Annotated in this window: 192 protein-coding genes, 5 pseudogenes and 1 riboswitch (1 of these 198 only partly in view); of the genes and pseudogenes, 100 read left to right on the top strand and 97 right to left on the bottom strand. The window is 59.2% G+C overall.

The annotated features are described in order from the left end of the window. Positions 1-111: 111 nt before the first annotated feature. The 7 genes and pseudogenes from CKW17_RS01850 to CKW17_RS01880 form a co-directional block, all read left to right on the top strand. A complete protein-coding gene (locus CKW17_RS01850) occupies positions 112-13128 on the top strand; it encodes a non-ribosomal peptide synthetase (RefSeq protein WP_095118442.1) in 13017 nt (4338 codons plus the stop codon). Further along, on the top strand, positions 13125-30962 hold the full coding sequence (locus CKW17_RS01855) for a non-ribosomal peptide synthase/polyketide synthase (RefSeq protein WP_095118443.1): 17838 nt from the start codon (positions 13125-13127) through the stop codon (positions 30960-30962). Before CKW17_RS01850 ends, CKW17_RS01855 begins: the two co-directional genes overlap by 4 nt. Before the next feature lie 66 nt (positions 30963-31028). Next, positions 31029-32177, top strand: a complete 1149-nt coding sequence (gene macA, locus CKW17_RS01860) for a macrolide transporter subunit MacA (protein ID WP_095118444.1) — start codon at positions 31029-31031, stop codon at positions 32175-32177. A gap of 2 nt (positions 32178-32179) precedes the next feature. Next, positions 32180-34138, top strand: coding sequence for a MacB family efflux pump subunit (locus CKW17_RS01865; protein ID WP_095118445.1), 1959 nt, complete (start codon positions 32180-32182; stop codon positions 34136-34138). 674 nt (positions 34139-34812) lie between these two features. Further along, entirely contained in the window at positions 34813-35178 is a 366-nt protein-coding gene (locus tag CKW17_RS01870) for a DUF6124 family protein (RefSeq protein ID WP_095118446.1), read from the top strand. 725 nt (positions 35179-35903) lie between these two features. Continuing rightward, the gene (locus CKW17_RS01875) at positions 35904-36269 is read left to right on the top strand and encodes a DUF6124 family protein (RefSeq protein WP_095118447.1); all 366 of its coding nucleotides are present in this window, start codon (positions 35904-35906) and stop codon (positions 36267-36269) included. Between the two features lie 92 nt (positions 36270-36361). Next, positions 36362-36610, top strand: a pseudogene (locus CKW17_RS01880) (DUF6124 family protein); the annotation flags it as partial. 202 nt (positions 36611-36812) lie between these two features. Here CKW17_RS01880 and CKW17_RS01885 read toward each other — a convergent pair. Further along, positions 36813-37559 carry a response regulator transcription factor gene (locus CKW17_RS01885; protein ID WP_095118449.1) on the bottom strand — a complete coding sequence of 249 codons (747 nt, stop codon included), beginning with the start codon at positions 37557-37559 and terminating at the stop codon, positions 36813-36815. A gap of 135 nt (positions 37560-37694) precedes the next feature. Next, positions 37695-39281 carry a sensor domain-containing diguanylate cyclase gene (locus CKW17_RS01890; RefSeq protein ID WP_095118450.1) on the bottom strand — a complete coding sequence of 529 codons (1587 nt, stop codon included), beginning with the start codon at positions 39279-39281 and terminating at the stop codon, positions 37695-37697. Positions 39282-39492: 211 nt separating this feature from the next. Between CKW17_RS01890 and ycaC (CKW17_RS01895) the strand changes: the two genes are divergently transcribed. Then, the gene (ycaC, locus tag CKW17_RS01895) at positions 39493-40125 is read left to right on the top strand and encodes an isochorismate family cysteine hydrolase YcaC (protein WP_007916011.1); all 633 of its coding nucleotides are present in this window, start codon (positions 39493-39495) and stop codon (positions 40123-40125) included. Positions 40126-40211: 86 nt separating this feature from the next. Here the strand turns inward: ycaC (CKW17_RS01895) and CKW17_RS01900 are convergent, their stop codons facing one another. Both CKW17_RS01900 and CKW17_RS01905 read right to left on the bottom strand, forming a co-directional pair. Then, complete coding sequence (locus CKW17_RS01900) at positions 40212-41234, bottom strand: alpha/beta hydrolase (RefSeq protein WP_095118451.1); 1023 nt, start codon at positions 41232-41234, stop codon at positions 40212-40214. A 180-nt stretch (positions 41235-41414) separates the two neighbouring features. Beyond that, complete coding sequence (locus CKW17_RS01905; protein ID WP_095118452.1) at positions 41415-42671, bottom strand: MFS transporter; 1257 nt, start codon at positions 42669-42671, stop codon at positions 41415-41417. A gap of 265 nt (positions 42672-42936) precedes the next feature. Between CKW17_RS01905 and CKW17_RS01910 the strand changes: the two genes are divergently transcribed. After that, complete coding sequence (locus tag CKW17_RS01910; protein WP_095118453.1) at positions 42937-44484, top strand: sensor domain-containing diguanylate cyclase; 1548 nt, start codon at positions 42937-42939, stop codon at positions 44482-44484. Here CKW17_RS01910 and CKW17_RS01915 read toward each other — a convergent pair. From CKW17_RS01915 to CKW17_RS01930, 4 genes are all read right to left on the bottom strand, one after another. Continuing rightward, complete coding sequence (locus CKW17_RS01915) at positions 44446-46908, bottom strand: PAS domain-containing protein (RefSeq protein ID WP_095118454.1); 2463 nt, start codon at positions 46906-46908, stop codon at positions 44446-44448. The two genes, CKW17_RS01910 and CKW17_RS01915, sit on opposite strands and share 39 nt — an antisense overlap. Positions 46909-47036: 128 nt before the next feature. Further along, positions 47037-48575 (bottom strand): cryptochrome/photolyase family protein, encoded by a 1539-nt coding sequence (locus tag CKW17_RS01920; protein WP_095118455.1) that lies wholly within the window; start codon positions 48573-48575, stop codon positions 47037-47039. 289 nt (positions 48576-48864) lie between these two features. Continuing rightward, the gene (locus CKW17_RS01925) at positions 48865-49989 is read right to left on the bottom strand and encodes an alkene reductase (protein ID WP_095118456.1); all 1125 of its coding nucleotides are present in this window, start codon (positions 49987-49989) and stop codon (positions 48865-48867) included. 104 nt (positions 49990-50093) lie between these two features. Beyond that, positions 50094-50771, bottom strand: a complete 678-nt coding sequence (locus CKW17_RS01930; RefSeq protein WP_095118457.1) for a type 1 glutamine amidotransferase domain-containing protein — start codon at positions 50769-50771, stop codon at positions 50094-50096. Between the two features lie 212 nt (positions 50772-50983). Here CKW17_RS01930 and CKW17_RS01935 point away from each other — a divergent pair, with 212 nt between their 5' ends. After that, positions 50984-51568 (top strand): TetR/AcrR family transcriptional regulator, encoded by a 585-nt coding sequence (locus CKW17_RS01935; RefSeq protein WP_095118458.1) that lies wholly within the window; start codon positions 50984-50986, stop codon positions 51566-51568. A 33-nt stretch (positions 51569-51601) separates the two neighbouring features. Here the strand turns inward: CKW17_RS01935 and CKW17_RS01940 are convergent, their stop codons facing one another. Both CKW17_RS01940 and CKW17_RS01945 read right to left on the bottom strand, forming a co-directional pair. After that, positions 51602-52306 (bottom strand): YafY family protein, encoded by a 705-nt coding sequence (locus CKW17_RS01940; RefSeq protein WP_095118459.1) that lies wholly within the window; start codon positions 52304-52306, stop codon positions 51602-51604. Continuing rightward, complete coding sequence (locus CKW17_RS01945) at positions 52306-53253, bottom strand: NAD(P)-dependent alcohol dehydrogenase (protein ID WP_095118460.1); 948 nt, start codon at positions 53251-53253, stop codon at positions 52306-52308. Before CKW17_RS01945 ends, CKW17_RS01940 begins: the two co-directional genes overlap by 1 nt. A gap of 306 nt (positions 53254-53559) precedes the next feature. Here CKW17_RS01945 and CKW17_RS01950 point away from each other — a divergent pair, with 306 nt between their 5' ends. After that, a complete protein-coding gene (locus tag CKW17_RS01950; RefSeq protein ID WP_225936809.1) occupies positions 53560-54270 on the top strand; it encodes a carboxymuconolactone decarboxylase family protein in 711 nt (236 codons plus the stop codon). Between the two features lie 12 nt (positions 54271-54282). Here the strand turns inward: CKW17_RS01950 and paoC are convergent, their stop codons facing one another. Continuing rightward, positions 54283-56493 (bottom strand): aldehyde oxidoreductase molybdenum-binding subunit PaoC, encoded by a 2211-nt coding sequence (paoC, locus tag CKW17_RS01955; RefSeq protein WP_095118462.1) that lies wholly within the window; start codon positions 56491-56493, stop codon positions 54283-54285. A gap of 267 nt (positions 56494-56760) precedes the next feature. Here paoC and CKW17_RS01960 point away from each other — a divergent pair, with 267 nt between their 5' ends. After that, the gene (locus CKW17_RS01960) at positions 56761-58887 is read left to right on the top strand and encodes a TonB-dependent siderophore receptor (protein WP_095119012.1); all 2127 of its coding nucleotides are present in this window, start codon (positions 56761-56763) and stop codon (positions 58885-58887) included. A gap of 652 nt (positions 58888-59539) precedes the next feature. On the opposite strand, the gene CKW17_RS01965 is transcribed toward CKW17_RS01960, so the two are convergent. From CKW17_RS01965 to CKW17_RS01980, 4 genes are all read right to left on the bottom strand, one after another. After that, positions 59540-60538 (bottom strand): NADP-dependent oxidoreductase, encoded by a 999-nt coding sequence (locus tag CKW17_RS01965; protein ID WP_095118463.1) that lies wholly within the window; start codon positions 60536-60538, stop codon positions 59540-59542. Between the two features lie 56 nt (positions 60539-60594). After that, positions 60595-61434, bottom strand: a complete 840-nt coding sequence (locus CKW17_RS01970; RefSeq protein WP_095118464.1) for an alpha/beta fold hydrolase — start codon at positions 61432-61434, stop codon at positions 60595-60597. Positions 61435-61439: 5 nt separating this feature from the next. Then, a complete protein-coding gene (locus CKW17_RS01975; protein ID WP_095118465.1) occupies positions 61440-62222 on the bottom strand; it encodes an SDR family oxidoreductase in 783 nt (260 codons plus the stop codon). 61 nt (positions 62223-62283) lie between these two features. Further along, on the bottom strand, positions 62284-63384 hold the full coding sequence (locus tag CKW17_RS01980; protein WP_095118466.1) for an alkene reductase: 1101 nt from the start codon (positions 63382-63384) through the stop codon (positions 62284-62286). A 141-nt stretch (positions 63385-63525) separates the two neighbouring features. On the opposite strand from CKW17_RS01980, the gene CKW17_RS01985 reads away from it, so the two are divergent. Both CKW17_RS01985 and ycaC (CKW17_RS01990) read left to right on the top strand, forming a co-directional pair. Continuing rightward, complete coding sequence (locus CKW17_RS01985; protein WP_095118467.1) at positions 63526-64122, top strand: TetR family transcriptional regulator; 597 nt, start codon at positions 63526-63528, stop codon at positions 64120-64122. 128 nt (positions 64123-64250) lie between these two features. Further along, positions 64251-64883, top strand: a complete 633-nt coding sequence (gene ycaC / locus CKW17_RS01990; protein WP_007916011.1) for an isochorismate family cysteine hydrolase YcaC — start codon at positions 64251-64253, stop codon at positions 64881-64883. Positions 64884-64949: 66 nt separating this feature from the next. Here ycaC (CKW17_RS01990) and CKW17_RS01995 read toward each other — a convergent pair whose 3' ends face one another. The 3 genes from CKW17_RS01995 to CKW17_RS02005 are packed head-to-tail and all read right to left on the bottom strand — an operon-like array spanning position 64950 to position 68493. Further along, positions 64950-66188, bottom strand: coding sequence for a nucleoside permease (locus CKW17_RS01995; protein ID WP_095118468.1), 1239 nt, complete (start codon positions 66186-66188; stop codon positions 64950-64952). A 42-nt stretch (positions 66189-66230) separates the two neighbouring features. Then, positions 66231-67313, bottom strand: coding sequence for a sugar phosphate isomerase/epimerase (locus tag CKW17_RS02000; protein WP_095118469.1), 1083 nt, complete (start codon positions 67311-67313; stop codon positions 66231-66233). Further along, complete coding sequence (locus CKW17_RS02005) at positions 67303-68493, bottom strand: Gfo/Idh/MocA family protein (protein ID WP_095118470.1); 1191 nt, start codon at positions 68491-68493, stop codon at positions 67303-67305. Before CKW17_RS02005 ends, CKW17_RS02000 begins: the two co-directional genes overlap by 11 nt. Before the next feature lie 177 nt (positions 68494-68670). Here CKW17_RS02005 and CKW17_RS02010 point away from each other — a divergent pair, with 177 nt between their 5' ends. Together CKW17_RS02010 and ycaC (CKW17_RS02015) are read left to right on the top strand one after the other, a co-directional pair. After that, the gene (locus tag CKW17_RS02010; RefSeq protein ID WP_095118471.1) at positions 68671-69681 is read left to right on the top strand and encodes a LacI family DNA-binding transcriptional regulator; all 1011 of its coding nucleotides are present in this window, start codon (positions 68671-68673) and stop codon (positions 69679-69681) included. A gap of 189 nt (positions 69682-69870) precedes the next feature. After that, positions 69871-70503, top strand: a complete 633-nt coding sequence (ycaC, locus tag CKW17_RS02015; RefSeq protein ID WP_007916011.1) for an isochorismate family cysteine hydrolase YcaC — start codon at positions 69871-69873, stop codon at positions 70501-70503. Between the two features lie 170 nt (positions 70504-70673). On the opposite strand, the pseudogene CKW17_RS02020 reads toward ycaC (CKW17_RS02015), so the two are convergent. The 8 genes and pseudogenes from CKW17_RS02020 to CKW17_RS02055 form a co-directional block, all read right to left on the bottom strand. Beyond that, positions 70674-70778 (bottom strand): annotated as a pseudogene (locus tag CKW17_RS02020) (cell filamentation protein Fic); the annotation flags it as partial. Next, complete coding sequence (locus tag CKW17_RS02025) at positions 70775-71038, bottom strand: hypothetical protein (RefSeq protein ID WP_095118472.1); 264 nt, start codon at positions 71036-71038, stop codon at positions 70775-70777. The gene CKW17_RS02025 and the pseudogene CKW17_RS02020, both read right to left, overlap by 4 nt. Before the next feature lie 143 nt (positions 71039-71181). Continuing rightward, positions 71182-72105, bottom strand: a complete 924-nt coding sequence (locus CKW17_RS02030) for a LysR family transcriptional regulator (protein WP_095118473.1) — start codon at positions 72103-72105, stop codon at positions 71182-71184. A gap of 93 nt (positions 72106-72198) precedes the next feature. Beyond that, on the bottom strand, positions 72199-72909 hold the full coding sequence (locus tag CKW17_RS02035) for an SDR family NAD(P)-dependent oxidoreductase (protein ID WP_095118474.1): 711 nt from the start codon (positions 72907-72909) through the stop codon (positions 72199-72201). A gap of 49 nt (positions 72910-72958) precedes the next feature. Further along, positions 72959-73615 carry a DsbA family oxidoreductase gene (locus tag CKW17_RS02040; RefSeq protein ID WP_095118475.1) on the bottom strand — a complete coding sequence of 219 codons (657 nt, stop codon included), beginning with the start codon at positions 73613-73615 and terminating at the stop codon, positions 72959-72961. Then, positions 73612-73827: a 4-oxalocrotonate tautomerase family protein gene (locus CKW17_RS02045; RefSeq protein WP_016987787.1), complete on the bottom strand. Its 216-nt coding sequence runs from the start codon at positions 73825-73827 to the stop codon at positions 73612-73614. Before CKW17_RS02045 ends, CKW17_RS02040 begins: the two co-directional genes overlap by 4 nt. Positions 73828-74008: 181 nt before the next feature. Then, positions 74009-74704 carry a tRNA (adenine(22)-N(1))-methyltransferase TrmK gene (locus CKW17_RS02050; protein WP_305883371.1) on the bottom strand — a complete coding sequence of 232 codons (696 nt, stop codon included), beginning with the start codon at positions 74702-74704 and terminating at the stop codon, positions 74009-74011. Between the two features lie 145 nt (positions 74705-74849). Next, entirely contained in the window at positions 74850-75899 is a 1050-nt protein-coding gene (locus CKW17_RS02055) for an NAD(P)-dependent alcohol dehydrogenase (RefSeq protein ID WP_095119013.1), read from the bottom strand. Between the two features lie 188 nt (positions 75900-76087). Between CKW17_RS02055 and CKW17_RS02060 the strand changes: the two genes are divergently transcribed. Continuing rightward, positions 76088-77014, top strand: coding sequence for a Gfo/Idh/MocA family protein (locus CKW17_RS02060; protein ID WP_095118477.1), 927 nt, complete (start codon positions 76088-76090; stop codon positions 77012-77014). Between the two features lie 111 nt (positions 77015-77125). On the opposite strand, the gene CKW17_RS02065 is transcribed toward CKW17_RS02060, so the two are convergent. Continuing rightward, on the bottom strand, positions 77126-78052 hold the full coding sequence (locus CKW17_RS02065; protein ID WP_176470020.1) for an alpha/beta hydrolase: 927 nt from the start codon (positions 78050-78052) through the stop codon (positions 77126-77128). 120 nt (positions 78053-78172) lie between these two features. On the opposite strand from CKW17_RS02065, the gene CKW17_RS02070 reads away from it, so the two are divergent. Continuing rightward, on the top strand, positions 78173-79111 hold the full coding sequence (locus tag CKW17_RS02070; protein WP_077572477.1) for a LysR family transcriptional regulator: 939 nt from the start codon (positions 78173-78175) through the stop codon (positions 79109-79111). A gap of 117 nt (positions 79112-79228) precedes the next feature. On the opposite strand, the gene CKW17_RS02075 is transcribed toward CKW17_RS02070, so the two are convergent. From CKW17_RS02075 to CKW17_RS02095, 5 genes are all read right to left on the bottom strand, one after another. Further along, a complete protein-coding gene (locus CKW17_RS02075) occupies positions 79229-80494 on the bottom strand; it encodes an FAD-binding oxidoreductase (RefSeq protein WP_095118478.1) in 1266 nt (421 codons plus the stop codon). Continuing rightward, positions 80484-82076, bottom strand: coding sequence for an aldehyde dehydrogenase (NADP(+)) (locus CKW17_RS02080; RefSeq protein ID WP_095118479.1), 1593 nt, complete (start codon positions 82074-82076; stop codon positions 80484-80486). Before CKW17_RS02080 ends, CKW17_RS02075 begins: the two co-directional genes overlap by 11 nt. A gap of 71 nt (positions 82077-82147) precedes the next feature. Next, complete coding sequence (locus CKW17_RS02085; protein ID WP_095118480.1) at positions 82148-83095, bottom strand: dihydrodipicolinate synthase family protein; 948 nt, start codon at positions 83093-83095, stop codon at positions 82148-82150. Between the two features lie 55 nt (positions 83096-83150). Continuing rightward, a complete protein-coding gene (locus tag CKW17_RS02090; RefSeq protein ID WP_095118481.1) occupies positions 83151-84077 on the bottom strand; it encodes a 4-hydroxyproline epimerase in 927 nt (308 codons plus the stop codon). A gap of 22 nt (positions 84078-84099) precedes the next feature. Continuing rightward, complete coding sequence (locus CKW17_RS02095; protein WP_095118482.1) at positions 84100-85725, bottom strand: APC family permease; 1626 nt, start codon at positions 85723-85725, stop codon at positions 84100-84102. 231 nt (positions 85726-85956) lie between these two features. Here CKW17_RS02095 and CKW17_RS02100 point away from each other — a divergent pair, with 231 nt between their 5' ends. Continuing rightward, positions 85957-86727 carry an AraC family transcriptional regulator gene (locus CKW17_RS02100; protein WP_095118483.1) on the top strand — a complete coding sequence of 257 codons (771 nt, stop codon included), beginning with the start codon at positions 85957-85959 and terminating at the stop codon, positions 86725-86727. Positions 86728-86839: 112 nt separating this feature from the next. On the opposite strand, the gene CKW17_RS02105 is transcribed toward CKW17_RS02100, so the two are convergent. Together CKW17_RS02105 and CKW17_RS02110 are read right to left on the bottom strand one after the other, a co-directional pair. Then, complete coding sequence (locus CKW17_RS02105) at positions 86840-87436, bottom strand: LysE family translocator (protein WP_095118484.1); 597 nt, start codon at positions 87434-87436, stop codon at positions 86840-86842. 54 nt (positions 87437-87490) lie between these two features. Continuing rightward, positions 87491-88327, bottom strand: coding sequence for an AraC family transcriptional regulator (locus tag CKW17_RS02110; RefSeq protein WP_095118485.1), 837 nt, complete (start codon positions 88325-88327; stop codon positions 87491-87493). Between the two features lie 137 nt (positions 88328-88464). Here CKW17_RS02110 and CKW17_RS02115 point away from each other — a divergent pair, with 137 nt between their 5' ends. The 20 genes from CKW17_RS02115 to CKW17_RS02210 all read left to right on the top strand — a co-directional run bounded on the left by CKW17_RS02115 (position 88465) and on the right by CKW17_RS02210 (position 110451). Beyond that, positions 88465-88740: a hypothetical protein gene (locus CKW17_RS02115; protein ID WP_095118486.1), complete on the top strand. Its 276-nt coding sequence runs from the start codon at positions 88465-88467 to the stop codon at positions 88738-88740. A 67-nt stretch (positions 88741-88807) separates the two neighbouring features. Then, positions 88808-89731: a helix-turn-helix domain-containing GNAT family N-acetyltransferase gene (locus CKW17_RS02120; RefSeq protein WP_095118487.1), complete on the top strand. Its 924-nt coding sequence runs from the start codon at positions 88808-88810 to the stop codon at positions 89729-89731. A gap of 881 nt (positions 89732-90612) precedes the next feature. Further along, on the top strand, positions 90613-91569 hold the full coding sequence (locus CKW17_RS02125; protein WP_095118488.1) for an AraC family transcriptional regulator: 957 nt from the start codon (positions 90613-90615) through the stop codon (positions 91567-91569). Positions 91570-91722: 153 nt separating this feature from the next. Beyond that, positions 91723-93078 carry a benzoate 1,2-dioxygenase large subunit gene (gene benA / locus CKW17_RS02130; RefSeq protein WP_095118489.1) on the top strand — a complete coding sequence of 452 codons (1356 nt, stop codon included), beginning with the start codon at positions 91723-91725 and terminating at the stop codon, positions 93076-93078. Continuing rightward, positions 93078-93566 (top strand): benzoate 1,2-dioxygenase small subunit, encoded by a 489-nt coding sequence (gene benB / locus CKW17_RS02135; RefSeq protein ID WP_095118490.1) that lies wholly within the window; start codon positions 93078-93080, stop codon positions 93564-93566. Before benA ends, benB begins: the two co-directional genes overlap by 1 nt. Positions 93567-93586: 20 nt before the next feature. Next, positions 93587-94600 (top strand): benzoate 1,2-dioxygenase electron transfer component BenC, encoded by a 1014-nt coding sequence (gene benC / locus CKW17_RS02140; protein ID WP_095118491.1) that lies wholly within the window; start codon positions 93587-93589, stop codon positions 94598-94600. Between the two features lie 21 nt (positions 94601-94621). Beyond that, a complete protein-coding gene (locus CKW17_RS02145) occupies positions 94622-95383 on the top strand; it encodes a 1,6-dihydroxycyclohexa-2,4-diene-1-carboxylate dehydrogenase (protein WP_095118492.1) in 762 nt (253 codons plus the stop codon). Between the two features lie 23 nt (positions 95384-95406). Continuing rightward, on the top strand, positions 95407-96528 hold the full coding sequence (locus tag CKW17_RS02150; protein WP_095118493.1) for a muconate cycloisomerase family protein: 1122 nt from the start codon (positions 95407-95409) through the stop codon (positions 96526-96528). Positions 96529-96543: 15 nt separating this feature from the next. Further along, positions 96544-96834 carry a muconolactone Delta-isomerase gene (gene catC / locus CKW17_RS02155; protein ID WP_095118494.1) on the top strand — a complete coding sequence of 97 codons (291 nt, stop codon included), beginning with the start codon at positions 96544-96546 and terminating at the stop codon, positions 96832-96834. A gap of 163 nt (positions 96835-96997) precedes the next feature. Beyond that, positions 96998-97915 carry a catechol 1,2-dioxygenase gene (gene catA / locus CKW17_RS02160; RefSeq protein ID WP_095118495.1) on the top strand — a complete coding sequence of 306 codons (918 nt, stop codon included), beginning with the start codon at positions 96998-97000 and terminating at the stop codon, positions 97913-97915. Between the two features lie 504 nt (positions 97916-98419). Further along, positions 98420-99466, top strand: coding sequence for an isopenicillin N synthase family oxygenase (locus CKW17_RS02165; RefSeq protein ID WP_095118496.1), 1047 nt, complete (start codon positions 98420-98422; stop codon positions 99464-99466). 27 nt (positions 99467-99493) lie between these two features. After that, positions 99494-100303 carry a MetQ/NlpA family ABC transporter substrate-binding protein gene (locus tag CKW17_RS02170; RefSeq protein ID WP_038365769.1) on the top strand — a complete coding sequence of 270 codons (810 nt, stop codon included), beginning with the start codon at positions 99494-99496 and terminating at the stop codon, positions 100301-100303. Next, entirely contained in the window at positions 100300-101100 is an 801-nt protein-coding gene (locus tag CKW17_RS02175; protein WP_095118497.1) for a methionine ABC transporter ATP-binding protein, read from the top strand. The genes CKW17_RS02170 and CKW17_RS02175 overlap by 4 nt, the downstream gene beginning before the upstream one ends. Next, positions 101097-101768: a methionine ABC transporter permease gene (locus CKW17_RS02180; protein WP_007950374.1), complete on the top strand. Its 672-nt coding sequence runs from the start codon at positions 101097-101099 to the stop codon at positions 101766-101768. Before CKW17_RS02175 ends, CKW17_RS02180 begins: the two co-directional genes overlap by 4 nt. An 8-nt stretch (positions 101769-101776) precedes the next feature. Continuing rightward, complete coding sequence (locus tag CKW17_RS02185; protein WP_095118498.1) at positions 101777-103333, top strand: sugar ABC transporter ATP-binding protein; 1557 nt, start codon at positions 101777-101779, stop codon at positions 103331-103333. Next, complete coding sequence (locus CKW17_RS02190; protein WP_077572501.1) at positions 103326-104351, top strand: ABC transporter permease; 1026 nt, start codon at positions 103326-103328, stop codon at positions 104349-104351. The genes CKW17_RS02185 and CKW17_RS02190 overlap by 8 nt, the downstream gene beginning before the upstream one ends. Before the next feature lie 23 nt (positions 104352-104374). Next, complete coding sequence (locus CKW17_RS02195; RefSeq protein ID WP_095118499.1) at positions 104375-105430, top strand: substrate-binding domain-containing protein; 1056 nt, start codon at positions 104375-104377, stop codon at positions 105428-105430. A 148-nt stretch (positions 105431-105578) separates the two neighbouring features. Then, complete coding sequence (locus CKW17_RS02200) at positions 105579-106244, top strand: sulfite oxidase-like oxidoreductase (RefSeq protein ID WP_095118500.1); 666 nt, start codon at positions 105579-105581, stop codon at positions 106242-106244. A 429-nt stretch (positions 106245-106673) separates the two neighbouring features. Then, on the top strand, positions 106674-109061 hold the full coding sequence (locus tag CKW17_RS02205) for a TonB-dependent siderophore receptor (protein WP_095118501.1): 2388 nt from the start codon (positions 106674-106676) through the stop codon (positions 109059-109061). Continuing rightward, entirely contained in the window at positions 109051-110451 is a 1401-nt protein-coding gene (locus CKW17_RS02210; protein ID WP_095118502.1) for an APC family permease, read from the top strand. The genes CKW17_RS02205 and CKW17_RS02210 overlap by 11 nt, the downstream gene beginning before the upstream one ends. Before the next feature lie 180 nt (positions 110452-110631). On the opposite strand, the gene CKW17_RS02215 is transcribed toward CKW17_RS02210, so the two are convergent. Further along, a complete protein-coding gene (locus CKW17_RS02215; protein WP_095118503.1) occupies positions 110632-111093 on the bottom strand; it encodes a DUF3574 domain-containing protein in 462 nt (153 codons plus the stop codon). Positions 111094-111775: 682 nt separating this feature from the next. Between CKW17_RS02215 and CKW17_RS02220 the strand changes: the two genes are divergently transcribed. From CKW17_RS02220 to CKW17_RS02260, 9 genes are read left to right on the top strand one after another with little or no spacing between them, the layout of a single operon-like run. Then, the gene (locus CKW17_RS02220) at positions 111776-113035 is read left to right on the top strand and encodes an aspartate aminotransferase family protein (RefSeq protein WP_176470021.1); all 1260 of its coding nucleotides are present in this window, start codon (positions 111776-111778) and stop codon (positions 113033-113035) included. Next, positions 113025-113528 carry a GNAT family N-acetyltransferase gene (locus CKW17_RS02225; protein ID WP_176470022.1) on the top strand — a complete coding sequence of 168 codons (504 nt, stop codon included), beginning with the start codon at positions 113025-113027 and terminating at the stop codon, positions 113526-113528. The genes CKW17_RS02220 and CKW17_RS02225 overlap by 11 nt, the downstream gene beginning before the upstream one ends. A 7-nt stretch (positions 113529-113535) precedes the next feature. After that, positions 113536-114018: an adenylyltransferase/cytidyltransferase family protein gene (locus CKW17_RS02230; protein WP_052229445.1), complete on the top strand. Its 483-nt coding sequence runs from the start codon at positions 113536-113538 to the stop codon at positions 114016-114018. A 49-nt stretch (positions 114019-114067) separates the two neighbouring features. After that, positions 114068-114700: a hypothetical protein gene (locus tag CKW17_RS02235; RefSeq protein WP_218274236.1), complete on the top strand. Its 633-nt coding sequence runs from the start codon at positions 114068-114070 to the stop codon at positions 114698-114700. Between the two features lie 2 nt (positions 114701-114702). Continuing rightward, positions 114703-115749, top strand: a complete 1047-nt coding sequence (locus CKW17_RS02240) for an NAD(P)-dependent oxidoreductase (protein ID WP_095118507.1) — start codon at positions 114703-114705, stop codon at positions 115747-115749. Then, positions 115743-118007: a glycosyl hydrolase family 65 protein gene (locus CKW17_RS30470; RefSeq protein ID WP_218274237.1), complete on the top strand. Its 2265-nt coding sequence runs from the start codon at positions 115743-115745 to the stop codon at positions 118005-118007. Before CKW17_RS02240 ends, CKW17_RS30470 begins: the two co-directional genes overlap by 7 nt. Further along, entirely contained in the window at positions 118004-119245 is a 1242-nt protein-coding gene (locus tag CKW17_RS02250) for an MFS transporter (RefSeq protein ID WP_095118508.1), read from the top strand. The genes CKW17_RS30470 and CKW17_RS02250 overlap by 4 nt, the downstream gene beginning before the upstream one ends. After that, the gene (locus CKW17_RS02255; protein WP_095118509.1) at positions 119229-120332 is read left to right on the top strand and encodes a DegT/DnrJ/EryC1/StrS aminotransferase family protein; all 1104 of its coding nucleotides are present in this window, start codon (positions 119229-119231) and stop codon (positions 120330-120332) included. Before CKW17_RS02250 ends, CKW17_RS02255 begins: the two co-directional genes overlap by 17 nt. After that, on the top strand, positions 120329-121447 hold the full coding sequence (locus tag CKW17_RS02260) for an NAD(P)/FAD-dependent oxidoreductase (protein ID WP_095118510.1): 1119 nt from the start codon (positions 120329-120331) through the stop codon (positions 121445-121447). Before CKW17_RS02255 ends, CKW17_RS02260 begins: the two co-directional genes overlap by 4 nt. A 4-nt stretch (positions 121448-121451) precedes the next feature. Here the strand turns inward: CKW17_RS02260 and CKW17_RS02265 are convergent, their stop codons facing one another. The 3 genes from CKW17_RS02265 to CKW17_RS02275 form a co-directional block, all read right to left on the bottom strand. Continuing rightward, the gene (locus tag CKW17_RS02265) at positions 121452-123833 is read right to left on the bottom strand and encodes a DUF3772 domain-containing protein (RefSeq protein WP_095118511.1); all 2382 of its coding nucleotides are present in this window, start codon (positions 123831-123833) and stop codon (positions 121452-121454) included. Positions 123834-123975: 142 nt separating this feature from the next. Beyond that, complete coding sequence (mddA, locus tag CKW17_RS02270) at positions 123976-124758, bottom strand: methanethiol S-methyltransferase (RefSeq protein WP_095118512.1); 783 nt, start codon at positions 124756-124758, stop codon at positions 123976-123978. A gap of 133 nt (positions 124759-124891) precedes the next feature. After that, positions 124892-125359: a metallophosphoesterase family protein gene (locus CKW17_RS02275; protein WP_095118513.1), complete on the bottom strand. Its 468-nt coding sequence runs from the start codon at positions 125357-125359 to the stop codon at positions 124892-124894. A 245-nt stretch (positions 125360-125604) separates the two neighbouring features. Between CKW17_RS02275 and CKW17_RS29565 the strand changes: the two genes are divergently transcribed. Continuing rightward, a complete protein-coding gene (locus tag CKW17_RS29565; protein ID WP_141234542.1) occupies positions 125605-126036 on the top strand; it encodes a hypothetical protein in 432 nt (143 codons plus the stop codon). A 19-nt stretch (positions 126037-126055) separates the two neighbouring features. On the opposite strand, the gene CKW17_RS02280 is transcribed toward CKW17_RS29565, so the two are convergent. Both CKW17_RS02280 and CKW17_RS02285 read right to left on the bottom strand, forming a co-directional pair. After that, the gene (locus tag CKW17_RS02280; RefSeq protein WP_141234543.1) at positions 126056-126475 is read right to left on the bottom strand and encodes a helix-hairpin-helix domain-containing protein; all 420 of its coding nucleotides are present in this window, start codon (positions 126473-126475) and stop codon (positions 126056-126058) included. A gap of 77 nt (positions 126476-126552) precedes the next feature. Further along, on the bottom strand, positions 126553-126711 hold the full coding sequence (locus tag CKW17_RS02285) for a DUF2986 domain-containing protein (RefSeq protein ID WP_095118515.1): 159 nt from the start codon (positions 126709-126711) through the stop codon (positions 126553-126555). A gap of 125 nt (positions 126712-126836) precedes the next feature. On the opposite strand from CKW17_RS02285, the pseudogene CKW17_RS30685 reads away from it, so the two are divergent. Next, a pseudogene (locus CKW17_RS30685) lies at positions 126837-126947 on the top strand (MarR family transcriptional regulator); the annotation flags it as partial. 92 nt (positions 126948-127039) lie between these two features. Here the strand turns inward: CKW17_RS30685 and CKW17_RS02295 are convergent. Continuing rightward, positions 127040-127807 (bottom strand): hypothetical protein, encoded by a 768-nt coding sequence (locus tag CKW17_RS02295; protein ID WP_095118516.1) that lies wholly within the window; start codon positions 127805-127807, stop codon positions 127040-127042. A 281-nt stretch (positions 127808-128088) separates the two neighbouring features. Between CKW17_RS02295 and CKW17_RS02300 the strand changes: the two genes are divergently transcribed. Together CKW17_RS02300 and CKW17_RS02305 are read left to right on the top strand one after the other, a co-directional pair. Continuing rightward, positions 128089-128934, top strand: coding sequence for a hypothetical protein (locus tag CKW17_RS02300; RefSeq protein WP_095118517.1), 846 nt, complete (start codon positions 128089-128091; stop codon positions 128932-128934). Between the two features lie 173 nt (positions 128935-129107). Next, the gene (locus CKW17_RS02305; RefSeq protein WP_095118518.1) at positions 129108-129416 is read left to right on the top strand and encodes a hypothetical protein; all 309 of its coding nucleotides are present in this window, start codon (positions 129108-129110) and stop codon (positions 129414-129416) included. Positions 129417-129502: 86 nt separating this feature from the next. Here CKW17_RS02305 and CKW17_RS02310 read toward each other — a convergent pair whose 3' ends face one another. Further along, complete coding sequence (locus tag CKW17_RS02310) at positions 129503-130189, bottom strand: hypothetical protein (RefSeq protein ID WP_095118519.1); 687 nt, start codon at positions 130187-130189, stop codon at positions 129503-129505. Between the two features lie 205 nt (positions 130190-130394). On the opposite strand from CKW17_RS02310, the gene CKW17_RS02315 reads away from it, so the two are divergent. Next, the gene (locus tag CKW17_RS02315; protein WP_095118520.1) at positions 130395-131378 is read left to right on the top strand and encodes a hypothetical protein; all 984 of its coding nucleotides are present in this window, start codon (positions 130395-130397) and stop codon (positions 131376-131378) included. A 44-nt stretch (positions 131379-131422) separates the two neighbouring features. On the opposite strand, the gene CKW17_RS02320 is transcribed toward CKW17_RS02315, so the two are convergent. Further along, entirely contained in the window at positions 131423-131878 is a 456-nt protein-coding gene (locus CKW17_RS02320) for a VOC family protein (protein ID WP_095118521.1), read from the bottom strand. 126 nt (positions 131879-132004) lie between these two features. Here CKW17_RS02320 and CKW17_RS02325 point away from each other — a divergent pair, with 126 nt between their 5' ends. After that, positions 132005-132472: an anti-virulence regulator CigR family protein gene (locus tag CKW17_RS02325; protein ID WP_176470035.1), complete on the top strand. Its 468-nt coding sequence runs from the start codon at positions 132005-132007 to the stop codon at positions 132470-132472. Positions 132473-132505: 33 nt separating this feature from the next. Here CKW17_RS02325 and CKW17_RS02330 read toward each other — a convergent pair whose 3' ends face one another. Next, complete coding sequence (locus tag CKW17_RS02330) at positions 132506-134047, bottom strand: class I SAM-dependent methyltransferase (RefSeq protein ID WP_095118523.1); 1542 nt, start codon at positions 134045-134047, stop codon at positions 132506-132508. A 168-nt stretch (positions 134048-134215) separates the two neighbouring features. Beyond that, complete coding sequence (locus tag CKW17_RS02335) at positions 134216-134698, bottom strand: GNAT family N-acetyltransferase (protein ID WP_095118524.1); 483 nt, start codon at positions 134696-134698, stop codon at positions 134216-134218. A 312-nt stretch (positions 134699-135010) separates the two neighbouring features. On the opposite strand from CKW17_RS02335, the gene panB reads away from it, so the two are divergent. Next, entirely contained in the window at positions 135011-135826 is an 816-nt protein-coding gene (gene panB, locus CKW17_RS02340) for a 3-methyl-2-oxobutanoate hydroxymethyltransferase (protein WP_095118525.1), read from the top strand. Here the strand turns inward: panB and CKW17_RS02345 are convergent. From CKW17_RS02345 to CKW17_RS02355, 3 genes are all read right to left on the bottom strand, one after another. Beyond that, positions 135814-137223 carry a PLP-dependent aminotransferase family protein gene (locus tag CKW17_RS02345; RefSeq protein ID WP_095118526.1) on the bottom strand — a complete coding sequence of 470 codons (1410 nt, stop codon included), beginning with the start codon at positions 137221-137223 and terminating at the stop codon, positions 135814-135816. The genes panB and CKW17_RS02345 overlap by 13 nt on opposite strands. Before the next feature lie 93 nt (positions 137224-137316). Then, on the bottom strand, positions 137317-138369 hold the full coding sequence (locus CKW17_RS02350) for an FAD-binding oxidoreductase (protein WP_095118527.1): 1053 nt from the start codon (positions 138367-138369) through the stop codon (positions 137317-137319). 103 nt (positions 138370-138472) lie between these two features. Then, on the bottom strand, positions 138473-138949 hold the full coding sequence (locus CKW17_RS02355; protein ID WP_095118528.1) for a hemerythrin domain-containing protein: 477 nt from the start codon (positions 138947-138949) through the stop codon (positions 138473-138475). A gap of 329 nt (positions 138950-139278) precedes the next feature. Between CKW17_RS02355 and CKW17_RS02360 the strand changes: the two genes are divergently transcribed. The 6 genes from CKW17_RS02360 to CKW17_RS02385 all read left to right on the top strand — a co-directional run bounded on the left by CKW17_RS02360 (position 139279) and on the right by CKW17_RS02385 (position 144571). Beyond that, entirely contained in the window at positions 139279-140676 is a 1398-nt protein-coding gene (locus tag CKW17_RS02360) for a cytochrome ubiquinol oxidase subunit I (protein ID WP_095118529.1), read from the top strand. After that, a complete protein-coding gene (gene cydB, locus CKW17_RS02365; protein ID WP_095118530.1) occupies positions 140666-141676 on the top strand; it encodes a cytochrome d ubiquinol oxidase subunit II in 1011 nt (336 codons plus the stop codon). Before CKW17_RS02360 ends, cydB begins: the two co-directional genes overlap by 11 nt. Positions 141677-141770: 94 nt before the next feature. Continuing rightward, positions 141771-142997, top strand: coding sequence for a zinc-dependent alcohol dehydrogenase (locus tag CKW17_RS02370; RefSeq protein WP_095118531.1), 1227 nt, complete (start codon positions 141771-141773; stop codon positions 142995-142997). A gap of 97 nt (positions 142998-143094) precedes the next feature. Next, positions 143095-143595 (top strand): CinA family protein, encoded by a 501-nt coding sequence (locus tag CKW17_RS02375; RefSeq protein WP_095118532.1) that lies wholly within the window; start codon positions 143095-143097, stop codon positions 143593-143595. Between the two features lie 3 nt (positions 143596-143598). After that, complete coding sequence (locus CKW17_RS02380; protein WP_095118533.1) at positions 143599-144117, top strand: hypothetical protein; 519 nt, start codon at positions 143599-143601, stop codon at positions 144115-144117. Positions 144118-144124: 7 nt separating this feature from the next. Beyond that, on the top strand, positions 144125-144571 hold the full coding sequence (locus CKW17_RS02385) for a DUF421 domain-containing protein (protein ID WP_095118534.1): 447 nt from the start codon (positions 144125-144127) through the stop codon (positions 144569-144571). A 47-nt stretch (positions 144572-144618) separates the two neighbouring features. On the opposite strand, the gene CKW17_RS02390 is transcribed toward CKW17_RS02385, so the two are convergent. From CKW17_RS02390 to CKW17_RS02410, 5 genes are all read right to left on the bottom strand, one after another. Continuing rightward, entirely contained in the window at positions 144619-144834 is a 216-nt protein-coding gene (locus CKW17_RS02390; protein WP_095118535.1) for a PLD nuclease N-terminal domain-containing protein, read from the bottom strand. 54 nt (positions 144835-144888) lie between these two features. Next, complete coding sequence (locus CKW17_RS02395) at positions 144889-145812, bottom strand: ABC transporter substrate-binding protein (protein WP_095118536.1); 924 nt, start codon at positions 145810-145812, stop codon at positions 144889-144891. Then, a complete protein-coding gene (locus CKW17_RS02400; protein WP_095118537.1) occupies positions 145809-146168 on the bottom strand; it encodes a ferredoxin in 360 nt (119 codons plus the stop codon). The genes CKW17_RS02395 and CKW17_RS02400 overlap by 4 nt, the downstream gene beginning before the upstream one ends. Then, positions 146168-148105 (bottom strand): TonB-dependent siderophore receptor, encoded by a 1938-nt coding sequence (locus CKW17_RS02405; RefSeq protein WP_095118538.1) that lies wholly within the window; start codon positions 148103-148105, stop codon positions 146168-146170. Before CKW17_RS02405 ends, CKW17_RS02400 begins: the two co-directional genes overlap by 1 nt. A 91-nt stretch (positions 148106-148196) precedes the next feature. Further along, positions 148197-148403: riboswitch (cobalamin riboswitch) on the bottom strand. Between the two features lie 44 nt (positions 148404-148447). Then, positions 148448-149341, bottom strand: a complete 894-nt coding sequence (locus tag CKW17_RS02410; protein WP_095118539.1) for a LysR family transcriptional regulator — start codon at positions 149339-149341, stop codon at positions 148448-148450. 110 nt (positions 149342-149451) lie between these two features. Here CKW17_RS02410 and CKW17_RS02415 point away from each other — a divergent pair, with 110 nt between their 5' ends. From CKW17_RS02415 to CKW17_RS02440, 6 genes are read left to right on the top strand one after another with little or no spacing between them, the layout of a single operon-like run. Next, on the top strand, positions 149452-150459 hold the full coding sequence (locus tag CKW17_RS02415; RefSeq protein ID WP_095118540.1) for a zinc-binding alcohol dehydrogenase family protein: 1008 nt from the start codon (positions 149452-149454) through the stop codon (positions 150457-150459). Between the two features lie 48 nt (positions 150460-150507). Beyond that, the gene (locus CKW17_RS02420) at positions 150508-151680 is read left to right on the top strand and encodes an L-dopachrome tautomerase-related protein (protein WP_095118541.1); all 1173 of its coding nucleotides are present in this window, start codon (positions 150508-150510) and stop codon (positions 151678-151680) included. 54 nt (positions 151681-151734) lie between these two features. Further along, complete coding sequence (gene nfsB / locus CKW17_RS02425; RefSeq protein WP_095118542.1) at positions 151735-152388, top strand: oxygen-insensitive NAD(P)H nitroreductase; 654 nt, start codon at positions 151735-151737, stop codon at positions 152386-152388. Positions 152389-152415: 27 nt separating this feature from the next. Then, on the top strand, positions 152416-152724 hold the full coding sequence (locus CKW17_RS02430; RefSeq protein ID WP_095118543.1) for a putative quinol monooxygenase: 309 nt from the start codon (positions 152416-152418) through the stop codon (positions 152722-152724). Between the two features lie 36 nt (positions 152725-152760). Further along, positions 152761-155424 carry an alpha-ketoglutarate dehydrogenase gene (mdeB, locus tag CKW17_RS02435; RefSeq protein WP_095118544.1) on the top strand — a complete coding sequence of 888 codons (2664 nt, stop codon included), beginning with the start codon at positions 152761-152763 and terminating at the stop codon, positions 155422-155424. Between the two features lie 52 nt (positions 155425-155476). Then, positions 155477-155725 carry a hypothetical protein gene (locus CKW17_RS02440; RefSeq protein ID WP_095118545.1) on the top strand — a complete coding sequence of 83 codons (249 nt, stop codon included), beginning with the start codon at positions 155477-155479 and terminating at the stop codon, positions 155723-155725. A 20-nt stretch (positions 155726-155745) separates the two neighbouring features. Here CKW17_RS02440 and CKW17_RS02445 read toward each other — a convergent pair whose 3' ends face one another. Then, positions 155746-157332, bottom strand: a complete 1587-nt coding sequence (locus CKW17_RS02445) for an EAL domain-containing protein (RefSeq protein ID WP_095118546.1) — start codon at positions 157330-157332, stop codon at positions 155746-155748. Between the two features lie 270 nt (positions 157333-157602). Here CKW17_RS02445 and CKW17_RS02450 point away from each other — a divergent pair, with 270 nt between their 5' ends. Both CKW17_RS02450 and CKW17_RS02455 read left to right on the top strand, forming a co-directional pair. Further along, a complete protein-coding gene (locus CKW17_RS02450; protein ID WP_095118547.1) occupies positions 157603-158730 on the top strand; it encodes a saccharopine dehydrogenase family protein in 1128 nt (375 codons plus the stop codon). Position 158731: 1 nt separating this feature from the next. Continuing rightward, positions 158732-159223 carry a DUF2269 domain-containing protein gene (locus tag CKW17_RS02455; RefSeq protein WP_095118548.1) on the top strand — a complete coding sequence of 164 codons (492 nt, stop codon included), beginning with the start codon at positions 158732-158734 and terminating at the stop codon, positions 159221-159223. On the opposite strand, the gene CKW17_RS02460 is transcribed toward CKW17_RS02455, so the two are convergent. After that, positions 159207-159674: a thiol-disulfide oxidoreductase DCC family protein gene (locus CKW17_RS02460; protein WP_095119016.1), complete on the bottom strand. Its 468-nt coding sequence runs from the start codon at positions 159672-159674 to the stop codon at positions 159207-159209. The genes CKW17_RS02455 and CKW17_RS02460 overlap by 17 nt on opposite strands. A 189-nt stretch (positions 159675-159863) precedes the next feature. Further along, positions 159864-160202: pseudogene (locus CKW17_RS02465) on the bottom strand (LysR substrate-binding domain-containing protein); the annotation flags it as partial. A gap of 209 nt (positions 160203-160411) precedes the next feature. Here CKW17_RS02465 and CKW17_RS02470 point away from each other — a divergent pair. Next, positions 160412-161455 carry a DUF4062 domain-containing protein gene (locus CKW17_RS02470; protein ID WP_095118549.1) on the top strand — a complete coding sequence of 348 codons (1044 nt, stop codon included), beginning with the start codon at positions 160412-160414 and terminating at the stop codon, positions 161453-161455. Positions 161456-161513: 58 nt separating this feature from the next. Here CKW17_RS02470 and CKW17_RS02475 read toward each other — a convergent pair whose 3' ends face one another. From CKW17_RS02475 to CKW17_RS02485, 3 genes are all read right to left on the bottom strand, one after another. Continuing rightward, positions 161514-161855 carry a hypothetical protein gene (locus CKW17_RS02475; protein ID WP_095118550.1) on the bottom strand — a complete coding sequence of 114 codons (342 nt, stop codon included), beginning with the start codon at positions 161853-161855 and terminating at the stop codon, positions 161514-161516. Between the two features lie 59 nt (positions 161856-161914). Beyond that, the gene (locus tag CKW17_RS02480) at positions 161915-162139 is read right to left on the bottom strand and encodes a DUF2188 domain-containing protein (protein WP_017136943.1); all 225 of its coding nucleotides are present in this window, start codon (positions 162137-162139) and stop codon (positions 161915-161917) included. 389 nt (positions 162140-162528) lie between these two features. Continuing rightward, positions 162529-162867 carry a DUF6124 family protein gene (locus tag CKW17_RS02485; protein ID WP_095118551.1) on the bottom strand — a complete coding sequence of 113 codons (339 nt, stop codon included), beginning with the start codon at positions 162865-162867 and terminating at the stop codon, positions 162529-162531. 492 nt (positions 162868-163359) lie between these two features. Between CKW17_RS02485 and CKW17_RS02490 the strand changes: the two genes are divergently transcribed. Next, positions 163360-163551 carry a hypothetical protein gene (locus CKW17_RS02490; protein ID WP_095118552.1) on the top strand — a complete coding sequence of 64 codons (192 nt, stop codon included), beginning with the start codon at positions 163360-163362 and terminating at the stop codon, positions 163549-163551. A gap of 371 nt (positions 163552-163922) precedes the next feature. Here the strand turns inward: CKW17_RS02490 and CKW17_RS02495 are convergent, their stop codons facing one another. Both CKW17_RS02495 and CKW17_RS02500 read right to left on the bottom strand, forming a co-directional pair. After that, the gene (locus CKW17_RS02495; protein ID WP_007916145.1) at positions 163923-164141 is read right to left on the bottom strand and encodes a hypothetical protein; all 219 of its coding nucleotides are present in this window, start codon (positions 164139-164141) and stop codon (positions 163923-163925) included. Positions 164142-164367: 226 nt separating this feature from the next. Then, positions 164368-164730: a DUF6124 family protein gene (locus CKW17_RS02500; protein ID WP_095118553.1), complete on the bottom strand. Its 363-nt coding sequence runs from the start codon at positions 164728-164730 to the stop codon at positions 164368-164370. Between the two features lie 496 nt (positions 164731-165226). Here CKW17_RS02500 and CKW17_RS02505 point away from each other — a divergent pair, with 496 nt between their 5' ends. Next, positions 165227-166234 (top strand): saccharopine dehydrogenase, encoded by a 1008-nt coding sequence (locus CKW17_RS02505; RefSeq protein WP_095118554.1) that lies wholly within the window; start codon positions 165227-165229, stop codon positions 166232-166234. Positions 166235-166302: 68 nt separating this feature from the next. On the opposite strand, the gene CKW17_RS02510 is transcribed toward CKW17_RS02505, so the two are convergent. Continuing rightward, on the bottom strand, positions 166303-166695 hold the full coding sequence (locus CKW17_RS02510; protein WP_095118555.1) for a GFA family protein: 393 nt from the start codon (positions 166693-166695) through the stop codon (positions 166303-166305). Positions 166696-166697: 2 nt separating this feature from the next. Further along, positions 166698-166946: a DUF6555 family protein gene (locus CKW17_RS02515; RefSeq protein ID WP_016984867.1), complete on the bottom strand. Its 249-nt coding sequence runs from the start codon at positions 166944-166946 to the stop codon at positions 166698-166700. A gap of 195 nt (positions 166947-167141) precedes the next feature. Here CKW17_RS02515 and CKW17_RS02520 point away from each other — a divergent pair, with 195 nt between their 5' ends. Next, complete coding sequence (locus tag CKW17_RS02520; protein WP_095118556.1) at positions 167142-167576, top strand: DNA methylase; 435 nt, start codon at positions 167142-167144, stop codon at positions 167574-167576. A gap of 47 nt (positions 167577-167623) precedes the next feature. On the opposite strand, the gene CKW17_RS02525 is transcribed toward CKW17_RS02520, so the two are convergent. Continuing rightward, positions 167624-168100 (bottom strand): short chain dehydrogenase, encoded by a 477-nt coding sequence (locus CKW17_RS02525; protein WP_095118557.1) that lies wholly within the window; start codon positions 168098-168100, stop codon positions 167624-167626. Positions 168101-168381: 281 nt separating this feature from the next. Beyond that, entirely contained in the window at positions 168382-169728 is a 1347-nt protein-coding gene (locus CKW17_RS02530) for a HEAT repeat domain-containing protein (protein WP_095118558.1), read from the bottom strand. Positions 169729-170040: 312 nt separating this feature from the next. Here CKW17_RS02530 and CKW17_RS02535 point away from each other — a divergent pair, with 312 nt between their 5' ends. The 7 genes from CKW17_RS02535 to CKW17_RS02565 all read left to right on the top strand — a co-directional run bounded on the left by CKW17_RS02535 (position 170041) and on the right by CKW17_RS02565 (position 176899). Continuing rightward, a complete protein-coding gene (locus CKW17_RS02535) occupies positions 170041-170523 on the top strand; it encodes an HIT family protein (RefSeq protein WP_095118559.1) in 483 nt (160 codons plus the stop codon). Between the two features lie 313 nt (positions 170524-170836). Continuing rightward, entirely contained in the window at positions 170837-172237 is a 1401-nt protein-coding gene (gene gabP / locus CKW17_RS02540; RefSeq protein ID WP_095118560.1) for a GABA permease, read from the top strand. An 88-nt stretch (positions 172238-172325) separates the two neighbouring features. Continuing rightward, positions 172326-173426: a GlxA family transcriptional regulator gene (locus tag CKW17_RS02545; protein WP_095118561.1), complete on the top strand. Its 1101-nt coding sequence runs from the start codon at positions 172326-172328 to the stop codon at positions 173424-173426. Between the two features lie 132 nt (positions 173427-173558). After that, positions 173559-174008 (top strand): PaaI family thioesterase, encoded by a 450-nt coding sequence (locus CKW17_RS02550; protein ID WP_095118562.1) that lies wholly within the window; start codon positions 173559-173561, stop codon positions 174006-174008. 265 nt (positions 174009-174273) lie between these two features. After that, positions 174274-174615 (top strand): hypothetical protein, encoded by a 342-nt coding sequence (locus tag CKW17_RS02555; RefSeq protein ID WP_141234545.1) that lies wholly within the window; start codon positions 174274-174276, stop codon positions 174613-174615. Positions 174616-174769: 154 nt separating this feature from the next. Further along, positions 174770-175882, top strand: coding sequence for a DUF2971 domain-containing protein (locus tag CKW17_RS02560; RefSeq protein WP_095118564.1), 1113 nt, complete (start codon positions 174770-174772; stop codon positions 175880-175882). 363 nt (positions 175883-176245) lie between these two features. Next, positions 176246-176899 carry a hypothetical protein gene (locus CKW17_RS02565; protein WP_095118565.1) on the top strand — a complete coding sequence of 218 codons (654 nt, stop codon included), beginning with the start codon at positions 176246-176248 and terminating at the stop codon, positions 176897-176899. Positions 176900-177094: 195 nt separating this feature from the next. On the opposite strand, the gene CKW17_RS02570 is transcribed toward CKW17_RS02565, so the two are convergent. Together CKW17_RS02570 and CKW17_RS02580 are read right to left on the bottom strand one after the other, a co-directional pair. Next, positions 177095-177337 carry a hypothetical protein gene (locus tag CKW17_RS02570; RefSeq protein WP_095118566.1) on the bottom strand — a complete coding sequence of 81 codons (243 nt, stop codon included), beginning with the start codon at positions 177335-177337 and terminating at the stop codon, positions 177095-177097. A gap of 541 nt (positions 177338-177878) precedes the next feature. After that, positions 177879-179738 (bottom strand): ABC transporter ATP-binding protein, encoded by a 1860-nt coding sequence (locus tag CKW17_RS02580; protein WP_095118568.1) that lies wholly within the window; start codon positions 179736-179738, stop codon positions 177879-177881. A 235-nt stretch (positions 179739-179973) separates the two neighbouring features. Here CKW17_RS02580 and CKW17_RS02585 point away from each other — a divergent pair, with 235 nt between their 5' ends. After that, on the top strand, positions 179974-180168 hold the full coding sequence (locus CKW17_RS02585; RefSeq protein ID WP_095118569.1) for a hypothetical protein: 195 nt from the start codon (positions 179974-179976) through the stop codon (positions 180166-180168). A 10-nt stretch (positions 180169-180178) separates the two neighbouring features. Here CKW17_RS02585 and CKW17_RS02590 read toward each other — a convergent pair whose 3' ends face one another. Further along, complete coding sequence (locus CKW17_RS02590; protein WP_095118570.1) at positions 180179-181165, bottom strand: alpha/beta hydrolase; 987 nt, start codon at positions 181163-181165, stop codon at positions 180179-180181. Then, complete coding sequence (locus CKW17_RS02595; RefSeq protein WP_095118571.1) at positions 181165-181605, bottom strand: TspO/MBR family protein; 441 nt, start codon at positions 181603-181605, stop codon at positions 181165-181167. The genes CKW17_RS02590 and CKW17_RS02595 overlap by 1 nt, the downstream gene beginning before the upstream one ends. 143 nt (positions 181606-181748) lie before the next feature. Between CKW17_RS02595 and CKW17_RS02600 the strand changes: the two genes are divergently transcribed. Then, a complete protein-coding gene (locus CKW17_RS02600) occupies positions 181749-182015 on the top strand; it encodes a hypothetical protein (RefSeq protein WP_095118572.1) in 267 nt (88 codons plus the stop codon). 118 nt (positions 182016-182133) lie between these two features. Here CKW17_RS02600 and CKW17_RS02605 read toward each other — a convergent pair whose 3' ends face one another. Further along, positions 182134-182583: a GNAT family N-acetyltransferase gene (locus CKW17_RS02605; RefSeq protein ID WP_095118573.1), complete on the bottom strand. Its 450-nt coding sequence runs from the start codon at positions 182581-182583 to the stop codon at positions 182134-182136. A gap of 160 nt (positions 182584-182743) precedes the next feature. Here CKW17_RS02605 and CKW17_RS02610 point away from each other — a divergent pair, with 160 nt between their 5' ends. Next, positions 182744-184663 (top strand): tyrosine-protein phosphatase, encoded by a 1920-nt coding sequence (locus CKW17_RS02610; RefSeq protein ID WP_095118574.1) that lies wholly within the window; start codon positions 182744-182746, stop codon positions 184661-184663. Between the two features lie 709 nt (positions 184664-185372). Here the strand turns inward: CKW17_RS02610 and CKW17_RS02615 are convergent. Further along, complete coding sequence (locus tag CKW17_RS02615) at positions 185373-186344, bottom strand: AraC family transcriptional regulator (RefSeq protein WP_095118575.1); 972 nt, start codon at positions 186342-186344, stop codon at positions 185373-185375. 267 nt (positions 186345-186611) lie between these two features. On the opposite strand from CKW17_RS02615, the gene CKW17_RS02620 reads away from it, so the two are divergent. After that, positions 186612-187415, top strand: a complete 804-nt coding sequence (locus tag CKW17_RS02620; protein ID WP_095118576.1) for a 2OG-Fe(II) oxygenase — start codon at positions 186612-186614, stop codon at positions 187413-187415. 231 nt (positions 187416-187646) lie between these two features. Here CKW17_RS02620 and CKW17_RS02625 read toward each other — a convergent pair whose 3' ends face one another. The 4 genes from CKW17_RS02625 to CKW17_RS02640 all read right to left on the bottom strand — a co-directional run bounded on the left by CKW17_RS02625 (position 187647) and on the right by CKW17_RS02640 (position 191729). Continuing rightward, complete coding sequence (locus tag CKW17_RS02625) at positions 187647-188759, bottom strand: hypothetical protein (RefSeq protein WP_095118577.1); 1113 nt, start codon at positions 188757-188759, stop codon at positions 187647-187649. Next, positions 188760-190037, bottom strand: coding sequence for a hypothetical protein (locus CKW17_RS02630; protein WP_095118578.1), 1278 nt, complete (start codon positions 190035-190037; stop codon positions 188760-188762). A gap of 314 nt (positions 190038-190351) precedes the next feature. Next, entirely contained in the window at positions 190352-190714 is a 363-nt protein-coding gene (locus CKW17_RS02635) for a DUF6124 family protein (RefSeq protein ID WP_095118579.1), read from the bottom strand. Between the two features lie 454 nt (positions 190715-191168). Further along, positions 191169-191729, bottom strand: a complete 561-nt coding sequence (locus CKW17_RS02640; protein ID WP_095118580.1) for a hypothetical protein — start codon at positions 191727-191729, stop codon at positions 191169-191171. A 189-nt stretch (positions 191730-191918) separates the two neighbouring features. On the opposite strand from CKW17_RS02640, the gene CKW17_RS02645 reads away from it, so the two are divergent. Together CKW17_RS02645 and CKW17_RS02650 are read left to right on the top strand one after the other, a co-directional pair. Further along, the gene (locus CKW17_RS02645) at positions 191919-192284 is read left to right on the top strand and encodes a hypothetical protein (protein ID WP_095118581.1); all 366 of its coding nucleotides are present in this window, start codon (positions 191919-191921) and stop codon (positions 192282-192284) included. Between the two features lie 63 nt (positions 192285-192347). Next, a complete protein-coding gene (locus CKW17_RS02650; RefSeq protein ID WP_218274239.1) occupies positions 192348-192629 on the top strand; it encodes a hypothetical protein in 282 nt (93 codons plus the stop codon). A gap of 136 nt (positions 192630-192765) precedes the next feature. Here CKW17_RS02650 and CKW17_RS02655 read toward each other — a convergent pair whose 3' ends face one another. Continuing rightward, positions 192766-193380: a TetR/AcrR family transcriptional regulator gene (locus tag CKW17_RS02655; protein WP_095118583.1), complete on the bottom strand. Its 615-nt coding sequence runs from the start codon at positions 193378-193380 to the stop codon at positions 192766-192768. Positions 193381-193511: 131 nt separating this feature from the next. Here CKW17_RS02655 and CKW17_RS02660 point away from each other — a divergent pair, with 131 nt between their 5' ends. The 4 genes from CKW17_RS02660 (at position 193512) to CKW17_RS02675 (ending at position 196054) form a co-directional block, all read left to right on the top strand. Next, entirely contained in the window at positions 193512-194729 is a 1218-nt protein-coding gene (locus tag CKW17_RS02660; protein WP_095118584.1) for an MFS transporter, read from the top strand. An 18-nt stretch (positions 194730-194747) separates the two neighbouring features. Continuing rightward, positions 194748-195197 carry a hypothetical protein gene (locus CKW17_RS02665; protein WP_218274240.1) on the top strand — a complete coding sequence of 150 codons (450 nt, stop codon included), beginning with the start codon at positions 194748-194750 and terminating at the stop codon, positions 195195-195197. Positions 195198-195282: 85 nt separating this feature from the next. Continuing rightward, on the top strand, positions 195283-195789 hold the full coding sequence (msrA, locus tag CKW17_RS02670) for a peptide-methionine (S)-S-oxide reductase MsrA (protein WP_095118586.1): 507 nt from the start codon (positions 195283-195285) through the stop codon (positions 195787-195789). A 34-nt stretch (positions 195790-195823) separates the two neighbouring features. Continuing rightward, positions 195824-196054 carry a hypothetical protein gene (locus CKW17_RS02675; RefSeq protein ID WP_095111974.1) on the top strand — a complete coding sequence of 77 codons (231 nt, stop codon included), beginning with the start codon at positions 195824-195826 and terminating at the stop codon, positions 196052-196054. Positions 196055-196181: 127 nt separating this feature from the next. On the opposite strand, the gene CKW17_RS02680 is transcribed toward CKW17_RS02675, so the two are convergent. The 3 genes from CKW17_RS02680 to CKW17_RS02690 form a co-directional block, all read right to left on the bottom strand. Further along, positions 196182-196643: a hypothetical protein gene (locus CKW17_RS02680; protein ID WP_095111975.1), complete on the bottom strand. Its 462-nt coding sequence runs from the start codon at positions 196641-196643 to the stop codon at positions 196182-196184. Positions 196644-196747: 104 nt separating this feature from the next. Then, entirely contained in the window at positions 196748-197539 is a 792-nt protein-coding gene (gene sseB / locus CKW17_RS02685) for an enhanced serine sensitivity protein SseB (protein ID WP_095119017.1), read from the bottom strand. Positions 197540-197598: 59 nt separating this feature from the next. Further along, the gene (locus tag CKW17_RS02690) at positions 197599-199722 is read right to left on the bottom strand and encodes a TonB-dependent receptor domain-containing protein (protein ID WP_095118587.1); all 2124 of its coding nucleotides are present in this window, start codon (positions 199720-199722) and stop codon (positions 197599-197601) included. A gap of 188 nt (positions 199723-199910) precedes the next feature. Between CKW17_RS02690 and ppk2 the strand changes: the two genes are divergently transcribed. Both ppk2 and CKW17_RS02700 read left to right on the top strand, forming a co-directional pair. Further along, the gene (gene ppk2, locus CKW17_RS02695) at positions 199911-200726 is read left to right on the top strand and encodes a polyphosphate kinase 2 (protein WP_095118588.1); all 816 of its coding nucleotides are present in this window, start codon (positions 199911-199913) and stop codon (positions 200724-200726) included. Positions 200727-200964: 238 nt separating this feature from the next. After that, the gene (locus CKW17_RS02700) at positions 200965-201189 is read left to right on the top strand and encodes a hypothetical protein (protein WP_016987899.1); all 225 of its coding nucleotides are present in this window, start codon (positions 200965-200967) and stop codon (positions 201187-201189) included. Between the two features lie 5 nt (positions 201190-201194). Here CKW17_RS02700 and CKW17_RS02705 read toward each other — a convergent pair whose 3' ends face one another. Further along, positions 201195-203807 (bottom strand): EAL domain-containing protein, encoded by a 2613-nt coding sequence (locus CKW17_RS02705; RefSeq protein ID WP_095118589.1) that lies wholly within the window; start codon positions 203805-203807, stop codon positions 201195-201197. A 221-nt stretch (positions 203808-204028) separates the two neighbouring features. Here CKW17_RS02705 and CKW17_RS02710 point away from each other — a divergent pair, with 221 nt between their 5' ends. Further along, complete coding sequence (locus tag CKW17_RS02710; RefSeq protein WP_095118590.1) at positions 204029-206227, top strand: OsmC domain/YcaO domain-containing protein; 2199 nt, start codon at positions 204029-204031, stop codon at positions 206225-206227. 269 nt (positions 206228-206496) lie between these two features. On the opposite strand, the gene CKW17_RS02715 is transcribed toward CKW17_RS02710, so the two are convergent. From CKW17_RS02715 to CKW17_RS02725, 3 genes are all read right to left on the bottom strand, one after another. After that, the gene (locus CKW17_RS02715) at positions 206497-207012 is read right to left on the bottom strand and encodes a PaaI family thioesterase (protein ID WP_095118591.1); all 516 of its coding nucleotides are present in this window, start codon (positions 207010-207012) and stop codon (positions 206497-206499) included. A gap of 8 nt (positions 207013-207020) precedes the next feature. Further along, the gene (locus CKW17_RS02720) at positions 207021-208178 is read right to left on the bottom strand and encodes a GGDEF domain-containing protein (protein WP_095118592.1); all 1158 of its coding nucleotides are present in this window, start codon (positions 208176-208178) and stop codon (positions 207021-207023) included. 146 nt (positions 208179-208324) lie between these two features. Then, a complete protein-coding gene (locus tag CKW17_RS02725) occupies positions 208325-208573 on the bottom strand; it encodes a hypothetical protein (protein WP_095118593.1) in 249 nt (82 codons plus the stop codon). 171 nt (positions 208574-208744) lie between these two features. On the opposite strand from CKW17_RS02725, the gene CKW17_RS02730 reads away from it, so the two are divergent. The 3 genes from CKW17_RS02730 (at position 208745) to CKW17_RS02740 (ending at position 211172) form a co-directional block, all read left to right on the top strand. Beyond that, on the top strand, positions 208745-209389 hold the full coding sequence (locus tag CKW17_RS02730; protein ID WP_095119018.1) for an ATPase: 645 nt from the start codon (positions 208745-208747) through the stop codon (positions 209387-209389). Positions 209390-209475: 86 nt separating this feature from the next. Next, the gene (locus tag CKW17_RS02735) at positions 209476-209817 is read left to right on the top strand and encodes a hypothetical protein (RefSeq protein ID WP_034155837.1); all 342 of its coding nucleotides are present in this window, start codon (positions 209476-209478) and stop codon (positions 209815-209817) included. A 713-nt stretch (positions 209818-210530) separates the two neighbouring features. Continuing rightward, positions 210531-211172 carry a LysE family translocator gene (locus tag CKW17_RS02740; RefSeq protein WP_095118594.1) on the top strand — a complete coding sequence of 214 codons (642 nt, stop codon included), beginning with the start codon at positions 210531-210533 and terminating at the stop codon, positions 211170-211172. Here CKW17_RS02740 and CKW17_RS02745 read toward each other — a convergent pair. From CKW17_RS02745 to CKW17_RS02770, 6 genes and pseudogenes are all read right to left on the bottom strand, one after another. Beyond that, positions 211169-212362, bottom strand: a complete 1194-nt coding sequence (locus CKW17_RS02745; RefSeq protein ID WP_095118595.1) for a GAF domain-containing sensor histidine kinase — start codon at positions 212360-212362, stop codon at positions 211169-211171. The genes CKW17_RS02740 and CKW17_RS02745 overlap by 4 nt on opposite strands. 138 nt (positions 212363-212500) lie before the next feature. Further along, positions 212501-214680 (bottom strand): annotated as a pseudogene (locus CKW17_RS02750) (TonB-dependent siderophore receptor). 267 nt (positions 214681-214947) lie between these two features. Further along, positions 214948-215787: a glutathione-dependent disulfide-bond oxidoreductase gene (gene yghU / locus CKW17_RS02755; protein ID WP_095118596.1), complete on the bottom strand. Its 840-nt coding sequence runs from the start codon at positions 215785-215787 to the stop codon at positions 214948-214950. Positions 215788-215942: 155 nt separating this feature from the next. Continuing rightward, positions 215943-216353, bottom strand: a complete 411-nt coding sequence (locus CKW17_RS02760) for a GFA family protein (RefSeq protein WP_095118597.1) — start codon at positions 216351-216353, stop codon at positions 215943-215945. Positions 216354-216355: 2 nt separating this feature from the next. Further along, entirely contained in the window at positions 216356-217432 is a 1077-nt protein-coding gene (locus CKW17_RS02765; RefSeq protein WP_095118598.1) for an alpha/beta fold hydrolase, read from the bottom strand. 61 nt (positions 217433-217493) lie between these two features. Then, the gene (locus CKW17_RS02770; protein WP_095118599.1) at positions 217494-218438 is read right to left on the bottom strand and encodes a LysR family transcriptional regulator; all 945 of its coding nucleotides are present in this window, start codon (positions 218436-218438) and stop codon (positions 217494-217496) included. 124 nt (positions 218439-218562) lie between these two features. Between CKW17_RS02770 and CKW17_RS02775 the strand changes: the two genes are divergently transcribed. The 3 genes from CKW17_RS02775 (at position 218563) to CKW17_RS02785 (ending at position 221790) form a co-directional block, all read left to right on the top strand. Further along, the gene (locus tag CKW17_RS02775) at positions 218563-218838 is read left to right on the top strand and encodes a DUF2798 domain-containing protein (RefSeq protein WP_095118600.1); all 276 of its coding nucleotides are present in this window, start codon (positions 218563-218565) and stop codon (positions 218836-218838) included. 271 nt (positions 218839-219109) lie between these two features. After that, on the top strand, positions 219110-220897 hold the full coding sequence (locus CKW17_RS02780; protein ID WP_095118601.1) for a thiamine pyrophosphate-requiring protein: 1788 nt from the start codon (positions 219110-219112) through the stop codon (positions 220895-220897). 122 nt (positions 220898-221019) lie between these two features. Then, positions 221020-221790, top strand: a complete 771-nt coding sequence (locus CKW17_RS02785) for a DUF72 domain-containing protein (protein WP_095118602.1) — start codon at positions 221020-221022, stop codon at positions 221788-221790. Between the two features lie 410 nt (positions 221791-222200). Here the strand turns inward: CKW17_RS02785 and CKW17_RS02790 are convergent, their stop codons facing one another. From CKW17_RS02790 to CKW17_RS02825, 8 genes are all read right to left on the bottom strand, one after another. Further along, the gene (locus tag CKW17_RS02790) at positions 222201-222416 is read right to left on the bottom strand and encodes a hypothetical protein (protein WP_095118603.1); all 216 of its coding nucleotides are present in this window, start codon (positions 222414-222416) and stop codon (positions 222201-222203) included. 118 nt (positions 222417-222534) lie between these two features. After that, positions 222535-224214 carry an MFS transporter gene (locus CKW17_RS02795; protein WP_095118604.1) on the bottom strand — a complete coding sequence of 560 codons (1680 nt, stop codon included), beginning with the start codon at positions 224212-224214 and terminating at the stop codon, positions 222535-222537. A 188-nt stretch (positions 224215-224402) separates the two neighbouring features. Then, on the bottom strand, positions 224403-225170 hold the full coding sequence (phnE, locus tag CKW17_RS02800; RefSeq protein ID WP_095118605.1) for a phosphonate ABC transporter, permease protein PhnE: 768 nt from the start codon (positions 225168-225170) through the stop codon (positions 224403-224405). Beyond that, on the bottom strand, positions 225167-225991 hold the full coding sequence (locus tag CKW17_RS02805; RefSeq protein ID WP_095118606.1) for an ABC transporter permease: 825 nt from the start codon (positions 225989-225991) through the stop codon (positions 225167-225169). The genes phnE and CKW17_RS02805 overlap by 4 nt, the downstream gene beginning before the upstream one ends. Next, complete coding sequence (locus tag CKW17_RS02810) at positions 225985-226782, bottom strand: phosphonate ABC transporter ATP-binding protein (RefSeq protein WP_095118607.1); 798 nt, start codon at positions 226780-226782, stop codon at positions 225985-225987. The genes CKW17_RS02805 and CKW17_RS02810 overlap by 7 nt, the downstream gene beginning before the upstream one ends. Continuing rightward, positions 226779-227642 (bottom strand): putative selenate ABC transporter substrate-binding protein, encoded by an 864-nt coding sequence (locus CKW17_RS02815; RefSeq protein ID WP_095118608.1) that lies wholly within the window; start codon positions 227640-227642, stop codon positions 226779-226781. Before CKW17_RS02815 ends, CKW17_RS02810 begins: the two co-directional genes overlap by 4 nt. A 170-nt stretch (positions 227643-227812) precedes the next feature. Further along, on the bottom strand, positions 227813-228991 hold the full coding sequence (locus tag CKW17_RS02820) for a hypothetical protein (RefSeq protein WP_095118609.1): 1179 nt from the start codon (positions 228989-228991) through the stop codon (positions 227813-227815). Between the two features lie 375 nt (positions 228992-229366). Then, the gene (locus tag CKW17_RS02825) at positions 229367-229768 is read right to left on the bottom strand and encodes a RidA family protein (protein WP_095118610.1); all 402 of its coding nucleotides are present in this window, start codon (positions 229766-229768) and stop codon (positions 229367-229369) included. A 117-nt stretch (positions 229769-229885) separates the two neighbouring features. On the opposite strand from CKW17_RS02825, the gene CKW17_RS02830 reads away from it, so the two are divergent. Beyond that, a protein-coding gene (locus CKW17_RS02830) for a LysR family transcriptional regulator (RefSeq protein ID WP_095118611.1) crosses the window boundary here: on the top strand, positions 229886-230686 show its 5' portion. The gene runs 93 nt beyond the window's last position; only the first 801 of its 894 coding nucleotides appear in the window; the start codon lies at positions 229886-229888; the stop codon falls past the right edge of the window.

Raw genomic sequence — 230686 nt, forward strand, 5'->3', positions numbered from 1 at the left:
TCCCATGTCAGACACCCACGCCCCGATGTTTTAGTTTTTCCAGGCTGCGCGCCGCGTGCACGGACTCGCTGCTGCGCGCTCCTTTTTTCCGTATTTACAGCAGGTTACCTCATGCATTTCAGCGAACTGATGGCTGCCATTTCCACCCATGCGATCCGCCTTCAACAGGAAGATGAAGACCTGGTCATTCTGGGCAGCGACGACGCGCTGGATGACGCGTTGTGGGACAGCCTCGCGGCGCACAAGGCGCAACTGCTGGAGCTGGTTGCCCAACACGGCGGTGACTGGCTGAGCCCGGCCTTTCGCATCACCCCGGACATGCTGCCGCTGGTGACGCTGAATCAGCACACCCTTGACCGCATCGTTGCCACGGTGCCGGGTGGCGCCGCCAACGTGCAGGACATTTATCCGTTGTCCGCGTTGCAGGAGGGCATGCTCTATCACCACCTCTCGGCCGCTGCCGGTGACCCTTACATCTCGCAGGCGCGTTTCGTGTTCGACAGTCAGGAGCGCCTGAACGCCTTCGCCGACGCGCTGCGTTGGGTGGTCAAGCGTCACGACATTTTGCGCACCTCATTTGTCTGGGAGTACCTCGACGAGGCGGTGCAAGTGGTCTGGCGCGAGGCGCCGCTGGTGTGTCAGGCAATTACCGTCGACAGCGACCGAGACGTGCTCACGCAACTGCTCGAACGCCACGACCCGCAGCACTTCCGCCTCGACATGCAGCAAGCGCCACTGCTGCGCATGGTCTATGCGCAGGATCCGGCGCAGGGCCGCGTGGTTGCGCTGTTGCTGTTTCATCACATGATCATGGATCACGTTGCGCTGGATGTGCTGCGCCGGGAAATTCAGGCCTGCCTGCTCGGGCAGACTGCGCAAGTGCCAGCGGCGGTGCCCTATCGCGATCACTTGGCCAAGGCGCGCAGTGCGGGCAACGAGCAGGCGCAGGAAGCATTTTTCCGCGAGATGCTCGCCGATATCGACGAGCCGACGCTGCCGTGTGGCTTGCAGGATGTGCAGGGTGATGGCCACGCCATCGAGGAAGCCTCGCTGATGCTCGACAGCCGCTTGAGCCGGCAGTTGCGCGAGCAGGCGCGGCAGTTGGGCGTGAGTGTCGCGAGCCTGACGCACCTGGCGCTGGCACGGGTTCTGGGGCAATTGTCCGGGCGCACGGCGGTGGTATTCGGCACGGTGCTGCTGGGGCGCATGGACGCGGGCGAGGGCGGTGAGCAGGCGTTAGGGATGTTCATCAACACCTTGCCGCTGCGCGTTGATGTCGGCGCGCAAAGCGTGCGCGCTGGTGTACGTGCGACCCATCAGCGCCTGACTGCGTTGCTGGCGCATGAGCAAGCTTCGCTGGCGTTGGCGCAACGTTGCAGTGCCGTTGCGGTGCCGACGCCGCTGTTCAGCGCGATTCTCAATTACCGGCACAGCAGCGTCGAAGAAGTCGCTGACGTGGTCGACATTGCCCCCGGTGTGCAGGTGCTCGGCGCGCGCGAGCGCACCAACTACCCGCTGACGATCAACATCGATGACCTCGGCGCAGACTTGCGCATCACCGCGCTGGCGGATGCGGCGCTGGGTGCCGAGCGCATGGCCGCTTACTTGAATGCGGCGCTGGAGAGTCTGGCGGCAGCCCTGCAATCCAGTGCCGATGTGGCGCTGCAAGAGCTGAAAATCCTCCCCGCCAGCGAACGCGAACACCTGCTGCACGGCAGCAATTCGCCGCTGGCGCAGTTCCCCGACACCCCGCTGATCCACCAGCAATTCGAAGCCCATGTACAGGCCCGCCCGGACGCCACGGCGCTGATCTTCGAAGGGCAGGCGCTCAGCTACGGCGAGCTCAATCGTCGCGCCAATCAGGTCGCCCACCATTTGCTGGCGCTGAACATTCGCCCTGACGACCGTGTCGCCATCTGCGTCGAACGCGGCCCGCAAATGATCATCGGCCTGCTCGGTGTGCTCAAGGCTGGCGCCGGTTATGTGCCGATCGATCCGGCCTATCCGCTCGACAGAATCAGTTTCACCTTGCAGGACAGCGCCCCGGCAGCGCTGCTGATGCAGGCGGCGACCCGCGATCGTGTGGCCGCTCTTGAGGTGCCGCAGATCGATCTCGACAGCGCTCACCTCAAGGCCGAACTCGACAGCAATCCGCAGATCCCCGAGCTGACCCCGGCGCATCTGGCGTACGTGATCTACACCTCCGGCTCCACCGGTTTGCCCAAAGGCGTGATGGTCGAGCACCGCAACGTGGCGCGGCTGTTTTCTGCCACCCACGACTGGTTCCAGTTCAACCAGCAAGACATCGGGGTGCTGTTCCATTCTTTCGCCTTCGACTTTTCGGTGTGGGAAATCTGGGGCGCGCTGGCGTTCGGCGGGCAATTGCTGCTGGTCCCGCAAGCTGTCAGCCGTTCGCCGGACGACTGCTATGCATTGCTCTGCGAAACCGGCGTAACCGTGCTCAACCAGACGCCGAGCGCGTTCCGCCAACTGATCGCCGCCCAGGGTCGCAGCACCTTGCAGCATTCCTTGCGGGAAGTGGTTTTCGGCGGCGAAGCGCTGGAGCCGGGCTTGCTCAAGCCGTGGTATGCGCGGGTCGGCAATGCCGGAACGCGGTTGGTGAACATGTACGGCATCACCGAAACCACGGTGCACGTGACCTATCGACCGCTGCAAGCCGCCGACGCGCAGTTGCTCGGCGTCAGCCCGATTGGCGTGCGCATTCCCGACCTGCAACTGTATGTCCTCGATGCTCAGCGAGAACCGGTCCCCGTCGGCGTGATCGGTGAGCTATATGTCGGTGGCGCCGGGGTGGCGCGCGGTTATCTGAATCGCGAAGCGCTGACGGCCGAGCGTTTTATCAATGATCCGTTTGGCGAAAGCGCGGGTGCACGCTTGTATAAAACCGGCGACCTTGCGCGTTGGGCGGCGGACGGCAGCCTCGAATACCTGGGGCGTAACGACGATCAGGTGAAGATTCGCGGTTTCCGCATTGAGCTGGGTGAGATCGAGGCACGTCTGTCTAGTTGCGAAGGCGTGCGCGAAGCCGTGGTGATTGCCCGTGAGGACAGCCCCGGTGATCAGCGGCTGGTCGCGTACTGGCTGGCCGATGAAGGTGCGGCGCCGGATGTGGCGCAATTGCGTGATCATTTGCTGGCCACGTTGGCCGACTACATGGTGCCGAGCGCCTTCGTGCGTCTGGACGCTTTGCCGCTGACCACCAATGGCAAGCTCGACCGCAAAGCCTTGCCGGCACCGGACAGCGATGCATTCGCCCGGCGTGGTTTCGAGGCGCCGGTTGGTGACGTGGAAAACCTGATTGCCGAACTCTGGCAGACGTTACTTGGCGTCGAACAGGTCGGCCGCCACGACAACTTCTTCGAACTCGGTGGTCATTCGCTGTTGGCAGTGAAGCTGATCGAACGCATGCGCCAGCAGGACCTGCACTGTGATGTGCGCGTGCTGTTCGGTCAGCCGAGCGTGGCAGCGCTGGCGGCGACCTTGAGCAGCGAACGCGGCATTGTCGCTCCAGACAACCTGATCGAACCGGGTTGCACGCGCATTACCCCAGCCATGTTGCCGCTGGCCAATCTCGATCAGGCCGCGATCGACCGTGTCGTTGCAACTGTGCCGGGCGGCATCGCCAATGTGCAGGACATCTATGCGCTGGCGCCGTTGCAGGCAGGGATTCTCTATCACCATCTGGCGACCAGCGCCGGCGATCCGTATGTGTTGCAGGCGCAATTTGCCTTCGACGGTCTGGCGCAGATCAAAACCTTCGTCCGCGCCTTGAACGGCGTGATCGCGCGCCATGACATTCTGCGCACTGGCGTGGTCTGGGAGGGGCTTGAGGAAGCCGTGCAAGTGGTCTGGCGCGATGCGCCACTGGCGCTGGAACGCGTCGATGCCGATGAACTCGACGGCGACGTGCTCGAGCAGATGCAGGCACGTTTCGATCCGCGCCACTACCGTCTTGACCTCAATCGCGCGCCGCTAATGCGCTTTGTCTACACCGAAGATCAGCCGCACAACCGCTGGATCGGCATTCTCCTGCTGCACCATATCGTCCTCGATCACACCGCGCTGGAAGTGCTGGTCGCGGAAATGAACGACGTCATGCGCGGCGTCAGCAGCGATCTGCCGCCGCCGGTGCAGTACCGCCACTTTGTCGCGCAGGCGCGGCTCGGCGCCGATGAACAGGCCCATGAGACGTTCTTCCGCGAGATGCTCGCCGACATCGACGAACCGACCGTGGCCTTCGGTTTGCAGGACGTGCACGGCGACGGCAGCGATATCCTCGACAGTCATTCGGTGCTGGACGTCAGCCTCGGCCAACGTCTACGCGAGCAAGCGCGGCGGCTGGGTGTCAGCGTCGCCAGCCTGGTGCATCAGGCCTGGGCTCAGGTGTTGGCGCAGGTGTCCGGCCAGCAAGACGTAGTGTTCGGCACGGTATTGCTCGGACGCATGCAGGGCGGCGAGGGCGCTGATCGGGCGTTGGGCATGTTCATCAACACCTTGCCGTTGCGCGTCAGCGTCGGTGTCGAGTCGGTAGAGAGCGGCGTGCGTGCCACCCATGCGCGTCTGGCGCAGTTGCTCGGCCATGAGCAAGCCTCGCTGGCACTGGCCCAGCGTTGCAGTGGTGTCGCCGGGTCGCAGGCGCTGTTCAGCACCTTGCTCAACTACCGCCACAGTGCGCCGGAGTCGGCCGCTGTGACGTGGGACGGCGTGCAGATTCTCAGCTCCCGCGAGCGCAGTAACTATCCGCTGGTGGTCAGCGTCGACGACCTCGGCGAAGGTTTCCGCTTGAGCGTGCAAGCCGTGCCGCATGTGGACGGTGCGCGGGTCTGCGACTACTTGCAAACCGCCTTGCACAGTCTGGTCACGGCGCTGGAGTACACACCGCAGGCGCCGTTGCAGCAACTGACGATCGTGTCGCCGGGCGAGCGGCAACGGGTGCTGGTCGGTTTCAACATCAGCGGTCGTGAATATCCGCCCGCACAGACTGTGCCGCGTCTGTTCGAAGCACAAGTGGCGGCGCATTCCGAGGCGCTGGCGGTGGTGCAGGGTGAGCAACAGTTCAGCTACCGTGAACTGAATCAGCGCGCCAATCGTCTCGCCCATCACCTGATTGGCCTCGGCGTGCAAACCGATGATCGCGTCGCGCTGTGCCTGCGTCGCGGTCCGAACATGCTTGTTGGAATGCTGGCGATTCTCAAGGCCGGCGCCGGTTATGTGCCGATTGATCCTGATTACCCGGCAGAACGCATCGCCTACCTGTTGCAGGACAGCGACCCGATCGCGGTGCTGGCGCAGGCATTGACGCGCGACCTGCTCGGCAGGGTGCCGGTGATCGATCTGGACGCCAGTGACTGGCAGCACTTGCCCGAGCACAATCCGCAACTGCCGAAGTTGACCCCGGCGAATCTGGCCTACGTGATCTATACCTCGGGCTCCACCGGGCAGCCGAAAGGCGTGATGGTCGAACACCGTACTCTGGAAAACCTCGTGCACTGGCATGCTGAAGCCTTCGATCTGCACGCCGGCAGCCACACCGCCAGTGTCGCCGGTTGCGGTTTCGATGCCATGGCCTGGGAAGTCTGGCCAGCGCTGTGCGTCGGCGCGACCGTGCATCTGCCACCGCCTTCGATCGGCAATGAACACTTGGATGAATTGCTCGAGTGGTGGCGCGCGCAGCCGTTGCAGGTGAGCTTTCTGCCGACCCCGGTCGCCGAATATGCATTCAGCCGTGAGCTGGGCCATCCAACCCTGCGCACGCTGCTGATCGGTGGCGATAAATTGCGCCAGTTCCCACGGGATCAGACATTCGATGTGATCAACAACTACGGCCCGACCGAAGCCACGGTGGTGGCGACGTCCGGGCGCATCGAGCCCGGGCGGGTTTTGCACATCGGCCGGCCGATCGCCAATGCGCGGATTTATCTGCTGGATCGCCAGCAGCAGCCGGTGCCGACCGGTGTGCAAGGCGAGTTGTATGTCGGTGGCGCCGGGGTTGCGCGCGGTTATCTGAATCGTCCGCAACTGACCGCTGCACAGTTCCTCGACGACCCGTTCAGCGACGAGCCGCACGGACGGATGTACCGCACCGGCGACCTCGCGCGCTGGCTGGACGACGGCAATATCGAATACCTGGGGCGCAACGACGATCAGGTGAAACTGCGCGGTGTACGTATTGAACTCGGCGAAATCGAAGCCGCGTTGAGCGCTCATGACGCGATCCGCGAATGCGTGGTCCTGGTGCGCGACGGGCGTCTGGTTGCGTGGTTCACTGACATCGAGCAGGTCGAGATCGGCGACTTGCACCGCCATCTGCAAGCGCGACTGCCGGACACTTTGGTGCCGGCCGCCTATGTGCGACTGGACAGCCTGCCGCTCACGGCTCACGGCAAACTCGACCGCAAAGCCTTGCCCGAGCCGGATCAGGACGCGTGGCTCAGCCGCGAATACGAAGCGCCACAAGGTCCGGTCGAAACAGCGTTGGCGCAGATCTGGGCCGACGTCCTCAACATCGAGCAGATCGGCCGTCACGACAATTTCTTCGAACTCGGCGGCCATTCGCTGTTGGCGGTGAGCCTGATCGAGCGCATGCGTCAGGCCGGTCTGAGCGCTGATGTGCGCGCGCTGTTCAACCAGCCGAGCCTGGCCGCGCTGGCGCGAGCCTTGGGCAGTGGCCGGGAAATCGAGGTGTCGGCCAACCTTATCCCGGCCGATTGCACGTACATCACCTCCGATATGTTGACCCTGACCACGCTGGATCAAACCAGTATCGATCGTATCGTTGCCACGGTGCCGGGCGGCGCCGCGAATGTGCAGGATATCTATCCGCTGGCACCGTTGCAGGAAGGCATCCTTTATCACCATCTGAGCGCCGAGCAGGGCGATCCATACCTGCTGCAATCGCGTCTGGCTTTCGACAGCCTCGAGCGTTTACAGACCTTCGCCACGCATTTGCAGCAGGTCATCGCCCGTCACGACATTCTGCGCACCAGCGTAGTCTGGGAAGGCTTGCCCAGCCCGCAGCAAGTGGTCTGGCGCGAGGCGCAGATGGTCGTGCAGCAAGTGCCGCTGGAGGCGCACGACGGAGACATCCTCGAGCAGTTGCACGCGCGTTTCGATGCCCGGCATTTCCGCCTCGACCTGAATCAGGCACCGCTGATCCGCATGGTCTACGCCGAAGATCCGGCGCAACAGCAAGTCGTCGCCATTGTGCTGTTCCATCACTCGATTCTCGACCACACCGCGATGGACGTGATCGGTCGGGAAATGCATGCGTTGATGTTCGACCAGCTCGACACGCTGACGCCGCCGATGCCGTACCGCAACTACGTGGCGCAGGCCCGCTTGGGCGCCGATGAGCAGGCGCACGAAGCGTTCTTCCGCGAGATGCTTGGCGATATCGATGAGCCGACCTTGCCCTTCGGTCTGCAGGATGTCCAGGGCGACGGGCGTGGCATCGAAGAAGCGCTGCAAGCGGTGGATGCCGCGCTCAATCTGCGCCTGCGTGAACAGGCCCGGCAGTTGGGCGTCAGCCCGGCGAGCCTGATGCACATGGCTTGGGCGCAGGTGCTGGGCGTAGTCTCCGGCCGCCGCGACGTGGTCTTCGGCACCGTGTTGATGGGGCGCATGCAGGGCGGTGAGGGTGCTGACCGCACGCTGGGGGTGTTCATCAATACCTTGCCGCTGCGGGTTGATCTCGCTGAAGGTGTGCGCGCCGGGGTGAAGTCCACTCATGCGCGGCTGACGGCACTGCTCGGCCATGAACACGCATCGCTGGCGCTGGCTCAACGATGCACTGGCATGTCCGGTTCGGCGCCGCTGTTCAGCGCCTTGCTCAACTACCGGCACAGCGCCGCCGAACAGCAGGCGCGCGACGGTCAGGGCATCTGGCAAGGCGTGCGCATGCTCGGCGGCGAGGAGCGCAGCAATTATCCGCTAACGCTGTCGGTGGATGATCTGGGCGAAGGGTTTGCCCTCGACGTGCTGGCAGTCGCCGAGATCGGTGCGCAACGGATTTGCAGTTACATGCACACCGCGCTCGAACATCTGGTAACGGCACTGGAAGAGGCGCCGCAACGTCCGCTCAACCGTTTGCCGGTGCTCTCGGTGGCGGAATACGAACATTTGCTGGTTGGCTTCAATCAGCACTCAGCGGCTTATCCGCGTGGCGCGACGATTCAGCGGTTGGTCGAGGCTCAGGCCGAGCAGCAACCGGATGCGGTGGCAGTGGTGCAGGGCACGCAGCACCTGACCTACGCGCAGCTCAATCAGCGCGCCAATTGTCTGGCCCATCACTTGCTCGGGCTCGGCGTGCAGCCCGACGACCGCGTCGCCGTGTGTCTGCGCCGTGGCCCGGACATGCTCGTCGCGCTGTTGGCGATCCTCAAGGCTGGCGCAGGTTATGTGCCGGTCGATCCGGCGTACCCGGCGGAACGCATCGCTTATCTGTTGCAGGACAGCGCGCCGATGGCGGTGCTGGCGCAGGCGTCGACGGCTGATTTGCTTGGCGCCGTGCCGCTGATTGATCTGGACAATCCCACTTGGCAGCAGTTGTCCGAGAGCAACCCGCAATTGCCGGCGCTGACCCCGGCGCATCTTGCTTATGTGATCTACACCTCCGGCTCCACCGGCCAGCCGAAGGGCGTGATGGTTGAACACGCGACGCTGGAGAACCTTGTGCACTGGCACTGCGAGGCCTTTGACCTGCGCGCCGGCAGCCACACGTCGAGTGTCGCAGGCTTCGGTTTCGACGCCATGGCGTGGGAAGTCTGGCCGGCGCTGTGCGTGGGCGCGACCCTGCATCTGCCGCCGGAGTCGGTGAGCAATGAGCACCTCGATGAGTTGCTGGAATGGTGGCGCGCGCAGCCGTTGCAGGTGAGTTTCCTGCCGACGCCGGTGGCCGAATATGCGTTCAGTCGCGACCTCGGGCACCCGACCTTGCGCACGCTGTTGATCGGTGGCGACAAACTGCGCCAGTTCCCCCGCGAACAGACGTTCGCGGTGATCAATAACTACGGCCCGACTGAAGCCACGGTGGTTGCGACTTCTGGCGCGGTCGAGGTCGGGCAGGTGCTGCATATCGGTCGGCCGATGGCCAACGCGAAGATTTACTTGCTCGACGACCAGCAGCGTCCAGTCCCGGTCGGCGTTGCGGGAGAGTTGTATGTCGGCGGTGCCGGTGTGGCGCGCGGTTATCTGAATCGCCCCGAGCTGACTGCCGAACGCTTCCTCGACGACCCGTTCAGCGACGAACCGCAGGCGCGCATGTACCGCACCGGCGACCTCGCGCGCTGGCTCGCTGACGGCAACGTCGAATACCTGGGGCGCAACGATGATCAGGTCAAACTGCGCGGCGTGCGCATCGAACTGGGGGAAATCGAAGCAGCGTTGAGCGCTCACGCGGCCGTGCAGGATTGCGTGGTGCTGGTGCGCGACGGCCAGTTGCTGGCGTGGTTTACCGAACGCCGGAACGTCGAGATCGAGGATTTGCGCAGTCATCTGCAAGCGCAGTTGCCGCAGGCCCTGGTGCCCGCCGCTTACGTGCGCCTGCAAGCACTGCCGCTGACTGCCAACGGCAAACTTGACCGCAAGGCGTTGCCGGAGCCGGATCAAACGGCGTGGCTGAGCCGCGAATATGCAGCGCCACAAGGCTCGGTGGAAATCGCGCTGGCACAGATCTGGTCGGACGTCTTGAACGTTGAACAGGTCGGCCGTTACGACAACTTCTTTGAATTGGGCGGGCATTCATTGCTGGCGGTGACGCTGATCGAACGCATGCGGCAGGTCGATCTGAGCACCGACGTGCGCGTGCTGTTCAGCCAGCCGACATTGGCCGCGCTGGCGGCGGCGGTGGGCGGTGGCCGCGAGGTTGCAGTGCCGGACAATCTGATTGCCGCCGATTGCACGCACATCACCGCGGACATGTTGACGCTGGTGCAACTGGATCAGTCCAGTATCGAACGCATCGTCGCCACGGTGCCGGGTGGCGCTGCCAACGTGCAGGATATTTATCCGCTGGCGCCGTTGCAGGAAGGGATTCTGTATCACCATCTCAGCGCCGTGAAAGGCGATCCGTACCTGCTGCAATCGTGTCTGGCGTTCGACAGTATTGAACGTTTTCAAGGGTTCGCTGCGGCGCTGCGTCAAGTCATGGCGCGCCACGACATCCTGCGCACTTCGATAGTCTGGCAAGGCCTGAAGGCGCCGGTGCAAGTGGTCTGGCGGCAGGCGGAGCTACCGGTCCAAGCCGTGGCGCTGGAGCCTGCGCAGGGCGAAGCCATCGATCAACTGCGGGCGCGCTTCGATGCGCGGCACTGGCGTCTGGACCTGGATCAGGCACCGCTGCTGCGTCTGGTGTATGCCCTCGACCCGGACAATCAGCGTGTCGTCGCCATGCTGTTGTTCCATCACATTGCCATGGACCACACCGCGCTGGCTGTGGTCAGCGCAGAAATGCAGGCGATTTTGCAGGGCGATGAGCGCCTGCCGGTGGCCGCAGTGCCGTACCGCAATTATGTCGCGCAGACCCGCCTAGGCGTCAGCGAACAAGAGCACGAAGCGTTCTTCCGCGAGATGCTCGGCGACATCGACGAACCGACGCTGCCATTCGGCTTGCAGGACGTGCACGGCGACGGCAATGACATCGAGGAAGTCTGCCAGCCGCTGCCTGCTGCGGTGGCGCAGCGTCTGCGCAGTCAGGCACGCTTGCTCGGCGTCAGCGTCGCCAGCCTGTTCCATCTCGCCTGGGCGCGGGTGCTGGCGGCAACGTCTGCGCAGGAACGCGTGGTCTTTGGCACGGTGCTGCTGGGCCGCATGCAGGGCGGTGCGGGCGCGGATCGCGGGTTGGGCATGTTCATCAACACCTTGCCATTGCGCGTGGATGTCGATGAAACCGATGTGCGCGCCGGGGTCAAGGCGACCCATGCGCGGCTCAGTGCGCTGCTGGCCCACGAACATGCTTCGCTGGCGCTGGCCCAGCGTTGCAGCGGTGTCGCGGCGCCGTCGCCACTGTTCAGCGCAATGCTCAATTACCGGCACAGCGACAATGAAACCCGACAAGAGGCCAAGCGTGAATCCTGGCAGGGCATCGAATCCCTTGCCGGTGAGGAACGCACCAACTACCCGTTGACCCTCAATGTCGACGATCTGGGCAGCGGTTTTGCACTGACAGTGATGACGCCGTCGCGCATCGGCGCAGCACGCATCGGTCAGTACATGGAGAACGCGCTGACCGCGCTGGTTGAAGCCTTGGAGCACACACCACAGCAAGCGTTGAATCGCCTGACGGTGTTGCCGGACGAGGAGCGGCAGGCGTTGCTGTTCGGCCTCAATGCCACCGACGTCGATTACGATTTGCAGCAGACGCTGCACGGCTTGTTCGAAGCGCAGGTGCAGCGTACGCCGCAGGTTGTGGCCGTCGTTGCCGGCGAACAGGCATTGAGCTACACGCAGTTGAACGAGCGCGCCAACCGCTTGGCCGGGCATTTGATCAGCCTTGGCGTGCAAGTGGATTCGCGGGTGGCGATCTGCGTCGAACGCAGTCTGGAAATGGTCATCGGTCTGCTGGCGATCAATAAGGCCGGCGCCGCTTATGTGCCGCTGGACCCAGCCTATCCGGCGGAGCGTCTGGCCTACATGCTCGAGGACAGCGCGCCGGCCGTGGTGCTGGTGCACGGGGCGACCCGCGCGCTGTTGGGAGAGCTCTCGGCACCGGTAATCGACCTCGATCAGAACACTTGGCAATCCCTGTCTGCCGACAATCCGCAAGTTCCGGCGCTGACGCCCCAACACAGCGCTTACGTGATCTACACCTCGGGCTCGACCGGCCAACCGAAAGGCGTGGTCAACGAGCACGCCGGGGTGGTCAACCGTTTGTTGTGGATGCAGGACGCCTATCGCCTGACCGCTGCCGATTCGGTGTTGCAGAAAACCCCGTTCAGCTTCGACGTGTCGGTGTGGGAGTTCTTCTGGCCGCTGATGACCGGCGCGCGACTGGTCATGGCGCGGCCCGACGGGCATAAGAATCCGCAATACCTCACTGAAGTGATCGAAACCGAAAACATCACCACGCTGCACTTTGTGCCGTCGATGCTCGATGTGTTCCTCGCCAACAGCGACACCACACGCTGCGATAGCCTGCGTCGGGTGATGTGCAGCGGTGAAGCGTTGCCGGGCAGTCTGGTGCGACGTTTCAAACTTCAGTTGACGGGCAGCGCGTTGCATAACCTGTACGGTCCGACCGAAGCCGCCGTCGACGTCACCGCTTGGGATTGCGTCGGCTCCATCGAGCAGACCCCGGACAACACACCGATCGGCAAACCGATCGCCAATACCCGCCTGTACATCCTTGATGCGCAACAGCAACCGGTGCCGCAAGGCGTGGTCGGCGAGCTGTACATCGCCGGTGTGCAGGTGGCGCGCGGTTATCTGAACCGGCCTGAGCTGAGTGCCGAGCGCTTCCTCGACGATCCGTTCCAGCCTGGCGGGCGCATGTACCGCACCGGCGACGTCGCGCGGTATCGGCCGGACGGCAACATCGAGTATCTGGGGCGTAACGATGATCAGGTGAAGATCCGCGGTCTGCGTATTGAGCTGGGCGAAATTCAGGCACGCCTGACCCAGGTCCACGGTGTGCAGGAGGCCGTGGTGGTCGCCCGTGAAGACGTGCCGGGCGACAAACGTCTGGTCGCCTATTACACCGGCGAGCGTTTGGAAATCGACCTGCTGCGCAGTCAACTGCTGGAGCACTTGCCGGACTATATGGTGCCCGCGGTGTTCGTGCATCTCGACGCTTTGCCGCTGAGCCCCAACGGCAAACTCGACCGCAAGGCGTTGCCGGCGCCGGATCAGCAATCGCTGAAAACCCGCGAATACGAAGCCCCGGTCGGCGACGTCGAAATCACCCTCGCACGGCTCTGGGCCGAGCTGCTCAACGTCGAACGGGTAGGGCGCCACGATCACTTTTTTGAACTGGGTGGTCACTCGCTGCTGGCGGTCAGTCTGATCGGCCGGTTGCGTCAGGAAGGCATGGAAGCCGATGTCAGGGCGTTGTTCGAACAACCGACCCTGGCCGGCTACGCCGCAATTACCGAAAGAATGGAGATCGTCCTGTGAATGTGCTCGAACTGTTGGCAACCCTGAAGGCAAAAGACATTCAGTTGGCGGTGACCGATGAGCAATTGCGCGTCAATGGCAACAAACAGGCGTTGAGCGATCCGGCGTTGCTGGCCGCGCTGCGCGAGCACAAACCGGCGCTGATCGAACTGATCAAGGCCGGGCAATACTCGGCCACCCGCGTCGGCCAGATCGACGTTCCGGCCAACGGCATCCTCCCCGGCACCACGCACATCACCCCAGCGATGGTGACCCTGGCCGAAGTGGATCAGGCGACCCTCGATCGCTTGCTCGCCGAGGTCCCGGGCGGCGCCGCCAATGTGCAGGACATCTACCCGCTGGCGCCGTTGCAGGAAGGCATTCTTTATCACCACGCGAGCAACGAGCAGGGCGATCCCTACGTCATGCAATCGTACTTCGCGTTCAGCAGCCATGAGCGTCTGCAGGACTTCGCGCAAGCCTTGCAAAAGGTCATCGATCGCCACGACATCTTGCGCACGGCGGTGCATTGGGAAGGGCTGGACGTGCCGCTGCAAGTGGTCTGGCGTCAGGCACAGTTGCCGATGGAAGAGGTCGTGCTGGCAGACGGCGCAAGCGCTGCGCTGCAGCAATTGCACGAACGTTTCGATGCGCGGCATTTCCGTCTGGACGTCCGGTGCGCGCCGATGATGCGCCTGGCCTACGCGTGGGACGAGGACGGTCAGCGCGTGGTCGCGACGTTGCTGTTCCATCACATGGCGCTGGACCACTCGGCGCTCGATGTGGTGCGTCACGAACTGCTCGCCTGCCTCACCGGCCAGGATCAAACGCTCGGCCGCCCGGTGCCGTTTCGCAATTACGTGGCGCAGGCGCGGCTGGGCATCAGCGAAGCCGAACACGAGGTTTTTTTCCGCGACATGCTCGCTGACATTGCCGAGCCGACGCTGCCCTACGGTTTGCAGGATGTGCAGGGTGACGGCCTCGGCATCGCCGAGCTGAGCCTGCCGATCAACCCGTTGCTCGGCCAGCGTCTGCGGGCGCAGGCGCGGCAGCTCGGCGTGAGTGCCGCGAGCCTGTTTCATCTGGGCTGGGCGCAGGTACTGGCGGTGCTCACCGGTAAACAAAACGTAGTGTTCGGTACGGTGCTGATGGGCCGTATGCAAGGCGCCGAAGCCACCGAACGGGCGCTGGGGATTTTCATCAACACCTTGCCGCTGCGGGTCGATGTCGATGCGCAAGGCGTGCGTGCGGCGGTGGAGACGACGCACAAACGCCTGACCACGCTGATGCGCCACGAGCACGCGCCGCTGGCATTGGCCCAGCGTTGCAGTGGCGTGGTCGCGCCGACGCCGTTGTTCAGTGCCTTGCTCAATTACCGTCACAGCCACACGGCGGCGACGGCCAGTGCCGAGGTGCTTGCCGCCTGGGAAGGCATCAGCACGATCAGTTCCGAAGAACGCACCAACTATCCGCTGACCCTGAGCGTCGATGATTTCGGCGATGCCTTCAGCCTGACCTTGCTGGCCACCACCGAGGTCGATCCACAGCGCATCTGCGATTACTTGCACTGCGCCCTGGAAAGTCTGGTGCTGGCGCTGGAGCAGGCGCCCGATACCGCAATCAACCAGTTGCCGATTCTGCCGGCGGCCGAGCGCGAGCAGGTGCTGTTGGCGTTCAATGCCACTCAGGCCGACTACCCGGCAACGTTGACCATTGCCCAACGTTTCGAGGCGCAAGTGGCGCAGCGACCAGAAGCGCTGGCAGCACAGTTCCTGGGTGAGCAATTGAGTTATGCCGAACTCAACCGGCATGCCAACGCCTTGGCCCATCACCTGATCGCGCTTGGGGTGAAGCCTGATGATCGCGTCGCCATCGTCGCCCGCCGTGGCCTCGATACGCTGGTCGGGCTGGTCGCCATTCTCAAGGCCGGCGCCGGTTATGTACCGGTCGACCCGGCGCACCCGGCCGAGCGTCTGCACTACTTGCTCAGCGACAGCGCCCCCGTCGCCGTGCTCACCCAAAACAATCTGCGTGGGCGCTTGCCGGCGCTGACGGTGCCGGTGATCGATCTCGACCCGCTGACCTGGCCGCTCAGCGAAACTTCTGATCCGCACGTGCCAGGCCTGACCGCCGCGCACTTGGCCTACGTGATCTACACCTCTGGCTCCACTGGCCTGCCCAAAGGCGTGATGGTCGAACACCGCACTTTGTCGAATCTGGTCGATTGGCATTGCAGCGCGTTTGATCTGTGCGCCGGGCGCCACACCTCAAGCCTTGCCGGGTTCGGTTTCGACGCCATGGCCTGGGAAGTCTGGCCGGCGTTGTGTGCCGGCGCGACCTTGCATCTGGCACCGACGCACGAGGGCAGCGAGGATATCGATGCGCTGCTCGACTGGTGGCGCGCGCAGCCACTGGACGTGAGTTTTCTGCCGACGCCAGTCGCCGAATATGCTTTCAGCCAGAACCTTGAACACCCGACGTTGCGCACACTGCTGATCGGTGGCGACCGCTTGCGTCAGTTCAGCCGCAATCAGCAATTCGATGTGATCAACAACTATGGCCCGACCGAAGCCACCGTGGTCGCGACCTTCGGACGCATCGAGGCGGGCGACGCCTTGCACATCGGTAAACCGGTGGCCAACGCCTCGGTCTACCTGCTCGATGAGCAGCAGCGTCCGGTGCCGATTGGCGTCATGGGTGAGTTGTATGTTGGCGGCGCCGGGGTTGCCCGCGGCTATTTGAATCGCGCCGATCTGAGTGCGGAGCGCTTCCTTCACGACCCGTTCAGCGCCTTGCCGAATGCGCGCATGTACCGCACCGGTGACCTCGCACGCTGGCGCGCCGACGGCACGATCGAGTACCTGGGGCGCAATGACGATCAGGTGAAAATCCGTGGCGTGCGCATCGAGCTCGGCGAAATCGAAACCCGCCTCAATCAGTTGCCCGGCATTCAGGAAGCGGTGTTGCTGGCGCGCGAAGATGAACCCGGCCAGCCACGCCTAGTGGCGTATTTCACCGAGCAGAGTCAGGTCGAACCGCTGGCGGTGGCCGAGTTGCGTGCGCACCTGTTGACTCAGTTGCCGGAGTACATGGTGCCGGTGGCCTTCGTCAGACTCGACGCACTGCCGTTGACCGCCAATGGCAAGGTTGACCGCAAGGCCCTGCCGAAACCCGAGCGTGCGGCGCTGTTCACCCGCGAATACGAGGCGCCGCACAACGAACTGGAAAGCGCCTTGGCGCAGATCTGGGCGCAGGTGCTGCAGGTCGAGCGAGTAGGGCGTCAGGACCACTTCTTCGAACTCGGCGGCCATTCGTTGCTGGCCATGCGCATGGTGTCCCAGGTTCGCCAGCGCCTCGGCGTGGAGCTGGCGCTGGGCGATCTGTTTGCCAACGCCGAGCTGGCTGCGGTTGCCGAGGCGGTGGCGCAGGCCGGGCGCAGCACGCAACCGGAGATTGTCGCGGTGGCCCGTGACGGCGCCTTGCCGCTGTCGTTCGCTCAGCAGCGCTTGTGGTTTCTCGCACAAATGGAAGGCGCCAACACCGCGTACAACATTCCCATCGGCCTGCGCCTGCGCGGGCAGTTGAATGAGCACGCGCTGCAACATGCCTTGGCGCGCATCGTTGCGCGGCATGAAACCCTGCGCAGCCGTTTCGCCCAGTTCAATGACGAGGCGCAAGTGCTGATCGCCCCGGTCGACAGCGGTCTGCTGCTGCGCGTCGAAGACCTGCGCCAGCACCCGCAAGCCGACCAGACCTTGGCGGCGCTGATTCAGGGCGAAGCCTCGGGGCCCTTCGACTTACAGGACGATGCGCTGATTCGCGGTCGGTTGGTGCGCCTCGCTGATGATCATCATGTGCTGCTGTTGACCCTGCACCACATCATTTCCGATGGCTGGTCGATGGGGGTTCTGACCCGCGAACTGATGGCGCTGTATCAGGCCTTCAGCCACGGTCAGCCGGATCCGCTGCCGCCCCTGGCGCTGCAATACAGCGATTACGCGGTGTGGCAGCGGCGCTGGTTGAGCGGCGAGGTGCTGCAGCGCCAAAGTGAATACTGGCAGCAGACCCTGGCGGGCGCTCCGGCGCTGTTGACGCTGCCGACTGACCGCGTGCGCCCGGCACAGCAGGATTACGCCGGCAGCACCGTCGACGTGGTACTCGACGAACGCCTGAGTGCCGGGCTCAAGGCTTTGGCCCAGCGTCACGGCGTGACGATGTACATGCTCATGCTCAGTGCCTGGGCGAGCCTGTTGAGTCGTTTGTCCGGGCAAGCCGAAGTGGTCATCGGTTCGCCGGTCGCCAACCGTACCCGCGCCGAGATCGAAGGCCTGATCGGCATGTTCGTCAACACCCTGGCGCTGCGTATCGATACTTCGGGCGAGTTGAGCACCGAGGCGCTGTTGGCGCGGGTCAAGGCGCGAACGCTGGAGGCGCAGGCGCATCAGGATCTACCCTTCGAGCAAGTGGTGGAAATCACCAAGCCTGCGCGCAGCATGGCGCACAGCCCGTTGTTTCAAGCGATGTTCAGTTGGGACAGCGGCCACGGCGCCAGCCTGAGCCTGGGCGAGCTGACGCTGGAAAGCGTCGCCGAACCGAGCCACTTTGCCAAATTCGATGTGTCGCTGACGCTGGCAGACGCGCCGGGCGGGATTCGCGGTGTGCTGGAGTACGCCATCGCCTTGTTCGATGAGTCGACCATCGAGCGTTACGTCGGTTACTTCCAGCGACTGTTGCAGGCGATGGTCAGCAATGATCAAGCGGTGCTGGAGCAGGTGGCGTTGTTGGCGGATGACGAGCGTCAGCATCTGCTGGTTGAGCTGAACGCAACCGCCGTCGCCCACGATCTCGAGCAGACCGTTCATGGTCGCTTCGAGGCGCAGGTGTTGCGCACGCCTGACGCTGATGCCGTGGTGGCCGGTGAGCTGCGTTTGAGTTACGCCGAGTTGAACCGTCGCGCCAACCAGCTCGCCCATCACTTGCGCCAGTGCGGCGTGGGCCGCGATTCGCGGGTGGCGATCTGCGTCGAGCGCGGGCCGGAGTTGTTGGTCGGTCTGCTGGCGATTCTCAAGGCTGGCGGCGCTTATGTGCCGCTCGACCCGGGTTACCCCGCCGAACGTCTGGCCTACATGCTTGAGGACAGCGCGCCCGTGGCGGTGCTGGTGCATGCGCCGACGCGTGCGCTGATCGGCGAGTGGGCGGGCGTGCGGGTCGATTTCGACCGGTGCACCTGGCAAGACCTTGCGCAGAGCAATCCGCAGGTGCCGGACTTGAGCGCGGCGATTCTGGCCTATGTGATTTACACCTCCGGCTCCACCGGCACGCCGAAAGGCGTAATGGTCGAGCACCGTAACCTGGGCAATCTGCTGCACTGGAGCGCCGGGCTGTGCCCGCTTTCGACCGGCGCCGCGCTGCTGCAGAAAACCCCGTTCAGTTTCGACGCCTCGGTGTGGGAGCTGTTCTGGCCGTTGAGCTGCGGCATGCGCCTGGTTCTTGCCGGCCCCGACGATCACCGCGATCCGGTCGCGCTGGTGCAACTGATTCGTGAGCAACAGGTCAACGTCATCCAGTTTGTACCGGCGCTGTTGCAGCAATTCCTTGAAGTGGAAGAAGTCGGTGAGTGCAGTAGCCTGAGCGATGTGTTCTGTGGTGGCGGTGAGCTGACCGCCGCGTTGGTGCGCAGCGTCCGCGAGCGTCTGCCGCAGGTACGCCTGCACAACGTTTATGGCCCGACCGAAGCCACCGTCGACAGCACCGTGTGGACGCTGGAGCCTCATTCGCCGGTACCGCAAGGCGCGCCGCCGATTGGCAAACCACTGTGCAACACCCGCGTGTACATCCTTGATGCTCATCAGCAACCGACGCCGTTGGGTGTGGTCGGCGAGATGTATCTGGGCGGGGTGCAGGTGGCGCTGGGGTATCTGAATCGGCCTGAGTTGACGGCCGAGCGCTTCCTCGACGATCCATTCAGTGATCAGCCCGGCGCGCGTTTGTACCGCACCGGCGATGTCGCACGGTATCTGGCCGATGGCAACATCGAGTATCTGGGGCGCAACGACGATCAGGTCAAGATCCGTGGTTTGCGCATTGAACTGGGCGAGATTCAGGCGCATCTGGCGCATGTCGACGGCGTGCGTGAAGCTGCCGTGCTCGCTCGCGACGACGTGCCGGGCGATCAGCGATTGGTGGCGTACTACAGCGGCGAGTGTTTTGAGAACGATCAGCTGCGAAGCCAATTGCTCACGCATCTGCCGGATTACATGGTGCCTGCCGTGTTTGTGCATTTGCAGGCCTTGCCACTGAGCCCCAACGGCAAGCTGGATCGTCAGGCCTTGCCGGCCCCTGACCAGTCGGCTCTGCTGACCCGCGAGTACGAAGCGCCGGTCGGTGAAGTTGAAACCGTGATCGCCGGTATCTGGGCCGAGTTGCTCAAGGTTGAGCGGGTCGGGCGCTTTGATCATTTCTTCGAGCTGGGCGGCCACTCGTTGCTGGCGGTCAATCTGGTTGCGCGCATGCGCCGGGCCGGCCTGTCGGCGGATATTCGCGTGCTGTTCGGCCAACCGACGCTGGCCGCGCTCGCTGCGGCAGTGGGCGGGGAGCCTGAAGCGGCGGTGCCGGCCAATCTTGTTCCGGCCGATTGCACGCGCATCACGCCCGAACTGCTGCCACTGGTGGCGCTGGATCAAGCGACGATCGACCGAATCGTCGCGAGTGTCCCCGGCGGTGCGCGCAACGTGCAGGATATCTACCCGCTGGCGCCGTTGCAGACCGGCATCCTGTTCCATCATCTGTCGGCCGCGCAGGGTGATCCGTACGTGTTGCAGGCGCAGTTTGCCTTCGCCGATGAACAGCGTTTGCAGGCCTTCACCGAGGCACTGCAACGGGTGATCGAGCGCCATGACATTCTGCGTACTTCGCTGTTCTGGGAGGGTCTGGATGAGCCGGTGCAAGTGGTCTGGCGTCAGGCTTCGCTGAGCTGTGAGGCCTTGGAGTTGGACAACGGCGCGGGCGATGCGCTGAGCCAGTTGCGTGACCGCTTCACCATCGATAACTACCGCATGCCCGTCACCGAGGCGCCGCTGATGCGCGTGGTGTACAGCCGCGATGTGTCCAATCAACGCATAGTGGCGTTGTTGCTGTTCCATCATTTGGTCATGGATCACGTGGCGCTCGAGGTGTTGCAGCACGAGATGCAGGCGTTTCTGCTGGGCAACGCCGGGCAACTGAGCGAGCCGGTGCCGTATCGCAATTACGTGGCGCACACCCAGGCCGGTCTGAGTGAGCAAGAGCACGAAAGCTTCTTCCGCGAAATGCTCGGCGCGATCGATGAGCCGACCTTGCCCTACGGGCAAAATATTGCCCATGACAGTCCCGCGCAAGAAGCGCAGTTGACGCTGGAAAACACCCTCAGCCACAGCGTGCGGCAACAGGCACGGCGCTTGGGTGTCAGCGCCGCCAGCCTGATGCACCTCGCCTGGGCGCAGGTGCTGGGGCAATTGTCCGGGCGCGACGCCGTGGTGTTCGGCACCGTCTTACTCGGGAGATTGCAGGGCGGTGAAGGCTCGGAACGCGCGCTTGGGGTGTTCATCAACACCTTGCCGCTGTGCATCGAACTCAACGCGCACAGTGTCAAAGGGGCGGCGCTGGCCACCCATGAACGCCTGAGTCAGCTACTCGCTCATGAGCACGCACAACTGGCGCAGGTGCAACAGTGCAGCGCGATGCCGTCGGGTACGCCGCTGTTCAGCACGCTGCTCAACTATCGTCACAGCACCCCGGTCGGGCCGATATCGGCCGAGGTGCAAGCGGCGTGGCAGGGCATGCAATTGCTGGCAGCCGAGGAGCACACCAACTATCGCCTGACCCTCAGCGTTGATGATCTCGGCGAAGACTTCCGCCTGAAGGTATTGGCCGGGGCGGGCATTGATGCACAGCGTATCTGCGGGTACATGCAAGCTGCGTTAAGCGTGTTGCTTGAGGCGCTGGAGCACACGCCGCATGTGGGTTTTGATCGGTTGTCGATCCTGCCGGTGCTCGAGCGTGAACAGTTGCTGGCGGGCTTCAACGCGACCGAAGCCGACTACCCGCGTGGGCTGACGATTGCCCAGCGCTTCGAGTCGCAGGTCGCCGAGCGTCCACAAGCGGTGGCAGCGGTGTTTGCCGGGCAGCCACTGACTTACTTGCAGCTCAATCGCCAGGCCAATGCGTTGGCGCATCACTTGATCGAATCAGGCGTGAAACCTGATGATCTTGTTGCCATCGTCGCCCGCCGCGGTCTGGAAACGTTGGTCGGTCTGGTCGCCATTCTCAAGGCTGGCGCCGGTTATGTGCCGATCGACCCCGCGCATCCTGCCGAGCGGATCAGCTATTTGTTGAGCGACAGCGCGCCAGTCGCCGTGCTCACTCAAAGCGATCTGCACGAGAAACTGCCGGCGCTGACCGTGCCAGTGATCGATGTCGACCTGTGCGCATGGCCGGCGCAGGCGCAGCACAACCCTGCGGTGCCGGAATTGAGCGCTGCGCATTTGGCCTACGTGATCTACACCTCGGGTTCGACCGGTCTGCCCAAAGGCGTCATGGTCGAGCATCAGACGCTGTCCAATCTGGTCGACTGGCACTGTGAAGCGTTTGATCTGCGCGCTGGCAGCCACACCTCAAGCCTTGCCGGGTTTGGCTTCGATGCGATGGCGTGGGAAGTCTGGCCGGCGCTGTGTGTGGGTGCGACCTTGCACTTGGCGCCGACCCATGACGGCACCGAAGACATCGACGCCTTGCTCGAATGGTGGCGCGGGCAACCGTTGGATGTGAGCTTCCTGCCAACGCCGATTGCTGAATACGCGTTCAGCCAGAACCTCGATCACCCGACTTTGCGCACCTTGCTGATTGGTGGCGACCGCTTGCGCCAGTTCAACCGCGACCAGCGCTTCGCCGTGATCAACAATTACGGCCCGACCGAGGCCACGGTGGTCGCCACTTCCGGGCGTATCGACGTCGGTGCGGCGTTGCACATCGGCAAACCGGTGGCGAACGCTGCGGTTTACCTGCTCGACGAGCAGCAACGCCCGGTGCCAATGGGCGTCATGGGCGAGTTGTACGTTGGTGGCGCGGGGGTGGCTCGGGGTTATCTCAACCGCGCCGATATGACCGCCGAGCGCTTTCTGCACGACCCGTTCAGCCCCTTGCCGAATGCGCGCATGTACCGCACCGGTGACCTTGCCCGTTGGCGCGAAGACGGCTCGCTCGACTACCTGGGGCGTAACGACGACCAGGTGAAAATCCGTGGCATGCGCATTGAACTGGGGGAAATCGAAACCCGCCTCAATCAGCTCCCCGGTATCAACGAAGCGGTGCTACTGGCTCGCGAGGACCAACCCGGCCAGCCGCAACTGGTGGCGTATTTCACCGAACGGGCGGGGGCCGAGCCACTGGCGGTGGCTGAATTGCGCGCGCAGTTGCTCATGCAGTTGCCGGATTACATGGTGCCCGCCGCGTTTGTCCGGCTCGAGGCTTTACCGCTGACCGCCAATGGCAAGGTCGACCGCAAGGCGTTGCCGAAACCTGATCTGGCCGCGCTGCCGATTCGCGAATACGTGGCGCCGCAAGGCCAACTGGAAACCGCACTGGCGCAGATCTGGGCCGACTTGCTGCAAGTCAGGCAGGTCGGTCGTCACGATCACTTCTTTGAGCTCGGCGGTCATTCGCTGTTGGCGATGCGCATGGTCTCGCTGATCCGTCAGCGCCTCGGGGTGGAACTGGCGCTGAATGATCTGTTTGCCGACGCGCAATTGAGCGCAGTCGCTGAAGTATTGAATCGTGCCGGGCGCAGCACATTACCGGAGATCTTGCCGGCACCACGTGATCAGGCGCTGCCGATGTCCTTCGCCCAACAACGCCTGTGGTTCCTGGCGCAGATGGCGGGTGGCAACTCGGCGTACAACATTCCTCTGGGCCTGCGCCTGCGCGGTCACCTCGACGTCGATGCCCTGCAATCGGCGCTGGCGCGGATCGTCGCCCGTCACGAAACCCTGCGCAGCCGTTTCATCCGCCTTGACGACAGCGCCCACGTGTCGATTGCCCCGGTCGACAGCGCTTTGCTGTTGCGCGTGGACGACCTGCGCCAAGACCTGCAAGCCGAGCGCTCCGTGCAGGGATTGATGGCGCAGGAAGCCTCGACAGCGTTTGATCTGCACAACGATCCGTTGATTCGCGGACGGTTGGTGCGCCTGGCCGACGATCACTGTGTGTTGCTGTTGACCGTGCATCACATCGTCGCCGACGGTTGGTCGATGGGCGTGCTGACCCGCGAGCTGATGGCGTTGTATCAAGCGTTCAGCCACGGTCAGCCTGATCCGCTGCCGCCACTGACCCTGCAATACGGCGACTACGCGGTGTGGCAACGCCAGTGGCTCAGCGGTGAAGTGCTGCAGCGGCAAAGCGACTATTGGCAGCAGACTCTCGACGGCGCGCCGGCCTTGTTGACGTTGCCCACCGATCGCCCGCGACCGGCGCAGCAGGATTACACCGGCGGCAACGTCGAGGTGTTGCTGGACGAACGCTTGAGCACTGGCCTTAAAACGTTGAGCCAGCGTCACGGCGTGACCCTGTTCATGACCCTGATGAGCGCCTGGGCGCTGCTGATGAGTCGTCTGTCCGGGCAAACCGATGTGGTGATCGGTGCGCCGGTGGCCAACCGCAGCCGCGCTGAAATCGAAGGCTTGATCGGTATGTTCGTCAATACGCTGGCCTTGCGCATCGACACCTCGGGCGCGGTGAGCGTCGAAGCGCTGCTGGCGCGGGTCAAGGCGCAGACACTGACGGCGCAGGCGCATCAGGATCTGCCGTTCGAGCAAGTGGTGGAAATCGCCCGGCCGCTGCGCAGCCTGGCGCACAGCCCGTTGTTCCAGACCACGCTGAGCTGGGACAGCAGCGTCGGCCCGCAACTGGCGTTGGGCGATTTGACCCTGGAGGGCGTTGCCGGGCCGGGCGAGTTCGCCAAGTTTGATCTGACGCTGACACTGGGTGAGGTCAACGGAGTGATTCGCGGCTCGCTGAACTACGCCACGGCGCTGTTTGATGCGTCGACGATTGTGCGTTACATCGGTTATTTCGAGCGCCTGCTCGAAGCAATGATTGCCAGTGATCAAGTGGTGCTGGAAAGCGTGCCATTGCTGGCGGCGGATGAGCGTCAGCGCTTGCTCGGCGACTTCAACGCCACAGCGCGTGACTACCCGCAAACGCTGACCGTGCACGGAGTATTCCAACAGCAGGCTGCGGCGCATCCCAAAGCTGTGGCGGCAGTGCATGGCGCACATTCACTGAGCTACTTTGAACTCAACGCGCAAGCCAACCGCCTGGCCCATCACCTGATCGCTCACGGCGTGCAGCCGGGCGATCACGTGGCGATCCTGCTGCCGCGTTCGCTGGAGTTGCTGGTCGCGCAACTGGCCATTGCCAAATGCGCGGCGGCCTATGTGCCGCTGGACATCAATGCACCGAGCGAGCGCCAGGCGTTCATGGTCGAGGATTGTCGGGCGGTGGCGCTGCTGACTTTGAGCAACGAAGTCATCGACTACGCCGCGCCGCGTATCGATCTGGACACGCTGACCCTCAACGGTCAGCCGACGCACAATCCAAACCTGCTGCAGTCCTCCGAGGCGCTGGCGTACATCATGTACACCTCGGGTTCTACCGGCACGCCGAAAGGGGTGATGGTGCCGCACCGGGGCATCGGCCGCTTGGTGCTTAATAACGGTTACGCCGATTTCAATGCGCAGGATCGAGTGGTGTTCGCCTCGAACCCGGCGTTCGATGCGAGCACCATGGACATCTGGGGGCCGCTGCTCAATGGCGGTCGCGTGGTGATCATTGACCATCAAACCTTGCTTGATCCGAATGCCTTTGGCCGCGAACTGCGTGCCAGCGGCGCGACGATCCTGTTCGTCACCACCGCGCTGTTCAACCAGTACGTGCAACTGATTGCGCAGGCGCTCAAGGGCTTGCGCATCCTCTTGTGTGGCGGTGAACGTGGTGATCCGGCGGCGTTCCGTCGTCTGTTGGCCGAGGCACCCGCGTTGCGCATCGTGCATTGCTACGGCCCGACCGAAACCACCACTTATGCCACCACGTTCGAAGTGCAGGAAGTGGCGCAGGACGCCGAGAGCGTGCCGATTGGCGGGCCGATTTCCAACACTCAGGTCTATGTGCTCGATGCGCATCAGCAACCGGTGCCGATGGGCGTCACCGGGGAGCTGTATATCGGCGGGCAGGGCGTGGCGCTGGGTTACCTGAACCGACCGGATCTGACCGCCGAGAAATTCCTCCGCGATCCATTCAGCGACACGCCGGGCGCGTTGCTGTACCGCACCGGCGACCTCGCGCGCTGGCTGGCGCCGGGGCAACTCGATTGCGTCGGGCGCAACGACGATCAGGTGAAGATCCGTGGCTTCCGCATCGAACTGGGGGAGATCGAAAACCGCCTGCTGAACTGCGCGGGGATCAAGGAAGCCGTGGTGCTGGCACGCCGCGACGCTCAGGAGACCCCGCGTCTGGTCGCCTATTTCACCGCGCACGATGGACAACTCGACAGCGTTGAACTGCACGCGCAACTGTCGGCGCGCTTGCCGGAGTACATGCTGCCGACGGCTTGGGTGCAACTGGAGGTGTTGCCACTGAACAACAACGGCAAGATCGACCGCAAGGCGCTGCCGGCGCCGACCCAGGCCGCCATGCTCAGCCGGGTCTATGTGGCGCCGGTCACGGCGCTGGAGGAAAACCTGGCGCGCATCTGGGCCGGGTTATTGCAGGTCGAGCAGGTGGGACGACACGACAATTTCTTCGAGCTAGGCGGGCATTCGTTGCTGGCGATGCGCATGCTGTCGCAGGTTCGCCAACAGCTGGACGTGGAGCTGACCTTGGCCGAGCTGTTCGCCAATCCCGAGTTGGCAGCCGTGGCGCAGGTGTTGAGCCGGGCCGCGCGCAGCACGTTGCCGGAGATTGTCCCGGCAGCGCGTGAGCAAGCGCTGCCGCTGTCGTTCGCGCAACAGCGCCTGTGGTTCCTGGCGCAAATGGACAGTGGCAACACGGCGTACAACATTCCGCTGGGCCTGCGTCTGCGCGGGCGGCTGGATGAAGACGCGCTGCAACGGGCACTGGCGCGTATTGTCGAGCGCCACGAAACCCTGCGCAGCCGCTTCACCCAGATCGACGATCAGGCGCAGGTACTGATCGTGCCAGCCGAGGCCGGTCTGTTGCTGCAAGTTGAAGATTTGCGCCAGCACCCGCAGGCCGATAACGCTTTGCGTGGGCTGATCGAAGAGCAAGCCGGCGCACCGTTCAATCTTGCTCGCGATTCGCTGATTCGCGGACGTCTGGTGCGTCTGGCCGACGATCACCACGTGCTGTTGCTGACGCTGCATCACATCATCTCCGATGGCTGGTCGATGGGTGTGCTGACCCGTGAGCTGGCGGCGTTGTATCAAGCCTTCAGCCATGACCAGCAAGACCCGTTGCCAGCGCTGGCGCTGCAGTACAGCGATTACGCGGTGTGGCAACGCCGTTGGCTCAGTGGCGAGGTGCTGCAGCGGCAGAGCGATTACTGGCAGCAGACACTGGCCGGTGCCCCGGCGTTGCTGACCCTGCCAACCGATCGTCCGCGTCCGGCGCAACAGGACTTTGCCGGCAGCCATATCGACGTAGTGCTGGGCGCGCCGCTGAGTCGCGGACTCAAAGCGCTGTGCCAACGTCGCGCGGTGACGCCGTACATGGTGATCCTCAGTGCCTGGGCGATGTTGCTCAGTCGCTTGTCCGGGCAGACCGACGTGGTCATCGGCTCGCCGGTGGCCAACCGCACCCGCGCCGAGATCGAAGGCCTGATCGGCATGTTCGTCAACACCCTGGCGCTGCGCATCGACACCTCGGGCGCACTCAGCGGCGAAGCGTTGCTGGCGCGGGTCAAGGCGCAAACCCTGGCGGCGCAGGCGCATCAGGATCTGCCGTTCGAGCACGTGGTGGACATCAGCAAACCGCTGCGCAGCCTGGCCCACAGCGCGTTGTTCCAGACCCTGCTGAGCTGGGACAACAATGACGGCCCGAGCGTGCAACTTGGCGACCTGATGCTGGAAGGCGTGGCGGGGGAAAGCCACTTTGTGAAGTTCGACCTGTCGCTGAGTCTCGGCGATAGCGCCGATGGCGTTCGCGGCTCGCTGCGTTATGCCACGGCGTTGTTCGATGAATCGACGGTGCGGCGTTTTGTCGGTTACTTCCAGTGCTTGCTCGCTGCGCTGGTGAGCGATGAACAAACGCTGCTGGAGCAGGTTCCGTTGCTGGCGCAGGACGAACGTCAGCGCCTGTTGCACGACTTCAACGCCAGCGAAGTCGATTGCCCGCTGGAACAGCCGTTGCACTGCTTGTTTGAAACGCAGGTACGGGCTAAACCCGAGGCCATCGCCGTGCAGTCCGAAGCCGGGTGCCTCACCTATCGCGAACTCAATGCGCGGGCCAACCAACTGGCTCATCACTTGCGCGAACAGGGCGTGCAGCCGGATTCACGCGTGGCGATCTGCGTCGAGCGCGGGCTGGATCTGGTGGTCGGTCTGCTCGGCATTCTGAAGGCAGGCGGGGCGTATGTGCCGCTGGATCCGGGGTATCCGGCGGAACGTCTGGCCTACATGCTCAAGGACAGCGCGCCGGTCGCGGTGCTGGTGCAAGCGGCGACGCGTTCGCTGTTCGACGCGCCTGCAATGACCTTGATCGACCTCGATCAAGGTCATTGGCAGCAGCCCGATCACGATCCGCAGGTGCCGGGCCTGAGTGCCGCGAACCTCGCCTACATGATCTACACCTCCGGCTCCACCGGTCTGCCGAAAGGCGTGATGATCGAGCATCGCAGCGCCTGCAACATGGTGCATTGGGGCTCGCAGATCAGTGCGCCAACCGAGCATGGTGCGTTGCTGCAAAAGGCACCGTTCAGCTTCGACAGTTCGGTGTGGGAGATCTTCTGGCCACTGTGTTCCGGTCTGCGTCTGGTACTGGCGCGGCCGGACGGCAACCGCGATTCGGCCTATGTGGTGCAGGCGATTCGCGAGCACCAAGTGACGGTGGTCAAGTTCGTGCCGGCGCTGTTGCAGGACTTCATCGAGCAGGAAGGTGTCGAGCAGTGCAGCAGCCTCACCGATGTGCTCAACGGTGGCGGCGAACTCAGCGCAGCGCTGGCGCGGCAGGTGCGAGATCGCCTGCCGTGGGTGCGTTTGCACAACGTTTACGGCCCGACCGAAACCACGGTCGACAGCACCGGCTGGACGCTTGAACCGGATCAACCGGTGCCGCACAACGCGGTGCCAATCGGCAAGGCGCTGAGCAACACGCGCGTGTATATCCTCGATGCTTACGATCAACCGGTGCCGAAGGGCGTCAGCGGCCAGTTGCACATTGGCGGTGTGGGTGTGGCGCGCGGTTATCACCGATTGCCGCAGATGCAGGCCGAGCGTTTCATCGACAGCCCGTTCGTGGCCGGTGATCGGCTGTACCGCACCGGCGATCTGGCGCGCTACAACAACGACGGTGATCTGGAATTCCTCGGGCGCAACGACTTCCAGATCAAGCTGCGCGGCTTGCGTCTGGAGCCGGGTGAAATCGAAGCGCGGCTGATCGAGCATCCAGCAATCCGCGAAGCGGTGGTCATGGTGCGCGATGAACGCTTGGTGGCCTGGTACACGTTGCGTGCAGGGATCGAAACGCCAAACCTGGAGGTCTTGCGTGCCCATGTGTTTGAGCGTTTGCCGGAGTACATGGTGCCCGGCGCCTACGTGTTGCTCGACGCATTGCCGCTGACCCCCAACGACAAGGTCGACCGCAAGGCCTTGCCAGAGCCGGGCGCCGACGCGGTGATCAATCGTCCTTATGTGGCGCCGCAAGGCGAGGTGGAAACCGCGATGGCGCGTATCTGGGCCGAAGTGCTCAACGTCGAGCAGGTCGGTCGTCACGACAACTTCTTCGAGTTGGGTGGGCATTCGTTGCTCGCGGTGCGGCTGGTCAATCTGCTACGACGCGGCGGAATGCAGGTGTCACTGGCCGAATTGTTCCAGCACCCGAGCATTGAGTCGGCGGCAGCGTTGCTCGCTCAGGATGAAATGGCCGGACTGCCGGAAGGGCTGGTCGTGGTGCGAGCCGGAGATACCGGTACGCCGCTGTTCCTGGTGCATGAATTCAGTGGTCGCGATGTGTATTTCCCGACGCTGGCGCAGCACATTGGCGGCGAGTTTGCGATTTATGGGCTGCCCGGCGTGCCGTTTGGTCAGCCACAGCTACGCACAATCGAATGCATGGCCACGCGGATGGCCGGGATCATCCGATCGGTGCAGCCACACGGGCCGTATCGTCTGGCAGGCTGGTCGTTCGGCGGGGTGCTGGCCCATGAGGTCGCTCAACAATTGCTGGGTCAGGATCAACCGGTGGACTTCATCGGCATGCTCGACAGCTATGCGCCCAACTCACTGGCCCAGGACAAGGCGATGTGGAGCGGCAAGGATCTCGACAAGCGCCAGTTGCTCGGGCATTGCCGCGGGCGTGCGCTGATGCTCGGTGCCGATGGCGCCACCGCGTTGGCGGCGGTCGAGGCTCTGGAGGCCGAGATGGAGCAGTTGGATTTCCACGCGCTGTTCCACCGTTGCCAGGTGCAGCAACTGACCGATCCGGAACTGGCCACGGTCAGCGCGACCGATGCCTGGCATTACTTCGATCGCGAGGCGGCGCATCGCTTGGCCTTGGCGCATTACCAGGTCAGCCCGGCGAGCCAGACGATTCATCTGTTCCGCGCGCAGGCGCTGATGGACGGGCAGTCTGTGCCAAGCCCGACACGCGGTTGGGAGGAACGCTTCGACAGTCGTCTGTTGCAGTGCATCGATATCCCCGGCGATCACCGCAGCATGATGAAAAATCCGCATATTCAAGCGTTGGGGCAGGCCATCACTCAGGCACTTGAGGCCTTGGTCGCGCCCGCCACGGCTGTGTATCAGCCGCTGCTGACGATCCAGACCGGGCATGTGGGGCATGCGCCGATTTTCTGCGTGCCGGGGGCAGGTGACAGCGTCACCGGGTTCATTCATCTGACCGAAGCGATCGGGCCGGAGTGGCCGATCATCGGCCTGCAACCGCGCGGGCTGGACGGCAGCAGTGTGCCGCACAGTCAGGTCGAAGCCGCTGCCGCGTTTTATCTGCAGGCGATCGCGCAGGCTTACCCGCAAGGCCCGGTGCACCTGATCGGCCATTCCTTCGGCGGTTGGGTGGCGCATGCCATGGCGGCGCAGTTGCAAGCGGCCGGGCGCGAGGTGGCTTCGTTGACGTTGATCGACAGCGAAGCGCCGGGCGGCAACGGCACGGCAGGCAAACCGTACACCGGTACGGCGGCGCTGGAGCGCTTGATCGACACCCTGCAACTGTCCAGTGGCAAGTCGCTGGAGATCGATCCGCAGGTGTTTGCCGACGCTGATGACGTTACGCAAATGCGCTTGCTGCATGCCGGGATGGTGCACGCCGGCGTGCTGTCGGAGCGCGCCGCGGCGGATGCGATGCACGGCCCGGTCCGCACCTTCGCCACAGCCTTGCGCACGGTCTATCAACCGCAACAGGCCTACACCGGGCCGGTGCGGCTGGCGCTGGTCGATGACCCGACGCTGGATGCCTGGGGCAATCAGCGCGAGCAAGCGGCGATGGTCGAAGGCTGGCAGCGCCAGGTTGCGGATCTGGCGGTGTGGTACGGGCCGGGCAACCACTTCACGATTCTCAAGGCGCCTAACGTCTTCAGTCTCGCGGCGTGGTGGCATGACGGCCTGAAGGTGCCGGCCGGCCAAGTGGTTTCCTGATTGTTGTTTATCTACCAGAGCCCGGCCGCTGGCCGGGCTCACCCCTGAACGGACTTGTGGTTATTTATGGAAAAGTCGAAGTTGCGCAAAGTCGGTATGGGTTTGGCGTTAGTGGCAGTAGCGGGATTGGCGTTCTACGCGGTGCAGGCCCCGGCCGAGGCGCCGCAATACCTGACCGCCCCGGTTGAACGCAGTGACATCGAAAACGCGGTGCTCGCCACCGGGTTGCTCGAAGGCATCAAACAAGTGGACGTTGGCGCGCAGGTGTCCGGGCAATTGAAGTCGCTCAAGGTCAAGGTCGGCGACAAGGTGAAGAAGGGTCAGTGGCTGGCGGAAATCGATCCGTTGGTATTGCAGAACACGCTGCGTCAGGCCCAGGTCGATGAGGAAAACCTGCAAGCGCAAAAACGCGCCACTCAGGCTCAACTGAGGCAGACCAAAGCGATTTACGAGCGCTACAAGAACTTGCAGGACGACGCGTCGATCTCGCGCCAGGATTTTGAAACCGCCGAGTCGGACTATCAGGTGCAGCAGGCCAATCTGATGTCGCTGGATGCGCAGATCAAAAGCGCGCACATCCAGATCGACACGGCCAAGGTCAATCTGGCATACACGCGGATTGTCGCGCCAATCGATGGCGACGTGGTCGGCGTGGTCACTCAAGAAGGGCAAACGGTGATCGCCAGCCAACTGGCGCCGGTCCTGCTGAAACTGGCGGATCTGGACACCATGACGGTGAAAGCGCAGGTGTCCGAAGCCGATGTGATTCACATCGCCCCGGGGCAGGAGGTGTACTTCACCATTCTTGGCGAGGACAAACGCTACTACGCGAAACTGCGCGGCACGGACCCGGCGCCACAGAACTTTCTTGAAACGCCGCCCGCCGGTACGCCGAAGCAAAGTAGCGCGGTGTTCTACAACGCCTTGTTCGAGGTGCCCAATCCCGACCATCGTTTGCGCATTTCGATGACCGCGCAGGTGCGCATTATCCTCGACACCGCCAAGGCTGTGCTGACCGTGCCGGTCGCAGCGCTCGGCCCGCGTAACGCCGATGGCAGCTTTCCTGTAAGGGTGCTCGACGCCAAGGGCCACGCGCAGTCGCGCAATGTGCAGACCGGGATCAACAACAATGTCAAAGTGCAGATCAACGACGGTCTGGCGGAAGGCGATCGCGTGGTGATCGGTGATCCGCTGACGAATGTGGCGGGGGCCTGAGCATGACTGAGCCACTGCTACAGCTGACCGGCATCACGCGCAGCTTCACCGCCGGCGACCGCGAGTTTCTCGCGCTGAAGAACATCAACCTGACGATCCATGCCGGGGAAATGGTCGCGATTATCGGCGCTTCCGGCTCCGGCAAATCTACCTTGATGAACATCCTCGGTTGCCTCGACTACGCCACCGCCGGCAGCTACAAAATCAACGGCCAGGAAACCCGTGATCTGGACAATCAGGCACTCGCCGAGCTGCGCCGCGACTACTTCGGTTTCATCTTCCAGCGTTATCACTTGCTGCCGCATTTGAGCGCGATGCATAACGTCGAGATGCCGGCGATTTATGCCGGGACGCCGCAGCTTCAGCGCCACGCCCGCGCCCGTGAGTTGTTGGCGCGATTGGGTCTGGAAGGGCATTTGACGCATCGGCCGAGCCAGCTCTCCGGCGGTCAGCAGCAGCGGGTGAGTATCGCCCGGGCCTTGATGAACGGCGGCGAAGTGATCCTCGCCGACGAACCCACCGGCGCCCTCGATACCGCCAGCGGTAAAGAGGTGATGCGCATCCTGCTGGAGCTGCACGCGGCGGGACACACGGTGATTCTGGTGACCCACGACCCGAAAGTCGCCGCCAACGCCGAGCGCATCATTGAAGTCAGCGACGGCGAAATCCTCAGCGACCGCGCCAACGAACGCGACACCACGCACCTGCTCAGCGATGAACCGGTGGCGCCAAAAGCCACCGCTTCACGGCGGCTGGTGGCCAGTCTCGGACTGTTCAAAGAAGCGTTCGCCATGGCGTGGGTGGCGTTGATCTCGCACCGCATGCGCACCTTGCTGACCATGCTCGGTATCGTCATCGGTATCACTTCGGTGGTGTCAATTTCAGCGGTCGGCGAGGGCGCGAAGAACTATGTGCTCAAGGACATCGCCGCGATTGGCAGCAACACCATCGATGTCTATCCCGGCAGCAGTTACGGCGACAAACGTGCCGCGGCCATCGAAACCCTGACGCCGGCCGATGTCACCGCGCTGAATCAGCTGTACTACGTCGACAGCGCCACGCCGATGATCGGCCGCAGCCTGTTGCTGCGCTATCGCAACATCGACCTGGATGCGCAGGTCAACGGCGTCAGCGACCAGTACTTCAAGGTGCGCGGGATCAAGATGGCGGCCGGTATTGCGTTCAGCGAAAACGATGCGCGGCGCCAGGCACAGGTGGTGGTCATCGATCACAACACCCGGCAGCGCCTGTTCGGGCAAGACGTCGATCCATTGGGCCAGGTGATCCTGATCGGTAACCTGCCGTGCACGGTGATCGGCGTGGCCGCGCAGGATAAAAGCCTGTTCGCCTCGGGCAAGACCCTGAATGTCTGGGTGCCCTACGAAACCGCCGCCGGGCGGGTGTTGGGTCAGCGTTATCTGGACAGCATCAGCGTGCGCATGAAGGACGGCCAGCCGAGCAAAGTGGTGGAAGAGCACGTCACCCAACTGCTGCTGCAACGCCACGGCACCAAGGATTTTTTCACCAACAACCTCGACAGCGTCTTGCAGACCGTGCAGAAAACCAGCCGCTCGCTGGCATTGCTGCTGTCGCTGATTGCAGTGATTTCTTTGGTGGTCGGCGGTATCGGGGTGATGAACATCATGCTGGTGTCGGTGACCGAACGGACCCGCGAGATCGGTATACGCATGGCGGTGGGCGCGCGGCAGTCGGACATTCGTCAGCAGTTTCTGGTGGAGGCGGTGATGGTTTGCCTGTTGGGCGGGGCGATCGGGATTTCCCTGTCGTATGCGATCGGGCATCTGTTTTCGGTGTTTATCAAGGAATGGGAGATGGTGTTTTCGCTGGCGTCGGTGTTGACGGCGGTAGTGTGTTCGACGTTGATCGGGATTGTGTTTGGCTTTGTGCCAGCGCGGAATGCTTCGCGGCTTGATCCGATTGAGGCGTTGGCGCGGGATTGAGGAAGGCCCTCATCAAACCTGCTGGGTATTGCACGTGATGTTGGGCGAATTAGCGGTGAATCAGGCATTCGAGCACGTCGCGGGATTGCCCTCACCCTAACCCTCTCCCAGAGGGAGAGGGGACTGATCGCGGTGTTCTTTCGAGGTACGCCGACCTGAAATACCACGTCGAACTCAGGTTGTGAAAAGCACAAAGATCGGCTCCCTTTCCCCCTCGCCCCCCTTGGGGGGAGAGGGCTGGGGTGAGGGGGGAATCCTACTGACACACCGCAAAACCTGAAACCACCACCATCCAGTTTTTCCATCAATAAACACAACGCCGATTGCCCGTTTAAATTACACGACCCGTTACGTCATACCGCCTACAACACCTTGCGTCGTTACCTACGCGTACGCCAGAATCCGCCGGCTTACGCGGCTATGGGTCGGGATATATCGTTTGCCTGTCACTGCAAATCAGTGATCGGGTTTGCTAGCCCGCTTAGGTACCGCCGTATGGCGCCACCTTATGCAGTCTCTTTTTGCGGCTGCGTTTTATATGGTGGACATGCGTGGGGCTCATTCATGAGCGCCGGGTTTCCGTATCGACCGGTCTACCAACCCGCGCATGGCCGCCACCTTCGTTTGGTAGCGAAAGTGATGGCTCCGGTTAATTTCGATACGAGACTTTATCTATGTTCAAAGCCACACCCAACCCACCAGATACCGATCCAATCCCCTACGACGCCGCACTCGAACCTCAAAACATCAAAGAGGCTACAGAGCGGGCGATCAATTTCTACCTCAATCCTTCCGCGCTCAAAACCTCAAAACCCACCCGCAAAACCGGCAAGATCTACCTGATCGACCCCACCATCGACGACGAAACTCTGCTCGTTGAAGCCTACGAATCGTTGTCATCGGCCAGTGACATGGCCCGCGACCTTGCCGACTTGGTCGACAGTCCTCACCGCAAGAAAATGCTGATCCTGCAGCAGGTGATCATGTTGAGTGAATTGGTGGTGAGTCGCGTCCTCGACAATCAGCGCTTGCCCAACTAATTGCGAAACAGCCGCGTGAAGGAGCCTGCTCCCTCGCATCGTGCAAGTGGTGATGTTGGGGGAATTGGCGGTGAATCAGGCTTTGGAGCACGTCGCGGGAGTGCCCTCACCCTAACCCTCTCCCAGAGGTAGAGGGAACTGACCGAGGTGTTCTTTCGAGGTACGCCGACCTGAGATATCGCGTCGAACTCAGGGTTTGAACAGCACAAAGATCGGCTCAAAAGTCGAACTCAGTTTCGAATTCAACCGAGATCGGCTCCCTTTCCCCCTCGCCCCCCTTGGGGGGAGAGGGCTGGGGTGAGGGGGGAATATCACTGACACACCGCAAAACCTCGAACCACCGCCATCCAGTATTTCCATCAATAAACACAACGCCGATTGCCCGTTTAAATTACACGACCCGTTACGTCATACCGCCTACAACACCTTGCGTCGTTACCTACGCGTACGCCAGAATCCGCCGGCTTGTGCGCTTATCCCATGGGCTCTATCGTTTCCCTGCCACTGCCTATCAGTGGTCGGGTTTAGTAGCCCGATTGGTATTAGTAAGTGCATGAGTTCCATTTAGTCAGGTGCGTCTCTGCCTGCACTCAATGGTGGTTGTGCGCAGGGCGCCCTCGGGCGCGCCGGTCTTGCTAATTCCACCGGTCTACTAACCTGTGCACAGCCGCCACCCTTCTTTTAGTAGAGAACGGTCGCGGCCCTACTTCAGGAATTAGATGAATATGTTCAAAGTTACGCCGAACCCTCCGGACACTGATCCGATCCCTTACGACGCCGCACTCGAACCTCAAAACATCAAAGAGGCCACAGAACGGGCGATCAATTTCTACCTCAACCCTTCCGCGCTCAAAACCTCAAAACCCACTCGCAAAACCGGCAAGATCTACCTGATCGACCCCACCATCGACGACGAAACCCTGCTCGTTGAAGCCTACGAATCGTTGTCATCGGCCAGTGACATGGCCCGCGACCTTGCCGACTCGGTCGACAGCCCTCACCGCAAGAAAATGCTGATCCTGCAGCAGGTGATCATGTTGAGTGAATTGGTGGTGAGTCGCGTCCTCGACAATCAGCGCTTGCCCAACTAATTGCGAAACTGCCGCGCGAGGGAGCCTGCTCCCTCACTGCGCAGAAGGAGTTTGAGCAAATGTCAAAGACACCCGTTCCGCCGGTTACTGCAGCCAACATCATGGCCACGCCCTATACGCCCAACGCTATGTTCCGGGTCAACCCGCAAACCGATACCGAATCCCTGCTGGCAAACGCCTGTGAATCGCTGGCCTCGGCCTCGGTCATGTTGTGTGATTTTGCCGGGATGCTGGAGGGGCCGCATCGCCAGACCTTGCTGGGTATTGCGCAAGTGGTGATGTTGGGGGAATTGGCGGTGAATCAGGCTTTGGAGCACGTCGCGGGAGTGCCCTCACCCTAACCCTCTCCCAGGGGGAGAGGGGACTGACCGAGGTGTTCTTTCGAGATGCACCGACGTGAGATACCGAGTCGAACTCAGGTTTTGAACAGCACAAAGATCGGTTCCCTTTCCCCCTCGACCCCCTTGGGGGGAGAGGGCTGGGGTGAGGGGGGGAATCTCACTGACACACCCAAAAAACCGAAACCCTCTCAATCCCTGCGTATCAAGCCGCACTCGACGCCAACGCCTCCAACGGCGAATACATCCAGCGCATCAACGAATGCCGCCCGCTGATGCCCAACTTGATCGCCGCCCGTTTCAGATAACTCTCCACGGTGTTGACCTTCAGCGCCAACTGCTCGGCCAGTTCCGGCGCCGTGCGCCCGGCGAGCAGGCCGACACACACTTCGGTTTCGCGGTTCGACAGACTCAGCCCCAGTTGCTCCAGACGCTCGTCAAAGCGCAGGCGCAAGGTTTCCAGGCCGTTGCCTTCGGCTGACTCGGGTGGGCTTTGTGGATCAGGGCTGGACGGTTGCAGGGCGTTGATGTGTTTTTCCACCATCGGCAGCAGCACCGGGGAGATGTCCTGCAACAGGCTGCGTTCCTGCGCGGAAAAGCGCTGCGACTCGTCGTTGCGATACACCGAAATCACGTAGCGGTAGCCGTCCTTGCGCCGGGTCAGGTGCAGTTGCGAGGCGTCCGCGCTGGTCGCGGCCGGCGGATTCTGTAAATGGTGGGCCGCTGCACTGTGTTCGGAAAACACCGTTTCGGCGAGCAGGGCCGGCTCTTTCAGCGGCTCCGGCTCACTGCGGCTCGACGCGCGGCCCAGCGGTTCGACACGCATCTGCCGGATGTGCGTGGCGTCTACCGCCAGTTGCGTCAGGATCAGGTCATGCAGCATGCGCGGAAAATGCCGGCTGCCGGTGCTGGCAATGACCTTGCCGATGTGGGGGAACAAGTGTGAATTCATATGCGTGTCATCCCTGAGAAGCGTTAATTCAAAAACGTCTGCAGCACTGTCGACGATCTCCTTGGTCGACGAAATACCGCAGACTTGGATCCTATCCTAGTACAACGTTTGAGCGACGGTTTAATGAAGGTGTTATTAGCTCATAACCGCGACGTCGGGTTGCTTGCCCTGTGAGCACCAGCGGTTGCGGCCTTGCTGCTTGGCTTGATACAGGCAGGTATCGGCTGCTTTCAACAGGGTCGCCGGGGTTACCGTGTCATCGACTGGATGCCAAGTGGTAATCCCGGCGCTGGCGGTGACATAGCCCAATGTATGCCCGGCGTGCTCCAGTTTCAGTGCACGGATGGCCTGCAGTATGTCTTCGGTAACCTGAATGGCGCCGGCATTGTCGGTGTTGGGCAACAGCACGGTGAATTCTTCGCCGCCGTAGCGCACGGCGAGGTCACTCGGTCGTTTGACCGCTTGCTGGATCGCCTGCCCGACAGCGCTCAGGCAATCATCGCCCGCCGCATGGCCATACTGGTCGTTGTAGCGTTTGAAGTGGTCGACATCGAGCATGATCAATGACAGCGCCGAACCCTGTCGCCGCGCCAGACGGATTTCGTCCACCAGCGCGTTGTCCAGGCGTCGGCGGTTGCCCAGCCCGGTGAGGCTGTCGGTCAGCGCCATGTCGCGCATGGTCTGGTGCGCGTAGCGAATTTCCCGCTCCATGGCCATGCGCTGGCGCAACTGATGCAGCACGACCAGGCCGAAACCGCTGAGCACCAAAATCAGAAACACCAGCACGAAGCCGTTTTTCAGCAAATCCTGCTGCCACGGTTCGATGATCGAGTCCCGTGAAAGCCCGGCCTCGACCACCAGCGGATAGGTGGTGAGCGCGCGATAGCCATACAACCGCTCAGTGTCATCGACCACCGCGCGGACTTGCGCAATACCAGCGTTGGCGTTGGGCAGGTAGACCTTGAAGATCTCGCTGTTGGCCAGGCTTTTGCCGATCACCGAGGCGATGAACGGCCGGCGCACGAGGATGGTGCCGTCGCGTCTGGCCAGCACCAGTGCGCCTTTGTCATCGATTCTGAAATCGCCGTAATAGTCGACAAAGTAGCTGACCTTGACCGTGCCCAGCAGCACCCCGGCGAACGAGCCATCGGGATTGTTCAGGCGGCGGGAGACGGGAATGATCAGGTCATGGGTCGATCGGCTTTCCACCACATCACCGATGCGCACCTGCCGATCATCATGGCTGCGGTGATATTGAAAGTAATCGCGATCGGCATTGTTGGCGGTCTCGGGCGTGACTTCCTTGTCGGTAACGATCCACTGCCCATCCGCCCCGTAGATAAACAAGCCATGCAGCTGCGGCATGATTTTCGATTGCTGCACCAGCAGTTTGTGAATACGCGGCACGTCGAGGTTCTGCAGTCCGTCGCCTTCGATACGTTCACTCAGGGCGGCGGTCAGCACATCCATTTGCCGAATGGTGTCTTCGGCATGCTGTGCAGTGGCGCGGGCCAGGTTGGTCACCGAATCGCGCGCGGAGGCGAATGCAGCGCGATAGTCGCGCCAGGTGCGCCAACTCTCGACCGTCAGAAAGGCCAGTACCACCACCAGCATAAAGCTGACCGTAAGGCGGAATGTCGAGCCGGCGCGCACGGCGTTGCGGGCAGAGGCGGCTCTGCTTGGGTCTTCGGTGTTCGGCTCTGGCGGACGGCGTCCGAGCATGAACATCTCCTTTATTCATACGCAATGCATCGCAACAGTATGACAAGGATCGCCAGGAAGTTCGGAGCGGAGCATGTTTTATTGCCTGATTGTCCTGTTTGAGTGGACGGTGAAACGCTTTTCAGCCGATTTATCCCGTCCCCGTGCGTCAGTAATCTGTACCCAACTTGAACGCAACAACAACTTCAAAAACTCAAAAGGGACGCAGACCATGACCACTCCAACCTACAACCGCCTGAACAAAGACGACGCCATCGTGCTGCTGGTCGACCACCAGACCGGCCTGATTTCCCTGGTGCAGGACTTCTCGCCCAACGAATTCAAGAACAACGTGCTGGCCCTGGCCGATTTGGCGAAGTTCTTCGAACTGCCGACCATCCTCACCACCAGTTTCGAACAAGGCCCGAACGGCCCGCTGGTACCGGAACTGAAAGAAATGTTCCCGGATGCGCCGTACATCGCTCGTCCAGGCCAGATCAACGCCTGGGACAACGAAGATTTTGTGAAGGCGATCAAAGCCACCGGCCGTAAGCAGATCATCATTGCCGGTGTGGTGACGGATGTGTGTGTAGCGTTCCCGACCCTGTCGGCGCTCGCGGAAGGGTTTGATGTTTTTGTGGTGACTGACGCCTCCGGCACCTTCAACACCACCGTGCAACAAGCCGCATGGAGCCGCATGACTCAGGCCGGCGCACAGATGATGAACTGGTTCTCGGTGGCGTGTGAGCTGCATCGCGACTGGCGCAACGACATTGAAGGGCTGGGTAATCTGCTGTCGCAGCGGATCCCGAACTACCGCAACCTGATGAACAGCTACTCGGCGCTGACCGCTCAGCAAAAGTAAGCCTGCGCGACCGAACAAAAGCCTGCCCTGAAAAGCAGGCTTTTGTCGTGTCTGCGCTTTAAAGCGTTGGCAGCGTTGCGATGGCGTTACTTCAGGTTATGGCTGAAGAACGTGGTCAATTTGGCGAAGGGAATCAGGTTGACCCGGTCGTACAAGTCGACATGGCCGGCCCCTGGAATGATCAGCAGCTCTTTGGGCTCGGCCGCGCGCTGGTAAGCGTCTTCACTGAATTCGCGGGAGTGCGCCTGAGCGCCGGCAATGAACAGCAGCGGGCGCGGGGAGATGCTCTCGATGTCATTGAACGGGTATAAGTTCATGAACTTCACATTGCTGATCAGCGTCGGCATGGTGGTGGTCTGCGGCGAAGCACCGGCCGGGGTGACCTGGCCACGCGGGGTGCGGTAGAAATCGTAGAACTCGTCACCCACGGCATTGCCAGTGAGTTTGAGCGGTGTGCCGCCGGTGTAGCGGACCGGGCCGCCCCAGGACTGTGCGTTACGCTGCTGCGCCGCCTGTTCAATGATCGATTGGCGTTGCGCTGGCGTGAGCGAATGTTTGAGGCCGTTACGGTTGGCGGCGCCCATGTCGTACATGCTGACGGTGGCAATCGCCTTCAAACGTGGGTCGATCTTGGCGGCACTGATGGCGAAGCTGCCGCTGCCGCAAATACCGATGACGCCGATACGCTCGCGATCGACCAGTGGGCGAGTGCCGAGAAAGTCCACCGCCGCGCTGAAGTCTTCGGCATAAATGTCCGGCGCAACCGACTGGCGTGGCAGGCCCTCGCTTTCGCCCCAGAAGGACAAGTCAAACGACAGCGTGACGAAACCCTGTTCCGCCATTTTGGTCGCGTAGAGATTGGCGCTTTGCTCTTTCACCGCGCCCATCGGGTGGCCGACGATGATCGCGGCATTTTTTGACTGTGGGTCGAGATTCTTCAGGCTGAACAGATTGCCTGCGACCTTCATCCCGTACTGGTTCTTGAAGGTGACCTTTTCCACGGTCACTTTATTGCTGGTGTAGAAGTTGTCTGCGCCGTTCGACATATCGGCTCCCATGGCTGAAAAAGTACTGAAGAGCAGCCCGAAGGCCAAGCAAAAACCTTTCACTGGAATGTCCTTGCGATTGAGGGTGTATTCGTCTGAGCCTGTGCACGAACATTCTCTCGATCAGCGCCTCAGCGCCGAAGTGCATTCCTCTGGATTGCTTGCCTGATCCACTGAATCTGGATTTTCAACGCCGCGCAGACACGAGATGGCGGCGATCAGAGGGCAGGGTTGGGATATGGATTACGCTGAGGATTCAGCGCTGGCCTCGATCACGCCGCTTTCAGCCTGATGGCCACTGCGCTGAGTTTCCGGAACCCCGATCCCGAGCAACACAACCGCCACCGCCGCAATCGCGGCCAAGGTCAAAAACGCTGCGCTGTAACCGGCCTCCTGTACAACGAGTCCGGCGAGACCGTTGCTCAGCGCGGCGCCGAGTCCGAAAGCCGTCGTCAGTGCGCCGAGGCTGATGTTGAAGTGGCCGGTGCCCTGGGTGAGGTCCTTGACCATGATTGGAAACAAGGCGCCGAACAGACCGGCGCCAACGCCGTCCAGCAGTTGCACCGCGACCAGCCAATAAGCATCGTCCGACAGCGTATAGAGCACACCGCGCAACGGCAGGATCAGAAAACCGGCCAGTAGCAGCGGTTTGCGTCCCCACACATCGGCTTTCGCTCCGACCAGCAATGCCGCCGGCACCATCACCAGTTGCGCGGCGACGATGCAGGCCGAGGTCAGCGGAGTGGCCATCTGCAAATTGGCTTGCGCAAGTTTTTGGCTCACCAACGGCAACATCGCCGCATTGGCGAGGTGAAACAGCGCACAGCAAATGGCGAACAGCAGCAGCGGTCGGTTGCTCAACAGCACGGATAAACCGGAAGGCTGGCGATGCCCGGCGTCGGCCGGATCCAGTCCGCGTGCCAGATCATGGTCGATGGCTTCTGGCGAAACGCAGGCGATGGCAATGACACTGGCCAGCGCCATGGCCGCCATCAGATAGAACACCGCCACCGGGCCGAACAGATAAGCGAACACACCGGCGAGGAGGGCGGCGCAGGCGTTGCCGGCATGATTGAAGGTTTCATTGCGCCCGGTTCGTCGGGTAAACGCTCGTGGCCCGGTAATGCCCAGGGTAATCGCGCAAATGGCCGGGGCGAAGATCGAAGCGGCCATCGCACTCAGGGTTTGCGTCAACGCCACCCAAGTGAACGACGTCACGAAGGGCAGCAGCAGGCAACTGCCGGTCACCAGCAGGGCGGCGATCGCAATGAGCGCACGTTTGCGCCGGCTGTTGTCGACCCAGGCGCCGGCCGGCGTCTGGGTGATCAGCGCGGCGACTCCGGCGATGGTCATCACCAGGCCAATGCTGGCCGGCTCCCAGTGATGCACCGCCAATAAGTAAATGGCCAAGTAGGGGCCGAGGCCGTCGCGCACGTCGGCGAGGAAAAAATTGAGGCTGTCCAGTGACAGGTTATTGCGGCGATCGAGGTCAGCGGCCACGGCGGTATCTTCAATAGTTGAGGTTTGCGGATGGATTCAACCTCAGCAAGCCTAATGACCTGCGGCCATGAATATAAGTTGCAGACCGCTGCCGTGTCGTTGCGAAACAACGCCAAAGGCTTGAAAACGACGTTCCGTCATACGGTTGCTGCACGTTCGACGCGCTACTTGTATCCTTGCGCCGGTCGAGGACATACGACCGCTGTTATTGCCTTGAATCAGTAACGGCTGGAACGGGAAACCGGACTTTCCATTAGGTACTTTCGTGAAGCGTGATACCCACCTCGTCATCCTCTTGCTGCTGGTCATCGGCTGCTCCCTCGCGTCGCTGACCATCTGGAAAGTGCTGTCTTCGCGCGATCGCGCGCTGGAAGAGGTCAACGTGCACGGGTTGAACCTGACCCAGGCACTGGAGACCTATTCCGAAGGCATTGTCCGGCAAAGTTCGCTGCTGTTGCTCGGGCTGGTCGAACGCCTGGAAACCGAAGGCAGTGGCCCCACGCAGATCCAGCGCCTGAGTGCGCTGATCAACCGCCAGCAGCCGTTGATGCCACAAATGAGCGGTATCACCATCTATGACCGTCAGGGCCATTGGCTGATGTCGTCCAATCGACCGATCCCGGCGGGGGCCAATAGCAGTGATCGGGTCTACTTCATTCATCATCGTGACGACCCGAGCCGCGAACCTTTTATCGGGCCACCCATCCGTAGCCGCTCCAATCAGGAGTGGGTGATCACCGTCAGCCGCCGTTTCAACGATGATCGTGGCGAGTTCGCCGGGGTGGTGGCCGTGACGTTGGGCGTGGAAAACTTCCTGCGCCTGTTCGGCAAACTCGACGTCGGCCAGGACGGGGCCATCGGCTTGTCGTATACCGACGGCACGTTGCTGGTGCGCTATCCGTTCCGTGAGCAGGACATGGGGCGCAATTTTTCCAAGTCGCCGATCTACGCCAAGTACCTGGTCGATCAATCGGTCGGTACCGCGTCGTATACCTCCAGCCTGGATGGCGTCGAACGCCTCTACGCCTTCCGCAAAAGCGAGAAGTTGCCGCTGATCACCACGGTCGCCATCGGCAAGCGTGAAGCGCTCACGGCCTGGCGTACGGAGGCGCTGTTGTCGGCGGTGGTGGTGGCGGGGCTGTTGGGGCTTACTGGTCTGATCGGCTGGTTCTTGATCCTCGACATCCGGCGCCGGACCCAGATTGAAGGCGAACTGCGCATCGCTCAGCAGCAGTTGCTTGGCTCCAATCGGCAACTGGAACTGTTGGCCATGAAGGATGCGCTTACCGGGCTGGCGAATCGGCGCTGCTTCGACCAGACCCTGGCCACAGAGGCGCGGCGGGCAAAGCGCGACGGCTCGTCGCTGGCGTTGCTGATGATCGATATCGACTATTTCAAGCGGTTCAATGATGCGCTCGGGCATGTTGCCGGTGACGCCTGTCTGCAAACCGTCGGTCACGTGCTGGATGAGTGTGTGCGGCGGCCGTCGGACCTGGTGGCGCGCTACGGCGGCGAAGAGTTCGCGGTGATCATGCCCGACACCGATATTGACGGTGCCGAGGTGGTGGCGCAGCTGATAATCGAGCGCTTGCAGCAAGCCAACATTGCCCACCCCACCAGTCCCGAGACCCGCGTGAGCCTGAGCATCGGCATCGCCGCCGCGCGGGGTCCGCGCCTGGATCCGGTGAGCGCTCTGATCGAGTGCGCCGATCAAGCGCTGTATCAAGCGAAAACGGCAGGGCGCAACAGGTTCATGACATCCACTGCGCAACCCTCATTCGACGTCAATGGACAGCAGGCCACTAACCCGTGACACCAACGTGTCGACGGCAAACGGTTTGGTCAGCACCTGCATGCCCGGGCCGAGTTGACCGTTGCCGATCACCGAGTTTTCCGCGTATCCGGTAATGAACAAGGTCTTCAGCTTCGGCCTGATTTGCCTGCCCGCATCGGCCATCTGCCGGCCGTTCATGCCGCCCGGCAAACCGACATCGGTAATGAGCAGATCGATGTGCGCGCTAGAACGCAATACTTCCAGTCCCTCAACGCTGTCTGCCGCTTCGAGCAGGTTGTAGCCGAGATCGTTCAGCACATCCTTGAGCAGCATGCGGACAGTGGGTTCGTCGTCGACAATCAGGATGGTCTCACCGGCCTTGGCATGAGGCGTCGCTGAGCTTTGCGTGTCATCCTGATTGCGCTGCGTTTCGCCGAGGTAGCGCGGCAGGTAAATGCACATGACGGTGCCTTGCCCCACGGTCGATTGCACCCGCACCTGCCCGCCGGATTGCTTGGTGAAACCGTAGATCATCGACAGCCCCAGGCCCGTGCCCTGGCCCAGCGGTTTGGTGGTGAAAAATGGGTCGAAGGCCTTGGCGATCACTTCCGCACTCATACCGGTACCGGTGTCGGCGACCGACAAGCACAGGTATTGCCCTTCGGGCATTTCCCGTACGCGCGCTGATTCAGCATCCAGGGTTCGATTGGCGGTTTCGACGGTGATGCTGCCGCCATCGGGCATCGCATCGCGGGCGTTGATGCACAGGTTGAGCAGGGCGTTTTCCAGTTGGCTGGCATCGACCAGCGCCGGCCACAGATCGGCGGCAACGACCGTCTTCAGGCGAATGCTCGGGCCGACGGTGCGCTGGATCAGTTCGCTCATGCCGGCAATCAGTGCATTGACTTCAGTTGGCCGTGGATCGAGGGTCTGGCGCCGAGAGAAGGCCAGCAGACGGTGGGTGAGGGCGGTGGCGCGTTTGGCGGCGTCCTGGGCGATCTGCATGTATTTGTCGATGTCGTTCAGTCGGCCTTGGCCGATGCGTTTTTCCATCAGTTCAAGGGAGGCGCAGATGCCCGCCAGCAGGTTGTTGAAGTCATGGGCCAGACCGCCGGTGAGTTGCCCGACCGCTTCCATTTTCTGCGATTGGCGCAGCTTCTCTTCGGCCTGCATCAGGTCGGCGGTGCGTGCCGAGACCCGTTGTTCCAGTGTGTCATTGAGCGCCTTTAACGCGGCGGTGACCCGGTCGCGCTCGGCTTCGACATTGCGCCGGTCTTCGACATCGATGAGCACGCCGGGAAAGCGCAAAGGCGTGCCGTCTTCGGCGCACTCGACGCGGCCGTTCGCTTCAATCCAGGTGTATTGGCCATCCGCGCCGCGCACTCGGTATTGGTGGGAATAGGCACCTCCACGGGCAATGACTTCGTTGATCGCGGTGGTGAGTCCTTCCCTGTCATCCGGGTGAACGGTCATCACCACTTGCTCCAGACTCAGACCGTCGAGACCCCAGGCCGGGTCGAGGTCGAACACCCGCGCGAAGGCTTCATCGACGCTGAAGCGATCGCTGGGCAAGTGCCAGTGCCAGGTGCCGATAATGGCACCGGCGGCAAGGGCCAGTTGTACCCGCTCGACGTTTTCCCGGGCGACGGCTTCGCTGATGCGCAAGCGTTCTTGCGCGTCGCGGCGCTCGGTGACATCGCTGAAGAAGATCGCAATCTGCCGATCGGCCGGGTCGCCGACACGCACGGCGCGCACATCGAACCAGCGCTCGAAGGTGTTGGCGTAGTTCTCGAAGTTTGCTGGCTCGCCTGTTTTGGCCACATGGCCGTACGTCTCGAACCAGAATTTCTCCAGGTTGGGCGCAAACTCGGTGACCCACTTGCCCCGCAGGTTGACCCCGGCCTGACGCTCGAACGCCGGGTTGGCCTCGACAAAGTAATAGTCGATAGGGTGGTCGTCGGCGTCGAATTTGACTTTGACGATGGCGAAAGCTGCTTCGATGGTTTCCAGAATGGTGCTGAAGCGCTCTTCACTCTGGCGTAATGCCGTCTCGGCGCTGCGCGAACGGGTCAGGTCGAGCATCGCACCGATCATGCGTTCGGCTTCGCCATCGGCATTGCGGATCAAATGTCCGCGATCCAGGACTTCGGCGTATGAACCATCGTGGCAGAGGAAGCGGTACTCCGCGCTCCAGGTCGTGCCAGAGCCGTCAATCGCCGAGCGAATCGAGGTTGTCACGCGCGCGCGATCCTGCGTGTGAATCTGCGCAAATCGCCAGTCACACGTCGGCTCGATGGCTGCTGACGCGTAGCCATAGGCCTGTTGCAGCGAGTCGTTCCAGATGACCTGATTGGTTTTCAGATCCCAGTCCCAGACGGCGTCGCAGGTCGCCTTGACGGCCAGACGCAGGCGCGTGACCTCAGACTCAAGCTCCTCGCGAGTAAGCTGTTTCAGGATGTTCACCCTTCATGCGTTGATGGTTGGCTTGCGTTCAATTGGCGTGTCTCAAGCCATCGGCCTCACAAGCTTTGTCAGCCATTGACCCGGGGCCTCATGTTTAAGTTGCACACGGGCCAAAGGCACACGCGTTTTCATAGCGATTCGCCGCGATCCAGTCTGTCGAGCAGCCCTTGCCCGCGTTGCCACAAAGCCTGCTGTTTTTCCAACGGCATGCGATCAAGGTTTTTGTACATCATGCCCATGCGCTGATTGCTGCGCAGAAGGTCGCCGTGGCGCATCAGGAAATGCCAGTACAAGGCATTGAACGGGCAGGCGTTGTCGGCCGTGGTTTCACGCACCGAGTACGCACAGTCGCGACAATAATCGGACATCCGGTTGATGTATTGGCCGCTGGCGCAATAAGGTTTGGAACCGAGGTAGCCGCCGTCGGCGTGCATGACCATGCCGAGGGTGTTGGGCAGTTCGACCCAATCGAAAGCGTCCATGTAAATGGCCAGATACCATTCACAGATCTGGCTCGGCGCGATGCCGGCGAGCAGGGCGAAATTGCCGGTGACCATCAGGCGCTGTATGTGATGGGCGTAGGCGTGTTTGAGGCTTTGGCCGATGGCCTGGTGCATGCAGTTCATCTTTGTGTCGCCGGTCCAGTAAAACTCTGGCAGGCGCCGCGTGTTACCGAAGGCATTGCCCTCGGCGTATTCCGGCATGTGCAGCCAATAAACGCCCCGCACATATTCGCGCCAGCCGATCAGTTGGCGGATGAAGCCTTCGGCGGCATTCAGCGCGATGCTGCCGGACCAATAGGCCGACTCCACATCGGCGCAGAGTTGGCGCAGATCGAGCAAGCCAATGTTCAGTGCAGCGCTGATACGCGCATGAAACAGAAACGGTTCGTCACTGGCCATGGCGTCCTGATAATCGCCGAAGCCGGCCAGGCCGTAATCGAGAAAGTGCGCCCACAATGCCTCGGCATCGGCATGCGTCACCGGATAGTTGAAATCATCGAGGCTGCCGTAGTGACTGGCGAAGCGTTCCTTGACCAGTGCGAGAACTTCGAGGGTGATTGCATCGTTGGTAAAACCCGCCGGGTAGGGCGCCTTGACGGTTTTGGGCAGGGCTTTGCGATTGTCGGCGTCAAAGTTCCAGGCGCCGCCGACCGGCGTGCCGTCACCATTGAGCAGCAGACGACTTTTGCGGCGCATCTCGCGGTAGAAGAACTCCATGCGCAACTGCTTTTTGCCAGCGGCCCACGCACGGAATTCGTCGCGGCTGCAGAGGAAACGGTTATCGGCATGCCAGTGGATCGGCAAGCCACAATCCTTCAGTGATTGCTCCAGACGCCAGTCGCCGCATTCGCTCATGTGCAATTCGTTCGCCTGCAGCAGCGCCTGCCAGCGCTTTAATTCGCCGGGCACCGAGCCGCTGTTGTGCGGGTCGTCGAGGGTCACGTAATGCACGCAGAAGCCTTGGTCTTTCAGTGCCTGAGCGAAGTGACGCATGGCGCTGAAGATCAGGGCAATCTTCTGCGGGTGATGGGCAACATGGCTGGCTTCTTCCATGACCTCGACCAGCAGCACACGGTCTCGTTTGCCATCCAGACCGGCCAATGACGCCAGATCAAAAGAGAGCTGGTCACCCAGAACCAGGCACAGCCGATGGGTTTTGTTCATTTCACGGATTCAGCGTAGTGAGCAGCGAGCTGCCGAATGGACGTTTACATGTTAAGTCCAGATAGTTGTACAGATTGTAGTCATTGTATAGGTTTTTGTGCGGTGAATTGCGTGATATTCAGATCTCTCCTGAGGGAGCGAGCCTGCTCGCGAAGGCGTCGTCACATTCAACAGTGTGAGTGACTGACCCGCCGCTTTCGCGAGCAGGCTCGCTCCCACAAGAGCTTGCACTCCGACTCGGATAAACGCTCCCGCTGTTGTGGGAGCGCTTGACGCCGCGTGGAAAGGCTTAGCCGGGATAAACGGGGTAGTCGGTATAGCCCTCGGCGGTACCGCCATACACCGTCACGGGGTTCAACGCATTCAACGGCCAGTCATTGGCAATCCGCACAGGCAGATCGGGGTTGGCCATGAACGGGCGGCCAAATGCGACCAAGTCTGCCAGCCCGGAATCGAGCAGTTGCGCGCCGGATTCTGCGGTGTAACGCCCGGCATAAATGATCGCGCCGCTGAAGGTGTCGCGTACCGCCTGACGAAATGTGAGTGGCATCGCCGGGGCGTTGTCCCAGTCGGCTTCGGCGATCGACAGATAGGCGATGCCCACGTCCTGCAGCACTTTGATCGCTTCGATGTAAGTGGTGTGCGGATCTTCCTCGACCATGCCCAAATAGGTCCGCGCTTCATCAGTGGTGGTAAACAGTGGGGCGAAGCGCACGCCGACTTTTTCCTTGCCGATGCACTCGGCGACGCCGGCGACCACTTCCTTGAGAAAGCGCAGGCGGTTGTGCAGCGAGCCACCGTACTGATCGTCGCGCAAATTGCTGTGGGCGGAGATGAACTGGTTCACCAGATAACCGTTGGCGCAGTGCAATTCGATGCCGTCGAAACCGGCGTCCATCGCGTTGCGTGCGGCCTGGATATATAGCTGCACCAGTTCCTGAACTTCATCGGTGCTCAGCGCGCGAGGTGCCGACGGTGGCACCAGTTCACCGGCGCCGGGGGCGGTTTCGATAAACACGCTGACCCGATCTGTAGCCACGGCGGAGGCCGAAACCGGGGCAGCACCGTCGGGTTGCAGCGCGGTGTGGGAGACACGGCCGACGTGCCACAGCTGCGCGAAAATCACCCCGTCCACGGCATGCACCGCCTCGGTGACTTTGCGCCATCCGGCGATTTGCTCAGGCGTATGAATGCCCGGCGTCCACGCATAACCCTGGCCACGAGGTTCAATCTGCGTGCCTTCGGTGACCAGCAAACCCGCGCCGGCGCGCTGTTGGTAATACTCGGCCATCAGCTCATTGGCAATATTGCCCGGCTGGGTACTGCGCTGGCGGGTGAGGGGCGGCAGGACGATGCGGTTTTTCAGGGTGTGATGGCCGAGTTTGGCCGGGGTGAAGAAAGGGCTGCTATTCATGGATTACCTTATCTTTGGGTTTATTAGACCAGTCGACTATTTATCAGGTGAAAAAATAACGCCGGGCAATATGCACCCGGCGTTAGGAGGTTGGACGCGAGGGTTTAGCCCAGCATTTCCAGCAGTTTTTTTGCGACGGCGGCAGAGCTGGCAGGGTTCTGGCCAGTGACCAGTTGCCCGTCGGCAACCACATGAACCTGCCAGTCAGCGACTTTCGAGTAATAACCGCCGAGGCGCTGGAACTCGTCCTCGATCAGGAACGGCACCACGTCTGTCAGGCCAACGGCCTCTTCTTCGGCATTGGTGAAACCGGTGACCTGGCGGTGCTGCACCAGCGGTTTGCCGTCAGCGGTGAGGGCGTGACGCAACACACCTGGCGCATGGCAGACAAACCCGTGGGGCTTGTTGGCGCGGTCAAACGCTTCGATCAATGCGATCGACTGCTTGTCTTCGGCCAGATCCCACAGCGGGCCGTGGCCGCCCGGGTAAAACACGGCATCGAAATCATCAGCGCTGACGTCGGCCAAGCGGCCGGTATTGGCCAGTGCCTGCTGCGCGGCGGAGTCTTTGCGGAAGCGATCAGTCTCGGCAGTCTGGGCATCAGGCTCATCGCTTTTCGGGTCCAGCGGCGGCTGGCCACCGGCCGGCGAGACCAACGTGACGTCGACGCCGGCGTCCTTGAAGGCGTAGTAGGGCGCGGCGAACTCTTCCAGCCAGAAGCCGGTTTTCTTGCCGGTGTTGCCGAGTTGATCGTGGGAAGTCAAAACCATCAGGATTTTCATAGAGCACCTTGAGTCGATCAGGTGTCTTCGATTGAGCGAAGGATTCGCACATCGGCCACACCGGTCAGAAAACGTTTGTCGGGGCGCAGCATAGATTCCAATTAGACCAGTCGTCTAGTAATTTTTTATCCTGCGGTTTTTCATCGACAGGTATGGCAAACTTCCGTTCCTCGAAATATACGACTGGTCTATTGCCTGGTAATGTGCGCCCGATGAAACCGACCTACGACGACACCCGCCAACACTTGCTCGACACCGGCCACCGGATGATGGCCGAGAAGGGCTTCACCAGTGTCGGCCTCAACGAAATCCTGCAAACCGCCGGTGTGCCCAAGGGTTCGTTCTATCACTACTTCAAATCCAAAGAGTTGTACGGTCAGGCGTTGCTGGCGGATTACTTCGTCGGCTACCTCGCCGACATGGAACGGCGCCTGACGCTGCCGGGGCTGAGCGCCTATGAGCGGCTGATGGATTACTGGCAGGGCTGGCAGAACCGCTGCACCCTCGAAGGCCACGGCGATGAGTGTCTGGTGGTGAAACTCAGCGCCGAAGTCGCCGACCTGTCGGAGTCGATGCGCCTGACCTTGCGCGATGGCGCCGAGCAAGTGGTGGCGCGCATCACTCTGTGCATCGAGCAGGGCCAGGCCGAAAACAGCCTGCCCGCAGGCGACGCCCGGCATCTGGCGGAAACCCTTTATCAGCTGTGGTTGGGCGCCAGTTTGCTGAACAAATTGCAGCGTACCGGGCAGTCGCTGCAGACCTCGATGGCGATGACCCGACAACTGCTGGCGGTGTGAGCGGCGGGGCCGTTGTGGCCCAGGTTACATGGCTCAACACACCTCGCCCTGACTGTTGCAGGGCCGCACATCCTCGGCACGCCATTGTTTGATCAAGCGTCGGCGGTCAGGCGCGTAGTGTTCGACGAGCACCTGCACCGTCGCAAGGTCAGCCATATCGATCACGCGAAACCGGCTGTCGCCTTCGCACCACGCTGCGATGCAGCGCTTGCCCTCGATAAAACCCAACATGATCGGCCAGATGATGTGTTCGGCGGCCTCCGCATGTTCGAGCGCTAGCGCGATGCGCAGCTTGTTCTGCTCGCGCAGCGCCCGACGAATCTCGCTGAGGTCGATGGTTGTGCCGAGCTTGTGCGGCTTGGCCACGTAAAAGGTTTCGTCTTCAAAGATCGGCCGCATCTGCGCGGGCAGCACGGCACTGATTTTCGCCAGGGCATTGTTGACGGCGCCCGCGAGTTGGCTGTCGGTCTGCCGGCTGACCCATTGCGCGCCGATGACCAAGGCCTGTATTTCCTCGGCGCTGAACGATAACGGCGGCAGGACAAAGCCGGGCTTGAGCACATACCCAAGACCCGGCTCGCCGTCGATCTCGGCCCCCATGCCTTGCAGCGTGACGATGTCGCGGCGAATCGTGCGCAACGACACGCCCAATTCAGCCGCCAAGGCCTTGCCGGACACCGTACGACGATGACGCCGCAGCGCTTGCATCAGCTCAAACAGACGATGACTTCTGGCCATTAACGCTCCATGGCGACGACACCTTTGCCGCCGAGTTTGCGGCCCTGTTCGAGCTCGCGGATCAGTTGTATGGCGCCGTCCAGCGGCACCACTTCTCCTAGCCGAATCTTCAAGCGTGCCTCACTGGCGGCACTGGCCAGTGTTTCGAGGATTTCGTGTCGCGGTGTGCCAATGACCAGTTTCAGTCGCCGATCAATCAGGCCACGCAGGAATTTACCCGGACCCGGATTGAGATCAAGCAAACAGCCGCCCGGACGCAGCAATCCGATACCGGTCGAGACCGTCATCGTCGCGGCCGTGTCATACACCACATCGAAGCGCGCCGGCAGTCTTGTCAGGTCCGTTAACCGGTAGTCGTAGACGGTCGATACCCCCAGCGCCTGTGCCCGGGCAACGTCCGACGCGCTGCAACTGCCCGATACCGTGGCCCCCGACATCAGGGCGATCTGCACCGCCGCTTCGCCGACAGCCCCGGCGCAACCATTGATGAAAACCTGCTGATTGGCTTGCAGTCTGGCCTTGTCGATCAGCCCGTTCCACGCGGTAATGCCCGGTGTGCCAAGGCACGCCGCATCGGCGAAGGAAAGAGTATCCGGTTTGCTCGCCAGAAAGTCCTCCCTGGTCACGACGGCTTCGCCCAATGCGCCACTTTCTTTAAAGCGGGATAGCCCGAAAACCGCGTCGCCGACCTGGAAGCGGCTGACGCTCGCCCCAACCGCAAGAACCACGCCAGAGAAATCCATACCCATCGCGCGCGGAAACGTTCTGCCCGTGATCAGCTTCATCCGGCCCTGACGCAACTTCCAGTCAATGGGGTTGATCGCTGCAAATCTGACCTGCACGAGCACTTCATCCTTGCCGGGTGCTGGCAACTGGAATGCTTCGACGCGCATCACGTCCGGACCGCCGTAGCGCGAATACTGAATACGTTTATAGCCTGCTGACATGTTGGGTTCGCCTTCCGAGAGTGGACATGACACCGACTCTATAACGGGGCAGTGCCAGTTTTTGGCACCATTCGCTTTCTATGGAGGAGGCAGATTGATGAGCGGTGTTCATGACTTCATGACGCTGAGCGCAGATAGTCGCAAGATCCTCGTCGGTTTACCGTAGCGGCTGATTATCCCGTCAGCAGGAGCTTAACGATGGCAGCACTCCCGGTTCGTAGCGTGACCCACTCCAGCCGGCTTCTGTTGACGGCCATCGCACTGTTGCTGACAGCCTGTGCTTCAACTGAAAAAGGTTCGACCTCCATGAAACGTTCACCTGCAATGACCTCCGACGCCGCGGCTGCCGTGTCCCCGGCACTGGCTCATAACACCGATGCCATGTTGTTTGGCGAAGTATGGAAACGCCCGGGATTGTCAGCGCGTGACCGCAGTCTGGTGACGGTTGCGGTGTTGATTGCACGCGGGCAAACCGCCGAGATGGCCGCGCAATTCAACCTTGCGCTGGACAACGGTGTCACGCCGCTTGAGCTGTCCGAAACGCTCAATCACCTGGCGTTTTATTCCGGTTGGGGCAATGCGTCAGCGGCTCTGCCTATCGCCGGCGAAGTGTTCAGCGCGCGCGACATTGTTGCTGCGCAATTGGCACCGGTTGCGCCGTCGTTGCTGCCGCTGGACCAGGCTCGCGAAGCTGACCGCGTGGAGCGCGTGAATGCGGCGGTGGGATCAGTGGCGCCGGGGCTGGTCGAGTTCACCACCAAAGCGCTGTTCCGCGATCTGTGGCTGCGGCCAGGTCTGGCGCCTCGCGATCGCAGCCTGATCACGGTCAGTTCGTTGGTGGCCAACGGGCAGACCGGCCAGGTCGGCTATCACCTGGGTCGGGCGATGGACAATGGTTTGAGCCAGACCGAAGCGGCGGAAATGATTACCCAACTGGCGTTCTACGCCGGATGGCCGAATGCGTTTTCCGCCGTGCCGGTGTTCAAGGAAGTGTTCAGCCAGCGCGCGCCGGGCTGACTGAACAGGGCGTCAAATCTGCTCCGGCAAGTGCGCGATAAGTTTGTCCAGCGTGATCGGATAATCGCGCACGCGCACGCCGGTGGCGTTGTAAATCGCATTGGCGATGGCCGCTGCGGCGCCACTGATGCCCAACTCGCCGACACCTTTGGCCTTGAGCGGCGTGGCGTAGGGGTCGACCTCATCGAGAAAAATCACCTGCTGATGGGGAATGTCGGCGTGCACCGGCACTTCGTAACCGGCGAGGTCATGGTTGACGAAAAAACCAAGGCGCTTGTCGACCTGCAGTTCTTCCATCAGTGCGGCCCCGGCGCCCATGGTCATGCCGCCGATGATCTGGCTGCGCGCGGTCTTCGGATTGAGAATCCGCCCAGCTGCGCAGACCGCCAATTGGCGACGCAAGCGTATCTCGCCGGTCGCCGCGTTGACCGCCACTTCGGCGAAATGTGCGCCGAAGGTCTGCTGGGCAAAGCGCTGGGCCAGATCGCCGAATTCCATGCGGTCTTCGCCAACGAGATCGCCTGCGGCCGCCGCCTGAGCCAAAGGAAAATGCCGCGTGCCATCGTGCACCTCGCCGTGGGCAAATTCGGCCGTTTGCGGATCAAATCCGACGGCGCGGGCAGCGGCTTCGCGCAACTTGACGCAAGCGGCATAGACCCCGGCGGTAGACGACGCTGCACCCCATTGCCCGCCCGATCCCGACGACTCCGGAAAGCGCGAGTCGCCAAGGCGCACTTCGACCCGGTCCAGTTCCACACCCATCATCTCGGCGGCGGTTTGCGCAATGATCGTGTAGCTGCCGGTGCCGATATCAGTCATGTCGGTTTCGACAGTGATTGTGCCGTGCCGATCAAGACGCACAAGGGCCGCCGATGCGGTGGTTGGCGCGCCACGTATGGCGGACGCCAGACCGATGCCGATCAGCCAGCCATTCTCCAGACGTTGCCCGGCGCTTGCGTTGCGCTGGTGCCAGCCGAAGTGCTCGGCGCCGGTTTGTAAACACTCGACGAGTTGCCGTGTCGAGAACGGGCGCGATGGCTGTTCGGGGTCGACCTGGGTGTCGTTGAGCAGGCGCAACTGCAGTGGGTCGATGCCGAGTTTTTCCGCCAGTTCATCCATGGCAATTTCCAGCGCCATCATCCCCGGTGCTTCCCCCGGCGCGCGCATGGCCGAGCCTTCAGCCAGGTCCAGCACGGCAAGATTCAAGCGGGTCATGCGGTTGGCGCCAGCGTAGAGCAAACGTGTCGAGGCCGTCGCGGCTTCGGCCCGGCCCCCGGGCAGGTTGCCTGACCAACTCTCATGGCCGATGGCAGTGATCAAGCCTTCGCGGCTGGCACCGAGGCGAATGCGTTGGAGCGTCGCGGGGCGATGGGTCAAATTGTTGAACATCAGCGGACGTGGCAGCGCGACTTTCACCGGGCGCCCGGCGTGGCGTGCCGCCAGCGCCGCCAGCACCGCGTCACACAGGATCGTACCTTTACCGCCGAAACCGCCGCCGATGTAGGGCGATATCGAACGAATATCTTCTTTGTTTATGCCGAGTGTCCTGGCCAGATCGCGCACGCCCCAGTTGATCTGCTGGATCGACGTCCACAACGTCAGCGAATTGCCGTTCCACTGGGCGATGGTGGCGTGGGGTTCCATCATCGCGTGCGCCTGATCCGGCGTGCTGTAGTGCTGGTCGATCTGGATCGGTGCGGCGCTGAAGGCACCTTCGAAATCTCCGGTCTGCGTCTGCGGCGGAGGGCCGAAACCGGCGGGCGGGGGCGGGGTCGCCGAGTCCTTGGCGGCCGCCAGATCGAACGCGCCGGGTTCGGCGACATAGGTGATGTCCAGCAGGTGGGCGGCGCTGCGGGCCTCTTCAAATGTCTGCGCGACGACGATCGCGACAGCCTGGTGATAGTGGTCCACCTGCGGGCCGGCCAAGGCGCGCGCGACATAGAACTCGCCCTTGGCCAAAGGCCCGGCATTCTCGTAGGTGACGATCGCGATCACCCCGGAACTGTTGCTCGCCTGCGTCGAGTCGATCGAGGCAATTCGTCCCTTGCCGATCCCGGCGCCGACGATATACCCATAGGCCGGATTGGGCACTGCGGCATGTTGTTCATACGCGTAGGGCGCGGTCCCGGTGGTTTTCAACTTGCCATCGATGCGGTCGGCGGGCTGGCCGATGACGTTCAATTGATCGATCGGATTAGTGCCGGCCGGTGTGTCGAATTTCATCGCTGAGTTCCTCTTCGGGCGGGCTGTCGGCCACCGCCGGGCGTCTCAGCGCCAGCGTTTGCAGGCCATATCGCCTACGAGCCTAGGCCATTGAAACGCATCTGATAATACGCCCTGCCAGGATGGAGTCATGAGTCCGGCTCACGAATCCTGACCAACATGACAAATAAGAATAAGTTTCAATTACACGATCTCTGGTATACCATCCGCGCCGCTGTTCTGGCGGTTTCACCCTTCGTTCTGGCCTATTCACAAGGTTTTCATTTCATGCGTCGTACTCTGCTTTCCATTTGCGTGCTGCAGGCGTTGTCTTCTTCCTCGTGGGCCGAACAGGCCGATTCAACCACCTCAACGCTTGAGCTGGACGCAACCGACGTGGTCGGTACAGCGGATTACGAACGGGCCGACGGCCCGGTGCAGGGTTACCGCGCGACGCGCTCGGCCAGTGCCACCCGTACCGACACCTCGATCCATGAAACCCCGCAATCGATCAGCGTAGTGACCAAGGATGCGGTCGAAGACCTCGGCGCCACGCGTCTGCAAGATGCACTCGACTACGCCGGCGGCGTTGGCCGGGCGAACAATTTCGGCGGGCAGGGGCTGACCACATTCACCGTGCGCGGCTTCACCACCGGCGAGTTCTACCGCAACGGTTTCCCGATCAATCGCGGCTACCCGAACATGCCCGACGCCAACACCATCGAGCGTCTGGAAGTGCTGCGTGGGCCGGCAACAATGCTCTACGGTCGTGGCGATCCCGGCGGCACCTTCAACGTTGTTTCCAAGCAGCCGTTGGCCGAGCGCACGGTCACGTTGGGCAGTCAGTTGAATGATCAAGGCATGAAGCGCGGCACGCTGGACGCTTCCGGCCCGCTGGATGAAGAGGGGCGCCTGGCCTACCGACTCAATGTGGTGGGCGAGGGCGGCGATACCTTCCGCGATCACGTCGAGACCGAGCGCTACGGCATCACGCCGGTGCTGACCTGGCAGGCCAGCGATGCCACGCGAGTGATTTTCGAGGGTGATTTCATGCGCAACAATCATCCGCTGGATCGCGGCGTGACGCGTTACGCCAAACAGATCGGCACCGCCTCGCGCGACACGTTCTTCGGCGAGAAAGACGCCGGCAAATTGCACAACGACAACAACATGGCGCAACTGCGTTTCGAACATCTGCTCAATGATGACTGGACGCTGGGCGGTGGTTTCCAGTGGCTCGACGGCTCGCTTGAGGGCAATGCCATCGAAGCCAACGGCATTGCCGATGACGGTCGAACCCTGGGGCGCAATTTCAACTACCGCAAACTGGAGTGGACCGACAAGGACACCCAGCTCAATCTGACCGGGCATTTCAGCACCGGTGGCTTGCAGCACACCTTGCTGACCGGTATCGAATACGAAGATTACGACTACAAGTCGATCATTCAACGCTCCAGCGGCGCGGTCGGCGCCTACCCGATCGACATCTTCGATCCGGTCTACGGCCAGCCACGTCCGGCGCTGACTCGCACGCCGACTCACGACAAGGAAAACCTCAAGACCTACGCCGCATTCGTCCAGGATCAGGTGGCGTTGACCGAGCGTCTGAAGGTGCTGGCCGGGGCGCGTTTCGAGCGTTTCGAGCACGACTACGAAACCTACGTGCCGGGCGGCAAAAACTGGCAGGCCAGCGACAACGCGGTGACCCCGCGTATCGGCGTGACCTACGACCTGACTGACACGCTGGCGGTCTACGCCGACACTGCGCGCTCGTTCAAGCCCAATACTGGCGCGAGTCGAACGGGCGGAGGCTTCGCCCCGGAGAAAGGCAAATCCTACGAAATGGGCGTCAAGTGGGAAGCGCTGGACCATCAGTTGAGCGTCGATGCGGCGATCTATCAGATCGAAAAGCGCAACGTGCTGACCACCGATCCGGTGGACTCGACCTTCAACGTCGCGGCCGGGGAAGTGCGCAGCCGTGGTTTCGACCTGAACGTCGCCGGCAACCTGACACCCGAATGGCGCGTCATCGGCGGCTACGCCTACGTGGATGCCGAAGTGACCAAGGACAATGTGATCCGCTCGGGCACGCGGCTGATGAACATTCCGCAGAATAGCTTCAGCCTGCTCAACGTTTACGAGTTTCAGGACGGCGCGCTAAAAGGCCTGGGCCTGGGTACCGGACTCAAATATGTCGACGAACGCGCCGGGCAAACCGCCAATACTGCCTTCTCGATGGACAGCTACACCGTAGTCGATTTGCTCGGTTTCTATAAGGTCAACGAGAAGGTGCGGCTCAATCTTGACGTGAAGAATCTGTTTGATCGGGATTATGAAGAGGGCGCGTTTGGTAATGTCTACGCCTATCCGGGCGCGCCGAGAACCGTGCAGGTGGGGATTTCCTACACCTTGTAAGCCGAGTTCGACGCTGCAACGACGGCCCCTCACCCCAGCCCTCTCCCGGGGGGAGAGGGAGCCGACCGAGGCGTTTTGGGTTATGCATCGACCTGACAGATCGCGTCGATTACGGGTCCATCCGCAATGCTTGGCGGTATTGGATTCACAGCCGTAATTGCACATCGGCGTTCATCGCCAATATCCCCCAATCGGTTCCTTTCCCTGCGGGAGAGGGAACCTTATGCATCGACCTGACAAATCGCGTCGATGACGGGTTCATCCGCAATGCTTGGCGGTTATGGATTCACAGCTGTTATTGCACGTCGGCGTTCATCGCCAATATCCCCCAATCGGTTCCCTCTCCTGGGGGAGAAGGCTAGGGTGAGGGCAGCTGTTTCGGCACCCGCCACTTAGCCAGTGACACTACCTTCCGGTGTTTTTCCAGCAAACCCATGCGCGTTGAACACCTAGGGCTCAAGCATCAAGGGCCGCCAGACGATCGGAGCAACGCCAAGTATTGCGTTGTGCCGCTTGGGGTCGGGCGTTTCGTGGTTCGCGGGTTCAGGTGGGTGTTTGTTCTCCGGGTCTTGCAGTTCGTCAGCGGGGGGCTTTTCGGTGTCGCAGGCAACGTTATCCATGGGTCTTTCGCCAGATGATTACAGGCAGGCAACTATTTGATCTGCACGATTACCTTGCCTTTCGCACGGCCCTGTTCGACGTAAGTCAGGGCTTCGCCCGCTGACTCGAAGGCGAAGGTGCGATCCAGCACGGGCCTTATCACACCGGCTTCAATCAGGGAGGTGATTTCTTGCAGTTGTACGCCGTTGGCTCGCATGAACAGGAAGCTGTAACGGACATCCTGCTTGCGCGCCTTGCGCCGAATGCTCAGGCTCAACAAGCGCATGACTTGCCGCAGCGGCCACGCCAGGCCCTGCGCCTTGGCGAACTCGGCAGTTGGCGGGCCTGATATGGAAATCAGCTGACCACCCGGTTTGAGTACCTTCAGCGAGTTTTCCAGAACGTCGGTGCCGAGGCTGTTCAGCAACACGTCGTAGTCGCGCAGTTCCTGCTCGAAGTGCTGCTGTTTGTAATCAATCACCACGTCTGCGCCCAGCGCTTTAACCCACTCGACATTCGCGGTGCTGGTGGTGGTCGCGACAACAGCGCCGAGGTGTTTGGCCAGTTGAATGGCGATGGTGCCGACACCGCCGGAACCGGCGTGAATCAAGACCTTCTGACCCTTTTGCAAACGGGCGATGTCGACCAGCGCTTGCCAGGCTGTCAGGGCAACCAAGGGAATGCCGGCGGCTTGTTCCATGCTGAGGTTGGCGGGCTTCAACGCCACAGCGTTTTGCTCGACGGCGATTCGCTCGGCGAACGTGCCGATTCGTTGTTCGGGCACGCGCGCATACACCGCGTCGCCGGGCTTGAAACCCTTGACCGCTGCGCCAACCGCAATCACCACACCGGCACAATCGTTGCCCAGCACCAAGGGGAATGAGTACGGCAGAATCAGTTTGAATTCGCCGCTGCGAATCTTTGAATCGAGTACGTTGACGCTGGCCGCGTGGACTTCAATCAGCACGTCATGGGCGCCGGGTACAGGCTCGGAGACATCGCCAATACGCCCGTTCTGCTTGCCATAGCGATCGATAAAATAAGCTTTCATGGTGGGGACGGCTCTCACGGTTCTGGGGGAGGGCAGGGTTGCCTGAGCAGATGGGTTCAGCTATCGAGAAACGCCTGTGCCTTGCTGACAAAGTCAGCGTAGTTCTGGAAAATCGCGCCGTGTCCGGCGTCTTCATAAATGATCAATTGCGCGTAGGGAATCCGCTTCGCCAGATCAATCGAGTTGACCGTGGGCACCATGATGTCGTTGTCACCGTTGACCACCAGCGTCGGAATTTGCAGGCCGCCAAGGTTCTGTGGCGTCTGTTTTCCCCATGCCTTGATGGCTTTCAACTGCCGCAGAAAAGTGCTGGGTGTCGGGCGCTTGTCGCGATCTTTGCGGCGTTCTTTCAGGCGTTGCAAAAAGTCTGTCGCGGCCCGCCGTCCGTTGGCGGTTGTGGTGAAAAACAGGTGGAACTTGGGATCGCGCAGGGTCAGCAAGCCCTTGAACATCAGTGGCCAGGAAACCGCACCGACCTTGGCGATACCGACTCCGCCAGCAGGTCCGGTGCCGGTCAGAATCAGGCGCCGCACCAAGGCGGGTGCTTTGAGCGCGATATCCTGAGCAACGAATCCGCCGAGGGAGAAACCCAGCAGATCGACGCTGGTGAATTCCAGCGCAGCGATCAGGCTGATGACGTCGTCGGCCATCTGCGCGACGGTCAGGGGCGCCGTGCCGCCTGAGCCACCGACACCGCGATAGTCAATGGCGATCACGCGCCGGGTTCGCGCCAGACCATCGACGATTCGCGGGTCGAAGTCGTCAAGAGCTGCGCCCCAATGATTGAGCAGGATCAGCGGCACAGCCGTTTTCGGGCCGAGGTCTCGATAGGCGAAGGCCGTGCCGCCAACCAAAATCGATTGGTTGGCGGCTGTGATGAACGGCATTTGTTCCATTGCAATCACGCCAGATAGCGCTGGGCGACCGCGGACTGGCGGATCTGTGCCAGCAGGCCCTGCCGCGCGGTCTGCAAGGCATCCCAGCGTTCACCTTCATGCAGCGGCGGAATGGTCACCGGCTCGCGACGATCAAAACCGACCAACGCTGCATCGACCAGATCGCTGACTTCCATGATCTCGCTCAAGGTGTTGATATCGATGCCCGCGCGATCCCAGATCTCGGTACGCGTCGCGGCCGGCAGCACGGCTTGCACGTAGACGCCCAGTGGCGACAGTTCCAGGCTCAGGCCCTGAGACAGAAACAGGACAAACGCCTTGGTCGCGCCGTACACCGACATGCCGAACTCCGGGGCCAGACCGACCACCGAGCCGATGTTGATAATCGCGCCGTCACCGGCCTTCGCCAGACGGGGAGCGATGGCGCTGGCGAGCCGCACCAGTGCCGTGGTGTTGAGGGCGACCAGATTGGCCACTTTATCGGTGCTCTGCTCGATGAAGTTGCCGGACTGCGCGGCGCCCGCGTTATTGACGAGGATGCCAATGCGCGCATCGTCGCGCAGGCGCGTTTCGACGGTGGTCAGGTCTTTGAGTTGGGTCAGGTCTGCCTGAAGCACGTCCACGGTGACGCTATGCTCGCTGCGCAGTTTCGCGGCGAGTGTTTCCAGGCGCTCAAGATCGCGGGCGACCAGCACCAGATCATGCCCGCGTTGAGCGAAACGTTCGGCGTAAACCGCGCCAATGCCGGTGGAGGCGCCAGTGATCAGAACAGTAGGGTGGGCGTTCATAGGGTCATCTCTTTTCATAAAAACGATTAAGGAGAGGCAGTAAAGGCGCTGGGGGCTCGGCTTACTGAGCAGCAGCGCTCCATTCAGCCAGGGTCGGGTAGTCGATGTAGCCTTCTGCGCCACCGCCATACAGGGTGGCGGGGTTGAATCCGGCCAACGGCGCACCGGCCGCCAGGCGCTCGACCAGATCGGGATTGCCAATGAACGGGCGACCGAAGGCGATCAGATCGGTGTGGTCCTCGGCAATCCGCGCGTTTGCCAGGTCGAGGTCGTAGCCGTTGTTGGCGATGTAGGTGTTTTTGAAACGCTGGCGCAGAGCGCCGAAATCGAACGGCGCGACATCGCGCGGCCCGCCGGTTGCGCCTTCGACCACGTGCAGATAAACGATGCCCAGCGCATCGAGTTGCTCGACGATGTAATCGAACTGCCCTTGCGGGTCGCTGCTCGACACCCCGTTGGCCGGCGACACCGGCGAGAGGCGAATGCCGGTGCGATCTGCGCCAATCTCGGCGACGACCGCGGCCGTCACTTCCAGCAACAAGCGCGCACGATTTTCAATCGAGCCGCCGTAGGCATCGGTGCGCACGTTGGCGCCATCCTTGATGAATTGATCGAGCAAATAGCCGTTGGCACCGTGGATTTCCACACCATCAAATCCTGCGGCGATCGCGTTGACCGCTGCCTGGCGGAAATCGTTGACGATCCCCGGGAGTTCGCTGATCTCCAGTGCTCGCGGCGCGGAAACGTCTTCAAAGCGGTTGTTGACGAACACTTTGGTCGCCGGGCGTATCGCCGAGGGCGCTACAGGTGCGGCGCCGTGTTCTTGAAGATCAACATGTGAAACACGACCGACATGCCACAGTTGCAGAAAGATCTTCGCGCCTTTTTCGTGCACCGCAGCGGTCACCTTGCGCCAGCCATCGATCTGCGCCTGCGTGTAAATCCCCGGGGTGTCCTGATAGCCCTGGCCCTGTCGGGAGATCTGCGTCGCTTCAGAAATCAGCAGGCCAGCGGAGGCGCGTTGACTGTAATAGGTGGCCGCGAACTCACTGGGCACAAAACCTTCGCCCGCTCGATTGCGAGTCAACGGTGCGAGAACAATTCGATTCGCCAGTGTCAGGGAGCCAAGCGTGTACGGCGTAAACAGATTTTGATCGGTCATGGGGTTGGATCCGTGCCTGTGGATGAGCAGCGATAATGTCTGTAATTAGGATGATGATCGAAATCTAAACTGTCAACGGTTTTGATTATGGCCGACATCTATGTATCATCTGCGCATGATTTTTCAGCGGAGGTATTGCACGTGAGAGTCACCAAAGCCCAGGCGCAGGCAAACCGCGAGCACATCGTCGAGACCGCTTCGGTGCTGTTTCGTGAGCGAGGTTTTGACGGTGTCGGCGTTGCGGATCTCATGGCGGCGGCCGGATTCACCCACGGCGGTTTCTACAAGCACTTCGGCTCGAAGGCCGACCTGATGTCCGAAGCCTCGGCCAACAGCCTTGCGCGCTCGTTGGTCGGTGCCGAAATGGTCGATGTTCAAGGCTTCATCGACGCTTATGTGTCGAAAGAACATCGGGACGGGCGGGGCAGCGGTTGCACCATGGCCGCTTTGTGCGGCGACGCCGCGCGTCAGTCTGACGATGTGAAAACGGCGTTTGCCGATGGGATCGAACGCACGCTGCAGACGCTTGGCGACAAGTACCCGACAGGGCCCGACGCGGCATCTGGTGAGGGGCGAGTGAAAATGATCGACATGCTGGCGCGGGCGGTTGGTGCGATTATCTTGTCTCGGGCCTGTCCGGCTGATTCAGCGCTGGCCGATGAAATACTTGCGGTATGCCACGCTGAGATGACCGCGTCGTTGCTGATGTCTGCCGACAGTGCAGAAGTGGCTGGTTGATCGGCATTGTCCCTTTTGAGTTGACGGTGAAACGCTTTTCAGCCGATTTATCCCGTCCCTGTGCGTCAGTAATCTGTACCCAACTTGAACGCAACAACAACTTCAAAAACTCAAAAGGGAAGCAGACCATGACCACTCCAACCTACAACCGCCTCAACAAAGACGATGCCATCGTGCTGCTGGTCGATCACCAGACCGGCCTGATTTCGCTGGTGCAGGACTTCTCGCCAAACGAATTCAAGAACAACGTGCTGGCCCTTGCGGATCTGGCCAAGTTCTTCGAACTGCCGACAATCCTCACCACCAGTTTCGAACAAGGCCCGAACGGCCCGCTGGTGCCAGAGTTGAAAGAGATGTTCCCGGATGCGCCGTACATCGCTCGTCCAGGTCAGATCAACGCTTGGGACAATGAAGACTTCGTGAAGGCGATCAAAGCCACCGGCCGTAAACAGATCATCATTGCCGGCGTGGTGACGGATGTCTGCGTAGCGTTCCCGACCTTGTCGGCGCTGGCGGAAGGGTTTGATGTTTTTGTGGTGACTGATGCGTCCGGCACCTTCAACACCACGGTGCAACAAGCCGCATGGAGCCGCATGACTCAGGCTGGCGCACAGATGATGAACTGGTTCTCGGTGGCCTGTGAGCTGCACCGCGACTGGCGCAACGACATTGAAGGGCTGGGTAACTTGCTGTCGCAGCGTATTCCCAACTACCGCAACCTGATGAACAGCTACTCGGCGCTGACCGCTCAGCAAAAGTAAGCCTGCGCGATGTAGACGAAAAGCCTGCCCTGAAAAGCAGGCTTTTTCTGTTTTCTGCCGGCGTCTCTAGACGGTCGACGGCATTCCCTCCTTTTCGCCGCCACGGACCTTGAACGCGACTGCGAAACACAGCAGAACCACCACCGAAAATCCTGCCGGGAACAGCCATATACTTCTCCAGTCGTGGCCGTTTTGCGCGGTGAAGTGGTCAGTGATTTGACCCGCCACCCAGAATCCGATCAGCATGCCCACACCGTAAGTGGCCAAGGTGATCAGGCCCTGAGCCGAGCTGCGGAAGCGCTCGGGCGCTTTGGCATCGGTGTAGATCTGCCCACAGACGAAGAAAAAGTCATAACACACGCCATGCAGCGCAATACCGATCAGCAGCATGAACGCTTGGTCACCATTGTTGCCGTAGGCGAACAACACATAGCGCAAGGCCCAGGCCAGCATGCCGACCAGTAAGGCAATCTTGATGCCGAAACGCTGGATGAACAGGGGTAGCAGAAGCATGAACAGCACTTCGGAGACCTGACCGAGGGCCATCTTCGCGGTGGGGTTGGTGACACCGATTTCGGCCAGAAACGGATTGGCATTCTGGTAATAGAACGCCAGAGGAATGCAGATCAGGATGGACGCGAGAAAGAACACCAGATAGCTGCGATCCTTGAGCAGGCCCAACGCGTCCGCCCCCAGCATCTGTTTGATGCCAGGCGCATCGGCGGTGGATTTCAACGGTGCGGTTTTCGGCAGGCTGAAGCTGTAGAGCCCCAACACCAGCGAAGCCACGGCAGACATCAGGAATGTGTTGCGCAAACCGCCCGCAGCAATCGCCTGTTGAGCGTCCCAGGCAAAGCCGAAACTGATCACGATGCCGGCGACGATCCAGCCAACGGTGCCCCACACGCGGATGCGGGAAAACTCCCGGGCCGGGTCTCTGATCTGTCGGAAGGCTACCGCGTTGACCAGGGCCAGGGTTGGCATGTAGACCAGCATGTACGCCAGCACATAGGGATAAAACGCGCTGAAATCAGCTGCCCGATAAAGCTGAAAGAGCAGCACCGCACCCACCAGGTGCAACACCGCCAAGATGCGTTCGGCATTGAAAAAACGATCAGCAATCAGACCAACGACAAAAGGCGCAATGATCGCGCCCCACGACTGCGTGGAGAACGCCATTCCCACCTGGCCGCCGCTTGCTGCCAGTGTCGTGGTGAGAAAGGTGCCGAGGGTGACGAACCAGCCGCCCCAGATAAAAAACTGCAAAAACATCATGACGCTGAGTCGCGCATTCATTAGGTTCATTTCAATCACCGTATTATTTTTATGTCGGTAACAGCGTTGTCATCAGCGTTCGCCAAGGCCCAGCAGACGCCGGTTGGATTGCTCGTCAGCGCTCACACTGGCGAAATCGTCGAATGCCTTGCGGGTTCGGGTGATCATGTGTCGCTCGATGAAGGTCGCCCCTTCGGCAGCGCCTTGCGCAGCGTCTTTCAGGCAGCATTCCCACTCCAGCACGGCCCAGCCGTTGAAGTCGTATTGAGTCAGTTTGCTGAAGATCGCTTTGAAGTCGATCTGGCCATCGCCCAGTGAACGAAACCGGCCCGGGCGATCAACCCAACCCTGATAGCCGCCGTAGACGCCGGATCGCGCGCTGGCGTGAAACTCCGCGTCCTTGACGTGGAACATGCGGATGCGCGCGTGGTAGCGATCGATGAAGCCCAGGTAGTCCATTTGCTGTAGTAACAGATGGCTCGGGTCATACAGAATTGCCGCGCGTGGATGATGATTCACCGCTTCGAGGAATTGCTCGAAAGAGGCGCCATCGTGCAGATCCTCGCCGGGGTGGATCTCGTAGCAGAGGTCGACACCGGCCTCATCGAAGCACTCGAGGATCGGCAACCAGCGTTTCGCCAATTCGGCAAAGCCCTGTTCCACCAGGCCGGCAGGGCGTTGCGGCCATGGGTAGACGTAGGGCCAGAGCAGGGCGCCGGAAAAGGTCGCGTGGGCGGTCAACCCCAAGCGCTGACTGGCGCGCGCCGCCAGTTTCAACTGGCTGATCGCCCACTCGGTGCGTGCTTGCGGCTGGCCACGCAGCGCTGCCGGGGCGAAGTCATCGAAGAGTGCGTCGAACGCCGGATGCACCGCGACCAGTTGGCCTTGCAGGTGCGTCGACAGCTCGCTGATCACCACGCCGGCCTTGGCGCATACGGCGATGAGTTCGTCGCAGTAATCCTGGCTGTCGGCGGCGCGTTCGAGGTCGATGAAGCGCGTGCCGAGGGTCGGCAATTGAATGGCTTTGTAGCCTTGAGAAGCGGCCCATTGCGCGATGTTGGCCAAGGTATCGAAAGGCGCCTCGTCGGCGATGAATTGGGCGAGAAAAATCCCTGGCCCGCGCATCCCGCTCGGGCGTTGTTGATTAACGTTCATTGGCGGTTGCTCCATTGGCAAGGTCAGGTATTGCAGTCCATTTGGCTTCGCCACAATGATTGGCGATGGCGGTCTCGATGAAGGCCATGCCGCGCAGCCCGGTGGCTATGCCGGGAACGCCCGGTGCGTCAGGACCGCCCGCACCGTTGAAAATGGCCTGCGCGAGGTCGCCGTAGAGATTGGCCATAGCCTCGAGGTAGCCTTCCGGGTGTCCGGCGGGCAAGCGCATGCGCCGCGTGGCGTTTGCGCACAGCCAAGGTTGACCAAGGCCCGAGCGCAGCACGCGCATCGGCTCATTCAAGGGGCGATGGATCAGACTGGCGGGCTCTTCCTGACGCCATTCCAGCCCGCCCTTGTCGCCATATAGGCGAATCTTCAGCGGATTCTCTTCGCCCGCGCACACTTGGCTGGCGATCAATACGCCGCTGGCGCCGTCGGCCATTTTGAACAGCATCGAGGCGTCGTCATCCAGTTGGCGACTGCTCAAATGTGACCCGAGCATCGCGCTGATGAACTGGATGGGTTGACCGGCGACAAATTCCGCGAGGGAAAACGCGTGCGTGCCGATGTCACCGATGCAGCCACCGATGCCGGATTGTTCAGGATTGTCGCGCCAGCCCGCCTGTTTGTTGCCTTCGCCAGCCACATCGCTGCTGAGCCAGCCTTGCGGATATTCGACGAGGACTTTGCGCAGACGCCCGATTTCACCGCTGGCGACCATCTCGCGTGCCTGCCAGACCATCGCATACCCCAGGTAGGTGTGGGCCAGGGCGTAAATTCGCTGGCTGTTGTTGACCACACGGGCCAGGTCCTGCACTTGCGCCAGATTGAGCGCAGCAGGCTTTTCACTGAACACATGGAAACCCGCAATCAGTGCTGCACTGGCGATAGGGGCGTGCAGGTGATTGGGCGTGACGATCACCAGCAGTTCCATGCGCTGATCGGCCGGCAGTGCTTGTTCGGCGGCGAGCATGTCTTGCCAGGCGTCATAGCAGCGTTGCGCAGGCAGCCCAAGCGCCGCACCACTGCGTTGATTGTTGTGGGCGTCGCGGCTGAACGCACCGCAGACCAGTTCGAAGCGTCCATCGAGGCCGGCGGCTTGCCGGTGTGCCTGGGCAATGAAGGCGCCTTCACCACCGCCGACGAAGCCCATTCTTATTTTTCTACCTGCAGCAATCATGGCAATTTTCTCAGTGGAGTCGTGCGGAATATCGATGATGTAACCGGTTACATCGTGGGCGAAATCTAGGCCTGAAATTACCGGGTGTCAAACCGCGTCTGACGAATGCCAACGTTTCGGCGCGTGACGCTGTGCGGTAAGCTCGACGGCCGATTTGATTGAAAGAGCGAGGCAGTCTTGTCCAATATCCGCGAAGTGGCACGGCTGGCGGGTGTCTCGGTGGCAACGGTGTCGAGAACATTGAAGTCCCCCGAGCGGGTGCTGCCCGATACCCGCGAGCGGGTCATGGCCGCCGTCCAGCAAACCGGCTATCGACCGAATTTGATGGCGGTGCAGTTTCGCTCGCGTAGAACGGGAAACCTGGTGATTCTGGTCCCGACCATTGCCAACACCTTTTTCGCCAAAGTGATCAGCGGCGCACAAAAAGCCGCGCAGGCCGCCGGTTACCGGTTGCTGTTGTGCGACACCCAGGGCCAGGCATCACTTGAGCGCCAGTTCGCTGATCTGGTGCACGCCCATCAAGCCGATGGCGTCATTCAGTTGCGCGCCTATGATCCCTTCGAAGAATCTGCCGCCGAGCCAGCACTGACCCCGATCGTCAATGCCTGCGAAGTCATCCGGCACGGACGGCATCCAACGATCAGTCTGGATAACGTTGCGGCGGCCAAAGCCATGACCGAGCACCTGATCGCGATGGGGCATCAGCGCATCGGACTGATCAAAGGACCCAAAGGCAGCCCGCTCACGCGTGATCGTCTGGCGGGGTATGAAGCGGCCCTGCGCGATGCCGGTCTTGCGCTGGACAACACGCTCATCTGTCACGGCGATTTCACCCTGGATGCGGGCTATTCAGGTGCCGGGAAACTGCTCGCGCTCGACAGCCGACCGAGCGCGCTGTTTTGTGAAAATGACGAAATGGCCATCGGCGCGCTCAAGCGGATCAAAGAGCAGGGGCTGCGCGTGCCGGAGGATATTTCTCTCGCCGGATTCGACGATATTCCAATGGCCGCGTACTGCGATCCACCGCTGACGACCATTGCCCAGCCCGCCGAAATGTTCGGCGAGAAAGCCGTGGAAATGCTGATTGCGCTGATCGAGAAACAGCCGTTGCCGCAACGGCATGTGGTGTTGCCGTTCGCATTGACCAAGCGCGACAGCACGGCGCGGGGACCTGCAGCTGATAAATGACCCCGTGACTGCTCCGCGCAGGTTTGTCAGTGGTGCCAGTTTTTCAGACTCACCGGCAGCCGGAAAATTGTCCCTTTCGAGTGGACGGTGAAACGCTTTTCAGCCGATTTATCCCGTCCCTGTGCGTCAGTAATCTGTACCCAACTTGAACGCAACAACAACTTCTAAAACTCAAAAGGGAAGCAGACCATGACCACTCCAACCTATAACCGCCTGAACAAAGACGACGCCATCGTGCTGCTGGTCGACCACCAGACCGGCCTTATTTCCCTGGTGCAGGACTTCTCGCCAAACGAGTTCAAGAACAACGTGCTGGCCCTGGCGGATCTGGCCAAGTTCTTCGAACTGCCGACCATCCTCACCACCAGTTTCGAACAAGGCCCGAACGGCCCGCTGGTGCCAGAGCTGAAAGAGATGTTCCCGGACGCGCCGTACATCGCTCGTCCAGGTCAGATCAACGCTTGGGACAACGAAGACTTCGTGAAGGCGATCAAGGCCACCGGTCGCAAGCAGATCATCATCGCCGGCGTGGTGACAGATGTCTGCGTAGCGTTCCCGACCTTGTCGGCGCTGGCGGAAGGGTTTGATGTGTTTGTGGTGACTGATGCGTCCGGCACTTTCAACACCACCGTGCAACAAGCCGCGTGGAGCCGCATGACGCAGGCGGGCGCACAGATGATGAACTGGTTCTCGGTGGCCTGTGAGCTGCACCGCGACTGGCGCAACGACATTGAAGGGCTGGGTAACTTGCTGTCGCAGCGGATCCCGAACTACCGCAACCTGATGAACAGCTACTCGGCGCTGACCGCTCAGCAGAAGTAAGCCTGCGTGCTGCGGACGAAAAGCCTGCCCTGAAAAGCAGGCTTTTTGTTCATCGCGAAGTCAGACCCCGGAATTCAACAGCGACACCACGGGGAGCGCGGATCATTCAAGAGGCGTTGCTCGATACGCTTTATAAAGTCGCTGAACCTCGGGATCATCCAGGCTCTTATAAAGGAGAGATGCTCGGACTCTTTGACTTCAAGAGGGTCTTTCAGTTTGAGCGAGTTTTGAAGATAACCTTCAGTCTCGAAATCGCCGAAGGGGTCAAAAGTCATGCGCTAAGCTGCCTTTTGCAACGCCTTTTTTCCTGGAGGTAGCGACCTTGAAGAGCCATGATTTCTGCTTTGTTGAGAACACCTTTACGCTTGAGATTGACGAGCAATTGCTCAATGCCATCCAGCTCGACAGCATCACCTGCCAGGCGAGTAATGGTCGCGGCCATGCAGCTCATGTTGTCACGCTCAGCGGTAACCTTATGCTTTTGGGCGAGTTTGCGGACTTCATTCGCAACGCCGCCAGTGGCTGGACTAGTCATTTGAAACCCTCGTTTTCTCCCTCAGAGCATAGCATGGCGCCGGCTCTGTAAATTTTCCAGCAGCCCCCGGTTATCGGCAAGAACATCGCGTTGTTCGGGTTGGCTACGAAACGCCTTTCAACCGATTTATTCCTTGTTCAGCGTTACACCTGCGCCCACTCATCACGAAACTGCAACAGAAAATCGACAAACGCCCTGACCCGTTGCGGCACATAGCGGCCGTGCGGGTAGAGCAAGGTGTAAGGTCGCGAACGTCCGGCGTACGGCTGAAGAACCTCGACCAGGCTGCCGTCGGCCAACTCTTTTTCGACAATGAACTTGTACGTCTGGAATACCCCGGCACCATGCTTGGCCAGGGTGACACCGCCGAGCACGTCATCGGAGCAGGAGTAACCGCCGTCGGAAAACACCTCACGATCGTGGCCATTTTCCTGAAACAGCCAGGAAATCCGCCGCCCGCTGCTGGGCAGTTCGAACTGAATGCATTCGTGTTGCACCAGATCCTCAAGCGTCTTTGGTGTGCCAGCCTTTTTCAGATAATCGGGGGAGGCGACCACCACCAGTTTTGCGTCCTCCAGCAGCCGCGCAACCATGGTCGAATCCGGTTGGGCACGAACACGTATCGCCAGATCGTAGCCTTCGCCGACAAAGTCGATATTGCGGTTGCCCAAGTGGATGTCGACGCTGACGGCGGGATAGAGCGCGCGGAATTTGGGGAGCAGCGGCAGGATACGGTGATGCCCGTAAGTGGTGGGCAGGCTGATGCGCAACTGACCGGACGGTGATGACTGTGCGCCCATGACTTCTTGTTGCGCCTCGACCAGTTGGGTCAGGGCCTGGCTGCACTGGACGAAAAAGTTTCTACCAGCCTCGGTCAAGCGAATGCTGCGCGTGGTGCGGGCAAACAAGCGTGAACCCAATCTTTTTTCGAGGCGAAGAATCGACCGGCTCACGGCGGCCGGAGTTACACCGGCGAGCTGCGCGGCGGCGGTGAAACTGCCGGCTTCAGCGGCGAGGCAAAAGAGTTCGATGCTGCCTAACTGCAAGTCTTCAAAGTGGCGCTTCATGTGAGTACACCGAGGATCAACTGACGGTTCATTCTCAGGCTTATCTCATGAAGCGGCACCGCCGGTACACACCGGCAGTGCTGCGTGGAGGTATCAATGGCCAGCGCTTTGACCACCATCGACATGGAGGATTTCGCCGGTCACGAAGTTCGCGCTGTCCAGGTAAAGGATCGCTTGCACGATGTCGTCGATTTCGCCCATGTGACCAACCGGATGCAAGCTGCCGAGGGCAGCGTGGGTCTCTTCGCCGTGCATCGGCGTTTTGATGATGCCCGGCGATACCGCATTGACCCGAATGCCGCGCTTGGCGTACTCGATGGCCAGCGACTTGGTTGCCGCGTTGATGCCACCCTTGGTCAGCGAAGCGAGCACCGACGGCACGCCATCAATCGCATGATCGACCAAGCTGGTGGTGACGCTGACGATGTGGCCGCTGGCGTTTTTCTCCATTTCGGCAATGGCCAATTGCGAGATGTGGAAGAAGCCGCTCATGTTGGTCGCTACCACTTGTGCGTAGTCTTCCTTGCTGTATTCGGTGAAAGGCTTGGCGACGAAAATCCCGGCATTGTTGACCAGCGTGTCGATGCGCCCGAAGCGAGCAACGGCTTCGCGGATCACGCGCTCGGCGGTCTGCGGGTCGGCGATGTCACCGGCGACGGCGAGAATATCCGGGTCGGTGGACGGTTTGATCGAGCGCGAGGTCGCGACAACCTGATAGCCGCGTTCACGGAAACCCTTGACCAGACCTGCGCCAATGCCTTGCGAGGCGCCGGTGATCACTACAACTTTTTTGGACGTGCTCATGATGTTTCCTCATGCAATCTGGATGGTTTGAATAAACGGATTTCGGAAGTCAGGCGTGAGCCGCAATCTGCGCGGCTTGACGTAACGCTTGCTCGTAATAAGCGACGGACTGGGAACCGGGGATGACCTGTTTGTCATCAAGGACCATGGCCGGAACCGAATCGATGCCGCGCTGCTGGTAAAACCGTTCAAGTTCGCGCACGGCCTGGCTGAATTCAGCGTTGGCCAGAATCTCCCGCGCACGCTGGCTGTCGAGCCCGACTGCGCCTGCCAGTGTCACCAGCGTGGCGTGGTCGTTCGAGTTCATGCCGTCAGTGAAGTAGGCCTTGAGCAAGGCTTGCTTCAACTCACGCTGACGTCCTTGTGTGGCGGCCCAGAACAGCAATCGATGGGCGTCGAAGGTGTTGTGGAAGTGGCTGCGCTTTTCCAGGTCGAAGTGAAAACCGATCTGCTCGCCGCGTTCGATGATCATCGCGTTGCGATCCGCCACTTGCTCAGCGCTGCGCCCGTATTTGCGCATCATGTGCTCGATGGCGTGTTCACCTTCGGCGGGCATGTCGGGGTTCAGTTCGAACGGTTTGTAGGTCAGCTCCACGTCGACTTCGCCCGCCAGATTCCGGATCGCTTGCTCCAGAGCGGTAGCACCCAACGCGCACCAGGGGCAAACGACATCCGAGACGAAATCGATTTTCACGGCCCGGCTCATGACTGCGAGTCCGCCAACTGTTGGCGATATTCGGTGGTGGTGATGCCGGCGTAACCCCAGTTATCGGTGTCGACTTCCTCGATCACGATGTGGGTGAGTTTCGGATCCTTGTGCAGCACCCGCTGCATCGTTTCGGTGATCTCTTTGATGACCTGGGCTTTCTGTTCCCGGGTCACGCCGTCACGGGTGATGCGTACGCTGATGAAAGGCATTTGAGGACTCTCCAGTCGCTGGCCCGTCGAAGTGATGGGCGGCTGTTGGAGAGAACTTTAAGAGGAGGGTGGGAGTTGATAAATGGGGTTTGAGGTACATCATTTGTGATGCGGTGTATCAAGTTAGGGCGCGCGAGCAGTCATGCTGTGCACGCGCCGTCTCAGTGAGTAACGCTGGCGCTCAGGCCAGCAGCTCGGTAATCCAGCGTGTCTGTTGTTTGAGGTCTTGCAACTTTTGCTCTGGCAGGCTTTGTTGAGCATGGGCGAGCTGGCTCAGCGTCTTCTGCTTATGGTGAAGTTTGTGCTGCCATTTGCGCAGAAACTCGGGGCTGCGGGCCTGCATCTGCAAGGGGCCGAAATACAGCTCCTGGTCGGTATAGGTCACCGGTTCGGCGCGTTCGGCGACGATGATTTCGTAGTCGAAGCGGTTTTCCCGCAGAAGCTCTTCGCTGAGGATGCGGTAGCCGTTTTCCATCAGCCAATGGCGCAACGGTTGTTCGCCGCCGTTGGGTTGCAGGATCAGACGTTCCTGGCCGTTGAGGTGGGCCTTGCCGTTGTCGAGGATGTCGCGGATGGTTTCGCCGCCCATGCCGCAGATCGTGATGGCGGTGATGCCGTCGTCAGGTTTGATTGCTGCCAGACCATTGGCCAAGCGCACGCTGATGTGCTGTTGCAGATCATTCTCGCGCACGGTGCGTGTGGCCGCATGGAACGGCGTGGACGCGACTTCACCCGCCACGGCTGCTGCGATCAAGCCACGGCGCATCAGCGCCACCGGCAGATAGCCGTGATCCGAGCCGATATCGGCCAGCCGCGCGCCGGCCGGCACGTGTGCAGCCACGCGCTCAAGGCGCATGGACAATGTCTGTTCGTTCAACGGCAACCCCTGTTCAACACAATCCTGCGGCCTGATGGCAGGCAAAGGGGTGCGACTCTGGCGAGCATCGCCGGGCCTGTCAAATCCCAGCGACGGAATTCAACGGCTGACTGGCAACACCTTGCTGCCAATCAGCCGTTTGCGCTTAGCCCGCCAACGTTGCGTTGTCGATCACGAAACGATACTTCACGTCACCCTTGAGCATGCGCTCGTAGGCGTCGTTGATCTGGTCGGCGCGGATCAGTTCGATGTCGGAAACGATGCCGTGCTCGGCACAGAAATCGAGCATTTCCTGAGTTTCGGCAATGCCGCCGATCATCGAGCCGGCAATCGTGCGGCGCTTCATGATCAGGTTGAACACGTTCGGCGAAGGATGCGACGTCGCAGGCGCGCCGACCAGCGTCAACGCACCATCGCGCTTGAGCAGCACCAGGAATGCATCGAGATCGTGCGGCGCGGCGACGGTGTTGAGGATCAGGTCGAAGCTCTTGGCGTGTGCGGCCATTTCTTCGGCATTGCGCGACACCACAACCTCATCGGCGCCAAGCGCTTTGGCCGCTTCGCGTTTGGATTCAGAGGTAGTGAATGCGACAACGTGGGCGCCCAGAGCGTGAGCCAGTTTGATGCCCATGTGGCCGAGGCCACCGATGCCAACCACGCCGACTTTCTTGCCCGGTCCCGCATTCCAGTGACGCAGCGGCGAGTAGGTGGTGATGCCCGCGCACAGCAGCGGTGCGACGGCGGCCAGTTGCGCTTCAGGATGACGGATGCGCAACACGTAGCGTTCATGCACAACGATGTTTTGCGAGTAGCCGCCCAGCGTCCAGCCCGGCGCATCCGCGGTCGGGAAGTTGTAGGTGCCGATCATGCCGTCGCAATAGTTTTCCAGACCGCTTTCGCAGTCATCGCAATGTTTGCAGCTGTCGACGATGCAACCGACGCCGACCAGATCACCGACCTTATAGTCCGACACATGTGCGCCGACGGCGGAAACGCGACCGACGATTTCATGCCCCGGTACGCATGGGAATTGTGTACCGGCCCATTCCGCGCGCACCTGGTGCAGATCCGAATGGCAGATGCCACAAAAGGCGATATCGATCTGCACATCATGGGCGGCCGGCGCGCGGCGGTTTATCTGCATCGGTTCAAGGGGTTTGTCGCCCGCGTGGGCGCCGTAGGCTTGTACAAGCATGGGAACATCCTCGATCGGTTTGTCGTAAGGCATTGTTTCTTTTCCAGCGCTGCGGGCACTAGTGCATTCCTGTGCAATCCTTGCCTGATCCTGTGCGTTGTTGTGACATTGCGCGGACAGACGCTGGTGGCGTTTGCAGGTAATCTCCCGGTTCACTGACGACAACAAAATCAAAACAGGAGTCATTGATGCAACCAATCCGTCTCGGTCTGGTGGGCTACGGCAAGATTGCCCAGGATCAACACGTCCCGGCGATCCTCGCCAATCCGGCTTTCCAGTTGGTCTCCGTCGCTACCCAAGGCCAGCCTTGCCCCGGTGTCGAAAATTTCCGTTCGTTGAGCGAGCTGCTGGAAAACGGTCCGCAGGTTGACGCGATTGCCTTCTGCACGCCGCCGCAAGGTCGTTTTGCCCTGGTGCAGCAAGCGCTGGCCGCCGGCAAACACGTGTTGGTGGAAAAACCACCGTGTGCCACTTTGGGTGAGGCATTGGCCTTGGTTGATCAGGCAGCAGAGCAGGGCGTCAGCGCCTTGTTTGCCTGGCATTCACGCTATGCGCCCGGTATCGAAGCCGCGCGCGACTGGCTCGCCTCGCGCACGCTGCAAAGCGTGCAGATCGACTGGAAAGAAGATGTACGCAAATGGCACCCCGGGCAGACCTGGATCTGGCAACCCGGCGGTCTCGGCGTATTTGATCCGGGCATCAATGCCTTGTCGATCGTCACCCATCTGCTGAAGCTGCCGCTGTTTGTCGAATCCGCTGAGCTGCGCGTACCGAACAACTGCCAATCGCCGATTGCTGCGTCGATCAAAATGGCTGATGCGCATCAACTCGATGTGCGTGCGGAGTTCGACTTCGACCATGGCCATGATGAGCTGTGGAGTATCGAGGTGCGTTGCGCTGAAGGCATGTTGCGCCTGGATAACGGTGGTGCGCTGTTGAGCATTGACGGTGTGCGCCAGGCGGTGTCGGAGGAGGGTGAGTACGCAGCGGTGTATCGGCATTTTCAGCAGTTGATTGGCGACAAGGCAAGTGACCTGGATGTGCAGCCGTTGCGCTTGGTGGCGGACAGTTTTTTTGTCGGCAGCCGGGTGTTGGTTGAGGCGTTTTACGATTAGTGCGGCGGGCAACGTAACCGGTCAATCGCTCTTTACTTGTTTTGCCTTGCCGACGCTCTATTGAAGACAGAATTGCGGGAACTGAAAAGCTCCCGCAGTCTGAGTTTCTACTCAGCGATTGGCTTCGGCCAGACCCGCCTCAATGAAACGTACTGAGCTCTCCATTGCCTGTTGACCTTCTGGCAGCATGGCAGAGTAGAAGTGCCAGGCGTGGAACATGGCAGGCCATACCTCGAGATTGACTCGGACACGGTTGTCCGCCAGATGGGTGGCAAGCCGCATCGCGTCACTCAGCATCAGCTCGTTCTCGCCAATCTGAATCAGAATGGGTGGGAGTCCAGTGACGTCCGCGAAAACCGGCGATGCCAGAGGATGGTTGGCCAGTGTCTCGCCAAGGAATGTTCTGGCAAGAATATCCAGAACAGGCTTGGAATTCAGCGGATCCAGGCCCTCACGGTTGCTCATAGAGGCGCCGGTGTGTTCGAGATTTGCCCAAGGCGAGATCGAAGAACCCACCGCAGGTAACGCAAGCCCTTTGGATTTGGCCGCCACCATCACGCTTACTACCATTGCGCCGCCAGCCGACTCGCCGGAAAACGCGATTTTTTCAGCCGGGATTTTCTGCTCAAGCAACCATTCGTAGGCGCGCAGTGTGTCGTCGATGGATGCGGGGAATTTGTGCTCCGGGGCCAGGCGGTAGTCAGGCATGTATACACGAGCACCCAGCATTTTCGCGTAGTTGCCACCAATGCCGTGGTAGCCATCTGGACGGCCGACAATATACGCCCCGCCATGGATGTACATCACAACTGCGTCGGTCTTGACTTCATCGGGTGTCACCAGGGTCCCTGGAACACCGCCCATGTCGACTGCTTCGAACCTGACGCCGGTGGGCGCTGGATTTTGCGCGAGCATTCCTGCGTAGGCGTCGCGGATATCGCTCATTTTCGTGGTGGTATCAATGCCTTTGAGGACAGGTATCAAATCGCTCAGGCTGTTGGCCCAGGTTTGAACGGCTGCTTTTACTTTCGTATTCATAGTGATCTCGATTGAAGGAGGGCGTTGGATTAGCTAATTGAGATACTATTCTCTTGATTGGGGAATAGGGTTCCCCATAGCGAGTGCCGGGGCGCCCGAACGTTGATCGAGTGAGGAAGTATGGAAATTCATAACCTGAACGACATCGCGGCTTTTGTGAGTTCTGTAAATGCCGGAAGCTTTACCGCAGCTGCCAAGCAATTAGGTCTCACTCGTTCGGCAGTGGGTAAATCGATTGTCAGGCTGGAAGCTCGATTGCAAGTGCGGTTACTCAACCGCACAACCCGCAGTCTGAGCCTGACGGACGACGGTCAGGTTCTCTACGAGCGCTGCGTTGGCATCCTTCAAGATCTTGACGATGTCGAAGATGCACTGGCGTTTCGTCGCTCGACACCCAGTGGGCGATTGCGTATGAGTCTGCCGGTCGCACTGGGTAGGCTTCACGTTCTCCCGCATATCGAATGCTGTCTGAAGGACTGGCCTTCGCTAAGTGTCGACGTTACGTTTTCCGACCGACTGGTAGACCTCATTGATGAGGGGTTTGATCTGGCCATGCGAATTGGCCCGCCGAAAGAGGATTCTCGATTGCTGACACGCACCGTGGCGTACCAGCAGATGATCACCTGTGCTTCACCCCACTATCTGGCTGAGCATCCACGGCCGCAAACGCCCGAAGAACTGTCCACGCACGAATGTCTGCATTTCGTCAGCGGGGGACGATTACTTCCATGGAATTTTCGAGTAGACGGCCAAGCGGTTGCCTTTACTCAAGGTGGGCGGCTACAGATGGACAGCGCGGAAGCGCTGCATGAGTGCGCGATGGCGGGCTTGGGTATTGCGACACTGCCGTCGTACGTAGTGAGCCACCAACTACGCAGCGGCAAGCTTGTTCAACTGCTCGAAGAATACGCTGAGGCCGCAGAACCCATCCGGATCATCTATCCCAGCAAACGACATCTTTCGCCCAAGATCCGCCTGTTCATCGATAAGCTTTTAGACGCGTGGTCTCCTTGTCCGCCGTGGGAACAATGTCTGGTTGATGATATTGGCGCTGTATGAAAAGGGGAGCTGATGCTCCCTGCGGAACGGCTAGTTGCAATGTTGTCAGGAGCGCTGATAGAAGCGTTACAACCGATCACTTGAGGGCAGACGCTCAATCACATCGGCACCCGCCGTTCAGAAACGATCGAGTCTGAAGCGTTCATCTGCCGTCAGATCAGTCACCTGATGCGTCGTTGCTGGCCGAGCCATCCGCACCACCATCTCCGCTGTCACCGCCGCCTGTGTCAGCCCCAGATGCTGATGCCCGAACGCAAGCAACACCTTGCCCTCACACACCTGATCAATCACCGGCAACGAATCCGGTAACGACGGTCGAAAACCCATCCACGGCGTCGCCGCTTCAGCACTCAGATCCTGGCGAAACAAGCCCTGACTCAACCGATGCAACTGCCACGCGCGTTCCATGCTCGGTGGCTTTTCCAGCCCGGCGAACTCAACGGTGCCGGCCAGACGCAACCCTTCGGACATCGGCGTCATGATGAACTTGCGTTCCAGCGAGGTCACGGGGAAGGGCAGTCGGTCGTGTTCCTGAGGCAGCATCAGGTGATACCCGCGCTCGGTGTCCAGCGGTACTTTTTTGCCGGCGAGGGCGGCGGTGAGTTTCGCCGAATGTGCGCCACAGGCGATCAGCACGCGGCGTGCAGTCAGACCGCCATTGCCGGTGGTCAGCATCACCCCGTGCTCTTGCACATAGCCACCCTGAACCTGCTGCTGTACGAAGCTCACGCCGCTGGCCTTGGCCGCTTCGACCAATTCACACACCACGCGATACGGGTCGATGAAGTGCCCGGTGCGCGGAAAGAACAAGCCGCCCTGAATCTGTTCGCTGAGTTGCGGCGCGGTGTCGCGTATGGCGCCGGCCTGCCAGAGGTCGACCGGCACTTGCTGCTGATGCATCCGGGCCTGTAATGCCTGGATGGTCTGACGCGATTCGGGGCGCTCGAATACCAGTAACGATCCATCGATCTTCAGCAGGTCCGGCCGCTGGATGTCGGCGAGCAAGCGCTGCCAGGCCTCCAGACTGCTTTCATTCAGGGCGCGCAAGCCTGCTACGGTATTCTGAAAAGGCGCCGGGCGCAGATTCAGCAACAGCCGGGTAAACCACGGCAAGGCGCGCGGCAGGTATTTCCAGTCCAGCCGCAATGGCCCCATCGGATCCAGCAGCATGGCTGGCAGGCGCTTGAGGATGGACGCGTCGGCAATTGGAAACACCTGCTCGGTCGCCAGATGCCCGGCGTTGCCGAACGAGGCGCCGTGGCCGGGTGGCTGCTGATCAATCACCACCACACGCAATCCCTGGCGCGCCAGACGCAGTGCGCAGGCGACGCCGATGATGCCGGCGCCGACCACAGCAATGTCGTGGGAGACGTTATTGGTCATGGTACTGCGCTTCCCTTTGCCCATCGAGCAGACGTCGCAATTGCAGCGGGTTGTCATGTTTCAACGCTTCAGGCAGCAAGTTCTCCGGGAAGTCCTGATAGCAGACCGGACGCAGAAAACGCAGAATTGCCGCTGTACCCACGGATGTAGTGCGCGAGTCTGAGGTGGCCGGGAACGGCCCGCCGTGAACCATTGCGTCACACACCTCGACGCCGGTGGGCCAGCCGTTGACCAGCAACCGACCGGCCTTGCGTTCCAGTGTCGGCAGCAGGTCGCGTGCCTGTTCCAGGTCTTGCTCATCCAGATGCAATGTCGCGGTCAACTGGCCCTCCAGATGTTCGGTGACCTGGCGGATTTCAGTTTCACTTTCGCATTGCACAATTAATGCAGCTGCACCGAAGGCTTCAGCTTGCAGGCGGTGATCGGCGAGAAAGTCGGCGGCTTCGGTCACGAATACACGGGCCTGACATTGATTCGGGCCGTTGCCGCTTAGACCAACACCCGCGATGTTCGCACTGGCATTCTCGGCCAGCGCATTCACGGCAGATTCGTAAGCACTGAAGATGCCCGGTGTGAGCATCGTTTGCGCCGGACTGCGTTGAATAATTTCGGTGGTGGCGCCAATGAATCTGTCCAGCGCCGGTTCTTTCAAGGCAATCACCAAGCCCGGATTTGTGCAGAACTGGCCCGCGCCCAGCGTCAGCGACGCCACAAACCCTTCAGCCAACGCCTGCGTGCGATTCTCCAGCGCCGCAGGAAACAGCAGCACCGGATTGATCGAACTCATTTCCGCGTATACCGGAATCGGCTCGGGCCGTGCTTGCGCCGCTTGAATCAATGCCAGACCGCCGCTGCGCGAGCCGGTGAAACCCACTGCTTTGATCCGTGGATCAGTGACCAGCGCAATGCCCACTTCGCGGCCGGAACCGTACAGCAACGAGAACACGCCTTCCGGCAAACCACAGGTTTTTACCGCCCGAGCGACTGCGCGGCCGACCAGTTCGCTGGTGCCGGGATGCGCACTGTGCGCTTTGACGATCACCGGGCAACCGGCGGCCAGCGCCGATGCGGTGTCACCGCCGGCCACGGAGAACGCCAGCGGGAAATTGCTCGCGCCGAACACCGCAACCGGCCCCAGTGCAATCTGCCGTTGACGCAGATCCGCGCGCGGCAGTGGTTGGCGCTGCGGTTGCGCGCTATCGACGCGCACATCCAGCCACTCACCAGCGCGGACCGTGCGGGCGAACATTCTTAATTGTTGGCAAGTGCGCCCGCGTTCGCCCAATAAACGCGCACGCGGCAGGCCGGTTTCGGTGTGGGCACGCTCGATCAGTTCATCGCCGAGGGCTTCGATTTCCTTGGCAATGCTTTCGATAAATTCGGCGCGGACATTCAGGGTAGTTTCGCGATAAACATCGAACGCTGCCCAAGCCAGAGCACAGGCCTGTTCGACATGCTCGGCCGATCCACCGGCATACGCTGGTTGCAGCGCTTCATCGGTGGCCGGATTGATCCCGCGAATGGCGGCGCGATTGCCCGCAACCGAGTGCTGTCCGATCAGCATGTGGCCCGTCAGAGTCATGGTGTCTTCCTGATGAAAAGGGAAATGCCTGCCGCGTAGCACTACGCATCGCGGCAGGTGAGGCTGAAGTGTCAGGCGAAGCTCTGTTCCGCCGACCAGTTCTCGTACCAGTGACGGAACAGCGAGTACTGCTTCTCGGCATAACGCCGCTGCGAATCGCTCAACGCATCGGTTTCGGTGAAGTGCAGGGTGTATTCCTTGTCGCCGTTGAGCACCATCAGGTGTTTGTAATACAGCACCAGGTCGCAGCCTTCATCGAACGACGACAACACGGCCAGCGCCGATTCCAGCTCCCGCGCCTGACGACGGGCCTTGGCATCACCCTTGGCCGCTTGCTTGCTCAGCGCGACCAGTTGCAGCACCTCGCGGGGCAGCGCGTTGCCGATACCGGTGATCGCGCCGGTGGCGTTGCAGTTGACGAAACCGTGCACCACTTGGGTGTCGACGCCGACCATCAGGGTCACGTCTTCATCTTTGGAGGTGATGTTTTCGGCGGCGTAACGCAGGTCGGCGCCACCGCCAAACTCCTTGAAGCCGATCAGGTTCGGGTGCTCGCGGCGCAGTTCGAAGAACAGGTCGGCGCGGGTGGCGAAGCCGTAGTAGGGGCTGTTGTAGATCACTGCCGGCAGGTTCGGCGCGGCTTGCAGAATCGCGGCGAAGTGGGCTTTTTGCGCGGCCGGCGAAGCACCACGGGACAGTACGCGCGGAATCACCATCAAACCCTGCGCGCCGACTTTCGCCGCGTGCGCTGCATGGGAAACCGCTTCACGGGAATTCACCGCGCCGGTTCCGACAATCGTTGGAATCCCGGCAGAGACCAGGCGCGCCACGCCTTCCTGCCGTTCAGCCTCGGTCAACAGCGGCCAGTCGCCCATCGAACCGCAATAAACCACGGCGCTCATGCCGACATCGATCAGCTCGCGACCCTTGGCCACCAACGCGTCGAAGTCCGGTTTGCGCTGGGCGGTGCATGGGGTCATCAGGGCCGGCATGCAACCGGTGAAGATGTTGTCGCTCATTGCTTTAACTCCTTGGCACATCGTTCAAATTGAGGTGAAAAGTCAGCGCGGCGGCTCAGATGCCCCACGCGAACGGGTCTGCTTCGTCGATCAGCAACGTGCTGTCGGCGGTCATGTAGGCACGGCCGGTGATGAACGGGCGGATGCGTTCGCCATGCCATTCAAAGCGGCCTTCGAACTGGCTGCCGGTGATGCTCGCCTGCACCCAGGTTGCGCCGGGTTGCAGTTTTTCGTCGGCCGCAAGGCAGGCGAGTTTGGCGCTGGTGCCGGTGCCGCAAGGGGAGCGGTCGTAGGCTTTGCCAGGGCACATGACGAAGTTGCGGCTGTCGGCCCGATCGTCATCGGCGAACAGTTCGATGTGATCGATGACGGCACCGTCTTCGCCGAAAATGCCTTGGTCTTCGAGGGCTTTGAGCATCGCCCAGGTGTACGCCGTGAGGTGTTCGACGTTGTCCATCGTCAGCGTCTGACCGTGCTCGGAGACGAGGAAGAACCAGTTGCCGCCATAGGCGATATCGCCCAACACGCGGCCGTAACCCGGCACATCCACCGGTACCTGTTTGCGGTGGCGATAAGCGGGGACGTTGCCCAAGGTGACGGTTCCGTCGCCATGCAAAGTGGCGCTGACCGGGCCGACCGGGGTGTCGATCTTGTGCACGCCCGGTTCGATTTTCCCCAGGTACTGCAACGAGTTGATCAGACCAATCGTTCCGTGGCCGCACATGCCCAGATAACCGGCGTTGTTGAAGAAAATCACCCCGCACGTGGCGTCCGGCGAGACCGGCGCGCAATACAACGCGCCGACCAGTACATCATTGCCACGGGGCTCCAGCAGGCAGGCGCGGCGCCATTGATCATGCTGAGTGCGCAGCGCATCGCGTTTTTCCACCATGCTGTTGCCGGGCAGATCGGGGAAGCCTGTCATCACCAGACGCGTGGGTTCACCGCCGGTGTGGGAATCAATGACGTGTAGTTTTTTCATGGATAGATTCCTTTAGGTGATTTCAGTAGGCGCCGGCAGGGCGCGCAGACACGGTCGAGGCGTGGGCGGCGACTTCGCTTTCCTCGTCGTCCTCTTCCAGACGCAGCAGATGCGCCGGCACGCCGGTCGCGGCGCCCCAGTAATAAATGCCGGTGGCGCAAGCAGCGACGCCGATGGTGTCGAACGGGTGTGCGAGGATGCCGAGGCCGCCAAAGGTGCCGAGCTTCGACAGCACGATGGTCACCGCGTAGAAGGCGATCAACCACGCCGAGGAGCGCACTTGGCTGGCCAGATTGAGGTGAGCGCTCGGCACAAAACGACCGCACAGCAGATACACAACGAACATCAGGATTTGCAGGCCGAGCAGCCACGACACAGTGTTCCAGCCCGACCAGTAGACAATCAGCGCGGCGATGATGAATGACACCGGCCCGAGCACGCCCATGCATTTGACCCGGAACGGCCGTGGCATGTCTGGCGCATTACGGCGCAGCGCGGCCACGGTCACAGGGGCTACGGCGTAGCTCAACACCAGCGCAGCGGAAACCACGTTGATCAGCGCTTCCCACGACGGGAACGGCAGGGTCCAGAACACCGACAGGGCAAAGGTCAGCCACAGCGCCGGACGCGGAATGCCGGACTTTTCATCGATGTGGGTGAAGACTTTGAAGAAGGTGCCGGTCTGCGCCCAGCCATAGATCACTCGCGGGGTGGCGTTCATGTAGATGTTGCCGCAGCCGCTCGGCGAGATCACCGCATCGGCGACCACCAGATACGCCAGCCAGCCCACACCGAGTGCCAAGGCGATGTCGCGGTACGGCAGGGAAAATTCCTTGCTGATACCGGCCCAGCCATTGGCGAGCATTTCGGTCGGGATGCTGCCGAGAAAGGCCATTTGCAGCAGCACGTAAATCAACGTCGACAGCAGCACCGAGAGGATCAGTGCGATGGGAATGGTGCGCTGTGGATTCTTCACTTCACTGGCCACCGAGATGATCGGCGTCAGCCCCAGGTAAGCGAAAATCACACCGCCCGCCGACACCGCCATTTCGATACCGGACAAGCCGAACGGGGCGAAACCTTGTACTTGGAAATTCGCCGGTTTGAAGAAGGTGAACAGCACGCCGATCACCAGCAGCGGCACGATGAACTTGAACACGCTGACCAGATTGTTGGCCTTGGCGAAGGTTTTCACGCTGCGGTAGTTGAGCAGGAAAAACACGCACAACAGCCCGAACTGCACCAGCCAGCCGAGAATCGTCGGATCGCCAGAACCAGCCTTGGTCAGCTCGGGAAACCATGCCGCCGCGTATTGGCGCGAGGCAACCACTTCAATCGCCACCAGACTGGAAAATGCGATCAGAGTGATGAAGCCCATCAAGTAGCCGAGCAGCGGCCCGTGGGAGTAAACCGGATAGCGCACAACGCCGCCGGCACGCGGTAATGCCGCGCCCAGCTCGCAATAGACGATGCCCAGCAACAACACGGCAAAACCACCCAGCAGCCAGGAGAAAATCCCCGCCGGCCCGGCAATGGCGGACACATGACTGGCCGCGAACAACCAGCCGGAACCGAAGATCGCCCCGAGCCCGATAAATGTGAGGTCGATCAGTGAAAGCTGTTTTTTGAACTTGCCTTGGCCTGACATGGCATCGCCTTCTTGTGAGTTATTGGATAGGCAGTTGTGTCACTGGGACGGCCAGACTTTGAACTCATCGATGGTGTGGCGATTGATGTTTTGCGGTGGCTTCGATGACGAAATCAGCACAATCGCACTGGTGAAACGTGGCCCTCGACAGGTCTTGAGCGATGCTGCAATCTGCACGCGAAGGCCGCATGGCGGGCGCTTCGTCCATCCACGTTACGAGAGGAATCTTTGATGCAACAGGCGTTTTCGATCCTGTCTCAAGGCGTTGATGGGCATCGTCCGCAGACACTGGAGGAGTTGTTGGCCGGTGCGGCGCTGTTGTTGCCGATGCTCGATGTGATCCCTAACGCGGCGATTTTCATCAAGGATGTGCAGGCCCGTTACGTGCTCGCGAATCGCACGCTGGTGCAGCGCTGTGGCTTGAAGGATTTGCGTCCGTTACTGGGCAAGACCAGCGCGCAGGTGTTCCCGGCGCAACTCGGGCCAGGCTACACCGAGCAGGATCGCAAGGTGCTGGAGGAGGGCTTTGTGCTGGAGGATCAACTGGAGTTGCATCTGTACGGCAGTCGTGAACCGGGTTGGTGCCTGACGCACAAGCAGCCGCTGTACAACCGTGACGGCGTGATCATTGGCCTGGCGGGGATTTCCGTGGACCTGCAATCGGCCAGTGAAACGCACCCGGCATTCGAGCGGCTGGCGGCAGTCGATGAGCACATCCGCGCGAATTTCAATCGACGCGTGACCCTCGGTGAACTGACCCGCATCGCCGGTATTTCAGTCGCGCAACTGGAGCGTTACTGCAAACGGGTGTTCCACCTGACGCCACGGCAGATGATCCAGAAAGTGCGCCTCGAACACGCGCACCGCTTGCTACACACCGACCTGCCGATTACCGATGTGGCGCTGCAATGCGGCTACACCGATCACAGCGCTTTCACCCGCCAGTTCAAGGCGTCTACCGGGTTTACTCCGCGCGAGTATCGGCAGGCCACCTCACCCTGATGAAATGGTATTGAAGCGCTATGTAGGAGCTGCCGAAGGCTGCGATCTTTTGATTCTGTTTTTTAAGATCAAGATCAACAGATCGCAGCCTTCGGCAGCTCCTACAGTGGAGTTATTTCAGGATGGTCAGCCATGCCGAGAGCAGCAGTAACAAGGCAAGCGTCGCGTTCATCCGCTTGAACGCTTTCGGCGACCCCATCAATCGCGCACTGCCCACACCCAGCAACGCCCACAACGTCATGCATGGCAACGACACCAGCAGAAACGCCAGCGACAACACCAGCAGCCGCAGGGTCTTGTCACCACCGCCGACAAACACGCTGACCACCGCCACAGCCATCATCCACACTTTGGGGTTGACCAGTTGCAGCATCGCCGCGCCGAGCACGCTGAAACCCTCTTCCTGCGTATCCGTCGGGTCCAGCGACGGCGGCGCACTGCGAAAGATCTGCCACGCCAGCCAGCTCAACCAGAGCACACCGCCCCAGGCCATCGCTTGCTGCACGCGCGGGTAGCGCAGCAAGGTTTCGCCGGCACCGAGGCCGACCACCAATACAATCAGTGCCGCCGCCGCGCAGGCACCAAAAATGATCGGCAATGTGGCGAGCAAGCCTTGGCGCGAACTGTGGCTCAGCACCAGAATATTGGTCGGCCCCGGCGTGATCGAGGCAACGAAAGCAAACAGCAGGAAGGGCAATAATGACGCCATGGGCGGATTCCTTGGAAGTAAACACAGGAAGCCATGATCGCCAGCCGTTGTGGATCAGTCTGGAAGGTTTGAGCAGCGCTTGCGGTAGTCGGCGGGGGTAAGCTGGTAGGCGCGGCGGAACCAGCGGCCCAGATGACTCTGGTCAGCAAAACCGAGCACGCTGGCGACCTGCGCCGGCGTTTCACCCCGGGCCAGCAACTGCCGCGCCTTGGCCAGCCGTAACTGGATCAGATACGCGTGGGGCGCCAGGCCAAAAGCAGACTTGAAGGCGCGGCTGAGACGAAAACGGTCTACCCCGCAGATCCGCGCGAGATCATCGAGACCGATATCTTCATAGGTGTGCGCGTGCAGATAATCCCGCGCCAGTTGCGCCACCAATGGCAGGCGCGGATCGAAAACCTGGCGCTTGCGCCAGTCGAGATGGCGCGTGAGCGAGCTCAGCAAACCATCGACGGCGGTCTGCCGGACGATGCGCAGATCGCCGTCATGCAGCGCATGGAAGGCTTGACTGATCGCTGTGGCCAGACGCGGATCCTGACTCAGCGTGTCGGCAAAACCGGGCTGGCTGTCGGCCGGGGCGTCTTCGAACAGCGCGTGCATTTCACGCTCCAGCCAGTGCGGATCGAGGTAGAGCATCGAATAGGTAAAACCTTCCTCGGTCGGCGCTTGCCCATCGTGGATTTCCCCCGGCTCCAGCAGGAACACGTTGCCCGGCGTACTGCGATGGCGCACGCGGCGGCAATTGAACTGCTGCACACCTTGCTCGGTGACGCCGACGAGGAAACTGTCATGCCAGTGCGGATCGTAGGCATGGCCCTCAAAGTGAGCGCGAATCGATTCAATCCCGGTGTCGACATCCTGGGAAAGATCGATCCAGTTGCGTTTATCCACGAAGTCTCCAGTGTTCGGCGTTAAAAGGTGCGGCTCCATAAAATACCGCGCAATGGTGAAGGGCGTTTAGAAGATTTGTGCAGGTGAGGGGGCTAGACTCTGTAGGTCACGACCCCTTTGGCGGCAGGTGAAATACGATGCTCAACCGATGCTCGCTCTGGGGCATGCTTACCCTGATCGGCCTCAGCCTGACGTTTAACGCAGGCTGTTCCAGCCGAAAACACTATCCACCGTCGGGTGTTGGCGATGCCTGCTACGCCAAAGCCTTGCCGTCGGTCGGCGAGGGCGGTCTGGCCTGGGGCTCCAGTTTGAACATGGCTCGGCAGAAGTCGATGAACAACTGCATCCGCTATGCCGGTCGGTCTGGAGGCACGCCGGATACCTGTCAGGTGGTCTTGGCCAAATGCAAATAGCTTTCTGTTGACATGGTTGCTTCAGGCAAATATATAGTTGCCTTAAGCAACTACTTGAGTATCTGCCATGTCCAGCAGCCATCTCCTCGAACAAGCCGACGTTGTGCGCGGCTTCAACCGCTTCTACACCCATCAGATCGGCGTACTGCAGGAGCATCTGCTGCAAAGCGATTACTCGCTGACTGAGCTGCGCATTTTGTATGAACTCGCCTCGCGTGGTGACCTGACCAGCGCTGATCTGCGCCAGATGCTCGGCCTCGACGCCGGTTATATGAGCCGCATCATCAGCGGTTTCGAAAAGCGCGGCCTGATCCAAAAAGTCCCGTCACCCACGGATGCCCGTGCTGCACAATTGCACCTCACTGACATCGGGCGCGAAATTCTGGTCCCGCTGGAAAAGGCTTCCCGCGAACAGATCGTCGCCATGCTCGAGCGATTGCCTGAACCGCAGCAAAAACAACTGATCGGCGCCATGACGCTGATCCAGGCACTGCTGGAGGGCAGCAAGGATTCAACTTACCTGTTGCGCGATCCGCAGCCCGGCGACATGGGCACGGTGATGCAACAACAAGCGGCACTCTACACCCGCGAATACGGTTGGAACGCGGAGTTCGAGGTGTTGGTGGCGGAGGTGGTCGCCAAGTACCTGCGTGATTACGACCCGACGAGCGAGCGCTGCTGGATTGCGGAAAAGGACGGCAAGGTCATCGGCTCCGTGTTCATCGTCCGCCAGGACGCCACCACTGCCAAACTGCGCATGCTCTACGTCGACGCCAGCGCGCGGGGCTTGGGCATTGGCAGTCGTCTGGTCGAGGAGTGCCTGCGCTTTGCCCGGCAGATTGGCTACCAGAAAATGACCCTGTGGACGACCAGCAACCTGACGGCTGCACGCAAGATTTATCAGCAGGCCGGGTTTGAACTGGTGGAGGAAGAAGCGGTTCACAGCTTTGGCAAGGATCTGGTGAGTCAGACGTGGGCGCGGGCGTTGTGATCTGATTTTCATCGGTGGGTGCAGTGAAAAGGCAGACGAAAAAAAAACCGCCTTTGCGGGGCGGTTCTTTTGTAAACCTTGGGTTGCGACCGAGGTTTGTTGCTTCACTAGCTGCTTTAACGTTCGCTCATGGTAGGAGTCTTTGTGCCCCCTTGCAAGGTTAAAGTTCGTATGAAGCTGGTTGTTTGTGCTATTTCATTTCCAGAAAAAGCTGGCAGAAATAATGGTTAACAAAACAGAAAATTACTTTTCCTGAAAGCCTTTGAATGAAGGTTATGATGCGGGCGCTCACTTGTTCGAGCAGCGGTGAGGCCAGGCTGGTGACTAAACGGTTTCATGCCCTTTGACACGGTTTTGCACCCGTGCCGGAATGATGTTTCGGAGGGATTTCAACCGGCCGCCTCACTAGCTGCTTTAACGTGCAGGCTGAAGGCAAGCATGATCCGGTAAGTTTGCCGGAGGTTTGGCCCCCAGCCCTGGAGGCCGAAACGTATGAAGCTTTTGCTGCGTACGCTGAGCCTTGTATGGAGATTGTTTAAAGCATTTCGCTTTTACGAGTTCCTGCGAGACCACTTTGACGACCTGAAGTAACGGCCGTTGAGGTGGGGGAAGCCCGTTCCAGTTTCGACTGAAGCGGGCTTTTTTTGTTTTATAAAACTGTCATAAGTAGGATTTTTCTTTATCGGGTTTTTTTGGCGTGTAGGGCATTTCTTCGGCAAGTGTAGGCGTTGTTCAAACACACTCTGTAATCCACAAAAAGTGTTCGATTATCGAGTACCCAAACCTTCGTCCAATTGCCCACCCTGACACTCCGGCGTACTGTGACGCGTGATGCCTGAAACCCCGTGAAACCAAAATAACGACAACAACGAGCACCTCCCATGGACAGCCATCTGCTGAGCGATCGCAGCAGCGTGTTTCGTCACGCTGACCCTTATGCCGTCTCCGACTACGTCAATCAGCACGTCGGCCAGCACTTCATCGGCCTGTCCAGAACCGCCCACCCGCAAGCCAGCCTCAACCATCGCAAACTCGCCAATCTCGATCTGGCCCGCATCAGCTATGGCGGCAGCGTACGCGTGACCTCCGTGGCCCTGGAGACCGTTTACCATCTGCAAGTGCTGCTGCAAGGCAATTGCCTGTGGCGCGGGCACAAGCGCGAGCAGCATCTGGTGCCGGGCGAGTTGCTGTTGATCAATCCGGATGATCCGGTCGATCTGACTTACTCGGATGATTGCGAGAAATTCATCCTCAAGGTGCCGGTCAGCGTGCTTGAATCGGTGTGCGACGAGCAGCGCTGGCAGCGTCCGGCAAGCGGTATCCGTTTCCTGCGCAATCACTATCGGCTCGATGAGCTGGAAGGCTTCACCAATCTGCTGGCGATGATCTGTCAGGAAGCCGAGGCCAGCGACCCGTTGCTGCGGGTGCAGGAGCATTACGCGCAGATCATCGGTAGCAAACTGATCTCGCTGATGAACACCAATGTCAGCCGTGAGTGCCTAAGCGCACCGAACGTCAGCTTCGAGCGCATCGTCGATTACATCGAGCGCAATCTGAAACTGGATTTGCCGGCCGAACATCTGGCCGCACAGGCGAGCATGAGCCCGCGCTCGCTGTACGTTTTGTTCGAACGCCAACTCGGCGTCACGCCGATGCAATACATCCGCCAGCGCAAACTGGCGCGCATCCACACCTGCCTCAGCGATCCAAGTTGCCCGGTGCGCAGTCTCACCGAACTGGCCCTGGACTACGGCTTCCTGCACCTCGGTCGCTTCTCCGAAAGCTATCGCCAACAGTACGGCGAACTGCCGTCGCAGACCTTCAAACGCCGCCACTAAAACACAGCGCTAAAACCCTCTCCGAAACACGCCGAATCATCTGCCGCGCCATCCTGCACAAAACGGATAGCGATCTGCAGGATTCGGCTATTGCCCCGTGCATCGCCTCCCTAATCTGACCTGGCCTGAACAATAACAATGGAGGCCCCGGCCATGTCCCTGGGAATCGACTACCTCAATGCCATGCTTGAAGAAGACAAGGAGAAGGGCGCCTACCGCTGCAAGCGGGAGATGTTCACTGATCCGCGGCTGTTCGAACTGGAAATGGCGCACATCTTCGAAGGCAACTGGATTTACCTCGCCCACGAAAGCCAGATCCCCAACAACAACGATTTTCTCACCACCACCATGGGGCGCCAGCCGATCTTCATCGCGCGCAACAAGGATGGTGTGCTCAACGCCTTCCTCAATGCCTGCAGCCATCGCGGCGCCATGTTGTGCCGGCACAAGTCCGGCAACCGCTCCAGCTACACCTGCCCGTTTCACGGCTGGACGTTCAACAACAGTGGCAAACTGCTCAAGGTCAAAGACCCGAGCGAGGCTGGATACCCGCAAGGTTTCAACTGCGAAGGCTCCCATGACCTGACCAAAGTCGCGCGTTTCGAGTCCTATCGCGGCTTTCTGTTCGGCAGTCTGAATGCCGATGTGAAATCCCTTGCTGAACACTTGGGCGAATCGGCAAAAATCATCGACATGATCGTCGATCAGTCGCCAGAAGGCCTGGAAGTGTTGCGCGGCTCCAGCTCTTACATTTACGAAGGCAATTGGAAACTCACCGCTGAAAATGGCGCCGACGGCTACCATGTCAGCTCGGTGCACTGGAACTACGCCGCCACCCAGAACCAGCGCCAGCAGCGCGAAGCAGGTGAGGCGATCAAGACCATGAGCGCTGGCAGTTGGGCGAAGAAGGGCGGCGGCTTTTACTCGTTCGATCACGGCCATCTGCTGCTCTGGACACGCTGGGCCAACCCCGAAGATCGTCCGGCCTACGAGCGTCGCGACGAACTGGCCCGTGAGTTCGGTCAGGCCCGTGCCGACTGGATGATCGAGAACTCACGCAACCTGTGCCTGTACCCCAACGTGTACTTGATGGATCAGTTCAGCTCACAGATCCGTATCGCCCGGCCGATCTCGGTCAACAAGACCGAAATCACCATTTACTGCATCGCCCCCAAAGGTGAAAGCGCCGAAGCCCGAGCCAAACGCATTCGTCAGTACGAAGACTTCTTCAACGTCAGCGGCATGGCCACGCCGGATGATCTGGAAGAGTTTCGCTCGTGCCAGACCGGTTATGGCGCCGGGCGCGGCTGGAACGACATGTCCCGTGGCGCCACCCACTGGGTTGAAGGCGCGGACGCAGCGGCCGAAGAAATCGACCTGAAACCGCTGCTCTCCGGCATGCGCACCGAAGACGAAGGCCTGTTCGTGCTGCAACACAAGTACTGGCAGGAAACCATGCTCAAAGCCGCTGCCAGCGAACCACAACTGATCCCCGTGGAGGCCGTGTGATGAACAACCGCTACGACAGCGTGCGCGATTTTCTCTACCGCGAAGCGCGCTATCTCGATGACGGCCAATGGGATCAATGGCTGGAACTGTACGCCGCCGATGCGACCTTCTGGATGCCGGCCTGGGACGACAACGACACCCTCACCGAAGACCCGCAAAGCGAAATCTCGCTGATCTGGTACGGCAACCGTGGCGGCCTCGAAGATCGCATCTTCCGGATCAAGACCGAGCGCTCCAGCGCGACCATTCCCGACACCCGCACCTCGCACAACCTGAGCAACATCGAAATCGTCGAGCACAGCGCAGACCAGTGCCTGGTGCGCTTCAACTGGCACACCCTGAGCTTTCGTTATCAGGTCACCGACAGCTACTTCGGCAGCAGTTTCTACACCCTCGATCTGCGCGGCGAACAGCCGCTGATCAAGGCCAAGAAAGTCGTGCTGAAAAACGATTACGTCCGTCAGGTCATCGACATCTACCACATCTAGTCGACACGGCGAGGTGCACCATGAATTTCCAGATCGCGCTTAATTTTGAAGACGGCGTCACCCGTTTCATCGAGGCTGGCGGCCATGAAACCGTGGCCGACGCGGCGTATCGCCAAGGCATCAACATCCCGCTGGACTGCCGTGACGGCGCCTGCGGCACCTGCAAATGTTTCGCCGAAGCCGGGCGGTACGAAATGGGCGACAACTTCATTGAAGATGCCTTGAGTGCTGACGAACTGGCGCAAGGTTATGTGCTGACCTGCCAGATGCGTGCTGAAAGCGATTGCGTCGTGCGAGTGCCGGCCGGCTCGCAAGTGTGCAAGACCGAACAGGCGAATTTCCAGGCCTCGATCAGCGCTGTCCGGCAGTTGTCCGAGAGCACAATCGCGCTGTCGATCAAGGGCGAGGCGCTGAGCAAACTGGCGTTTCTGCCGGGGCAATACGTCAACCTGCAGGTGCCCGGCAGTGAGCAGAGCCGCGCTTATTCCTTCAGCTCGTTGCAGAAGAACGGCGAGGTCAGCTTTCTGATTCGTAACGTGCCTGGTGGCTTGATGAGCAGCTTTCTCACCGGGTTGGCCAAGGCCGGCGACAGCATGAACCTGGCGGGGCCTTTGGGCAGTTTCTACCTGCGCGAGATCAAGCGGCCGCTGCTGTTGTTGGCGGGCGGCACCGGCCTGGCACCGTTCACCGCGATGCTGGAAAAGATCGCCGAGCAGGGCAGTGCGCACCCCGTACATTTGATCTACGGCGTGACCAACGATTTCGATCTGGTCGAACTCGATCGTCTCGAGTCCTTCGCCGCACGGATCGCCAATTTCAGTTTCGGTGCCTGCGTGGCCAACCCGCAGAGTGCGCATCCGCTCAAGGGTTACGTCACCCAGCACATCGAGCCGCGCCACCTCAATGAAGGCGATGTCGACGTCTACCTCTGCGGCCCGCCGCCGATGGTCGAAGCGGTCAGCCAATACATCCGCGAGCAGGGCATCACTCCCGCGAATTTCTACTACGAAAAATTCGCCGCTGCGGCTGCCTGAAACCCTTCTTTCGAGGTTGTCATGAACAACAGATTCTCCAACAAGGTCGCACTGGTCACCGGCGCGGCGCAGGGTATCGGCCGTCGTATGTGCGAACGCCTGCTGAACGAAGGCGCACAAGTCGTCGCCGTCGACCGCTCTGAACTGGTTCACGAAATGCGAGGCGAGGGCGTTCTCGCGCTGTCTGCTGACCTTGAGCAATACGCCGATTGTGCACGGGTCATGGCCGAAGCCATCAACACCTTCGGCCGACTCGACATCCTGATCAATAACGTCGGCGGCACGATCTGGGCCAAGCCGTTCGAGCACTACGAAGTCGAACAGATCGAAGCGGAAGTGCGCCGCTCGCTGTTCCCGACCCTGTGGTGCTGCCACGCCGCGCTGCCGTACATGCTCAAGCAAGGTTGCGGCGCCATCGTCAACGTTTCATCGATTGCTACCCGCAGCGTCAATCGCGTGCCGTACGGCGCGGCCAAGGGCGGCATCAATGCGCTGACCGCGTGCCTGGCTTTCGAAAACGCCGAGCGCGGTATTCGCGTCAACGCCACCGCGCCGGGTGGCACCGAAGCACCGCCCCGGCGCATCCCGCGCAATGCCGCCGAACCGTCGGCGCAGGAGCAGGCCTGGTATCAGGAAATCGTCGCGCAAACCCTCGACAGCAGCCTGATGAAACGCTACGGCAGCCTCGACGAACAGGTCGGCGCGATCCTTTTTCTGGCCTCCGATGACGCCTCGTACATCACCGGCGTGACTTTGCCGGTCGGTGGCGGCGACCTCGGTTGATCACGTTTTCAAGGGACACAGACATGCAGAGAATTCTGATTGAAAGCGTATCGACGATCATCGTCGATCTGCCGACCATTCGCCCGCACAAACTGGCGATGCACACGATGCAAAAACAGACCCTGGTGATCCTGCGCCTGCGCTGCAGCGATGGTATTGAAGGCATCGGTGAAGCCACCACCATCGGCGGCCTCGCTTACGGTTATGAAAGCCCGGAAAGCATCAAAGCCAATATCGACGCGCATCTGGCTCCAGCGCTGGTGGGTATGGACGCCAATAACATCAACGCGGCGATGCAGCGGCTCGACAAGATCGCCAAGGGCAACACCTTCGCCAAGTCCGGTATCGAAAGCGCATTGCTCGATGCGCAAGGCAAGCGCCTCGGACTGCCGGTCAGCGAGTTGCTCGGCGGCCGCGTGCGTGACAGCCTCGAAGTGGCCTGGACTCTGGCCAGCGGCGACACCGCCTGCGACATCGCCGAAGCCGAGCAGATGCTCGAAGCCCGTCGCCATCGCATCTTCAAATTGAAGATCGGCGCCAAACCGCTGGAACAGGACCTCAAGCACGTCGTGGCGATCAAAAAAGCCTTGGGCGAGCGCGCCAGTGTGCGGGTCGACGTTAACCAGTATTGGGACGAATCCCAGGCGATTCGCGGCTGTCAGGTACTGGGTGACAACGGTATCGACCTGATTGAACAGCCGATTTCGCGGGTCAACCGCTCCGGGCAGATTCGCCTGAACCAGCGCAGCCCGGCACCGATCATGGCCGATGAATCGATCGAAAGTGTCGAGGATGCTTTCAGCCTCGCGGCCGACGGCGCTGCCAGTGTATTCGCCCTGAAGATCGCCAAAAACGGTGGCCCGCGCGCCGTATTGCGCACCGCACAAATCGCCGAGGCCGCCGGCATCGCGCTGTACGGCGGCACCATGCTCGAAGGCTCCATCGGCACGCTGGCCTCGGCGCATGCCTTCCTAACGTTAAGGCAACTGACCTGGGACACCGAGCTGTTCGGCCCGTTGTTGCTGACCGAAGACATCGTCACTGAAACGCCGCAGTACCGCGATTTCCACCTGCACATCCCGCGAACTCCAGGCCTTGGCCTGACGCTGGATGAAGAGCGTCTGGCGCGTTTTCGCCGCCACTGAATCAGGAGAACCAGCATGTTGTTCCACGTAAAAATGACCGTGAAATTGCCTGTCCGTATGGACCCGTCGCTGGCCACCCGGCTCAAGGCAGACGAGAAGGAACTGGCCCAACGGCTGCAACGCGAAGGCGTCTGGCGGCACCTGTGGCGCATCGCCGGGCACTACGCCAATTACAGCGTGTTCGATGTGCCGAGTGTTGAGGCCCTGCACGACACGCTGATGCTTTTGCCGTTGTTTCCCTACATGGACATTGAGGTTGATGGTCTGTGCCGGCATCCGTCGTCGATCCACAGCGACGACCGCTGACCCAACCCGGTCCTTGTAGGAGTGAGCCTGCTCGCGATAGAGGTGTTTCATTCAGCATCGATGGCAACTGGCAGACCGCTATCGCGAGCAGGCTCACTCCTACAAGGGACGGTGCTGGAACTCAAGAACTGCGCCAACAAAACAACAAGATAAGGTAACCACCATGACCGTGAAAATTGCCCACACCGCCGAGTTGCAATCGTTCTTCAAAGAAGCCGCCGGTTTTACCAACGACGACGGCAACTCCCGGCTGAAAACCATTGTCCTGCGCATCTTGCAGGACAGCGCCAAGATCATCGAAGACCTCGAAATCAGCGACGACGAGTTCTGGAAAGCCGTCGACTACCTCAATCGTTTGGGCGCTCGCTCGGAAGCAGGGCTGCTGGTTGCCGGCCTCGGTCTTGAGCACTTTCTCGACCTGTTGCAGGACGCCAAGGACGCACAGGTCGGCTTGACCGGCGGCACGCCACGCACCATCGAAGGCCCGTTGTACGTAGCCGGCGCGCCCCTGTGCGAGGGTGAATGCCGAATGGATGACGGCAGCGAAGAGGGCGTCGCCACCGTCATGCACCTTGAAGGCCAGGTATTCGATCTTCACGGCCAACCATTGGCCGGTGCCACCGTTGATCTGTGGCACGCCAACACCAAGGGCACCTACTCGTTTTTCGACTCGAGCCAGTCAGAGTACAACCTGCGCCGCCGCATCATTACCGACGCCGAGGGCCGCTACCGCGCTCGCAGTATCGTGCCGTCCGGCTATGGCTGCGACCCGCAGGGGCCGACCCAGGAATGCCTGAACCAGCTCGGCCGCCATGGCCAGCGCCCGGCGCATGTGCATTTTTTCATCAGCGCACCGGGGCATCGGCACCTGACGACGCAGATCAATCTGTCGGGTGATCAATATTTGTGGGATGACTTCGCCTATGCGACCCGTGAAGGGTTGGTCGGGGAGGTGGTGTTCCGTGAAGATGCGGTGTCGGGGCGTTATGCCGAGCTGAAGTTCGACTTCCAGTTGCAACCGGCGCCGGACGCCAGTGCCGAACAACGCAGCCAACGGCCGCGTGCGTTGCAGGACGCTTGATACCGAGTCGTCTGGTTCCCTCACCCTAACCCTCTCCCAGAGGGAGAGGGGACTGACCGCGTTGTTGTTAAGCATCACGCCGACCTGAACAGTTTGTGCCGAATCCACAATCGACTCGGTCGTTCAGGTCGATGTATCGCGATAGACACCTCGGTCGGCTCCCTCTCCCTCTGGGAGAGGGCTGGGGTGAGGGGACTGATCGGAATGATCTTGAGCGCTACGTCGACCTGAATGCTTTGTACCGAATCCAACCCGGTTTTTCAGGTCGGCGCATAACGCAAGACACCTCGGTCGGCTCCCTCTCCCTCCGGGAGAGGGCTGGGGTGAGGGGAAATCAGGCCTAAGGTAATGCGAAAAAGATATTGGCTCTGCATTTTTAAGATCGTTTAGTTTTGTCGCAACGACGAATCAAAACGCATCAAACCGATAGACCCCCGATTGCCATGACGGCACACGCTGAATCGATCACAGGTTTTTCAGGTTTGATTCACACGGGAGTGAATCATGCCGCATACCCTCGACATCACCGCATTACCGACGCTGGACCTGTCCCAGTTCGAAGGCACAGCACAGCAGCGCTACGAGTTTCTCGAAAACCTGCGCCACGCCGCCCGTGACGTCGGGTTCTTCTACCTGACCGGTCACGGCATCGACAGCGCTTTGCTCAAGCAGGTACAGGAACACGCTCGCCAATTCTTCGCCTTGCCCGACAGCGAAAAAACCGCCGTCGGTATGATCAATTCACCGCACTTTCGCGGTTACAACCGTGCCGCCTCGGAGATCACCCGTGGCCAGCCCGATCTGCGTGAGCAGTTCGATCTGGGCGCCGAGCGCGAGGCGTTGCCATTGACGGCGAACAGCCCGTTCTGGGAGCGGCTGCAAGGCCCCAACCAATGGCCGGCGGCACTGCCGCAACTGAAACCTTTGCTGCTCGAATGGCAGGAGGCGATGACGCGGATGTCGTTGCGCCTGCTGCGTGCGTTTGCTCAGGCACTGTCGCTACGGGCCGATGCGTTTGATCAGCTCTACGGCGACAAGCCCAACGAACACATCAAGCTGATGCGTTATCCCGGCCAGTCCAGCGAGTCGAGCCACCAGGGCGTCGGTGCGCACAAGGATTCCGGTTTCCTCAGCTTCCTTCTGCAAGACCAGCAGGCCGGTTTGCAGGTCGAGATCGAAGAGGGCCGCTGGATCGATGCGTTGCCGCGCGAGAACACCCTGGTGGTGAACATCGGCGAACTGCTCGAACTGGCCAGCAACGGTTATCTACGCGCCACGGTGCATCGCGTGGTTTCGCCACCGGCGGGTAGTGAACGCCTGTCTGTCGCGTTCTTCCTCGGTGCGCAACTCGACGCTGTGGTGCCGCTGTATCCGCTGCCCACCGCACTGTTGCGCGAGGCGCGCGGGCCGGCGAGTGATCCGCTCAATCCGTTGTTTCGCGATGTCGGCTGGAACTACCTCAAGGGTCGTTTGCGCTCGCATCCGGATGTCGCGCAGCGCTTCTACGCCGATGCGCTGCTGCCACCGCCGCCCGTTCGAAAATCCGCCTGACTCATCACTCGCTCAAGGACTCCGCACATGATCAAGAAAGCAGGTTTGACCCTGGCCGTGCTCGGCGCGCTGGTGACGTCGTTCGGTGCGCAGGCGCTGGAGCCGTTGCGCGTCGCCGCCGACCCGGTGCCTCACGCGCAGATTCTGGCGTACATCCAGAAAATCGATCCGCAACTGAACCTCAAAGTCATCGAGATCCCCAACGGGGTGAACTCCAATGAGCTGTTGGTGCACGGTGATGTCGACGCCAATTACTTCCAGCACCTGCCGTACCTGAAATCCCAGGAAAAGGCCCTCGGCGAAAAACTCGCGGTGGCCGCCACGGTGCATATCGAGCCCTTGGGCATCTACTCGCACCGGCACAAAAGCTTCGCCGACGTGCCGGTAAAAGGCACCGTCGCCGTGCCCAACAACGTCACCAACCTGAGCCGCGCGCTGTACCTGTTGCAGGACAACGGCCTGATCAAGCTCAAACCCGGCTTCAACGATCCTGCGGCCGATCAGGCAACACCCAAGGACATCGCCGAGAACCCGAAACAGCTGAAGATTCTCGAGATCGAATCGCCGCAGATTCCGCGCTCGCTGGACGACGTCGATCTGGCCGTGATCAACGGCAACTACGCGCTCGACGCAGGCCTGGTGCCGGCCAAGGATGCCTTGGGCCTGGAGAAGGCTGAACACAATCCCTACGCCAACATTCTGGTGACCACACCCAAGCTCGAACACGACCCGCGTATTGCGCAACTGGCCAAGGACCTGACGTCGCCCGAGGTCGCCAAATACATCAGCGACAACTTCGCCGGTTCGGTGATTCCGGTGGCGGGCGGCAAGCCATGATCGCCGTCGAGCAGTTGAGCAAGACCTATCCTTCGGCCGCGCAACCGGCACTCGATCAGGTTTCACTGAGCATTCCCGACGGCGCGGTCTACGGGATTCTCGGGCGTAGCGGGGCGGGCAAGTCGACGCTGCTGCGTTGCCTCAATCTGCTCGAACGACCGGACAGCGGACGCATTGTGCTGGATGGCGTTGACCTGACGACGCTGTCGGTCAGTGAACTGCGCCAGCAGCGCCAGCGCATCGGCATGATCTTCCAGGGCTTCAACCTGCTGCATTCACGCACGGTGTTCGACAACATCGCGGTGCCGTTGGAGATCGCCAAGGTGGGCAAACCGTGGCGCCACGTACGGGTCCGCGAACTGCTGGAGCTGGTTGGCTTGAGTGACAAGGCGCAGGCCTTTCCCTCGCAGTTGTCCGGCGGGCAGAAACAGCGCGTCGGCATTGCCCGCGCTTTGGCCGCTGAGCCGGCGTATTTGCTCTCGGACGAGGCCACCAGTGCGCTCGATCCGGAAACCACCGCGTCGATCCTTGAACTGCTGCGCGACATCAATCGGCAACTGGGCGTGACCATCGTGCTGATCACCCATGAACTGGAGGTGGTCAAGTCGATCTGCGATCACGCTGCGTTCATGGCCAACGGGCGTCTGGTCGAAGCCGGGCCGGTGCCAAGGCTGCTGGCTGATGCGCAATCGCAACTGGGCGCTTCGCTGCGGCCGACCTGTGGCTTGCCGCTGGGCCACGCTGAGCCAGGCCTGAGTTTTCTCAAGCAATACGGCGTACGGGCGGCGCACTCATGAACCGCACGGTCAATTGGGATGAAATCCTGCAACTGGTGTTCAACGCCACCGGTGAAACCCTGTACATGGTCTTGCTTGCGGGGCTGTTCACGCTGCTGATCGGCTTGCCGCTGGGCGTGTTGCTGTTTATCAGTCGCCGCGACGGACTGTTGCCGATGCCACGCTTGAATGCCGTGCTGGGTGGCGTGGTCAACCTCGGCCGTTCGCTGCCATTCGTGGTGATGCTGATTGCCCTGATCCCGCTGACGCGGCTGGTGGTCGGCACAACGCTGGGCAGCACCGCCGCCGTGGTGCCGATCACCATTGGCGCGTTTCCGTTCTTCGCGCGCATCGTCGAAAACGCTCTGGACGAAGTCGACAAGGGGCGCATCGAAGCGATCCTCGCCATGGGCGGCGACATCGGTCATGTGATCTTCAAAGTGCTGTTGCCCGAAGCGCTGCCGGCGTTGCTCGCAGGCATCACTCTGACGTTGGTGATGCTGATCGGGTTTTCCTCGATGGCCGGGGTGATCGGCGGTGGCGGGCTCGGTGATCTGGCGATTCGTTACGGCTATCAGCGGTTCAACAATGAAGTGATGGTTGCCACGGTGGTGGTGTTGGTGATCCTCGTCCAAGGCGTGCAAAGCCTGGGTGATCGATTGGTTCGTTCGCTGGCGCATCGCCGCTAAGGAATTGTATGAGTGTGCCGGTCGCTATAGTTCGCGAGCCACTGATTCGTGTGCGTGAGTTGAGCAAGATATTTGGCGCGAGCCGGGCGCTGGATGCCGTCAGCCTCAACATCTATCCCGCCGAAGTGGTGGCGCTGCTCGGTGCCAATGGCGCGGGCAAGTCGACCTTGGTGAAGATTCTCGCGGGCAGCCAGAGCGCCGACGCTGGCGAGATCTGGCTGGAGGGCGCGCCACGCCATTTCAGTTCGCCGCTGTCGGCGCGGCGCTTCGGTATTGTCGCGGTGCATCAACAGATCAACGAGGGCATCGCACCGGGTTTGAGCGTCGCGGAAAACCTTCTGCTCGATGAACTGTGCAAGCCGGACGCGGACTTCTGGCTCAATCGTAAACGCCTGCTGGAGCGCGCTGCGAGCATCGCCGCCGGGCTGGGTTTGACCTTGCCGCTGGAGCAGCCAATCGAACATCTCGGTCAGGCCGAACGGCAATTGGTGGTGCTCGCTCGAGCCTTGGCTTTGCAGCCGCGCCTGCTGATTCTGGATGAGCCGACGGCGGCGCTTTCCGATGCCGAAGCGCAGCGCTTGTTTGGTTTGATCGACACCTTGCGCAGTCGCGGCGTGGCGATTCTGTACATCTCCCATCGACTCTCCGACCTGCAACGCGTGGCGGATCGCGCCATCGTTTTGCGCGATGGCCAGTTCGCGGGCGAGTTCACCGCTCGGCAATTGCCGGAAGCGGTGAGCGCCATGCTCGGGCAGGCGCTGGCCGAACATGTTTACCTGCCACGCGTGGCCGGACGCGAAGTGTTGAAACTCAACGCCATGCAAATTCTGCCGCGCTCCGCCGCGTTCGATCTGAGCCTGCACGAGAATGAAGTGGTGGTGCTGACCGGGCTGCTGGGCGCCGGTAAAAGTGAAATCGCCGAGGTGCTGTTCGGCCTGCGTAAAGCCACCTCGGGCCCCGTGCAACTGGATGGCGCGGACTGGCGTGCGGACTCGCCACGTCAGGCCATTCAAAGCGGGGTGTTCTTCGCGGCCGAAGATCGCGCCAGTCAATCGTTGGTGCCGGATTTCTCTTTGCGTCGCACCCTGACTTTGCCGTTTCTTGAACGCTTTACCCGCGGCGGTTTCATCCGCAACCGCGCTGAAGCAGCAGCGGTCGAAACGCAAGTCGCAGCGCTGGGAATCAAGACTGCCGGTATCGATGTGCCGATGAGCGCACTGTCGGGCGGCAATCAACAGAAAGTCGTGCTCGGCCGCTGGCTGCTCGGCGAAGGGCGGGTATTGATCCTCGATGAACCCTTTCAAGGCGTCGACGTGCGTGCTCGCCGCGACATCGGCCAACTGCTGCGCGACAGCGCCAAGGGCCGGGCGACGTTGGTGATTTGCGCCGACGTCGATGAAGCGCTGGAAATTGCCGATCGCATCCTGCTGGTGCGCGATCACGCGGTGGTCGCCGAGTACCCACGCGCTGGCCTCAATCGTGCTGATCTGGTCGCCGCACTGGCCGGCAGCGACGTGACCGAACATTCCCCTCAAGCCACGCCAAGGAGCAGAGCGAGTGCCTGATTCAAGTTCACTGTTATCGACCGAGCCGGCACGCGCCGAGCGTCTGTTGCACGGGTTGATCCGCTACGGCCTGCTGTGGCTGCTGGCGCTGATCGTGGTGTTTTTCAGTGTGGCCGAGCCGGCATTTCTGCGCGTCGGCAACCTGTTCAGCATCCTGCAATCGGTGTCGATTGTCGCGCTGCTGGCGCTGGGCGTGACGTTGACCATGGCGGTCGGCGGCCTCGATCTGTCGATTGGCGCTGTGGCGGCGATGAGCCTGATGATCGCCAGCTACGTGATGGTCGTGCTCGGCTGGGGCGCGGTGCCGGCGGTGTTGATCAGTCTGGCGGGCGGGGCGCTGGTCGGCCTGCTCAACGGTTGGCTGATCGTCAAGTTGCGGGTGCCGGACATTCTCGCGACGCTGGGCAGCATGTTTCTGGTAATCGGCGTGCAACTTATTCCCACGGGCGGGCGCTCGATTGCGGTAGGCATGACGCTGCCCAGCGGAGAAGAGACCGAAGGTACGTTCAGTGCTGCGTTTCTGGCGCTGGGGCGTGGGCGGTTGTGGGAGGTGGTACCGATTCCGGTGTTGATCACGAGCGTGGTCGCGATTGCGGTATGGCTGTTTCTCGAACGCACGCGCATTGGTCGTTTGTTTTATGCGATCGGCGGCAACGAGCAAGCGGCGCGCTTGGCCGGTGCGCCGGTGCAGCGCTTCAAATTGTTGGCTTACGTGCTCTCGGCGTTGCTCGCATCGCTCGGCGGATTGTTGCTGGCGGCGCGTTTGGGCCGCGGCGACGTCAGTTCCGGTAACGGTCTGGTGCTGGATGCCCTCGGTGCGGCGCTGATCGGTTTTGCCGTGCTTGGTGCGAAGAAACCCAATGCTTTCGGCACGCTGGTCGGTGCGCTGCTGGTGGCAGCGCTACTCAACGGCCTGACCATGCTCAACGCGCCATATTACGCGCAGGATTTCGTCAAGGGACTGGTGTTGGTGCTGGCCCTGATGTTCACGTTCGGCCTCGCGCATCGGGCGCGTTGAGCCGCTTTATGCAAGGAAGTTGTATGCACGGTTCAATCACACAATTCGCCCGTCACTGCCTCGCCGGTGCGTTGCTTTCGGCGATGGCACTGAGCGCTCAGGCCAAAGCCTTGCCCGGCGCACCCGCACCGTTCGACAAAGGTCAGGTGCAGATCGCGCTGGTTGGGTATTTGTTCTCCGGGGACTTCCCCGAGGCGTACTTGCGTGGCGTGGAAAAACAGACCGAAGCGCTCGGTGCGAACCTGCGCGTATTCGATGCCCGGCAGCAAGCGGCGAGTCAGGGCGAGATGATCGATCAGGCGGTCGATCTCGGCGTCGACGGCATCATCGTTCAGCTCGGCCTGGCCGAAACCCTGAAAGCACCAATCGATCGGGCGATCGCCAAAGGCATCAAGGTCGTCGCCTTCGATGTGGATCTAAACACGCCGCAAGTGACCCAGGTCGAGCAGGATCACCATGCGCTGGCGCGTCTGGCTCTCGATCAAGCCGTCAAGGACAACGGCACGCAGTTCGATGCCGGCTACGTGTACATCAGCGGTTTTACGCCGATGGAGCGCCGCGACGAGATCTGGAGTCAGGTCAAGAAAGCCAATCCGGGGATCGTCGAGAAGGCGCGCTTTGGCACGCTGAATCCGCCGATCGCCAACTCGGTGGCGGATCAGGCCAGCGCCGTTCTGCGCGCCAATCCGGGCATCAGCGTGATTTTTGCGCCGTTCGATGAGTTTGCCAAAGGCGCGAAAATTGCCGTCGATGAGGCAGGGCTGACGAGCAAGGTGAAGATCTACAGCGCCGATATTTCCACCGCCGATATTCAGATCATGAAAGAGCCTGACAGCGCCTGGGCGGCGACGGCGGCGGTCAATCCGCAAGTGGCCGGGGCGATCAGTGTGCGCAGCCTGGCGATGTTGATTGCCGGGGAAAATCCGGGGCATCAGGTACTGGTACCGCCGACGCTGATTACCCGCCAGCAGTTGCTGGATCTGGATGTGAAGAATGTTCGAGATCTGGCGCAGAAGCTTCCGAGCTTTGGTGATACCGCGAATGTCGCGCGGGCGTCGTGGATTCCCGTGGCCAACTAGATCCTCCTACCGACAACGATCCCCTGTAGGAGCGAGCCTGCTCGCGATAGCGTCAGGTCTGTCGACATCTTTGGCGCCTGACCCAGCGCTATCGCGAGCAGGCTCACTCCTACAGGGGATTGGGGGCACCCTTGAAAATGGAGTGACTATGCATAACAAAGCCTCACGCTTACGCAAAAGCCGTTCCCCGAAATCCGATCCGGCGCTCGGTAATCGACTGCCCCCGGGCCAGGTGCTGACGGAGCGTTTTCCAATTCTCCACGAAGGTGAAATACCGGAATACGACCTCGCCAACTGGTCGCTGCGCCTGTTCGGCACGCTCGCACAGCCAATCGAATTACGTTACGCCGATCTACAGGCACTGCCGCAACGGCAATTGCGCTGCGACATCCATTGCGTGACGCGCTGGTCGAAGTTCGACACCGAATGGAGCGGGGTGCATCTGCAGGACCTGTTGCAGGCGTTCGATCTCCAGCCAGCCTCGGCGTTCGTCATGGTCCATGCCGACCACGATTACCAGACTAACTTGCGACTTGAGGATCTGCTGCACCCCGACACTCTGCTGGCCACCCATTACGCCGGCCAGCCGTTGACCGCGCAACATGGCTGGCCGCTACGGCTGGTGGTGGCGGGGCGGTATTTCTGGAAGAGCGCAAAGTGGCTGCGCGGGCTGGAATTTGTTGAACAGGAACAGCCGGGTTTCTGGGAGCAGAACGGCTTTCATCTGCACGCTGATCCGTTTGCCGAGCAGCGATTCAGTGGGGATGAACTGGATATTGCCGAGGATGCCTGGCTGGAAAAAGCGTTCGATTAAGTAGTGCCCGACGCAGATCAAAACTGTAGGAGTGAGCCTGCTCGCGATAGCGGTTTTAAATTCAACGGTGATGTCGACCGATGTACCGCTATCGCGAGCAGGCTCACTCCTACAGGAGACTGCATTTCAATCTAAAAAATTGGTGTTAGTTGGTTCAGGTGTTGGCTCAGCAACACTTCTGTTGAACTAAGAGCACTCCTTTAGAGCGATCTAACCTAAGCGTTATTGGTTCTTTTACGGCCCGCAGCCGCTCGTCTAGCATCGGCTTTCAAGGGGAAACGTCTCACGCTGGGGAAACTGCAACTCACCGTAAAAAAGCTTCACTGCCTTCCAGAAATCCAAAACTACAGCAGACATTGCCGCGCATTGCTTGCCGAACTTTATTGTCGGCAACGGCCGGGTATTAACTGCGATTCAAGGAGCTGTTATATGCATTACCGTTCCCGTTCATTACTGGCGGCTGCTGTCGCGTGCGCCATCTGGCAACTTCCGGCCAATGCCGAAGAAACTTCGGCAAGCGCTGACAGCGAATCCCGACTCGGCACTGTGTTGGTCACCGGCACCCGGGGTACGTCACGCACCGTGCTCGATTCTCCGGTACCGGTCGACGTGCTCACTGCCGAAGACCTGAAATCCGCCGGCGCTGCTGACGGTGAATTGGGCGCGGCGTTGCAGACGCTGTTGCCATCCTTCAGCCTGCCGCGCCAATCCAACTCCGGCGGCGCCGACCATGTGCGCGCGGCGCAACTGCGTGGCATGAGCCCGGATCAGGTGCTGGTGCTGGTCAACGGCAAGCGCCGCCATACGTCAGCGGTGGTCAACGACTCGTCGAAGATTGGCCGCGGTACCGCCCCCGTGGATTTCAACTCGATCCCGCTCAGCGCGATCAAACGCATCGAAGTGCTGCGTGACGGCGCCGGTGCGCAATACGGTTCAGACGCGATTGCCGGGGTGATCAACATCATCCTCGACGACGCGCCCGAGGGCGGCGAAGTGTCGACCAGTTATGGCGCTTATCACACCCATCAGGACGCCATCGGCAAGACCACCACCGACGGCCAGAACAGCGTGACCACGGCGAAGATCGGCACGCGTTTAGGTGAGGAGGGCGGGTTTATCCGTGGCGGCACCGAATACAAGGATCGCAACCCGACCAACCGCGCCGGTTTTGATGGCTTTGCCGATACCCCCGGCCAGCGCAACTATGTGATGGGCGACGGCGTCGCGCGCGACGTCAACCTCTGGTTCAACAGTGAGTTGCCACTGGCCGGCGGCAAAGCCTACAGCTTTGGCACTTATAACCAGCGCCACACCACCGGCGCCGAGTTCTATCGTTATCCGTACGAACAGCCGCAGTTCTACCCCAACGGCTACTTGCCGCAATCGCTCGGTGACAACAAGGACGTCTCCGCCACCGCCGGGTTCAAAGGCCTGATCGGTGACGAGTGGGACTTCGACAGCAGCGTCACTCACGGTCGCAACCGCTTCGATGGCTCGACCCGGCGCACGCTTAACGTCAGCCTCGGCGAAGACTCACCGACGAAGTTCGACACCGGCGATTACGAGCTGCGTCAGACCACCAGCAACCTCGACTTCAGCCGTGAACTGCGTCTCGGCGAACGCTCGTTCGTACTGGCGGTGGGCGGCGAATACCGCTACGAAAACTACCTGACCTATGCCGGTGACGAGGCCTCCTACATCGGCTCCGGAGCCGACGGCGCCAACGGCCTGCGCCCGAGCGAAGAGTCGGATCTGGATCGCAACGTGTTCGGCACTTACGCCGAGTTGTCCGGCGATCTCACCGACCGCTTCTTCGTCGACGCCGCCACGCGCTGGGAACATTACGACGATGCCGGCAGCAAACTCACCGGCAAACTCAGCGGTCGTTACAAACTCACCGAACAATGGGCCTTGCGCGGTGCAGTCTCGAACAACTTCCGCGCGCCGTCTCTGGCCCAAAGCGGCTTCCAGAACACCACCAGCAACTTCGGCGATGGCGGTACGCTGACTGACATCCGCGTGCTCTCGGTCAACGATCCGATCGCCCGTGCACTCGGCGCCGAGAAGCTCGATCCGGAAACCTCGAAGAACTTCAGCCTCGGCCTTACATTTCAGTTGAACGAACGCTTCGATGCCTCCCTGGACGTGTTCCGCATCGACGTCAAAGATCGCATCACTCTGTCGCAACGCATTGGCAGCGATGCCCTGGAAAACTACATCAACGATAACTTTGGCGTCGCTGGCGTGCACGACGTCAACTTCTTCACCAACGCCGCCGACACCAGCACCGACGGCGCCGAACTGGTGCTCAACTATCACCAGCCGTTCTACGAAGGGCAACTGGGCCTGACCACCGCGTACACCTACAACCACACCAAAGTCACCAGCACCAAAGGCACGCCGTCGCAACTCACGGCGCTGGGCATCGGCAATGACGCCCTGGTTGGCGTCGAAGAAACCAACACCCTGACCGACGCGGCGCCGAAGGATCGCTTCATCTTTTCCGCCAACTGGGCCAGCGAACACTGGGGCCTGCTTGGAAGATTGACGCGCCAGGGCGAGACCACCCGTGTGTTCGATTTCGGCGACTCGCAACCGGAGCAAACCTACGGCGCGGTGTGGCAGCTGGACGCCGAAGTGGCTTACAAATTCACGCCGAAATTCAACATCGCCGTGGGCGGCAACAACCTCACCGACAACTACCCGGAACGTTCTGGCTCGGCGATCAACTACGGCGGCAACCTGCCGTACGACGTGCTCTCGCCAATCGGCACTAACGGCGCCTACTACTACGCCCGCGCCACCTATGGTTTCTGACGCGGGACCGGGGCGGCATCTGCCGGTGTTTCAGGCATTGCTGATTACGCTGGGCATGGTGATCACCACCGACATCCTGAAAACCGCGCCAACCGTCGCCCTCAACGTCGGGCCGGAATATTTCTACCTGGTGTGGGTGCTGGGTGGCGTCGCATCAATGACCGGCGCGCTGTGTTTTGCCGAGATGGCCACAGCGTTTCCGCACCCAGGCGGCGACTATCACTTTCTGCGCACGGCGTATGGCGAGCGCATGGGATTCCTGTTCGCCTGGTCGCGGTTTTCGGTGATGCACACCGGGTGGATTGCCTTGTCGGCGTTCATGTTCGCCGATTACGTCAACGCGGTGGTGCCGCTGGGGCAGTACGGTTCGGGGCTGTTTGCCGGGGCGGTGATTGCGGCGTTGGTGCTGCTTAATCTTGCCGGTAAACACATCGGCTTCATCACGCAGACCTTGCTGGTTGGCCTGCTTGCACTGGGTTTTTTGAGCATTGCCAGTGCCGGCGTTTTTTTGGCCTGGCAAGGCATCGAAGCGCCTGCGCCGAGTCTTGCGCCCGTCGCGGAAAACACCGGTATGGCCGGCTTCTCGGCGGCGATGATTTTTGTCTTTCTGGCGTTCGGTGGCTGGAGCGATGCGGCGACGTTATCGGCAGAAGTGCGTGATGACCGGCGGGGGATTTTCATTGCCATGCTCGGTGCGCTGAGTGTGTTGATGGTGATCTATCTGGCGCTGAACTGGGCGTTCGTTGAAGGCCTGGGATTCGCCGGACTGGCCGTCAGCAATGCACCGGCGGTTGAGTTGTTGAACCGCGCCTTCGGTGCGCCGGGTGTCATGTTGATTCTGCTGATGGTCGGTATCGCCGCGATCGCGACCATCAACTCGACCTTGCTGGTCGGCGCTCGCACCACTTACGCGGCTGCGCGTGATGTGCCGCAACTGCGCAGTTTCGGCGCCTGGGATGACCGCCATGGTGTGCCGCGCAAAGCGTTGCTGGCAGAAGGTGCCGTGGCGTTGCTGCTGGTGCTGTTTGGCAGTTTCACGCAGAGCGGCTTCAACACCATGGTTGAATACCTGACCCCGGTTTATTGGTTGTTCCTGAGTTTGAGCAGCGTGGCGCTGATCATTCTGCGACGGCGTTTTCCCGAGGTGCCGAGGCCGGTGAAGGTGCCGTTGTATCCGCTGTTGCCGCTGCTGTTTTTCGGGTTGTGCCTGTACATGCTGTATTCCAGCGTGACGGTGGTGGGGTGTGGGGCGTTTTTCGGGATCGCGGTGTTGTTGGTGGGTGCGGTGATACTGGCAGTATTGAGCCGACTGACGCCAAGCCCTCACCCCAGCCCTCTCCCGGAGGGAGAGGGAGCCGACCGAGGTGTCTTGGGTGATACATCGACCTGAAAGACCGAATCGATTATGGCTTGAAGCAAATACAAGTCGAGGTCGATTATGGATTCAGTGAAGCAAAAACAGGCTGAGGTCGATTACGGATTCAGTGAAGTACGTTCAGGTCGGCGTACTTCTCCAATATCCCCGGATCGGTTCCCTCTCCCTCGGGGAGAGGGCTAGGGTGAGGGGCTCTTAAAAGGACACCTCCGCCGGCTGCGACAACCGCAGCACCGACAAATCCCCGGTAATACGCTTGTAAGCCAGCCGAATCGCTTCAATATTGCTCACATTCTTCGCACTGTTCTCATGCAAGATCACAATCACCTTGGTACTCAACCGCTCAGGTTCCTTCGCTCCCTTATCCCGCCACTGCCCATAGGCATCAAACACACTGAACCCATCCGGAAAGCGCGACGTGACCTCCTGATCAAGAAACTCGCGCCAGCGCGCCGGACTGACCGCACCGTCCTTGCCATCGATCGAACCCACCGAGAAATACAGCTCGGTGCGAATCCACTGCGCCTGCGCCGGACGCGAGGCGTCGCCCTGCAGAGTGGAACTGGATGGATCGTGGGTGTGAACAGAAGCGGGAGGAGGGCTGGCGCAACCGGCGACCGCAACGAACAGTGCAACCAGTAACAAGCGTTTTGGCATGGAGCTTTCCTTCTTGTATGAGTGCAGGCGGGGCAATTATAGAATGCGCACTAAATAGCGATAAAAGATTAAAAAAATTACCTGGCCTCTATTTCTGGAATAAGAGGTTGCGGCGTATTTAATCGTTTCATGTCCAAGGGTTTTAAAGCGGTTCGCGTCAGTTTCGGGTATGTGCTGCCGTGCGCCAATTGTTAAGTGATGATCTTTGCTTCTTGAATAGTCGGACAATTAATTGATCATCTCAGATGATCGAGGAATCTGCGTATCAGATTTTTTATATTGAGGCGTTGGTCGGAATGGGTGGCATAACCTGCTGATAAGTTTGCTGTTTAATTAATTTATAATTTTTTGAAATAAGATGCGCGGGTTGTTTGGCTGTTTGTGTTTAAGGAAAGTTTTTCTTCATGGGAATCAGCTTGTTGTGTTTGCGATTTAGTTTTTAAATTGACGCTGTGAGGGGGCGAGACTAGGTTCTTTCTTCACAACTTTACTTGACTAAGTATTTGTCTGATTTCGAATGTCGCGCGATTTTTCGTGTGAGTTTTTTGCATGCCTTATAGCGCCTGTGTCCTGCATGAGTGCAGGGTTGTTATTCACACTCAATGGTATGAAAGGAGTGTCAGTGGTCATGGATTGTTTAAGAGAAACACGTGTTGGAAATGTACTGTCAGGATGGAATCACTTGTCGGTAGTTGGGCCGATCAATGTGCAGAATACTGCGGGTGCGCGTATTCAATTATCCTCTGGCGAATGGTGCGACGATTATATTATGGGCTGGGGTTCATGCCTGTTAGGGCACGACAGTCCGGTCATCAAACATTCGATCAGCAAAGCCCTGGAGCGAGGTTTTCTCCAACAATACGAAACCGATGAACATCGCCTGTTGAGCGAGAAGTTTTGCGCGGTGGTGCCGTGCGCCGAGAAGTTGCGACTGGTGAACTCCGGCCTGGAAGCCACCATGTATGCAACGCGCATTGCCCGTGCCGTTACCGGCAAACGAATCATCATCAAGTTTGAAGGCCATTTTCATGGGCTCAATGATTCGCTGACCTGGAACGTGGATTCTTCGCCACGCTCGGGTGAGGTATTGGCCGGCGGAGAACTGGAGCGTCTGTCAGGTACTGTGGGTATTCCGAACGAATTCGGAAGTTTGACGGTGGCGGTTTCTTGGAACGATCTGCAAGCCGTGGAGCATGCCTTTGAAAAGTACAAGGACGATGTCGCGGGCGTGATTCTGGAACCTGTCGCCCTGAACCTCGGCTGCATCAAACCGGACGAGGGCTTTCTGCAAAAGTTGCGGGCACTGACCACGCGGCACGGGGCGTTGTTGATTTTCGATGAAGTGCTGACCGGGTTTCGCGCCAATATCGGCGGTGCGCAGAAAGATTTCGCGGTCACTCCTGACATTGCCGCCTTCGGCAAGGCGTTCGGTTGCGGCATGCCCATCGCCGGGATTGCCGGTAAAGCCGAGTACATGGATGTCATCGCGCCCCGCGGTCCGGTGCAGATCAGCGGCACCAACACCGGGCGCTATCTTTCTGTGTCCGCCGCACTTGCCGCTATCGATCACCTGCAGGACGGTGCGGTGCATCGGCACGTCGCCGCGCTTGAGTCTCAGTTGAAATCGGGACTTCGGGATGTCTTCGATAAACACCGGATTCCTTGCCATATCGATGGTTATGGCGGTCGAATCGGCGTCCATATCGGCACTTCCGAACGTCCTCGGACAATGAAGGAGATAGAAGGTTTTTATCCGATCGATTTTGCCCAGAAGTTGTTTTATCTGTTGTCCTGCGAATACAACCTGTATGGCTTTCTGATGCCCCTTGGTTACTGTCCTGAGCCGGTAACACTTAGCGCGGCGCACACAGCGGAAATGATCGCGGATGCCTGTGAGCGACTGGATTCGGCACTCAAGAGGATTCCATTCCATGGAAAATGAACTTGATCAGGATATTTGCATTCGCCGATTCATAAAGTCCGATATGCCGGCAGTGCTGGCACTGGTCGCACAAATTGGTTCCAGCGAGGACTTGACTGAATCTGCCGGTGAGCAATTTTCCCGGGAACTCGCTGACCCAAACCATGAGGGCGATCGTTTTATTGCCGCACTTGGCGATGTGGTTATCGGAACCATGGGGTGCGCTCCGGGCCCTATCCCGTCAAAGCATGTGTTATGGGCAGACTGGTTGATTGTTGACAGTGAATATCGTCGATATGGCGTTGCGTCCTTGTTGTATGACGAGATTGAAAAGTTTGCACTGGAACATAAGAAGGCCTGGCTGTGTCTCGATATCGGCAATATCGACAGAGAACGGGCGGCCTACCGCTTTCATTTACGCAATGGCTTTCAGATCGTCGGGCAACTTCCCGATTATTGGGGTGAGTTTGAACACTTGAACATCATGGCTAAATCTCTCAAATCAAAGGATTGAATTTATCATGGGCGTTTTGAATGACATTACTGCATTGCAGGACGAGGCGGTTTATTGCCGCGAAAAAGGTTTGGTGATCGGGCTTTGTCACGGTTGTTTTGACATTGTTCACCCTGGGCATATTTATCATCTGCAGCGCGCCAATACGATGGTCGATCGACTGTTCGTATCCGTCACCGCAGACCCATACGTGAACAAAGGCGCGGACCGGCCGGTATTTCCCGATCGAAAGCGCGCGGAGTTTCTCGCTTCCATCCGTTATTGCGATTACGTCATCGTCAACCATACAGCTACCGCTGAATTCATGATCAAGACATTGCGCCCCAATTTGTATTTCAAGGGCGCGGATTACACCGATGGATCGGACACCAGGCTGCAGGCGGAGCGGGCGCTGGTTGAAAGCGTGGGAGGGCGGATGGTGCTGACGGACGACAAGATATTCGACTCGACTTCCAGGATCGCTCAACTGGTCATGGCCAAGAACAGCTGACAGGTAAACAACCATGTCGAACCTTTTACTGATTGATCTCGACGGAACAATGATCGACACACCGCATTTCGAAGCCTGGCGCAATGCGGCCCTTGAGTTTTCAGGACAGCAACTGACATCGCAGCAATACATCGAGCACATCGCCGGGCGGCCACGCATGGAAGGCGCTTCCCGACTGCTGGCGCTGACCACCCGTCATGCCGGCGGTGCAACGTCCGCAAGGTTCAGCGCCGACGAGCTGGCCGCGTACAAACAGGAGGAATTCCAGCGGCTCTCACCGGGCACCGAGCTGTTCGAGGATTCTTTGCGATTGCTGCAGCGCATCGAAGCGTCTGCGCAGCCGGTGATGTTCTATACGGCGTCGCTGAATGCTCCGCAATTATTCGAGGCGGCGCTGAAACGGGCGAACGTATGGGGACAGGCGCCGGTCTCGATTACCCGGCAAGCACCACATCAAACCCGCGACAAACTGGTTCAACAACTGATCGGCGACCACGCTCCGCAGGATGTTCACCTGATCGATGACAGCCCCTATGCGACTGACCTGGCGTGCGGCCTGGGCGTGCGCGCCTGGCAGATTCGCCGTGATCCGCTTGAACCCAAGGCTAGCCATCCACGCGCTTCAATACTGTCATCGCTTGATGAATTCACGCTGGCGCACTCACCACAGGGAAGGAATTAACCATGAAAAAGGAATCAACTGTTCTTGTTACCGGCGGTGCTGGCTACATTGGCTCGCGTCTGGTGCCCAAACTGCTTGCCGCCGGGTACCGCGTCCGGGTGCTGGATGCGCTGTATTTCGGCAACGGGCTCGAAGGTTTGCTGAACCATCCCGGCCTGGAATTCATCAAGGGCGACATACGCGATCCGGCGCTCGTGGAAACGTCGCTGCAAGGTGTCGACACCGTTGTGCATCTTGCTGCAGTGGCGAACGATCCGAGTTTCAATTCGGCCCCGGAACTGGGCCAATCGATAAACATCGATTGCCTGCCGCATCTCATGAGCAGCGCCAAGCGTCTGGGTTGCCGGCGTTTTATCTACGCGTCTTCAGCGAGTGTCTACGGCGTCAATGCAGAACCTTTTGTCGACGAACGCCAGCCCTGCGTGCCCATCACCGACTACAACCGGTTCAAGGCTGATGGCGAGAAGATACTCTTCGAACTGACCGATTCATCGTTCGAGACTGTCGCGGTTCGCGCCGCCACGGTGTGCGGCTGGTCGCCCCGGCAACGTCTGGATCTGACCGTGAACATCCTGACCGCCAGTGCGCTGGCGCGCGGTGAAATCACCGTATTCGGCGGCAGTCAGTATCGCCCTAACGTGCATATCGGCGATCTGACCCGGCTGTATACGATGCTGGTCGAACGGGAGTCCCTGGGCGAGGTGTCCGGGACGGCAATCAATGTCGGCTACGAGAACCACACGGTGACCGACATTGCCAGTCAGGTAAAAGAGATTGTCGATCGGTACTTCCGCACCAATGTGCCGATCACCACGACCCACAGTGACGATGTTCGATCCTACCGGCTGGATTCCCGACGGGTGCAACAGACGCTGGGTTTCGAATTCATCTTTTCGATCCGCGATGCGATCGTCGAAATCTGCGAGCAGTGGCAGTCGGGGAACTTCAAGGACAGCGGCGATGTGTTAGCGGATATCCGTTATCACAACGTACGCAACATGCTGCACAACGACTGGTCGTTCCAGGCGTCAGGAGGCGCATCGTGCTGAGCATTTCCTACGGCGAGCACCGCGAAGACATTGTCGCGATCGACGCGAGATCGTCGTCCTTCGCGGCGTGCGTGGCGACCCTGGCCAATCCCTTGCTCGGCGTGCGTGCGCACATGCCCAACGCATCGCCACGCAGCCGGCGCACGCAGTTGCTGTTGGCGGGGGTGTATGCGGCCGGTGTCGGCGTCTCGCGGGAAATCATTGCCTTGCCCGCGCCGGCCATCCTGCGGCTTTACGATGTTGATACGGGGTTGCCGCTTGAGCCGGCAAGCAACGAACCCGTGGTGGTGTTGGCACTCGATCAGGCGACCGTCAGCAGTTGCGAGCAGTTTCAGCTGGCCGGTGTGCAATATGAGCTGACGGTCACCCAGTTCATTGATACCCCGGATCAGGCGGCGGTGTCGACGCAGATCAGTTTGAAACGCCTCGGCACGGGCACCGCACGCCATCGATTGAGGCTTGATTACGGAGTGGATGGCAGCGCGTCGAACGAATACCTCGGGGCTTGTGACTGGCTGACCGCGCGGCATTACCATTTCGGGCAAAGCGTTGTCGATCAAGCGTCGTTCAGCCTGATCGTCGACACGGCCGAGCAGCGGCTGCGTTATGACGTGCGCGTCGAACAGGCGGATTCAACGGCGAGTTCCGTCGTTTCCTGGCGGCAGGGGCAAGAGGGTTGTGTGGCTTCGGTGACCCTCGACTTTGCAGCGGTCAGCCAGCACCGGTTGGTGACGCATTGGCGGGTGGGCGTCGATAGCGATCAGACCCACCCTGACACGTTTGCCGGCGACTTTGATGTCGCAAGGATTCAAGGCTGTCATTTGAGCCAATGGAACAGCCTCTGGCGTGAGCATGAAGTCACCATTCAGGCTCCGCACACGTGCACTGATCTGGGTATGAAGTACGCAGTATTCCAATTACTGCAACATGGCCTCGGCGCAGCGCATGGCGTCAATGGCACGATATCGCCGGCGCGAGGCCTGACCAGCACTTACCATTCTGGTGCGACGTTCTTCGACACCGAACTGCACAAGTGCATGTTCTGGATCTGGAACGCGCCGGACGTTGCCAGGGCATTGATCGACTACCGCTACACCTTCATCGAAAAAGCGCTGCAGTTCGCGCGTTCCACGGGCTTTTGCGGCGCACGGTTCCCGGAGGCGTCCAACGATCAGGGCGGCGAAAATGGCCCGCATTATGTGTTGTCCTATCCTGAACAGGACATAAGGCGAGAGTGGAGTGTCGATGAGGTGCTGCACATTTCGGCAGACGTCAGCTATGCCGTGAACAAGTACTGGGCGGTAACCGGTGATGACGCGTTCATGGCGTCTCGGGGCTTCGAAATCCTGATTGAAAGCGCTCGATTCGCGGCATCGGTGTTCAAGTGGTCAGAGAGCAAGCAGGCCTATGTGGTGAATTCGGTCATGGGCCCGGACGAGTATCACTACCACGTGAACAACAGTTTCTTTACCAATTACCTGCTGCGCTGGAGTATCCGGCGGGTGCTTTCATTGCTGGACCGCCCGGGCTTTCCCGGGGTGTCTGGCGCGCAACGCCGACTCTGGCAAGCGATAGCCGATAACGTCTACCTGCCGTGGATCACGGTGGACGGGGTGGCCATTCCTGAGGAGTTCGAAGGTTACGCGGCATTGCCGGACACCCGCCTGCGTGTGGTCAAACAGCGTGGGCCGCAGTTTGCCGACGAGGTCGAACGCGACAGCGCGGAGAAACTGCAAAACTTCGATTCGCAACTGGTCAAGCAGGCTGACATCGTGCTGTTGATGTCGATGTTTCCCGACGATTTTTCAGCGGCCGTGAAGCGCGCCGCGTTCAATTACTATGAACCGCGTACGGTGCATGAGTCCTCGTTGAGTTACGGCCCGCATGCCGTCGTCGCCGCGCATCTGGGCGAGACGCACACCAGTGCCGATTTCATTGCCCGGGCCAGCCGCTATAACCTCGACTTCACGCCGGTCGACGACTACAGCAACGGGCTGCATCTTTCCGCCTATGCCGGCGCCTGGCAAGGATTGGTCGAGGGGCTGTCGGGGCTGGATATCGAATCGGGCCAACTGGCCTTCCGACCGAAGTTGCCCGCACACTGGCAGGCTTACCATTTCACTCTGCAGTTCCGCGGGCAAAGACTGCGGATTTCCGTACTCGGTGACGACGAGCTGGAGATTCGTCACGGCGATCGCCAGTTGCCGACCCAGCGCGGCGAGGATGGACGAATAGGCCTCAAGGAGGGGCACCCATGATTTCTATCAAAGAACGCTTGTCACCTTACAACGAAGCCTTGGGTGTCTTGCCGTTTCGCAAGTTGCTGATTGGCCAGGGCCTGTCGATGGCCGGCGATGCCATCTGCCTGGCGGCGCTGCCGATCGCACTGATTCGCGACGGTTTCGGTGGTGATGTATTTGGTTTCATCATGGCTGCCGTCGGTGTCGGAACCGTTATCGGTGCGCTGGCCGGGGGGATGCTGGCGGATCGCAAATCGCCCCGGCAGGTACTCATCTACACCGATACGGCGCGAGGCCTTGCGCAACTGGCCGCCGTTGCGCTGCTGGTGACAGGGGCGCACTGGGGCTTTTTGGTGCTGGCGTATCTGATCTTCGGTATCGGTATTGGTGTATCGAAACCCTGTGCACAGGTGCTGCTGGTCAATCTGTTGCCGAAAAAGGCCCTGGTGGCGGGCAACGGGGCGATGAACTTCATCGATAACCTGGTCGCCATTCTGTTTCCGGCGACGCTAGGGGTGTTCATCATTCTTTGGGACCCAGTGTGGGGGATCCTGATCGATGGGCTGACCTTCTTCTGCGCTGCCATTTACACCGCGCAGCTGCCGAATGTCGGCCACCATGAATCGGAAGAAGAGTTCTCGCTGCGTGAAGCGCTCAACGGCATCACCGTGGTCGTCAACAACGCCACGCTGCTGTTGGGTTTTGCCGCGACGCTGGTGGTGAACGTGTTGTGTTTCCCGATCTTTCTGGTCGTTGCCCCTTATGCGATCAGTCAGCGCTTCAGTGAAGACATGTGGGGTTATTGCCTGGCGGCATCGGGGTTCGGCGCTTGCATCGGTTCGGTCATCACGGTGCTGGCCTCGGGGCATGAGCGACTGGTGGGGCTCGCCGTCACTTGCGGATTGTTCCTCGCGGGGGCAATGGCCTTGCTCGGGCTGGGCACATCGGCGTGGATGGCGATTCTGGGGGCGACGTTCGTCGGCATCGTCGAAGCCTCCTGGCTCACCGGCTGGGCAACTGCCATGCAGACACATTCCCCGGAGAAGGATCTGGGCAAGGTCGTGGCGGTCGATACCTTCGTGACCAGCGGCGTGCACCCCTTCATCTATCTGGGCAGCGGTGTGGTCGGCGGAATCGTCGGCTACTCCCAGACCCTCACGCTTACCGCTGTTGTCAGTGCAGTCGGGACCCTGCTGATTGTCCTGACTTCCCTCATGTTCATGCCAAGGAGTGCGCGAAATGATCAAGTGCAATAACGTCCAGGAACAGGCCCACGACCTTTCGAGCGAGATTTTCGAGCGCTGGCAGGCGCTCCTGCAGTCAGGCGAATTCATCCTGGGTGAAGAGGTTCTGGCGTTCGAAGCCTGGATGTCGGAACGCTGTGGCGGGGCGCATGCGGTGGCCCTCAATTCAGGCACGGATGCGTTGTTTCTGGCATTGCGTGCGCTGGATATCGGGCCTGGCGACGAAGTCATTACCTGCGCCAATACCTTTGTTGCCACCGTCGGTGCCATTGTGGCGGCAGGTGCCCGGCCAATCCTGGCGGACGTGGGCGACGATGAGCTGATGAACGTCGATACGATTGCGCCCCTTTTGAATGAGCAGACCAAAGCGGTCATTCCGGTCTATCTGCGCGGACGTCCGCTGAATATCGATGCCATCCTCGACCTGTGCCGTGCCCGCGCAGTGGCCGTCATCGAGGATTGCGCACAGGCGATCGGCACTACCCTCGACGGTCAGCAAGTCGGCACTCGAGGCGATGCCTCCGCCTTTTCCATGCATCCGTTGAAGACGCTTGGGGGCCTGGGGGATGGCGGGATGCTGGTCACCCGCAATCCGAAGATTGCCGAATACGCACGTATTGCACGCAATCATGGCCTGGAAACCCGTAACGAATCGGTGCGGTTCGGGATCAATTCGCGCCTCGACTCGTTGCAGGCCGCGGCGCTCAATGTCAAAGCGCAGTATCTGGATCAATGGCTGAAAAGACGTGTGGAAATCGCCGCTTTCTATGATGACGTCCTCGGCACCACTCGTACGGGTACCGACCTGGGTGGCGGCAAGCCGGGAAATTCCTATTATCACTATGTCGTGCAGTCGCAAAATCGTGATCGCTTGCAGGCGTTTCTGGCGCAGTACGATGTGCAAACGGCGATTCATTATCCGCTGCCCATCCATTGGCAAAAAGCCTGGTTGAGCAGTCAGCCGCGCCTCGTGCTGGCCAATACCGAACGTCTGTCCCGGCAAATGCTCACCCTTCCTTGTCATCATCATTTGTCGGATGGCGAGGTGGAGAAGGTCACCACGCTGATCAAGCAATTCGAACGCACGGAGGGGCGGTGAATATCGATATCGAATGCGTAGTGATCGGCGCCGGTGTGCTCGGGCTGGCGGTGGCCCGGGCACTGGCCTCCAGTGGGCGTGAAGTGATTGTGGTGGAGGCGGGCGAGGGCATAGGGACGGGCATCAGTTCGCGCAATTCAGAGGTCATCCATGCCGGGATCTATTACGCCGGCAACAGCTTGAAGGCGCAAATGTGTGTGCAAGGCAACCGTCGTCTGTATGCCTTCTGTGAGGCGCACGCCGTGGCTTGCCAGCGTCTGGGCAAGCTGATCGTTGCGACCGATGACGCCCAGCGCGGTGCCTTGCAACGCTTGTGGGAGCAGGGGCGGCGCAACGGTGTCGAGGGCTTGCAGTTGCTCGACGCGCGCCAGGCGCTGGCGCTGGAGCCGGAACTGTCCTGTGTCGCGGCACTCTGGTCGCCCTCCACCGGAATTGTCGACTCCCATGCCTTGATGCTCGCCCTGCAAGCGGATGCCGAGTCCATGGGCACCTCGTTTGCCTTTCATACCCCGTTTGAATCCGCCCGCTGTCACCCTGCCGGGATCGAGTTGCGGATGGGCGGTGCGCAGCCCATGACCCTGGGTTGTCGCGAACTGGTCAATTGTGCCGGTTTGTCGGCGCCGCAAGTCGCAAGTCGTATCACCGGCCTGTGCTCATCGTTCATTCCCGTGCCGCAGTTGTGCAAAGGCAGCTATTTCAGCTTCAGCGGGCGGATACCTTTTCGCCATCTGGTCTACCCCGCACCCGAAGCCGCCGGACTCGGTGTCCACATGACGCTCGACCTCGCGGGGCAGGCGCGCTTCGGGCCGGATGTGGAATGGGTCGCGGACGTTGATTACCGCGTTGACCCGCAGCGGGCCGACAGCTTTTATCAGGCGATTCGCCGCTATTGGCCGGGGCTGCCCGATGGCAGTCTGCAACCGGCGTACAGCGGCATCCGCCCGAAGATCAGCGGCGAACAGCAACCGGCGGCGGACTTTGTCATCAGTGGCCCAGCGGCGCATGGCGTGCCGGGTCTGGTGAATCTGTTTGGCATCGAGTCTCCGGGGCTGACGAGCTGTCTGGCTTTGGCGGACCGCGTCGTGCAGGAAATCGGCGGTTGTTCGCCTCATTGATTACTCACGTACTCGCCGCCGGCTTCGCCAGCTCAATTCCCGCCGCCCCCAGACGCTTGAGCACTTCGAACAAAAGATCGCTCTTGGTCACCCCGACAATCCTCGGGCTGCCCACGTACCCGGTCACCGTCAAGGTGATTCCGTCCGGCGACAGCTTGCTGAAGCGCACGAACGGCGCCGGTTTTTCGAGGATGGTTTCGTTCTCCCGATAAGTTGTGAGCAACAGGTCTTTGACCGCTTCGGGATCGATGTCCAGCGGGAACACCAACTCCAGCGATGCGACGCCTTGTGCGCTGCCGCCCAGTGTCACGTTGCGCAGGTTCTGCGAGATCAGTTGCGAGTTCGGCACGATCACAATCGAGCGGTCGCTGAGCTGGATTTCCGTGGCGCGCACGTTGATCCGGCGAATATCGCCTTCGACGCCACTGATGCTGATCAAATCGCCAACTTTCACCGGACGCTCGGTGAGCAGAATCAGGCCGGAGACGAAGTTCTTCACGATCTCCTGCAAGCCGAAACCGATGCCCACTGACAACGCACTGACGATCCACGCCAGATTGGTCCACTGCACGCCCAGCGAGGACAACGTCAGCAGAATCACGAAGGCGTAGCCGATATTGGAAAACAGCGTGCTCAGCGAGGCGCACATGCCCGGGTCCATGTCGGTCTTGGGCAGGAACTCATTGTCGAGCCAGCGGCGCAGGGCGCGGATCAGCCAGATGCCGATCATCAGCGCCAGCACGGCATTGAGCAGATGGCCGGGAACGATGTTCAGCTTGCGCAACCCGGCGCCGCCAAGGATTGCCATGATATTGCTCGCCAGTTGCCCGAGCGTGGTGCCGATGCCGCCGACAAACAGAGCGATGACCGCCAGCAGCAACAGCGCGGCCCGACTGAAACCGGACAGCAGAATCGAAATCTGATCGAGTCGTCGATCACCGATACCCAATAACTGTTTGAGCGCCTTGCCGCTAGCGTGCCGTGGCGAAAACACGTGCTCGCAGACATCCTTGATCACTTGGATCAGCAGGTAGAAACCCGACAAGACAATGTACGCCCACACCAGCTCATAACTGATGAACCGCGCCAGCGACACGTAGCCAGCCAGCAGCGCGATCGCCGAGACAAACATCGAGATGCCGGCAATGGTGTAAATCACCCCGGCAAACGTACTGTTCGTCGCCGCATCATTGGCCGCGACCAGCGCCTTGTGCACCTTGCCGACGCGCAACAGCAGGACCGTCACGATCGCCAGCACGACGATCGAAATGACCCCGCGCCCGGCGATCACGATCTGGCTGCTCATACCGGTGGCGTTGCTGACCTGCACCAGCGTCACCAGCACCAGTAACGTGCAGGACAGAATGCGCGGGTAGGGCTTGAGCGCCAGCGCCACCTGATCGGCAATCGCCGGCAGGCGCCACGAGGGATGTTCGGTCGACAGCAACGCGCGGCTCAACCCGGTGAGCAGCACGCAGGCATACACGACCTTCTCGAACTCTTCGGAGAAAGTTTCCAGTACCGGCGGCAAAGGTTGATGGCGGGTGCAGGCATAGAACAGCAACTGCAAGGCAATGCCAGTGGTGGCGATGGTTGCCAGCGCCGAGGCGCACGCCAGTGCACTGCGGCGCAGACGTCCCTCGGGCATGCGGTAAATGCACACCCAGGTCAGACCGCGTTCAGCCAGCCTGCGCCCGAACGTCCAGATGATCAGCGCCAACGCCATCAGCACACTGGTATAGACGCGTTGGCCCGGGGCCCACACGGTGGCCCATGTGTCACGCACCTGCGCGACGAAAAAACGCAGACGCTGACGATCATCCTCGGTCGGGCTCACCAGCGGCGACCAGAAACTTGGACTCAACACGCTGTCAGTCCCCAGCGTCAGCTCACTTTCCAGCAGTGTGCGACGGATGCCGGCGATCTGCGTAATCAGATCCGCCGCGCTCTGCTTCAACGCCGCCAAGCTCTTCAGCGTCCCGTCTACTTTGTTCTTCTGCTCCGCCAAGGACGCCCGTTGCGCGACGATATCCGCCTGTTCCGCCGCTACCTCTGCGTCCGGCGCGGCCCCCAGCACTCCCAACTGCACGGCCAACTGCGCCTGCTGCGGCAACAACGCCGCCGACAACCGGTCAACATCCAGAATGAACGCCTGCACCCGATCCTGTGGGCCTTCGAGCTGGTTGTAGTTGTTCGCGGACGAGATCTGTTGCTTGAGCCCGTCGAGACGCAGTTGCAGGGCCTGCAAGTCACTTTGATTGATGACCGCAAGCGGCGCGGCGGCGCTCGTCGAGGGCGCTGGATAATCCGCCGCCCACATTGACGAACCGGCGGGAACAAGCAGCATGAGCGCGACAAGGATCAGCGACTTCAATGTGTTGCGCATGGAGGGGGAGGCTCGAATTGATCACACAGTCTATGAGGTTAGGTGATCAGGGCGAGGGCCGAGAAAAAGTTTCAGGTGGATGGCGCGCAACGTCGGCTCCGTGGCGCACCTTTGAGGCTGGCTACCCTTGGGATCTCGATGGTTATACGTCGTCTGAATTTTTCCAGAAGGGCAGAAGCTTGCCCACTCGCTGTTGATAGTCGAGGTAGTTGTTGCCGAACGTTCTGACTAAATCGCGCTCTTCAAAATGAGTGCCGATCAATATGTAAATCGTACACGTCAAGGCGAAGACCAGATGTCCGACTGTCATGTTGGGTGTCGCCCAGAATGCGATGAGGAAACCCAGATACATGGGGTGCCTGACCATTTTGTAGAGCGATGGCGTGATGAAGGGTGAGGTTTGCACTTCAATGCGCCGAAAAGCCCGAATTGCCTGGCTTACGCCAAATAATTCGGAATGGCTGATCAAGAAGGTCGCGAACGATATGAGTAGCCATCCGGCCCAGAAAAGCCCGGAAACCAGCGTGGCGGCAAAGCTCGATCGAATGCTCCAGATCGACATGGGAATGGGTTGCCATAGATAGAAGAGCAGCAACAGCATCAGGCTGCTCGACAGCACGTAAGTCGCTCGCTCCATGGCGGGAGGCAACCATTGCGCCAACCTTGCTTTAAAGCCTTGCCTGGCCATAACGCTGTGTTGAAGACCGAACAGCGTTATGAGAGCGATGTCGATCAGTATTGAAAGGGGCAGATTGCGATAGTCGCCTGAGTTGATGTTCTTGGGGACCACCAACCCGCCAACAAAACCGATCAAGTACAAAATCGTCAGCAGGAAAATGAAATAACAGCTCAGGCTGTAAAACAGATAGGCCAAACGGCTGGCCAGCGTTGCTGTTTGTGGTTTTACATTGGATGTCATATTCATGATCGATTCTCTCGGTCATAGCGTGGACTGCAAACTCGCACCTGTGGATTAACTGAAGGGTAACCTCTAAACGTGGCAGGGATTTCCAGCCGCATTTTGTCTGCTGACGTTTTCAGCCGAGCGGGCTGCCCCATCACGCAGGGGAATCCAGCAGGTGCACCAGCTGAGGGGTGAGCGTATCAGCCGATACGTGGAGAAGTGCCAGTGTGACCGGCAGTTTGAAACGACGGCGACCGGCGCTGCCGGGATTGAGGTAAAGACAATCACCGTGCCATTGGATGCAGGGTTTGTGCGAGTGGCCGGTGATGACGAGTTTGATCTTGCTGTCGAGATCGGCAGGGACGTCAGCGATATCGTGGGTCAGCAGGGTTTGCCAGCCGTTGATCTCAAAGGTGAGATAGTCCGGGAGATTGGCCGCCCAGGGCAGGTTGAGGTCGTTGTTTCCGCGCACGGCGCGGGTAGGGGCAATAGAGGTGAGTTGCGTGAGGATCTCAGGGCAACCGATATCTCCGGCGTGGATGATGAGGTCACAGCCTTGCAGGCAGGTGAGGGCTTCAGGGCGGAGGAGGCCGTGGGTATCGGAGATGATGGCGGTTTTCATGGGCGCAGGTTAGCAGGAAGAGGGTGACCTGTTTGCTGACAATCGAACAATTTGTCTCTGCTTTGAGCAGGCTCCGTCAGCAACCACCACGCAATAACGTTTCAATGTGTAACGTCTTGCGTATTCAGTTCGAGGCGCTGTCCATGGCGAACGTAGCGGTGTCATCGGTTAGGAATTGAGGGTGAAGCAGGGTGGTTTGATTTAGTATCCCTGCATCGAAATACATTGGCAGAAGTTTATGGTCGTTGGATTTGCTGATCCAAACTCTCACCCTCCTCGAATATTGCTGTCGCACTAGAGATAAATTGGTTGATGGGTCGATACTTGTTTGGGGCGGCAGCTTTAATAGAAGCTCTTTAAGTTTTATCACGAAACAAGTATTGAATTCTTCAAGCAGTAAGGCGCTGTTTTCGTTGGTCAGAGGGCGTTATACGATTGCCGGTGGAAGTCCGGCCAAGGTGGAGTTCAATTATGCAGGTTCAATTCTATCCGCGCTAAATTCCGAAGTTTTGACGCCGGAAATAATTGAGTTGAAAGAGAAAGTTTCTAATGTTCACTCTCTTGAGCTTTTGTCTCCACACCTGATGCGGGGTTCTCTGCGAGAGGCTGCTCTGAAGATTAAGCCAACGGACAGTCAGTCAATCAGTGCGGTTTTGACTGCCCGGCGAGCGAAGTAAATGGCGGTTGAGCGTATTGTCAGGAAATGCCCAGCTCGGACAGCAGCTTTTTGGCGGTAATTTTTGCGCCGAGTTTGTTGATGGCGTCAGCGGCCGTGTTGTAAGCCCTGATTTTCATTGCGTCGGTGTTGCCTTGTGCATCGACGTCATAACCCAGCTCTTTCAGAACTCTGTTCTTGAAGCCAAAGCCATCCCAGCCTGGGCCGCCGAGTGAAGACAAAGCCCCTTCAATTTGCAGATGCTTATGGAGAGAACCTTCGATTTTATACAGATCTTCGATATCAACATGTTCCAGCATGCGTGCTCCTAAAGTCGTTTCAGGCTCAAAGGTGTCGTGGTTCATCAGATGTTCGACGCCGATCCTGCGCAGCCGGACGAAGAACGGCGCGAGGAGTGGCAGATCGTCGTTGACCGATTCGCTCGCCACGTCGAGCGGCAATGTGGTCTCGCCCAACACTGCGGCCAGGAATGCGCACTGAAGGCGTCGACGACTTTGCTTTGATCGGCAGACAAGGATCAGCTCTCAGAAGACATCACTGAGTCAGAACCCGCTTCAGCTTCGAGCTTCGCTCGATCAGCCTTGCTGATGTATTTGGGTTTCTTGGGAGCCAGTTTTGCACTGGCTTTTTTCGCTTTTTCTTTGAACAACTGCTGCAGCTTTTTCTGGCGGTTCATGGTGATACTCGGTTTGTCAGTTAAGTCTCGACGCTCGAAGGGCATTTGGTTTGCTCGCCCTGCGGGACAAAGTCGGGAGAATCCTGACGCATGGACAGGGTCCAGGCAACCTCATTTCTAACATCGTCAACCACACGCAATACATCACGCTCGTTGCGCTGTGGAAGGAGGACAACCAGACCGTTGGCAGTCTCGGCAAAAAGCTGTTTCGCAGGATTTCGAAAAAGACGTCCGTACACTCCCATTAATGCCCATACCGAGTCACCGCCCTGGATCGAAGGTGAGCAGGCCCGATCGACCAGCAATAGCACGCGTAATCAACAAGTCGCTAGGTGGCGTCGAGCATGTGCGGGAGGTGGTAAATATCGACTCGCTTTCCTGCGTACGCGGTCAGGTAAAGGCTGGACATATAGTCGCTGAAAAAAGTCGACAAGGTCGCAAGATCTGGCGACTTCCATTCGCCAGTATTGGCGTCGATGAACAGGCATTCGCCCGCTTGTGCGATGTAGAAGGCGATTGCGTGTGTGCCGCCGAGACCGATGTAGTAGAAACCATTCCCCGTGAGGTGCGTGTGGAGCGCTTGCTCAAAGGTGGTGTAGTCAACATCGGTTACCTTTTTGACCTCGTGAAGTCCGCCCGACATATATCTGTACAGAATGCTGACTGATGCCAGAAGTGTTTTCTCTGCTTTCAACGCTGCATCCTCAGCGTCTGCAACGCTTTGCGCGGTCGGCATCCATTCGAACCAGCCCTTCTCGAGCGTCCCGTTGAAGACGCCTTTCAGCCGATCGGCCTCGGCCCTGAGGTTTTCGTATTGGACACACGCGCTATCGAACTCTTTGCCAACAGCGTTGAATGCAGCCTGGTACCTGACGAACTCCATGTTCACTTTACCGTCAGTGTTGTTCGCAAGTATGCGGAATTGGGCGACGTTCTTGCCGCCAAGCAATTGTGCGCCGATCCAGCGGCTGGCCATGCCGCGGCAAACACCGCCGTCAAGGGTCTCGTCGTCGCTTTGATAGGTTGGAGTGACCATCTCGACAGTCGGGTGTCTGATGAGGAGGGCTGCGGTGGTGGTGCGGGCATGATCGGGCATGACGGATCTCCTTGTCCTTCAGCGCGGTTTTCCTGAGTCGGCAGGGGTGAAAGGGGCGCCGCACCGCCCAGGCCTGCAAACCGTTCGGTTTGCCTGGCCGTGCAAATGTCATCGTCGTTCCAGCATAGTCGTGAATCATCGGGAACCGCTTGTGCCTGATGAATGTTGATCGACATCCCGGGTTGCCACTTTCAGGCGTTTCAGCATCGGGACTGATTGCCGATACGTTGAGAAGAATGCTGCGCCGAGAACCTCAATCCCGAATCAAGGACCGACTGCCCATGCAGGACATTCCCCTCCCGACTCAAGCTGTTACCCATAGTGAAACGCAGAGCAGATCACTCAACCCGATTGCGACGGTCAGGGCACTATGCGTGCTGGCAGTCATCGCCTTCCTGCTCATCGTCATTGCTGGCTTCGCGGTCCGTTCAAGCACGCCTTATCCGACGATATTCGTCCTGGCTTTTGCCGTGTCGATGCTTCTCAGTTTCTACATTCTGATGAGCCTGATCGAAATCAAACTCGCTCAGAAGCTGATGCATTTGAAGTCGAGCTTGCTGATCTGGGCGGTTTTTCTGGGTGGCCTGAGTGTTTTCGCCAAGATCGATGCTCAAGCAGAAATAAATCAGATGTTTCACGTCGACCCGTCTCTGCTGCCGATGACCTTGGCCGCAGCGACATTCATGCATGCCGTGGCTAAACTGGAGCTACTTTTCTACCTGATTTTCATTGCCTCATTCGCCATGTTCGTACGGTATTCCGAGGCACGTCGCAAAGGTGAGCGGACTGCCGGCTATATGGTCTGCCATTTATCAAACTGTCTGGTGTTTCTGTTGACGGCCATATTTGTGACCAAAGTGCTGGCATCGGATGAGCGTCGCGGCGAAGTTCTCTATCGTTTTGCTCATGCGGCAGACTTCAATAGCTACTCGCCTTGCAGCACAGTCCATCCTGACGAGTTTGACGTGCTTTACCTCGATAGCAGTCGCAGCAAAATACTCATTGCCCCGAAAATCACTGCCAGTGAAGACATCGAGCCTGCGATCTACCCTTTGTTGAAGTACGTACCGATCCCACGGACATTCAGAACGTTGATGTGTGATTACAACACCAGCGGCCAGCGTTGATTTCGAACCGAGGTAGCGCCGGGGTCTCGCCGAGTCGTAGAGCCGCCATCGGCACGATGCTCAGCTGTGCCATTGACTGCGTCAATAACAACCATTAACTCAATCAGGTTCTCATATCGCTGTCGCGGCGTAAGATCAGCTCCATACCCACCCACTGCACACGGAGCATCAACATGAAACGCCAAACCATCCTCGGCATCGCTTTCTCGGTCTTTGCAATGAACGCCTTCGCCGCCGCGACCCAAACTGATCCACTGTTCAGTGATGCCGTTGCCGCCGCGACTCAAACTGATCCACTGTTCAGCGACGCGGTTGCCGCCGCGACTCAAACTGATCCACTGTTCAGCGACGCGGTTGCCGCCGCGACTCAAACTGACCCACTGTTCAGCGACGCGGTTGCTGCCGATGGTTCGGATCGTCTGAAGGGCAACCTGGTTGCCGAAGGTGGGGCAGACCGTCTGCTTGAACGCCGTGCAGTCTGAATGCAGAGTATGAGCGTAGTACTGGCAAAAGCCCGGCCTTATCAGCCGGGTTTTTTATGCCTGGCAAGTAAGCGGCTTTCGTCGTTTCACTGTTTATACGTGAGCCTCTGCTTTTCCCCTGTAATGCTTCTTATGCCTGCTTTCGGTAACTCAAAGGTATGGAACTCGACGCCCGTTGAGTCGTTCTGGTGTCGCTTCAAGAAGTAAAGCATGTCGTTGGATTCTGCGATCTGGCATCCCTCGTACTTGTCGAGGTTTGCGTAAACCACATGACGCACATCGCATGTGGAAGCAAGTTTCAGCGCCGCTGCCCGGCCAGTGTTTGAGGGGGCGCGTATCAAAAAATACCAAGTGGATAACAGCACAAACGTGAGCAGGCAGAGCATGCCGACAGCAATGAACCCAACGCGATTTTCTGCAGCACGGTCACGTACGCTGGCAATCCACTTGGGGCTGGCTGCGGAATCAACTGTGTCGCCCCGGGGTTTCTCGAAAATCAACATGAGAAGGGTGACGGTTCCAACCAGAGATATAGCAAAAAATAGTGAACCCAGGAAGGATCCGAATCCGGCGGCGCCGTAGGCCGAAAACTGCTGTGCACTGATGTTCACCCGTTCGATCGGTACATCGAGTATCAGATAGAATTTCTCCAGGTGTGCAAAACCGCCGAGGGTGAAAGCTCCCACCATGCTGGCGATAAACAGAGCGGCGTCAATGCGCAGATATTTTCTGAAACGTCGAAGATTTTCGTCCCGCCTGATAGATGCGGTCATTTTATTTCCTTCAATAGCCAAGCTTTCAGGCTCTGTGTGGGAATAGGTGGGAGCGTGCCAGCGAGAGACTTTATGGCTCGTCGGTTGAACGCTGAAAAAGGACGCAGGAGGACAGTCTACTTACCCTGGAACTGTTGCGACAATTCTCCAAGGTCTGTAGAACCTCGACATTGGGATATTTTCCACGACGCAACCAAGGACTGGCATGAGTTTAAGTACGGATATCGATAAGGCAATTTCTCTTCAATATCGTGGGTTCCGCGGCTATGGAGAGCTTGAACAGTTGAGGCGACTTTTCGCTCCGGCATTTGTGTCTGATCTGCAGCAAGCGCTCGCAGCAGATCCTACCAACGGTGCGATAACGGTGACACTCGGCTGGATCGACAAAAGACCTTATGCGGATATGACCGTTTCAGGTACAGAAGACTTTTATGAACACAAAATTACCCGTCCGGTGGAATTGGGCGACGCGGCGATTTTTGTCATGGATGTTTTCACGCGCGATCATCAGTCCTTCAGAACTCGCACCAGAGGCTTGATTATCCAGGCCAAGGCTGCCCCGAAGGCATCTCTTCCATCGGTTCCGGTAACAGCACTCTCGCCATCGCGTCCCAATCTGTCTACCAATAAAGAACTCGCGTTACTCTCCAACTGGCCGGAGTTTAACTTGCATCTGGCGAATGGCTGTCGTGGCCCGTTGTTGGGCACTTTTACCCTGAAACACCTTTCCAGCCCGCCACCTTATGGTTGGTACGCCGCGGCTCCGGGAAGCAAAAGTGCAGGCTGGAACACCAGCGGCAATTGGCGCTCCAGGTGGATGTGCGCACCTGCCGTTCATGGAAAACTCTGCAATACCACGCTGGGTGAAGTCATCGAGGCTTTATTTAACAGGACCAAGATCGATAACACTCTTGTCGGTGCGGATTGCATACCGAGGCGGGGTGTTTATAGCGTCGGCGCACCTGCGAATCCGTCGAATGCAACAGATTGGGATGAGCTTTGTACGGTCCTCCTTCAATTGACTGCGAATAATCGACAAGTGTCAGCGGGACCGCCTGGCGTATTTGTTTCTTTTCCCTATATTCCCCAGATAGCGGCGATGGTCGGGGCTGCCTGGCGCAAGTTGCTTGGTTTGTTCAAAGAAAAGCGTTTTCCGGTCATTATTATTGAGCGCAACCGAATGGATTGAGGGGCAGCAAACTGAAAAATACCCACGAGGATCTCGCATAACGCTCAGGCAAATGCCGCCTCGATAAACGCCCCCAGCGCCTTCTCCTCAAGAATCTCGATCGAAAAATGTCCGAAGCGTTTCGGCAGCCAGATGATGCGTGTCCCGGAGGGCGACTGCAGGTTCTCGCGAGTCAGCGGCTGGCCGTTTTCGTCCTCCGGCTGAACCCCGCTGGCGATCAGTTCGTCGTAGGCCAGTTCGATATCAGGGGTCGTGTAGCAATGACGGTAAATCATGCCTTCGCCCACCGTATCCAACAGCTCCTTGAGATTGCCCGCCAGCGGCTGGACCAGCATGAAGCGTTCCTGACCGATCAACGCCACGGCATAGCGTACGTGCAGACCCCCGCGATTCCAGATCTGCGTTGTGGAGATCCGCGCCTGCAGTATCTGCGCGTAATAGGCACAAGTTTGTTCAAGGTCTTTGACCAGTACGTCGATGTGGCTGAACTTCAACTCCATGAAATAGCTCCTGTCAGGCGGTGTCGATGGGCTGGGCTGTAATCGACGATCGGTCAGCCGGAATAAACTAAGCTGATGTGTAACGTCAAGATGACACAGGAGCATCCCACCATGAAGGCGCGCCGTATGATCAAGTCACGTAGGTTGATTGCAACGATTTCCTCCCTGGCGCTGGTTTTCAGTTCGGCGATGGCATTGGCTGATCCCGGTAATGGAAAGGGTCAGGGCAATGGCAAGGGTAATTCGCAGAATGTGCAGGGCCACGGTAATCAGAAAGGTAACGGCAACAAGGGCAACAATTCGGGTGGTGACTGGAGTCATGCCCCTAGTATCGATCGCGGCAATGTGCTCGGGATTGTTGGCGGCTACCGCGACTACTGGAGCCCGGGGCCTGCGCTGCCACCGGGCATTCAAAAGAACCTTGCACGCGGTAAACCGCTGCCGCCCGGGATCGCGAAAAAGCTCGATGGACGCCTGGTCGGTCATTTGCCGCATTACGAAGGTTATGAATGGCAGCAGGTGGGCACGGACCTGATACTCGTCGCGCTGGCAACCGGGCTGATTTATGAGGTGCTCAACGGGGCGTTTGATTAAGATTTCCTGCCCGTTGCGCACCACCCACGCCGATCAAACGATTTTCAAAGCACTCAGCACGATCAGCGATTGCTCGGCAAATGCCTGGGCCTGTTCGGTCAGCGCGGCGATGTTGGCTTCGGCGGTGGTCAGCGTTTTGCCGTCCTTGACCAACACTTCGTTTTGTTCGGCGATGACGCTCCACGCCAGTTGCGCCCACTCCGCCGGATGCTGTTTGCCTTGGCGGATTGCGATCAGGAACAGTTGCTGGAAGCGACTGACTGTGACGCCACCACCGGTGACCGGGCTGCTCAACACCTGAATGTCGGCATTGAACAGCGCGCGCTTGCACAGTTGCAGGTTGAACGCGGCGCAGCGTTCGTATACCCGCGCCTCGGCGGCTTCGCTCTGGCAAGGGGCTACCGCGCCCATGCTGACCAGGATGGCGATGGCCTGTTCCAGATCGTCGTAGGCCATTGGTGACACTGCATCGAGCAACTGCTGCATCGTTTTGGCTTCGTAGGTCTGGCCGGCGAGGGCAGCGAGGACCGGGCGGTAAATTTCTGCTTGCAGTGACGCTTCGCCAGCAGGGCCGGTGACACTGGACGCTACGTTTTCTGTCGGTTGCATCAGCACAAATCGCGTATTGAGCATGCGGGACCGGCGCTCGGTCGCGCTGAGTCGGTTGGCACCGCGCACATACAGGTCGCGACGGAAAGCCTGGTTGACGAAGTAGTCACGCGCCTGCTCGCGCATCACCGGGTGTTCGATACCGTCGAGAAAGGCCAGGCCTTCGGCGCTCAGGTTGAGTACGTCGACCGAATCCAGCGGCACCGCCGTCGTGACGTAATCGAGCTTGGCCGGGGCCAGCGCATCCACCATGTCGGCGAAATACATGCAGTTCCAGTCGCGATTGAAATATTCGTGGGCGACGTATTGGCGGTCCTGACCTTTGATGGTCTGCAGTCGGGCGCCCAGGCTTGGCGCAGCAATGGCGTACTTGGGATTGGCCGCCAGCAGCGCTTCGGAAAACTGCAACGCGGCATCGATGCGCTGATCCGCCCGCGTCGAGTGACTGGCAAAGCGGTCGTGCAGGCTGAACAACTGGCGCAACGGCGCTGAAGGCGACCAGCCCGGGAATGCGTTATAGCTGACGTACAGGTGACCACCCGGTTTGAGGTGGCGGCGGGCGAATTCGACAATCAGTTTCTGGTTGTCGCGGCTGACCCAGGTCCAGATGCCATGCAGGCTGATGCTGTCGAATTGCGGCAAATCATGGCGCGCAAGCAGTTGCTCGAAGCTGTCGTCATAGAGTTTTGCGCCGTTGTTGCTGAGTTCCGCCAGCTCAATGGCATGGGCCGCCTGACCGGGGTGGAAGTCGGTACCGACGAAGCCTGCCGGGTTGGCCGTGGCGTGGATATTGATCGATACACCCTGACCAAAACCGAGCTCGCAGTGATAACCGTCGGGATTGTCCAGGCCGGCAAAGCCGCGCAACAACAGGCAATAACGCTGGAAAACCGGATTGATTTCCCGGCTATAGCTGTAGGTGTAGCCTTCGTCGGTGAAATAACCTTCGTTCCAGGCATTGCTCATGGGTGCAGCCTCTTGAATCGTAATGGAAAGTGGCTCTTGTATAAGGCATGGACGTGCGTCGTTCAGTCTTGCGCAGGCCACCCGCATGTTGTCGGCAGGATCGAACCATTCGATAGGGTTCGTGCTGATATTTTGCCGGGGTTATTCATGATCGGAGTTGGCCGCTCCTCACAAACGCACGCCCATCTCCAGGGCGCGGGTCTCGAAGCCGAACTCGGCATACATGCGCACCGCGCGCTCGTTGAAAGGCCAGACCGTCAAGCGCAAGTCCTGCGCATTCTGTTCCATGGCCCAGTCTTTAACCCGTTGAATCAGTGCGCGGCCAATGCCTTTGCCCCAGAACGGTTCGGCGACACACACCGAACCGATGCGGACCACGTTCTGCGGCTGCATCAACGGCCCGGAACTGGCGGACAGGGTGGCCGTAATGAACGCCACGGGCCGTTCACCGGCGCTGGCGATGAAGACAATCTGCCCGGGCTTCTCGAAAACACCGGACCAGTGCGGCAAGTCGCGGGCAAAATCTTCGGTGGCGGCGGCGTAGATATCGGGGCGGGCGGCGTGGTGTACCGAATTGAGCAATTGGCCCAGTTCGCACATCGCCAGCGCATCTTCGGCGGTGGCAGTTCGGTAGGTAATGACTTCTTCCATGAATAGCTTTCCTTTAGGACGTGAGGAATTCGGCGTGCTGGATGAAAAGGCGTGGCGGGCGCTGCGCGAGCAACACATCCTGCGTTAAACGACGAAATAAAGCATCCCGATGCCTATCGGCATTTCAACCGGGCAGACTGACGCGGGGGGCACCTGGGTCGCTTTTTCAGGCATATCTGTGCATTGAATGTTTTTACGTCAGGCGAATAATCGACCGCTCGAAACCTTTGGAATTGAGCACTGTATGGAAGATTTTTGCGTTGATTTCGACAACATTTATCGTTTACGGACGGCTGCCTCAAGGAGTCGCCCATGAGCCTGCATACCCGCACCAAACGCCTGACCGTGCCGCAGTTGGTTGCCATGAAAGGCCAGCAGAAAATCGTCTCGCTGACGGCGTATACCAGCAACATCGCCAAGCTGATCGACCCGATCGTTGACTTTATTCTGGTCGGCGATTCCACGGCCATGGTCGGTTATGGCCGCGCCTCGACATTGAGCATGCAGCTTGAAGAAATCATCGGTCATACGCGGGCGGTGGTCGATAGCACGCGCCTGGCCTGTGTGGTCGCCGATATGCCATTTGGCAGTTATCAGGAATCCCACGAGCAGGCCTTTCGCAATTGCGCGCAGGTGCTGGCGCGGACCGGTTGCGACGCGGTCAAACTGGAAGCCAACAAGGCCTTGGCGCCGACGGTCGAGTTTCTCGTGGCGCGTGGGATTCCGGTGATGGCGCATGTCGGCCTCATGCCGCAATTCGTCAACGTCATGGGCGGTTTCAAGGCTCAGGGCCTGACCGCTGAAACCGGTGCAGTGATTGCCGAAGATGCCCGGGCCAATCTCGACGCGGGTGCCTTCAGCCTGTTGCTCGAAGGTGTGGCGGAGGGCGTGGCGCGGCAGATTACCCTGGAGTCGAAAATGCCCACCATCGGCATTGGCGCCTCACCGGCCTGTGACGGCCAGGTGCTGGTCACCGAAGATGTGCTCGGCCTGGGCGGTGAGTATCTGCCACGTTTCGTCAAGCGCTACGCCGATGTCGGCGCGGTGATCAGCGATGCTTGCGCACAGTTTGCCGACGATGTGCGCCATGGCCGGTTTCCTGAGGCGCGGCATTGCTATGGACTGTAGACTCGGTTTTCTTCGGTAAACGCCTGCGCCAGTCGTTGCACCGCGTGGCCGATATCCTTGTCCCAATCGAGGGTGTAGCTCAGGCGCAGGTGCTGCTTCCAGGCGCCTTGCTGGCTGAAGATCTCGCCGGGGGCGATGACGATCCGCTCGGTCAGCAGGCGCTCGAACACCCGTTGCATGTCGATTGGACGCACAGCTTTGAGCCAGAAGCTCGCACCGCCCTGTGGGGCGACTACCTGCCACTGACCGTTACCGTGTTCTTCCAACAAGGTCTGTAGCTGTTGCATGCGCTTGCGCAACAGTGCTCGCAGGGTGGTCAGGTGCTGATCGATGCGCCTGGAGCTGTAAAGTCTGGCAATCGCTTTCTGGCGAATTGGCGAGAGGCGAAATCCGCGCTGCATGAACAATCGATGAAATTGCGCGGCCTGCTGGCGGCACAGCACATAACCATACGGGCCTTCGCCGCCAATGATCTTGTCGAAAGTCGAGAACACCAGCAGCTTGTCCGGGTCGGCAAAATCGCGATAGCGCGCGGGTGAATCGGAGAAGCTCAACTCGCCCCAGGTGTCGTTTTCGAACAGCCAGATATCGCGCTCGGCCAGCCAGTGACAGATCTGCTGTTTATCCTGTGCTGGCATCAACTGGCCCTGGGGAATATTCACCGTGGAGGAGAGCACCGCCAGGCGCACCGATTCGCGCGTGAGTAACGCCTTCAACGCGGGTAGATCGAAGCGGCCGTCATCGCCGAGGGGCATTTCGATGACGCGGATATTGGCCGCCTGCAACTGGCGCAGAATCGCCCATGAGCAGGGCGACTCCACCAGTGCCACGCTGCCACCGAGGTTCAAGGCGCTGAGCGACAATTCCAGCACGCTGTGCAGATCCGCGCCGATATACACCTGCTCGGCCTGCCAGTGGTTGTGAGCGGAGCGGGTGTAGCGTTCCGCCAGGGCAGCGCGCAATTCCGGCTCGCCGAGTGGCTGATAGAGCGGTGCATTCGAGGGCGGGTATTGGCGAGTCAGCTCACGCTCCATCCTCAACAACGGCCCCTGCAGCGACAGCAACATCGCCGGCGCATCGCTGCTCAACGCCAACATCGCAGGTTGACGGGCACTGGCGAAGACGCTGTCCAGAAGATTGCCGGAGCTGGCTGTCACAGGCGTCGCCGGCATCGACCGGGTGAAATAGCCGAACCTGGCTTTGGCGTAAATTCGGCCCTCGTCTTCGAGCAGTGCATAGGCGTATTTGGTCGTCGACACCGAAACGTCGAGGCGCAGGGCCAGTTGTCGCAGGGACGGCAGTTTCTGCTCAGTCGTGCCACTGGCCGCCTCGATCAGGCCTAGGAGGTAGTGGTAAACCGCCTGATAGGCGAATGAAGCGTCCTTGCGTACCGTCAATGCTGTTCTCCTGTTGTGCTTCGATTTGCCTGTGCATGGAATGACGCTGCGTTGCGTGCAGATCCTTTGCTGCGAAACGTCGGCAAGTCTAAATCAAGTCTGAAAGAGTCGCTCTGGGCGGCACGGTTCAAGGGCGGCGGATGACTGGCGACCCAGCAGCTCTTCACTGGCGAGGCGCCCAACGATTGCCGCCAGCGTTACACCGGGATGCATCGTACAAACGTAAACTCCGCCGACGCCGGGCAAGTAACCGACCACGGGGATGCCATCAGCGGGCATGGGCCGGAATCCGACGGCAACGGTTTGCGGCGCAATGGACACCACCCCGTGAAGTGCTTTACGTATGGCTTCGGCGGTTTGCCGGGCGATGTCTGGCGGCGAGTTGCCCGGCGCTTCTCCCAGATAATCTTCAGCGGCCAGCAACGTGCCGTCGGCGCTTTGCCGAATTTCCATTTCGGGGCTGGAGATGATGCCTTTGACGAGGCCCGGTTGGGTCTTGTATCGGATGAAAATGGCGGGCGAGGCCTCGATGGGCAGGGAGGCGTTGAGCATCTGTGTTAACTGCCGGGTGCCAGTCCCCGCGGCAAGCACAACAAGGTCGGCATCAAATGTGCCCGCTGCGGTTTCAATGCCGGTGACATCTGCGTTGCAGGTTTTGAAACCGGTCACTCGGGTTTGCGTGAGCAATTGCGCCCCGAGCGCCTGGGCGCCGGCAATCAAGGCGTGGGTGGCCTGCACGGCGTCGAGTGCGCCTTCTTCCGCGCGATACAACGCGCAGGGTGGGGGATTTTTCAGATTGGGTTCGCGGGCAAGCACCTCGGCAGACGATAACAATATCGCCGACGCCGGATACTCTGCTGATTCGCTGTACGACAGCGCTCCGGTCCAGCGAATCTGCAAATCCGGCAGCTCGGTTTCGAGTCGTCGGTATGCTTCTGTGGCCATACCGCGCAACTGCGCAATCGGATCAGCGCCGGTGTGCGTGGTATTGATCCAGGCGAAAGAGCTTGCCGTCACGCCGCTCGCGATCTCGTCAGCCTCGATCAGCGTGACGTGCGCCCCTTTGCCTGACAGGTGATACGCAAGTGAGGCGCCGACGATGCCCGCACCAACCACCACGATTCGCTCACGCACTTTCTGATCCATTTCAACATTCCCTGTTGTCGATCGACTGATCCTGCAGCAGGGAGACGCTGCGAGCAACCAGAAAAAAGCCCGGCCATAGCCGGGCTCGTCCGCTTGCAACACGTTAAGCGGCCATATTCCCGGCAGCCATTTCCTTCTTGTAGCTGGCCTTCATGGCCTCCATCTGCGCGCCCAGCTCTTCGAGTTTTTCCTTGCCCAACAGCTTCTTCGCTTGAGGAAACATTTCCGTTTCTTCCTCTTCGATATGATGTTCGAGCAGTTCCTTGACCACTTTCACCCGACCGGAAAACTCTGGAGTGCCCGGGTCGGTGAGTTTCAGATCGGGCAGCACCAGTGAGTCCACGGTGCGGTGTTCTTCCTTGGCTTCGAAGTACATGACGTCCTGTTCCTTGCTGCCGGCGGCCTTGAACGCCGGATAGAGGATTTCCTCTTCGAGCCGGGTATGGATGGTGATTTCCATTTCCAGTTTGCCCAGCAGTTCCACGCGTTTTTTCAGCGCCCGCTCCGTCGAGTCGCTGAGCTGGCTGAGGATGTCTTTGACTTTTGCATGATCGGCTTTGAGAAGGTCGATGGCGTTCATTATGGTTCCTCGGCTGTCACGGAGTGAACACAGCCCGTTGTTTTCACGGCGCTGTGAATGCTCTGGAACCGTGGCATTTGCCATGCCAATTCATCGATCTGGAGAAATGTCGCTGCTTCAAAGGCTTACAGCGCCTGAGGCAAACTGCCTTCGTGCAGCCTGCATGACCCGCGTCGTGCAAGCATTGCAGTTCACAACCCCGGCTGAATTTGCACGCCGACGTAGCTGTCCAACGCGCATCCGGGTGTTCTTCGAGGTAAACGTCATGCTGATTGAGAAGCTGATCGACGCAAACGGTCAGAGGCCGTTTTCGCCACTGAGCCAATTGCATGGACGCCGTTGATTCCGCCTTGATGGCAGCACGCGCACAGTTTGCGATCACCATCAGTTTTCATATCGTACTCGCGGCGTTCACCATCGGCCTGGCCAATTTTCTGATGGTCCTTGAAGCACTGTGGTTACGCAGCGGCCGTCAGGTCTATCTGGATGTCTATCGTTATTGGCTCAAGGTTTTTGCGCTCAACGTCGCGATCGGCGTCGCTTCCGGGCTGATTCTTGAATACCAGTTCGGGCTGAACTGGTCGCGGCTTGCTGTGCAGGCCGGGGACATTCTCGGGCCGCTGATGTTCTACGAAGTGCTCGCGGCATTTTTTCTTGAGGCAGGCTTTCTCGGCATCATGCTGTTCGGGCTGAAAAAGGTCGGCCCGCGCCTGCACTTCTTTGCGACCTGTGCCGTGGCGGCGGGGTCACTGATGAGTGCGTTCTGGATTCTCTCGGCCAATTCCTGGATGCACACGCCGGCCGGCTATTCGATTGGCGTTGACGGGCGTTTCATTGCCGAGGACTGGTGGGCGATTATTTTCAATCCATCCTTTCCCTATCGACTGGCGCACATGACGCTGGCCGCGCTGATCGGCACGGCGACCGTACTGGCGGGCGCGGGCGCCTGGCAACTGTTGAAGGCGCCAGACAACCCGCGGGCACGCCTGCTGTTTTCGATGGCACTCTGGGCAATCGTTGTATTGATACCCGTGCAGATCGTGGTCGGCGACCTGCATGGTCAGCACAGCTTGAAAGTCCAGCCGCAAAAAGTCGCGGCCATCGAGGGCAGCTGGACACGCCCGCCGCAAGGTGCGGGCGAACCCTTGCGTCTGTTTGCGTGGCCGGACATGACTGCGCGGCGCAATCACTGGGAAGTCGCGATTCCGCGAATCGGCTCCTTGTATCTGAGTCATGATCTGAGCGGCACCATCAAGGCACTGGATGAGTTCGCACCGCAGGATATTCCGCCAGTGGCGCCGGTGTTTTTTGCGTTTCGTCTGATGGTCGGGTTGGGGCTGCTGATGTTGGGGCAAGGCTTGATCGGCTTGATCATGCGTCGGCGGCAGCGCCTCTACCTGGCTCGTCGCTGGTTGTGGGCCAATGTGCTGATGGCGCCGGCCGGTTTTCTGGCCATGCTCAGCGGCTGGGCGGTCACTGAAGTCGGGCGCCAACCCTTTACGGTCTATGGTCTGTTGCGCACGGCCGACAGTCTGTCCTCGATCTCGCGCGCACAAGTGCTCGGTTCGACCGTGCTGATTCTAGTGTTCTACTTGCTGATTTTCGGCATCGGGCTCTGGGTATTGTTGCGCATCCTGCGCGAGCCAGCACATGAGGATCAGCCCGGACCGCAGCCGACGCTGGCCGATGAAACGGGGCACGCCGGGGATCGCTCGCATGGACACTGATTGGATAACCTTGCTGTGCGCCGCCGTCCTCGGTTTCTCGGTATTGAACTACGTGCTGCTCGACGGTACCGACCTCGGTGTCGGCGTGCTGATGGGGCTGACCCGTTGCCGCAACCAGCGCCGAGTCATGGCCGTGACGATTCTGCCAATCTGGGATGCCAACGAGACGTGGTTGGTGCTGGGCGGCGGCGGTCTGCTGGCGTTGTTCCCGCTGGCCTACGCGATTCTGCTGCCAGCGCTTTACCTGCCGTTCATTGTGATGTTTCTGGCCTTGATGCTCAGGGCGATGGCACTGGAATTTCGCGATTATTCACCCAGCGAACGCATCAAGCGCTGGGTCGATGGCGCCTTGATGGGCGGCTCATTGTTGACGGGCGCGCTGCAAGGCGTGGTGCTGGGCACATTGATGCAGGGCGTGCCGCATGAGAGCGGGCAGTACGTCGGTGACGGCAGTGAATGGCTGCGGTGGTTTCCATGGTTTTGCGGGCTGGTGCTCGTGCTGGGCTACACGTGGTTGGGCGCCTGTTGGCTGTACTGGCGAACGGTTGACGAACTGCAACGGCGTTCCGCCCGGCAGGCACAGGCTCTGGCGGTGCTGACGGTATTGGCGTTGATTGCACTGGTCATCTGCAGCGCAACGTTGCACGAACAATATGCGCAACGATTGACTGATCCACGCGTGTGGGGCCCGGCGGCGGCGCTACTCTGCGCATGCCTGCTGGTTTTCTTTTGCGGGTTCGCCGGTCGCTTTGATTTTCTACCGTTGTTCGCGGCACTGGGTGTCTTCGTGCTGGCCTTCGCGCTGATGCTGGTGGCCCTGTTTCCGTTGATCATTCCACCGGACCTGAGCTTGCAGGCCGCAACGTCGGGTACGAAAAGCCAGATCTTCATGCTGATCGGATTTGCCGTGCTGATACCGGTAACCCTGATCTACAACACGTTTGGTTTTCGGGTATTCAGCGGCAAGGTGCGCGTGGCCGGCGATGACGGATCCCACTGATCCGATCGTGAAGAAATTCTCTGAACTCGTTCTGAGGCGAGCCTTCCCAATGTGAAGCAGCAGCCATTTCACTCATCAGTACGAGGACTTTGCCATGCGAGCCATGACCTACCACGGCGCCCACGACGTGCGAGTCGAGACAGTGCCGGATCCGAAGCTCGAAGCCCCTGACGATATTATTCTGCGCGTCACGGCAACGGCTATTTGCGGGTCGGACCTGCACTTGTATCGGGGCAAAATACCGACGGTCGAGCATGGCGATATTTTCGGCCATGAATTCATGGGCATTGTCGAGGAAACCGGGCCTGGCGTGACCGCTGTGCAGCGCGGTGACCGCGTGGTGATCCCGTTCGTGATCGCCTGCGGTGACTGTTTTTTCTGCCAGCAAGAACTTTACGCCGCGTGCGAAACCACCAACACCGGCGCCGGTGCGGCCATGAACAAAAAGCGCATTCCACCGCCGGCCGCGCTGTTCGGCTACAGCCGGATGTATGGCGGCATCCCCGGTGGCCAAGCGGAACTGGTGCGGGTGCCCAAGGCCAACACCGGGCCCTTCATCGTCCCCGGCACGCTGTCGGACGAGAAAGTGCTGTTTCTGTCCGACATTCTGCCGACCGCGTGGCAAGCGGTGCTCAACGCGCAGATAGGGCAGGGGGCAAGTGTGGCCATTTACGGCGCCGGTCCGGTCGGACTGCTCAGCGCTGCCTGCGCGAAAATGCTTGGCGCGGAACGCATCTTCATGGTCGATCACCATCCGTATCGGCTGGATTACGCGCAGCGCACTTATGGCGTGATACCGATCAACTTCGATGGCGATGATGATCCGGCGGACACGATTATCGGTCAGACGCCGGGCAGTCGTGGCGTCGATGCGGTCATTGATGCGGTGGGGTTCGAAGCCAAGGGCAGCACCACGGAAACCGTGTTGGCCACGCTCAAACTCGAAGGCAGCAGCGGCAAAGCCCTGCGACAGTGCATTGCGGCGGTACGCCGTGGTGGGGTGGTCAGTGTGCCGGGTGTCTATGCAGGATTTATCCATGGTTTCCTGTTTGGCGACGCATTCGACAAGGGGCTGACGTTCAAGATGGGCCAGACCCATGTGCAGCGTTATCTGCCTGAATTGCTCGGATACATCGAGACCGGTGCATTGCAACCCGACGCGATCATCACCCACAGGCTGTCGCTTGAGCAGGCCGCCGAGGGTTACAAAATCTTCGACAAGAAGCAGGAGAACTGTCGCAAAGTGATCCTGACGCCGGGTGGCAGTGATGTGCCGTTAGCGGAAACGGCCGAGATGCCTCCACTGGTGCCGGCCAGTTAAACACACTGCAAAAGCCCGGGATGCGCCGGGCTGGCAGTTGTTGGAATGATTGGCGTGGTCTGCGGTCAACCGGGAAATGAGTCTTCGAGTGAGTGTCATGTCCATCGCCAATCAAACGGTCGACTACTTGCGCCGTCACTCCCTGATCCTGACCACGGCAGAGTCGTGTACGGCCGGCGAAATCGTGATGTTGCTCTCCGCTGTGCAAGGCAGCGGCGATCTCATCGAGTGCGGTTATGTCGTTTATTCACCTCAGGCCAAACAAAGGCTGCTGCACGTCAGCCCTGACACCATCGAAATCTTCAATCTGACCAGCGTAGAAGTGGCCCGCGAGATGGCGCTTGGCGCCTTGCGTGACAGCACCGCCAACGTTGCCGTTGCTACCACCGGCATTCTCGGTCCCGAAGACGTCGATGGCATTGCCGCCGGCACCGTGTGCTTCGCCTGGGCCTTTCAGTTGGCAGAAGAAAATTGCGTGTTCAGTCGTCAGCAGTGGTTCCCCGGTACGCGATGTGAGGTGCAGAGCGCCGCGTCGGAATATGCCTTGCAGCAACTCCCGCATTTTCATCGAAGGGCCCTGCACGGCGAGCGAGGTTAGGGCATGAGCGAAGACCCCGAACACCCGGATTTGCGCAGCAGGCATTACCCGGTTCGCGAAAACATGGCATACCAGTTGAAAGTCTGGCGATTCGAGCGATGCGGGTGGTACGCATTGGTGGTATTGGTCGTGCTGGCACTGCTGGGTGTGTTTTCTCGCGGACTCATCAGTTCGCGCGAGGTGCACAGCGAAGACGGCAAGTTGCATGCGCAGTACGAAATGTTCCATCGCAATGGCTCCACCAACGCCATGAAACTCAGTCTCAGTGCTGCACCCGATGCCGCGGTGGAACTGGATATAAGTGGCGAATGGCTGGACGGCTTCAGTATCGAAACCTTGCAGCCCGAACCGTTGCAGTCGCGTAGTTCAGCGCAGGGCATACGTTTATGGTTGCAGGCTGATGCCCACGGTCAGGCCACCTTGTATCTGACCGTGCGAGGCGATGGTTTGGGGTTGTTTCGCAGCCGTCTGGATTCGCCCGGATCAAGTGGCGTAGATCTCGTTCAATTCATCTTTCCGTAGGTGTCCCATGGATTCCGTCTTGCGCGCAGTGGCGATGTACATGGCATTGATGGTGTTATTCAAAATCGCCGGGCGCCGTTCGTTGGCAGAGCTGACAACGTTTGACTTCGTGTTGCTGATGATCATTGGCGAAGCCACCCAGCAAGCGTTGTTGGGTGATGATTTTTCCCTGACCAATTCAATGCTGGTGATCGTGACGCTGATCGCGATAGACGTCGGGTTCTCGCTGCTCAAACAGCGCTCGGGATGGATCTCACGGCTGATCGATGGCGAACCGACGATCATTGTCGAGAATGGCAAGCTTCTGCATGATCGCTTACGCCGTGCACGGTTGGTGGAAGCCGATGTAATGGAGGCTGCACGATCGAGTCAGGGCATCGAAACGATCGAACAGATCAAGTTCGCGATTATCGAGCGAAACGGCAAGATATCGGTCATACCTCAGGACTCCTGAGGATAGAGCTGGCCGAAAAGCAGTGCCTTCGGCCTTTTCCGCAGAACCTAACGCCCCGTGTGCGATGTGGTGTCGTGGCTGACATGCTTTGGTCCCGCTAACGCCCAGGCAATCAAGCCGAACAACGGCACAAACACAATCAGCACGATCCACACGCCTTTATTGCTCGATTTCCCCTCGCTCTTGCGCACCCGATTGATGGCCCAGAGTTCGATAAGCAGAAGAACTGCCGCCAGTACGATCCACACGGTTTCGATTTGCATTGGCTACCTCCTGATGGTCTGTGCGTTAGGTGGCGTGGGGTGCGGCAGGTTCATTTATTTTTTGTTCAAGGCGTTGAGCTGGCGGGCCAGGTCCAGCGCCACTCGACCGCTGTTGAGGGTTGGCAGCAGATGGGTGAAGGGAATGTCGATCAGGCGATTTTCGCGCACGGCGCGCAGTTGCGAGAGCACCGGGTCACGGGTCAACAGATAGCGTTTGCGACTGGCCGGCGACCATTCGGCGTCGGCCAGCAGGATCACGTCGGGGTCGCTGGCCAGCAGGGTTTCGCTGTTGACGGTCACCCGATAAAGATCAATGTCGGCGAACACATTGCGTGCCCCGGCAGCCGCCAGCAGCGGAGTGACAAAGCCGCGCCGGCCTTCGCTGTCGAGGCCTTTTACTTCGCTGTCGAGATAGAACACCGACAATGGTTTACCTGTACCGGCCAAGGCTTTGGCGCTGGCGAGATCGGCGTCCATGACCGCGCTCAATTGCTGCGCCTGTGGCTGTTTGTGCAGCAGTTGGCCCAGCGTTCGCAAGTCGTTGCGCACATGCGCGAAGTAATCCAGCGAATGGCCGTTGCAGGCCGACTCCAGCAAATACGAACCGACACCGTTGCGCGCCAACCCTGAACGTGAGGTCACCCCGTCGCCGAATGCGGTGGCAAAACCACCGATCACCAGATCCGGCTTCTGCGCGTACAACACCTCGCTGGACGGGTACTGCCGCGCGATCACCGGCACGCCGAAATACTCCGAGGGCCGCTGCCCGGCAAAGGTGTCATCCAGATAGGCCACGCCGACCAACAATGGCCCCGCACCCAAGGCCAGCACGATGTCGGCCGCATGCTGGTTGAGCGCAACAATCCGCGAGGGCGGTGTTGGCGCAAGGTGCCAGTCTTCGCCGCAATTGCTGAAACTGTCAGCCAGCAGCGCTGACGAGCAGAGCAGGGCGCCGAGCCCACACCAGAGCTTCCTCATGTGCGCGCCTTGATCAGTAAATCCTCGACCACTTCACCGCCTACCAGATGCCCGTCGACCAATCGCTGCACATCTGCCTTGCTGTGCACGCCATACCAGCAGCGTTCCGGATACACCGTCAGGATCGGCCCCAGATTGCACGGAAACTGGCAGTGCGTGCGGGTCAGCAACACGCCGCCCGGGGTTTCGATGCGATCGTGCTCCAGCAGGTGCCGGCGCAAGGTTTTCCATAACTGCAAGGCGCCACGTTGGGTGCAGCGCGGGCCGGTGCAGAGGAACACATGGCGCGCATGCTCGGGAACGTGCGACCAGTCCGGGTGCGTGTCGACGCCGTCGACGGTTTTGATCCCACTCATCAGAAGCGGTACGTGTAGCGCACTTCGGAGGTGAACGGGCGTCCGAGGTTGTCGACATTGCTCGAACGGCTGGTGACGTAATCGCGGTCGAAGAGGTTTTCCACCAGCAGGCTCACGCGGTGTTGGTGGGCGTTGTCGAGGTAGCGATAAGCGTCGGCGTCGACCACCGAATAGTGGCCGTATTCAACCTGTTTCGAACTGGTGATGTCGCGGATGTAGCGGATCGCGCCGCCGGCACCCCACAGGCGGTTTTCCGATTCATAACCCACGCGGGAACGGGCGAAGAAGCTCGGGATGTCATTGATGGTCGCCCCCGTGCGCGATTCGGTGAGGTTGCGGGTCATGTCTGCTTGCAGACTCCACTGATCGTTGAGCGCCAGTTTCGCGTCAGCCTCGAAACCGCGCATGCGCACCAGGCCTTCACCGTTGACCCACTGAACGCCGTCGAGGGTGATCAAGTCGTCGATCTTGCGTTTGAACAGGGTCACGCTGGCGCTGAATTCGCGGTCGAGCAGAAAGCCTTTGTAGTCGACACCGAGCTCCGCGTTGCGGCTTTTTTCCGGTTTGAGATTACGGTTGCCGATCTCGTCGCCCGGTTCGTTGACGAACAGTTGCTCGGCGTTCGGCAGTTTGTAGGCGCTGCCGTATTGGCCGCGCACCGACCAGTTGTCGTTGAGGTCATACAGCGAAGTGAGCATGCCGACCGTGGCACTGTCGCCGCCGCTCATGGCTTCGTGGCGCACACCGATGCTCGGATGCCAGTCGGGCAGAGCGTCTATCTGCGGGCGCAGTTGCGTGTAGAACGCATGGGCTTCGGCCTTGTCGTTGTCGATGATCAGCACATCGTCCTGGCCCTTGAACCACTGGTTGTCGCTGCCGAACACCAACACATGGCCACCGGGCAATTCAGCCTTGCCTTCGGCCTGCACGCCCCAATCGGTGAAGCCCCAATAGTCGTTGTGGTTGATGACTTTGGTACCGCCGCCGGCGATGTTGTTGACGCGCGTGTAGCGGGTGTCCCAGTCGTTGATATGACCTTTGACGAAATAGCTCAGGCGCTCGTTGATGTTCTGCTCGAAGGTCGCCGTAGCGATCTGCTGCACGCGATCGTTGGTGGTCGTGTGATTGTCGACCGGGCGGGCGAAATCGAGGTTGGCGTCGGCGTATTGGTAGAACAGTTCCAGCCGCGAATCATCGCCAAACGACTGAATCGCCTTGCCGCCGAAGGTGGTGACTTCGTAGGCGCGGTTCCTTCCTGAATCGTTTTTCATGTCGCGGTTGCGATACGGCTGGTAACCGTCGGAGACGTTGTGGCTGACGTACGCCAGCAAGCCGAGATCGCCGAAACCGTTGGTGAAGATATTCTCGACCCGCGCATCCTCGGTGGTACCGCCAAAACTGTCGACGCCCAGGTTCACTTCACCGGAGGCTTTGCGCGACTGCGGGCTGCGGGTGACGATGTTGATCACACCGGAAACGGCTTGGGTGCCGAACAATAGGCTCTGGCCACCTTTGAGCACTTCGATGCGTTCGATGGCGTTGGCCGGCAGGGTGTCCAGATACAGGCCGCCGTACAGTCGATTGTTCAGGCGCACACCGTCGAGCAGGATCAGCGTGTCGTCGTTGCGCCCGCCGAGGAGCGAATAAGTGCCGTAGTCGAACGGGCCGTTTTTCGGCGCGACATACAGGCCGGGAATAAACATCTGCATGACGCGGCTGACATCAGCACTGGGCCCGGCGCGTTCGATCTGCTCACGGCTGACGATCTCGACCTTGCTGCCGAACTTGGCCATGTCGGCGACAGTGGTCGATTCCACTGACGGTGCAGAAACGATTTGCTGATTGAGTTCCAGCGGCGTTTCGTCGGCCAGTATCAGCGGGCTGAACAGGCAGCCAAGGAACAGGGTTGGAGCACAAGTGTTGAAAGGTCGAATCATTGTCTTCTCGAAAAGGATCTTCGCAGAAGAGCATGCAGGAGAAGGCATCGCGCACAGCCAATACCGGCCCATGCCCGCCCACCGCAGGATTTTGCCAAACAGCATTTCAGGCCGGTCTCCGGGCTCGCGCGTATCGAGGCTTTCACCTTCCCATGGCCGAGTGGCCACAGTGGTCTGTCGAAAGCATCACGCGCATACCGTTGCGGGGGCAGCACCGGACTTGTTCGAAAAGAACGTACCGGTTTCCCGTTTCACCCCATGCACGGCGGCAGGGGGCACCTGAAACAGGGCGGCATCTGAACATCCGACGGGCGGTTCGTCAATGTGGCAACACCGGGGGGGCTATTGGATGCGTTCCAGAGCGGCAAACTGGCCACTCAACCACGTATAAAGCTGAGACACCGCCGGGCTGATCTGCTTGCGATGCGGGCACACCAGACTCAACGGTGAGGCATTGCCGGGGAAATCCTTCAGCAGCACGATCAGTCGCCCTGCGATCACGTCTGCACTGACGTCCAGCCAGGATTTGTTGGCGATGCCTTCGCCGCTCAACGCCCAGCGGCGCACGACGTCGGCGTCGTCGCTGAACATCGGTCCCGAGACCTGGATCGTTTCACTGCCCAGGCTCCACTTGTCGTAGACCCGGCCACCTTGCTGGTAGAGCAGGCAAGGGTGGTTGTGCAGATCGTCCGGTGTTTGCGGGTATCCGTGGCGCTCCACGTATTCCGGTGCGGCGACCAGCACCCGCCGGTTCCACGGTGCCAACGGCAGCGCCACGTAGTTGGCATCTTCATTCGAGCCGTATCGAATCGCCACGTCTACCGGGTCGCGAAACAAGTCTGCGATCTGGTCCGACAGGGAAAATCGCAAGGTCAGTTCCGGGTGCTGGCGGCGAAACAGCGTAAGCCACGGCAGCAAAATGTTGCGCCCCAGATCTGACGGCGCCGTCACTTGCAGCACGCCGCGCAACGTGGCGTTTTCACCGCGCAGGTTTTCCTTGCCTTGCTTGAGCGCCTCCAGCACCGAGTGGGCGGTGGGCAAGTATTGCTCGCCCTCGGCGGTTAATCGCAGGCTGCGGGTGGTGCGCGCAAACAGGCGCACGTCCAGTTCACGCTCCAGACGCTTGATCGCCGCGGCAACCTGACCGGGCAATAAATCGGCCTCAAGGGCGGCAGCGGTGAAGCTGCCCAGCGCGGCGCTGCGGGTGAACAAACCAAGATCATCAATGCGGATCATTTTCACTCCTGCAGTGAAAGTGTTGGCCCATTCTGCTGGTTTTTCTTTGTGCCTGGGAAGTCGAAGATGGCGGCAAGTGAGCACATCAGCTCTTCAGACAGCGAGTTTCCATGAAAGCCATCACCTTCACCCAACACGCTTTGCCCATTGAAGATCCACAATCGTTGCAGGACATCGACCTGCCGGTGCCGACTCCCGGCCCACGGGATTTGCTCGTAGAAGTTCGTGCGGTGTCGGTCAATCCGGTCGATACCAAAGTGCGCGCCGGAACTTTCACCAAAGAACCGAAAATCCTCGGCTGGGATGCCGCCGGCATCGTCCGTGAGGTCGGTGCTGAAGTGACGCTGTTTCAGCCTGGCGACGAAGTGTTCTACGCCGGCTCCCTTGCCCGTACCGGCAGTTATAGCGAATTTCACCTGGTGGACGAGCGAATCGTCGGGCACAAACCGCGTTCGTTAACTGCAGCGGATGCGGCGGCATTGCCGTTGACGTCGATCACCGCCTGGGAATTGTTGTTCGACCGTCTCGGTGTCAGCGAAGGTTCAGGGCAGGGCAAGTGCCTGTTGATCACGGGGGCAGCGGGCGGCGTCGGCTCGATGCTGGTGCAACTGGCCCGACAGTTGACGCGGCTGACTGTCATCGGCACCGCCTCGCGGCAGGAAACGGCTGACTGGGTCCGGCAGTTGGGCGCGCATCACGTCATCGATCACAGTCAGCCGCTGCGCGCACAGTTGCAGGCACTGGGCATTGACGAGGTCAGCCATGTCGCCAGCCTGACCCATACCGAGCAGCATTTTGCCCAGCTGATCGAAGTGCTTCGACCACAAGGGCGTCTGGGCGTGATCGACGATCCTGAAAGCCTCGACGTGATGCCGCTCAAGCGCAAATCGCTGTCGCTGCACTGGGAGCTGATGTTCACCCGTTCGCTGTACGAAACCCCGGACATGATCGAGCAGCATCATCTACTCAATCGCGTCAGCGATCTGATTGACCAGGGCATTTTGAAAACGACTGTCGGTGAACATTTTGGCGCGATCAACGCGGCAAACATGCGCCGTGCCCATGCCTTGGTCGAGAGCGGCAAGGCCCGAGGCAAACTGGTGCTCGAAGGTTTCTGATTTCACTCATTCAGACGGGCCTGCACGCGGGCCGGTCAGGAGCAGCTCATGCGTATGAAAAAGCTTTCTGCTGCATTGGTCATGGTCATGGCGGCGCCGTTCGCCCATGCAATCAGCGCCGTCGCGTTGCCGGCCAATGCTCCCGCCGATCGATCGTTCGGCACGCTCGAACAGGTCCATGCGTTCTATGACGCGATGCCCACCGGCGTGACCGTCACCGAGACCGGGCGCATCTTCGTCAACTTCCCGCGTTGGGGCGACAACGTGCCGTTCACCGTGGGCGAGATCCGCGACGGCAAAGTCGTGGCTTACCCGAACGCGGCGATCAACCGGGAAAACCTCAACGATCCCAGTGATGGTTTGATCAGCGTACAGAGCGTGGTGGCCGACGGGCGGGGCCGTGTCTGGTTGCTCGATGCCGCCGCGCCGGGTTTCGCAGACCCAAAACCCAAAGGCGCGAAGCTGATCGCGGTGGATCTGGTCAGCAACAAGATCGTCAAGCGTCTGGTGTTCCCGGACAACGTCATGTTGCCAAGTACCTACGTCAACGACATGCGTTTCGACTTTCGCACAGGCCCAGAGGGGACGGTCTATCTCACTGACTCGTCCCTGCGCGGACCGGGTGCGATCATCGTCATGGACATCGCCAGCGGCAGTGCCATGCGCCGTTTGAGCGGTGTGCCGGCGACTTCGGTTGACCCGACCTTTGTCCCGGTGGTTGAAGGCCTGCCACTCACCGTTGAAGGTCCGGACGGCAAGCGCAAACCGCTGGGCGTGGCCTCGGATGGCATCGCGCTGTCGGCGGACGGCAAGACGCTGTATTTCACGCCGCTGTCGAGTCGGCACCTGTATTCGGTGTCCACCGCGTTGCTGCGTGATGCCAACTTCAGTGAACAGCAACTGACGGCTGCCGTGCAGGATCTGGGGGAGAAGGGTGCGTCCGATGGTCTTGAAGCTGACGCCGCCGGCGCCATCTATGCCGGCGATTACGAGCACAACTCGATCCGCAAGCGTCTGCCGGACGGCCAATGGCAAACGCTGGTCCACGACCCGCGTCTGCTCTGGCCAGACACATTGTCCATTGGCCCCGACGGCTATCTGTATTTCATCGCCAACCAGTTGCATCGCCAGGCGGCATTCCGTTCCGGGCAGGATCAGCGGCAAAAGCCTTACAGCCTGATGCGTCTGAAGATCGACGCAGCGCCGGCGCCGACACGCTGATTTTCAAGCGGCATTGATTTCTGCGTTTTCACTTTTCAGATCAGGAGTTCAATCATGGATCTCGTTTCTCTGGCCAAGCGCCGATTCACCACAAAAGTTTTCGATGCCGACCGCAAGATCCCCAGGCACACACTGGAGTTGCTGCTGGAACAACTGCGCAACAGCCCGTCGTCGGTCAACTCCCAGCCTTGGCATTTCGTGGTTGCCGAGAGTGATCAGAGCCGGGCGCGAATCGCCCACAGTACCCAGGGACCGTTCAGCTTCAACCAGCCGAAAATACTCAACGCGTCGCACGTCATCGTCTTTTGCACTCGCACACATCTGCCGGAGGAATACCTGCAAGCGTTGCTGGCTCAGGAAGCCATGGACGGGCGTTTTCACAATGCCGAGGCGCGAGCAGGGCAGGAGCGTGGGCGGCGCGGTTTTGTCGATCTGCATCGCTTCGATCAGAAAGACCTGCAGCACTGGATGGAAAAGCAGACCTACCTCGCGCTGGGCACATTGCTGCTGGGTGCCGCCTCGCTGGGTATCGACGCGACGCCGATGGAAGGTTTCGACAGCAAAGTCCTCGACAGTGAACTGGGCCTGCGCGAACAGGGCTTCACCAGTCTGGTCGTGGTCAGCCTGGGCTATCACAGCAGCGAAGACTTCAACGCAGGCCTGCCCAAGTCGCGCTTGCCGGCCCAGTCGCTGTTTACCTTTCTCTGAATGCAACCGGTCCCTGGAGTATTGAAGATGAGCAAGTCTACAGAAGCATTGATCTCGATTGCCGTGCTCAAGGCCAGGTCAGGCCAGGAACAGGCCTTGAAACAAGGCTTGCTGGCGCTGGTGGAACCGACACGCGCAGAGCCGGGCAATCTCGACTATGTGTTGTTTGAACTGCGCGACCAGCGCGGCACGTTCTACATGCGCGAGGCCTTCAAGGATCAGGCGGCACTGGATGCGCATTTCGCCATGCCTTACTTCAAGCGCTTTGCCGCCGCGGCGGATGACCTGCTGGAGGAGCCGCTGCAACTGATATTTCTTGAGCACGTCTCGAACTGATCCAGTCGTCCATTCAACCTGTCAGGGTGTTCTGCCATGAAAGATACCGCGCCACGGCCAACCCACGGAACGCCGGTTCACGAAGACATCGATGCCATTGAAACCAACGAGTGGCTGGAAGCCCTGGCAGGTGTCGCCAAAGTCGGCGGCAGACCGCGCGTGCGGTTCTTGCTGTTGCGACTGGCCGAGCAGGCCAGCCGTCTCGGCGTGCAAACGACGGCGAGTGCGTATTCGCTGTACCAGAACACTATCGCGCTCGAACAGCAGCCGGTTTATCCCGGGGATCTGGTGATGGAGGAGCGCATTACCTCGATCATTCGCTGGAACGCCCTGGCCATGGTGGCGAAGGCGAACAAGGCCTATGGCGAATTGGGCGGTCACATCGCCAGTTACGCCTCGGCGGCGGAAATTTTCGAGGTCGGCTTCAATCACTTTTTCCGTGCGGACAGCGAAGCCGGGCGGGGTGATCTGGTTTATTTCCAGGCGCACTCTGCCCCCGGGGTGTACGCGCGGGCCTTTCTTGAAGGGCGTTTGCAGGCGTCGCAACTGGAGCGTTACCGGCAAGAAGTGAAGGGCGGCGGATTGTGTTCCTATCCGCATCCCTGGCTGATGCCCGACTTCTGGCAGTTTCCCACGGGCTCAATGGGGATTGGCCCGATCAATGCGATTTACCAGGCACGGTTCCTGCGGTATTTGCAGCATCGTGGGATTGCCTCGACGGAGGGGCGACATGTCTGGGGCGTTTTTGGTGATGGCGAGATGGACGAGCCGGAGTCCATCGCGGCGCTTTCGCTGGCAGCGCGGGAGAGTCTCGACAACGTCACCTTAGTGATCAACTGCAATCTGCAGCGCCTCGACGGACCCGTACGTGGCAACGGGCAAATCGTTCAGGAGCTGGAATCATTGTTCAGCGGCGCCGGCTGGAATGTGATCAAGGTGTTGTGGGGTTCGGACTGGGACCCATTGTTTGCCCGCGATAACGGCCATGCGCTGTTACGCCACTTCGCCGGGATGGTGGATGGCGAGTACCAGAATCTGGGGGCCAATGACGGCGCGTATAACCGCAGCCATTTCTTCGACCAGGACCCGCAGTTGCAGGCGTTGGTTGCAGACATGAGTCCGGAGCAGATCAATGCGTTGCGCCGCGGCGGTCACGACTTTCGTAAGCTGCATGCCGCGTTCGAGGCCGCGCGCAAGCACAAGGGCAGGCCGACCGTGGTGCTCGCCAAAACCAAGAAAGGTTTCGGCATGGGCCAGATCGGCGAGTCGCGCAACACCTCGCACCAGCAGAAAAAACTCGATATCGAAGTGCTCAAGGCCTTCCGTGATCGTTTCGCCTTGCCGCTGGATGATGAGGCCGTGGCACAAATGCGCTTCTATAAACCGGCCGACGACAGCCCCGAGTTGCGATATCTGCATCAGCAGCGACGGGCTCTCGGCGGTTACTTGCCCAAGCGCAACGGTGTGGCTGCACCCATAGCAGTGCCACCGCTCGACAGCTATGGCCGATTTGCGCTGACGGCGGATGAGCGTGAAAACTCGACGACGATGGCGGTGGTGCGACTGTTCACCCATCTGATCAAGGACAAACAATTGGGGCCGCGCATTGTGCCGATTGTCGCCGATGAAGCGCGCACATTCGGCATGGCGAATCTGTTCCGGCAGATCGGGATTTATTCATCTGTCGGCCAGTTGTACGAGCCAGAAGATGCCGGCGCGCTGCTCTATTACAAGGAATCAACCGACGGGCAACTGCTTGAAGAAGGCATCACCGAAGCCGGTGCGATTTCTTCCTGGATCGCTGCGGCCACGTCCTACAGCGTCAATGGCGAGCCGATGCTGCCGTTCTACATCTACTACTCGATGTTCGGTTTCCAGCGCATTGGCGATCTGATCTGGGCAGCGGCCGATCAGCGCGCCAGAGGCTTTTTGATCGGCGCCACATCGGGGCGCACAACGCTGGCCGGTGAAGGACTGCAGCATCAGGACGGCTCCAGTCAGTTGATGGCAGCCACTGTGCCCAACTGCCGCGCCTACGACCCGGCATTTGCCAGCGAGGTGGCGGTGATCATCGACCATGGCAGCCGGCGCATGCTTGAGCAGCAAGAGGATGAGTTCTATTACCTGACGGTAACCAACGAGAACTACGTTCAGGCCTCACTTGAACCAGACGAACACGCGGACGTGATTCGCGGCATGCGCCTCTATGCCCGCTATGGTGAGGAGGTAGCGGCGGTTCGTTTACTGGGTTCGGGAGCGATTCTGCGCGAGGTGATTGCCGCCGCGCACATGCTGGATCAAGAGTGGCAAGTCAGCAGCGAAGTGTGGAGCGTGACCAGCTTCTCCGAACTCGCCCGGGATGCCCGCGAGGTACAGCGCCAGCAAGTGTTCGGCGGCGATGTCGAGTGCCAGAGTCACCTGCTGCATTGTCTGCCCGGTCACGCGCCAGTCGTGGCAGCCAGTGATTACGTGCGCGCCTATGCACAATTGGTGGTGCCGTATTTACAGGCGCCGTGCATCTGCCTGGGCACCGACGGATTTGGACGCAGCGACACACGCGCGGAGTTGCGCAGCTTCTTTGAGGTGGATCGCTATCACATCGTTTTGGCGGCGCTTGCTTCGGTCGATCCGCAGGCACATACCCAGGCTCGGGCGAAATACGCTATCGACGCCGACGCCGAAGCTCCTTGGAACTGCTGAGCCTACACGTCGTGTGTCGCTTCTTTCATCAACCAACATCAGAGGCAGATCCATGTCGTTCGGTACATTGGTCGAATTCGGCGTCACGCCTGTAAAAGTCGCACGCGCCCCGTTATATGGGCTGATGCTTGCAGTCGTGCTGGCCGGGTGCGCAAGCTTGCATTGGGTCGATGCGCCGTTTCTTGATCGCGACGGCACACTCTGGCTGCCCGCTGCGCAAATGGATCGCGTCGGTCTGTTCAATGACGGCACGCCGCGGGTGCAATGGCCGATGACGGTGTTCCGTTTGTCCAAACGGTAGGGTGGCAGGGAACCTTACACCTACTGGAGCACGGGCTCCTGCGCATCATGATCGATCACAACGCTCGCCTGCTCTTGATAGAACCGCTGAAACTCTTCGGCCGGCATCGGTTTGGCAAACAACCAGCCCTGACCGAAATGCACACCGTGATCGCGCAGGTAATCCAGCTGCGCCGGGGTTTCGATGCCTTCGGCGACAATCTGCAGGCGCATGCTCTTGGCCATTTCGATGATGTGGTTGATCACCGAACCGGCGTCAGGGGCCTTGTCGATGGTTTCGACGAACGACTTGTCGATCTTCAGTACATCCAGCGGTAATTGCCGCAAGTGTTGAAGGCTGGAGAAACCGGTGCCGAAATCGTCGATGGCGGCCAGATAACCCAGTGCGCGGGCTTGATTGACGGTGTTGCGGGCCGAGTCGATTTCGACAAAACCGCGTTCGGTGGCTTCCAGCCAGATTTGATGCGCACGCACGCCGGTCTGGCTCAACGCAGCTTCCAGCTTGGGCAGAAAACGGCCACTGCAAACGTCCTCGGCGGCCAGATTGATTGCCACGTGCAAATCGCGCTGTTCGACCAGCAGCGGGCCGAGATCGCGCATCACACACTCGATCACTTGATCGGTGATTGGCAGGATCAGGCCGCTGTGTTCGGCCATCGGAATGAACGCGTCGGGTCGCACCAGCCTGCCGTCCGGACGTTGCCAGCGCACCAGTGCCTCGGCGCCGATGCATGTCCCTTCGCTCAAATCCATGATCGGCTGGTAATGAACGATGAACTCACGATTGCGCACGGCTTGCTGCAGTTCGGCCAGCGGCGACAGGCATTGACGGGTGCGCCTGATGATCAGCAGCGCCAGGATGCCGGCCAGTAACCCGCCGATCGGCAGCAGCAACATCTCCATGCGGATCAGGCCTTGCAGCAGATCCCGGCGCGACAGAGCTGCGATGGCGACCCAATCGCCGCTGTGCACGAGGGTGTAGAGGTAACCGTCCTGCAGACCCGAGGCGGGGCCGGAATGCACGCGTGTCAAAAAATGTTCGGCGCCCGGGCGTGAGACGCCGACCAGATCCCCGGCAGCGGTGCCGACCGCCAGGTGCAAGTCTTCGTCCAGCATCACATGGAGAAATTGCGCGGGGTCGACCAGCACATTGAAGGCCGCGTATTGCAGCGCCATCATCGGTTTGGCAGGGACGATGCGCGACTGCACATCGAGAGATATGCGCACACCGTCGGCGGTGGTGAAGTCCTCGCGCCATGGCGTCACGTGTTGGCCGACTAAGCCCCATGAACCGCATGCGTAGATTTCTTGCTCGACATAGCCGACGGACTTCACCGTTAACGTGTTGATGGTCAGCAGGCGCATCTCATCGATGCTCTCAGGCGTGCACGGTGCCAGCTCGGAACCGGCGATGGCTTTCAGTGCCCCGGCGGCTTCATTGAACGTGCCGTTGGCGCGGCTGGAGGCCACGGCAGCAAGGGTTTCCAGACGCTGCTGAGCAGACGCCAGATTGAGCATCCAGGCGAGGTAGCCCATCAGAATCACTGGCAGCAAGACACACGGAAGCCCCAGGAGAATGCTCCCCCAGACGATGCGTTTTTTATTCATTTGTCGCCACCTTGGCCACAGGCCTGTGACGTGCGCACAGCACGGCTGATTTCAGCAAAGACAGATTACGACGGCAGCGGCTTACCGATATTGCTGCAGATCAATGTGTGTGATGAATGGATCAAGCCCCAAAACCGGAACCGCGCGTTTCTCCGCTGCGTACCCGGTAGTAGCGCAAATGGGTGGCGAGCAACGGATCTGAATGGCTTGCTGACGTTCTGCCCTATATCCTGCACGCCTGTGTGATGGAATGACTTAGGGAAGAATTGCATGCCGTTCAGGGTGATGGTGGTCGGTGGTTACGGAAATTTCGGCAGCATCGTCTGCCGGCATCTGGCGTTGATGGCGGATGTGGAGTTGGTGCTTTCGGGGCGCGATCCGCGCAAGTTGCAAGGCAAACTCGATGAGCTCAACCGTCTTTCGGCCAACGTCTGCGCAGGCTGGTGCGGCGATGCCATGGGCGGCGAGTTCCAATCCGCATTGTGCGCGCTGAACATTCAGTTGGTCGTCCACACCGGCGGGCCGTTTCAGGGGCAATCCTATGCTGTCGCCGAGAGCTGCATCGACGCGGGCGTGAACTACTGCGATCTGGCTGACTGCCGAACTTTCGTCAATGGCATCGACGTGCTCGATGCGCGGGCGAAACAGGCTGGCGTGGCGATCCTCAGCGGTTGCAGTTCGGTGCCAACGCTGTCGTCGGCAATCATCGATGAACAGCGCCAGCGCTTTTCCCGCATCGACTCGATCGAACACGGCATTTCCTCATCGGCGAAAATGCCGGGGCTGTCGACCATCGAAGGCGTGCTCGCCTATGCCGGCAAACCGATCAAGCAACTCAAAAACGGCAAGGTGCATGAAGTGTCCGGCTGGCTGGACCTGACCTTGCGCAAAATGCCGCAGATGGGCACCCGGCTGCTGGCCAACGTCGATGTCCCGGACATGGACATCTTCGCCAGCCGTTATGGCGCGCAGACCCTGAAGTTCAAGGCCGGCGCCGGGCTGAAACTCGGCGGCATCGCCAACGGCTTGCTGGCGCAGGCACTCAAGGTCGGACTGGTGCGCGACCATGCGCTGTGGGCGGCCAGACTGCATCGCCTCGGCCTGCGCTTCGAACGTTTCGGCGATGGCAAAAGTGCGATGTACATCGACGTTCAAGGCCTTGGCGCTGACGGCAAACCGCTGTCGATGACCGCGCAACTCACCGCCCTGAACGACAAAGGCCCGGAAATCCCCAGCTGCGCCGCCGTGGCCCTGGTGACAAAAATGGCTTCGGGCTACGTACCGGCCGCCGGCGCCCGACCGTGCGTGGGCGAAATCAGCGTCGCCGAATACATGGCCGCGATCAACGACCCGGCCAACCTGAGCCTGGTCGTGAACTTCTCGGACGGGCAGCGCTGACATGCTCTACCTGTGCCTGAAGTACCTGCACATCATCGCCGCGATTTTTCTGTTCGGTTTCGGCATGGGTTCCTACCTCTACCTGATCGCCGCCAGCCGCACTCGCAACCCGCAAGTGATCGCCCACGTCGCGCGCATGGTCGTCGGCTTCGACACGTGGATCACCACGCCGGCCGGTTTCGTGCAGATCATCACCGGTTATCTGCTGATGCGGCTTTCTGGGCTGAGCATGAGTACCGAGTGGGTGCTGACGTCGCTGATCATCTTCTTCTGCGTCGGCTCGCTGTGGTTGCCGGTGTTGCTGTTGCAGAAACGGCTGTGCGCGATGGCGGCGAGTGCGAGCGAAGTGGGGGCGGCGCTGGATGAGCAGTATCAAGCCGTGTACCGCAAATGGTTCTGGATGGGCGTGATGGGTTTCGCCGGAATGTTTGTCATCGTGCTGATGATGGTCACGAAGATGACGCCGGTGCAGTTGTTCAGCTTTCTGGTGTAGCTGCGGTGGCTTTCAGGAAGCGCTGTTCGTGATCTGGGGTGGGGAGCAGGCAGGTGTCGTATTTACCGAACAGGCGATAGCGGTTTAGCGCGATACGGTCGTAGGCCCAGTCGCGCAGGCTGCGGGGGAAAATGCGCAGCAGGCGCAATGGCTGCCAGCGGGCGGGTAATTGGCTGATGACCTCGAAGAACGCGTCGGAACGTTCCCAGTAGTGGCGGTCGCGGATGACGGCCATGGTGTCGAATTGATCGATGGGGAGGCCGGCCCATGCGAGGAGGGCTTGGCCTTCGGGGGATTGCACGGCGGCCAGGCGTACGCGGTGTTGGTGGTCGTGGCGGATCAGGAAGCGTGCCCAGCCGTTGCAGAGTTTGCAGACGCCGTCGAACAGGACCACGGATTCGTCGGGGTTGAGGAGCGGGGCGGGGCTTGGGCGGGTTTTTGAGGTGGGCATTGGGTTTTTCTCATTGCGCTTGGTCATTTGATCTTGTCAAAGGTAGCCACAATCGTGACATTCGATGAATGCTTTCGACTGTTTTTGGCCAGAAGCGGATCGTCGTGAATGTCCGCTTTCGGCCAGAAGCGGACGTTCACGAATGACCGCTCCCGCCCCTTAACCACCGTTTTCGCGGCTCAATGATCGCTATCGTTCCGACCAGTCAGAATGAAGCTGCGGAAAACGCTTTTGCAGCCACTCAATAAACACTTGAACCTGTGGTGCCAAATGAGTCCGGCTCGGGTATAGCATCGACACGGGGCGAGGGGCTGGCCGATAGGGCTTTAGAATTTCTACCAAACCGCGACTGGCCAAATGTTCGGCCACGGTAATCCCGGGTGCCTGAATTATTCCGAAACCCGACACGCCACACTGAACGTACGCATTTGACTCAGTGACGGTGATGCCGGCGTTACTCACAAATGATCGATCTTGGCCTTTTACCGAAAAATGCCAGGGCAGTGTTCTGTTGCTCTGACCGGACAAGCAAAAAAGGGGACTGATTTATTTTCTGAAAAATAATCAGTCCCCTTTTTGATTCGAGAGGCAGAAATGAAATCGGCCACAAGCAGTCGGTATCTACGAAATCGGCGGGCTATTCAGCGCCCAGCTTCTTTTCGGCAGCTTTCACTTCGAGTAAAGCGGCCGGTATGATGAGGCGAAACGGATGTGGCCTATTTGTGATGAGGACTGCTATGAACGTGTTTATCAGCTCTGTAGTACGTAATTTTGAGCACTATCGTGCGGCGGCTAAAAAAGCAGTTTCTCTGTTGGGGCACACCCCAGTGATGTGTGAGGATTTTGGTGCAAGACCCTATTCCTCTGAAGTCGCATGCATGACTGAGGTTGACCAGGCCGACGTAGTGGTGCTGATTCTTGGCGCGGACTTCGGTTTCAAAACCAACACAGGTGAGTCCGTCACTCAGCAGGAGTTCCATCGCGCCAAAGCTGCCAATAAACCCATCCTAGCTTTTCTGGAAGAGGTTCCGGTCGAGGATGATCAAAAGCGCTTTCACTGGGAGGTTTCCGATTACGTCGACGGCCTTTTCCGTTCCACCTTTACAGGTGATCGCGATCTCTCAGACAAAATCATCCAGGGGCTAAGCCAACTTGCAGCTAGTCGCAGTGCCATTTCCGAGCAGGAGTTCGTTCAGCACCTGCAGAATCGTAGCAACAGCCGAAATTGGAGTAGCCGGCCTCGTGAAGATCGCCTAGAACTCGTGTTTCTGCCGCAGCCCATCCTCTCGAGTACGTTGCGTTCCATGCACACCCAGCATGATGAATTCTTCCTCAAGCTTTCTCAAGCGGGCTTGGTTTCTATCAAGGGTGGTTACAAGTCATTTAACGAGGGAGATATCACCGGCTTAGATGCGGATGAGGCCTCTTGGCGGCATCACGATAATGGGATGAGCTGGCTCTCTATTCCTCTGGCAGCCCCAGGAAAGGGCGGCGAATTTTTTGCCTCCTATTACATCTCGCCCAGCCGGCTAAAACGCTTTGCGGAAGAAGCTTTTAGTTTGATTAGCCGAGGTAAGGGAGGCTGGTTCCAGCTGGGGATCTACGGAATTTCTCACCAAGTTTACGCAGAGCCGCCAACCACCCCTGCATCGTCGATGTCCATGCCGCATCGCAGTGAGAAAAACATTGAGGAAAGAAAACTGCTGATTCCAGCGTCACAGGGCGTTTTCAATCAGTGGCTGGAAGACGTCTTGTTCCGAATCGGACGCAAGCTTTCCTAAAGAATTGAGCGTGGCCAGCAGGCGGAAGGGGGATAGGCAACAATGAACCCTTCGTTTCTCAGCTTGGCAGTTCTTCTAGCCTGAAGATCCGGTTGTCAGCCTTGAGCGCTGGAAAGGCTTCGCAATAAGCATAGGGCTCGCTGAATGAAGTGCTGGGCGCATGAATGTTGAAGACCTTAACGTGGGGAGGGTGGCCGCTTTGCCGTTCATGGCGAAGGTCGTTCAGAGATCCAGGTGTCTCACCATTTTGTTCGGCAATCGAAATCACTAGATCTCGAAGGGTTTCGATTTCTGCATCCGGTGCTTCTGCATAGGTGGTCAGTCGCTTATGACTTCCAAACCCGCCACGAGTAGAGCCGATTCGATTCAGGTGCACGTGAACCACTGTTACGATCTTCATGCCGATACCTTATTGAAGCCCAAGATGCGCCTCCTTCCGGAGGCGCTGTGAGGTCGTAATCAGCCTTTGGGAGGATGGGGGTCGTTGCCATAGGAGTCACGTTCACGGATCAGGTTGTCCCGGCCGTGGATGAGCACCTCGCTTTTTTGGTTTTGAGCTATCTGACGAGCCGCGTCAGCAGCTTCCTTTTGAGTTCGATGGTGGGAGGTGTCTTTAGTATTGCCCTCACCCCGAACCGCCCAGCCTTCATCACGTTTCACGACGTGCTGATTTTTGCCTGCCATGGAGCACCTCTTCTAGTGGGTTGCATGCTTAATAGAAGATAGCATCGAAACGGATAAGCACAACATGTAGTGATGCATCGACTAATAATGCATGTATGTTGTGCTTTGTCTCAGCGAGTTGGCCTGGCTGGTTCAAGCTTACGTACAGAAGCAGAAGTGCCTAGCCGGTTCGCGACGCGGCTGCTCCTCTACTATATCCATGAAAAAGGGTGATCGGGCTAGCTAACTTCTGGGCTTAGGGAATGCAGAAATATACGCCAAGGTGGTCGACAGGGTTTTGGACTATCCGCCGCTGGAGGACAGTCTGCTTTTGGCCGAAAGCAGACGCCCAATGCAATCTTGATCCCTTTGTGACAGCAGCCACACCACCGCCACAAAGGGAACACCCCTCAATCCACCGGCACAACATTATCCAGCGCTCGATTCACCGCCAACTCCCCCAGCATCACCACTTGCGCAATCCCCAGCGCAGTCTTGCGGTGGCCTGGGTCGAGGAGGGCGGCGAAGTTGCAGAGCATTTCGGTGGCTGAGCTGAGGGACTCGCTGTCGTAGTCGGCGTTGGCCAGAAACATGGGCGCGTGTTTCTGGTCGCTGCCCATGATGCGTTGGGTTGGCGTGAGGTAGTAGTCGAGGGCGCGTTCGGCGGCCTCGTGGAATTTCTTGGAGTTGGGGGATTCATACGGGGAGGCCGGATCTGTTTCCGGCGGGTTCGGCGTGATCTTGAACATGTTCTTCTTTTTCCTGTGGTGTGGCCGCCGCTCCGAGCTACTAAACAGGGGGTGGCAGCTGTACGCAGGTTAGTAGACCGGGGAAAAGAAGAAAGCCGGCGCGCCCGAGGGCGCCCTACGCACAGCCGCCATCGAGTGCAGGTACGTGAATACCTTTTGATGGACGCTTGTACACTTTCATTTACCACGGGCTACTAAACCCGATCACTGGGAATCAGTGATGCGAACCAAGTTACCGGTGGCCCTTGAGGCGTACAAGCCGGCGGATTCTGGCGTAGTCGTAGGCAACGGCGCAAGACGTTGTAGCCTTAAGCAGGTAACGCGACGTGTCTTTTAAACAACCACGAAAAACTCCTAAACACGCCTCATCAACACGCCGTTCAAACTGACATTCGTCGGTCCATCCTCCAGCTCAGCCAATGGCTTGGAACCCTCACGCCAAGGCACGCACCAACACTAAGTTGCAACCCAAAAAGACGAGGAGGGATACCTATGTCAGTTCATCCAACTCTGTTTCTGGGCGGCTCCGTCGCCATCGGCCACCGTTCTGCCAAAACCTTGCGCGTCACCCATCCCGACGTACCTTTACTGATCGGCGGCCGTGACCTGGCCAAGGTTCAGCAAGCCGCAGAAGAAATGGGCAGGGCGCAGGGCGTGGTCATTGATCCTGCTGCCGATCAGTAAAAAAGGGACAAATTTATTTTCAGAGAATAAATCTGTCCCATTTCTGCTTTTTGTTCTACGTAGTCGTATTCGACCGGTAAATCGTTGAGATGCCATGAGAGTGCAGCTCTGATGTCGGTCAGCTATGGCACAGTCAGAAAATGTCCCAAACCAAACCACCTTTAGTTCATCACTCAGCGGATGAGAACAAGGGACGGGGATATTTCTTGAAAGATAGTACTGGGCTTTTATTGGCAGAAAAGGAATGGCGGGAATTTCAGGATTTCGGAGAATGCGGGATTTATGCGAGCCATTCAAAGTGGGCGAGAGCGCTCGGCACGGAACCAAGCGCTCAGGGTAGGGCGGGGCACTTACTGCTCCACCCTGATGTTTCAGCCTTTGTTTGCGTTTAGCTTGCGCAGTTCTTCGTAGGTCGCCGACTGGACGAACCAGAAGCCGGAAATGATGCACCAGCATAGGGTGCCGGCCACGAAGATACCCAGCGCCGGGAGGAACCCGCTGGTGAAAATCGCGACGATAGCGACCAGCCAGATGAACGCCAGGGAGAGATAGAGGACGGTGTTGTTGACACTGATGACGAAGTCTTTCACGGGGGCATATTCCTTGCGGGATGTAGAAAAATTCCCCTTCTCCGGGGGCGAGCGCATGCTATCACATTGCCTTCATGGTTCAAGGAAGGGGAACTCATCGCCGGGTGGAATGGGGACAGATTTATTTATCAGGCAGTCCGGTCGCTTCTGGCCGAAAGCAGACGCCCAATGCAATCTTGATCCCTTTGTGACAGCAGCCACACCACCGCCACAAAGGGAATACCCCTCAATCCACCGGCACAACATTATCCAGCGCTCGATTCACCGCCAATTCCCCCAGCATCACCACTTGCGCAATCCCCAGCGCAGTTTTGCGGTGGCCGGGGTCCAGGAGGGCGGCGAAGTTGCAGAGCATTTCGGTGGCTGAGCTGAGGGACTCGCTGGCGTTGACGAGCAGGGACTCGCTGTCGTAGTCGGCGTTGGCCAGAAACATGGGCGCGTGTTTCTGGTCGCTGCCCATGATGCGTTGGGTTGGCGTGAGGTAGTAATCGAGGGCGCGTTCGGCGGCTTCGTTGAGTGTTCGGGAGTCTGGGAATTTGTAGGGTGAGACTGGATCGGTTTCTGGTGGATTCGGCGTTGGTTTGAACATAGATGAAGCTCCATATGGGACTTAAGGAACCATCACCTACGCTACCAAACGAAAGGTGGTGGCCATACGAAGGTTGGTAGACCGGCCCATATGGAAAATCCGGCGCGCCCGAGGACGCCCTGCGCATGGCCACCATAAGACAAATGCTGAAAAAGCATCTGCGCACGGTGACGTTATGCGTCATATGGAAGCGGGCTACCAAACCCCATCACTGTTTTTCAGTGACCCGGAAACGATAAAACCCGCGCCCCAGACGCACAAGCCGGCGGATTCTGGCGTAGTCGTAGGCAATGGCGCAAGACGTTGTAGCCTTGAGCCGGTAACGCGGCGTGTCTTTTAAACAACCACGAAAAACTCCTAAACACGCCTCATCAACACGCCGTTCAAACTGACATTCGTCGGTCCATCCTCCCGCTCAGCCAATGGCGGGGAACCCTCACGCCAAGGCACGCACCAACACTAAGTTGCAACCCCAAAAAGACGAGGAAGGATACCTATGTCAGTTCATCCAATTCTATTCCTGGGCGGTTCCGGCGCGATTGGCCACCGTTCTGCCGAAGCGTTGCGCGCTGCCTATCCCGACGTCCCGTTGTTGATCGGCGGCCGCGACCTGGCCAAGGCGCAACAAGCTGCCGAGGAAATGGGCGGGGCGCAGGGCGTGGTCATTGATCCTGCTGCCGACGACTTGGGGTTGGGCGATCGCCCGGTCAGCGCCGTGGCGGTTTTCTACATGGACCATTCCCTTGCCGGGCTGCGTTTCGCGCAGCAGCGCAAGGTGCCGCATCTGAGCATTTCTTCCGGCATTTTCGAGATTGCACCGCAAATCGCCAGTTTCATCCATCGCCCTGACGCGGCGCCCATCGTGCTGGGTTACGAATGGATGGTGGGCGCGACGACCGTGGCGACGCTGCACCTTGCCGAGTCGTTTTCGCGGGTGCGCGATATCCGCATTGATGCGTTGGTCGACGAGGAGGACGGTGGCGGGCCGACCGTGGCCAAGGATTTCGAGCACCTGAACAAGATGCTGCCTGCCGCCCTGACTCGGCGCGAGGGCGATTACATTTGGCGCGAAGGGGAGGACAAGAATGTCAGCTTCCGTGCGCTGGACGGTACACCGATGCAAGCCAGGGGTTTCTCGTCCATCGACGTCACCGGGCTGGCGGCCGCCACCGATGCACCGAATGTTCAGTTCAATCTCGCCAGCGGGGTGAGTTCATCACGGCGCGCGGGCCGGCCGATGTCGACCGAAATTCTTATCGAAATGGTCGGCGAGGATCATCAAGGGCGACCGTTGCACACCCGGCATGCCCTCGTTCACCCGGCAGGCGCCGCTGCACTTACGGGGCTGAGCGTCGCCATGCTGCTGGAGCGATTGTTTGGGCTCGACGGTCGAGCGCCGACGCCAGCAGGCCTGTACTTTCCTTATCAGTTGCTGGAGGCCGGTGCTTATCTGGAGCGTCTGAGCAAGGAGGGCGGTGAGTTGCTTGAGCTTAAGGTGCAATAGGGCAGGTCGCTTTCGGCAATGCCGATCTTGCTCATTGAACCGCTGGCGAGCCTTGATGCGCTCGCCAGCTAAGGCGACTGCCAAGCCCCACCATCCGCCACCGGCACCTCACCCAAATCATAAGGATTGATCCCTTCAAGACACCCGACATTGAAACCAAACTCCTGCGGATTGGTGCTGCGCCTGTGATGGGTGTAGATGCCGCAGTTACCGCAGAAAAAATGCTCGGCCACCTGCTGGCCAAAACTGTACTTCAGCAATGCGGATTTTCCTCGGATCACCTTCAGGTCAGCCGCCGGCACTGCGGCGACGATCGCGCCTCGGCGTTTGCAGAACGAGCAGTCGCAGCGGTGCGGCGTGGGCAGGCCGTCGGGCAGGTGGATTTCGAGGATCACCGCACCGCAATGGCAACTGGCGCGATGGTCGCGACGGATGGGTGTGCTGCCGATCTGTTTGAGCATGATCAAGCCTCCATCCAGTCCACCGTTGCCGTCTCGCGCCATTTCACCTCGGTGATGCCGAACCGCTCGGCCTGGGGTTTGGAGATGACTTTCAACGGTGGCTTGCCGGGTTTGGGAATTGGCGCAATGCCGGCATCGCAACTCGCCCAATGCCATGCGTCAGCGTTGCGCATGGTTTTTGCGCGGATGACGAATGACTTTGGCTGGCCGTGCAGTTTGTATTCGATGACGAAGATGTCGACGTTGCTCATGCGTTCCTCCTTACGCTCATACGCAAATGAGTTTTGCCGACCAAAAAAATTCAAAGGATTTTCGGGGTTTGTTTCAGGCTGCTGACAAACGCTTTGCTTTGAACGGTTGGAACCGGCGGCAGCCTAAAGATCAAGCGTCTGCAAAGCACACACGCGGACGAAAATACCCCACGATTTCAGCCCCGGAGATAACCGGTGAACAAGACGATCAGCGCCGAGGATTTGAACATTCAGCTCAAGCACAACGATGACGCTGCACTGTTCAAATGGCTGCTTGCCAGTTTCCTGATGGGCAAGCGGATACAGGCCGAAATAGCCGCCGAAGCCTATCGGGTGATTGCCGATAAACACGGGCGCGATACACCGCGCAAACTGGCTGCGTGCAGCCATCGTGAGCTGGTCACGATGCTCGGGGAGGCGCATTACGTGCGTTATGACGAGACCACCGCCGTACGTCTTCACGCCTTGGCCCGCAAGTTAAACGATGAATACGCGGGCAAGGTCAGCCATATGGTCGAGGCCAGCGCCGATCGTCAGGCCTTTGAAAAGCGCCTCGCAGAATTCGACGGCATCGGTCCGAAGACCGTGGAAATATTCATGCGCGAAGCAGGCTCTGCGATCAGCCTTTGAGCGCGGGCCGTGACAAAGCAGCGGCCACTACCCGCGTCGTGCGAAGGCTACCTGACTCGACGACCAGAACGATTGATTGCCAGCAGGCACAGCCCGACCAGCAATGCAGCGCCTGCAACCAGAAGCGCCGAAGGTTGCATCGGCTGGCGCAAGCCTGCTGCTGCATGTCGCCGCGATATCGCCAGTGGTCGGGTTGCAATGCTCGCTGCGTCAAACGTCTGGAGTGGCGTAACGACTTCTGCCTGAAACGGCATTTCCTCGATGCTCAGACGCAAACCATCTGCCAGTTCCAGCGTTCGCTTGGTGATCGTGCCGACGAGCCTGTCTGGATACACCGGTTCGCCATTGGGATCGAGTTGGTCATACAAAAAATTCTGCCCTTCGAGCCAGCCCACGGCCGTTTGCAACTCGGGGCCAAGGTAATACTTGCCGTCGAGGAAAAATCCAGGAAATTGCGGCGCGCGCTCGACGCTTTCAATGCGATAACGCTCACCCGCTCTCATACCGGTTTCAGGGGCAATCATGGTCAATCCCTCCGCTGTAGGTTCAGCGGTAGAGAACAAGGATCGACCGTCGTTCCATGTAAAGGCGGAAAGGTAGGCATTGTCCCGAAATGAACCGGTAACGGTGAAAACAACTTGGCCCGATGAAGACCGGACGAAGCAGCAGCGCCACAGGTTCATCGGGTGCCAGGGCTTTTCTATGTCCGTCAGGCCCGAGGTGGCGTTTGAGGAACGGCACCAAACGCTATCACTGGTCTATGACCGGCGGATCATCTTGAGTCCTGTCTGTTGAGGCTGCGGGGTCATGAAAAGCGAGCACCCGAGCGGATCAGCCCCTTTGCCGTCAACTCCCGAAGCTTTTCCCGCATTGCTTCGCGCTCGGCCTTGGGCGTTACCGGATCGACAGCCAGATACTGCCTGTCGCACCACCCTTCGATTTGACCGATCCAGTAGGTTTGCCCCGCATGCCCTGTATCGAGGCGACCTAACAAGTAGCCGATTTGTTGCCAGGTCGGGAGCAGTTGGAAAATGGCGTTGCGACGCGTCAGCGGGAGTTCATGCCAGGCTTGGTCAAGTTTGGCTGTCAATCCGCGGATCAACAAAGACCAGGCAACTTTGTCCAGTTGCGCAATCACCACCGAAAAAACTTTATCCGACGGATCATCAAGCGCCGCGAACAGTTCAGGCATTTGATCACCGCGAAGCAGGCGCGCTGCGGCCTGTCGCACGGTGACGAAGGCCGAGTGCAGTGCGGCTGTATGCCAGTGTTCTGGCAACGTGTCATTGAGTTCAGTGGTCAGGCCGATCACGCCCAGCCAGTGTTGTTTTGCCGTGGGCAAAGGCTGGCTCAAGCGCTCGGTGAGGACGGCATGCGCATCAACGTCATTACGCGGTGCGGCCCACAGCGCCAGATTGCGCACGGCTGGTGACACATCCAACAAGGCTTCGCGCAGAACAGGTTTCGGATCGGCAAGTAGTGGCAGCAGCGCATAAAGCACGCGCACACGGATTTTGCCGCCGGGGCGCGACATCGCATCGAGGAGCAACGGCAGACTTTGTGTCGCCGGCAACATCGCACTCGCCGGCACCGCCATCAAGCGTACGGTCAATTCACGATGAGCCAAAGCGCTGCGGAGCAGGGCTTCGCGATCTTCAGGGTTTTCCAGCAAAAGTGTAAACAGGTAGCGCGCGGCTTTGCCCTGGCGATTCAAGAAGTCGGCGTACACCTCATCCCGGCATTCCGCCGATTGCAGCATTGTGCGTACCGTCGACAGCGTCTGGCTGTGGTCGACCCGGCGTTGCGCTGCCAATGCCATCAACGGTTCAAGAGCGGACAACCAGGCCTGTGTATGAGCAGGCGAGAAGTAGCGTTGCAGGCCCGCCGCCGCCAAATCGCGCACCTGCATGACCCAATCGTTCAGGCGTTCGATCAACACCGCTAATGCTTCGGGGGACGGCTGTCTGCACAGTTCTCGCACCGCAACCTCTCGAACAAAACCGTTGGAGTGATTGCTCACGTCGGCCCATGTGCCGGTATTGCCGAGGCGAGTGAGGATCTCCAGCGCCTCGTTGCGCCGATAATCTTCATAGGTGGAAGACTGTCCTTGCTTTTGTGCCAACCGAGCCAGCCAGTCTTGAGTGGTGTTCATGGGGCTGTCCTGTGCGTCCTTGCGGGGGGGATTTTTTGCGCAAAAGCGCCAGCCTACGCGACTTGCGCCGGAGGGCAAAAAAATCCTTGTTTTTCTGAAGACCTCAACTCGGTCGGGAGCGACTTGATTTTTTTCAAGCTCTTCAAACGTTGCCTTATGAGTGATGACTATTGTTGCCCATGGTGGGCGGAGCCGAACGCGCCGCGTCGGGCGCGGATGATGTTTACATTGCCGGGGCATCGGGATCTGCGCAGGCATCGTGACGACTCCTTTGTTACTCTTTGGCCTCAATTGCTTCAGGACCTCCGGCACATGGAAATTGCCCCGAATTTCATCATTCATGAAACCGAACACTGGATCATCAATCACCATCTGGCGAACACGCTTCCCGGCTATCTGATGCTGGGGACGAAGGTCGAAACCACATCGCTGGCCGAGTTGTCATCCGATGCCTTGAGCGAGTTGGGCGGTTTGCTTGCCAAAACCCAGCAAGTCATCGAGCGACAACTCAAGCCAAAACACCTCTACATTGGTCGCTACGGGCATCAGCCGGGTTTACCGATCCACTTCCATTTCATTCCGGTTTATCACTGGGTCGAAGCGCTGTTCTGGCAGGACACGCGATATCGACTCCTCGAAACGTTTGGCCACGCTGAAGGCGCTGCGTCAGCGACTGACGGTGCAGAGCTGACGTTATTCGTCTGGCGGGAGTTTGGTGAAAACCCGATACCACCGAAGGCGCAAGGCCCTTCCATTGAAGAAGTGATCAAACATCTGCGTATTGCGTTTGGCTGATTGTTGGAGCAAGGCACAACGAACCCGCAAACTATTCTGCGACTTCTCGCTGACTGCTTGGTGTCGATCTCGACCGTTCGGTCTTTGCATGTCGATATCAGACACAACCATGGCGCAATCAGGCTATTGAGTCGTCCGGCAGGCCGGGTAAGGTGACGTGTCTTTACATCAAAATAACCCCATTCAGATCATGGGGTTGATAAGAACTGCGGCGGTTGAGCGGGCTTCTTTCGGGAGGTTCAGCAGGCAACGAGCGTACTCGTTTGCCCGGTCAACTTGCTTGAATGTCGATCAGCAGAGAATAAAAAAACCAATGATCAGCCCGAACTCCATGGATTCGAGTAGCCAATTGGCGCAGGGCTTCAAGCCTCGTCACGTCACCATGTTGTCCATCGCCGGGATTATCGGCGCCGGATTGTTCGTCGGCTCGGGGCATGCCATTGCGGCGGCGGGGCCGGCGGTTCTTCTGGCTTATCTGTTCTCCGGTTTGCTTGTGGTTCTGGTCATGCGCATGCTCGGTGAGATGGCGGTGGCCAATCCGGACACCGGCTCCTTCTCGACCTATGCCGATCAGGCAATCGGCCGCTGGGCGGGCTTCACCATCGGTTGGCTGTATTGGTGGTTCTGGGTGCTGGTGATTCCTATCGAAGCGCTCGCCGCCGGGCATGTGTTGAACCAATGGTTTCCGCAGGTCGATGCCTGGTTGTTCGCCCTGGGCTCGATCATTGCGCTAGTGGTGACCAACCTGTTCAGTGTGTCCAAATACGGTGAATTCGAGTTCTGGTTCGCCATGGCTAAAGTCGTGGCGATCATTGGTTTTATCGGTGTCGGTTTTGCCGTGTTGATGGGCTGGGTGCCGGATCGTGAAGTCAGCGGCTTGAGCGGGTTGATGGCCGAGCACGGCGGATTTGCGCCCAATGGATTGTCGGCGGTTGTCGGCGCTTTCATCACCATCATGTTCAGTTTCATCGGTACCGAAGCGGTGACCATTGCCGCTGCCGAATCGAATGACCCGTCGCGAAACATTGCCAAGGCCACGCGCTCGGTGATCTGGCGTATCGGTGTGTTTTACCTGCTGTCGATCTTCGTGGTGATCTCCGTGGTGCCGTGGAATGATCCGTTGCTGGCCTCGGTAGGTTCCTATCAGCGGGCCCTGGAAATCATGAACATTCCCCATGCCAAGTTTATGGTCGACATCGTCGTACTGATCGCCGTAGCCAGTTGCATGAACTCCTCTATCTACATTGCCTCGCGCATGTTGTTTTCGCTGGGTCGTCGTGGCGATGCGCCGAAGATGCTGAAGGCGACGTCCTCGGAAGGTGTTCCGCGCGCAGCGGTCATCGCCAGCACGGTGATCGGTGCGTCAATCACCGTGTGGAGCTATTTCATGCCTGCCGGGCTGTTTCAATTCCTGCTGGCCAGCTCCGGGGCAATTGCCTTGCTGGTGTACCTGGCCATCGCGGTATCGCAGTTGCGCATGCGGCGGATTTTGCAACAGCGCAACGTCGAGCTGACCTTTCGCATGTGGCTGTTTCCGTGGCTGACATGGCTGGTGATCGTGTTCATCTGCGCAGCGTTGGCGGTGATGATGATCACCCCGGAACACCGCACCGAAGTCACCACCACGATCGGCTTGGCGTTGGCGATTTCCTTTATCGGCCTGGTGACGTCGCGTCATCCTGCGCCGGCGGCGAGGGTCACGTCGGTGGGGTAGGCGTTCGCGCCGAACCTGATACTCCCTTGGCGAAGGCCGAGGGATATGACCGACGCCTGCATCTCAGGCCGATCTTTATGAGGACATGATGTCATCGACCCCCTCCGTGGCCGACGGTAAGACTCAAACCGTTGGTTTTCTGCTGTTGGACAAATTCACCCTGATGTCGCTGGCGTCCGCCGTCGAGCCATTGCGCATGGCCAATCAACTGACGGGGCGAACGCTGTATCGCTGGCATACCTTCAGCCCCGGTGGCGCGGCGGTCTGGGCCAGCGACGGTGTGCCGATCACGCCGGATGGAGCGTGGAGCAATCCCGCTGTGGCGGACACGGTCATCGTCTGCGGTGGCGTCGGCATCCAGAGTTCGATTACCCGCGAGCACACGACTTGGTTGCAAGCCTTGGCGCGTCAATCGAAGCGCTTGGGCGGGGTCTGCACCGGTAGCTGGGCGCTGGCCAAAGCCGGGTTGCTCGACGGCTACGAGTGCAGCGTGCATTGGGAATTTCTGGCAGCCATGCAGGAAGCTTTCCCGCGCGTCAGTGTCAGCACCAGCCTGTTTACCCTCGATCGCAACCGTTTCACCAGCTCCGGCGGCACCGCGCCACTGGACATGATGCTGCACCTGATTGCGCGCGATCATGGTCGTGAGCTGGCCAACGCCATCTCCGAGATGTTCGTCTACGAGCGCATCCGCAACGAGCAGGACCATCAGCGCGTGCCGCTCAAGCATGTGGTCGGCACGCATCAGCCCAAGCTGCAAGAAGTTGTTGCTTTGATGGAAGCCAATCTCGAAGAACCGATCGACCTCGATAACCTGGCCGAATACGTCGATTTGTCACGTCGGCAACTGGAGCGGCTATTTCAGAAATACCTGCAATGCACGCCGTCGCGCTACTACTTGAAGTTGCGGCTGATTCGTGCGCGACAACTGCTCAAGCAAACCTCCTTGTCGATCGTTGAGCTGGCGTATGTCTGCGGTTTCGTCTCCACCCCGCATTTCTCCAAATGCTATCGCGAGCACTTTGGCGTGCCACCGAGTGACGAGCGATCCGGTTCTGAAATGAGCCGTAAGCCGGCGACGCAGCCGTCAATGATCAAGCCGCTGACGACGCTTGATCAGGCACGCAACGAATCGACGTTTGCCAGCGTTCGAATGATGGAGCGCACGGATTTGGCGTCGACGGGTTGATCGCTTGGGCTGTTCTGCGGTTGATCACTGGAGATTCCGCATCCGTATAGTTCTTGCTCCATCAGGCGATTGCCCATAAACCCTCCTGTTCAGGTCAATGAAACCGGTGAGTCACCGGCACAAGGAGGAATCATGGGCGCCAGCGCAATTCCCGAGGGATTCACCCCGTTCACCCGCAGCAGCCCGTTGCTGGATTTGCTTGGCCCGATCTACGCGAGGGGCAGCGGGCTGCAATTGGAACTGGGCTTATTGACTGACTCACGCCATGCCAACGGCCGGGGCACCTTGCATGGCGGGGTATTGGCGACATTGGCCGATGTCGGGATGGGTTACGCCATGGCGTTTTCCAGCGATCCTCCGCAGCCATTGATCACGGCGAGCATGACCCTGGATTATCTTGGCGCGGTAAAAATGAACGAGTGGCTGGAAGTGCGACTTGAGTACTCGAAAAAAGGACGGCAACTGGCGTTTGCTGCTGTTAGTTTGCATGTTGGGGAGCGAACGGTTGCGCGGGCCAGTGCGGTGTTTGCGGTGCCAATTGGTTTAGACGTTCGCGTTCCTCAAAGCGGTGGTCATCAGTAAAGCGCATCTTCTGATGCTCAGCGTGTGATCGTTATCGAGCACTGCTCCTCGAATAAATTATTAACTGCCAAATGTGGTGAGCTTACGTGCAGGCTCAATCGCAGGGCTCCAGTTTTCGTCGTTAACTCCATGGTTAAAAAGTGATCTAAGCTCCGTAGCGCCCTCGCTTCCAATGATCGCAAGTCGTGTATATTGACCAGGGTGGTGGCACGGTGACATTATGGGAGGGCAATGAATTTATCTTGAACGGGTAGTGGATTACTGTGTGGATAAGTTTGTGAGGAGGTACTTTTATTCGTCTACGTTTGATTTAAAACGTGAGCAGAGGGCGTTAAATATGAAAAATCAAAGTCGAAAGATTGAAATTTTTCTCAAGGATGGATTTTTTGTTGGCGTTATCAAGGCTGGCGATGTTGATAATGTCTTGAAGGCAATTGAAGGGCACTCAATGCCCTCGTCAATTGCGTATGAAAAGGAAGGCAAGTTAATGGATGCAGAATTTTTAGAGATTACATCAGGGTTGAGGGTGTCCTTGGATACTTGCCGTACTCAGTATTTTCATAAAGAGCAAATTCTCGCCTATTATAAGGGGACAAATCTCTTTTAGAGTTGGTGCGATCACCCCGCCCAAATGTGGCAGGGGCTGGGAATATCGTGCTGTAGTGATATCTTCAGCCGGTGTGCCATATCTTTATACGTGTTTGTTTTTGCTGTGATACTACTTTAGTGTTCTTTTAGGAAAAACAGAAAGGGATTTGCAAATGTCTATTTTCAAGTATTACAGGCCGAATATTTTTTTCGAAAAAGCAATTCGTTACAATGAGCTGTATTTTTCGGCTAATCATGAACTGAATGACCCTAACGATCTTAAAGCTACCTATTACTTCGAAGACAGTCCGGAGCTTTGGAGACATTTACTTTCATTGGATTCTATTAGCTCTGCATGGAATATATTGCTGCACGTGTCGTGTGATGACAGTGAGTTGATTTTCCAACTGAATAGTCTGTTTAAAGATGTTGAGATTGATTCTTTGACAGGGTCGGTGCGTGACGCGATCAAAAGCAAAGAAGTAGCACTGAAGGAATTGTTTGAACGTTCAATTGTTGACAGTCCTGTGCAAAGCGATACCGGACTTTCAAACGAATCATCAAAAGAAGAGCGTGCCAGCTTATGCGTGCTTATTATAACGGAGCTGCTGGCAAGGGCGGTTAATCATAAATTTTATAGCGTTTCCTTTTCAAAAAGCGCTCTGGACCCCATGATGTGGGCCCATTACGCAGATGGGTTCAAAGGTTGCGTCCTGATGTATGGTGGACTTGATGGTCCCGAGCTAAAATTACGAACACATCTCATGTCGGATAAGTGTGAGGTTTATCCTCTGCGAGAGGTGAAATATATAGATTCGGGCAAAAGGATACCAATTCTTGAGTGCGCTACAAAAGGTAAGGCCAAGGTAGAAGAGGCATTCCTGCAGAAAAATTCTTTTTGGGATTATGAGAAAGAGTTAAGAATTTTTACAATCGAGGAAACCAAAACGCATCTAATGGCTGCAATCGACAGGAAGTCAGAAAATCCTAGGCAGCGTATTTTTCATCACGGCACAAACTTTATCACTGGAGTTATATTTGGTCCCCGGGTTGACGAATCTTATCGGAAGTTTGTTGAGGTAACAATCGCGAGCAACAGACAGTATGCAGATGAAAAATATCCTTTCTTTTCATTTAATACGGTTCTGGATCCGCATGGCCGACTAGAAGTAAGTGCTGCCTCCAAAATCATCAATCAAGATCTCTTTAGAGAGGTTTATGATGATAATAAAAAGGCAAAGCTGCTACTGGATCTCGGTATCGTCAGTCCAACAACCGGAGATTAAGTTTTCTTATTGGGGCTTGACCTTCTAGTCTCGTTTTAAGAAACGCGGAAAACAGCTCTGCGGAGCAAGTAGTCCATATCGTGGAGCTGTTTTTTTGCGAAAGTGCCGTAGCGAGTCGCGATTCGATCATATAACACTGACAATATTCTTAAAGATCGGGGTGGCTATGTTCTTATGTGCGAAAGTTGTTCTGGTTTCATGATTTTACTCGTCCGTTTGTCGCATGTGGCGAGCTGGTCGCTTTCAGTAGAAGAGTGGCCCGTGATGGTATATGTATTTGAATTTGACGTGGTCATTGAACAGTGCTGATGCGTTTTGTTAATGCTTGGCGATTGGGAAGACATTCATCGAAGGAGAGATAATTTGGAAAGTCTCGATAAATATGCGAATCATTTTGACGCAAGTTATCCAGCTTATGCGGATGCACGCTATTTAGGGATTTTAGCACTGGTGTCCAAATATGACTCGGATTCGGCATCTACACTATTGGCCAGTGAGTCATTCAAACAGGCTTTGGACATAATTTTACCTGTCATTGCAATTAAGAACTACAAGTCTCAAATTCCGTTTCCTGAGGATGTGTTGGCTGTGGTTGAAACTGTCCTTGAAGTGAGGGGGGCGACCATAGATGCATCCGATCGGTTTAAAAACTTAACTTTACTGTTCAATAGGCTGGAAGCTACTCAGGGATTCCAGTTGCCGACAATTTCAGCAGTATTTCATTTTTGCCACCCGGAAAGTTTTCCGATTGTAGATGTAAATGTTCAAGCTGCTTGCAAAGCGCTGATCGATCGAAATCCGGAGTTGGCTGAATATGAATACCCCAAACTTCCGGCTCCAAGATCTTCAGTCAAAAATAAAATCAAGAAATATAAGCTATTTATTGCGGTTATTGACAAGATCCTAGATTTACACCGGGAAAAAAATATAATTAATAATTATAGATGCTTGGATAAGGCACTTATGGTCTTGGGGGCTCTACAATTGAAAAAGACGACTGATGCGGTAATAAGTTAATCTAATAATTCAAGCGGATACTCCCTCTGCGAAAGCTGAGTCAAATCCGCATTCGTAGACGCTATGGATGTCAGCTTTTGGCCGGTTGGTGACTATTACAAAGAACAGCCGCCAGCCAAGAGTAGAGATTCGTGGGTGGCTTCTTACGATCCAGAGTGGACTTAATTGCCTGCGAATAGTCACCATGGAGACTTTTTACACGGCAAATGTAAGCACTCTCATCTCTTGAATATCTTCAATTAACGCAACGACTTGCTGTTTTTGGTGAGGGGAAAGGTCGGGATATTCATCTGCCATGTATTCGACAACCGTGTCTTCATCCCAGGGACCGAGAGAAGTCAGGTAGTCAGTGTACTGATTTTGAATTTCTCTCCACGATGGGTAAGGATGCTTGGAGAGGAGCATCTCTGTCTGGGTGTAAATAATTTGAAACTGCACGACTCTATTTCCCGTATTTGTGACAGCCGTCCAAGTCACGACCAAACGATTGTAGATCCTATTATGAATTGTCTTTCAGTCGGCGCCGTCTGGCCGAAGAAGGCATGGGCCGTGAGTCCGCTATCGGCCGATGCCGTTCTCTACCGGCGTGAGAATTTCAGCGACTGCGGATCGAATGACACATTGGCCATACTTCGAGCGTCAGGTACTGGTTGCCATTGCGAAGTAGTGGCGTCGATTTCGCGCAGGGTCCATTGCCCGGGGCCAGACCAGGACAGTTCTATGTACGGCCCTTCAAGCACTTCGTTTGCGATTAACATGTCTACTTCGTCGGCAGGTCCCGGGAGCATGCCTCCGACAGCAATGGGCACGCGCTGACGTAAAAGGCTGTTGAGCATGCTCAGCAACTCAGCACGAGATGTGTAATGCACTCTGTGCTCCACGACTTCGGTGTGGGCAAACACCAGGCTGCCGGTATCGGCGTCTACGGAGCTGATCAAGGTGAGATGCGTCGGTGGCCGGCCTGAGCCTTTTGAATACCTCAAGCCTGATCCATCGCCGCCGCCACGCCCTGATCTTCACCCAGAAACCCACCACTCTGATGCTGCCAGAGCCGCGCATAAATGCCGTTTCTGTTCAGCAACTCAGCGTGCGTCCCTTGCTCGATAATCCGCCCCTCGTCCATGACAATCAGTCGATCCATCGCCGCAATCGTCGACAACCGATGCGCAATAGCGATCACGGTCTTTCCCTGCATCATTTCATCGAGGCTTTCCTGAATGGCCACTTCGACTTCCGAATCCAGTGCACTGGTGGCTTCGTCGAGCAGCAGGATCGGCGCGTTCTTCAGCATCACTCGGGCGATGGCTATGCGTTGGCGCTGGCCGCCGGAGAGCTTGATGCCGCGCTCACCGACCAGCGTGTCATAGCCGCTGTGGCCTTGCTTGTCGCTGAGTTGGCTGATGAACCCATCGGCCTGGGCATTGGCGGCGGCGCGGCGGATGTCTTCGTCGGTGGCGTCCGGGCGGCCGTAGGCGATGTTGTCGCGTATCGAGCGGTGCAGCAGCGACGTGTCCTGGGTGACCATGCCGATGGCGCTGCGCAGGCTGTCTTGGCTCACCTTTGCGATGTTCTGGCCGTCGATGCGAATCTCACCACTGTCGACATCATAGAAACGCAGCAGCAGATTGATCAGCGTCGATTTGCCCGCACCGGAACGGCCGACCAGGCCGATTTTTTCGCCGGCGCGGATATTCAGGCTCAAGTTGTCGAGGACCTGACGTTCGCCGTTGTAGTTGAAATTCACCTTGTCGAACGTCACCGCGCCGCCCGCCGGCACCAGTACGCCGGCGTTCGGCGCGTCCTGCACTTTGGGGCCACGGGTGAGGGTCGCCATGCCGTCCTGGACGGTGCCGATGTTTTCGAACAGCGACGTCATCTGCCACATGATCCAGTGCGACATGCCGTTGATGCGCAATGCCATGGCAGTAATCGCCGCCACCGCACCGGTACCAACCTGGCCCAGATGCCAGAGCCACAGGGCATAGCCGCCGGCACCGATAATCAGGCCGACCACCAGTGCCTGATTGACGATCTCGAACTGGCTGACCAGACGCATCTGGCGAAAACCGGTGAGCTTGAAATCCTCCATGGCCGCACGGGCGAAGTGCGCTTCACGTTTGGAGTGCGAGAACAACTTCACCGTGGTGATGTTGGTGTAGGCGTCGGCAATGCGCCCGGTCATCGACGATCGCGCATCGGCCTGTTCCTGGCCAACCTTCCCCAAACGCGGCACGAAGTACAGCATGGCCAGCCCGAATAATGCGAGCCAGGCAATGAACGGCAGCATCAGTTTCAAGGCAAAACCGCCGGCCAGAGCGATGATCGCAATGAAGTAAACGCCGATGCCGGGGGCGATTTCGATAAGCGTGAACAAGACTTCGCGCACGGCCAGCGCGGTCTGCATGACCTTGGTCGTGACCCTCCCGGAGAACTCATCGGAGAAGAATGAAAGGCTTTGCCGCAGCATCAGCCGATGAAAGTCCCAGCGCAGCCGCAACGGTAAATTGATCGCGAGGATCTGGTGCTGAACCATGGTCCGCAGTGCCACCAGCCCGATGCTGATGAACAACACAATGCCGATACCCCACAGCACGCGGCTTTCTTGCGCGTTGACACCGCCGCCGGCCTGCCACGTCGAGAGCAGATCGACGACCTGGCCGAGAAAGGAAAACAGCCACGCTTCGTAGATCGACACACCGGCACTGAGCAGCGCCAGCGCGAGGATATAACCGCGTGCGCCACGTGTGCAGGCCCACAGGAACCGCATCAGGCCGACGGGCGGAGGTGGTGCTTCGTCGGGAGGAAATGGGTCGAGCCGTTGTTCAAACACGCGAAGCATTGTGGTCTCCGAAATGATCAGGGTCGGGGGATTTTGCCACTTAATGGCGGCTTTGAGGGATCGCACGTCACCGGCGTGTCCCCACTGAGTGTTAATGCCCGGGATCACTGCGGTGCAGAACCCCAAGGATCCCGGGTACATGCCGATCAGCTAAGCTGTCTGCTCAGACGACTTGAGCAGTGCACGATGCAGCGAACAAATCCGGTTTCATGTTGGGAGTCGACGGGCGAAGGAAATGTTTAATTTCTTTTTGACGTTTTTGTTCGTGTTGATCCCCACGGCGTCTCTGTCACTCGACAGTTATCTTCGTTACCGAGTCGCCAGAAACAAACCGGTGAGCAATGTCTGGAAGGGTTGCAATCACGTGCTTGCGATCCTGCTGATCATGCAGTTGCTGGGTTTGGCGCTGTACTTCTTTTACCTCGCCTGAGCCTGAACGTTTACGCCAGTTCTTCAGGCACCTTAACGGCCTCGACACGCGCCGAAATCCATTGTCGACTGTAGGCCAGAACGCCCTGAGCGATCGCCGTGGGGAAGTGGATAAAGCCGTGGGGCGAGGAGGGCAGCAGGTACATTTCCACCGGCGCCGATTGCGCCCAGCGTTTGGCGATGTCGAGGGTGTCGTCGCGCAGCGGATCGAGTTCACCGGCAAACAGCAGGGCGGGCGGGAAACCGCTGAAGTCGCCGTACAGAGGTGATAACGGTGGCTGACGGCGCTGTTCGTCAGTCAGCTCCGGGGTGAGCAAGCGCAGTGCCTCGACCATGCCGGGGCCGTCCAGCACCAGTGTATCGGCAGGCGCGCTGCGTACGCTTGGGGTTCCCGTCAGGTCGTAGACGCCGTAATACAGCAGCGCGGCGCTGATGCGTTGCAACAACTCCGGCCACTGCTTGAGCGCCAGCAACGTCGCCGCCGCCAGATGACCGCCCGCCGATTCACCGACCACCACGACGGGCAGACCGGCAAATTCGGCATCACTCAATACTCCGCGAGTAGCGTTGAGGCAATCCTCCAGCAGACCTTCAAGCGGCGTCGAGACCGCTAATCGATAATCGACCGAGACCACCGTCACCTGGCAGGTGTTGACGATGGCGATGTTGAAATTGTCATCCATCTGCGCATTGCCGATCACCCAGCCACCACCGTGAAAGTCCAGCACCACGCCTTTTGTCTTGCCTTTGGGCCGGATGATCCGCACTGGCACGTTACCGATCAGCTTCTGCTCAGCCGTCAGGCCATGCGTGCGCAACTTCCCCGCGCCGCCGACCTGACTGACGCGCAACAGCGCCTGAATCAAACGCGGCGTCAGGCGATTACGGACCTTGAAACGCGGCAGCCAAGCAAGCTTCCGGTTGAAGGCGCGCACCTGCGCCAACTCACGCTCGCCTTGCGGCCACGGTGTTTCAGCACCCCAATTGGCATTGCTCATCAGCGGTTCTTGATCAGGATGGAAAAATTCAACGCCGCCGCCACGCACAGCCACGCCAGATACGGAAACAGGATCAACCCCGTGATCAGGTCCAGTTGTATCGCCAGCACCACCATCGCCGCGACCACCAGCCACAACACGGTGAGAATCACCATCGCCGCCAACACCTGATGCGCGCCGAAGAACACCGGCGTCCACAACGTGTTCAGCGCAATCTGCGCCGCCCACAAGGCCAGCACGGTCTGGCTGCCGGGGATCAGGCTCAAGCGATAACCGGCCCAGGCCAGCAGCAGATAGATAATCGTCCAGGCCAGCGGGAATGCCCAGTTCGGCGGGGTGAAGCGGGGTTTGTTCAGCGCTTCGTACCACGGCCCCGGTTTGAACATCACGCCAGTGGTTGCCGCAGCCGCGCAGGCCAGAAGAAAGATAAAGAAGGTCATCGCCAGTCCTTGGCTGAGATCAGCCGGTAAGGGGTTTAAGAAAAGGACGCCCCGACGCGCGAAAAGTTTGCCATGAATTCCAGATTGGCCTGAGGAGTGATTCAATTTGAACTAAAAACTGACCACTGCGTCAGGATAATCAGTTGCCTTTTCCTACTGACGCGGATGACATCATGTACACCTATCACATCGAATACCTGTTTAACGACAAGCCTCGTACTTTTCTGCTTGAGCTCAAGGAGCAGCCATTGCCAGTCCACGAGGCCGCGATGCATCTGCTGGAACTGCATCTGGGCGATGCGGAAAACGGTCTGCTCATGCCCACCGCCGATTCGACCCCCGAGCAGATTCTTGAACATGCCGAGCGGGTAGGGATTACGGACATCAAGGTAGTCAACCAAACCAACTGACACCGGTCATTGTGGGAGCGAGCCTGCTCGTCAAAGCGCAGTGTCATCCTGCACATCGGTTGGCTGACACACCGCTATCGCGAGCAGGCTCACTCCTACAGTGGCTCTGCCGCTCAGGTCACAGCCTCTTCTGCATGATAATCGTGCGTTCGGCACCGTGGTATTCGTCGCGAATTTTGTCGAATCCAAGCGTTCGGTAAAAACCTTCAGCCGTGATCGAAGAGGGCACGTGCAGCTTTTTAAAACCTTGGCTGACGGCAACAGACTGAAGCTTTTCCATCAACCGCTTACCCAGCCCTTTGCCCTGCCACGCAGGCTCGACAAACACACTGCGAACCACGTCCTGATCAAGACTGGCGGTTGCCACGACGCGCCGATTGAAGGTCGCCACATAAACCTGACGGCTGACCATCAATGCCAGAATCGCCTGCGGTGAAAAGCTGCGCTGCACTTGCTCGATGATTTGCGCTGAATAGTCGCGTCCATTGGACTCATGCAAAGTCCTCACGATGAGTTCACTGATCACCGCCGCATCGTCGCGGGTTACCGTTCTAATCTGAAAGTCCATTTTCGTTAATCCCTGAGACGTTACCTTCCAACGGATGGACCAATCGCGCACCCCACGGCCCATTCGCGCAGCCATTTCCATTCAAAGCGAAACTGTCATATTCAGTATCACTTGCCTACCCATAGTGACCAGCCCAACGCTTAAACAATGAGGCTGCACTGTGTTTCAACGTCTTCTGTGTTCGCTGTCCGTACTGAGCCTGTCCATCGCCGCCGCCCACGCTGCCGAGCCCGTGCTGCTGGACACGCCGCGCCTGCAAGGCATGGACAATTTCCGCGATGTCGCCGGCACCACCACCGCGTATTCCACCGCTCACGACGGCACCATGCGCGCTGGCGTGTTCTACCGCGCCAACGCGGTAACTCCGACGGCTTCCGACCTGGCGACCCTCAACAGCCTCGGCATCAAAGCCGTTTACGACTTGCGTACCCCCAGCGAAATCGCCGCGACCCCGGACACAATGATCAGCGGAGCGACCTACCAGAACATCGACATCATTGGCAGCACCACCTCCGGTGCGAACATCACCAACATTTCCTTCAAAAGCGCCGCCGACGCCATTGCCATGATGGAGCAGACCAACCGCGCCTTCGTCAGTGACGCCGGCATGCGCGGCCAGTTCGGCAAGCTTTTCAATGAACTCGCCAGCGTCGACGCCGCGCAACTGTTCCACTGCACCGCCGGCAAGGACCGCACCGGCTGGACCGCCGCCGTGTTGCAGAGCATTGCCGGCGTCGACAACGCGACCATCATGGCCAACTACCTGGCCACCAACGACTACACCGCCGCCCGCGTCGCCGCCACGCTGAAAGCCCTGCCGCCGAGCATGGCCGCCATCTACGAGCCGCTGCTCGGTGTGCAGGCCAGCTACCTTCAGGCCGGCCTCGACGAAGTCACTGCGCAATACGGCAGCATGGACAACTACCTCAAACAAGGTCTCGGCCTGTCGCAGGAAACGATCTATGTGCTGCGCGGCAAACTCGTCGAATACAACAGCCTGCCGGGTCAGGCGGGGCTGATCGGCAACGCCGCCGCTGGCGCCGAATTGCTTCGCCAATTGCAGAACACCAATCTGTCCGGCACCTACAGCGCCTACAACTACTACCTGCAATCGGCCATCGACGCCGGCACCCTCGGCGGTGTTGAATCCCAGGTCGGCGGCCAGGTGCACGCTGACGCTGCCAGCTACCTGCTGCGCCAGAACGCAATGATCGAGCAAGCCGCCGCGCCGTTCGCCAGCGGCACTGATCTCAAGGTCGGCCAATACCGCCTCTGGACCACCGCGCTCGCCGGCTACCTCGGCACCGACGGCTCGTCCCACGCCGAGAGTAGTAACGAACACAGCCAAGGCCTGATGGTCGGCATCACCCAACGCTTCAGCGAACAACTCAGCGCACGCGGCGGCTTCGGCTATAGCAAAGGCACGGTCGGCGGCGCGGGTGGCGAAGCCGACACCGACTTCACTTTCCTCAGCGTCGGCGCCCGCTACGGCTTCACCAGCCTCGAACAAGGCCTGTTCGTCGACGCCAACGCCAGCGCCGGCTACGTCGACTACGACAGCAAACGCGACCTCGGCGGCGGCCTCGGCACCGCCAAGGGCGATACCCACGGTAACCTCAGCGTCGCCACCGTCGCCCTCGGCTACCGCGCCCCGGTCAACGGCATGACGTTCGAGCCAAGCCTCGGTTTCCGAGTCAGCCACCTCGACCTCAACGGCTTCAAAGAGAAGGGCAGCGAACTGGCACTCGACGTCGACGACAACAGCGCCACCCGCCGCAGCGCCGTCGCCAACCTCAACGTCGCCTTCACCCCAGTGGCGATGGGCGCATGGCAACTGGTGCCGGGCGTGCAAGTCGGTTACGAACGCACACTGGGTGACAGCCAGGTCGACAGCCAAAGCCACCTGCTCGGTCTCGACATCGAACAACGTGCGGCTTTCGACAACCGCGACCAATTCAGCGGCGGTGTGAATGTGATGGCCAGCCTCGGCGCCCTGAGTCTTGGCGCAGAAGTGGGCGCCAATGGCGGCGGCGACAGCCACGGCTTCAACGGCGGCCTCAAAGCCAGTTACGCGTTCTAAAAGAAAACGGGATCAAGGATGACCCAATCCAACAAACACCCCAAAACCCAATGTGGGAGCGAGCCTGCTCGCGAAAGCGCCAAATCAGCCAACACCAGCATCGACTGACCCAACGCATTCGCGAGCAAGCCCGCTCCCACACATTTGATTCCATCCAATAGCAGCCAATCAAAAGCCCCTCACCCTAACCCTCTCCCGAAGGGAGAGGGGACTGCCCGCGTGGATTGGAAGAGTTACACCGACGTGGCATACCGAGTCGAGCTCAAATTTTGAAAAGCCCACCAATCGGCTCCCTCTCCCTCGGGAGAGGGATGGGCGGGCGGCGTTCCGATGAGGGGCAGCCCCACCACAAAACCTGCGAGTGTCCCTTGCGCTTGTGTATGAAGTTGTGGGAGAGGGGACTGACCGAGGCGTCTTGCGTCATGCATCGACCTGAAAGATCGAGGCGATTATGGATTCAAAGCAAGACTCTCAGGTCGGTGTAGATCTTCAATATCCCCGGCTCGGTTCCCTCTCCTTGGGGAGAGGGCTAGGGTGAGGGGAAAGCAGTTACCGCAAAATCAACTGGCCAACTCGGTCAAACGCCTCCGCGCCCACTCCTCGATCAACCGCGTCGGCGTGCCATCCCCACGCTTAGCGACCCATCGGCGCGGTGCGATGTTTAGCTAAATCTTCTCACCACACGTTACCTTGCAAACCTGTTACCCAATCACCCCCGAGCCCGCAACTCCGCCGGACTTACCCCATAAGCCCCCTGAAAATACCGACAAAACCGCCCCACATTACTAAACCCAAATCGCAACGCCACCTCAGTCACCGAGCCCGAACCCCGCCGCTTCAAAACTTCATAAGCCCGCTCCAGCCGCACCTGCCGCTGATACGCCACAATCGACATCCCGACAAACCGCCGAAACCCTTCCTGCAACGCGCGCTGACTGACATGGCTCAACCGCGCCAGATCCACGCCACTGACCAACTGCTCCGGATGCGCCTGAATAAACTCCACCGCCAACTTCACATGCCTCGGCGCAACCATCGCCGTCGGCCGGTGCAACTCCTCGGAAAAGTTATGTGGCCAAGCCTCCAGCACCGCATCAACCAACATCTCGCGCAACCGCGACGGCATCAATGTCCCGCTGTTGAGCAACAGATCAAACTCCGTCCCCGTGGCCAGATCAATCAACGCCTTGATCCCCTGAAACGCCGCCGAATTCAGATCCACACTCGGCTCAAAAACGATCTTCTGCAGAATCGGTTTATCCAACAGCGCCGACAACCGCTCAGTGAGCTGATGGCGATTGATCGACATCCCGTGATGCGCGTGATCATCAAAGAAACGCATCGAGCGGATATCCGCCTTATCAATCGCCAGCCCAACGTGCGACACCCCTATAGACTCGGTGGCATGGTTGAAAACGATCTTGCCAGCAGTGGGAATGACGAACGTGATCTCATCCTGTGGATCGGGGAAAGCGACGGTGAAATCACCGTGATAATGCATCCGCCGAAAACTCACGCCATCATGGCGCCCGTAAACACCGCCAATAATGATGTTCGACGGCAGCGGCGGATTGTCGGCATAACGATTACCAAACAATCTGGCAAACAGTGCACCGAAGTCGTCCGAACGGAGGTTGTCGGAACGCAGGATGATTTGCTGGCGAACGGGAGTCGGAAACACCTTGGCGGCACCTTCGGTTGGGGGCTCTAGAACTGGGGTGTAGGGCAGGGCGCCGAGGAGATTAGCAGAGGAAATATGACGCGTTTGTGACAGCCAGAAACATGTCGTTACAGCGCCGCACCACGTTTACGCAACGGACACTCGGCAGGCCATGGCCGACATGGCAACCTGCTCGCAACTGTACTCAGCAAACAAATAGCGGCGATGCACTCAGCGCTTGGCCCTGTTTGACATGACCTGAAAGCATTCAAGTTAATTGGAGCGGCAATGCAAGCCAACACACAAACACTCCCCATCACCCTGACCCCCGAACTCGACTTCGACCAAAACGCCGCCAGCGCTTTCGGCGAATCGCTGACCCACGAATACACCCAAGCCACGCCATTCCCGCACATCGTCATCGACAACTTCCTGCAAGCCGACGTCATCGCCAGCATCCGCGAACACTTCCCGGTCGAACCGACCAACAACGAACAAATCTACGAGCGCGGCTACAAAGGCCAACTCAAACGCCAAATCAGCCCCAACGCCTGCAGCCCGTACCTGAAGAACGTATTCAACACCTTCAACTCCGCACCCATGCTGGAATTCCTCGAAAAACTCACCGGCATTCAAGGGCTGATCCCCGACCCTTACTTCGCCGGCGGCGGCCTGCACGAAACCAAAACCGGCGGCTTCCTCGGCGTGCACTCGGATTTTCGGCTGAACAAGAAGCTCAACGTAGAGCGGCGGCTGAACGTGATCATTTACCTGACCGAGGACTGGCAGGAGGCGTACGGCGGCAACCTGGAGCTTTGGGATGTGGGGATGAAGGAATGCCTGAAGAAGGTGCTGCCGATTTATAACCGGTGTGTGATTTTCAATACGGATAAGGACAGCAATCACGGGCATCCGGAGCCGTTGACTACGCCGGAAGGCATCACTCGGCGGTCGATTGCGCTTTATTACTACACGGCGAGTGGGGTGGGGGGTGAGTCGGGGCAGAGGAATAAAACGCACTATAAGCCGCGGCCGAAGGATCGGTGGAGTTTGGGATATTACTTGAATAAATTGTTTAAGAAGAAAGGATAGGGACTAGTCCTTGTTCGATGTCGTCGCTGGTTCGGTGGACGACGAGTTGTGCGGAAATTTGGAGTGGGCCGCTATTGTCGAACAGATTCAGTCTCAGATTGCTAAGCCGCACATCAAATTTTATTCGCTCCCTTGGAGTTGTTAATGTTTTATTGATAACTGTACGACGTTGCAGCGGCAGTTGGTGTAAAACTTGAAAGTGCGGCCTGAAATTGTTCAGGCCGCAATTGCTTAGCTCATGTCAGGGAAACGAAGGTCGTTAAAGTCGTCATCAAGGTATGATGAGAATTCTCGAGGCAGTTTTAGTGAGTCGACTAGATATCTAGTGAGGCTGGTGCAGAATTGTCTAAGTCTCTTGTTTGAGTGGATTTTCTCTGAAATGTAATCAAGCTTTGCTTCATTTTTTTCGGATACTTCCATAAATGCAAACTCCCTCAGAGGGAACATGCATTTCTGTATGTCCGTCGGAGAATTTAGCAGTTTGCGTGTGAGTTCCATAAAGCCAGACCAGTCCTTGAGTTCTGGCTCTTGGTGAAGAGTTCCGTCTCGTTGGGCCGCGAAAAGCTCAGTTAATCTGTTTCGCAACTGATAACTGTCACGCCCTCCCCAAATATAAAACTTGAGAATTGACTCGAACTGCTTTTCTTCTGCGTCAAATTCTATGATGTTTCGTAGGTCGTGGACTATCTGCGCCATTAGAAAAGCAAATATAGATACGGAGTATAGAAAAATGCATCTGTGCTTATTTTTTGCAGGGTCAAGTTCTCCCTTTATCTTTGCTAGAGCAGCAAGAAATTTTCTCAGCGCTTTCACCGCATCGCGTTCAATCGGAATTTCGCTATGAAGGAAAGCTGAGTATTTGTTCAGTCCGGGGTCTTGCGCCGTCGCCTCGAAGAGTTTGTTCCAATTGTCTATCGACGTCGAGTAGCAGTAGTCTATAGTGAAGTCTATAGAGCAGGAATTTGCGTAACTTTGAAATTGTGATTCATCGAATAAATGCACGTTAATTTGCTTTGCTGACAGTCGGTGAGCTTCAGATGCTTTTTTTCTAAGTACAATAAACGCTTCGTCGCAACCTGTGAAGTTCATCATTCCGCCAGCCCAGAAAGCCCTATTTATTGGGCTCGTCTTTCCTAAGGTTTTGCAATCGAAAGCTACCCGGCGCGGTCGCCCAGTTGAATCTATTTTTATTCCAAGTACATCGATGTCTGTGATTATCGTGCTGGTTGTGGACAATTCTCTGAAGTTTTGTACGTCAACTTCAGGGAAGGGTGCCATGTCGTTGATAAGGCAAAAGCGAATTGCCATTTCTTTTTGATGTATATCTTTATCTAGTCTCGACATTTATTCGTACGCAAATATGAGTTGTTCGAATTGTTCGGCGCTGTCGCCTTGTAGTGCTACTTGGCCTCGACCCTTCAATTCCGCTGCAGATATAATTGACTGGATGTATTTTTCGTCTTTTGAGAGTGCAAGGCGGGCTTCCTGTCTGACATCTAAATTGGCGAGTTCCCCCGTCCTGAGAAGATTTATTGCGAGGTCGAGGGCAGCCCTGTTTTCTTCGCCGGGTGTCAAGTGGAATTCATACCTGTTACCAGTCACATGTTTTAAGTGGCCAACTCTGAGGAAGACCAAATTTCTATACTGGTTTATTGCTTCGGAATTTGATCCGATATAGCCTTGGTCTCTCAATACTTCTAAGATGCGTACAGGCATTTTAATTCTGAATTGATCCGCTAATAATTGCCCTTTTCGAACGCAAGAGACCAAGGCCATTGCACGTTCGTATATTTCACGATTTGATGCGTCTAGTCGGTTGCCACCAGGTTTAGGTGTGAAAACAAATGTTTCAGTGGAGTTTTGGAATTCTATTGATGGCGGTTTAAGTATGCCCTCGGCGCACAAGTGCACTAATAGCTGTGTTTGATCTGTTGTTAATTTTTTGCCGCCTAACTCTAAACGTTTCTGGATTAGTGAAAGTGGCCAGCCTTGGTTGTTTTTTATAACATCTAGGACCGTTGCGATGTCATCAGCACCCACCCTTGCGGTTACGTCGGCTAACTCATCGAGATTGTCGGAGAAATAGAAAGGGCTAGCAATAATGCTCCTTCCTCTTGCTCTAAATTCCTTGAAGTAATGACCTGTTGAGCCAATGTCGACGCATCGTTCAAGTAGCGGCCGATCTATTCCAATCGTTGAAATTAGTCTGTCTCTGTTTTCTGGCTTGTTCTGGAGTTCGGATAAAATTAGCAGCGTTCCCTGCTCATGCTCGTTTAATTCCGAAAAGGTAAAGTAGTTGCCGACACCTTCGTACAGATCTTTGAAGTGCGGGATATCAGGTATTATGGAGATTATTTTTCCGTTCTTTTTGACAAGCTCGATGTAATCTATTTCGGCGAGAATTTCGCATACTTCTCTGAGGGAGTAAGACGGGATCGAGAAAAAATGATCGCTTACTTTTCTGAGTACTTCGAAATCAATTTCTTGCAAGCCGCGAAGGTGAATTGCAAGAGTTGCAGCCATGCCCATAGTCCTTAGGCGATCAAAGTCGGGGACATCAATTCTGCCTAAGCCAGCTTGTACGTCATAAGATAGCTCAATTAACTTACGACCATTTAGCATCAACACTCTCCTTTGTGTATGTTTTGCGGTTGAAGATGGTCGGCTCGCAATGAATATGATGTTGCAAAACCGATCCATTTTTCATGAAGATATTTAGCATACCTGCGGGCAAAAAGCTCCCCGCTTCATATTTTCCAAAACATACGATTTGACAGGTCAGATGCTTACCCTCTGTGGTAGAGGCTAACCTTCACCACAGAGGCTCTCGTTACTGAGAAAAAACGGAAAAAACGGGACGGATTTATTTTCACTGTTGGTGGGCATGTCTGATCAACCTCCATGACGGCATCCCAACCGTCATGGAGGAATTTTCGTTACTCCGTCGGCACTACGTTATCCAACGCCCGATTCACTGCCAACTCCCCAAGCATCACCACCTGTGCAATGCCTTGCAGCGTCTTGCGTGCCGGTCCCTGCACCAGCCCGATCACATCCCCAAGCATCACCGAAGCCGAGCCGAGTGATTCACTGGCATTCACCAGCAATTCCTCAGTCTTGGTGTTCGGGTTGGCGATAAACATCTTGTTGGTTTGGTACGGGGTGAGCATGATTTCCGGGGCAGGGCCGAGGTAATGTGAGAGGGCGCGGTCGACGGCTTCGTTGAATTTCTTGGCGTCGGGGGATTCGTCGCCTGAGATTGGATCGGTTTCTGGTGGATTCGGCGTTATTTTGAACATAGATGAAACTCCAGGATGAAAAGTGGAGCCATCACTTTCGCTACCAAACGAGGGTGGTGGCCAAACGCAGGTTGGTAGACCGGTCACCTGGATACCCGGCGCGTCCGAAGACGCCCTACGCATGGCCACCATAAACAGCGGACGAAGACGTCCGTGCAAATAGATCTGCGATGCGACAGGTATGCCGGGCTACCAAACCCGATCACTGCTATTCAGTGACCGACCCACAATAGAACCCGCATCCAAGGCGCACAAGCCGGCGGATTCTGGCGTAGTCGTAGGCAACGGCGCAAGGCGTTGTAGGTTGGGATGACGTAACTTGGGGTGTCTTTAAACAATGTCCAGGAATTGCTTCAACAGGGCAGTTCGAGCTGTTTTTGCAATGTCTTTGTGGACTGGAGGAGCGAGAGCCGTTTAGCGATCCATCAGGGCACGTCCCTCGCTATAGGGTGATTTAATTCGCCAGCGAAATCAGCATGTCGATCACATTAATAGGCACATAAATCAGCGTAATCGCCACATACGCTTTACGCGACCGTGCCAAAAACGCGCCAATCGGCAACACAATCATGATCACATCCAGCAACCCCCAAAGCGCCACCGGCGATGCCTCAAACAACGTGACATTAACGATCAGCCCCAGGCACAGATACGTGGACAGCGACAGCAATGCATAGCGCCCATCCTGTTCGAAATACACGCACAAACCGTTCTGCTCGTCCTCACTGCGACTCGGCAGCAACAACGCCGCCGTGACGAACAGCGACAATGTCAGCATCACCAACAGTAGAAATTCGAGAAACGAGAAGGTCTGTTTCACCGCCGACAGTGCGTTGACGGCCCACCAGAATTGCAGCTGCATGGTAAACAGCATCACCGCCCAGACCAGCGCCACCCAATCTGGCTTAGCCACTCGGCGGATGCGGAATACCGTTAATGCGCCGAGCAGCAGGCGGGTGACGGAGAGTCCGAGGATCATCGAGAGGACGGTGGCGACGATCGGGAAGTTGCTCATCTTGCCTCTCGTGAACTCGGTTCGGCTGGAAGGGTGTTTTGGGCAGACTAGGTGGCGTGGGTAGGACCGTCAAACGTGGCTGTGCGGTTGGGTTGGCAGAAAACGGCTGTAGAGCCTTGCTGCGCGGAGGTAATGGAATAGGATGCCCGCAGGCTGGAATGGATCTTCTCGACTAAGGATGTGTGGTTTATGGAATCTGCTTTTTCGCAAGTTGCCGAGCGTTTGCACAACCGCCGGTTTGCCGTGGCGAACAATGCTCAGGGGTTGTCCGATGCGCGCACGGTGTTTCACTACTACGTCGAAGGCGAGGCGGTTTGGGGGACTTATGCGGGTGGGCATATTCGCATGGGCAACCAGGTCGGGCGGGTGACCGGGCCTGACAGTATCGAGCTGCTTTATCAGTGCATCACCACGGATGGCGAGATTCGCGCGGGTTGGTCGCGGGGGGTGGTGGGAATTGATGAGGCGGGGCGGACGACGTTGCGGTTTGTGTGGGGGTGGTTGTCGGGGGCCGAGGGTGGCGGGGAGTCGAGTTATGTTGAGGTGGTCGCTTAGCGATGGGGCATCTTGTGATTATCGCGTGCTGCTCGGCACTAATCTTTCAACGCAAGGATGGCTATGTCTGTAGATCTTGATGAGTTGCTGGAACGTGTCAACGATGAGCAATCGTTCATCGATTTCGTCGCGGCGCTGGGTGCTGATTTCTCCCGTGAGCGGGCACTGGAGAATTCCAGTGAGGCGGGGGCGTCGGACTGGGAAAATGGATCGGTCGATACGTTTCTTGATGCTGCGGCTGCTTGGGCGATGGCTACTTCGAGGAATGCTCAGGCGGATGCTGCCGTTTCTAATGTCTGGCAACGGTGCGCGGAGATTTTGTTGGCTGGGAAGTTTTACGAGTGAGGCTCGCAGATCATCCGCTTTAGGCCTGCATTTTTTTGATAAGAAAACGCCCAAGGGTTTGGCGTGTCCTGGATGGTTAGGACCGCTTACTGCCTTGGGCGAGATGGGCGCAGATCAGGTGGGTGCAACGTAGACGTCAACTCTTCGCCATCAAATCCCACGTCCGCATCACCTGCGTAATCGCCGCATCAATACTCTCAATCGGCGTGTCATCCCGAGCCAGGATGGAAATCCCCTGCAGGAAACTGTCGAACACCGTCGCCATGGCGGCTGCGTTCGTGTCGCCCGCTAACAGTCCTTCACTCACACCACGCTCGACACACGCCACAATCCCGGCGCGGGTTCGTGCGCGGGAGTGGGTGAGGGCTTGAGCGACGTGGGCGTTTTCCGGGCTGGGTGCGCTCATGACGCCGAGGGTGACCATGCAGCCTTTCGGGTGGCCGTCGTTGCACTGCATGCGTGCCGACTGGCGCAGGGCGGTTTCGATGGCTTGGCGTGGTGGCAGACTTTCGTCCCACAGGCATTCGGTGACTTGGGCGAAGGTCGTCAGGTAGCGCTGCACGCATTCGTCGAACAGGGCTTCTTTGGAGCCGAACGCGGCGTAGAAGCTCGGCGCGGAAATGCCGCCGCCCAGTTCAGCCTTCAACAGTGAAAGGGATGTCGAGTCGTAGCCGTGTTGCCAGAACAATTGCATGGCCTGGTCGACGGCGTCGTCGCGATCGAATGCGCGGGGGCGGCCGGTTCTGGCCATAGCTGAAACTCCTCGGAAAGTGATTTGGATACTAGTCGATACATAAGTCATTGACAACGTGCCTCGGCTGCCGCCAGTATTTTATATCGATCGGTACGCAAGTCTGAATTTCCAAACTCAAGGAGTTTCCTGTGACACCCTCAATGACTCTATCGGCAGCGCCGAAAAGCCTGCCCATCGGCGCCTTGCTGGCGCTGGCTATGACCGGTTTTATCTGCATCGTCACCGAAACTCTGCCCGCCGGGCTGTTGCCGCTGATCAGCGAAGGCTTGGCGATTTCGCCTTCGATGGCCGGGCAGATGGTCACCGCTTACGCACTGGGCTCGGTACTGGCGGTGATCCCGATGACCATCGCCACGCGCGGCTGGCGTCGGCGCAATGTGTTGTTGCTGACGATTGTCGGTTTCCTGCTGTTCAATTCGATCACGGCGCTGTCGTCTCACTACGGTGTGACGTTGGTGGCGCGCTTCTTCGCCGGGGTCTCGGCAGGGTTGGCGTGGAGCCTGTTGGCCGGATATGCACGGCGGATGGTCGAGCCGGATCAGCAGGGCAAGGCGTTGGCACTAGCCATGGTCGGCACGCCGATTGCTCTGTCTTTGGGGGTGCCGCTCGGCACATGGCTGGGAGGGCTGGTCGGTTGGCGTACGACGTTCGGCATCATGTCCGGGCTGACTTTGATTTTGATTGTATGGGTGCTGGTGAAGGTCCCCGACTATCCACCGCAGCCTGCGCACCAGCGTCTGTCGTTGCGTCGCGTGTTGACCACGCCGGGTGTGCGGCCGGTGCTGGCGGTGGTGATCAGTTGGATGCTGGCGCACAACATTCTCTACACCTACATCGCCCCGTTTGTGGCGCCGGCGGGGTTGGCGGATCGCGTGGATCTGGTGTTGTTGGTGTTTGGTCTTGCGGCGTTGGCGGGGATTTGGCTGACGGCCAAGTTGGTTGAGCCGTTGTTGCGCAAAACGGTGTTGGTGAGCCTCGCTACCTTCGCTGGTGTTTGCGTGGTGCTGGGATTTATGGGGCATGTGCCGCAGGTGATTTACATCGGCGTGGCGGTGTGGGGATTGAGTTTTGGCGGCGCGGCGACTTTGTTGCAGACGGCACTGGCGGATTCTGCCGGTGATGGCGCCGATGTCGCACTGTCGTTGAATGTGGTGGCGTGGAACAGCGCGATTGCCGGCAGCGGGGTGGTCGGTGGGGTGTTGCTCGACCGCTGGGGCGTCGCCTCGTTTCCCTGGGCCATGGTGGTGCTGGTGAGCGTGGGGTTTGCCATTGCCTTCTGCGCACGGGTGCACGGGTTCAGATCGGGGCCGCGTGTTGCTGGAGCGGTTGCGGTTGCCGGTCACTGATGCCCGGATGCGCGCTGCGTGAGCCTCGAGGGCGACCATGGCACGCTTAGCGCTTTTGACCTGAATCTGAATGTCGTCAACGTCGGCAACCGGCCAGAAGCGTCTCATCTAAAACCGTGGCTTTGCAGCCATGTTATGGTCTCGAAACCAAAAGAAAGCCCACGGAATTCAATCATGGAACTGGTTCGACTCACCCCCGCGGAGCATCACACCAACGACAGTTACTGGCGACTTTTCAAGGTCGCAGATGGTTCTGTCTACATCCTCGTTGAATGTGAAGCGTCTTTTGTGGGGTACCAGTCCATGATCAAGCTCAACGCCGAGGAAATGCGTGACTACCACGGTTTGGGCTGGTTATCGATTCAGCATCTGGCTAACCGAATCAATTACTTTGTCAGTGATTACAGCGGCCGAAGGATTACGGGGTCTTTGCTCGAGGAAGCCAATCAGGTTTCAGCGCGTCAGTAGTTCTATTGGCTCAGCCCCTTGGAATCCGCCAACCCGCCCTCATAACCATCGCTATACCCAACACCCCGAAGAGGAACGACACGCCATGACCACTCAAACCGAAACCGCCATCCTTGCCGGCGGCTGCTTCTGGGGTATGCAGGATCTGCTGCGGCGCTATCCCGGCGTGTTGCAGACTCGCGTCGGTTACACCGGCGGCGACGTGCCGAACGCCACGTATCGCAACCATGGCGACCACGCCGAAGCCATCGAAATCACCTTCGATCCGGCGGTGATCAGCTACCGACAGATCCTTGAGTTTTTCTTCCAGATCCACGACCCGAGCACGCCCAACCGGCAGGGCAACGACCTTGGGCGCAGCTATCGCTCGGCGATTTACTACCTCAGCGAAGAACAGCGCGATGTCGCTGAAGACACGGCTGCCGATGTCGACGCCTCAAAACTGTGGCCGGGCCGCGTGGTGACCGAAATCGAACCGGCGGGGCCGTTCTGGGAAGCGGAGCCGGAGCATCAGGATTATCTGGAGCGTATTCCGAATGGCTACACCTGCCATTTCATTCGGCCGAACTGGAAGCTGCCGAAGCGCGGGTGAGTCCAAAACGACCTCAAACAACAGAACCTCAAATATGAATCATGAACTTTGGCTGGACCCTGATGGCTGTCAGACCTTTTGTCTGGCCGGCGCTCAAGGTGATAGTGCGCGTGCACTTATGGATTCGGACGCGAAGCTTGTTTGGGAGGTCGAGGCTGACAGTCATTTCGAAGCGATGACCAAGTACTATGCGCACATGCAGTGGGGCGAGTACCGGACCGACTTTCCCGAACAAGACAAGACGTCCTACAGAGACCTGGGCTAAGCGACCTGTCGCCATCCAGTGCCAGCACATAAGCACTGACATTGAGCTGTCAATGCGCTTGGGCTGAAGCCCTCCCATCAGGGGCCACCTGTTGCAGGATGGCTCCTGAGTGGAGCAGCAACGCTGTTCAATTCACACGCGTACTCACGACTTCCCCGGTGGCGGTGTCTTCCAGCCAGACTTGCAGACGATTGAGGCCAACGTATTGCGAGCGTGCCATGATTTTCTGGCCCGGCTTGCCATCGAACTTCAGATCCGCATACATGAAATGTTGCGGCAGTCGGTATTCCAGCTGAATCGTATAGGTGCCCGGTTTCAGCACCGCGCGCTGCGGCGAATCGTTCTTGTAGTAGTACGTGGAGAACGGGATATTGCCGACTTTTTCATCGTTGATCCGGATGATGTTCAGGTTCGGCTGAAGATCGGCAAAGTGCCGCTGGGGCCGGCCGGCATAGGTGTCGGTTTCGACCACGGTGTAGCGCGACTCGTCTGCTGCGGTGGTGACGCCGACGTTGGAGTACGCCGGCATTTCTGCGCAACCTTGCAGGCCCAACAGCGCCATGATCAAGGGAAGGACAATCTTTTTCATCGATAAAACCTGTTTTTACTCAAAGTTGATTCACGATCAGACGGGCGTCTGACGTTGTTGATTTGCTGATTGCGAGCGGGTGTTTGCCAACAGAGCGCCGGCGCTCAAGCCTTGCCCAAGCCAAACAGTGAACGCAGCTTGCTGCCCCAACTGCGCTCATAGAAGGGCGTCGTTTGCTTGAGAAAGTAATCGCTCAGCCCCGACTCACCTTCGCAGACGCGGTACAGGTCAACGGGCTCGCCATCCGGCGCCGTGTCCCCGGCGACATTGCCGGCTTCGCGCATGACCCGCTGAACATCGCCGTCCGCCTCGATCCCGACGACCAAATGCGGTTTTTCGTCCACCGAAGTGTCGTGCATCAGTGCGAGAAAGCCACGTTTCACATTGCGATGTTTGGCGAGTAACTGCGTCAGCGAATGGATCATTTGTGTCGGGTATTGCGAAGGCTGGCCGAGCAGGACTTTGGTTTCTTTTTCGACGGTGCGCGAGGTGGCTGTCTGGCCGACTTCATCGGAGAGCAGATTGGCCACTTCCTGCGGGAAGAACTCTTTGCCATAAGGCGACTTCGGGTTGAGAAAAAGAGGCGTGCCCAGCGTCATCTCGAACAGCGACCTGGCCGGCAACTCCAGATACGTCTCTTCACCGTTGATCGACTGTTGCAGGGTTTGCAGCGACGAAAAAAACGGAATGACCGAGGTGCCATCCGGTTTTTCCCAGTGCGCGATGCTGATATTGCTGCCGGCTTCGAGATTGACTACGCCGTCTGCCGTGCCCGTCGTGCCGAGGATGTAAACCGGCGAGTTCAGCAGTGTCGTGAAGAACTCAGGCCGGTGCGCGGGCTCGTCGGCGGCCAGCCTGAGCGATTTTTCCAGTGGGTTTTCTTGCCGGTTATCCATGATGTCCATCCGTGACTCGCTAGAAAATTACTGACTTGGGTTATTGCGACCGGCTCGTCTCAGAGCAGACTCCACGACACCCCGACATACACACCCATCCCTTCACCCGGCGTCGACCGCGCCGCATCCAGGCCTTTGTCGTCATACCCTGGCGTGACTGTGGCGGCATAGTGTTTGTTACTCAGATTGCGCATGTCCAGCCACGTCTGCCAGTCACCTTTCGGCGCGTTGTAACCCAGCGTCGCACCGAACAGTGCGTAAGGATCGGCGTAGTAACTGTTGGCGTAATCCACGGCAACTTTCGACACCAGTTGCGTGTTGACCGCGGCGAAGAAGCCCTGAGGCCAGTCGTAGCGCAACTCGCCCTGGTAGTAATGCATCGGCAAGCCGGGCAGGCGATTATCGCCAAAACGATCATCATCGCGATAGCGGAAGTCGCTGAAGGTGTACGCCTGACGCAAGCTCAACTGACGGCCATCGGCGGCCGACCAGAGTTTGCTGTTGAGGCTCGCTTCGATGCCTTGGTGCACGGTCGGGCTGGCGTTGAGTTCGTAAGGGGTGACGGCGTTGGGATCCGGCAACACCGACAACAATTCATGCCGTACTTGCGCGTAGTACCACGCCAGGCTCCATTCGCCGACGGCGCTGTCACCCCGGCCGCCCAGTTCCAGTGTGGTCGCGGTCTGGTTCTGCAGTTTGATCGGGTCTTTCTGCGTGCCGGTCGCCGCGCCGTTGCCCGCCGGGAAACGCACGTTGGAGCTGTAAATCAACGACCACGGATGCGGCGCTTCAACCGAGCGGCTGAGGTTGCCGAACACCTGCAGATCCGGGGTGATCTGGTAGCGCAGGCCAAGGCGCGGTGCGTAGTCCCAGTCGTTCATGCTGGTTTTGCCGCTCTGTGGGTAGGTCACAGCGCTTTCGCGGCGGGTGTAGATGGCAGCGAGGCCGGTGGTCAGCCACAGGTCGTCGGCAATTTCCAGGTCGTTGCCAAAATGCAGAACGGTGTCCGACCCTTGATAGGTGAAGTTGCGCATGCGCGTGCCCGGCACGTAGCTGGCGGTGTTGCCGCTGGGGATGCGCACGAATTCGCTGGCGCCGTCGTTGGGCAGGTGTTTGGTGACGCGCAGGCCGACGTTGCTGCGGCTTTCCATGCCGAAAATCGTGTCGCGGCGTTTGTAATCGAAGGTGCCGCTGACGTCGGTGTAGGCGACTTTCAAGCGGTTCGGGCCTTCGCGCAGGTCCATCGGATAATCGTGATAGACGAGGCCGGTCTGGATGCTCGAATCGTCGTCGATGTAATAGGTGGTCTTGTTGCCGATGAAGGTACTGCCCGGCTGTTTGCGGCTATCGTCGCGCGCCACATAGGACGGGTTGGCCGCGCGAGGCGAGTGTTCGATGGAGTGCTTGGTCACGCGGCCGGCGAGGTCGTTGTCGGTCTCGCGGTAGCGGATATAGAAGCGGGTTTCCAGGTTCGGGTTGAAGCGATAGCCGAAGTTGGCGATCAGGCCTTTGCTCTCGCTGGCGGTGTGATCCTGATAGCCGTCGGCGTTGGAATCGGTGAGCGACACGTAGTAATCGAAATCGCCGAGCACTTGTCCGGAGCTGACCTGACGCTGCTGATAACCGTGGCTGCCGGTGGCGTAGCGCACTTGCAGTTTCGGCGCGTTGTAGCCGGTGTGGCTGACGTAATCGATGGCGCCGCCAAGTGCCAGCGAACCGCGATCAAAGCCGTTGGCGCCGCGCAGTACTTCAACGTGATCGACCCACAGCGGTTCGAGCAATTCATAGGGCGTGCCACCCGGACCGGTCAGCGGCAGACCGTCGAGCATCGTGTACAGCCCCGACGCATGGGCACCCGGCGCGCGGTTGATGCCTGAGCCACGCACTGAGATTTTCACGCCTTCGTTGCCCGCCGACTGCGCATAAACCCCCGGCTGATAGGCCAGCACATCCTGATTGCTCGCCACCCGGCCCTGCAATGGCTGACGCATGTCGACCACGTTGGTGCCGCCGGGCACCTGTTCGAGGCGGGTTTTGGCTTCTTCGACGCTCGCGTCTGAGCCACTGCGTTCATCGGCCGAAATCAACACTTGCCCCAATTCCAGACCTTGAGTCTCGGCCATCGCCGGGCAGGCTAGGGCCAGGCCGAGCAGGGCGGTGGGCAGGGATTTGGACGACGGCATCGAAAAACTCCAGGCAGGCAAGAACGGGCAATGAACAGTGCGACGTAACAAAGAACGAACGAAACACATGGCAATTTGGCTTTTTGCCCGGCAATGGCAAACAGCACGGCATGAACTAACCTCACGTGTCTGGTGTATCCCGTCAATCAACAGTCTGTTTCTGCATTTATTGGAGAGAGGCCAAGGTCATGGCAAAAGGCAAAAAGAAGGCCGCCACGGCGCCTGAAACCCCGAAGTTGAAAAACAAGGATTACCTTGAACAGTTGCGCAAGCTGCACGTCGAACTGGTCAAGTTGCAGGAGTGGGTGATCGCCAAGGGCGTCAAGGTCTGCATTGTCTTCGAAGGGCGTGATGGCGCCGGCAAGGGTGGCACGATCAAGGCACTGACCGAACGCGTCAGCCCGCGTGTCTTCCGCGTGGTGGCGCTGCCGGCGCCGACCGATCGCGAGAAAAGCCAGATGTATGTGCAGCGTTATTTGCCTTATCTGCCAGCGGGCGGCGAAGTGGTGATCTTCGACCGCAGTTGGTACAACCGCGCTGGCGTCGAACGGGTGATGGGCTTCTGTACGGAAGAGCAAACTGACAAGTTTCTCAAGTCCGTTCCGTGGGTCGAACACGCCATCGTCCAGTCCGGGGTGATCCTGCTCAAGTACTGGCTGGAAGTCAGCCCCGAAGAGCAGACCCGCCGGCTTGAGGCGCGCATCAACGACGGCCGCAAGACCTGGAAACTGACACCGATGGATCTTAAGTCCTACAGTCGCTGGTACGACTACTCACGGGCACGGGATGAAATGTTCAAGTACACCGACACCGAACACGCGCCATGGCGGGTGGCCGATTCCAACGACAAGCGCCGTGCACGGCTGAACATCATCAGCGATGTGCTTAGCTGCATTCCGTACGAGGATGTGAAACGCGAGAAGGTCGAATTGCCCAAACGGCAGAAACCGGGCAAATACCGGGATCCGGATTATCCATACCGGCGCGTGGCCGAGAAGTTCTGACAAACCGCCCCAATCCCTGTAGGAGTGAGCCTGCTCGCGATAGCGGTGTGCCAGCCAACACATCCGCCACAGGCAATCCGCTATCGCGAGCAGGCTCACTCCTACAAGGTTCAGTGGTGTATCCATGATTGCTGATCGGCAAGTCACTTTAGAAGTGAGCAGTCCATCCGTCGATTGTGCTGAACCACTGTGATCTCGTGTCTTTCTATCAAGGAAGTCCCCTACGAGATCACCCCCGATGTTCAATCAGCGCAAACAAGAAAAACAAGAAAAACTGGCGGCATGGCGAAAACTGGCGACGCAAGCGCAGATGCGCCTGGACCCGGAAGAACAGTACGACGAACTGCTCAAGGCTGCCGATGAAATGGAGGAGCAAGGGCTGATCACCAGCGCCGAGTGGCGGCAGTTGGTACGTGATGCGGGCAACGTGTTTACCGCGGACTCAAGTCGAATAAACGGTTGAATCGCTCAAGTCACGCGACCCTTCTTCGCTTTCAGGGTGGCGCCTCTGGAATCTTGTAGCAACCGCGCAAAGGCTGCTTTGTCGATCGGCCGGCTCATGAAGTAACCCTGCACTTCGTTACATTGATCGACCCCGAGAATATCCAGTTGCTCTTCGGTCTCGACCCCTTCGGCCGTCACGGTCAGGCCCATGGCTTTGCCCAACCCGATGATCGCCTGCACCACCGCACGATCATTGGTGCCGCTGCTGATTGAGGCGATGAAGCGCTTGTCGATCTTGATCCCGTCGAACGGATAGGCGCGCAAGTAACCGAGCGATGAGTACCCGGTGCCGAAGTCGTCCATGTTCAGGCGCACGCCGAGTTCTTTCAGGGCATTCATGGTGGTCAGGGCGCCGTCGGTGTCGTTGAGCATCACGTTTTCGGTGATCTCCAGTTCCAGGCGACTGGCCGGGAAGCGGGTTTGCACGAGCACTTCGCGAACATCCTCGACCACATCGCTGACGGCAAACTGCGCCGGCGACAGATTGACCGAGAGCAGAATATCCTCCGGCCAGCCCAGCGCGGTTTCGCAGGCTTCGCGCAGCACCCAGCGACCGAGCGGGACGATCAGGTCGGTCTGCTCTGCCAAGGGAATGAACAAGTCCGGACCCAGCAAGCCCTTGGTCGGGTGTTGCCAGCGCACCAGCGCTTCGACCGAAACGATGTGCTTGCCATCGACCTTGTAGCGCGGCTGATAGTGCAGGATGAATTCGTTGTGTTTGAGCGCGTGACGCAAGTCATCCTCCATCTGCCGGCGCGTCTGGATCTGATCGCTCATGTGCGCTTCGAAATAACACCAGGTGTTCTTGCCGTCCGATTTGGCCTGATACAGGGCGATGTCGGCATAACGGATCAGGTCGCTGGGCACGTAACCGTGGCGGCGACTGAGCGCGATGCCGATGCTGGCGCCGATGTGCAGCGGATGGTGTTCGAAGACCACCGGTTGATGCAGGCTGCCGATCAGGCGGGTGCAGAACTTGTCGATTTCGTGCGGACTGTCCATGCCGTTGAGCACCACGATGAATTCGTCGCCGCCCAGACGCGCGACGATGTCGTGTTCGCGGGTGCACTCACGCAGGCGCACGGCGACTTCCTGCAGCACGGCGTCACCGGCCGGGTGGCCGAGCGAATCGTTGATCGGTTTGAAGTTGTCGAGGTCGATCATCAGCAGCGACAGCGGCGGCGCGTGCTCCTTGAGCAGCAGCGCTTCATCCAGATAACGCGCGAGTTTGTTGCGATTGGGCAGGCCGGTGAGGGCGTCGTGCATCGACAAATGCTGGATCTGCGCATGGGCGGCGACTTCGTCGGTAATGTCGCTGGCGGTGCCGCGATAGCCGATGACCGCGTATTTGGCGAAGATCGGCCGGGCGGACAGTCGACAGTGGCGTTGCTGGCCGGCGTGGTCACGGTAGGTGCAGCGTAAATCGCTGGCGCTGTTCTCCTCGGTCAGGTTTCTCAGCCACAGTTCCAGTGGCGTGGTGTCGCAAAACAGCAACTGGCCGATGTCTTGCCCCAGCCACAGGGTTTGCGGGTAACCGGTCACTTCGCTGAAGCGCGCCGACAGGTACGTCAGCGCCAGGTCGCGATCGACTTCCCAGATCCAGTCCGAAGCCGCTTCGGCCACCGCGCGAAAGCGTTCTTCGCTGGCTTCCAGCTCCCGGTTGGCGTTTTCCAGTGCTTGATTGGAGGTTTGCATGACGGCAAAACTCTGGTCGACGTACTGCGATGATCGCAAGGCGTGACGGAAGAAGTACGCGGTCAGCAGCATCAGCACCACAATCGTCGCGCCGAGTGGCGGCAGCAATGACCACAATAAATGTTGCCCGGGCCGTTCCAGATCAGCGACCAGGCTGTAACCGGTGCTGTCCAGCGGCACCCGAGGGCGTTGCGGGTCGATCGTCTCGTCCGGCGCCAGCGTCAGGTTGTTCAAGCCGTAACCGCTGCCAATCAGACGCAATTTGGTCGGCGTGAGTTTGTCGACAAACACCAGTACCGAAGAGGTCTGCGGATCGCCCAGGGGCCGCTCATCGTTGGGAATGATCGCTGCCGCCGACACCAGCGCCGGCCAGCCTTCGAACAGTGAATAGCGGCTGACCGGCTTGGTCAGATCACCTTGGCCCAACACTTGATCAAGTAACTCCGTGGCGCTGACTTGAACGAACGCGGACAGCTCGGCATCGACCATTTGCCCGCGCACTACCGCGTAACGGGTGCCTTGGCGGTTGAGGACGAACACGCCGTCATAGCCGTCACTGGTGAACAGGGTTTTGCCGAGGTTCTGCTCGGTGTACGCCCAGTCGGTGTCGACCTGACCGCTCAAATGCTCATAGGCGGTGGTCCAGTAGGCGTAGCTGGTGATGTAGTTTTTCGAGGCGGTGATGCGGTTTTCCAGCGCGCGAGCCGAGTAAAAGCGGGTTTTGTTGACCTCTTCGCTGTCCAGGCGCTCGGCGATACCCAGCAAAGCGACCGCCGCCGCAATCACGCCGCTGACAAACAGCGCTCCGACCGCGAAGGCCAGGCGGCGGGTGACGGCGCTCTGGCGCGGTGGAAGCGGGGCTGCATAGCTGGAAAGGTCCATGTGCTCGTCCTTGATCCGCTGTCTTCTGAATCTAGAACCACGGCGCGGGCGCAATGTTCAGATTGTTCTCGGCGACTGCTCTGAAAGCGTAGTGAACCCCGCGCGATTTGTCTTCCCAAGAGCAGGACGCCGATCAGCGGCCAATCCCGAAAGGGCAAGACTTCCCGCGCAAAAACCGGATAATGGCGGCCATTCGTTTAGCCGTATTCTGGTAATCCCGCATGGAAATCAAGGTCAACTTTCTCGACAACCTTCGACTTGAAGCCAAGTTCGACGACTTCACGGTGATCGCTGATCAGCCCATCCGCTACAAGGGCGATGGCTCGGCACCGGGGCCGTTCGACTACTTTCTGGCATCGTCGGCGTTGTGTGCGGCGTACTTTGTGAAGTTGTACTGCGACACGCGCAACATCCCCACGGAAAACATTCGCCTGTCGCAGAACAACATCGTCGACCCGGAAAACCGCTACAACCAGATCTTCAAGATCCAGGTGGAGTTGCCGGCGGACATCTCCGAGAAAGATCGCCTGGGCATCCTGCGTTCCATCGATCGCTGCACGGTGAAGAAGGTCGTGCAGACCGGCCCGGAATTCATCATTGAAGAAGTCGAAAACCTCGACGCCGATGCTCAGGCGCTGTTGATGCCGGTGACCGGTTCCGACGCAGGCACCTTCATCGCCGGCAAGGACCTGCCGCTGGAGCAGACCATCGCCAACATGTCGGGCATTCTCGCCGACCTCGGGATGAAGATCGAAATCGCTTCGTGGCGCAACATCGTGCCCAACGTCTGGTCGCTGCACATCCGCGATGCGCATTCGCCAATGTGCTTCACCAACGGCAAGGGCGCGACCAAAGAGGGCGCACTGGCCTCGGCATTGGGCGAGTTCATCGAGCGCCTGAACTGCAACTTCTTCTACAACGACCAGTTCTGGGGCGAAGAGATCGCCAACGCCGAGTTCGTTCACTATCCGGACGAGCAATGGTTCAAGCCGGGCCCGAAAGACGAGTTGCCAAGCGAGATCCTCGACGACTACACCCGGAAGATTTACAACCGTGACGGCGAATTGCGTGGCTCGAACCTGTTCGACACCAACTCCGGCAACACTCAACGCGGCATCTGCTCGCTGCCGTTCGTGCGCCAGTCGGACAATGAAGTGGTGTACTTCCCGTCCAACCTGATCGAAAACCTTTACCTCAGCAATGGCATGAGCGCCGGTAACACGCTCGCCGAAGCGCAGGTGCAGTGCCTGTCGGAGATCTTCGAGCGCGCGGTCAAGCGCGAAATCCTCGAAGGCGAAATGGCCCTGCCGGACGTGCCGCAAGAAGTGTTGGAGAAGTACCCGAGCATCCTCGCTGGCATCAAAGGCCTGGAAGAGCAGGGCTTCCCGGTGCTGGTCAAGGATGCGTCGCTGGGCGGTGAATTCCCGGTGATGTGCGTGACCCTGATGAACCCGCGTACCGGCGGCGTGTTTGCCTCGTTCGGCGCGCATCCGAGCCTGGAAGTGGCGCTGGAACGCAGCCTCACCGAGCTGTTGCAAGGCCGCAGTTTTGAAGGTTTGAACGACTTGCCGCAACCAACGTTCTCCGGTCAGGCCGTCACTGAACCGAACAACTTCGTCGAGCACTTTATCGACTCCAGCGGTGTGGTGTCGTGGCGTTTCTTCAGCGCTAAGCCAGACTTCGAATTCGTCGAGTGGGACTTCTCAGGCCAGGGCGAAAACTCCAACGCCGAAGAAGCCGCGACACTGTTCGGCATCCTTGAAGACATGGGCAAGGAAGTCTACATGGCGGTCTACGAGCACATCGGTGCCAAGGCCTGCCGCATCCTCGTGCCGGATTATTCGGAGATCTACCCGGTCGAAGACCTGATCTGGGACAACACCAACAAAGCCCTGCAATTCCGCGCCGACATCCTCAACCTGCACAACCTCAGCAAGGTCGGCCTGCGCAACCTCGCCCAAGGCCTGGAAAACAGCGAGCAGGACGATTACACCGAGATCACCACGCTGATCGGCGTCGAGTTCGACGACAACACGCCGTGGGGCAAGCTGACGATTCTGGAATTGCGCTTGCTGATCTGCCTCGCGCTGCAGAAGTACGAGCAGGCCAAGGATCTGGTCGAAGCGTTCCTGCAGTACAACGACAACACCGTTGAGCGCGGCTTGTTCTATCAAGCGGTGAACGTGGTGTTGGAGATGGAACTGGACGAAGATCTGGAACTGGAAGACTACGAAGCCAACTTCCGCCGCATGTTTGGCGATGAGCGTATGGACGCGGCGATTGGTTCGGTCAACGGCAGCGTGCGGTTCTATGGGTTGACGCCGACCAGCATGAAGCTGGAAGGGCTGGATCGGCATTTGCGCTTGATTGAGAGCTATAAGAAGTTGCATACGGCGCGGGCGAATGTGAAGCAGGTTTAAGCCGGTTTCACATTGAGTTCGGCGGTGAATTCACCCCTCACCCCAGCCCTCTCCCCTAGGAGAGGGAGCCGATTTGTGAGCTTTTCAAAATCCTAGTTTGACTCGATATCTCAGGGCGGCGTATTTCAACCAGACGCCTCGGTCAGTCTTTTGTCTCCAAGGAGAGGGCAGGGGTGAGGATTTTTCGAATCCAGAGTTCGATCCGATATCTCAGGTCGGCGTATTTCAACCAAACAACTCGGTCAGTCCCCTCTCCCTCTGGGAGAGGGTTAGGGTGAGGGGCTTTTGCTTTTTCGCCCATGCGCGGAATCCGCCAGTTGCCCTGTATCGACTCGCACAAACACCGAATCACCCACTGCCGTCAGCACTTCCCCGGCAAAAACCTCACAAATCACCCGCGTCTTGCGCCCAACCGCCCCCTCGACCTTCGCCCGCAAAACCAGCGTCACGCCCATCGGTGTTGGCTTGATGAACTTGATCCCAAGGTTGCCAGTGACGCAGTCGATACGCGGCAGGCTGCCAGGTTCGCGGTTCTCCGCGCGGTAGTGGTAAGCCATCGCTGTCCAGTTGGAATGGCAGTCGACCAGCATCGCGATCAAACCTCCGTAGACCAGATCCGGCCAGCCGCAGTACTTGGCCTCCGGCAGGTGTTCGGCAATCACGTGCTCGCCGTCTTCATGCCAGTGGCTTTTGACGTGCAGGCCGTGCGGGTTGCGGCCGCCGCAGCCATAGCAAACGCCTTCTGGCGCGGCGAGGTCTTGCAGAGGCGTATCGAGGCTGGACATGGTTTTTATTATCCTGGAGTGGTGAGTCCGGTCAGGCGCAGGCGATTGCGCCCGCCGCGTTTCGATTCGTAGAGTGCCGCGTCGCCTTGCTCGATCAGTGCCGTCAGGTTGGCGGGCGGGTGGTCGAACAGGCTGGCGCCGATGCTCAGGGTCACGGCCGCGGTAGTGGGGAATGTCTGTGAGGTGGTGTTCAGAAACTGCTCGCGCAATGTATTGCCCAGTTCCATGACGCGCTCGCCTGATGTGCTGTTGAGCAGGATGACAAACTCGTCACCGCCCAGACGCGCCGTCAGCGCATTGCGCGGCAGCACCGAGCGGATCATCTCGCTCAGTGCGATCAGCAAACGATCCCCGGCGGTGTGGCCGTACTGGTCGTTGACCAGTTTGAAGTTGTCGATGTCGATCAGCAGCAGGGCGCCGGGATGCTCCGGCGAAACGTGTTCGAGCAGGCGCGGCGCACGCTTTTCCAGAGCGCGGCGGTTGTACAGGGCGGTCAGCGGATCACGCTCGGCGAGGCGGGCGATCTGTTTTTCCCGGCGATAGCGTTCGGTGCCGGTCATCGACAGGGCGATCAACATGATCGCCATCGCACCTTCGACCAGGGAAATCTGGATGATCTCGCCACGAAACGCCGCCAGATCGATCAGCGTGCCGGGGATCACCACGGTCAGGGCTTTGGCCACATAGAAGATCCCGTGACCGAGCAAAACGTAACGCAACTGCACCGCGCCGACGCTCAACGACTTGCCGTGGGGGCGCAGCAGTGAGCTGGCCTTGAGGGTCGCCAGCGCCACCAGCAACGAATTGGCCGCCAGCATGACCTTCGACCACAGCGGCCCGTCCGGCAACAACAGCATGACCAGCCAAGTGACAAAGATCAGATACCAGGCCGGCGACAGCCGTATCTGGGTAAAGCGCGCCACGCCGAGCAGGAACAGGAAATGCGCGGTTACCAGCAAGCCGTTGGCGAACCAGATGCCGATCAGCAAAAAACCGCTGCTGCGCAACAGGGCCAGGGTGGAACCGACGGTGATGGTGGCGAAACCGGCGCTCCAGAACAGTAGCGAAGGCTCACGAATGCTGCGCCATTCGATCGCCAGATACAGCGCGGCAGCGGCTGCGAGGGCGATGGAAATGGTCAGCATCGTAGGTGGGTCGAGCGGCATTTCTTGATGAGCCTGTCTGATTGGCAGTGAGACCGGCGATTGTAAGCGTTCGGGCGGCTTTTTCGCAGAGGCCTTATTGCAGCGCAGACCATTGGTTACGGGAGGGCGTCGTCGTTAGCGGCCCCCCTGACCACGGTGCCGATCGGTCATTGCTCGGGCGTGAGCCAGGTGTCGACGACTCGACGATCCAGTTCTTCCCAATAAGCCATGCCCAGCACGCGGGTGGTGTTGAGCCCGCGCAGGTATCCGCGCAACTGGTTGGCGGTGTCGGTGATGAGCTGCGGGTCGGTCGGGTCTTTGTCCAGCAATACGCTTTCGTACTGAACCAGATACTCGGCCACACGCTCGCGGAAATCGGGCAGAACGGCGTCACGGATCAGGTCAAACGTTCTCAAGGCGAACTCCTCATTTCATGTTTTTCTAGTTGTGGTTGAGTGTGTATCAGTCTGCACGTCGCGCAACTATTGCTAGAAGTAATAGTGACCATCAAGAAACGCAAGTTCTGCTTTGTCGGCAATCGGCGGAAAATTGCCTCCATCGAACACGCCGCTCAAGGAATCTGCGCGATGAACACACTGACCCGACTGGCTATGGTCGCCCTGCTAACAGGCGGCGCACTGTTCACAGCTCCGACTTACGCAGCGGACGCCGGGTCGTGTCATTTCCAGACCATCACGGGCAGCAGTGCCACGTTGCAACATTCGCAAACCGTGGGTGTGTTGCTCAGTGAGAACACTCTGGACAACCTGCAATACCTTGAGCGTTACCACGACATGGCGGTCAACGGCGCGAAAGATGCGCTCGACTCGCGGATTCGCGAAGCCTTTGTCAGCAGTTCCGATCCGGAACTGGCCATCGACTGGCTGGTGAGTTCACTGCAACAACAGTTCTTGTCGGTGACCGTTTACGACAACCTCGACGCATTGGTGCAGGCGCATCCCGACGTGGTGGTGAAGCTCGACACCTTCAATCGCTTGCTGACGCAGCAAAACAGCCTGGTCGAAGCGCGCTTCACCGCACGTTTCTACGACGCCGACCTGCAATACATCGGCAAGGCGGAAGGCGCCGTCGAGAAACAGCTGCCTTCGGTGTGGGTGCATAACCAGGCGGCACCGGCCATTGCTGCACAGATCGACAGGCAGCGTGACTTGCAACTCAACGCCTTGAAGCAATTTGATGTGTCGCTCAAGGCGCTGGTGGCGTCGAGCTGAACACTTAAAACATGAATGGCGACGGCGGCTGCGTGAGGCTGAACCGTTGCCGGTTGAACCGAACCTTTATTTTCAGGATGACACCGATGCGTCTTTTCTTTGTGCCTGCTTTGGCCGTTGCCTCTTTGCTGCTCGCCGGTTGCGCTTCGGCGCCGAACAATCCGAGCCTTACTTTGCAGACCAGCAAGACGCCTGCGCAGTACGCCGATTGTGTTGTGCCGAAGTTGCAGGGCAGTGCGTTGAACCCGACGGTTTCGCAGACTCAGCGCAGCTACCGGATTGTGGTGCCGAGCAAGGTTTCGGCTGACAACGTGCTGGAGGCGTACAAGGCGGGTAGTGGCGGCAAGGTGTTTATCTACGAGCGGCATTTGTTGGCTTCGAATCTTTTGCCTTCGAGTTTTGAGCGGGCTGCGCAGGATTGCATCTGATTTTGCCCGTTGTGTGTATTTGACTGAGCTCCTTTGGTTGGCCGCAACCAACCAATTTTTTGCCTCGCGCTGTTTATTCGGTTGCGGGGCTTTTTTTTTTGGTTCTTGGCGGCCTTTGGGCCGACCAGGTTCGGGGTGTTCTTTGTGAATATCCGTTGCTGCGGTGATGGCTTATTACGGTTTCGCCCTTACGGCGACTCACTTTTTTTCAAACGCCAAAAAAAGTAAGCAAAAAACGCTTGCTCCTGCGTGCGGCCCGCTCGCTGGGGCTCGGGGTTCCTTCGCTGCGGGATCGATCCGGGCGCAGCGCCTACGGTTTGCTTCGCTGCACCTCCTCTCGCTGTGTTTGGCTGCGCCAAACGGTCGCTGCGCTCCCACGCCCGGATCAATCCCTCCACTCAGCCTTCCGACGTCGCCCGTGGATCAAGATCAAGAGCAGGCGAGCTGACACTCGGCCTATTGAGTGGTGAAGGGCGGGGCGTGGTCGGCTTGGGATTTGTGTTGGAGCTGCCCCTCTCCCGAGGGAGAGGGGGCCGATCTGTAGGCTGTCACAGCCTGAGTTCAACGCGGTATCGCACGTCGGCGTAACTCTCCCAAACACCACCGTCAGTCCCCTCTCCCTTTGGGAGAGGGTTAGGGTGAGGGGCTTTTGATCTGGGCTATGCAGCCGGTTGCTGTAACATGCGGCAACTTCAATCTTGCGAGCAGCGAAAATGGATTCTCACTCGATATTGACCTTCACTCTGGTCGCCGCAATTGCCATCGCCAGTCCGGGGCCGGCGACGTTGATGGCGATCAACAATAGCCTCGCGCATGGGCAGCGCAGCACGATCTGGTCGTCATTGGGTAACGCCAGTGGCTTGTTCTGTCTGTCGGCGGCGGCGATGTTGGGGTTGGGGGCGTTGTTGGCCAGTTCTGAGTTGCTGTTCAACGCGGTGAAGATCATCGGTGCCGGGTATCTGTTCTACCTCGGGGTCAGGCAGTTGTTCAAAAAGGGGCCGATGCTGCCGGAAGGGACTGAGGGCGATGCGAGCAAGGTGCGTCCGACGCGCGGCAAGCTGTACAAATCGGCCTTTTTGACGGCGGTGACCAACCCCAAGGCGACGATGTTTTTTACCGCGTTGTTCCCGCAGTTCATTGATCAGGGCGCAGCGCTGTTGCCGCAGTTTTTGATCCTGACTTCGATCTTCATGGCGTTGTCGGTGTCGTCACTGAGCGTTTATGCCGCGCTGGCTTCGCGGGCCAAGGGTGTGTTGACTCGTCCGGCGCTGTCGCGTTGGGTCAGCCGGGTGGTCGGGTCTACGTTTATCGGTTTTGGTGCGGCGATTCTGACGATGCGTCGGCAGACGGCTTAAACCCATTTGAACCGGGCCGGGAATCTCGCCACGAAGCAGGTTCCCGACTCGGCGCTCGAGGTAACGCTCAACGTGCCGTTGTGTGCCATCGCAATCTGCGAGGCGATGTAAAGTCCCAGTCCCAAGCCCTCGCAACGTTGCCCGGCTTCGGCGCGGGAGAAGGGTTCGAACAGCAGCGGCATCAGTTGCGCTGAAATCGGCGTGCCCTGGTTGGTCAGGGAAATCACGATCTCGTCGTTTTCTGCACAGGCTTTGAGGATGATCGGTGCGCTGTTCGAGCCGTGGGTGACGGCATTGCCCAGCAGATTGGAAAGCAACTGGCTGATGCGCAACGCATCGCAATAGACGCCCGCCGGCACGTCCAGCTCATCGATGAAAATCGCTTGCGGGTGCGAGGCTTTAACCTCAGCGAGCGTCAATTGCAGGGTCTGCTGCAAGTCATCCACCAGCTTGCGCAGCACCGGAATCCCGCCGCCCAGTCGTCCTCGGGCAAAGTCGAGGATGTTTTCGATCAACACGCCCATGCGCACCGAGCTGTTGCGAATTGCCGCAATCAGGTTGAGCGAACGTTTGTCTTCGGTTTTGCTTTCCAGCAAGTCGGCGCTCATGCGCACCGCGCTCAGTGGTGTGCGCAAATCATGGCCGAGTACGGCGATGAATTGCTCGCGCAGGCGTCCGAGTTCATTGGCGTTGTTCAGCTCGATTTGGGTCGCTTCCAGATGGCGTTGCGTGTCCAGGTTCATGGCGATCAATTGAGCGAACAGGGTCAGTGTTTTGGTAATGGCCGGTTCGTCGATATTGGCCGGGACCGAGTCGATGGCGCACAGCGTGCCGAAGAAGTCGCCGTTGGCTTTGACGATGGGAATGGAAATGTAACTTTCCAGCCCATAGGTTTTCGGCGTGTGGTGAAGCGAAAAGACCGGGTGCGTACTGGCATGACCGAAGATCACCGGCTGCTGATGCTGGCGGATCTCGTGGCAGATGGTCGATTCGAGCACCAGTTCGCCACCGGGTTTGAGCCCGAAATCAATCGAGTCATCGACGGCGCATGCCACCCAGTTGCTTTCGGTGACCCGAGCGACCGCAGCGAACCGCATGCCGGTGAGGTGTTTGACCATGCTCAGGATGACCGGCACCGAGTCAATACTGCGAATGGCTTCGATGTCGGGTGCAAAGTCCGGGTTGGTCATGGGCGATGCTTCGAGATGAGTTCGCTTAGAGACTATCTGGTATTGCCGTTCATGACTAATGCGGCGGGTAGAAAAAACAAGGGCGCCGCGGATTTCCCCGGCGCCATTGTTTGTTGTGACAGATCGAACGTTATCGACTCAGAACTTGTACTTGGCGGTCAGCATGTAACTGCGCGGGTTGCCATAGTTGTCGGTGGAACCCCAGGTGACATCGGAGCCGATGGCGGAGTAGTAGACACGGTCGAAGATATTGTTCGCGTTGACTTGCAGATCCAGGTGTTTGTTGACTTCGTACCCGGCCATCAGGTCGGTGACCGCATAACCGCCCTGTTCGAGACGGTAGCTACCGTTATTGGCCAGGGTGATGTCGTTGTACATGCGGCTCTGCCAGTAGACGTTGCCGCCCACGCGCAGATTCTGCAGCGGGCCCTGAAAGCGGTACACCGTAGACACCTTGAACAGATGCTCTGGCGTGTCGGTATCGAATCGCTGATTGTTGTTGGCCGGGTTTTCGTCCTTGATGTAGTGCGCGCGGGTGTAGGTGTAGCCGGCGCCGACCTGCCAGTTTTCGGTCAGGGCGCCTTGCAGTTCCATGTCCACGCCTTGGCTGCGCACTTTGCCTGATGTGTTGTAGCAGGTCATGACCGGGCAGCCGAACTGGTTGTCGGCCAAGGTGGCGCGGCCGGTCTGATCCATCTGGAACACCGCCAGGCTGGCGTTGAGGGCGCCGTTGAAGTACTCGCCCTTGATGCCCACTTCGTAGTTTTCACCGACGATCGGCTCAAGCACTTTGCCGCCGAGATCCTTCTGGGTCTGCGGGGTGAAGATATCGGTGTAGCTGGCGTACACCGAGTGGTGGTCGTCGAGTTTGTAGATCAGGCCGGCATAGCGGGTGAGGTTGCGGGTGACCTTGTAGTCGCCATCGCCGGTGCGGTCATCGTAGTCATACCAGTCGAGACGGCCGCCGAGGATCAGCGTCAGTGGATCGGCCAGGCTCAGGCGGGTGGTCAGGTACACGGCATCCTGGGTGGTGACGTTGCGGGTTTTGCCGTCCCGCACGAAGTCAGGTTTGGGTGCGCCAATCGGCCAGGCGGTGGTGTACGGGTCGTATTCCTTGGTGGTCGCGTCATACACCTGGTTGCTGGCGCCGACGACCAGTTCGTGGCTGCGGCCGAACGCTTCGAACGGGCCGCTGGCGAAGGCGTCGAACGCATGCTGCTTGTCGGTGTGATGGGATTGATAAGCCGTGGTTTCCAGTGGACCGGCGTAACGCGACAGGTAGGTTCCGGAGAACTCGCCGTCGAGAGTCGATGATGAGCCGGCGACGTGCAGTTTCCAGTCGTTGTCGAAGCGATGCTCGACTTCACCGAACACGGTGTCGATTTGCAGCTTGCGGTTTTCCCAGTCGGTGCCCGGGTAGGTGGAGCGGGGCAGATCGAGGTGGTGGCCATTGGTGCCCAGCGGCAGACCGCCCCAGAAATAGTTGGTCTGTTCATTCTGCCGGGAGAACCCGAGGGTCGCGGTGGTGCTGTCGCTCAGGTCGGCTTCACCGATGGCGTAGAACAGGCCATGGTCGTTCTCTTCCTTGTCGCGGAAACTGTCGGCACCCTGATAGGAACTAACCACTCGACCGCGCAAGGTGCCGCTTTCGTTCAGCGGGCTGGAGGCGTCGATTTCGCCACGGTAGTCGTCCCAGCTTCCGGCCGCGCCGGTGAGCGTCACGCGTTGATCGGCGGTCGGGCGTTTGCGCACCATGTTAATCGCTGCCGACGGGTTGCCGGCACCGGTGACCAGCCCGGTTGCACCGCGGACGATTTCGACACGTCGAACATCGCCAGGTTTGGTTGCACCGCCATGGAGTAAGGCGAGTACGCGCTGGGCAGGCCGTCGTACATGATGTTGTCGATGTCGAAGCCGCGCGCCTTGTACGTCTGCCGTCCCGGACCGCTGGTCTGGCTGAGGAACAGTCCCGGTGTGCCTTTCACCACATCGTTGATGCTGGTCATGTTCTGGTCGTCCATGCGCTGGCGAGTGATCACCGTTACCGCCTGAGGCGTTTCGCGCATGGTCAATGACAATTTGGTCGCCGTCCGCATCGGGCCGGTGGTGTAGGACTGGGTGTCTTCGGTGGTGCTGCTCATCTGGGTGGCGCCGATTTCGGTGGCGTCCAGTTCCAGCGTGCTCGCCGGCGCGGCTTTTTCAGGCGTAGCGGGTGATGCTTCATCTGCCAGCGCAGGGGTGATGCTGGCCATGCAGATGGCCAGCGCCAGGAGGTTCGGTGAACGGTTTGGACGACGGTAAATGGTGCGAAACGACATCAATCTGCTTCCCCAAATAATACGAAAAAGAATCCAGTGCGAGTGCGTGTAGGAATTATTCGCATTAGTGTGTCAGATCATTCCGACTGAAAAAAGCCGTACGAGTCAGTTAGTTAACGAATTTTTCACAATCGTCCAAGCGCTCTGCGTCGAGGGTTGGCGCAGAGTTGCGGTTTTTCTGAGACGCGTGCGAGGGGTGAAGCGAGGCGCAGCGGACCGATCACAAAAGCGTGCGACCGGCCCTGCGGATGTGCGGGAGTAAAGGCGTCAGTTCAGATCATCAGCCTGATGACGTTCGGGCACCTGAGTCGCCTCATCGCCCCACGTGCGGTTGACGCGCTGGCCGCGAATAACCGCCGGCCGCCTGGCAATGTCCTCGGCCCAGCGCTGCACATGCGTGTATTCGTGGGCCGCGAGAAACTCGGCGGCGGAGTACACATTGTTGCGCACCAATTGGCCGTACCACGGCCAGACGGCGATGTCGGCGATGGTGTAACTGTCACCGGCCAGGTAGGCGCTTTGTGCCAAACGCCGATCCAGCACATCCAGTTGCCGCTTGGCTTCCATGGTGAAGCGGTTGATCGGGTACTCCATTTTTTCCGGTGCGTAGGCATAGAAATGCCCGAAACCGCCGCCCAGATACGGCGCCGAGCCCATCTGCCAGAACAGCCAGTTCAAGGTTTCGGTGCGGCCAGCAGGATCTTTTGGCAGGAAGGCGTCGAATTTCTCCGCCAGGTACAGCAGGATCGAACCCGACTCGAACACGCGAATCGGCGGTTCAACGCTGTGATCCAGCAACGCCGGTATTTTCGAGTTCGGATTGATCTCGACAAAACCGCTGGAGAACTGATCGCCTTCGCCAATGCGGATCAGCCACGCATCGTACTCGGCAGCGCTGTGACCCAACGCCAACAACTCTTCCAGAAGAATCGTCACTTTGACGCCGTTGGGCGTGGCCAGTGAATACAGCTGCAACGGATGCTTGCCGACCGGCAGCGTCTTGTCGTGGGTAGGGCCGGCAATCGGCCGATTGATGCTGGCGAACTGGCCACCGGACGGGGCTTCGTTTTTCCAGACCTGGGGTGGAACGTACGGCGCTTTGCTCATCTAAGGGGCCTCATCTTGGCAAGTGGAAAAAATACCTCGCTGATAATAGACAGGACACCACAGAACCCGCTTTGTATTCCACAGCCCAATGAGTCGAAGGTGTTTTTTGCAATCCCTCCGTTGGGCGTTCAGTACCGGTTGGCACACGATCAGTCTCAGCGCTGCGGCCATTGATCCTTGATTTCAAACCACGGTGCTTTCGACGTCACTTCGACGTGTTGCTGTTTTTCCGTGGTGAACGTCGTGTCCAGCGTGCCCAGGGCTACCGAAATCCAGTCGCGGTACTCACCCTGATTGTTTGCCCAGAACAGCGACGAGCCGCAGTTCAGACAGAACTGGCGTTGTACCGATTGCGAAGACTGATAGGCCTTGAGCTGCCCGGCGCCCTCCAGCAGTTCCAGGTTCTGGCGCAGCACGCTGCCATAGCTGGCAAACGCCGCGCCGTGGCTTTTGCGGCATTGGCTGCAATGGCAGTGCGAAAGCGCTTTGGGCCGTGAGCGGATCTGGTATTTCACCGCTCCGCACAGGCAACTGCCCCGGAAGGTCTGAGGGGAGGGCGTCAGCATTGTTATTGCGGTTCCTTGTAAGTGACGGTTTGTTTCAGGCTGTCAGGTGACTGCGCCAGGAATCCGGTGATGAGGGAAATCACTTGTTGCTGGATCTGCGCACGCGGGCGGCCACCCTGGCCATCGGTGCAGATAATGCTGTCGCCTGGCACGTCCTCGTCAAGCATGGCCACGGCGCCAGGTTTGCAGATCGCCATGAACGTGAAATGGCTGGCGTCGCTGATCTCGACGTAACGCGATAAGGTTTTCGGCAGGCGTTTGGCGAGATAGACGGATTCCAGTTGCGCAGGCAATTCTTTCGACGGTACGCCGGCAGCGATCACCAGGATCGGCACGGGGTAGGCCGCCAGACTTGCATCGGTCATTCCGCGCGACAGACCCAGGTCCAGTGAAACCACGGCAGTCACGCGCTTGTCACGCAAATCGGCGGCCAGTCGGGCTTTCGATTGCGCGGTGCTTGCCGTGTTCATTTGGTTGTACGCCGTGCAACTGGCCAGTTGCGGATGGACTTTGCAGTCTTCGGCAAAGCGCTCGGGGTCGAAGCGTGCACCGCCGGCTTCGAGTACCGTCCAGCCGCCGAGAGAATGGCCGACGATGGCAATTCGATCCTTGGCCACTGCGCCGAATTTTTCCGGTTGCGCCGTCACTGCATCGATGGCCCGACTGAGGTCAACGGGACGCTGCCACAACTGTGCCGCGGCTTGCGGACTGCGGTCGCGACTGGTGGTGCCGGGATGGTTGACTGCCGCGACGATGTAACCCTGATGCGCCAGCGCACTGGCCAGCCAGGTCTGGTTGATCCAGCTTCCGCCATTGCCGTGGGACAGCACCACCAATGGATGTTCGCCCTTGGCGGCCGGGGCGTCGAGCACTGCCGGTGCGCCAACGAAGACCGGGTTGTCGCCGAATAATTGTGGCGTCTTGGCCGTGGTCGAACCGGGGTACCAGACGACCATTTCCACTGGGCGCTCGTTACGTGGATCCGCCAGCGTGGCGTACTGGAAACCAACGGGTTGAGCGTCAGCGAATGCGTGGCTGCTCAAGCCGATCAGAAGCAGCGCGCCGAGAGATTTTTTCATTGTTGTTATCTTCCGTGATAGGCCGATTGTGCGAAGCGGACTTTGACTGATTTCGTGTGCTTCAGCGAGTGTCTTTGAACCCTTCGACGAAAACATTTGTTGTCGGCCAGCGTGCGATCAAATCTGCGCTCAGGTAATCCAGGAAGGCCTTGACCTTCGGCGTCATCGCCGCGCGCTCCTGAACGCAGGCGTAGATATCCATCGGCTCGACGACGGCGTCGCTATGTTCGAGCAGCGGCACCAGTTGCCCGCTCGCCAGATAAGGTGCCGCCACGAACTCTGCCAGCCTCGTGACCCCGGCCCCGTGAACAGCCATTTGCGCCAGCGCATCGATGTCATCGCTGATCGCGGTGGCATTGATATTGGCGTCGAAACGCTGGCCGTCACGGATAAAACTCCAGCGCAGAAAGCGCCCGTCCAAGGGATAACGAAAGGCCAGGCAGGCGTGGTTGTGCAAATCGTCCGGCGATTGCGGCCACCCGGCGCGCTGAAGATAGGCCGGCGCGGCGCACATGATGAAGGGCAGCGAAACGATCTTGCGCGCGACGATACCGTCCTCCAGTTGCGGCTTGATCCGCAGGCTCAGATCGATGCCATCCTGGATGTGGTTGATCTTGCCGTTGGTGGTCGAGAGCTCGATGAGCAGGCGTGGGTGTTGCGCGGCGAAACCGGCGATCAGTGACGCCAATACATGGCGGCCGAACGCGGATGTAGAGGCGATGCTCAGACGGCCCTGCAATTCGGTTTCATCGCTATTGATCGAGCTCTGCGCGGACTCCAGATCCGCTGCAATGCGTCGGACTTTCTCGTAATACACCGCGCCGTTTTCGGTCAGTGCCATGCTGCGCGTGGTGCGTTGCAACAAGCGAGCGCCGAGGTGTGCTTCCAGCCGGTTGATCGTCTGGCTCACCGCCGCCGCGCTCACGCCCAGCGTCTTGGCGGCGCCGACAATCGAGCCCGATTCCACCACTTTGATAAAACTGGCAATCGCAGTTAACAGATTCATTCATCGTCCCGTTCAGGGTTGATTCGTAAGTTCTGCTTTATAAAGTACCTACGATTGAGCGTCTAGTTGCACGGGGGCGGCTTTGCTAACGTGCGGTCTCCCTGTCAACGGATGGAAACGCCATATGAATCAACCGACAAGCTCCGAAGCCTTGCTTATCAGCCGTCGCAAGCTGTCGCCACGTGCCACGCCGTATGTGTTTGCGCTGTACATGGCGACGATCATGGCGTTTCTGATGTCGTTGGTGATCACCGCCGCCAACTCGGGCATTGATAACGACTACCTGAGTAATGCCTTGCACGCCTACAAGCTGGCGATGCCCGTGGCGTTTTTGTGCATCCTCGTCGTGCGGCCGATTGTGGTGAAACTGGTGGCGTGGACGGTGCATCCGCATCGTTGAAAAAGCCCCGCCTCAGCAGTAACTGTTCTGGCGCCTTCGCGAGCAGGCTCGCTCCCACATTTCAACTCAATTCCCTGTGGGAGCGAGCCTGCTCGCGAATAGCCTCACCGTCGATCGACAGGTCTTGTGGGGGACTCAAAAAAACAAATAAGGATTGGCCTGAGGAAATCCATCGAAACTTCGCCAACAACCCGACTGTCCAGACCCTTACACCTCTTGGCAGATGTTCTGCCGGGACAGCTCCATACAGCGGAGAAAGACGAGGATCGAGATGACGATGACAGTGGGGGATTTTCTGGTTGAACGGCTCAGCGAGTGGGGCGTTACGCGGATTTTTGGCTATCCGGGGGATGGCATCAACGGCGTGTTCGGCGCGCTCAGCCGGGCCAAGGGAAAAATCGAATTCGTCCAGGCGCGGCATGAAGAAATGGCCGCATTCATGGCCTCGGCACATGCCAAGTTCACCGGCGAGCTGGGCGTGTGCATCGCCACTTCCGGGCCAGGTGCCTCGCACCTGATCACCGGCCTCTACGACGCGCGCATGGACCACATGCCAGTGCTGGCTATCGTCGGTCAGCAAGCACGCACCGCGCTCGGCAGTCACTACCAGCAAGAGCTTGATCTGGTGTCGATGTTCAAGGACGTCGCCGGGGCCTTTGTGCAGCAGGCGTCGGCGCCTTCGCAGGTGCGGCATTTGCTTGATCGAGCGGTGCGCACCGCAGTGGGCGAACGCCGTGTGACCGCGTTGATTCTGCCCAACGATTTGCAGGAGCTGAAATATCAAGCACCGGCTCGCGCCCATGGCACCGCGCATTCCGGTGTCGGTTACACGAAACCCAAAGTGCTGCCTTATGACGTCGATCTGCAGCGTGCCGCCGACGTTTTGAACGCGGGCGAAAAGGTCGCGATTCTGGTCGGCGCCGGGGCATTGCAAGCGACTGATGAAGTCATCGCGGTGGCGGAAAAACTCGGCGCCGGCGTCGCGAAGGCGCTGTTGGGCAAAGCCGTGTTGCCGGACGATTTGCCTTGGGTCACCGGCAGCATCGGCCTGCTCGGCACCGAGCCGAGCTACAAACTGATGAGCGAATGCGACACCTTGTTGATGATCGGTTCGGGTTTTCCGTACTCCGAGTTCCTGCCCAAGGAAGGTCAGGCCCGTGGTGTGCAGATCGATTTGCAACCCGACATGCTCAGCCTGCGCTATCCGATGGAAGTCAATCTGGTCGGCGATTCGGCGGAAACCCTAGCCGCGTTGTTGCCACTGCTCGAACAGAAAACCTCCAGCAAGTGGCGCAAGAAAGTCGAAGGCTGGCGCGGTAGCTGGGAGAAAACCCTGGAAAGACGTGCGATGGCCAAAGCCGACCCGGTCAACCCGCAAAGGGTGGTGTATGAGCTGTCGCCGCGCCTGCCCGATGAGTCGATTATCACCAGCGACTCCGGCTCGTGCGCCAACTGGTTTGCCCGTGACCTGAAAATCCGCCGTGGCATGCAGTGCTCGCTGTCCGGTGGCCTCGCGTCCATGGGTGCGGCAGTGCCCTACGCGATTGCCGCCAAGTTCGCCTACCCCGAGCGTGCAGTGATCGCGCTGGTGGGAGATGGTGCGATGCAGATGAACAACATGGCCGAACTGATTACCGTCGCCAAGTATTGGCGGCAATGGGCGAGTCCGAAATGGATCTGCGCGGTGTTCAACAACGAGGACCTTAATCAGGTGACCTGGGAACAGCGGGTGATGGAGGGCGATCCGAAGTTCGAAGCTTCGCAAAGTATTCCGGACGTGCCTTATCACTTGTTTGCCATTTCCATTGGCCTGAAAGGCATTTTTGTCGATCGCGAAGAAGACGTCGCCGCTGCCTGGGAAAAGGCATTGGCCTCGGAGGTGCCGGTGGTGATCGAGTTCAAGACCGACCCGAACGTGCCGCCGTTACCGCCGCACATCAAGCTTGAGCAGGCGAAGAAATTCGCCACGACGTTGCTCAAGGGCGATCCGGATGAGGCGGGGGTGATCGTGCAGACCGCGAAACAGGTGCTGGGAGCGGTGTTGCCCGGCAAAAAGTAACCGGTAAATCGACAGACAACTGTAGGAGCTGCCGGAGGCTGCGATCTTTTGATCTTGATCTTTAAAAACAAAATCAAAAGATCGCAGCCTTCGGCAGCTCCTACAGGTCAGGAGGTGGACTTTTGATTTATGTGGGCTGTGCAGGCTGGAGTCTGGGGCGCGAGCATTGGCCGGCATTTCCCGTAGAGGGCACGCATTTACAGCGCTATGCCGCGCGCCTCAATGGCGTGGAAATCAACAGCTCGTTCTATCGTCCGCATCGTCGGCAGACCTATGCGCGCTGGGCGGATGGCGTGCCGGAGGGCTTTCGCTTTTCGGTGAAAATGCCCAAACACATCAGTCATGAATTGCGCCTCGCCGGGTGCGAATCAGCGATGGACAAGTTTCTGACTGAATGCGGCGGGTTGGGCGAGCGCCTTGGCTGCTTATTGGTGCAATTGCCGCCATCGCTGGTGTTCGAAGAAGCCAGCGCCGACGCCTTTTTCACGACGTTGCGCGAACGGTTCTCCGGCGCAGTGGTGCTCGAGCCAAGGCATGAATCGTGGGTCAGCGCCGAGTCGATGTTAATGACTCATCAGATCGCACGAGCAGCAGTCGATCCTTCGCGCATCAGTCGTGATGTTTCGCCAAGCGGCTGGACGAGAACTCAGTATTGGCGCCTGCACGGCTCACCGCGCATTTACCACAGCGCCTACGATTCAACTTATCTGCTAGACCTCGCAAAAGCTCTGCAATCGGCGGCCGCAGCAGGTGCTGCGACCTGGTGCATTTTCGACAACACTGCCAGTGGCGCAGCGCTGGGCAACGCCTTGACGCTGGCCACACTGACGGCCGATTGGGAGCAGATATGTGCGGCCGTGAAACTCAACCCGGCGAAGAAGCCCTCACCCTAGCCCTCTCCCAGAGGGAGAGGGGACTGACCGAGGTGTTTGTGCAAATGACGCCGACTTGAAAGACCGAGTTGAACGCAAGATTTGAAAAGCGCACAAATCGACTCCCTTTCCCCCACGCCCCGTGGGGAAAAGGGACTGACCGAGTTGCTCGCGCAAGTAACGCCGACTTGAAAGACCGAGTTGAACGCAAGATTTGAAAAGCGCACAAATCGACTCCCTTTCCCCCTCGCCCTTGGGGGAGAGGGGACTGACCGAGGTGTTTGTGCAAATGACGCCGACTTGAAAGAACGAGTTGAACGCAAGATTTGAAAAGCACACAAATCGGCTCCCTTTCCCCCTCGCCCCCTGGGGGGAGAGGGCTGGGGTGAGGGGGCAGATCGAACAGACTGTCGCGATCGCCTTCAATACCACTAATTACCATCGGCCACTTTGCGCTCTATCTCATCGATCTTGCGCTGCAGCGTCTCGGCGTCCTGCTCCTTCACTCTTGTGGACGACGGCGTGATGACTTTGTCCACGGCTTCGCTGTCATCGTCCCGGTCTGCAAGATCGCGCTCGACCACATTCACCGGTTTGCCGGACGTATCGGTGGGCGGGTCGTTCGGGGTTTTATCGTTGCTGTTCATGTTGGTGACCTCCAGTGGTGTAAACATTGGAGGCGGGCAGTGCGGCAGGCGTTCGATATTTTTGCCGGGTTGTGCCGAATGGCGCCCTCCCGCGATGGAGAGGGCGCGCTGACGGTTTTCAGTCTTTGAGAATGTCGCGATCCTTGGTTTCCGGCAGGAAGAACGTGCCGAGTACCGCCGTCATCACCGCAATCACGATCGGGTACCACAAGCCGTAATAGATATCCCCGGTCGCGGCAACCATGGCGAACGCCACCGTCGGCAAGAAACCGCCGAACCAGCCGTTACCGATGTGATAGGGCAGCGACATCGAGGTGTAGCGGATACGGGTCGGGAACAGCTCGACCAGCCACGCCGCGATCGGGCCGTAGACCATGGTCACGTAGATCACCAGCACGGTGAGCAGGAGCAGCACCATCGGGTAATTGGTTTTCGCCGGGTCGGCTTTCTCCGGATAACCGGCCTCCTTGAGCGCGCTGCCGAGGGTGGCGGTGAACGCATCGTTACGGGTCTTGAAGTCGGCGGCCGGCAGCGCGCTGCCTTCGAAACTCTCGACGACTTTGTCGCCGATGCGCACTTGCGCGACGGTGCCGGGTTCGGCAATCACGTTCTCATACGGGATCGCCCGTTTCGCCAGCAGGGTCTTGGCCAGGTCGCAGGAACTGGTGAATTTGGCCTTGCCCACCGGGTCGAACTGGAACGAGCACTGGTCGGGATTGGCGATCACTTTGACCGGATTTTTCTCCTGCGCGATGAACACGTCAGGGTTACCGTACTGGGTCAGCGCATGGAAGATCGGGAAGTAGGTCAGCGCCGCCAGAATACAGCCGACCATGATGATCGGCTTGCGCCCGATCCGGTCAGAAAGACTGCCGAAAATCACAAAGAACGGCGTGCCGATCAGCAGTGAGCCGGCAATCAGCAGGTTGGCGGTCTGCGGGTCGATCTTCAGCGTCTGCAGTAGGAAAAACAGCGCATAGAACTGCCCGGTGTACCAGACCACTGCTTGTCCGGCCGTACCGCCGAGCAGTGACATGATCACCACTTTGAGGTTGTCCCAGCGCGCGAAGGATTCGGTCAGCGGCGCTTTCGACGCCTTGCCTTCAGCCTTCATTTTCTGGAACACCGGCGATTCGCTCAGTTGCAGGCGGATGTACACCGAGACGATCAGCAGCAGGATCGACAGCAGAAACGGAATCCGCCAGCCCCACGCTTCGAAGGCTTCAGTGCCCAGCGCCGTGCGGCAGGCGAGGATCACCAGCAGCGACAGAAACAGGCCGAGGGTCGCAGTGGTTTGAATCCATGAAGTGAAAAAGCCGCGTTTGTTGCGTGGCGCATGCTCAGCCACATACGTCGCTGCGCCGCCATACTCACCACCCAGTGCCAGACCTTGCAGCAGGCGCAGGGTAATAAGGATGACCGGCGCGGCGACGCCTATGGTCGCGTAGCCGGGCAAAATACCGACAATCGCTGTCGAGACACCCATGATGACGATGGTGATGAGGAACGTGTGTTTGCGTCCGATCATGTCACCGAGCCGGCCGAACACGATCGCCCCGAACGGCCGCACCGCAAACCCCGCTGCAAACGCCAGCAATGCAAAAATGAACGCGGTGGTTTCGTTGACGCCGGCGAAGAAGTGCTTGGCGATGATCGCCGCCAGTGAACCGTACAGGTAAAAGTCGTACCACTCGAAAACCGTGCCCAAGGACGAGGCGAAGATGACCTTGCGCTCCTCCTTGGTGATGCCGCCGCTGCGCGGTGGACTGCCGGTGGATGCTGTGTCGATTGTGGCCATGGGTGTTCTCCGTCGTGCTTATTGTTGAAGGCCGGAGTCCCCCGTTACCGCTTATCGCACTCTGGCCTTGTGGCGTATGCCGCAACTGCTCTCGCGTGAAACTTGCACAGTCTGACTGCCTCGCATGGCTGCAAGGTTTCCTGAAGCATAATCAGCTTTTGCCAGATATCCACCCGCCGGCCCGCGCATCAGGCTTTGACCCAGCGCTGACGACTCCACGCACTCAGCCAGTCGACCACAAACACCAGCACCAGCATTGCCAGAATCACCGTACTGGCTTGCGCTTCCTGAAACAGGCTGAGGCTCACATAAAGCATCTGCCCAAGCCCGCCGGCGCCGACAAATCCCAGCACGCTGGCCATGCGAATATTGTTTTCCCAGCGATACAGAATGTAGGCGAGCAGTTGCGGCGCCAGGTTCGGCAGTGTGCCGTAGCAGAACGCAAGGATTGGATTGCCGCCCTGCAATCGAATCGCTTCGGCCGGTTGCGGCGGCGTATTTTCCAGTGCTTCGGCGAACAATCGGCCGAGCACACCGGTGGTGTGCAGAGCGAGGGCGAGGGTGCCGGCGTTCGGACCGAGGCCGGCGGCAAGCACCATCAGTGCGGCCCAGACCAGTTCCGGAATCGCCCGCAAGGCGTTGAGCAGCAAGCGCGAGGCGCTTTGCAGCGGCCAGCCGAACCGTCCGGCGGCGGGCAGGGCGAGGACAATCCCGAAAACCGCGGCGAGCAGGGTACCGAGGGCCGACATGGCCAAGGTTTCCAGCGAACCGTGGAAGATTGCCTTGAGGTAATCCGCGCTCAGATCCGGGCTGAGAAAACGCTGCACATACGCGCCCATCTGCTTGAGGCTGGTGGCACTGCCCAGTTCGCCAAGATCGAGCCCCAGATAAACGAAGGAGGCGATGACCGCCAATGCAATGGCCGCGATCAGCAGCAGGTTGAGCAGGCGATTCATGTCAGCCTCCAGCGCAACAAGCGGCTGAGTTGATCGGCGGCCAATACCAGAATCAGGAAGCACAGCAGAATACTGGCGACTTCACCGCCGGCGAACATGCGGATCGACAGGTCAATCTGCTGACCCAACCCTCCGGCGCCAACAAACCCCATCACCACGGATGCGCGGATCGCGCACTCCCAGCGATAGACCGTATACGACAGCAGTTCCGACGCGACATTGGGCAACGTGCCGTAAGCAAACGCCGCCAACCGGCTGCTGCCGGCCTGTAATAACGCGTGCGCCGGGCGCTGGTCGGTGGATTCGAAAATCTCCGCGTAAACCTTGCCGAGCATGCCGCTGTAAGTAATGGCAATGGCCAGTACGCCCGCCGCCGGACCCAGCCCGACGGCGCGGACAAACAGCAGTGCCCAGACGATTTCCGGCACGCTGCGCAAAAAGATCAGCAAACCGCGAACCGGCCAGCGCAGCAGACGCCCCAGACGACTGGGTACGCCACCGCGCGAGGCGGCGGACAGCGACAGCGCGCGGCTGGCAAGCAGGCCTGCCGGTATCGCCAACACCAACGCCAATGCCATGCCAGCAGTGGCGATGGCCAGGGTTTGCAGAGTGGCTTTGAGCAGTAACTGCAGAAACGCTTCGTCGTGCGCTAGTGGCCAGAACTGCGCGACAAAACGGCCCATTTCATTCTGGCTGTCGGGCAGCAACACGCCCAGATTCAGTTCGCTGAGCTGAATGCCCGGCCACAGCAAAGCCATCGCCAGCAACGTCAGCAGCAATCGCGGCCACGCCGCCGGATCCCGTGAATCGGCTTTCAGCATCGGGGAATCTGCACAGTCAGAGGCGCCACCACAATGGTCGGTGATTGCAGTTTTTCATTGGCGTAAAGCGCATCGAGCATTTCCGGCGTGACGCGATCAGAAGGGCTGTCGAACAGAATCTGCCCGTCGCGCAAACCGATGATCCGAGGGAAGTGCGACAACGCCAGATCCACCGCATGCAGGCTCGCCACCAGCGTGACGTTATGTTCGCGGGCATGCCGCGAGAGGATCGACAGCGTGTGCCCGGCCATCACCGGGTCCATCGCCGACACCGGCTCGTCGGCCAAGAGAACTTCCGGCGCCTGATACAACACGCGAGCGATGCCAACACGTTGCAGCTGACCGCCAGATAGTTGCTGACAATGGGCGAACAATTTGTCACCCAGATCCAGCCGCGCCAACGCCGCGCGTGCACCGGCCACATCCAGCGGATGCAACAAATTCAAAAGGCTTTTACCCAGACTCCACTGGCCGAGCTTGCCGGCCAGTACCGCCGTCACCACACGCTGGCGCGGCGGCAACGGCGGCGCCTGATGCACCAGACCGATCCGCGCGCGCAGACGCTGACGCTGGCGGGCCGACAAGTGCCAGGCACGTTCACCCAACACTTCAATTTCACCGCTGCTGGGCCGCAATGCGGTGGCCAGCAGGTTGAGCAAACTCGATTTACCGGCCCCGGACGGGCCAATGATCGCGACCTGTTCGCCGACGCCAATCTGCAAATCGACACCGCGCAGGGCGTCGACGCCATTGGCGTGGCGCAGGCTGCCCTGGTTGAGGCTCAGGGTCATTTCAGCAGTTCGGCAGCGCGGGCGGCTTCCTCGATGCCCTTGTAGTTCTCAGGCTTGGTCTCGATAAAACGGCTGGCGGCCTGCAGATCAAGAATCTTTTTCTGCTCCGGGTTGGCCGGGTCCAGATCGAGGAAGGCTTTTTTGATTTTCGCCGCCAGAGCCGGGTCGAGGGTGCCGCGCACGGTCCAGTTGTAATCGAAATAAGTCGGGGTGGTGGCGAAGACTTTGACCTTGCTGGTGTCGACCTTGCCGGCGTCGACCAGTTTCTGCCAGACACTGGCGTTCAGTACACCGGCGTCAACCTTGCCGGCCTGCACCCAGGCCACGGTGGCATCGTGCGCGCCGGAGTAGGCGACGCGGCTGAAATAACCCTCAGGCTTGATGCCGTCGTTTTTCAGCATGAAATAACGCGGCATCAGGCTGCCGGAGGTCGACGACACCGAACCGAAGGCGAAGGTCTTGCCCTTCAGATCCGCCAGGCTCTTCACGTTCGGGTCAGCGGTGATGAATTTGCTGGTGAACTGCGCATCCTGTTCACGCTGCACCAACGGAATGACCGGCGTCGTTGCGTCGGTTTTCAAGCGTGCCTGCACAAACGTGAAGCCGCCGAGCCAGGCCATGTCGAGGCGATCGGTCGCCAAGGCTTCAACCACTGCCGGGTAGTCGGCCACCGGCACGAATTGCACCTTCATGCCCAGTCGCTGTTCCAGATAAGCACCCAGCGGCTCGAACTTGCGCAGCAACTCGGTCGGGGCTTCATCGGGAATCGCGCTGACGCGCAAAACGTCAGCGGCTTGCACCATCAAGGTAGAAAAGGACAGGGCCAGACCGGCGGTCAGTGCCAGGGTGCGTTTGAGCATGGAATTCTCCGTTTCGTAAGCGTCAATATCGGAGCGCCTGTATCGCAAAATGACACAGGCGCAAAATCAGGTTAGACGAAAGGCGAGGTTATACGTCGTTGCTCGCATGAAGACCAGAAACGCTGAGGTCGGTGTGCGGATGAAGACGCTACACATCCATACGCTGACGCTCAGGATTTCGTCTTCTTCTTTTTCGGAGCGGGTTTGTAGGCATTCAAATCGACATCTATTTCATGGCGATTGAGTTTCAGGTTGCCTACCTGCGATGTATAAAATCTTGCGTATCGTCCATCGATGTCCAATAAACCTCGAATATTTTCATACTTGTTTTTGATCAGCAGCTTGATGTGCTTCCAATTGGGTTTTCCATCGTTCTTTACGTAGTCCTCGTTTTCGGAGGGTTTGAAATAATTGATCAGTTCGGCTTCGGTAATGGTGATTGCATCAGATTTCGACAGTCGCGTCGTGGGCGGCCAAGAGATCAGGGGCTCGTCAACCATCCTGAAACCGAACAAATGAATCACGAGAGTTTCGAATTCATTTTTGGCGAGCTTGCTTTGGAGCTCATTCAACTTCACGTGCGGGAAAAGCCTGTCGAAGGGTTGCTGCTCGGTTTTGCCGATATAGGCGATCTTTTGATTGCCCACTTCAATATCAAAACGATTAACAATCTGGTCGATGGTCAGTCGAACGTTTTCTTTCTCATTCGCTCCGGGCAGCTTGCTGTAATCAACTGCGGCGGTTTTTTGTGTATCCCAATTCGCGTTGTTCAAGGCGTGGAAATGCGGGTGGTGCTTTTTAGATTCCGCAGCTTTCTGTTCATCGGTCATCGCGTCAGTAATCGGATCAAATACATTGATTTCAAAACGTGTGCTGTGACGAATCGTTATTTCTGAAGAGTAAATCGCGCGAAGGACATTGAGCGCGAACCCTGGCCGCAGAATACCTTTGACGAGCCCTCCTTTTACAACACGGTACAGCTGTTTTTTTAGTGTGTTTTTTGGCAGGTATCGGTTAAGCAGTGCATGGCTCAGGAACTCGTTCCGGTCAGGAAATTCATGAAGTATGCCGGGTGTCGTGTGGAATATGTCGATCAGCGGAAAAACCACCGTGAGGCGCCGAAAAGTACGTGTTTCAGGATCGCCAACGCACACTTCGCATTGAATATTGCCGTCGGAGGTGACCTTGGTCTTCTTCGGGTTGAACAGGCACTTGTTCATTACGGTGAGGAAGTAGATGTCTGCGTTTTGATAGTACTTGTGTGCCCGACGAAGCTTTCCCTCTTCGTCATACATTTGCTCGGGTGTCAGAAAGGCCCAGTCTGGTCCGTCAAAGTGGAAGGTTTTCATGCGTGATTTTCCATGTCGCTGAGCCGGACAGCTATCGTCCGTCCTTCATTATCAAAAAACGGCTTTTTCAAAGCGTTGAGGACTGCCGTTGTAGCGGAGGCAGTGAGCCATCATGGTCCTTCAACTCTCTAGGCGAGCGCAAGCATCACTGTCGGAACAGGGAAACCATGCCTCGCAGACCGCCTCGGCATTCGCAAAGTCGTGTTTGTTGCTTTTGACAAGAGGGCGCGAAAGATGCGACGCAATAGGCTAACCCCTTGCGAAAGCTTTGTGAGCTATCGCAGGGGGCGGCGGGGGTAATCCTTTCATTGGTTTGGAGTTGTGACAGGCTGGATTGTGGCGCGCAGCGTATCTCCAAAGGCGGGCTGATCGGGTCTAGGTTGGCTCGGGAAGCTTTGCAATCACCTTGATCTCGAAATCAAACCCGTACAGCCACGTCACGCCCACCGCCGTCACCGTCGGATGCGGCGCGTCGCCCCAGAACTCTGTCAGCACGACATTCCAGATCGTCTCGAATTTCGACGGCGGGTCGACGATGAACACGGTGACATCGACCACATCGTCAAAGCTGCATCCGGCCTCGGCGAGGATCGCATTCAGGTTGTTGAAGGCTTGGCGCACCTGATTCTCCAAGTCCGGTTCGGGCGTGCCGTCCTCGGTGCTGCCCACTTGCCCTGAGACAAACAGGAATCCGTTGGAACGAATCGCCGGCGAGTAGCGATGGCGTTCATAAAGCGTGCGTCGTGCGGGTGGGAAAACTACATCGCGCTGAGTCATCGGGGGTGTCTCCATCGGTGAGTTGATGGGGCCCACTTTAGGTATTTGCAGCTGACCGATAAACGCGCAAGCTTGGCGTTCACTGTTTGTAAAATCCAAACAATCGGGGGGCGCAGCTTGGACCGTTTTGACGCAATGCAGGCCTTTGCCCGGGTGGTCGAGGCGGGGAGTTTCACCAAAGCGGCGGAAACCTTGCACATGAGCAAGACCACCGTGACCCAACTGGTTCAGCAGTTGGAGGCGCGGCTGCGGGTGAAATTGCTCAATCGCACCACGCGCAAGGTCAACGTCACCGCCGATGGCGCCGTTTATTACGAACGGGTGATCAAGTTACTCGCGGATATGGACGACGCCGAAAGCAGCCTGCCCGGCGCGGCGGCGTTGCCCAAAGGGCGATTGCGCGTGGACGTTCCGAGTCCGTTCGCACGGTTGATTCTGGTGCCGGCGCTGCCTGAGTTTCACGCGCGTTATCCGGATATTCAGATCGACATGGGTGTCAGCGACCGCATCGTCGACATCATTGATGAGAACGTCGATTGCGTGGTGCGCGGGGGCGAACTCATGGATCTGTCGCTGATGGCGCGCAAGGTCGCTGATCTGGAACTGGGCGTGTTTGCCGCGCCGCAATACCTGGCCCGTGCCGGTACGCCTGCGCATCCACGGGACCTGGAAGACAGCCATCATCGGGTCGTCGCTTTTCTCTGGGCACGCACCGGCAGACCGGTACCGTACGCCTTGCACAACGCCAGCGAAAACCTGCAAGTCAAGGGGCGTCACGTGTTGGCAGTCGATGATGGCAACGCTTATCTCGCGGCAGGTTTGGCGGGCATGGGGGTGTTATGGCTGCCCAAATACATGTCTGCCGCCCACGAGGCGCGCGGTGAACTGGTGCCGCTGTTCGAAGACTGGAAACTCGCG

This window comes from Pseudomonas sp. Irchel s3f10, from assembly GCF_900187515.1.
GTDB classification, from domain to species: domain Bacteria; phylum Pseudomonadota; class Gammaproteobacteria; order Pseudomonadales; family Pseudomonadaceae; genus Aquipseudomonas; species Aquipseudomonas tensinigenes.

What these genes read in the sequence shown, in the direction of transcription:
- CKW17_RS01850 (WP_095118442.1), top strand. Translation starts at nt 112, where the DNA reads ATGCATTTCAGCGAACTGATGGCTGCCATTTCCACCCATGCGATCCGC.
- macA (WP_095118444.1), top strand. Translation starts at nt 31,029, where the DNA reads ATGGAAAAGTCGAAGTTGCGCAAAGTCGGTATGGGTTTGGCGTTAGTG.
- CKW17_RS01865 (WP_095118445.1), top strand. Translation starts at nt 32,180, where the DNA reads ATGACTGAGCCACTGCTACAGCTGACCGGCATCACGCGCAGCTTCACC.
- CKW17_RS01870 (WP_095118446.1), top strand. Translation starts at nt 34,813, where the DNA reads ATGTTCAAAGCCACACCCAACCCACCAGATACCGATCCAATCCCCTAC.
- CKW17_RS01875 (WP_095118447.1), top strand. Translation starts at nt 35,904, where the DNA reads ATGTTCAAAGTTACGCCGAACCCTCCGGACACTGATCCGATCCCTTAC.
- CKW17_RS01885 (WP_095118449.1), bottom strand. Translation starts at nt 37,559, where the DNA reads ATGAATTCACACTTGTTCCCCCACATCGGCAAGGTCATTGCCAGCACC.
- CKW17_RS01890 (WP_095118450.1), bottom strand. Translation starts at nt 39,281, where the DNA reads ATGCTCGGACGCCGTCCGCCAGAGCCGAACACCGAAGACCCAAGCAGA.
- ycaC (WP_007916011.1), top strand. Translation starts at nt 39,493, where the DNA reads ATGACCACTCCAACCTACAACCGCCTGAACAAAGACGACGCCATCGTG.
- CKW17_RS01920 (WP_095118455.1), bottom strand. Translation starts at nt 48,575, where the DNA reads ATGAACAAAACCCATCGGCTGTGCCTGGTTCTGGGTGACCAGCTCTCT.
- CKW17_RS01925 (WP_095118456.1), bottom strand. Translation starts at nt 49,989, where the DNA reads ATGAATAGCAGCCCTTTCTTCACCCCGGCCAAACTCGGCCATCACACC.
- CKW17_RS01930 (WP_095118457.1), bottom strand. Translation starts at nt 50,771, where the DNA reads ATGAAAATCCTGATGGTTTTGACTTCCCACGATCAACTCGGCAACACC.
- CKW17_RS01935 (WP_095118458.1), top strand. Translation starts at nt 50,984, where the DNA reads ATGAAACCGACCTACGACGACACCCGCCAACACTTGCTCGACACCGGC.
- CKW17_RS01940 (WP_095118459.1), bottom strand. Translation starts at nt 52,306, where the DNA reads ATGGCCAGAAGTCATCGTCTGTTTGAGCTGATGCAAGCGCTGCGGCGT.
- CKW17_RS01945 (WP_095118460.1), bottom strand. Translation starts at nt 53,253, where the DNA reads ATGTCAGCAGGCTATAAACGTATTCAGTATTCGCGCTACGGCGGTCCG.
- CKW17_RS01950 (WP_225936809.1), top strand. Translation starts at nt 53,560, where the DNA reads ATGAAACGTTCACCTGCAATGACCTCCGACGCCGCGGCTGCCGTGTCC.
- paoC (WP_095118462.1), bottom strand. Translation starts at nt 56,493, where the DNA reads ATGAAATTCGACACACCGGCCGGCACTAATCCGATCGATCAATTGAAC.
- CKW17_RS01960 (WP_095119012.1), top strand. Translation starts at nt 56,761, where the DNA reads ATGCGTCGTACTCTGCTTTCCATTTGCGTGCTGCAGGCGTTGTCTTCT.
- CKW17_RS01965 (WP_095118463.1), bottom strand. Translation starts at nt 60,538, where the DNA reads ATGAAAGCTTATTTTATCGATCGCTATGGCAAGCAGAACGGGCGTATT.
- CKW17_RS01970 (WP_095118464.1), bottom strand. Translation starts at nt 61,434, where the DNA reads ATGGAACAAATGCCGTTCATCACAGCCGCCAACCAATCGATTTTGGTT.
- CKW17_RS01975 (WP_095118465.1), bottom strand. Translation starts at nt 62,222, where the DNA reads ATGAACGCCCACCCTACTGTTCTGATCACTGGCGCCTCCACCGGCATT.
- CKW17_RS01980 (WP_095118466.1), bottom strand. Translation starts at nt 63,384, where the DNA reads ATGACCGATCAAAATCTGTTTACGCCGTACACGCTTGGCTCCCTGACA.
- ycaC (WP_007916011.1), top strand. Translation starts at nt 64,251, where the DNA reads ATGACCACTCCAACCTACAACCGCCTCAACAAAGACGATGCCATCGTG.
- CKW17_RS01995 (WP_095118468.1), bottom strand. Translation starts at nt 66,188, where the DNA reads ATGAACCTAATGAATGCGCGACTCAGCGTCATGATGTTTTTGCAGTTT.
- CKW17_RS02000 (WP_095118469.1), bottom strand. Translation starts at nt 67,313, where the DNA reads ATGAACGTTAATCAACAACGCCCGAGCGGGATGCGCGGGCCAGGGATT.
- CKW17_RS02005 (WP_095118470.1), bottom strand. Translation starts at nt 68,493, where the DNA reads ATGATTGCTGCAGGTAGAAAAATAAGAATGGGCTTCGTCGGCGGTGGT.
- ycaC (WP_007916011.1), top strand. Translation starts at nt 69,871, where the DNA reads ATGACCACTCCAACCTATAACCGCCTGAACAAAGACGACGCCATCGTG.
- CKW17_RS02025 (WP_095118472.1), bottom strand. Translation starts at nt 71,038, where the DNA reads ATGACTAGTCCAGCCACTGGCGGCGTTGCGAATGAAGTCCGCAAACTC.
- CKW17_RS02030 (WP_095118473.1), bottom strand. Translation starts at nt 72,105, where the DNA reads ATGAAGCGCCACTTTGAAGACTTGCAGTTAGGCAGCATCGAACTCTTT.
- CKW17_RS02035 (WP_095118474.1), bottom strand. Translation starts at nt 72,909, where the DNA reads ATGAGCACGTCCAAAAAAGTTGTAGTGATCACCGGCGCCTCGCAAGGC.
- CKW17_RS02040 (WP_095118475.1), bottom strand. Translation starts at nt 73,615, where the DNA reads ATGAGCCGGGCCGTGAAAATCGATTTCGTCTCGGATGTCGTTTGCCCC.
- CKW17_RS02045 (WP_016987787.1), bottom strand. Translation starts at nt 73,827, where the DNA reads ATGCCTTTCATCAGCGTACGCATCACCCGTGACGGCGTGACCCGGGAA.
- CKW17_RS02055 (WP_095119013.1), bottom strand. Translation starts at nt 75,899, where the DNA reads ATGCTTGTACAAGCCTACGGCGCCCACGCGGGCGACAAACCCCTTGAA.
- CKW17_RS02060 (WP_095118477.1), top strand. Translation starts at nt 76,088, where the DNA reads ATGCAACCAATCCGTCTCGGTCTGGTGGGCTACGGCAAGATTGCCCAG.
- CKW17_RS02065 (WP_176470020.1), bottom strand. Translation starts at nt 78,052, where the DNA reads ATGAATACGAAAGTAAAAGCAGCCGTTCAAACCTGGGCCAACAGCCTG.
- CKW17_RS02070 (WP_077572477.1), top strand. Translation starts at nt 78,173, where the DNA reads ATGGAAATTCATAACCTGAACGACATCGCGGCTTTTGTGAGTTCTGTA.
- CKW17_RS02075 (WP_095118478.1), bottom strand. Translation starts at nt 80,494, where the DNA reads ATGACCAATAACGTCTCCCACGACATTGCTGTGGTCGGCGCCGGCATC.
- CKW17_RS02080 (WP_095118479.1), bottom strand. Translation starts at nt 82,076, where the DNA reads ATGACTCTGACGGGCCACATGCTGATCGGACAGCACTCGGTTGCGGGC.
- CKW17_RS02085 (WP_095118480.1), bottom strand. Translation starts at nt 83,095, where the DNA reads ATGAGCGACAACATCTTCACCGGTTGCATGCCGGCCCTGATGACCCCA.
- CKW17_RS02090 (WP_095118481.1), bottom strand. Translation starts at nt 84,077, where the DNA reads ATGAAAAAACTACACGTCATTGATTCCCACACCGGCGGTGAACCCACG.
- CKW17_RS02095 (WP_095118482.1), bottom strand. Translation starts at nt 85,725, where the DNA reads ATGTCAGGCCAAGGCAAGTTCAAAAAACAGCTTTCACTGATCGACCTC.
- CKW17_RS02100 (WP_095118483.1), top strand. Translation starts at nt 85,957, where the DNA reads ATGCAACAGGCGTTTTCGATCCTGTCTCAAGGCGTTGATGGGCATCGT.
- CKW17_RS02105 (WP_095118484.1), bottom strand. Translation starts at nt 87,436, where the DNA reads ATGGCGTCATTATTGCCCTTCCTGCTGTTTGCTTTCGTTGCCTCGATC.
- CKW17_RS02115 (WP_095118486.1), top strand. Translation starts at nt 88,465, where the DNA reads ATGCTCAACCGATGCTCGCTCTGGGGCATGCTTACCCTGATCGGCCTC.
- CKW17_RS02120 (WP_095118487.1), top strand. Translation starts at nt 88,808, where the DNA reads ATGTCCAGCAGCCATCTCCTCGAACAAGCCGACGTTGTGCGCGGCTTC.
- CKW17_RS02125 (WP_095118488.1), top strand. Translation starts at nt 90,613, where the DNA reads ATGGACAGCCATCTGCTGAGCGATCGCAGCAGCGTGTTTCGTCACGCT.
- benA (WP_095118489.1), top strand. Translation starts at nt 91,723, where the DNA reads ATGTCCCTGGGAATCGACTACCTCAATGCCATGCTTGAAGAAGACAAG.
- benB (WP_095118490.1), top strand. Translation starts at nt 93,078, where the DNA reads ATGAACAACCGCTACGACAGCGTGCGCGATTTTCTCTACCGCGAAGCG.
- benC (WP_095118491.1), top strand. Translation starts at nt 93,587, where the DNA reads ATGAATTTCCAGATCGCGCTTAATTTTGAAGACGGCGTCACCCGTTTC.
- CKW17_RS02145 (WP_095118492.1), top strand. Translation starts at nt 94,622, where the DNA reads ATGAACAACAGATTCTCCAACAAGGTCGCACTGGTCACCGGCGCGGCG.
- CKW17_RS02150 (WP_095118493.1), top strand. Translation starts at nt 95,407, where the DNA reads ATGCAGAGAATTCTGATTGAAAGCGTATCGACGATCATCGTCGATCTG.
- catC (WP_095118494.1), top strand. Translation starts at nt 96,544, where the DNA reads ATGTTGTTCCACGTAAAAATGACCGTGAAATTGCCTGTCCGTATGGAC.
- catA (WP_095118495.1), top strand. Translation starts at nt 96,998, where the DNA reads ATGACCGTGAAAATTGCCCACACCGCCGAGTTGCAATCGTTCTTCAAA.
- CKW17_RS02165 (WP_095118496.1), top strand. Translation starts at nt 98,420, where the DNA reads ATGCCGCATACCCTCGACATCACCGCATTACCGACGCTGGACCTGTCC.
- CKW17_RS02170 (WP_038365769.1), top strand. Translation starts at nt 99,494, where the DNA reads ATGATCAAGAAAGCAGGTTTGACCCTGGCCGTGCTCGGCGCGCTGGTG.
- CKW17_RS02175 (WP_095118497.1), top strand. Translation starts at nt 100,300, where the DNA reads ATGATCGCCGTCGAGCAGTTGAGCAAGACCTATCCTTCGGCCGCGCAA.
- CKW17_RS02180 (WP_007950374.1), top strand. Translation starts at nt 101,097, where the DNA reads ATGAACCGCACGGTCAATTGGGATGAAATCCTGCAACTGGTGTTCAAC.
- CKW17_RS02185 (WP_095118498.1), top strand. Translation starts at nt 101,777, where the DNA reads ATGAGTGTGCCGGTCGCTATAGTTCGCGAGCCACTGATTCGTGTGCGT.
- CKW17_RS02195 (WP_095118499.1), top strand. Translation starts at nt 104,375, where the DNA reads ATGCACGGTTCAATCACACAATTCGCCCGTCACTGCCTCGCCGGTGCG.
- CKW17_RS02200 (WP_095118500.1), top strand. Translation starts at nt 105,579, where the DNA reads ATGCATAACAAAGCCTCACGCTTACGCAAAAGCCGTTCCCCGAAATCC.
- CKW17_RS02205 (WP_095118501.1), top strand. Translation starts at nt 106,674, where the DNA reads ATGCATTACCGTTCCCGTTCATTACTGGCGGCTGCTGTCGCGTGCGCC.
- CKW17_RS02210 (WP_095118502.1), top strand. Translation starts at nt 109,051, where the DNA reads ATGGTTTCTGACGCGGGACCGGGGCGGCATCTGCCGGTGTTTCAGGCA.
- CKW17_RS02215 (WP_095118503.1), bottom strand. Translation starts at nt 111,093, where the DNA reads ATGCCAAAACGCTTGTTACTGGTTGCACTGTTCGTTGCGGTCGCCGGT.
- CKW17_RS02225 (WP_176470022.1), top strand. Translation starts at nt 113,025, where the DNA reads ATGGAAAATGAACTTGATCAGGATATTTGCATTCGCCGATTCATAAAG.
- CKW17_RS02230 (WP_052229445.1), top strand. Translation starts at nt 113,536, where the DNA reads ATGGGCGTTTTGAATGACATTACTGCATTGCAGGACGAGGCGGTTTAT.
- CKW17_RS02235 (WP_218274236.1), top strand. Translation starts at nt 114,068, where the DNA reads ATGATCGACACACCGCATTTCGAAGCCTGGCGCAATGCGGCCCTTGAG.
- CKW17_RS02240 (WP_095118507.1), top strand. Translation starts at nt 114,703, where the DNA reads ATGAAAAAGGAATCAACTGTTCTTGTTACCGGCGGTGCTGGCTACATT.
- CKW17_RS02250 (WP_095118508.1), top strand. Translation starts at nt 118,004, where the DNA reads ATGATTTCTATCAAAGAACGCTTGTCACCTTACAACGAAGCCTTGGGT.
- CKW17_RS02255 (WP_095118509.1), top strand. Translation starts at nt 119,229, where the DNA reads ATGATCAAGTGCAATAACGTCCAGGAACAGGCCCACGACCTTTCGAGC.
- CKW17_RS02265 (WP_095118511.1), bottom strand. Translation starts at nt 123,833, where the DNA reads ATGCGCAACACATTGAAGTCGCTGATCCTTGTCGCGCTCATGCTGCTT.
- mddA (WP_095118512.1), bottom strand. Translation starts at nt 124,758, where the DNA reads ATGAATATGACATCCAATGTAAAACCACAAACAGCAACGCTGGCCAGC.
- CKW17_RS02275 (WP_095118513.1), bottom strand. Translation starts at nt 125,359, where the DNA reads ATGAAAACCGCCATCATCTCCGATACCCACGGCCTCCTCCGCCCTGAA.
- CKW17_RS02285 (WP_095118515.1), bottom strand. Translation starts at nt 126,711, where the DNA reads ATGAACCGCCAGAAAAAGCTGCAGCAGTTGTTCAAAGAAAAAGCGAAA.
- CKW17_RS02295 (WP_095118516.1), bottom strand. Translation starts at nt 127,807, where the DNA reads ATGCCCGATCATGCCCGCACCACCACCGCAGCCCTCCTCATCAGACAC.
- CKW17_RS02300 (WP_095118517.1), top strand. Translation starts at nt 128,089, where the DNA reads ATGCAGGACATTCCCCTCCCGACTCAAGCTGTTACCCATAGTGAAACG.
- CKW17_RS02305 (WP_095118518.1), top strand. Translation starts at nt 129,108, where the DNA reads ATGAAACGCCAAACCATCCTCGGCATCGCTTTCTCGGTCTTTGCAATG.
- CKW17_RS02310 (WP_095118519.1), bottom strand. Translation starts at nt 130,189, where the DNA reads ATGACCGCATCTATCAGGCGGGACGAAAATCTTCGACGTTTCAGAAAA.
- CKW17_RS02315 (WP_095118520.1), top strand. Translation starts at nt 130,395, where the DNA reads ATGAGTTTAAGTACGGATATCGATAAGGCAATTTCTCTTCAATATCGT.
- CKW17_RS02320 (WP_095118521.1), bottom strand. Translation starts at nt 131,878, where the DNA reads ATGGAGTTGAAGTTCAGCCACATCGACGTACTGGTCAAAGACCTTGAA.
- CKW17_RS02325 (WP_176470035.1), top strand. Translation starts at nt 132,005, where the DNA reads ATGATCAAGTCACGTAGGTTGATTGCAACGATTTCCTCCCTGGCGCTG.
- CKW17_RS02330 (WP_095118523.1), bottom strand. Translation starts at nt 134,047, where the DNA reads ATGAGCAATGCCTGGAACGAAGGTTATTTCACCGACGAAGGCTACACC.
- CKW17_RS02335 (WP_095118524.1), bottom strand. Translation starts at nt 134,698, where the DNA reads ATGGAAGAAGTCATTACCTACCGAACTGCCACCGCCGAAGATGCGCTG.
- panB (WP_095118525.1), top strand. Translation starts at nt 135,011, where the DNA reads ATGAGCCTGCATACCCGCACCAAACGCCTGACCGTGCCGCAGTTGGTT.
- CKW17_RS02350 (WP_095118527.1), bottom strand. Translation starts at nt 138,369, where the DNA reads ATGGATCAGAAAGTGCGTGAGCGAATCGTGGTGGTTGGTGCGGGCATC.
- CKW17_RS02355 (WP_095118528.1), bottom strand. Translation starts at nt 138,949, where the DNA reads ATGAACGCCATCGACCTTCTCAAAGCCGATCATGCAAAAGTCAAAGAC.
- CKW17_RS02360 (WP_095118529.1), top strand. Translation starts at nt 139,279, where the DNA reads ATGGACGCCGTTGATTCCGCCTTGATGGCAGCACGCGCACAGTTTGCG.
- cydB (WP_095118530.1), top strand. Translation starts at nt 140,666, where the DNA reads ATGGACACTGATTGGATAACCTTGCTGTGCGCCGCCGTCCTCGGTTTC.
- CKW17_RS02370 (WP_095118531.1), top strand. Translation starts at nt 141,771, where the DNA reads ATGCGAGCCATGACCTACCACGGCGCCCACGACGTGCGAGTCGAGACA.
- CKW17_RS02375 (WP_095118532.1), top strand. Translation starts at nt 143,095, where the DNA reads ATGTCCATCGCCAATCAAACGGTCGACTACTTGCGCCGTCACTCCCTG.
- CKW17_RS02380 (WP_095118533.1), top strand. Translation starts at nt 143,599, where the DNA reads ATGAGCGAAGACCCCGAACACCCGGATTTGCGCAGCAGGCATTACCCG.
- CKW17_RS02385 (WP_095118534.1), top strand. Translation starts at nt 144,125, where the DNA reads ATGGATTCCGTCTTGCGCGCAGTGGCGATGTACATGGCATTGATGGTG.
- CKW17_RS02390 (WP_095118535.1), bottom strand. Translation starts at nt 144,834, where the DNA reads ATGCAAATCGAAACCGTGTGGATCGTACTGGCGGCAGTTCTTCTGCTT.
- CKW17_RS02395 (WP_095118536.1), bottom strand. Translation starts at nt 145,812, where the DNA reads ATGAGGAAGCTCTGGTGTGGGCTCGGCGCCCTGCTCTGCTCGTCAGCG.
- CKW17_RS02400 (WP_095118537.1), bottom strand. Translation starts at nt 146,168, where the DNA reads ATGAGTGGGATCAAAACCGTCGACGGCGTCGACACGCACCCGGACTGG.
- CKW17_RS02405 (WP_095118538.1), bottom strand. Translation starts at nt 148,105, where the DNA reads ATGATTCGACCTTTCAACACTTGTGCTCCAACCCTGTTCCTTGGCTGC.
- CKW17_RS02410 (WP_095118539.1), bottom strand. Translation starts at nt 149,341, where the DNA reads ATGATCCGCATTGATGATCTTGGTTTGTTCACCCGCAGCGCCGCGCTG.
- CKW17_RS02415 (WP_095118540.1), top strand. Translation starts at nt 149,452, where the DNA reads ATGAAAGCCATCACCTTCACCCAACACGCTTTGCCCATTGAAGATCCA.
- CKW17_RS02420 (WP_095118541.1), top strand. Translation starts at nt 150,508, where the DNA reads ATGCGTATGAAAAAGCTTTCTGCTGCATTGGTCATGGTCATGGCGGCG.
- nfsB (WP_095118542.1), top strand. Translation starts at nt 151,735, where the DNA reads ATGGATCTCGTTTCTCTGGCCAAGCGCCGATTCACCACAAAAGTTTTC.
- CKW17_RS02430 (WP_095118543.1), top strand. Translation starts at nt 152,416, where the DNA reads ATGAGCAAGTCTACAGAAGCATTGATCTCGATTGCCGTGCTCAAGGCC.
- mdeB (WP_095118544.1), top strand. Translation starts at nt 152,761, where the DNA reads ATGAAAGATACCGCGCCACGGCCAACCCACGGAACGCCGGTTCACGAA.
- CKW17_RS02440 (WP_095118545.1), top strand. Translation starts at nt 155,477, where the DNA reads ATGTCGTTCGGTACATTGGTCGAATTCGGCGTCACGCCTGTAAAAGTC.
- CKW17_RS02445 (WP_095118546.1), bottom strand. Translation starts at nt 157,332, where the DNA reads ATGAATAAAAAACGCATCGTCTGGGGGAGCATTCTCCTGGGGCTTCCG.
- CKW17_RS02450 (WP_095118547.1), top strand. Translation starts at nt 157,603, where the DNA reads ATGCCGTTCAGGGTGATGGTGGTCGGTGGTTACGGAAATTTCGGCAGC.
- CKW17_RS02455 (WP_095118548.1), top strand. Translation starts at nt 158,732, where the DNA reads ATGCTCTACCTGTGCCTGAAGTACCTGCACATCATCGCCGCGATTTTT.
- CKW17_RS02460 (WP_095119016.1), bottom strand. Translation starts at nt 159,674, where the DNA reads ATGCCCACCTCAAAAACCCGCCCAAGCCCCGCCCCGCTCCTCAACCCC.
- CKW17_RS02470 (WP_095118549.1), top strand. Translation starts at nt 160,412, where the DNA reads ATGAACGTGTTTATCAGCTCTGTAGTACGTAATTTTGAGCACTATCGT.
- CKW17_RS02475 (WP_095118550.1), bottom strand. Translation starts at nt 161,855, where the DNA reads ATGAAGATCGTAACAGTGGTTCACGTGCACCTGAATCGAATCGGCTCT.
- CKW17_RS02480 (WP_017136943.1), bottom strand. Translation starts at nt 162,139, where the DNA reads ATGGCAGGCAAAAATCAGCACGTCGTGAAACGTGATGAAGGCTGGGCG.
- CKW17_RS02485 (WP_095118551.1), bottom strand. Translation starts at nt 162,867, where the DNA reads ATGTTCAAGATCACGCCGAACCCGCCGGAAACAGATCCGGCCTCCCCG.
- CKW17_RS02490 (WP_095118552.1), top strand. Translation starts at nt 163,360, where the DNA reads ATGTCAGTTCATCCAACTCTGTTTCTGGGCGGCTCCGTCGCCATCGGC.
- CKW17_RS02500 (WP_095118553.1), bottom strand. Translation starts at nt 164,730, where the DNA reads ATGTTCAAACCAACGCCGAATCCACCAGAAACCGATCCAGTCTCACCC.
- CKW17_RS02505 (WP_095118554.1), top strand. Translation starts at nt 165,227, where the DNA reads ATGTCAGTTCATCCAATTCTATTCCTGGGCGGTTCCGGCGCGATTGGC.
- CKW17_RS02510 (WP_095118555.1), bottom strand. Translation starts at nt 166,695, where the DNA reads ATGCTCAAACAGATCGGCAGCACACCCATCCGTCGCGACCATCGCGCC.
- CKW17_RS02515 (WP_016984867.1), bottom strand. Translation starts at nt 166,946, where the DNA reads ATGAGCAACGTCGACATCTTCGTCATCGAATACAAACTGCACGGCCAG.
- CKW17_RS02525 (WP_095118557.1), bottom strand. Translation starts at nt 168,100, where the DNA reads ATGATTGCCCCTGAAACCGGTATGAGAGCGGGTGAGCGTTATCGCATT.
- CKW17_RS02530 (WP_095118558.1), bottom strand. Translation starts at nt 169,728, where the DNA reads ATGAACACCACTCAAGACTGGCTGGCTCGGTTGGCACAAAAGCAAGGA.
- CKW17_RS02535 (WP_095118559.1), top strand. Translation starts at nt 170,041, where the DNA reads ATGGAAATTGCCCCGAATTTCATCATTCATGAAACCGAACACTGGATC.
- gabP (WP_095118560.1), top strand. Translation starts at nt 170,837, where the DNA reads ATGATCAGCCCGAACTCCATGGATTCGAGTAGCCAATTGGCGCAGGGC.
- CKW17_RS02545 (WP_095118561.1), top strand. Translation starts at nt 172,326, where the DNA reads ATGTCATCGACCCCCTCCGTGGCCGACGGTAAGACTCAAACCGTTGGT.
- CKW17_RS02550 (WP_095118562.1), top strand. Translation starts at nt 173,559, where the DNA reads ATGGGCGCCAGCGCAATTCCCGAGGGATTCACCCCGTTCACCCGCAGC.
- CKW17_RS02560 (WP_095118564.1), top strand. Translation starts at nt 174,770, where the DNA reads ATGTCTATTTTCAAGTATTACAGGCCGAATATTTTTTTCGAAAAAGCA.
- CKW17_RS02580 (WP_095118568.1), bottom strand. Translation starts at nt 179,738, where the DNA reads ATGCTTCGCGTGTTTGAACAACGGCTCGACCCATTTCCTCCCGACGAA.
- CKW17_RS02585 (WP_095118569.1), top strand. Translation starts at nt 179,974, where the DNA reads ATGTTTAATTTCTTTTTGACGTTTTTGTTCGTGTTGATCCCCACGGCG.
- CKW17_RS02590 (WP_095118570.1), bottom strand. Translation starts at nt 181,165, where the DNA reads ATGAGCAATGCCAATTGGGGTGCTGAAACACCGTGGCCGCAAGGCGAG.
- CKW17_RS02595 (WP_095118571.1), bottom strand. Translation starts at nt 181,605, where the DNA reads ATGACCTTCTTTATCTTTCTTCTGGCCTGCGCGGCTGCGGCAACCACT.
- CKW17_RS02605 (WP_095118573.1), bottom strand. Translation starts at nt 182,583, where the DNA reads ATGGACTTTCAGATTAGAACGGTAACCCGCGACGATGCGGCGGTGATC.
- CKW17_RS02620 (WP_095118576.1), top strand. Translation starts at nt 186,612, where the DNA reads ATGCAAGCCAACACACAAACACTCCCCATCACCCTGACCCCCGAACTC.
- CKW17_RS02625 (WP_095118577.1), bottom strand. Translation starts at nt 188,759, where the DNA reads ATGTCGAGACTAGATAAAGATATACATCAAAAAGAAATGGCAATTCGC.
- CKW17_RS02630 (WP_095118578.1), bottom strand. Translation starts at nt 190,037, where the DNA reads ATGCTAAATGGTCGTAAGTTAATTGAGCTATCTTATGACGTACAAGCT.
- CKW17_RS02635 (WP_095118579.1), bottom strand. Translation starts at nt 190,714, where the DNA reads ATGTTCAAAATAACGCCGAATCCACCAGAAACCGATCCAATCTCAGGC.
- CKW17_RS02640 (WP_095118580.1), bottom strand. Translation starts at nt 191,729, where the DNA reads ATGAGCAACTTCCCGATCGTCGCCACCGTCCTCTCGATGATCCTCGGA.
- CKW17_RS02645 (WP_095118581.1), top strand. Translation starts at nt 191,919, where the DNA reads ATGGAATCTGCTTTTTCGCAAGTTGCCGAGCGTTTGCACAACCGCCGG.
- CKW17_RS02650 (WP_218274239.1), top strand. Translation starts at nt 192,348, where the DNA reads ATGTCTGTAGATCTTGATGAGTTGCTGGAACGTGTCAACGATGAGCAA.
- CKW17_RS02655 (WP_095118583.1), bottom strand. Translation starts at nt 193,380, where the DNA reads ATGGCCAGAACCGGCCGCCCCCGCGCATTCGATCGCGACGACGCCGTC.
- msrA (WP_095118586.1), top strand. Translation starts at nt 195,283, where the DNA reads ATGACCACTCAAACCGAAACCGCCATCCTTGCCGGCGGCTGCTTCTGG.
- CKW17_RS02675 (WP_095111974.1), top strand. Translation starts at nt 195,824, where the DNA reads ATGAATCATGAACTTTGGCTGGACCCTGATGGCTGTCAGACCTTTTGT.
- CKW17_RS02680 (WP_095111975.1), bottom strand. Translation starts at nt 196,643, where the DNA reads ATGAAAAAGATTGTCCTTCCCTTGATCATGGCGCTGTTGGGCCTGCAA.
- sseB (WP_095119017.1), bottom strand. Translation starts at nt 197,539, where the DNA reads ATGGATAACCGGCAAGAAAACCCACTGGAAAAATCGCTCAGGCTGGCC.
- CKW17_RS02690 (WP_095118587.1), bottom strand. Translation starts at nt 199,722, where the DNA reads ATGCCGTCGTCCAAATCCCTGCCCACCGCCCTGCTCGGCCTGGCCCTA.
- ppk2 (WP_095118588.1), top strand. Translation starts at nt 199,911, where the DNA reads ATGGCAAAAGGCAAAAAGAAGGCCGCCACGGCGCCTGAAACCCCGAAG.
- CKW17_RS02700 (WP_016987899.1), top strand. Translation starts at nt 200,965, where the DNA reads ATGTTCAATCAGCGCAAACAAGAAAAACAAGAAAAACTGGCGGCATGG.
- CKW17_RS02705 (WP_095118589.1), bottom strand. Translation starts at nt 203,807, where the DNA reads ATGGACCTTTCCAGCTATGCAGCCCCGCTTCCACCGCGCCAGAGCGCC.
- CKW17_RS02710 (WP_095118590.1), top strand. Translation starts at nt 204,029, where the DNA reads ATGGAAATCAAGGTCAACTTTCTCGACAACCTTCGACTTGAAGCCAAG.
- CKW17_RS02715 (WP_095118591.1), bottom strand. Translation starts at nt 207,012, where the DNA reads ATGTCCAGCCTCGATACGCCTCTGCAAGACCTCGCCGCGCCAGAAGGC.
- CKW17_RS02720 (WP_095118592.1), bottom strand. Translation starts at nt 208,178, where the DNA reads ATGCCGCTCGACCCACCTACGATGCTGACCATTTCCATCGCCCTCGCA.
- CKW17_RS02730 (WP_095119018.1), top strand. Translation starts at nt 208,745, where the DNA reads ATGAACACACTGACCCGACTGGCTATGGTCGCCCTGCTAACAGGCGGC.
- CKW17_RS02735 (WP_034155837.1), top strand. Translation starts at nt 209,476, where the DNA reads ATGCGTCTTTTCTTTGTGCCTGCTTTGGCCGTTGCCTCTTTGCTGCTC.
- CKW17_RS02740 (WP_095118594.1), top strand. Translation starts at nt 210,531, where the DNA reads ATGGATTCTCACTCGATATTGACCTTCACTCTGGTCGCCGCAATTGCC.
- CKW17_RS02745 (WP_095118595.1), bottom strand. Translation starts at nt 212,362, where the DNA reads ATGACCAACCCGGACTTTGCACCCGACATCGAAGCCATTCGCAGTATT.
- yghU (WP_095118596.1), bottom strand. Translation starts at nt 215,787, where the DNA reads ATGAGCAAAGCGCCGTACGTTCCACCCCAGGTCTGGAAAAACGAAGCC.
- CKW17_RS02760 (WP_095118597.1), bottom strand. Translation starts at nt 216,353, where the DNA reads ATGCTGACGCCCTCCCCTCAGACCTTCCGGGGCAGTTGCCTGTGCGGA.
- CKW17_RS02765 (WP_095118598.1), bottom strand. Translation starts at nt 217,432, where the DNA reads ATGAAAAAATCTCTCGGCGCGCTGCTTCTGATCGGCTTGAGCAGCCAC.
- CKW17_RS02770 (WP_095118599.1), bottom strand. Translation starts at nt 218,438, where the DNA reads ATGAATCTGTTAACTGCGATTGCCAGTTTTATCAAAGTGGTGGAATCG.
- CKW17_RS02775 (WP_095118600.1), top strand. Translation starts at nt 218,563, where the DNA reads ATGAATCAACCGACAAGCTCCGAAGCCTTGCTTATCAGCCGTCGCAAG.
- CKW17_RS02780 (WP_095118601.1), top strand. Translation starts at nt 219,110, where the DNA reads ATGACGATGACAGTGGGGGATTTTCTGGTTGAACGGCTCAGCGAGTGG.
- CKW17_RS02790 (WP_095118603.1), bottom strand. Translation starts at nt 222,416, where the DNA reads ATGAACAGCAACGATAAAACCCCGAACGACCCGCCCACCGATACGTCC.
- CKW17_RS02795 (WP_095118604.1), bottom strand. Translation starts at nt 224,214, where the DNA reads ATGGCCACAATCGACACAGCATCCACCGGCAGTCCACCGCGCAGCGGC.
- phnE (WP_095118605.1), bottom strand. Translation starts at nt 225,170, where the DNA reads ATGAATCGCCTGCTCAACCTGCTGCTGATCGCGGCCATTGCATTGGCG.
- CKW17_RS02805 (WP_095118606.1), bottom strand. Translation starts at nt 225,991, where the DNA reads ATGCTGAAAGCCGATTCACGGGATCCGGCGGCGTGGCCGCGATTGCTG.
- CKW17_RS02810 (WP_095118607.1), bottom strand. Translation starts at nt 226,782, where the DNA reads ATGACCCTGAGCCTCAACCAGGGCAGCCTGCGCCACGCCAATGGCGTC.
- CKW17_RS02815 (WP_095118608.1), bottom strand. Translation starts at nt 227,642, where the DNA reads ATGCTCAAACGCACCCTGGCACTGACCGCCGGTCTGGCCCTGTCCTTT.
- CKW17_RS02820 (WP_095118609.1), bottom strand. Translation starts at nt 228,991, where the DNA reads ATGAAAACCTTCCACTTTGACGGACCAGACTGGGCCTTTCTGACACCC.
- CKW17_RS02825 (WP_095118610.1), bottom strand. Translation starts at nt 229,768, where the DNA reads ATGACTCAGCGCGATGTAGTTTTCCCACCCGCACGACGCACGCTTTAT.